Annotated in this window: 157 protein-coding genes, 1 tRNA gene and 2 pseudogenes; 64 read left to right on the top strand and 96 right to left on the bottom strand. The window is 73.0% G+C overall.

Annotated elements, in window-relative coordinates:
• Positions 1-1,034 precede the first annotated feature (1,034 nt).
• The gene (locus ACH4C6_RS23830; RefSeq protein ID WP_398110612.1) at positions 1,035-2,237 is read left to right on the top strand and encodes an amino acid deaminase/aldolase; all 1,203 of its coding nucleotides are present in this window, start codon (positions 1,035-1,037) and stop codon (positions 2,235-2,237) included.
• A 14-nt stretch (positions 2,238-2,251) separates the two neighbouring features.
• Here ACH4C6_RS23830 and ACH4C6_RS23825 read toward each other — a convergent pair whose 3' ends face one another.
• The 4 genes from ACH4C6_RS23825 to ACH4C6_RS23810 are packed head-to-tail and all read right to left on the bottom strand — an operon-like array spanning position 2,252 to position 6,720.
• A complete protein-coding gene (locus ACH4C6_RS23825) occupies positions 2,252-3,145 on the bottom strand; it encodes a DUF2510 domain-containing protein (RefSeq protein ID WP_398110796.1) in 894 nt (297 codons plus the stop codon).
• 47 nt (positions 3,146-3,192) lie between these two features.
• The gene (locus ACH4C6_RS23820) at positions 3,193-3,978 is read right to left on the bottom strand and encodes a 3-oxoacyl-ACP reductase (protein WP_398110611.1); all 786 of its coding nucleotides are present in this window, start codon (positions 3,976-3,978) and stop codon (positions 3,193-3,195) included.
• Entirely contained in the window at positions 3,975-5,348 is a 1,374-nt protein-coding gene (locus ACH4C6_RS23815; RefSeq protein WP_398110610.1) for an aldehyde dehydrogenase family protein, read from the bottom strand. The genes ACH4C6_RS23820 and ACH4C6_RS23815 overlap by 4 nt, the downstream gene beginning before the upstream one ends.
• 7 nt (positions 5,349-5,355) lie before the next feature.
• Complete coding sequence (locus ACH4C6_RS23810; protein ID WP_398110609.1) at positions 5,356-6,720, bottom strand: glutamine synthetase family protein; 1,365 nt, start codon at positions 6,718-6,720, stop codon at positions 5,356-5,358.
• 84 nt (positions 6,721-6,804) lie between these two features.
• On the opposite strand from ACH4C6_RS23810, the gene ACH4C6_RS23805 reads away from it, so the two are divergent.
• From ACH4C6_RS23805 to ACH4C6_RS23795, 3 genes are all read left to right on the top strand, one after another.
• Positions 6,805-7,542, top strand: coding sequence for a FadR/GntR family transcriptional regulator (locus ACH4C6_RS23805; RefSeq protein ID WP_398110608.1), 738 nt, complete (start codon positions 6,805-6,807; stop codon positions 7,540-7,542).
• A 179-nt stretch (positions 7,543-7,721) separates the two neighbouring features.
• Positions 7,722-9,164, top strand: a complete 1,443-nt coding sequence (gene eat, locus ACH4C6_RS23800) for an ethanolamine permease (RefSeq protein WP_398110607.1) — start codon at positions 7,722-7,724, stop codon at positions 9,162-9,164.
• Positions 9,165-9,186: 22 nt separating this feature from the next.
• Positions 9,187-9,900, top strand: a complete 714-nt coding sequence (locus ACH4C6_RS23795) for a gamma-glutamyl-gamma-aminobutyrate hydrolase family protein (protein WP_398110606.1) — start codon at positions 9,187-9,189, stop codon at positions 9,898-9,900.
• Positions 9,901-9,936: 36 nt separating this feature from the next.
• Here ACH4C6_RS23795 and ACH4C6_RS23790 read toward each other — a convergent pair whose 3' ends face one another.
• Positions 9,937-10,866, bottom strand: coding sequence for a LysR substrate-binding domain-containing protein (locus ACH4C6_RS23790; protein ID WP_398110605.1), 930 nt, complete (start codon positions 10,864-10,866; stop codon positions 9,937-9,939).
• Between the two features lie 70 nt (positions 10,867-10,936).
• Between ACH4C6_RS23790 and ACH4C6_RS23785 the strand changes: the two genes are divergently transcribed.
• Complete coding sequence (locus ACH4C6_RS23785) at positions 10,937-12,088, top strand: TDT family transporter (RefSeq protein ID WP_398110604.1); 1,152 nt, start codon at positions 10,937-10,939, stop codon at positions 12,086-12,088.
• Here ACH4C6_RS23785 and ACH4C6_RS23780 read toward each other — a convergent pair.
• The 4 genes from ACH4C6_RS23780 to ACH4C6_RS23765 all read right to left on the bottom strand — a co-directional run bounded on the left by ACH4C6_RS23780 (position 12,000) and on the right by ACH4C6_RS23765 (position 17,312).
• On the bottom strand, positions 12,000-12,719 hold the full coding sequence (locus ACH4C6_RS23780) for a helical backbone metal receptor (RefSeq protein ID WP_398110603.1): 720 nt from the start codon (positions 12,717-12,719) through the stop codon (positions 12,000-12,002). The two genes, ACH4C6_RS23785 and ACH4C6_RS23780, sit on opposite strands and share 89 nt — an antisense overlap.
• The gene (locus tag ACH4C6_RS23775; protein WP_398110602.1) at positions 12,716-13,285 is read right to left on the bottom strand and encodes a helix-turn-helix domain-containing protein; all 570 of its coding nucleotides are present in this window, start codon (positions 13,283-13,285) and stop codon (positions 12,716-12,718) included. Before ACH4C6_RS23775 ends, ACH4C6_RS23780 begins: the two co-directional genes overlap by 4 nt.
• Positions 13,286-13,615: 330 nt before the next feature.
• Complete coding sequence (locus tag ACH4C6_RS23770) at positions 13,616-16,228, bottom strand: ABC transporter permease/substrate binding protein (RefSeq protein WP_398110601.1); 2,613 nt, start codon at positions 16,226-16,228, stop codon at positions 13,616-13,618.
• The gene (locus tag ACH4C6_RS23765; protein ID WP_398110600.1) at positions 16,221-17,312 is read right to left on the bottom strand and encodes a glycine betaine/L-proline ABC transporter ATP-binding protein; all 1,092 of its coding nucleotides are present in this window, start codon (positions 17,310-17,312) and stop codon (positions 16,221-16,223) included. The genes ACH4C6_RS23770 and ACH4C6_RS23765 overlap by 8 nt, the downstream gene beginning before the upstream one ends.
• Positions 17,313-17,530: 218 nt before the next feature.
• On the opposite strand from ACH4C6_RS23765, the gene ACH4C6_RS23760 reads away from it, so the two are divergent.
• The 3 genes from ACH4C6_RS23760 to ACH4C6_RS23750 all read left to right on the top strand — a co-directional run bounded on the left by ACH4C6_RS23760 (position 17,531) and on the right by ACH4C6_RS23750 (position 20,535).
• Positions 17,531-18,460: a 5'-3' exonuclease H3TH domain-containing protein gene (locus ACH4C6_RS23760; RefSeq protein ID WP_398110795.1), complete on the top strand. Its 930-nt coding sequence runs from the start codon at positions 17,531-17,533 to the stop codon at positions 18,458-18,460.
• Between the two features lie 164 nt (positions 18,461-18,624).
• A complete protein-coding gene (locus ACH4C6_RS23755; protein WP_398110599.1) occupies positions 18,625-19,467 on the top strand; it encodes a siderophore-interacting protein in 843 nt (280 codons plus the stop codon).
• An 81-nt stretch (positions 19,468-19,548) separates the two neighbouring features.
• Positions 19,549-20,535 (top strand): RluA family pseudouridine synthase, encoded by a 987-nt coding sequence (locus ACH4C6_RS23750; protein WP_398110598.1) that lies wholly within the window; start codon positions 19,549-19,551, stop codon positions 20,533-20,535.
• On the opposite strand, the gene ACH4C6_RS23745 is transcribed toward ACH4C6_RS23750, so the two are convergent.
• The 6 genes from ACH4C6_RS23745 to ACH4C6_RS23720 all read right to left on the bottom strand — a co-directional run bounded on the left by ACH4C6_RS23745 (position 20,529) and on the right by ACH4C6_RS23720 (position 26,128).
• Complete coding sequence (locus ACH4C6_RS23745) at positions 20,529-22,085, bottom strand: cytochrome P450 (RefSeq protein ID WP_398110597.1); 1,557 nt, start codon at positions 22,083-22,085, stop codon at positions 20,529-20,531. The genes ACH4C6_RS23750 and ACH4C6_RS23745 overlap by 7 nt on opposite strands.
• Before the next feature lie 62 nt (positions 22,086-22,147).
• Positions 22,148-22,768 (bottom strand): GTP-binding protein, encoded by a 621-nt coding sequence (locus tag ACH4C6_RS23740; protein WP_398110596.1) that lies wholly within the window; start codon positions 22,766-22,768, stop codon positions 22,148-22,150.
• Positions 22,749-23,147 carry a DUF742 domain-containing protein gene (locus tag ACH4C6_RS23735; RefSeq protein ID WP_398110595.1) on the bottom strand — a complete coding sequence of 133 codons (399 nt, stop codon included), beginning with the start codon at positions 23,145-23,147 and terminating at the stop codon, positions 22,749-22,751. Before ACH4C6_RS23735 ends, ACH4C6_RS23740 begins: the two co-directional genes overlap by 20 nt.
• Positions 23,144-23,551, bottom strand: a complete 408-nt coding sequence (locus tag ACH4C6_RS23730; RefSeq protein ID WP_398110594.1) for a roadblock/LC7 domain-containing protein — start codon at positions 23,549-23,551, stop codon at positions 23,144-23,146. The genes ACH4C6_RS23735 and ACH4C6_RS23730 overlap by 4 nt, the downstream gene beginning before the upstream one ends.
• Positions 23,548-25,191 carry a sensor histidine kinase gene (locus tag ACH4C6_RS23725; RefSeq protein WP_398110593.1) on the bottom strand — a complete coding sequence of 548 codons (1,644 nt, stop codon included), beginning with the start codon at positions 25,189-25,191 and terminating at the stop codon, positions 23,548-23,550. Before ACH4C6_RS23725 ends, ACH4C6_RS23730 begins: the two co-directional genes overlap by 4 nt.
• A gap of 514 nt (positions 25,192-25,705) precedes the next feature.
• Positions 25,706-26,128, bottom strand: a complete 423-nt coding sequence (locus ACH4C6_RS23720) for a TipAS antibiotic-recognition domain-containing protein (protein WP_398110592.1) — start codon at positions 26,126-26,128, stop codon at positions 25,706-25,708.
• A 248-nt stretch (positions 26,129-26,376) separates the two neighbouring features.
• Here ACH4C6_RS23720 and ACH4C6_RS23715 point away from each other — a divergent pair, with 248 nt between their 5' ends.
• The gene (locus ACH4C6_RS23715) at positions 26,377-27,570 is read left to right on the top strand and encodes a serine hydrolase domain-containing protein (protein ID WP_398110591.1); all 1,194 of its coding nucleotides are present in this window, start codon (positions 26,377-26,379) and stop codon (positions 27,568-27,570) included.
• Between the two features lie 104 nt (positions 27,571-27,674).
• On the opposite strand, the gene ACH4C6_RS23710 is transcribed toward ACH4C6_RS23715, so the two are convergent.
• The 14 genes from ACH4C6_RS23710 to ACH4C6_RS23645 all read right to left on the bottom strand — a co-directional run bounded on the left by ACH4C6_RS23710 (position 27,675) and on the right by ACH4C6_RS23645 (position 41,785).
• Positions 27,675-30,524 carry a DEAD/DEAH box helicase gene (locus tag ACH4C6_RS23710; protein WP_398110590.1) on the bottom strand — a complete coding sequence of 950 codons (2,850 nt, stop codon included), beginning with the start codon at positions 30,522-30,524 and terminating at the stop codon, positions 27,675-27,677.
• Between the two features lie 40 nt (positions 30,525-30,564).
• Positions 30,565-31,455, bottom strand: a complete 891-nt coding sequence (locus tag ACH4C6_RS23705; RefSeq protein ID WP_398110589.1) for a diacylglycerol kinase — start codon at positions 31,453-31,455, stop codon at positions 30,565-30,567.
• 31 nt (positions 31,456-31,486) lie between these two features.
• Positions 31,487-32,446 (bottom strand): twin-arginine translocase subunit TatC, encoded by a 960-nt coding sequence (gene tatC / locus ACH4C6_RS23700; protein WP_398110588.1) that lies wholly within the window; start codon positions 32,444-32,446, stop codon positions 31,487-31,489.
• A gap of 47 nt (positions 32,447-32,493) precedes the next feature.
• A complete protein-coding gene (tatA, locus tag ACH4C6_RS23695; RefSeq protein WP_333934557.1) occupies positions 32,494-32,775 on the bottom strand; it encodes a Sec-independent protein translocase subunit TatA in 282 nt (93 codons plus the stop codon).
• A gap of 252 nt (positions 32,776-33,027) precedes the next feature.
• Complete coding sequence (locus tag ACH4C6_RS23690; protein ID WP_398110587.1) at positions 33,028-33,222, bottom strand: hypothetical protein; 195 nt, start codon at positions 33,220-33,222, stop codon at positions 33,028-33,030.
• Between the two features lie 45 nt (positions 33,223-33,267).
• Positions 33,268-33,528, bottom strand: a complete 261-nt coding sequence (locus ACH4C6_RS23685; RefSeq protein ID WP_398110794.1) for a hypothetical protein — start codon at positions 33,526-33,528, stop codon at positions 33,268-33,270.
• A 133-nt stretch (positions 33,529-33,661) separates the two neighbouring features.
• Entirely contained in the window at positions 33,662-34,735 is a 1,074-nt protein-coding gene (locus tag ACH4C6_RS23680) for a helix-turn-helix transcriptional regulator (protein ID WP_398110586.1), read from the bottom strand.
• A 19-nt stretch (positions 34,736-34,754) separates the two neighbouring features.
• Positions 34,755-35,732, bottom strand: coding sequence for a helix-turn-helix transcriptional regulator (locus ACH4C6_RS23675; protein WP_398110585.1), 978 nt, complete (start codon positions 35,730-35,732; stop codon positions 34,755-34,757).
• 127 nt (positions 35,733-35,859) lie between these two features.
• Positions 35,860-36,231 (bottom strand): FKBP-type peptidyl-prolyl cis-trans isomerase, encoded by a 372-nt coding sequence (locus ACH4C6_RS23670; RefSeq protein ID WP_094055282.1) that lies wholly within the window; start codon positions 36,229-36,231, stop codon positions 35,860-35,862.
• A gap of 55 nt (positions 36,232-36,286) precedes the next feature.
• Entirely contained in the window at positions 36,287-37,267 is a 981-nt protein-coding gene (locus tag ACH4C6_RS23665) for an FKBP-type peptidyl-prolyl cis-trans isomerase (RefSeq protein ID WP_398110584.1), read from the bottom strand.
• Between the two features lie 147 nt (positions 37,268-37,414).
• Positions 37,415-38,080 carry a hypothetical protein gene (locus ACH4C6_RS23660; RefSeq protein ID WP_398110583.1) on the bottom strand — a complete coding sequence of 222 codons (666 nt, stop codon included), beginning with the start codon at positions 38,078-38,080 and terminating at the stop codon, positions 37,415-37,417.
• 17 nt (positions 38,081-38,097) lie between these two features.
• Positions 38,098-38,667 (bottom strand): matrixin family metalloprotease, encoded by a 570-nt coding sequence (locus tag ACH4C6_RS23655; protein ID WP_398110582.1) that lies wholly within the window; start codon positions 38,665-38,667, stop codon positions 38,098-38,100.
• Positions 38,668-39,154: 487 nt separating this feature from the next.
• The gene (gene pafA, locus ACH4C6_RS23650) at positions 39,155-40,516 is read right to left on the bottom strand and encodes a Pup--protein ligase (RefSeq protein WP_398110581.1); all 1,362 of its coding nucleotides are present in this window, start codon (positions 40,514-40,516) and stop codon (positions 39,155-39,157) included.
• A 9-nt stretch (positions 40,517-40,525) separates the two neighbouring features.
• Positions 40,526-41,785 carry an MFS transporter gene (locus ACH4C6_RS23645; RefSeq protein ID WP_398110580.1) on the bottom strand — a complete coding sequence of 420 codons (1,260 nt, stop codon included), beginning with the start codon at positions 41,783-41,785 and terminating at the stop codon, positions 40,526-40,528.
• A 46-nt stretch (positions 41,786-41,831) separates the two neighbouring features.
• Between ACH4C6_RS23645 and ACH4C6_RS23640 the strand changes: the two genes are divergently transcribed.
• Positions 41,832-42,884 carry a LacI family DNA-binding transcriptional regulator gene (locus tag ACH4C6_RS23640; RefSeq protein WP_398110579.1) on the top strand — a complete coding sequence of 351 codons (1,053 nt, stop codon included), beginning with the start codon at positions 41,832-41,834 and terminating at the stop codon, positions 42,882-42,884.
• A 288-nt stretch (positions 42,885-43,172) separates the two neighbouring features.
• Here the strand turns inward: ACH4C6_RS23640 and prcA are convergent, their stop codons facing one another.
• The 5 genes from prcA to arc form a co-directional block, all read right to left on the bottom strand.
• Complete coding sequence (gene prcA, locus ACH4C6_RS23635) at positions 43,173-43,916, bottom strand: proteasome subunit alpha (protein ID WP_398110578.1); 744 nt, start codon at positions 43,914-43,916, stop codon at positions 43,173-43,175.
• A gap of 69 nt (positions 43,917-43,985) precedes the next feature.
• The gene (prcB, locus tag ACH4C6_RS23630) at positions 43,986-44,831 is read right to left on the bottom strand and encodes a proteasome subunit beta (RefSeq protein ID WP_398110577.1); all 846 of its coding nucleotides are present in this window, start codon (positions 44,829-44,831) and stop codon (positions 43,986-43,988) included.
• A 328-nt stretch (positions 44,832-45,159) separates the two neighbouring features.
• On the bottom strand, positions 45,160-45,378 hold the full coding sequence (locus ACH4C6_RS23625) for a ubiquitin-like protein Pup (RefSeq protein WP_333934568.1): 219 nt from the start codon (positions 45,376-45,378) through the stop codon (positions 45,160-45,162).
• A 188-nt stretch (positions 45,379-45,566) separates the two neighbouring features.
• Positions 45,567-47,078, bottom strand: a complete 1,512-nt coding sequence (gene dop, locus ACH4C6_RS23620; protein ID WP_398110576.1) for a depupylase/deamidase Dop — start codon at positions 47,076-47,078, stop codon at positions 45,567-45,569.
• A gap of 234 nt (positions 47,079-47,312) precedes the next feature.
• Positions 47,313-49,079 carry a proteasome ATPase gene (gene arc / locus ACH4C6_RS23615; protein WP_398110575.1) on the bottom strand — a complete coding sequence of 589 codons (1,767 nt, stop codon included), beginning with the start codon at positions 49,077-49,079 and terminating at the stop codon, positions 47,313-47,315.
• A 245-nt stretch (positions 49,080-49,324) separates the two neighbouring features.
• Between arc and ACH4C6_RS23610 the strand changes: the two genes are divergently transcribed.
• Positions 49,325-49,630 carry a ferredoxin gene (locus tag ACH4C6_RS23610; protein WP_369198166.1) on the top strand — a complete coding sequence of 102 codons (306 nt, stop codon included), beginning with the start codon at positions 49,325-49,327 and terminating at the stop codon, positions 49,628-49,630.
• Between the two features lie 63 nt (positions 49,631-49,693).
• Here ACH4C6_RS23610 and ACH4C6_RS23605 read toward each other — a convergent pair whose 3' ends face one another.
• From ACH4C6_RS23605 to ACH4C6_RS23595, 3 genes are all read right to left on the bottom strand, one after another.
• Positions 49,694-50,272: a hypothetical protein gene (locus ACH4C6_RS23605; RefSeq protein ID WP_398110574.1), complete on the bottom strand. Its 579-nt coding sequence runs from the start codon at positions 50,270-50,272 to the stop codon at positions 49,694-49,696.
• A gap of 322 nt (positions 50,273-50,594) precedes the next feature.
• Positions 50,595-51,497, bottom strand: coding sequence for a tRNA (adenine-N1)-methyltransferase (locus tag ACH4C6_RS23600; RefSeq protein ID WP_369198164.1), 903 nt, complete (start codon positions 51,495-51,497; stop codon positions 50,595-50,597).
• A gap of 70 nt (positions 51,498-51,567) precedes the next feature.
• On the bottom strand, positions 51,568-53,112 hold the full coding sequence (locus ACH4C6_RS23595) for a site-2 protease family protein (RefSeq protein WP_398110793.1): 1,545 nt from the start codon (positions 53,110-53,112) through the stop codon (positions 51,568-51,570).
• 872 nt (positions 53,113-53,984) lie between these two features.
• Between ACH4C6_RS23595 and ACH4C6_RS23590 the strand changes: the two are divergent.
• Positions 53,985-55,039 (top strand): annotated as a pseudogene (locus ACH4C6_RS23590) (RecB family exonuclease).
• Between the two features lie 14 nt (positions 55,040-55,053).
• Positions 55,054-55,725, top strand: coding sequence for a response regulator transcription factor (locus ACH4C6_RS23585; RefSeq protein ID WP_020141342.1), 672 nt, complete (start codon positions 55,054-55,056; stop codon positions 55,723-55,725).
• A gap of 66 nt (positions 55,726-55,791) precedes the next feature.
• Here the strand turns inward: ACH4C6_RS23585 and ACH4C6_RS23580 are convergent, their stop codons facing one another.
• From ACH4C6_RS23580 to metH, 4 genes are all read right to left on the bottom strand, one after another.
• Complete coding sequence (locus ACH4C6_RS23580) at positions 55,792-57,378, bottom strand: ABC transporter substrate-binding protein (RefSeq protein WP_398110573.1); 1,587 nt, start codon at positions 57,376-57,378, stop codon at positions 55,792-55,794.
• Between the two features lie 107 nt (positions 57,379-57,485).
• Positions 57,486-59,090 (bottom strand): ABC transporter substrate-binding protein, encoded by a 1,605-nt coding sequence (locus tag ACH4C6_RS23575; protein WP_398110572.1) that lies wholly within the window; start codon positions 59,088-59,090, stop codon positions 57,486-57,488.
• Between the two features lie 409 nt (positions 59,091-59,499).
• Complete coding sequence (locus ACH4C6_RS23570) at positions 59,500-60,201, bottom strand: HAD family hydrolase (RefSeq protein WP_398110571.1); 702 nt, start codon at positions 60,199-60,201, stop codon at positions 59,500-59,502.
• Positions 60,202-60,372: 171 nt separating this feature from the next.
• Positions 60,373-63,888 (bottom strand): methionine synthase, encoded by a 3,516-nt coding sequence (gene metH, locus ACH4C6_RS23565; RefSeq protein WP_398110570.1) that lies wholly within the window; start codon positions 63,886-63,888, stop codon positions 60,373-60,375.
• Positions 63,889-64,206: 318 nt separating this feature from the next.
• On the opposite strand from metH, the gene ACH4C6_RS23560 reads away from it, so the two are divergent.
• The 5 genes from ACH4C6_RS23560 (at position 64,207) to ACH4C6_RS23540 (ending at position 70,504) form a co-directional block, all read left to right on the top strand.
• A complete protein-coding gene (locus ACH4C6_RS23560; protein WP_383510860.1) occupies positions 64,207-64,980 on the top strand; it encodes an IclR family transcriptional regulator in 774 nt (257 codons plus the stop codon).
• A gap of 266 nt (positions 64,981-65,246) precedes the next feature.
• Positions 65,247-66,044 carry an MIP/aquaporin family protein gene (locus tag ACH4C6_RS23555; protein ID WP_398110569.1) on the top strand — a complete coding sequence of 266 codons (798 nt, stop codon included), beginning with the start codon at positions 65,247-65,249 and terminating at the stop codon, positions 66,042-66,044.
• A gap of 80 nt (positions 66,045-66,124) precedes the next feature.
• Positions 66,125-67,663: a glycerol kinase GlpK gene (glpK, locus tag ACH4C6_RS23550; RefSeq protein ID WP_398110568.1), complete on the top strand. Its 1,539-nt coding sequence runs from the start codon at positions 66,125-66,127 to the stop codon at positions 67,661-67,663.
• Between the two features lie 6 nt (positions 67,664-67,669).
• Complete coding sequence (locus ACH4C6_RS23545; RefSeq protein ID WP_398110567.1) at positions 67,670-69,286, top strand: FAD-dependent oxidoreductase; 1,617 nt, start codon at positions 67,670-67,672, stop codon at positions 69,284-69,286.
• A gap of 237 nt (positions 69,287-69,523) precedes the next feature.
• Positions 69,524-70,504, top strand: coding sequence for a PAC2 family protein (locus ACH4C6_RS23540; protein ID WP_398110566.1), 981 nt, complete (start codon positions 69,524-69,526; stop codon positions 70,502-70,504).
• A gap of 93 nt (positions 70,505-70,597) precedes the next feature.
• Here the strand turns inward: ACH4C6_RS23540 and mshC are convergent, their stop codons facing one another.
• The 4 genes from mshC to ACH4C6_RS23520 form a co-directional block, all read right to left on the bottom strand.
• Positions 70,598-71,827, bottom strand: a complete 1,230-nt coding sequence (gene mshC, locus ACH4C6_RS23535; RefSeq protein ID WP_398110565.1) for a cysteine--1-D-myo-inosityl 2-amino-2-deoxy-alpha-D-glucopyranoside ligase — start codon at positions 71,825-71,827, stop codon at positions 70,598-70,600.
• Positions 71,828-71,943: 116 nt separating this feature from the next.
• Positions 71,944-72,774, bottom strand: a complete 831-nt coding sequence (locus ACH4C6_RS23530) for an SCO1664 family protein (RefSeq protein ID WP_398110564.1) — start codon at positions 72,772-72,774, stop codon at positions 71,944-71,946.
• Positions 72,738-73,328, bottom strand: a complete 591-nt coding sequence (locus ACH4C6_RS23525; RefSeq protein ID WP_398110563.1) for a DUF3090 domain-containing protein — start codon at positions 73,326-73,328, stop codon at positions 72,738-72,740. Before ACH4C6_RS23525 ends, ACH4C6_RS23530 begins: the two co-directional genes overlap by 37 nt.
• 78 nt (positions 73,329-73,406) lie before the next feature.
• Positions 73,407-74,093 carry a histidine phosphatase family protein gene (locus ACH4C6_RS23520; protein ID WP_398110562.1) on the bottom strand — a complete coding sequence of 229 codons (687 nt, stop codon included), beginning with the start codon at positions 74,091-74,093 and terminating at the stop codon, positions 73,407-73,409.
• A 61-nt stretch (positions 74,094-74,154) separates the two neighbouring features.
• Here ACH4C6_RS23520 and corA point away from each other — a divergent pair, with 61 nt between their 5' ends.
• Positions 74,155-75,150, top strand: a complete 996-nt coding sequence (corA, locus tag ACH4C6_RS23515) for a magnesium/cobalt transporter CorA (RefSeq protein WP_398110561.1) — start codon at positions 74,155-74,157, stop codon at positions 75,148-75,150.
• A gap of 22 nt (positions 75,151-75,172) precedes the next feature.
• Here corA and ACH4C6_RS23510 read toward each other — a convergent pair whose 3' ends face one another.
• On the bottom strand, positions 75,173-75,961 hold the full coding sequence (locus ACH4C6_RS23510) for a ferritin-like domain-containing protein (RefSeq protein WP_398110560.1): 789 nt from the start codon (positions 75,959-75,961) through the stop codon (positions 75,173-75,175).
• A gap of 287 nt (positions 75,962-76,248) precedes the next feature.
• A complete protein-coding gene (locus ACH4C6_RS23505) occupies positions 76,249-77,304 on the bottom strand; it encodes an LLM class F420-dependent oxidoreductase (protein WP_398110559.1) in 1,056 nt (351 codons plus the stop codon).
• Between the two features lie 210 nt (positions 77,305-77,514).
• Between ACH4C6_RS23505 and ACH4C6_RS23500 the strand changes: the two are divergent.
• The 3 genes and pseudogenes from ACH4C6_RS23500 to ACH4C6_RS23490 form a co-directional block, all read left to right on the top strand.
• Positions 77,515-78,615, top strand: a pseudogene (locus ACH4C6_RS23500) (polysaccharide lyase family 1 protein); the annotation flags it as partial.
• Positions 78,616-78,741: 126 nt separating this feature from the next.
• On the top strand, positions 78,742-79,728 hold the full coding sequence (locus ACH4C6_RS23495) for an aldo/keto reductase (RefSeq protein ID WP_398110558.1): 987 nt from the start codon (positions 78,742-78,744) through the stop codon (positions 79,726-79,728).
• Entirely contained in the window at positions 79,725-82,073 is a 2,349-nt protein-coding gene (locus ACH4C6_RS23490; RefSeq protein ID WP_398110557.1) for a helix-hairpin-helix domain-containing protein, read from the top strand. The genes ACH4C6_RS23495 and ACH4C6_RS23490 overlap by 4 nt, the downstream gene beginning before the upstream one ends.
• Before the next feature lie 252 nt (positions 82,074-82,325).
• Here ACH4C6_RS23490 and ACH4C6_RS23485 read toward each other — a convergent pair whose 3' ends face one another.
• A complete protein-coding gene (locus ACH4C6_RS23485) occupies positions 82,326-83,027 on the bottom strand; it encodes a hypothetical protein (RefSeq protein WP_398110556.1) in 702 nt (233 codons plus the stop codon).
• A 47-nt stretch (positions 83,028-83,074) separates the two neighbouring features.
• Between ACH4C6_RS23485 and ACH4C6_RS23480 the strand changes: the two genes are divergently transcribed.
• Positions 83,075-83,263 (top strand): DUF5703 family protein, encoded by a 189-nt coding sequence (locus tag ACH4C6_RS23480; RefSeq protein WP_010045410.1) that lies wholly within the window; start codon positions 83,075-83,077, stop codon positions 83,261-83,263.
• An 84-nt stretch (positions 83,264-83,347) separates the two neighbouring features.
• Here ACH4C6_RS23480 and ACH4C6_RS23475 read toward each other — a convergent pair whose 3' ends face one another.
• From ACH4C6_RS23475 to ACH4C6_RS23465, 3 genes are all read right to left on the bottom strand, one after another.
• A complete protein-coding gene (locus tag ACH4C6_RS23475; protein WP_398110555.1) occupies positions 83,348-84,277 on the bottom strand; it encodes a chaplin in 930 nt (309 codons plus the stop codon).
• Between the two features lie 131 nt (positions 84,278-84,408).
• The gene (chpH, locus tag ACH4C6_RS23470) at positions 84,409-84,642 is read right to left on the bottom strand and encodes a chaplin ChpH (protein ID WP_093833159.1); all 234 of its coding nucleotides are present in this window, start codon (positions 84,640-84,642) and stop codon (positions 84,409-84,411) included.
• A gap of 148 nt (positions 84,643-84,790) precedes the next feature.
• A complete protein-coding gene (locus ACH4C6_RS23465) occupies positions 84,791-86,116 on the bottom strand; it encodes a M20/M25/M40 family metallo-hydrolase (RefSeq protein ID WP_398110554.1) in 1,326 nt (441 codons plus the stop codon).
• A 197-nt stretch (positions 86,117-86,313) separates the two neighbouring features.
• On the opposite strand from ACH4C6_RS23465, the gene ACH4C6_RS23460 reads away from it, so the two are divergent.
• Positions 86,314-86,398: transfer RNA gene (locus tag ACH4C6_RS23460), tRNA-Leu, on the top strand.
• 63 nt (positions 86,399-86,461) lie between these two features.
• Positions 86,462-86,836 carry a YchJ family protein gene (locus tag ACH4C6_RS23455; protein WP_398110553.1) on the top strand — a complete coding sequence of 125 codons (375 nt, stop codon included), beginning with the start codon at positions 86,462-86,464 and terminating at the stop codon, positions 86,834-86,836.
• Between the two features lie 6 nt (positions 86,837-86,842).
• On the opposite strand, the gene ACH4C6_RS23450 is transcribed toward ACH4C6_RS23455, so the two are convergent.
• Positions 86,843-87,544 (bottom strand): FadR/GntR family transcriptional regulator, encoded by a 702-nt coding sequence (locus ACH4C6_RS23450; protein WP_398110552.1) that lies wholly within the window; start codon positions 87,542-87,544, stop codon positions 86,843-86,845.
• A 137-nt stretch (positions 87,545-87,681) separates the two neighbouring features.
• On the opposite strand from ACH4C6_RS23450, the gene ACH4C6_RS23445 reads away from it, so the two are divergent.
• Positions 87,682-88,200 carry a gluconokinase gene (locus ACH4C6_RS23445; protein ID WP_398110551.1) on the top strand — a complete coding sequence of 173 codons (519 nt, stop codon included), beginning with the start codon at positions 87,682-87,684 and terminating at the stop codon, positions 88,198-88,200.
• Between the two features lie 53 nt (positions 88,201-88,253).
• Positions 88,254-89,651 carry a GntP family permease gene (locus tag ACH4C6_RS23440; RefSeq protein ID WP_398110550.1) on the top strand — a complete coding sequence of 466 codons (1,398 nt, stop codon included), beginning with the start codon at positions 88,254-88,256 and terminating at the stop codon, positions 89,649-89,651.
• A 103-nt stretch (positions 89,652-89,754) separates the two neighbouring features.
• Here ACH4C6_RS23440 and ACH4C6_RS23435 read toward each other — a convergent pair whose 3' ends face one another.
• The 4 genes from ACH4C6_RS23435 to ACH4C6_RS23420 all read right to left on the bottom strand — a co-directional run bounded on the left by ACH4C6_RS23435 (position 89,755) and on the right by ACH4C6_RS23420 (position 93,718).
• Positions 89,755-90,378, bottom strand: a complete 624-nt coding sequence (locus ACH4C6_RS23435) for a cytochrome b/b6 domain-containing protein (RefSeq protein ID WP_398110549.1) — start codon at positions 90,376-90,378, stop codon at positions 89,755-89,757.
• Entirely contained in the window at positions 90,362-91,108 is a 747-nt protein-coding gene (locus tag ACH4C6_RS23430) for a molybdopterin-dependent oxidoreductase (RefSeq protein WP_398110548.1), read from the bottom strand. Before ACH4C6_RS23430 ends, ACH4C6_RS23435 begins: the two co-directional genes overlap by 17 nt.
• An 87-nt stretch (positions 91,109-91,195) precedes the next feature.
• A complete protein-coding gene (locus ACH4C6_RS23425; RefSeq protein ID WP_398110547.1) occupies positions 91,196-92,731 on the bottom strand; it encodes an APC family permease in 1,536 nt (511 codons plus the stop codon).
• Positions 92,732-92,767: 36 nt separating this feature from the next.
• A complete protein-coding gene (locus ACH4C6_RS23420) occupies positions 92,768-93,718 on the bottom strand; it encodes a tetratricopeptide repeat protein (protein ID WP_398110792.1) in 951 nt (316 codons plus the stop codon).
• A gap of 363 nt (positions 93,719-94,081) precedes the next feature.
• Between ACH4C6_RS23420 and ACH4C6_RS23415 the strand changes: the two genes are divergently transcribed.
• The 4 genes from ACH4C6_RS23415 to ACH4C6_RS23400 are packed head-to-tail and all read left to right on the top strand — an operon-like array spanning position 94,082 to position 96,340.
• On the top strand, positions 94,082-94,990 hold the full coding sequence (locus tag ACH4C6_RS23415) for a DMT family transporter (RefSeq protein ID WP_398110546.1): 909 nt from the start codon (positions 94,082-94,084) through the stop codon (positions 94,988-94,990).
• 42 nt (positions 94,991-95,032) lie between these two features.
• Positions 95,033-95,605 carry an NUDIX domain-containing protein gene (locus ACH4C6_RS23410; RefSeq protein WP_398110545.1) on the top strand — a complete coding sequence of 191 codons (573 nt, stop codon included), beginning with the start codon at positions 95,033-95,035 and terminating at the stop codon, positions 95,603-95,605.
• A gap of 10 nt (positions 95,606-95,615) precedes the next feature.
• Positions 95,616-96,008 carry a YidH family protein gene (locus tag ACH4C6_RS23405; RefSeq protein ID WP_398110544.1) on the top strand — a complete coding sequence of 131 codons (393 nt, stop codon included), beginning with the start codon at positions 95,616-95,618 and terminating at the stop codon, positions 96,006-96,008.
• Positions 96,005-96,340: a DUF202 domain-containing protein gene (locus ACH4C6_RS23400; protein WP_398110543.1), complete on the top strand. Its 336-nt coding sequence runs from the start codon at positions 96,005-96,007 to the stop codon at positions 96,338-96,340. Before ACH4C6_RS23405 ends, ACH4C6_RS23400 begins: the two co-directional genes overlap by 4 nt.
• 10 nt (positions 96,341-96,350) lie before the next feature.
• On the opposite strand, the gene ACH4C6_RS23395 is transcribed toward ACH4C6_RS23400, so the two are convergent.
• Positions 96,351-97,295 (bottom strand): NADP-dependent oxidoreductase, encoded by a 945-nt coding sequence (locus ACH4C6_RS23395; protein ID WP_398110542.1) that lies wholly within the window; start codon positions 97,293-97,295, stop codon positions 96,351-96,353.
• A gap of 199 nt (positions 97,296-97,494) precedes the next feature.
• On the opposite strand from ACH4C6_RS23395, the gene ACH4C6_RS23390 reads away from it, so the two are divergent.
• Positions 97,495-98,529: a phosphotransferase family protein gene (locus ACH4C6_RS23390; protein ID WP_398110541.1), complete on the top strand. Its 1,035-nt coding sequence runs from the start codon at positions 97,495-97,497 to the stop codon at positions 98,527-98,529.
• A gap of 5 nt (positions 98,530-98,534) precedes the next feature.
• Positions 98,535-99,749: an acyl-CoA dehydrogenase family protein gene (locus tag ACH4C6_RS23385; RefSeq protein WP_398110540.1), complete on the top strand. Its 1,215-nt coding sequence runs from the start codon at positions 98,535-98,537 to the stop codon at positions 99,747-99,749.
• 63 nt (positions 99,750-99,812) lie between these two features.
• On the opposite strand, the gene ACH4C6_RS23380 is transcribed toward ACH4C6_RS23385, so the two are convergent.
• The 3 genes from ACH4C6_RS23380 to ACH4C6_RS23370 are packed head-to-tail and all read right to left on the bottom strand — an operon-like array spanning position 99,813 to position 102,866.
• Positions 99,813-100,406 carry a TetR/AcrR family transcriptional regulator gene (locus tag ACH4C6_RS23380; protein WP_398110539.1) on the bottom strand — a complete coding sequence of 198 codons (594 nt, stop codon included), beginning with the start codon at positions 100,404-100,406 and terminating at the stop codon, positions 99,813-99,815.
• 28 nt (positions 100,407-100,434) lie between these two features.
• Positions 100,435-102,099 carry a class I adenylate-forming enzyme family protein gene (locus tag ACH4C6_RS23375; RefSeq protein ID WP_398110538.1) on the bottom strand — a complete coding sequence of 555 codons (1,665 nt, stop codon included), beginning with the start codon at positions 102,097-102,099 and terminating at the stop codon, positions 100,435-100,437.
• Complete coding sequence (locus ACH4C6_RS23370; protein ID WP_398110537.1) at positions 102,096-102,866, bottom strand: SDR family oxidoreductase; 771 nt, start codon at positions 102,864-102,866, stop codon at positions 102,096-102,098. Before ACH4C6_RS23370 ends, ACH4C6_RS23375 begins: the two co-directional genes overlap by 4 nt.
• Before the next feature lie 563 nt (positions 102,867-103,429).
• Here ACH4C6_RS23370 and ACH4C6_RS23365 point away from each other — a divergent pair.
• Positions 103,430-104,668, top strand: a complete 1,239-nt coding sequence (locus ACH4C6_RS23365) for an exo-beta-N-acetylmuramidase NamZ domain-containing protein (protein WP_398110536.1) — start codon at positions 103,430-103,432, stop codon at positions 104,666-104,668.
• A gap of 45 nt (positions 104,669-104,713) precedes the next feature.
• Here ACH4C6_RS23365 and ACH4C6_RS23360 read toward each other — a convergent pair whose 3' ends face one another.
• Positions 104,714-107,512: a penicillin acylase family protein gene (locus ACH4C6_RS23360; RefSeq protein ID WP_398110535.1), complete on the bottom strand. Its 2,799-nt coding sequence runs from the start codon at positions 107,510-107,512 to the stop codon at positions 104,714-104,716.
• Positions 107,513-107,772: 260 nt separating this feature from the next.
• Here ACH4C6_RS23360 and ACH4C6_RS23355 point away from each other — a divergent pair, with 260 nt between their 5' ends.
• Both ACH4C6_RS23355 and ACH4C6_RS23350 read left to right on the top strand, forming a co-directional pair.
• On the top strand, positions 107,773-108,375 hold the full coding sequence (locus tag ACH4C6_RS23355) for a hypothetical protein (RefSeq protein WP_398110534.1): 603 nt from the start codon (positions 107,773-107,775) through the stop codon (positions 108,373-108,375).
• A 93-nt stretch (positions 108,376-108,468) separates the two neighbouring features.
• A complete protein-coding gene (locus tag ACH4C6_RS23350; protein ID WP_398110533.1) occupies positions 108,469-109,191 on the top strand; it encodes a 3-keto-5-aminohexanoate cleavage protein in 723 nt (240 codons plus the stop codon).
• Positions 109,192-109,446: 255 nt separating this feature from the next.
• Here ACH4C6_RS23350 and soxR read toward each other — a convergent pair whose 3' ends face one another.
• Complete coding sequence (gene soxR, locus ACH4C6_RS23345) at positions 109,447-109,917, bottom strand: redox-sensitive transcriptional activator SoxR (protein ID WP_398110532.1); 471 nt, start codon at positions 109,915-109,917, stop codon at positions 109,447-109,449.
• 118 nt (positions 109,918-110,035) lie between these two features.
• Here soxR and ACH4C6_RS23340 point away from each other — a divergent pair, with 118 nt between their 5' ends.
• The gene (locus ACH4C6_RS23340) at positions 110,036-110,497 is read left to right on the top strand and encodes a MaoC family dehydratase (protein WP_398110531.1); all 462 of its coding nucleotides are present in this window, start codon (positions 110,036-110,038) and stop codon (positions 110,495-110,497) included.
• On the opposite strand, the gene ACH4C6_RS23335 is transcribed toward ACH4C6_RS23340, so the two are convergent.
• The 3 genes from ACH4C6_RS23335 to ACH4C6_RS23325 all read right to left on the bottom strand — a co-directional run bounded on the left by ACH4C6_RS23335 (position 110,488) and on the right by ACH4C6_RS23325 (position 112,688).
• Positions 110,488-111,153 carry a TetR/AcrR family transcriptional regulator gene (locus tag ACH4C6_RS23335; RefSeq protein ID WP_398110530.1) on the bottom strand — a complete coding sequence of 222 codons (666 nt, stop codon included), beginning with the start codon at positions 111,151-111,153 and terminating at the stop codon, positions 110,488-110,490. The genes ACH4C6_RS23340 and ACH4C6_RS23335 overlap by 10 nt on opposite strands.
• A gap of 70 nt (positions 111,154-111,223) precedes the next feature.
• Positions 111,224-111,475 carry a YiaA/YiaB family inner membrane protein gene (locus ACH4C6_RS23330; RefSeq protein WP_398110529.1) on the bottom strand — a complete coding sequence of 84 codons (252 nt, stop codon included), beginning with the start codon at positions 111,473-111,475 and terminating at the stop codon, positions 111,224-111,226.
• Between the two features lie 61 nt (positions 111,476-111,536).
• The gene (locus ACH4C6_RS23325) at positions 111,537-112,688 is read right to left on the bottom strand and encodes an acyl-CoA dehydrogenase family protein (protein WP_398110791.1); all 1,152 of its coding nucleotides are present in this window, start codon (positions 112,686-112,688) and stop codon (positions 111,537-111,539) included.
• A gap of 77 nt (positions 112,689-112,765) precedes the next feature.
• Here ACH4C6_RS23325 and ACH4C6_RS23320 point away from each other — a divergent pair, with 77 nt between their 5' ends.
• From ACH4C6_RS23320 to ACH4C6_RS23310, 3 genes are all read left to right on the top strand, one after another.
• Positions 112,766-113,407 carry a TetR/AcrR family transcriptional regulator gene (locus tag ACH4C6_RS23320; RefSeq protein ID WP_398110528.1) on the top strand — a complete coding sequence of 214 codons (642 nt, stop codon included), beginning with the start codon at positions 112,766-112,768 and terminating at the stop codon, positions 113,405-113,407.
• A gap of 57 nt (positions 113,408-113,464) precedes the next feature.
• On the top strand, positions 113,465-114,175 hold the full coding sequence (locus ACH4C6_RS23315) for an ArsR/SmtB family transcription factor (protein ID WP_398110527.1): 711 nt from the start codon (positions 113,465-113,467) through the stop codon (positions 114,173-114,175).
• Between the two features lie 124 nt (positions 114,176-114,299).
• Entirely contained in the window at positions 114,300-115,265 is a 966-nt protein-coding gene (locus tag ACH4C6_RS23310) for a DMT family transporter (RefSeq protein WP_398110526.1), read from the top strand.
• On the opposite strand, the gene ACH4C6_RS23305 is transcribed toward ACH4C6_RS23310, so the two are convergent.
• The 11 genes from ACH4C6_RS23305 to ACH4C6_RS23255 form a co-directional block, all read right to left on the bottom strand.
• Positions 115,254-116,642, bottom strand: a complete 1,389-nt coding sequence (locus tag ACH4C6_RS23305; RefSeq protein ID WP_398110525.1) for an MFS transporter — start codon at positions 116,640-116,642, stop codon at positions 115,254-115,256. The genes ACH4C6_RS23310 and ACH4C6_RS23305 overlap by 12 nt on opposite strands.
• Positions 116,643-116,852: 210 nt before the next feature.
• Entirely contained in the window at positions 116,853-117,935 is a 1,083-nt protein-coding gene (locus tag ACH4C6_RS23300) for a Zn-dependent alcohol dehydrogenase (protein WP_398110524.1), read from the bottom strand.
• A gap of 19 nt (positions 117,936-117,954) precedes the next feature.
• Entirely contained in the window at positions 117,955-119,343 is a 1,389-nt protein-coding gene (locus ACH4C6_RS23295; RefSeq protein WP_398110523.1) for an aldehyde dehydrogenase family protein, read from the bottom strand.
• Positions 119,344-119,471: 128 nt separating this feature from the next.
• Complete coding sequence (locus ACH4C6_RS23290; RefSeq protein ID WP_398110522.1) at positions 119,472-120,812, bottom strand: ABC transporter ATP-binding protein; 1,341 nt, start codon at positions 120,810-120,812, stop codon at positions 119,472-119,474.
• Between the two features lie 188 nt (positions 120,813-121,000).
• Positions 121,001-121,939, bottom strand: coding sequence for a class F sortase (locus ACH4C6_RS23285; RefSeq protein ID WP_398110521.1), 939 nt, complete (start codon positions 121,937-121,939; stop codon positions 121,001-121,003).
• Between the two features lie 1,081 nt (positions 121,940-123,020).
• Entirely contained in the window at positions 123,021-123,608 is a 588-nt protein-coding gene (locus ACH4C6_RS23280) for a hypothetical protein (RefSeq protein WP_398110520.1), read from the bottom strand.
• Between the two features lie 98 nt (positions 123,609-123,706).
• Complete coding sequence (locus tag ACH4C6_RS23275; RefSeq protein WP_398110519.1) at positions 123,707-125,002, bottom strand: MFS transporter; 1,296 nt, start codon at positions 125,000-125,002, stop codon at positions 123,707-123,709.
• A 22-nt stretch (positions 125,003-125,024) separates the two neighbouring features.
• Entirely contained in the window at positions 125,025-126,458 is a 1,434-nt protein-coding gene (locus ACH4C6_RS23270) for a CitMHS family transporter (protein ID WP_398110518.1), read from the bottom strand.
• 135 nt (positions 126,459-126,593) lie between these two features.
• Positions 126,594-128,873: a molybdopterin oxidoreductase family protein gene (locus ACH4C6_RS23265; protein ID WP_398110517.1), complete on the bottom strand. Its 2,280-nt coding sequence runs from the start codon at positions 128,871-128,873 to the stop codon at positions 126,594-126,596.
• Between the two features lie 133 nt (positions 128,874-129,006).
• Positions 129,007-129,627 carry a TetR family transcriptional regulator gene (locus ACH4C6_RS23260; RefSeq protein WP_398110516.1) on the bottom strand — a complete coding sequence of 207 codons (621 nt, stop codon included), beginning with the start codon at positions 129,625-129,627 and terminating at the stop codon, positions 129,007-129,009.
• 7 nt (positions 129,628-129,634) lie between these two features.
• On the bottom strand, positions 129,635-130,675 hold the full coding sequence (locus ACH4C6_RS23255) for a hypothetical protein (protein WP_398110515.1): 1,041 nt from the start codon (positions 130,673-130,675) through the stop codon (positions 129,635-129,637).
• Between the two features lie 153 nt (positions 130,676-130,828).
• Between ACH4C6_RS23255 and hmgA the strand changes: the two genes are divergently transcribed.
• The 3 genes from hmgA (at position 130,829) to ACH4C6_RS23240 (ending at position 134,189) form a co-directional block, all read left to right on the top strand.
• Entirely contained in the window at positions 130,829-132,181 is a 1,353-nt protein-coding gene (gene hmgA / locus ACH4C6_RS23250; RefSeq protein ID WP_398110514.1) for a homogentisate 1,2-dioxygenase, read from the top strand.
• 27 nt (positions 132,182-132,208) lie between these two features.
• A complete protein-coding gene (locus tag ACH4C6_RS23245; RefSeq protein ID WP_398110513.1) occupies positions 132,209-132,958 on the top strand; it encodes a GntR family transcriptional regulator in 750 nt (249 codons plus the stop codon).
• Between the two features lie 70 nt (positions 132,959-133,028).
• Positions 133,029-134,189: a type ISP restriction/modification enzyme gene (locus ACH4C6_RS23240; protein ID WP_398110512.1), complete on the top strand. Its 1,161-nt coding sequence runs from the start codon at positions 133,029-133,031 to the stop codon at positions 134,187-134,189.
• A gap of 308 nt (positions 134,190-134,497) precedes the next feature.
• Here the strand turns inward: ACH4C6_RS23240 and ACH4C6_RS23235 are convergent, their stop codons facing one another.
• From ACH4C6_RS23235 to ACH4C6_RS23225, 3 genes are all read right to left on the bottom strand, one after another.
• Positions 134,498-134,764 carry a hypothetical protein gene (locus tag ACH4C6_RS23235; RefSeq protein ID WP_369198093.1) on the bottom strand — a complete coding sequence of 89 codons (267 nt, stop codon included), beginning with the start codon at positions 134,762-134,764 and terminating at the stop codon, positions 134,498-134,500.
• Between the two features lie 126 nt (positions 134,765-134,890).
• Positions 134,891-135,706, bottom strand: a complete 816-nt coding sequence (locus ACH4C6_RS23230) for an anti-sigma factor domain-containing protein (RefSeq protein ID WP_398110511.1) — start codon at positions 135,704-135,706, stop codon at positions 134,891-134,893.
• Complete coding sequence (locus tag ACH4C6_RS23225) at positions 135,703-136,245, bottom strand: sigma-70 family RNA polymerase sigma factor (RefSeq protein ID WP_398110510.1); 543 nt, start codon at positions 136,243-136,245, stop codon at positions 135,703-135,705. The genes ACH4C6_RS23230 and ACH4C6_RS23225 overlap by 4 nt, the downstream gene beginning before the upstream one ends.
• 227 nt (positions 136,246-136,472) lie before the next feature.
• On the opposite strand from ACH4C6_RS23225, the gene ACH4C6_RS23220 reads away from it, so the two are divergent.
• From ACH4C6_RS23220 to ACH4C6_RS23205, 4 genes are all read left to right on the top strand, one after another.
• On the top strand, positions 136,473-138,005 hold the full coding sequence (locus ACH4C6_RS23220; RefSeq protein ID WP_398110509.1) for a DUF4331 domain-containing protein: 1,533 nt from the start codon (positions 136,473-136,475) through the stop codon (positions 138,003-138,005).
• A 101-nt stretch (positions 138,006-138,106) separates the two neighbouring features.
• Positions 138,107-139,687 carry a tetratricopeptide repeat protein gene (locus ACH4C6_RS23215; protein WP_398110508.1) on the top strand — a complete coding sequence of 527 codons (1,581 nt, stop codon included), beginning with the start codon at positions 138,107-138,109 and terminating at the stop codon, positions 139,685-139,687.
• Positions 139,684-141,330 (top strand): nickel transporter, encoded by a 1,647-nt coding sequence (locus ACH4C6_RS23210; protein WP_398110507.1) that lies wholly within the window; start codon positions 139,684-139,686, stop codon positions 141,328-141,330. The genes ACH4C6_RS23215 and ACH4C6_RS23210 overlap by 4 nt, the downstream gene beginning before the upstream one ends.
• 79 nt (positions 141,331-141,409) lie before the next feature.
• Positions 141,410-143,044, top strand: a complete 1,635-nt coding sequence (locus ACH4C6_RS23205) for a serine/threonine-protein kinase (protein WP_398110506.1) — start codon at positions 141,410-141,412, stop codon at positions 143,042-143,044.
• 30 nt (positions 143,045-143,074) lie between these two features.
• Here the strand turns inward: ACH4C6_RS23205 and ACH4C6_RS23200 are convergent, their stop codons facing one another.
• On the bottom strand, positions 143,075-143,881 hold the full coding sequence (locus ACH4C6_RS23200; RefSeq protein ID WP_398110505.1) for an SGNH/GDSL hydrolase family protein: 807 nt from the start codon (positions 143,879-143,881) through the stop codon (positions 143,075-143,077).
• Positions 143,882-144,228: 347 nt separating this feature from the next.
• Between ACH4C6_RS23200 and ACH4C6_RS23195 the strand changes: the two genes are divergently transcribed.
• From ACH4C6_RS23195 to ACH4C6_RS23170, 6 genes are all read left to right on the top strand, one after another.
• A complete protein-coding gene (locus ACH4C6_RS23195; RefSeq protein ID WP_398110504.1) occupies positions 144,229-145,434 on the top strand; it encodes a S8 family peptidase in 1,206 nt (401 codons plus the stop codon).
• 511 nt (positions 145,435-145,945) lie between these two features.
• Positions 145,946-146,770: a glycosyltransferase family 2 protein gene (locus ACH4C6_RS23190; protein ID WP_398110503.1), complete on the top strand. Its 825-nt coding sequence runs from the start codon at positions 145,946-145,948 to the stop codon at positions 146,768-146,770.
• Positions 146,767-147,816: a glycosyltransferase family 2 protein gene (locus ACH4C6_RS23185; protein WP_398110502.1), complete on the top strand. Its 1,050-nt coding sequence runs from the start codon at positions 146,767-146,769 to the stop codon at positions 147,814-147,816. Before ACH4C6_RS23190 ends, ACH4C6_RS23185 begins: the two co-directional genes overlap by 4 nt.
• Positions 147,813-148,613, top strand: a complete 801-nt coding sequence (locus ACH4C6_RS23180) for a polysaccharide deacetylase family protein (protein ID WP_398110501.1) — start codon at positions 147,813-147,815, stop codon at positions 148,611-148,613. Before ACH4C6_RS23185 ends, ACH4C6_RS23180 begins: the two co-directional genes overlap by 4 nt.
• 73 nt (positions 148,614-148,686) lie before the next feature.
• Positions 148,687-149,781, top strand: coding sequence for a DUF5925 domain-containing protein (locus ACH4C6_RS23175; RefSeq protein ID WP_398110500.1), 1,095 nt, complete (start codon positions 148,687-148,689; stop codon positions 149,779-149,781).
• Positions 149,782-149,814: 33 nt separating this feature from the next.
• Positions 149,815-150,585: a DUF72 domain-containing protein gene (locus ACH4C6_RS23170; protein WP_398110499.1), complete on the top strand. Its 771-nt coding sequence runs from the start codon at positions 149,815-149,817 to the stop codon at positions 150,583-150,585.
• Between the two features lie 25 nt (positions 150,586-150,610).
• Here the strand turns inward: ACH4C6_RS23170 and ACH4C6_RS23165 are convergent, their stop codons facing one another.
• Positions 150,611-150,979, bottom strand: coding sequence for a GntR family transcriptional regulator (locus tag ACH4C6_RS23165; RefSeq protein ID WP_398110498.1), 369 nt, complete (start codon positions 150,977-150,979; stop codon positions 150,611-150,613).
• Positions 150,980-151,050: 71 nt separating this feature from the next.
• On the opposite strand from ACH4C6_RS23165, the gene ACH4C6_RS23160 reads away from it, so the two are divergent.
• Both ACH4C6_RS23160 and ACH4C6_RS23155 read left to right on the top strand, forming a co-directional pair.
• Positions 151,051-151,980: a GNAT family N-acetyltransferase gene (locus tag ACH4C6_RS23160; protein ID WP_398110497.1), complete on the top strand. Its 930-nt coding sequence runs from the start codon at positions 151,051-151,053 to the stop codon at positions 151,978-151,980.
• Positions 151,961-152,461 carry a DUF402 domain-containing protein gene (locus ACH4C6_RS23155; RefSeq protein WP_398110496.1) on the top strand — a complete coding sequence of 167 codons (501 nt, stop codon included), beginning with the start codon at positions 151,961-151,963 and terminating at the stop codon, positions 152,459-152,461. The genes ACH4C6_RS23160 and ACH4C6_RS23155 overlap by 20 nt, the downstream gene beginning before the upstream one ends.
• Here ACH4C6_RS23155 and ACH4C6_RS23150 read toward each other — a convergent pair.
• Positions 152,420-153,052: a class I SAM-dependent methyltransferase gene (locus ACH4C6_RS23150; RefSeq protein ID WP_398110495.1), complete on the bottom strand. Its 633-nt coding sequence runs from the start codon at positions 153,050-153,052 to the stop codon at positions 152,420-152,422. The two genes, ACH4C6_RS23155 and ACH4C6_RS23150, sit on opposite strands and share 42 nt — an antisense overlap.
• Positions 153,053-153,190: 138 nt before the next feature.
• Between ACH4C6_RS23150 and ACH4C6_RS23145 the strand changes: the two genes are divergently transcribed.
• Positions 153,191-153,325, top strand: coding sequence for a hypothetical protein (locus tag ACH4C6_RS23145; RefSeq protein ID WP_398110494.1), 135 nt, complete (start codon positions 153,191-153,193; stop codon positions 153,323-153,325).
• Between the two features lie 215 nt (positions 153,326-153,540).
• The gene (locus tag ACH4C6_RS23140) at positions 153,541-154,578 is read left to right on the top strand and encodes a lytic polysaccharide monooxygenase (RefSeq protein WP_398110493.1); all 1,038 of its coding nucleotides are present in this window, start codon (positions 153,541-153,543) and stop codon (positions 154,576-154,578) included.
• Positions 154,579-154,657: 79 nt separating this feature from the next.
• Here the strand turns inward: ACH4C6_RS23140 and ACH4C6_RS23135 are convergent, their stop codons facing one another.
• A complete protein-coding gene (locus ACH4C6_RS23135) occupies positions 154,658-155,518 on the bottom strand; it encodes an esterase/lipase family protein (protein ID WP_398110492.1) in 861 nt (286 codons plus the stop codon).
• A gap of 186 nt (positions 155,519-155,704) precedes the next feature.
• On the bottom strand, positions 155,705-156,151 hold the full coding sequence (locus ACH4C6_RS23130) for a MarR family winged helix-turn-helix transcriptional regulator (RefSeq protein ID WP_398110491.1): 447 nt from the start codon (positions 156,149-156,151) through the stop codon (positions 155,705-155,707).
• Positions 156,152-156,239: 88 nt separating this feature from the next.
• Between ACH4C6_RS23130 and ACH4C6_RS23125 the strand changes: the two genes are divergently transcribed.
• Positions 156,240-156,614: a cupin domain-containing protein gene (locus tag ACH4C6_RS23125; protein ID WP_398110490.1), complete on the top strand. Its 375-nt coding sequence runs from the start codon at positions 156,240-156,242 to the stop codon at positions 156,612-156,614.
• A 16-nt stretch (positions 156,615-156,630) separates the two neighbouring features.
• Here ACH4C6_RS23125 and ACH4C6_RS23120 read toward each other — a convergent pair whose 3' ends face one another.
• Both ACH4C6_RS23120 and ACH4C6_RS23115 read right to left on the bottom strand, forming a co-directional pair.
• Positions 156,631-157,614 carry a DNA polymerase thumb domain-containing protein gene (locus ACH4C6_RS23120; RefSeq protein WP_398110489.1) on the bottom strand — a complete coding sequence of 328 codons (984 nt, stop codon included), beginning with the start codon at positions 157,612-157,614 and terminating at the stop codon, positions 156,631-156,633.
• Positions 157,611-161,108 (bottom strand): DNA polymerase III subunit alpha, encoded by a 3,498-nt coding sequence (locus ACH4C6_RS23115; RefSeq protein ID WP_398110488.1) that lies wholly within the window; start codon positions 161,106-161,108, stop codon positions 157,611-157,613. Before ACH4C6_RS23115 ends, ACH4C6_RS23120 begins: the two co-directional genes overlap by 4 nt.
• A gap of 151 nt (positions 161,109-161,259) precedes the next feature.
• Here ACH4C6_RS23115 and ACH4C6_RS23110 point away from each other — a divergent pair, with 151 nt between their 5' ends.
• Positions 161,260-162,315 (top strand): DUF3533 domain-containing protein, encoded by a 1,056-nt coding sequence (locus ACH4C6_RS23110; RefSeq protein WP_398110487.1) that lies wholly within the window; start codon positions 161,260-161,262, stop codon positions 162,313-162,315.
• A 73-nt stretch (positions 162,316-162,388) separates the two neighbouring features.
• Here ACH4C6_RS23110 and ACH4C6_RS23105 read toward each other — a convergent pair whose 3' ends face one another.
• From ACH4C6_RS23105 to ACH4C6_RS23090, 4 genes are all read right to left on the bottom strand, one after another.
• Positions 162,389-163,471: a S1 family peptidase gene (locus ACH4C6_RS23105; RefSeq protein ID WP_398110486.1), complete on the bottom strand. Its 1,083-nt coding sequence runs from the start codon at positions 163,469-163,471 to the stop codon at positions 162,389-162,391.
• Between the two features lie 430 nt (positions 163,472-163,901).
• Entirely contained in the window at positions 163,902-164,807 is a 906-nt protein-coding gene (locus tag ACH4C6_RS23100; RefSeq protein WP_398110485.1) for a S1 family peptidase, read from the bottom strand.
• 213 nt (positions 164,808-165,020) lie between these two features.
• Positions 165,021-165,806, bottom strand: a complete 786-nt coding sequence (locus tag ACH4C6_RS23095) for a DUF1684 domain-containing protein (protein WP_398110484.1) — start codon at positions 165,804-165,806, stop codon at positions 165,021-165,023.
• Positions 165,807-165,833: 27 nt separating this feature from the next.
• On the bottom strand, positions 165,834-167,066 hold the full coding sequence (locus ACH4C6_RS23090) for a DUF5685 family protein (protein WP_398110483.1): 1,233 nt from the start codon (positions 167,064-167,066) through the stop codon (positions 165,834-165,836).
• Between the two features lie 289 nt (positions 167,067-167,355).
• Between ACH4C6_RS23090 and ACH4C6_RS23085 the strand changes: the two genes are divergently transcribed.
• Complete coding sequence (locus ACH4C6_RS23085) at positions 167,356-167,793, top strand: cell division protein SepF (protein ID WP_398110482.1); 438 nt, start codon at positions 167,356-167,358, stop codon at positions 167,791-167,793.
• Positions 167,794-167,844: 51 nt separating this feature from the next.
• On the opposite strand, the gene ACH4C6_RS23080 is transcribed toward ACH4C6_RS23085, so the two are convergent.
• Together ACH4C6_RS23080 and ACH4C6_RS23075 are read right to left on the bottom strand one after the other, a co-directional pair.
• Positions 167,845-169,035 (bottom strand): acyl-CoA dehydrogenase family protein, encoded by a 1,191-nt coding sequence (locus ACH4C6_RS23080; protein WP_398110481.1) that lies wholly within the window; start codon positions 169,033-169,035, stop codon positions 167,845-167,847.
• A gap of 150 nt (positions 169,036-169,185) precedes the next feature.
• The gene (locus tag ACH4C6_RS23075; protein ID WP_398110480.1) at positions 169,186-170,796 is read right to left on the bottom strand and encodes an MFS transporter; all 1,611 of its coding nucleotides are present in this window, start codon (positions 170,794-170,796) and stop codon (positions 169,186-169,188) included.
• Between the two features lie 265 nt (positions 170,797-171,061).
• On the opposite strand from ACH4C6_RS23075, the gene ACH4C6_RS23070 reads away from it, so the two are divergent.
• Both ACH4C6_RS23070 and ACH4C6_RS23065 read left to right on the top strand, forming a co-directional pair.
• Positions 171,062-172,270: a glycosyltransferase family 39 protein gene (locus tag ACH4C6_RS23070; RefSeq protein ID WP_398110479.1), complete on the top strand. Its 1,209-nt coding sequence runs from the start codon at positions 171,062-171,064 to the stop codon at positions 172,268-172,270.
• A gap of 227 nt (positions 172,271-172,497) precedes the next feature.
• Positions 172,498-173,493 carry a phosphatase PAP2 family protein gene (locus ACH4C6_RS23065; protein WP_398110478.1) on the top strand — a complete coding sequence of 332 codons (996 nt, stop codon included), beginning with the start codon at positions 172,498-172,500 and terminating at the stop codon, positions 173,491-173,493.
• An 84-nt stretch (positions 173,494-173,577) separates the two neighbouring features.
• Here the strand turns inward: ACH4C6_RS23065 and ACH4C6_RS23060 are convergent, their stop codons facing one another.
• The 4 genes from ACH4C6_RS23060 to ACH4C6_RS23045 form a co-directional block, all read right to left on the bottom strand.
• Positions 173,578-173,793 carry an I78 family peptidase inhibitor gene (locus tag ACH4C6_RS23060; RefSeq protein WP_398110477.1) on the bottom strand — a complete coding sequence of 72 codons (216 nt, stop codon included), beginning with the start codon at positions 173,791-173,793 and terminating at the stop codon, positions 173,578-173,580.
• A gap of 296 nt (positions 173,794-174,089) precedes the next feature.
• On the bottom strand, positions 174,090-175,130 hold the full coding sequence (locus tag ACH4C6_RS23055; protein WP_398110476.1) for a helix-turn-helix transcriptional regulator: 1,041 nt from the start codon (positions 175,128-175,130) through the stop codon (positions 174,090-174,092).
• A 39-nt stretch (positions 175,131-175,169) separates the two neighbouring features.
• Positions 175,170-176,456 (bottom strand): ABC transporter substrate-binding protein, encoded by a 1,287-nt coding sequence (locus ACH4C6_RS23050; RefSeq protein ID WP_398110475.1) that lies wholly within the window; start codon positions 176,454-176,456, stop codon positions 175,170-175,172.
• Positions 176,431-176,994, bottom strand: a complete 564-nt coding sequence (locus tag ACH4C6_RS23045) for a hypothetical protein (RefSeq protein ID WP_398110790.1) — start codon at positions 176,992-176,994, stop codon at positions 176,431-176,433. Before ACH4C6_RS23045 ends, ACH4C6_RS23050 begins: the two co-directional genes overlap by 26 nt.
• Positions 176,995-177,148: 154 nt before the next feature.
• Here ACH4C6_RS23045 and ACH4C6_RS23040 point away from each other — a divergent pair, with 154 nt between their 5' ends.
• Both ACH4C6_RS23040 and ACH4C6_RS23035 read left to right on the top strand, forming a co-directional pair.
• A complete protein-coding gene (locus tag ACH4C6_RS23040) occupies positions 177,149-177,625 on the top strand; it encodes a hypothetical protein (protein ID WP_398110789.1) in 477 nt (158 codons plus the stop codon).
• Positions 177,625-180,214, top strand: a 2,590-nt coding sequence (locus ACH4C6_RS23035; RefSeq protein ID WP_398110474.1) for an ABC transporter, incomplete at its 3' end; no start/stop codon positions are given. The genes ACH4C6_RS23040 and ACH4C6_RS23035, both read left to right, overlap by 1 nt.

Below are 180,214 nucleotides of genomic sequence, written 5' to 3'. Positions count from 1 at the left end.
GGCGCCGGGAGGACGCAGCAACGGGGCCGGGCTGCGGCTCGTGGGCCGGGCGCCGGGGCGTCGCGGCAGCAGTGCGGGCATCGGCCTGCTGCTCGTAGGCGCCGTGCGGCGCGCCTGCGGCAGCAGTGCGGGCATCGGTCTGCGGCTCGTGAGCCGGGCGTCGGGGCGTCGCATCGGCGGGGTGGGGGCCCGGCTGGGGGGTGTGGGCCGTGGGCGATGGCCGTGCGGTCTCGTCGCGGCGGGGTGGCTGCGGTGCCGTGGGGATCGGCCGCAGACGTGCGGTGGTCTCGGAGGTGCCCTCGGCGGGGGCGCCCGTGCGGCGGGGCGCGGGAAGCCGGAACGGGCGCGCGGAGGTGTCCGCCGGGGACTGCGCGGGGGCGTCGGTGCGGCCGGGCGGGGAGAGGCGGAACGGCCGTCCCGCCGGGGCGTCCGAACGTTCCGGCTCGGCCGACGGCCCCGGGGTGCCCGTGCCGGCCGGCGCGGGGAGGTGTCCCGGGCGGGGCGGGACCTGCCCGGCGCGGGAGCCGTGACCGGCACCGGGGGGCGAGTCGGGGAAACGCGCGGAGGCGGGAGGCGGCGGAGGTGACACCGCTCCGCTCGGGTTCGAGGCCCCGTCCCGGGTCGCCCAGGACGGACGGTGGGGGTCCGGGGTGTCGTCCGCCGCGGGGGGTTGCGCGGGGACCGGGGGGTGGGGCGGGCGGGGTGGGGCCGCGGGGCGCGGGGGGAAGGAGGCGCGCTGCGCTTCCGTGCTCATGCACCCCCCGTTTCCTCGTGCCCGGGCCGCTCGTCTCGCTCGCGGGCCGGTGCCGTGCCGTCCTGCCCGAGGCCCGGCGCGGACGCGGCCGTCCCGGGCACACCTACCCGTACGGACGGAGCGTCATCCCGGCGCGGATCCCCGGCAGGCGCGGTTCCGCCGTACGTGCGCGTCACTCTACGGCTTGTCGCCGGGCGGGCGGGAACCAGTCCGCGAGGCCGGGGCATCTGCCCGGAACGTCCCCCTACCCTGCGGTAATCCCGTCTGGCAGGCTGCGTCCATGACTGCGCGCGCCTCCGACCGGGCCCGTTACGACCGGGCCACCGCCGCTTACGACGCCCCTCTCGCGATCGTGGACCTGGAGGCGTTCGACGCCAACGCCGACGACCTCGTCCGCCGCGCCGGGGGCAAGCCCATCCGCGTGGCCAGCAAGTCCGTGCGGTGCCGGGCGCTGCTGGAACGCGTCCTGGCCCGGGAGGGCTTCGCGGGGATCATGTCCTTCACCCTGGCCGAGTCGCTGTGGCTGGCGCGGTCCGGGTTCGACGACGTGCTGCTGGCCTACCCGTCCGCCGACCGGGCCGCGTTCGCCGAACTCGCCGGTGATCCCAAGCTGGCCGCGGCCGTGACCGTCATGGTCGACGACGTCGCGCAGCTCGACCTGATCGACGCCGCGCGCGGCGACGGGCGCGAAGTGGTGCGGGTGTGCCTGGAGTTGGACACCTCGCTGCGGCTGCTCGGGGGACGTGTGCGCGTCGGGGCACGGCGTTCGCCGCTGCACTCCCCCGCCGAGGTCGCCGAGACGGCCCGCGCGGTGGCCCGGCGGCCGGGGTTCGAGGTCGTGGGGATCATGGCGTACGAGGGGCATGTCGCCGGTGTCGGGGACGCGGTGGCCGGGCGTCCGCTGCGCTCGCGGGCGATCCGGCTGATGCAGGCCGCCGCACGGCGCGAACTGGCCGTGCGGCGCGCGGAGGTGGTGCGTGCGGTACGGGCCGTCGTGCCGGGGCTGGAGTTCGTCAACGGCGGGGGCACCGGGTCGGTGCAGCACACGGCGGCCGAGGACGCGGTGACCGAGATCGCCGCCGGGTCGGGGCTGTACGTGCCGCGGCTGTTCGACAACTACACCTCCTTCCGCGGCCGTCCGGCGGCGCTGTTCGCCCAGCCCGTGGTCCGGCGCCCGGGGGTCGGGGTGGTGACGGTGCTCGGCGGCGGGTATCCCGCGTCGGGTGCGGCCGGGCCCGACCGGTCGCCGGTGCCGTATCTGCCGGAGGGGCTGCGCTACGACCCGCAGGAGCAGGCCGGCGAGGTGCAGACGCCGCTGCTCGGGTCCCCCGCGGACGATCTGCTGATCGGCGACAAGGTGTGGTTCCGGCACGCCAAGGCCGGTGAGCTGTGCGAGCGGTTCGACGCGCTGCACCTGGTCGAGGGGGACGCGGTGACGGCGACCGTGCCGACCTACCGCGGCGAGGGCCGCACGTTCCTGTAGCGGTGGCGGCCGCGTCAGTCCGGCGGGCCGATGCTGCTGCCCACGCCGCCGCCGGTGCCCGCGTCACCGATCGGGCGGATGCCCTTGGTGATGCGGTCCATGTCGGCGAGCGGCGGCCCCTCGCCGCCGGCGTCGAAGACGTACCGGACGAGGACGGGTGACTCGGTGCCGACGCTGGACGGGAAGACGAGCGACTGGACGTAGCCGCCCGGTCCCTTCGCGGTGTGGACGCGCCAGCGCACGTAGTACCCGGCGCGGCCCGCCACGGCGACCGGGCCGGAGGCGACGGTCTCGTGGGAGACCATGCCGCCGTAGGGCTCGCGGTCGAGCGTGTCGTGGTCGAAGGCGTCCTCGGCCGCGTCGGCGATGTCGCCCTTGGCGAGGGCCTCGGGGGACTTCTCGTCGTTGGCGGTCACCGTGCGGGACAGGACGAGGCCGTGGCGGCAGACGCCGCCGTCGCCGGGGCAGTCGTAGGTGCCGTCGGTCGTCATGACGGCGTCGTCCTCGGTGACGTACTTGGGGCGGACCCAGCCGTCGAGGAGGGGGAATGTGATGCCGTTGAGCTGGTCCTCCACCCGCGAGGGGTCACCGGTGGCCGGCGGGGACGAGGACTGTCCCGCGGGTTCGGACGGCTCGGACGCGGAGGGCGCGGGGGCCGTCCTGGTGCCGGTCCCGTCGTCCCCGGTGCCGAGGACCAGCGCCCCGGTGACGATCGCGGCGACCAGCACGGCCCCGGTCGCGGCCAGGGCCGCGGTCCGTCCCCGTCCGGAGCCGCCGCCCGCGGGCCGGGGCACCGCCGCGGTCGTGACCGCGGGCGCGCGGCGGTGCTCGGTCCAGGCCGTGCCGTCCCACCAGCGCTCCTGGTGGGGCGGGCGCGGGTCGGGGTACCAGCCGGGCGGCGGTGTCATGCTCATCCCGGCACTGTAGGCCGCGCCCCGGCCCGCGCGGGCACCCCCTACAGCGGTGTGACGTACGCCCCCGAGATGCCGCCGTCGACCAGGAAGTCGGTGGCGTTGACGAAGGAGGAGTCGTCGCTGGCGAGGAAGGCCACGGCGGCGGCGATCTCCTCGGCCTCGGCGAACCGGCCCAGCGGGATGTGCACCAGGCGCCGGGCGGCCCGCTCCGGGTCCTTGGCGAACAGCTCCTGGAGCAGCGGGGTGTTGACCGGCCCGGGGCACAGGGCGTTGACGCGGATGCCCTCGCGGGCGAACTGCACGCCCAGTTCGCGGGACATGGCGAGGACGCCGCCCTTGGAGGCCGTGTAGGAGATCTGCGAGGTGGCGGCGCCCATCCTGGCCACGAAGGACGCCGTGTTGATGATCGAGCCCCGGCCCTGGCGGCGCATGTAGGGGATGGCGGCCTTGCAGCACAGGTAGACGGAGGTGAGGTTGACCTCCTGGACGCGCTTCCAGGCCTCCAGGCCGGTCTCCAGGATGGAGTCGTCGTCGGGCGGGGAGATCCCGGCGTTGTTGAAGGCGATGTCGACGCTGCCGTAGGTGTCGTGGGCGGTGCGGAAGAGGGCCTCCACCTCGTCGGGGTCGGTCACGTCGACCTTCACGAAGGTGCCCCCGACCTCGTCGGCGGCGGCCTTGCCGCGGGTCTCGTCGACGTCGCCGCAGACGACGTGGGCGCCCTCGGAGGCGAGGCGGCGGGCGGCGGCGAGTCCGATGCCGCTGCCGGCTCCGGTGACGACGGCGGTACGGCCGACGAGACGACGGCAGATGCTTTCCTGGGCAGTCACTGTGCGGGGCCCTCCGTGCTGATGAAGACGTTCTTGGTCTCGGTGAAGGCGGCCAGGGCGTCGGGGCCGAGTTCGCGGCCGACGCCGGACTGCTTGTAGCCGCCGAACGGGGTCCAGTAGCGGACGCTGGCGTGGGAGTTGACGGACAGGTTCCCGGCGCGGACGCCCCGGGAGACCCGCAGGGCGCGGCCGACGTCCCGGGTCCAGATGGATCCGGACAGGCCGTACGGGGTGTCGTTGGCGAGGCGGATCGCGTCCTCCTCGTCGGTGAAGGGGAGCAGGACGGCGACGGGGCCGAAGATCTCTTCCCGGGCCGCGGGCGAGTCGGGCCGCTCGCCGGTGAGGACGGTCGGCGGGAACCAGAAGCCGGGTCCCTCGGGTGCGCTGCCGCGCAGGGCGGGGGCGTCGCCGGGCACGAACCCGCGTACCCGGTCGAGCTGCTGACGCGAGATGAGCGGGCCCATCTGGGTCTTCTCGTCGGCCGGGTCGCCCACCACCACGGCGGCCAGGGCGTCGGCGAGCAGTTCGCGTACCTCGTCGAAGACGGACTCCTGGACGAGGACGCGGGTGCGGGCGCAGCAGTCCTGGCCGGAGTTGTCGAGGAAGGAGAAGGGGTCGACGGCACTGGGCAGGTCGGCGTCGGCGAAGACGATGTTGGGGCTCTTGCCGCCGAGTTCGAGGGTGACGGGCTTGACCTGCTCGGCGCCGAGCGCGGCGACGCGCGTGCCGGTGCGGGTGGAACCCGTGAAGACGATCTTGGCGACTTCGGGGTGCCGGACCAGTGCGTCGCCCGTGATGTCGCCGCGGCCCGGCAGGACCTGGAGGAGGTGCTCGGGGAGCCCGGCCTCCAGGGCGAGTTCGGCCAGGCGCAGTGCGGTGAGCGGGGTGGTCTCGGCGGGCTTGAGGAGGACGGCGTTGCCCGCCGCGAGGGCGGGCGCGGTGCCCCAGGCGGCGATGGGCAGCGGGAAGTTCCAGGGGGCGATCACGCCGACGACGCCGAGCGGTTCGAGGATCGTGACGTCGAGGCCGCCCGGTACCGGGATCTGCCGGCCGGTGAGCCGTTCCACGCCTCCGGCCGCGTAGTCCAGCAGGTCGCGGACGTTGCCGGCCTCCCAGCGCGCGTTGCCGAGGAGGTGACCGGCCTCGCGGACCTCCAGGCGGGCGAGTTCCTCCAGGTGCTCGTCGACGGTGGTGGCGAAGCGGCGCAGCAGCCGGGCCCGGTCGCCGGGGGCGAGGGCGGCCCAGGTGCGCTGCGCCCGCTCGGCCCGGGCCACGGCGGCGTCGACCTCGGCCGGGCCCGCGCCGGTGACGGTGGCGACGAGCTCCTCGGTCGCGGGGTTCAGGACGTCCAGCTGGTGTTCGGAAGTCAACGGGGCCTCACAGGCGTTCGAAGGAGCGGCGCAGCTCCCAGTCGGTCACCGCGGCGTCGAAGGCGTCCAGTTCGACGCGCGCCATGTTGCGGTAGTGGTCGACGACCTCGTCGCCGAAGGCGGCCCGGGCGACGGAGCTGTTCTCCCACAGCTCGGCGGCCTCGCGCAGGGTGGTGGGCACGTGGTCGAGGCCGGCGGCGTAGGCGTTGCCGCGGCAGGCGTCGGGCAGGTCGAGCTTGTGCTCGATGCCGTGCAGTCCGGCCGCGACCAGGCCGGCGACGGCGAGGTAGGGGTTGACGTCGCCGCCGGGCAGGCGGTTCTCGAAGCGCAGGGAGCGGCCGTGGCCGACGACGCGCAGCGCGCAGGTGCGGTTGTCGTGGCCCCAGGCGACGGCGGTCGGGGCGAAGGAGCCGGGCTGGAACCGCTTGTAGGAGTTGATGTTGGGGGCGTAGAGCAGGGAGAACTCGCGCAGGGCGGCGAGCTGACCGGCGAGGAAGTGCCGCATGACGTCCGACATGCCGTCCGCGCCGTCCCCCGCCATGGCGTTGCCGCCGTCGGCGTCGGCCAGCGAGAGGTGGATGTGGCAGGAGTTGCCCTCGCGCTCGTTGTACTTGGCCATGAAGGTGATCGACCTGCCCTCCTGGGCGGCGATCTCCTTGGCGCCGGTCTTGTACACGGTGTGCTGGTCGCAGGTGACCAGGGCCTCGTCGTAGCGGAAGGCGATCTCGTGCTGGCCGGGGTTGCACTCGCCCTTGGCGGACTCGACGGTGAGGCCGGCGCCCGCCATCTCGTTGCGGATGCGGCGCAGCAGGGGCTCGATGCGGCCGGTGCCGAGGACCGAGTAGTCGATGTTGTACTGGTTGGCCGGGGTGAGGCCCTGGTAGCCGGCGTCCCAGGCCTGTTCGTAGGTGTCCTCGAAGACGATGAACTCCAGCTCGGTGCCGACCTGGGCGGTGTAGCCGAGTTCGGCCAGGCGCTCGAGCTGGCGGCGCAGGATCTGGCGTGGCGCGGCGACGACGGGTGAGCCGTCGTGCCAGGCGAGGTCGGCGTGGAGCATGGCGGTGCCGGCGTTCCAGGGGACGCGGCGCAGGGTGGCCAGGTCGGGGACCATGGCGAAGTCGCCGTAGCCGCTCTCCCAGGAGGACATCGCGTAGCCGTCGACGGTGTTCATCTCGGTGTCGACGGCGAGCAGGTAGTTGCAGCCCTCCGTGCCGTTCTCCAGGACCTCGTCGAGGAAGAAGCGCGCGGCGAACCGCTTGCCCTGGAGCCGCCCTTGCATGTCGGGGAAGGCCAGGACGACAGTGTCGATCTCACCGCCCGCGACGAGGGCGTGCAGCTCCTCGACGCTCAGCGGGGGTGTGCGGTCTGCCACGGGAGGGCCTCCTTGGCTCCTTGGGTCCGCCGGGAGCCATAAGGTATTGCGGAGAACCATTGCTTGGGAAGGGGGTACGGCCACATGCCGGAGGACGACGGCGGCGCCGGGGTGCGGGACGGGCTGACGCCGGTGCTGCGGCCGGTGCGCGCGGGCAACGGCTTCGAGGAGGCCCTGGAGCAGATCCTCCAGGTGGTGCGGCTGGGCCTGGTGCCCGGCGGGGAGCGGCTGCCGGCCGAGCGGGAGCTGGCCGAGCGCCTGGGGATCAGCCGGGTCACGCTGCGCGAGGTGCTGAAGGTCCTCCAGGACCAGGGTCTGGTGGAGTCGCGCCGCGGCCGCTACGGCGGCACCTTCGTGCTGCCCCGCACGGACGCCGGCGGCGAGGACGAGCTGCGGCGGCGGATCGCCGAGGTCGACCTGGAGGACGTACTGCGCTTCCGCGAGGTGCTCGAAGTGGGGGCGGCCGGGCTGTGCGCGGGCCACGGCCTGGGCGGGAAGCAGGCCGGGCGGCTGCGGGAGGCCCTGGCCCGCACGCGGGACGCGCCGCTCACCGACTACCGGCGCCTGGACACACTGCTGCACCTGACCCTCGCCGAGCTGTCGGGCTCGCCCACCCTCACCGCGCAGTACGCGGCCGTGCGCGCGCAGGTCAACGACCTGCTGGACTGCATCCCGCTGCTGGTGCGCAACCTGGAGCACTCGCAGCGCCAGCACACGGCGCTGGTGGAGGCCGTGATCGAGGGCGACGCCGACCAGGCGCGGGAGATCATGCGCGAGCACTGCGGGGGCACGGCGGCGCTGCTGAGGGGCTTCCTGGGCTGAGCCGCGGGTGTGCGGGCGCCGCGAGGATTTACCGGCGATTAACGCACGGGTCTTGCCTTCCCCCGGGCGGCACCGCAAAGGTATGGCCTCATTCCATTGAGCCGCAGCCCGTCCGCCCGTGACCGCCGGCCCGTGTCCGTCACCGCCCGTGCTGGTCACCTCCCGTGGGGAGACAGCCCATGTCCCAGGATCCCGCTCCGACACCCGCCCCGGAGGGCGACGACTATCTGGAACGCAGGGCGCTGCGCCGGGGCAGCGCCGGCTGGGTGCTGCTGACCGGCCTCGGCGTCGCCTACGTCGTCTCCGGCGACTACTCCGGCTGGAACTTCGGCCTGGCCGAGGGCGGCTTCGGCGGTCTCGCCATCGCCATGGTGCTCATGGGCACCATGTACGCCTGCATGGTCTTCGCGCTCGCCGAGCTGTCCTCGATCCTGCCCACCGCCGGCGGCGGCTACGGCTTCGCCCGCCGGGCGCTGGGCCCCTGGGGCGGCTTCCTGACCGGCACCGCGATCCTCATCGAGTACGTCCTCGCGCCCGCCGCCATCGTCATCTTCATCGGCGACTACGTCGAGTCGCTGGGCCTGTTCGGTCTGGAGTCCGGCTGGCCGATGTACCTGGTGTGCTTCGTGATCTTCCTCGGCATCCACCTCTGGGGCGTGGGCGAGGCGCTGCGCTTCAGCTTCGTCGTGACCGGCATCGCGGTGGCGGCCCTGATCGTCTTCGCGCTGGCCGCGCTGCCCGACTTCTCCCTCGGCTCGCTGGACGACATCCCGGCCGACCCCTCCGCCGCGGGGTCGAGCTCCTGGCTGCCGTTCGGGCTGCTCGGCATCTGGGCGGCGTTCCCGTTCGGCATGTGGTTCTTCCTGGGCGTCGAGGGGGTGCCGCTGGCCGCCGAGGAGACCAGGGAGCCGGCCCGCACGCTGCCCAAGGCGATCCGCTGGTCGATGGGCATCCTGGTGGTCCTCGCGGTGGTCACGTTCTTCGCCGCCGCCGGGGCGCGGGGCTCGGCGGCCGTCCAGGAGGCGGGCAACCCGCTGGTGGAGGCGCTCCAGCCGGACGGAAAGGCGACGACCCTCAGCCGGATCGTCAACTACGCGGGCCTGGCCGGTCTGGTGGCGTCCTTCTTCTCCCTGATCTACGCGGGCTCGCGCCAGCTGTTCGCCCTGTCCCGCGCGGGCTACCTGCCGCGCTTCCTGTCCCTGACCAGCCGCCGCAAGGCCCCCTACCTGGGCCTGCTGGTGCCGGGCACGATCGGTTTCCTGCTGGCGGCGGTGACCGGCGACGGGGCCCGCATGCTGAACATCGCCGTGTTCGGCGCGACCATCTCCTACGCGCTGATGTCGCTGTCCCACATCGTGCTGCGCCGCCGCGAGCCGGGACTGCCGCGGCCGTACCGCACGCCGGGCGGGGTGCTGACCTCCTCGGTCGCCCTGGTGCTGGCCTGCGCGGCGCTGGTGGCCACGTTCCTGGTGGACGTCACGGCGGCCTTCATCGCGCTGGTGGTCTACGCGGTGGCCGTCGCCTACTTCGGCCTGTACAGCCGCAAGCGGCTGGTGGCCAAGGCGCCGGAGGAGGAGTTCGCGGCGCTGGCCGCGGCCGAGGCAGAGTTGGCACGGGACTGAACCGACGAACGACGAGGGAGTTGTGGTGAACGGGCCGTTGATCGGGGTCAGCACCTACCTGGAGGCCGGTGCGCGCTGGGGCGTGTGGGAGCTGGAGGCCGCGCTGCTGCCGGTCGGCTACCCGCGCCTGGTGCAGCGGGCGGGCGGCCTGGCCGTCATGCTGCCGCCGGACGACCCGGAGCGGGCCGCGGCCGCCGTGGCCCGGCTGGACGGGGTGGTCATCGCGGGCGGGCCCGACGTCGAACCGGTCCGCTACGGCGCGGAGCGCGAACCGCGCACCGGGCCGCCGGCACCGGAGCGGGACGCCTGGGAGCTGGCGCTGATCGACGCGGCCCTGGCGGCGGACGTCCCGCTGCTGGGGATCTGCCGGGGCATGCAGCTGCTCAACGTCGCGCTGGGCGGGACGCTGGTGCAGCACATCGACGGCCACGCCGAGGTCGTGGGCGTGTTCGGCGGCCACGCCGTCACACCGGTGCCGGGGAGCCTGTACGGCCGGGTCGTACCGGAGGAGGAGTTCGTCCCGACGTACCACCACCAGGCCGTGGACCGGCTGGGCGAGGGCCTGGTGCCGTCGGCGTACGCGGCGGACGGCACGGTGGAGGCCGTGGAACTGCCGTCCGCCCGCTGGGTGCTGGGAGTGCAGTGGCACCCGGAGATGGGGGACGACGTACGGGTGATGACGGCGCTGGTGGAGGCGGCGGCCGGGCGCCCCGCTCCCGTCACCACCGGCGGGTGAGCGACAGCCGGCCAACCCCGGGTGGGCGACGGCCGGCTACCCCCGGGTGAGTGACAGCAGGTCCCGGGCCGGGCCCGTGGGGCGGTGCCCGGTGGGCCACACCGCCCGGAGGTCGCGGGCCAGGGCGACCCCCTCCACCGGCACCGACACCAGCCGCCGCATGCCCAGCTCCTCCCCCACCGCCAGTTCGCTGAGCACCGCGGGCCCGGCTCCGCCGACCGCGGCCGCCTTCACGGCCGTCGTCGAGGACAGCTCGATCAGGGGCCGGGCCAGACCGCCCAGTGCGGCGTCCAGCACCTGCCGCGTCCCGGACCCCTTCTCGCGCAGGATCAGCGGCGTCGAGGCCAGCTCGTGAGCCGCCAGTGCCCGCCGGCGCCGGGCCCAGGCGTGGCCCGGCGCGGTGACGACGATCAGCCGGTCGTGCGCGATGACGACCGAGTCCAGCCCGCTCGGCACGCTGACCCCCTCCACGAAGCCCAGATCCGCCTCGTCCGCCAGCAGCCGCTGCGCCACCACCGTCGAGTTGCCCGCGTGCAGCGACACCGCGGTGTCGGGCCGCTGCGCGCGCAGCGCGAGCAGCCAGCCCGGCAGTAGGTACTCCGCGATGGTCATGCTCGCCGCCACCCGCAGGCGCGAGTCCCGGCGGTCGCGCAGCGCCTGCGCGCCCACGTCGAACGCCTCCGCCGCCTCGACGATCCGCCGGGCCCAGTCCGTGACCAGGGCCCCCGCGTCCGTCAGCCGCGACCCCCGCGGGGAGCGGTCGACCAGCGCCACCCCGAGCTGCCGCTCCATGGACCGGATGCGGCTGCTGGCCGCGGGCTGGGTGATGCCCACCTCCCGCGCCGCCCCGCCGAGGCTGCCGACCCGCGCCACCGCCAGCAGCAGTTCCAGCGCACCGAGGTCCGGGACCCGGTGGGCCAGGGACCCGGCCGCGAGGGGCCCGGTCCGACCGTCTGCGTTGCTCATAAACCCAGCTTATGCCGCCATAGGAGAGCACTCCCTGGTGGCCCGGCTCCCCCGCCGCCACCGTGGAGGCATGGTCACCGCAGCCCGGCCCCCCGCCGCCCGCCTCTCCGTCCGACACCTCGGACCCAACTGGTACGCCACCGTCATGGGGACCGCCGTCGTCGCCACCGCCGGAGCCGGACTGCCCCCGCACGTTCCGGGGCTGCGCGCCGCACTGACCGCGGTGTGGGCCCTCTCGCTGCTCGCGCTGCTCGTCCTGCTCGGGGCGCGGGCCGCGCACTGGGCCCACCACCGCGCCCGGGCCCGCGCCGGACTGCTCGACCCGGCGACGGCGCCCTTCTACGGCTGCCTCGCCATGGCCCTGCTGGCCGTCGGCGGCGGCACCCTCACCGTCGGCCGTGACCTCGTCGGGCTGCGCGCCGCGGTGGTGGTGGACGCCGTACTGTTCACCACCGGCACGATCCTCGCGCTGGCCGCCGCCGTGGCCGTCCCGTACCTGATGGCCGTGCGGCACCGGGTGGAGCCGGGGCAGGCCACGCCGGCGTGGCTGCTGCCGCTGGTCGCACCGATGGTGTCGGCCGCGGTCGGCCCACGGCTGGTGCCGCACCTGCCGGCCGGGCAGCCCCGTGCGACGCTGCTGCTCGTCTGCGTGGCCTTGTTCGGGCTGAGCCTGCTGGCGACCGGGCTGATGCTGCCGCTGGTCTTCGCGCGGTTGCTCACCGGCGGGCCGCTGCCCCCGGCCCTGACACCGACGCTGTTCCTGGTGCTGGGGCCGCTCGGCCAGTCCACCACCGCCGTCGGCGCGTTCGCGGACGTCGCCCCCGGGGTCGTGCCGGAGCCCTACGGCCAGGGCTTCGGTGTCCTCGCGGTGCTCTATGGGGTGCCCGTGATGGGGTTCGCGCTGCTGTGGTTCTGCCTGGCCGCCGCCCTCGTCCGGCGGGCCCGGCGGCAGGGCATGGCCTTCTCGATGACCTGGTGGTCGTTCACCTTCCCGGTCGGCACCTGCGTCACCGGAGCCGAGGCGCTCGGGCGGCACACCGGGCTCTGGGCCTACGCAGGCCCCGCCGTCGTGCTCTACGCGGTGCTGGTGGCGGCGTGGGGCACCGCGGTGGCCGGGACCCTGCGCGGGCTGGTCAGCGGTGCGCTGCTCGCAGGGCCCGGCCGAGCACGCTCGGCGCCTCGCCCAGTGACGGTCCGTACCACGTCAGGTGCCGTCCGCTGACCAGCGCGCAGGGCAGGTCCGGGAACGCCTCCGGGCCGTCGTCGGCGGTGAAGCGGTAGGGCTCGTCCGGCAGGACGACCAGATCGGCGCCGCAGTCGCGCAGTTCCTCCAGCGGGATGCGCGGATAGCGGTCGGGGTGGTCCGCGTGCACCAGGTCGACGCCGAGGCGGGCCAGGACGTCGCCGGCGAAGGTGTCGCGGCCCAGCACCATCCAGGGGCGCCGCCAGATCGGCACGATCGCCCCCGGCCGGTCCGCCGGCGCGGGCAGGGCCGCCCAGGTCTCCTCGGCCCGGTCCAACCAGCGGGGACGGGCCGGCACCCCGCAGGCGTCCAGCACCCGGGCCAGTTCCCGGAAGGCCTGCGGCACGTTCCGGATCTCGGTCACCAGCACCTCGGCGCCCGTCTCCCGCAGGGCCCGGAGGTCGGGTGCGCGGTTCTCCTCCTCGTTGGCGATCACCAGGTCGGGCGCCAGGGAGGCGATCAGGTCGACGCGGGGGTTCTTGGTGCCGCCGACGCGGACGGCGTCCAGAGCCGGCGGATGGGTGCACCAGTCGGTGACGCCCACCAGGGCACCCGGCGCCGAGCGGGCCACGGCCTCGGTCAGTGAGGGGACGAGCGAGACCACCCTCACCGGCGCGGCCGGTCCCGGACCGCCTCGATGTGCTCCGCCACGGCGACGACGACGACGCGGGTGTCCGACTCCGCCGCCCGCCAGCGGTGCCGCACCCCGCCGGTCAGGTACAGCGTGTCCCCCCGCCCCAGGCGGTAGGCGCGGCCCTCCGCCTCGATCTCCACCGCACCGTCCGCCACGTACATCAACTGGTCGTTGCGGTACTGGAACTCACGGCCCGCGTCATGGTCGCCGGTGTACTCGGAGGCGTGCATCTGGTGGTGTCCGCGCACCAGGGAGCGGGTGCGGGGCCGGGGCAGCGGCTCGGGGTCGTCGGCGCGGACCACGTCCACGCTGCAGGCCGGGTCGGCCGCGGCGAGCAGTTCCACGGCGGTCGTGCGCAGGGCGTCGGCGACCTTCTCCAGGGAACTGCGGCTGGGGCGGGCCCGGTCGTTCTCGACCTGGCTGAGGAAGGGGACGGACAGGCCGCTGCGCTCGGCCACGACGGCGAGGGTGAGGTCCAGCGCACGGCGCCGCCGACGTACGGCCGCGCCGACCCGAAGGGACTGTTCTTTGTGGTCGCCCATCGCTCCGGCTCCCTCCTTCGCCCGTCGCCCGCTCCCGTGCCCCGGCGGTCCGGCGCACTCCTTCCGCCGGCCTGTCTGCACCCTACGCATGTTCGGCGGACCGCATCACGCGCCCGTCGCATCGCCGTCGTACCGGGCGGTGCGCGACCCGACGGTTCGCGCCAGGGGATCCGCCGCCCGGGGCGGTGGGGCGGGCGTCCCTCCCGGGGGAGGAACAGGGAGGGGAAAGGGGTTCGGGGGGTGGCGTAGCGCTCTGTGGTTGTCCGGATCCCGCTGGTGGGGATCGTGGGGTGGGTGGGACGCGGCGTGTCGCGCGTCCCACCCGGAACCCTACTGCGGCGTCATCCGGTTCACCATCTCCGGGTGCTGCTCCAGCCATGCGGCGACGGCCTGCTCCTCCTTGCCCTGGCCGCGGTCCTTGATCTCGCTCTCCAGGCTGCCGAGCTCGTCCTCGGTCATCCGGAAGTTCTTGATCCACTCGGTGAGCCGCGGGTACTCCTCGGGGAAGTCCTCGTGGGAGATGGTGCGGATCGTGTTGCCCTCGCCGAAGGCCCTCTTCGGGTCCTTGAGCTTGGTCAGCTCGTAGTCGCTGTACGCCCAGTGCGGCGACCACAGGGTGACGGCGATCGGCTCCTTCTTGGCGTAGGCGCGCTTCAGCTCGGCCAGCATGGCGGGCGTGGAGCCGTCGACGACCTCGTACTCGTCCTCCAGGCCGTAGCCGGGCAGGACCTTGTTCTTCAGCAGGTCCATCTCCCCGGTGCCGGGCTCGATGCCGATGATCCGGCCCTTGAAGGTGCCGGCCCTGCCCTTGAGGTCGGCCAGGGAGTCGACGCCCTTGACGTAGGACGGCACGGCGATCTCCAGGGAGGTCGGTGCGTACCAGGTCCCCAGGTCCGCGAGCCGGTCCTTGTTCTTGTCCCAGTAGTTCTTCTGCGCGTGGGGCAGCCAGGCGTCGAAGTTGAGGTCGATGTCACCGGAGGCCAGGCCGGTGTAGACCGGGCCGACGTCCATCTGCTTCAGGTTCAGCGTGTAGCCCCGCCGCTCCAGGACGTTCTTCCACAGGTAGGTGACGGCGATGTCCTCGTCCCAGGGGAACCAGGCGACGTCCAGGGGCTGCTCCGCCTCCGCCGGGGTGCCGCCGGCGCCCTTCACGGGGGCCATCCTGTCGGCGTAGCCGGGGTGCCGCTCCAGCCAGGCGCGGACGGCCTGCTGCTGCTTGCCCTTGCCCGCCTTGTTGATCTCCGCCTCGAGGCTGGTGAGCTCCTTCTCGCTCATCTCGAACTTCTTCAACCAGCCGGCGACCGTGGGGTCGTCGTCGGCGAAGCCCTTGCGGGACAGGGTGTGCACGCCGTCGCCCTCGCCCCAGGCGCCCTTGGGGTCCTTCAGCTTCTTGAGGTCGTAGTCGTTGTAGGCCCAGTGCGGCGACCAGAGGGTGACGACGACCGGCTTCTTCTGCGCGTAGGCGCGCTTCAGCTCGGCCAGCATGGCGGGCGTGGAGCTGTCGACGACCTCGTACTCCTCGTCGAGCCCGTACTCCTCTAGGACCTTGCTCTTCAGCAGGGCCATCTCGCCGGCGCCGGCCTCGATGCCGGTGATCTTCCCGCCGAACCGTGACGCCTTGCCCTTGAGGTCCGCCAGGGAGTCGATGCCCTTCATGTACGAGGGGACGCTGAGCTCCAGAGACGTCTTGTCGTACCAGGCGCCGAGGTCGTCGAGCCGCTTGCCGTACTTCTTCCAGTACGGGGCGTGGGTCGTCGGCAGCCAGCCGTCCGTCTGGAAGTCGATGTCGCCCTGGGCGAGCGAGGTGTACAGCGGGCCCGCGTCGAGCTGCTTGGCCTCGACCTCGTAGCCGCGCTGCTCCAGGACCTCCTTCCACAGGAAGGTGGAGGCGACGCCCTCGTCCCAGGGGATGTAGCCGATGCTGATCTTCTTGCCCCGGCCGACGTCCTTGCTCCCGGCCGAGGCCGGGGAGTCGCCGTCGCCGCCGAGGACGCCCATGCCGCCCGCGGTGAGCGCGAGGACGACGACGCCGATCACGGCAACCGCCGGGCGCGGCCGGTACGACCAGATCTTCAGCCCCTGGGCGGCGCGCAGCCGGGCGGCGGCGCGGCGGCCCAGCGGGGAGACCTGGGTGCCCAGCGCGCTGGTCATGCGGTCGAGGTAGATCGCGAGGATCACGATGCCCACACCGGCCTCGGCGCCGAGGCCCACGTTGAGCTGTCCGATGGCCTGGTTGACGTCGCCGCCGAGGCCGCCGGTGCCGACCATGCCGGCGATGGCCGCCATGGACAGGCCGAGCATGATGACCTGGTTGACGCCGGCCATGACCGTGGGCAGGGCCAGCGGGAGCTGGACGCGCAGCAGGGTGTTGCGGGGTGTGGTGCCGAACGCCTCGGCGGCCTCGACCAGTTCCTTGTCGACCTGGCGGATGCCCAGCTCGGTCATGCGGACACCGGGGGCCAGCGCGAAGATCAGGGTGGCGACGATGCCCGCGGAGGCGCCGGTGCCGAAGAAGAGGATGGCCGGGATCAGGTAGACCATCGCCGGCAGCGTCTGCATGAAGTCCAGGACCGGCCGGATCAGTGCGCTGACGCGGTCGGAGCGGGCCGCCCAGATGCCCACGGGCAGGGCGATCACCAGGGCGATGACGGTCGCCACGAGCACGAGCGCCAGGGTGGTCATCGCGTTCTCCCACAGCCCGAGGGAGTCGATGAACGCGAACCCGGCGAAGGCGAGGACACCGGCGAGGGTGCCGCGCAGCCAGAAGGCGATCACGGCGAGGATGCCCGCGAGGAGCAGCGGCTGCGGGGCCTGGAGCACCGCGTTGATGCCGTCGTGGAGGCCGAGGAAGACGGTCTTGCAGAAGTCGAAGAACCAGCCCATGTGGGTGGTGAGCCAGTCGACGGCGTCGTTGACCCAGGTGCCGAGCTGAACCCTAGGCACGGGCGGTCGCCTTCTCCCCGTCCTTGTCGCGCGGGGAGTCGCAGGGCTGCGGGGTGACGTCCGGCTCGTCGCCGAGGAAGCCGACCAGCCGCTGCCGGGGTATCTCGCCGACCAGCCTGTCGTGCTCGTCCACCACCGGGACCGGGTGCGTCAGGCGGGCGCTGATCGCGCACAGTTCGGTGAAGGGGGTGTCGGGCGTGGCGGTCTCGCAGTGGCAGCCGGGGGTGGCGCCGGCGACCGCGGTGTCCATGAGCTCGGCCGCGGTCAGCACGCGGGAGCGGTCGACGTCCTGGGTGAAGGAGGCGACGTAGTCGTTCGCGGGCCGCAGCAGGATGTCCTGGGCGGTGCCGTTCTGGACGATGCGCCCGTCGCGCATGACGGCGATGCGGTCGCCCAGGCGCATGGCCTCGTTCAGGTCGTGGGTGATGAAGACGATCGTCTTCTTCAGCTTCTGCTGGAGCTCCAGCAGCTGGTCCTGCATGTCGCGGCGGATCAGCGGGTCCAGGGCGCTGAAGGACTCGTCCATCAGCAGCAGGTCGGCGTCGGTGGCGAGCGCGCGGGCGAGACCGACGCGCTGCTGCATGCCGCCGGACAGCTCGTCGGGCCAGGACTTCTCCCAGCCGGCCAGGCCGCACAGGGCGAGCGCCTCGTCGGCGCGGCGTGCACGCTCGGCGCGGGGCACGCCCTGCACTTCCAGGCCGTAGGCCGCGTTCTCGCGCACACTGCGGTGCGGGAACAGGGCGAAGTGCTGGAACACCATGCTGATCTTGCGGGAGCGGACCTCGCGCAGTTCGCGGTCGCTCAGCGCGGTCAGGTCCTGGCCGTCGAAGCGCACCTGTCCGGCGGTCGGTTCGAGCAGGCCGTTCAGCATGCGCAGCAGGGTGGACTTGCCGGAGCCGGACAGGCCCATGACGACGAAGATCTGCCCGGGCTCGACGGTGAACGACGCGTCGATCACGGCGGCGGTGGCGCCCTCGGCGCGCAGCTCCTGGCGGTCGGCCCCGTCGCGCAGCCGCTCGACGGCCCGTTGCGGTCTCCTGCCGAACACCTTGTACAGGCTCTCTGCCTCAAGGCTCGCTGACACGTGCACCTCTGTTCCGTCGGCGACAAGGACGGAGCGAGACAGGGCGCAAACAGTTGAAATGCGCAACCAGCCTCGCTCCGGGGCGGCACCTCCCCCCGATCTTGAAAGCCAAACACAAGAGTGAGCCGCGTCACACGCGCGGTGCGGCGGCGACGTGCCGTGCAGCGCCGGATGCCTGTCGGTGCCGCACCGGGTGGCTGTCGGTGCCGTACGGCATGATGCGAGGCGTGACCGGACGACTGATGCTCCTCGACACCGCTTCCCTGTACTTCCGCGCCTACTTCGGGGTGCCCGAGTCGGTCAAGGCGCCGGACGGCACCCCGGTGAACGCCGTGCGGGGACTGCTCGACTTCATCGACCGCCTGGTCCGGGACCACCGGCCGAGTCACCTGGTGGCCTGCATGGACGCCGACTGGCGACCGCACTGGCGCGTCGAGCTGATCCCCTCGTACAAGGCGCACCGCGTCGCCGAGGAGCGCCCGGCCGGCCCGGACGAGGAGGAGGTGCCGGACACGCTGTCCCCGCAGGTGCCGGTCATCGAGGCGGTGCTGGACGCGCTGGGCATCGCGCGCGTGGGCGTCGCGCGGTACGAGGCGGACGACGTGATCGGCACCTTCACCGCGCGCGCGAAGAGCCCGGTCGACATCGTCACCGGCGACCGCGACCTCTACCAGCTGGTGGACGACGCGCGCGGGGTGCGCGTGCTGTACCCGCTGAAGGGCGTGGGCACGCTCCAGCTCACCGACGAGGCGGCACTGCGCGAGAAGTATGGGGTCGACGGGAAGGGGTACGCGGACCTGGCCCTGCTGCGCGGCGACCCCAGCGACGGCCTGCCGGGCGTGCCGGGCATCGGCGAGAAGACCGCCGCCAAGCTGCTGGCCGAGTACGGCGACCTGGCCGGGATCATGGCGGCCGTGGACGACCGGAGGTCGAAGCTGACGCCGACGCAGCGCAGGCGGCTGGACGAGGCGCGCCCGTACCTGGCGGTCGCGCCGAAGGTGGTCCGGGTCGCGGACGACGTGCCGCTGCCCGAGGTGGAGACGGCGCTGCCGCGCGGCCCACGCGACCCGGAGGCGCTGGAGGCACTGGCCACCCGCTGGGGTCTGGGCGGTTCGCTGGAGCGGCTGCTGACGACGCTCTCGGCGTGAGCGCCCGGGAACGCGGCCCCCGCCCGGGGGCGGACGACCCGGGCGGACGATCGGTGCACACCTTCCGGGCCGACGGTCGCCGGAAACCTTCCGGCCGACAGGCGTGCACAGGGCACGGGGTGCTAACTTAGGTAACCCTAACCATGCGAGACAGGGAGGTCCTCATGGCAGAGCGACCGGGACGCCAGCCGCGCAGGACGCACTCCGCGCAGGTCGTCCGCACCGAGCGGCTGACCCCGCACATGCAGCGCGTGGTGCTCGGCGGTGAGGGCCTCGCCGACTTCGCGGCGGACACCTGCACCGACCACTACGTGAAGCTGCTGTTCCCGCCGCGCGGCGTCACCTACGCGGAGCCCTTCGACCTCCAGCGCGTCCGCGAGGAACTCCCCCGCGACCAGTGGCCGGTGACCCGGACGTACACGGTCCGCCACTGGGACGCCGAGCACCGCGAGCTGACCCTGGACTTCGTCATCCACGGCGACGAGGGCCTGGCCGGCCCCTGGGCCCTGCGCGCCCGGCCGGGCGAGACCGTGCGGTTCATGGGACCCGGCGGCGCCTACGCGCCCGACGCCACCGCCGACTGGCACCTGCTCGTGGGCGACGAGAGCGCCCTCCCGGCGATCGCCCGCTCCCTGGAGTCCCTGCCGCCCGGGGCCCGGGCCCACGCCTTCGTGGAGATCTCCGGCCCCGAGGAGGAGCAGAAGATCGACTCGGACGTGGAGGTCGTCTGGCTGCACCGCGGCGACCGGCCGCAGGGCGAGGCACTGATCGAGGCCGTGCGGAACCTGGAGTTCCCCGACGGGCGTGTGCACGCCTTCGTCCACGGCGAGGCGCACTTCGTCAAGGAGCTGCGCAAGCTGCTGCGCGTCGAGCGCGGCCTGCCGCGCGAGGACCTGTCGATCTCCGGCTACTGGCGCCTCGGGCACAACGAGGACGGCTGGCAGGCCTCGAAGCGGGAGTGGAACGCCCGGATCGAGGCGGAGCAGGAGAACGCCCCGGCGGCCTGACCGGAGGGCGGGGCCGCGTCCTCGCGCCGCACCGCACTTCGGGTGTCCCGTCACCTCGCCGGGGCTCGTACGCTGACGACGATGAGACGCAAGACTCCCGTTCCGCCCTCCCCCCTCCCGCAGCGCCACGGCGTGGACGCGGTGCGCGTGCGGCTGCCGCTGTCCGGTCCGTGGTCCACCGTGCGCGACCACCTGGTCGAGCGGCTCAGCGGTGCGGGGGACGGCGTCGTCGACGGGATGCTCCGGGCAGGGCTGATCGTGACGGCCGACGGACGGCCGGTCGAGCCGGACGCGCCCTACGCGCCCGGGTCGTTCGTGTGGTTCCACCGGGAGCTGCCCGACGAGGTGCCGGTGCCGTTCCCGCTTCGGGTCGTGCACCGGGACGAGCACATCGTCGTCGTCGACAAGCCACACTTCCTGGCCACCACCCCGCGCGGCGGCCATGTCGCGCAGACCGCGCTGGCGCGGCTGCGCCGGGAGCTGGACCTGCCCGCGCTCACCGCCGCGCACCGGCTGGACCGTCTCACGGCCGGACTCGTGCTGTTCACGGTGCGCCCCGGGGAGCGCGGCGCCTACCAGACCCTGTTCCGCGACCGGCTGGTGCGCAAGGAGTACGAGGCCGTCGCCCCGTACGACCCCGCGCTCGTCCTGCCCCGGACCGTGCGCAGCCGGATCGTGAAGGAGCGCGGGTCGCTCACCGCCCGGGAGGTGCCCGGGGAGCCCAACGCGGTCAGCGAGGTGGACCTGCTCCAGCGGCACCCGGAGGGGGCGGGCGGACTCGCCCGGTACCGGTTGCTGCCGCGGACCGGCCAGACCCATCAGCTGCGGGTCCACATGAGCGCGCTGGGCGTGCCGATCCTCGGCGACCCGCTCTACCCGCGGGTCGCCGCCCCGGTCCCGCCGGGCGACTTCCGGCGCCCCCTGCAACTGCTGGCGCGGGTAGTGGAGTTCACCGATCCGGTCACCGGCCGGGAGCACCGGTTCCGCAGCACCCGCACGCTCGCCGCCTGGACGTCGTACGACCGGTGGGCCGCCGGGACGTACGACGGCCCACCGCACGGTCAGTAGCCGCGCCACCAGCTGAGGAACCGCTGCCACACTCCCCTGCGGCCGGCCTGCCCCGCCGCCGGAGCCGGCGGGACCGGCGGCGGAGGAACCGGCCGGGGCTGCACGGGGGCCGGCTGGGGCAGCGCGGCGGCGGTCGGCACGGGCGGCGCCGGCGACTGGACCTGCGGCTGCGACTGGTGCTGCGGTTGCGGCTGGTGCCGGGGCTGCACGGTGCCGATCTGCCAGTCGGAGCGCTGCGCGGGGACCGGCTTGTGGTGGGGCTGCTCGGACACGTCCTGGAGCGGCTTCGGCGAGAACGTCACCGGCAGGTCCACCAGGTGCCGGGAGGCGATGGACTCCGTCCAGCGCAGCTCCTCCTCGTCGCAGTCGAGCTCGACGTCCGGCAGCCGCATCAGCAGGGCGTCCACGCCGACGTCGGCGATGGACCGGCCGATGTCCTGGCCCGGGCACTCGTGGGGACCGCCCCCGAAGGCGAGATGGGACCGGTTGCCCTGCATGCTGGCCTTCAGGTCCGGCCGCACCCTGGGGTCGACGTTCGCCGGGAGCGGGGCGAAGAGCAGGCCGTCGCCGCGGCGGATGCGCTGGCCGCCCAGCTCGGTCTCCTGCTTGGCGAAGTAGGCGAAGACCGTGCTGAAGGGCGGCTCGTTCCACAGGGACTGCTCCACCGCCTCCGGCACCGTCATCTGACCGCCGTTGAGCTGCGCCCGGAAACGCGGGTCGATCAACACCGTGAGCAGCACGTTCGACAGCAGGTTCGTGGTGGCCTCGTAGGCCGCGAACAGCACCAGGCGCAGGTGCTCGCGTACCTCGTCGTCGCTCAGCCGGGCGGGGTGGGTGATCAGGTAGCTGGCCAGGTCCTCCTCCGGCCGGGCGCGGCGCCGGGCGGTGAGCCGGCTCAGGGCGTCCATCACGAAGGCATGGCTGGCGATCGCGGTCTCGGTGCCCTTGAGGGCGTCGCGGGCGGCCTCCACGAGGCGGTCGCTGTACTCGTCGGGCATGCCGAGGATCTCGCACATCACCGCCATCGGCAGGTGCTCGGTGAACTGGCCCACCAGCTCGGCCTCGCCCACCTCGCAGAACCGGTTGACGATGGCCTGCGTGCTGCGGTTGATGTACCGCCGCAGGCTGCGGAAGTCGATGGTGGAGATGGCGCCCATGACGGCGCCGCGCAGCCGCTTGTGCTCGTCGCCCTCGGCGTGCGAGGCGATGGGCTGCCAGGCGATGTGCGGCATCAGCGGGTGGTCGGGCTTGACCAGGCCCTCCCGCAGGGGGGTCCAGATCCGGCTGTCCCGGCAGTACTGCGAGGGCGAGCGCACCATGTGCAGGTTCTCGGCGTGGCCCAGCACGATCCACATCGGCACGTCGTCGTGGAGCAGCACCGGCGCCACGGGGCCGTGCTGCTCGCGCAGTTGCTCGTACAGCGCTCCCAGGTCCTCCACCTCGTGCAGCCGGTGCAGTCCCCCGGGCCCGAGGGCGTGCGCGGGGCAGCCGGGGGGCGGGCCGGGCCGGGAGGCGTCCGTACCGGTCGGGGCGTGGGATTCAGGCGTCACAGTGGTCGCTCCGGGGCTTTCCAGGTGTCACAGGGGGGAAGGTGCGGTGCGGATCGCGCGGATCAGGCGCGCGAGCCCGTCATGGCGAGCGAGTGCAGGAACCGCATGAGGGTCATCAGAACGTCCCGGCTGGAGGCCCGCCGCCGCGCGTCGCACTCCACGATCGGGATGTCCGCGGTGAGGTCGAGGGCCGTGCGCAGCTCCTCCAGGGCGTAACGGGGCGCGTCCGGGAAGGAGTTGACGGCGACGACGAACGGGACGCCGCGTTCCTCCAGGCGGCCCATGACGTCGAAGCTGACCTCCAGGCGCCGGGTGTCGACCAGGACCACCGCGCCGAGCGCACCCTCGAACAGGCCGTTCCACAGGAACCAGAAGCGCTGCTGGCCGGGCGTGCCGAAGAGGTACAGCACGAGCTGCTCGGTGATGCTGATGCGCCCGAAGTCCATGGCGACGGTGGTGGCCGTCTTGGTCGCGGAGCCGAAGTTGTCGTCGACGCCCACCCCGGCCTGGGTCATGGTCTCCTCGGTGGTCAGCGGGGTGATCTCGCTGACCGAGCCGACCATGGTCGTCTTGCCGACGCCGAAGCCGCCCACGATCACGATCTTGGCCGCGGCCTGCGCCGTGTGGGGCAACTGGTCCTCGGCCCGGGGGCCCGGGATGGTGTCAGAGCCGTTGAAGTCCATGCATCACCGCTTCGAGGAGGGACCGGTCGGAGCGCGCCTTGGGGACGATCGGGGCGCGCGCCTGCACCAGTTCCGCCGTCAGCAGCTCGGTGAGCAGCGTGCCCATGGCGCTGAACGGCAGGTGGAGGTAGGCCGACAGCTCGGCCACGGACAGGGGGGCGGCGCACAGCCGGAGCAGCGCCGCCTGTTCGGGCGAGGCGGAGGGCGGCGGGTCCGTGGCGCGCGCCACGATCAGCGTCACCAGGTCGAGTTCGGCCCGCTCTCCGTCCGGGCCGGCCACCACGTACATCCGCTCGGGGTTGCGGACCTTGCCCTCGCCCTCCCCGGGCGGGGGCGCGTCCGATGCGGGGTCGCGCCTCTGGCGTTGGGGAGGGGTCATACGACGTGCCCGTTCCGCCGGGGCGGACTGGTGAGGTGCCCGCCGATCCGGACGACCAGGTCGCGCATCATCGCGCTCATCCGGCCGGGTTCGCACCGGACGTCGGAGAGCACCGCGAGGAAGGCGTTGGCCCCGGCGTTCATCAGGTAGAAGTAGCCGCGGTCGATCTCGATCATGACCAGCTTCATCTCGCCGTCGCCGACGGAGAGTTCCTGGCAGATGCTGCCGGCGAGGGACTGCAGTCCGGCGCAGGCCGCGGCGACCCGGTCGGCGGCGTCGGGCTCGCCGCCGTAGCGGGCGATGCGCAGGCCGTCGGCCGAGAGCACCACGATCATCTCGATGCCGGGCACGCCGTCGGCAAGTTGCTTGAGCATCCAGTCGAAGTTGCCTCGCTGCTGGATCACTTGAGGTCCCCCTCGTCCTCGGCCTCGGTGGGGGCCGGATCGTTGATCAGGTGCAGGTACTTGGTCGGGTTGCGGATGAAGTCCGTCGGGTGGGTGCCGGGTTCGATGCCCTGCTTGAGCCCCTCCCAGAAGGCCTCCAGGCCCTTGCCGGGGGCGTCGGGCGCGCTCATGTCGCGCAGCGGCTTGTGCTCCGGCTCCTGCACCGCGGCCCAGGGGTTGTACTCGCCGCGCTCCTCGGCCTCGCGGTCGGCCTGCTCGTAGGCGGCCTGCTGGGCCAGCCGTTCGGCGAGCGGCATCTTCACGCGGCTGCGGCGCTGCGGCAGGCCGTTGGCCGTCCACTCCGTGACCTCGGGGACGTCGTCGTCCTCCAGGGAGACCGTGGCAGGGATCTTCGGGCTGGTCGGGCGGCGCTTCTTGGGCGTGCGCTTGGGGCCCTCGGGGATGCCGACGGTCATGGGGATGCCGGTGGCGCCGATGCCGTGGGCGAGGCCGACACCGGGCTCGTGGGTGATCATCTCGCTCGGCACGATGAGGATGGCGCGCACGCCGCCGTACGCGGAGGCGCGCAGCGAGACCTGCATGTTGTACGCGGTGCACAGCCGGCCGACGACGGCGAGGCCGAGACGCGGGTGCTCACCGATGTCCTGCAGGTCGACGCCCGCCTTGGCGGCCTCCAGCAGGCCCTCGATCCGGGCCCGCGCCTCCTCGTTGAGGTTGACGCCGCCGTCCTCGATCTCGATGCAGACGCCGGTCTGCACCTCGGTCGCCGTGACGTGCACCTTGGTCTGCGGCGGCGAGTAGCGCGTGGCGTTGTCGAGGAGTTCGGCGGCGGCGTGGATGACCGGCTCGACGTAGATGCCCTTGACGCTGACCTTGGCGATCGAGGACAGCTGGATGCGCCGGTACTCCAGGATGCGCGACATGGCGCCGCGCAGGGTGCTGTAGAGCGACACCGGCTCGGGCCACTGCCGCCCGGGGCGGCCGCCGCCGAGGACGGAGACGGAGTCGGCCAGGCGGCCGATCAAGGCGTTGCCGTGGTCGATGCGCAGCAGGTCGTCGAAGACCTCGGGGTTGCGGCCGTGGTCCTCCTCCATCTCCCGCAGTTCCGCGGCCTGCTGGTGGATGATCGCCTGCACGCGGCGGGCCACACTGACGAAGGAGCGCGCGGCGGCGTCCCGCATGGTCACCTCGCGGTCCACGATCCGCAGCACCGTCAGCAGCGTCTCGACCTGGTCCGCCGGGAGGTCGCGGTAGGCGGGGTCGGCCAGGCCGAGCTTGCGGATCACCTCGCGGGGCGACTCTCCCGTGCGCAGCAGGTCGAGTGCGGCGGGGACGATCTCCCGGGAGAACCGGATCAGTTCGCTCTCCCGGGCGGCGACCCGTTGTTCGAGGTACGCGGTGCGTTGTGCGTGCTCGGCCTGCCGGTTGCGCAGCACACGGCCGCGGCGCACCGCCTCGGCCGCGGTCGCGACCACCAGCACGGTGGCGATGCCACCGCACCAGCCGACGGCGAGCCGGGCCGGTGCCGTCACCAGGGCGACGGCGGCCCCGGTCGCCGCGGCCATCACTATGGCCGGGAGCAACAGGACGCGCGCGGGCGGAAGTTCACGGCGACCGGGAGGGGACTGAACACTCACCATGGGGGCCTTCTGACAGGAGTCGACTGAGGTTCGCGGGGACGTGCAAGGGGTATGTCAGGTATTGGTCCGGATCATCTGCACATTGGGGAACAAGCGCCCGAATTCACCTCAAGGCGGGGCGCTGCGGGCGAGCTTAGTCCGACCGGATCATCGCCGTGTCATGTTCGGCAACTGCCGGAAACCGGTTGCCAAGGGATAGTAGGCTCACCCGGTTGCACGCTGCGAAACCGTTCGAATGCAGTGCGTGACGGCGTACAGGCATACGAAACCCCTCCGGCCGACACCCCAGCCCGCCCGCCTCAAGTCGCCGGCAGGATCACGCAGTGACTTGTCCACCCGCGCCCCTGGGGTGCCGGTGTCCCCGCCGGGTGGCTTGCGTACTCGGGTGCCGTGTCAGTGCCGCGTGCCACACGGCCGGCCATGTCGCTCGCTGATCTCACTCTCGACCTGTGGCGGGCCGAGCGGGACGGGCAGGAGTTCGCCCGTCCATGCAGTCCTGGCCCGAGTCGCCCGACTAGGCCGAGGCCTCGGCCCCCGCGCTGGGGGCGAACCCGCTTCCTTGCTCGGCGAACACCCTGATCGCGGCGCCCAGGAACCCTGCCAGTTCGGGGTGATAGGAATCGTGGAACGCCCTCATGGCCTCGTCCTCGGCGTAGAAGAGCGACATGCCGACGTAAGCCTCCCTGGAGGGGGTGTAGAACCGGCTCACGATGTCGAAGTGCCTGCGGGTGAGCTCCTGGATCTGCTCGTCCCCCGGCAGGGAGCCGCCGTCCAGGCAAGCCGTGATCTCGCGGTACAGGACGTCCCAGTCCTGGTGGACCCGCTCCCTGTCCACATGTGCCCAGTTGTTGGTCTCGGCAAGGCTCTTCGCCTGCTCCTCGGCCAACGACCGGCGACACTGGTCCTCGTAACTGTTCCCCACGGCACCGGTTCCCATCGTTTCGTCCCCCTCTCCGGTGGATCCCGAGAGGCCGCCGACACGTCGACATCGACCGGACGCCGATGATCAACTGCCGGTCCAGGCCGAACGGTGACACACCGCCACCGAGTGGGCAAACCATTTCCACGCCCTTCGGAGATCGGGCAGCGGCACCACTCTTCGGGGGCGGGTCAGGGTGTGATCGAGGGTCACTGCGGGGTGAACCCCGACGACCACGGGACCCGCCCGCTGAAAGGGTGAGAGGCATGACCTCAACGCGCATGTCACGCAGGACTTTTGTGGGCATCACCCTGTCGGGGACGACCGCGCTGGCCGCCACCGCGGTGCTGCCCGCCCCCCGCGCCCGCGCCCTGGGCACGCCGATCCCGCCGCTGGACCCCACCGCCCTGCAGGCGGCGATCGACGACCTGGAACACCCGCCGTCGACCGCGGCTCAGCTGTGCGTCGGCGGCACGGCCGGCCACTGGCGCGGAACCTCGGGCGTGGCCGACCTCCGGACGCACCGACCACCGACGTCACAGGACAAGGTGCGCATCGGCAGCATCACCAAGGTCTTCGTCGCCACGGTGGTGCTGCAACTGGTGGCGGAAGGCCTGGTCGACCTCGACGCGCCCGTGCGGCGCGTCCTGCCAGGGCTGCTGCCGGCCCGGTTCGCTGCTGTCACCGTGGCACACCTGCTGAACCACACCAGCGGACTGCCCGACCACGTCGGCATACCGGACCCACAGACCCCGGAGGAGGTGGTCCGCCACCGCTTCGACCACTGGACGCCACAGCAGTGGGTGGCGACGGCGACCCACGGACCGCTGAAGTTCACCCCGGGCACCCGGCAGGAGTACCGCGGCATCAACTACGTCCTGGCCGCGCTGATCATCGAAAAGGTGACCGGCCGCCCGTACGGACAGGCCGTCACGGATCGCCTGCTGCGTCCGCTGAACCTGGCGCGCACCGTCGTCCCCGGCGACGACCCGCGCATCCACGGCCGGCACGTGCACGGTTATCTCGCGATGACCGACGGCAGCCTCCGGGACATCACCGTCCACGACCAGTCCTCCAGCCGCGGCGAGGGCGACATGATCTCCACGACCGGCGACCTCGACCGGATGCTCGCCGCGCTGTTCTCCGGCGAGTTGCTCCCGCCCGAGCTGCTCCAGCTGATGTTCACCCTGCCCCCGAGCGACGTGCGCATGCTGGACGGCTCCCCGGCCCGCTACAGCACCGGCCTGCAGCAGGCCACCGTCAACGGCATCACCCTCTGGGGCAAGACCGGCGAGACGTACGGCTACAAGAACGCCGCGTTCTCCACTCGCGACCGGCGACGCCGCTTCGTGCTCGCGTACCACCCGACGACCACCCGCGACGGTGCGGAGAGCCAGCTGATCGCGCGGGTCGCCGACCTGCTCACCCGCAACCGAAGCGCCGAAAGCCCAGCAGCCTGAAGGGTGTTGCGGAAGGCCTGAGGGCGGACCCGTTCACCGCGCTGGGTGAACGGGTTTGCGTACGACGCCGATCGAGCGCCCTGGCGTGACCCGCGCGGGGGTGGTCAGCCCACGGACGAGTAGGCGACCACACCCCGCAGCAGCAGATCCACGGCCTTGCGCGAGTTCCGCACGACGGAGGAACCCTCCGGTGCCGCCGCCGCGATCTGCCCCAGCACGTCGATGACCTGCTTGCACCAGCGCACGAAGTCACCCGCCGGCATCTCCGCCTCGCGCAGCACCTCGTCCAGCCCCTTGCCCGAGGCCCACATGTACGCGGCCCAGGCGAACCCGAGGTCCGGCTCGCGCTGCCCGACCCCCTCGGTCTGGCTGATCCGGAACTCCTCCTCCAGCGCGTCCAGCCGGCCCCAGATCCGCACCGTCTCGCCCAGTGCGGCCTTGGCCTTGCCCGTGGGCAGCTTCGGCGCCATGGCGTCGTCCCCGACGCGCGACTCGTACACCAGCGCCGAGACGCACCCGGCCAGTTCGGCCGGGTTGAGGCCCTCCCAGACGCCCGCGCGCAGGCACTCGCTGGCGAGCAGGTCCAGTTCGCCGTACAGCCGTGCCAGGCGCTTGCCGTGCTCGGTGACCTCGTCACCGCGCAGGTAGTCCAGCTCCGTCAGCAGCGCGACGATCCGGTCGAAGGTCCGGGCGATGGTGTTCGTCCGGCCCTCGATGCGCCGCTCCAGCTGCGAGGTGTCCCGCAGCAGCCGGTGGTAGCGCTCGGCCCAGCGGGCGTGGTCCTCGCGGTCGCTGCACCCGTGGCAGGGGTGCGCCCGCAGGGCGGTCCGCAGCCGGGCGATCTCGCGGTCGTCGGTCGCCTGGGAGCGCCGCTTGCGATGCCGGTCGGCCGGGATGGGCCCCGCCTTGGTGCGCAGGGCGGAGGCGAGGTCCCGGCGGGACTGCGGGGAGCGGGCGTTGAACGACTTGGGGATGCGCATGCGCTCCAGCGGCTCGACCGGCACCGGGAAGTCGATCGCCGCCAGCCGCTTGACCTGCCGCTCGGCGGTCAACACCAGCGGGCGCGGACCGTCGTGGTGCTCGAAGCCGCGATGGCCGTTCGACCGCCCCGCGGACAGCCCCGGGTCCAGCACCAGGGCGAGGCCCGCGTACTTGCCGGTGGGCACGTGGATGACGTCACCGGGCTTCAGCTTCTCCAGCGCCACGGCGGCCTCCGCACGCCGCTGGGCGGCGCCCTGACGGGCCAGCTCGTTCTCCCGGTCCTTCAGCTCGCGGCGCAGCCGCGCGTACTCCTCGAAGTCGCCGAGGTGGCAGGTCATGGAGGCCTTGTAGCCCTCCAGGCCCTCCTCGTTGCGCTGCACCTGGCGGGAGATGCCGACGACCGACTTGTCCGCCTGGAACTGCGCGAAGGACGTCTCCAGCAGCTCCCGCGAGCGGTGCCGGCCGAACTGCTCCACCAGGTTGACCGCCATGTTGTACGACGGCTTGAAGCTGGAGCGCAGCGGATACGTGCGGGTGCCGGCCAGACCGGCCAGGTGCTCCGGGTTCATGCCGCGCTGCCACAGCACCACGGCGTGGCCCTCGACGTCGATGCCGCGCCGCCCGGCCCGGCCCGTCAGCTGGGTGAACTCGCCCGGGGTGATGTCGGCGTGCTGCTCGCCGTTCCACTTGACGAGCTTCTCCAGCACCACCGAGCGGGCGGGCATGTTGATCCCGAGCGCGAGGGTCTCGGTCGCGAAGACGGCCTTGACCAGCCCGCGCACGAAGAGCTCCTCCACGACCTCCTTGAAGGTCGGCAGCATGCCCGCGTGGTGGGCGGCGATGCCCCGCTCCAGGCCCTCCAGCCACTCGTAGTAGCCGAGGACGTGCAGGTCCTCGCGGGGGATGGAGGCCGTGCGCTCCTCGACCAGGGAGCGGACCTTGTGGCGCGCCTCCTCGTCGTTGAGCCGGAGCCCGGCGTACAGGCACTGCTGGACGGCCGCCTCGCAGGCGGCGCGGCTGAAGATGAAGGTGATGGCGGGCAGCAGCCCCTCGGCGTCGAGCCGCTCGATGACCTCGGGCCGGCTCGGCGTCCAGATGCGGGAGCGCTGCCGGCGCTCGCGCTCGCGGTCGGCCTCGCGCATCGACCGGCCGCGCCTGCGGTCCTGGTACGACGGCCGGCTGGCCTCCATGCGCGCCATGCGCGTGAGGTCCGGGTTGACGGCCCTCTTGCGGCCCTCGCCCTCCTCGAACAGGTCGTACATCCGCCGCCCGGCCAGCACGTGCTGGAACAGCGGCACGGGCCGGTGCTCGGAGACGATCACCTCGGTGTCGCCGCGGACCGTGTCGAGCCAGTCGCCGAACTCCTCGGCGTTCGACACGGTCGCCGACAGCGAGACCAGGGTGACGGACTCGGGCAGGTGGATGATCACCTCTTCCCAGACGGCGCCGCGGAACCGGTCGGAGAGGTAGTGCACCTCGTCCATGACCACGTAGCCCAGGCCCAGGAGGGTCTGCGACCCGGCGTACAGCATGTTCCGCAGCACCTCGGTGGTCATCACGACCACGGGGGCGTCGGAGTTGACGCTGTTGTCACCGGTGAGCAGACCGACCTTGTCCGCGCCGTAGCGGCGGCACAGGTCGGCGTACTTCTGGTTCGACAGCGCCTTGATGGGTGTCGTGTAGAAGCACTTCCTGCCCTGCCCGAGGGCGAGGTGGACGGCGAACTCGCCGACGATCGTCTTGCCGGAGCCGGTGGGCGCGGCGACCAGCACGCCCTTCCCCGCCTCGAGCGCCTGGCAGGCCTCGATCTGGAAGGGGTCGAGGCCGAAGTCGTACATCTCGCGGAAGGAGGCGAGCGCGGTGGCCTGCTCGGCAGCGCGCTTGCGGGCTGCCGCGTACCGCTCGGCCGGTGAGAGGTCCTCTGTCATCGTGCTTTCGAGCGTACCGGGCCGCACTGACAACAGGACGATCATTATCCGGATCGGGTTTCCCCGCCCCTCGGATCGGCGCAGCTCAGGGGCCGACGACCCGCACGGCTCCGCGGACGCAGCGGGCACTCAGCGGCAGCGCGCCGAGCGCCTCCCCGTCGGCGTAGCCGGTGACGCCGTCGGCGGCGATCTCCACCCGGGCCGCCCGCACCACGGTCACCCGCGGGTGCTCGACATGGGTCCCCCGGTAGACACCCGGGAAGACGCGCAGCAGCGTCCTGCGGCTGCACGGTCCGACGACCGTGACGTCGAACAGCCCGTCGGTGAGGTCGGCGTCCGGGCAGATGCGCATGCCGCCGCCGTAGGAGGGGCCGTTGCCGACCGCCACCAGGGTCGCCTCGACCTCCAGGGCCTCGCCGTCGTCGAGCCGGAGACGGTAGGGCACGGGTCGCAGGCCGGCCAGCTCGGCGATCATCGCCAGGTCGTAGCGGAGGCGTCCGGCGGGCCAGCGCATGCGGTTGCCGCGGTCGTTGACGCGGGAGTCGAAGCCGGAGGCGAGCACCGTGCCGAACCAGCGGTTCCCCACCTGTCCGAGGTCGACGTCGCGGATCCGGCCGCCCTTGAGCGCGTCGGCGATCATGCGGCCCGCGGCGGCCGGTTCCCGTACGGGCATGCCGAGCGCGCGGGCGAAGTCGTTGCCGGTGCCGACGGCGACCAGGCCGAGCGGCGTGCGCGTGCCGGCGACGGCGCGCAGTGCCAGGTTGGCCATGCCGTCGCCGCCGACGGCGACCAGCGCCCCGGTGCCGCCCGCCACGGCGGCCCGCGCGCGGGCCAGGGCGTCCTCGGCGTCCTCCCCGAGCACCGTGCGCACGGAGAAGCCGGCCGCCCGCAACGCGGAAGCGGCCGGCTGCGCCGCGCGGGCGCCCCGGCCGCGGCCCGCGGTGGGGTTGACGAAGAGGGTGATCTCGCTGGTCACGGGGATGACCCTACGAGCCGGCCGGCGGTCCTCAGGTCACGTCGTCATAACCGTTGACCCGGTCCGTGCGCTCGCCGCTCGCCTGCTCGGGCAGGGCGGCCCGGCTGGTGGTCACGGGCTCGATCTCGCCGATGTCCTCGGGCGTGAGATCCAGCTCGGAGGCCTCGTCGTCGGCGGGGCCGAGGGCGTCGCGGCGGGCACGCCGCCTGTCGTTCGCGAGGGCGATCGCGCTCGCTGCGAAGTACAGAACCCAGATGGGGCCCGCCAGCGCGAGCATGGAGATCGGGTCGGTGCTGGGCGTGGCGACCGCGGCGAACAGGGTGATGCCCAGGATCATGCCCCGCCACCAGCCCGCCATCCGCTTGCCGGAGAGGACGCCCCCGAAGTTCAGCATGACCAGCAGCAGCGGCAGCTCGAAGGAGAGCCCGAAGACGATGATCATCCGCATGACCAACTGCAGGAGATCATCGAGGGGGAGCTGGTTGTCGCTGCCGATGATCGAGAACTCGAGCATCACGGACGCCATCTTGGGCAGCGACCAGTAGGCGAAGTAGGCGCCCGTGAGGAACAGGGGGAACCCCGCGGCCACGAAGGCCAGCGAATACTTCTTCTCGTGCCGGTGCAGGCCCGGGGCCACGAAGGCCCACAGCTGGTACAGCCACACCGGAGCCGCGAGTGCCACACCGGAGGACAGCGAGACCGTGAGGGCGAGCGTGAACGGGCTCAGCAGACCGTTCTGCACGATCCGCGCGCACTGCGTTTCCTCGGTACCCCTCGCCAGTTCGGCGAAGCTGTACTTGCATCCCACCGCGTCGAGGATGGGATCGGTGAAGAACTGGATGATGTCCTTGTAGAAGAAGGCAGCGACCACGGTCGTGACGACGATCGCCAGCAGGCTCTTCACGAGCCGGTTGCGGAGCTCGCGGAGGTGCTCCGCGAGGGGCATCCGCCCCTCGGGATCCTTCTCCTGCTTGCGGGCAGACTTCAGCAACCCACGTTCCCATCTCGTGCGGCGGGCCGGAGGTCACCGGCCCTGCGTCAGCGCTTGGTCGTGTCCGTGGGCTCGTTGACCGGGCGCGAGCTGGTCACGTCGCCGGGAGCGGCCTGGATGGTGCGCTGCGAGGGCTCGTCCGTGTTCGGCGGGCCGGCCGGGGTGGTGGACGACTTGTTCTCGTCCTTCATCGCCTTGGCCTCGCTCTTGAGGATGCGGGCGGACTTGCCGAGCGACCGAGCCATGTCCGGAAGCTTCTTCGCGCCGAACAGCAGGATGATGACGACGAGGATGAGAATGATCTCGGGGGCTCCGAGCCTTCCGAACATAAGTCTTTACCTTCTCACCGAGGCGGCTGTGGTGGGGTGCTGTCCGACCGGTCGGACACATGTCCGGACGATCGGGTCGACAGCGATCGTAACGCCCGGGGGTGAACGTGAGGCAATCCCTCTGCGTCCCCTGTGCGTACTCCCGTCCGCGGCCCGCGCCTCGTTAACCGGACCACGATCAGCAGCGTACCTGTCTCCGCCTGCCCGGTGACAGGGCGAGCGGGTCCACGGCGCGCTGCACGCCCGGACGGTTCACAGGGCGTCGGCCGACCGGGCCGCGCTCTCCGCGGCCCGCTCCAGATCCTCCGCGGCCCGGTTGATCCGGCGTGCCGCGTCGGTGACCTGCCTGCCCAGGTCCTGCGCGGCCACGAAGACCCGCGCGGCGAACACCGCCAGCACGGCAAGACCCACGAATCCCACGGCAACCGCGAACATCGGCCAGAACATGACGTCGAGCCTAGACCGTCCCGGGGGGAGGTACGTCCCGGCCCGTCAGAGCGTCGAGTGCAGCCGCAGCGTGCGCACCCCGCCGCCGGTGAGCAGTTCCACGATCCGCTCCCCCGCGGGCTTGCGGACCGCCGAGCCGCACCGGGGGCAGGTGAAGGAGTAGAAGGTGGTGCGGCTGGACGCGCCGATGGCGAGGCGCAGCGCACCGGCGGCGAGCTCGAAGCGCTCCCGGCAGTCCGGGCAGCCGGCCCGGAAGAGCACCGGGGCCACGGCTCTCATGCCGGTGAAGGCGGACTCCGCCGTCATGCCCGCCGCTGAGGACGTCACCGACTCGCTCACAGACCTCGCTCCTCTTCCTCGGGTCGTTCGCCTGCGGGGTGCCGTGCCGGGCGCGCCCGGACGGTCCCGCGGGATCGCCCGCACCGCGGGCACCCCCGGATCACTCGCCCGCGCCGTCCGGCCCGTCCGCGATCGCGTGCGCCGCGTGCGGCTCCGGCGCGGGGCGGCGTGCACCGGCCGCTTCGACCGCTTCGATCCCGTCGTACGCGGCGAGCGCCTCGCTTGCGGCCCGCCGGGCGCTGCCGGCGAGCTCGGGCGGGGAGACGATCCGGCCGTCCCGCCCGAGCCGCAGCGCCAGCCGTCTGAGCGACGTGGGGTCGGGGGTCCGCAGGGTGATGCGCAGCCCGCCGTCCGCGAGCTCGTCCGCGCTGTCGTGCGGGTAGTACTCGGCCACCCAGCGGCCGCCGGGGCCGACCTCGATCACGACCTCCGGGTCCTCCGCCGCGGGCTGCACCAGGGCCTCCGACAGGTCCCGCAGTTCGATCTCCGGCGGGGCGGAGGGCTCGTCGAGGATCTTGATCTCGGCGACCCGGTCGAGCCGGAAGGTGCGGCGCGCCTCGGAGCGGCGGCACCACGCCTCGACGTAGGTGTGCCCGACGCTGACCAGGCGGATCGGGTCGATCTCCCGCTCGGTGACCTCGTCCCGGGCGGGCGAGTAGTAGCGGATCCACAGGCGGCGGCGCTCGGCGATCGCCCGGTCGACGTCGGCGAAGACACCGCCCTCGGACTCGAAGGTCACCGACAGCCGCGAGCTGGCGCCCGCCGCCTCGCCGGCTGCGGTCTCCACCTTGGCCGTCGCCCGCAGCAGCGCCTGCCGGTCGCTCTCCCGCAGTCCGGGCAGGGTGGCCACGGCCCGGGCGGCGACGAGCAGGGCGGTGGCCTCGTCCGCGGCGAGCCTCAGCGGCTCCGCGGCCTCCGCCGCGAGGGCGGCCGGGTTGTGCCACCAGATGCGCTCGCCGTCGGTGTCGATGTCGAGCAGGTCGCCGCCGCGGAAGCTGGTGCCGCACATGGGCAGCACGTCGAGGTCGGAGACCAGCTCGTCCTCGGTGATGCCGAAGGCGCGTGCCACGTCCTCCACGCGCGCCCCCGGGCGCTCCCTCAGGTACGTCACCAGGGAGAGCATCCGCCGGGTCTGGTCGATGGCGTTCACGGGCCTGACCGGTTTGCCTGCCACTGTCTTGCTCCGCTCCCCCTCAGCCCTTGGCCACGGCACGCAGCCGGTCCACCACGTCGGCCCGCAGCTCCGCGGGCTCCAGTACGACCACGTCGGGCCCGAACTCCACCAGCCAGGCGTCCAGCCCGTGGCCGTACGGAATCTCCAACTCGTCCCAGCCGTCGCCGAGTTCCCGGACCGAGGTGGCCTTCGCCCGAAGGGGGTACCCGGCGTCCGACCGCAGCCGGATGCGGGCCGAGCGGTCGGCGATCTCCCCGGCCCAGCTCGCGACGGTCTCGCGGACGGTGACCACGTCGGGCACGGGGGCCGTGTACCGGCCGCCGCGGGAGCGGACCTTGCCGGTGATGCGGGACAGCCGGAACACCCGCTCCGCGCCCCGGTCGCGGTCCCAGCCCGCCAGGTACCAGTGGCCGCGCCAGCACTCCAGCGCCCACGGCTCGACGTGCCGCTGCTCGGGGTGGGCGGCGGTGGCCTTGCGGTAGTCGAAGACGACCGGGCGCCGGTCCCGGCAGGCCAGCATCAGCGGTTCGAACGCCGCCTCGTGCACGGGGATCCGGGGTTCCAGCGCGCCGTGCGACCCGTACGGGTCGACGTCCTCGGGCAGTCCGGCGGCGCGCAGCTTCTGCAGGGCTCCGCTGGCCGCTCCGGCGAGCCGGGCCTGCTGCCACACCTTGGCGGCCAGCCCCAGCGCGGCGGCCTCCTCCGCGTCCAGGGTGATGGGCGGGAGGCGGTTGCTGTCGCGGCGGGCCATGTAGCCCACCTCGCCCTCGAGGCTCTCGACCGTCTCGATCACCAGGCCGAGTTCGCGCAGGTCGTCCTTGTCCCGCTCGAACATGCGGTTGAACGAGTCGTCGGACCCGGCCGAGCCGCTGCCCGGCCCGAAGGCCTCGACGTAGGCCTCGATGGAGTCGCGCAGCTCGCGCTTGCTGAGCGGCCGCCGGGTCCCGAGCAGACACAGCGCCAGATTCATCAGCCGCTCGGCCTTGGCAATGGCCATCGACGCGCTTCGCCTCCCTATGGTGCTTACGAGCGATGACCGTACCGCCACACGGTGGTACGGCAAAAGCCGAGGGCCCATGCCGGACAGGCATGGGCCCCAGGTGATCGAGTCTGTCGGACCGTGATCAGACGCCGAGCAGGTCGACCACGAAGATCAGCGTCTCGCCGGGCTTGATCGCCGGGGTCGGGCTCTGGTTGCCGTAGGCGAGGTGGGCGGGGATGGTCAGCTGGCGGCGGCCGCCGACCTTCATGCCCTGCACACCCTGGTCCCAGCCCTTGATGACCCGGCCGCCGCCCAGCGGGAAGCGGAAGGGGGTGCCGCGGTTCCAGCTGGCGTCGAACTCCTCGCCGGTGCTGAAGGCCACGCCGACGTAGTGCACGGTGACCGTCTGGCCGGCCTCGGCGACCGGTCCGTCGCCCTCCCAGATGTCCTTGATCTCGAGGTCCGCCGGGGGCTCGCCGCCCGGGAAGTCGATCTCGGGCTTGTCGATGCTCACTTCATCTCTCCTTGTTGCGTGACCTGCGTCGGGGACAGTCTCACAGACAGCCGGGTCAGACCGCGCCCAGGATGTCCACGGTGAAGACCAGCGTGTTCTTGGACAGCTCGCTCTGGGGGCTCGCGCCGTAGCCGAGCGAGGGCGGGATCACCAGCAGCACCCGGTCGCCCACGTGCTTGCCGACCAGGCCCTTGTCCCAGCCTGCCACCACGGAGCCGTTGCCGATCTGGAAGGCCGTGGCACCGCCGTGGTCCCAGGAGGAGTCGAACTTCTTGCCGTCCTCCCACTTGACCCCGGTGTACTGGGCGATCAGGCCCTGGCCGGCCTCGATCTTCTTGCCGTCGCCCTTGACCAGCACCTGCTCCTTGAGGTCCTTGGGGGCCTTGACGCCCTTGGGGACGGTGATGGTCGCGGCCTTCTGCGAGGGGGCCTTCACCTCGGGCAGGCCCGACTCGGAGGCCGCCTGCTCGCCCTCGGCCTCGCCCTTGGCGTCGACGCTCGCCGCGCCGACCGGGTCGACCACCCAGATCAGCACGTCCTTGGCGGCGATGCCGGAGGACGTGTTCAGGCTCTGGCCGATCAGGTCGCCCGCGGTGCCCTGCACCAGGATGCGGCTGCCGGGCTTCTTGCCCTTCACCGCGTCGAGGACCTTCTCGGGCAGCTGCTGGCTCGGCTTGCCGATCTGCTCGACGGACTGCCGGCGCGGGGCGCTGCCGCCCGCCGCCCCCGCGGCCCAGGTGCCGCCCAGCTCCTTGTCGTCGCCCCACTTCTCGACGGTCCAGTCGAGGCGGACGAAGTCGGCGTTCTTGATCGCGCTGCCGCTGCCCGGCGAGAGCGTCTTGACGACGGTCTTCTCGGACGGGTCACCGTCCTCGGGCACGGAGATCTCGGGCTTCGCCCCGACCTTTCCCTTGACCTCGGCGACGCCTCCCGCCGCGTCGCCGTTGTTCCCGTCGTCCGACCCGCACGCGGCGGTGAACAACAGGGCGGGAACGGCCAGCAGCGCGGCCACGAGTCGTTTCGTGTTGTAGTTCATCAGTCCAACTGGGATCGGGGGTGGGGGGCCAATGTGCGCCACTCTACGGCGTACGCACGCGCGACCGGACCCGGCGGACGACACGGCGCCGCCCGGGCCGGTCACGGCCCGGGCGGCGCCGCCGCGTGTGCGGCTGGGGACGCGGGGTCAGGAAGCCCCGCCGTCCAGCGAGCGCAGCTCGCCGAGGAACTTCGTGCGGTCCACCCGGTCGGCCGGGCCGCCGTCGTGGGCGCCCTCCGCGTAGGTGGCGTCGACGAAGGCCCCGCCGGCCTTCCGGTACAGGAAGTTGGGCGTCAGGGCCGGGGACTTCTCCGAGTCGACGGCCTCGTAGGCGCTGCCGAACACCACGAGCGAGGCACCCTTGGCGAAGGTCTTCTTCGCCGGTGCCTCGGCTATCTCGTACCGGACCCCGTCGGCGGTGCCGCCCATCGACCGCACGACCACCTCGGAGCCCTTCTTCAGGTGCCCCTTGTGGACCCGGTCGACCCGGACCACGACCGGCGTGTACACGACCTCGAAGGTCGAGCCGTCGTCGAGGACGTCCTCGGCGTGCACGTCGGGGCGCGTGCCGACGACCGTGCCCTCGAAGACGTTGTCGTTCATCGGGAACGCGAGGGCGGCCTCCGGGCTGCTGTCCACCGCGTAGGCGTGGCCGGAGACGACGCGGACGGCCTCCCCGCGCTTGCCCGCGGCCCGGTCCCGGCCGTCCCCGCCGGCGTCGGCACATGCCGTGGCGCCGAGCGCGAGAAGGGCGAGAACGGCCGCTGCGCGCGCCGCGGTGCCGCTGTGCCGCCTGATGCGTGTTGCGCTCATTTCGTGATTCCCCCGGTTCAGTAAAGGGCGCGGATGCCGGCGATGTCGTCGCTGTTCAGCGCGCGGCGGGTGCCGGTGTTGATCGCCGTCATGACCGACTTCTTCTCGGCGTCGGTGTAGGAGGAGCCGTCGGTGCAGTGCGGGGCCCAGGGATGGGCAAGGCCGTTGAAGTGGCCGACCTCGTGCACGGCGACCGTCTGCACGTCCGCCTTGCCCTGGCTGATGTTCTGGCTGCCGTTCACCCAGCGGAAGCGGTTGGACAGGTAGAGCGTTCCGCCCTTGTGGGTGCTGCCGGACCGCTGGGTCGCGGCGTACCCGGGTGCACTGCCCATGAGGCTGGTGTAGCTGTACGAGGCGCGGAAGGCGTAGATCTGCCAGCCGCCGGTGTAGACGGGCGAGTTGTACTTCAGGGCGGAACCGCTGCGGTTCCACTGCTTCAGTCCGCCGTTGAGGCCGGCCCGCAGGCCGCTGGGGAAGGTGGTGTTGGCACCTATGGTCTTGGCGCCGGCGCTGTTCCACTTCACCATGCCGGAACGGCAGTACGCCTCGGCGTTCGACGCACTCAGCCCCACCAGCGCCGTCGTCATGACGACTCCGGCCGTGGCGAGGACGGTTGCGTGTCGGGTCCTGGTCGTGACAGAGCGCAAAGTGAGCCCCCGTTGTGTGTGGATGCCTCCGCGACCCCCGGACGGGGCCGCGCGGCACTGCCGCCCGACCCTGGTCATGGTCATGGCGGCCACCAGGAGTAAACCCGACGCCACTGACATGATCACGCGAATATTCCGGCCACCGCGGAGGTCCGCCCGGACCGGGCCGGCGCCCGTTCCGGCGTGTCGGACAGGGGTGTTCGAGACGCCGTGATATAGGCAGCCGATGCACAGCCGTCCGGCGCCGTCGTCCGGCCGGGACAAATCACCGGAGAATGGGATGGGAACGGACTATTCCGCTCCGAGGGCGCACGGGAGCGCGAGTGACGTCCTTCACAGCCGGGACAGCAAAAAGCCCGGTGTCCGGAGGGTGTGACACCTCCGGGCACCGGGACGACCGCCGGGCAGGCCGCCCGGCGGAACGCCGTCACATGCCGGCGATCAGCTTCTCCACCCGGTCGTCCACCGAACGGAACGGGTCCTTGCACAACACGGTGCGCTGCGCCTGGTCGTTGAGCTTCAGGTGCACCCAGTCGACCGTGAAGTCCCGGCGCTGCTCCTGGGCCCGCCGGATGAAGTCGCCGCGCAGCCGGGCCCGAGTGGTCTGCGGCGGGACGGACTTGCCCTCGAAGATCTTCAGGTCGTTGCAGACCCGGGCCGCCTGACCCTTCTTCTCGAGCAGGTAGTACAGGCCACGACGGCGGTGGATGTCGTGGTAGGCGAGGTCTATCTGCGCGACCCGCGGATTGGACATCGTCATGTTGTGCTTGGCCCGGTAGCGCTCGATGAGCTTGTACTTCATGACCCAGTCGATCTCGGTGCCGATGCGGTCGAGGTCCTCGCTCTCGATCGCGTCCAGCGTGCGGCCCCACAGCTCCAGCACCCGCTCGACCGTGCCGGTGCGGACGCCGCGGCGCTCGCAGAAGTCCAGCGCCTTCTCGTAGTACTCGCGCTGCACCTCCAGGGCGGAGGCCTCGCGTCCGCTGGCCAGGCGGACCTTGCGGCGGCCGGTGATGTCGTGGCTGACCTCGCGGATCGCCCGGATGGGGTTCTCCAGGGTGAGGTCGCGCATCACCGTGCCGGCCTCGATCATGCGCAGCACCAGATCGGTGGCGCCGACCTTGAGCAGGTTGGTCGTCTCGGACATGTTCGAGTCGCCCACGATGACGTGCAGGCGGCGGTAGCGCTCGGCGTCCGCGTGCGGCTCGTCGCGCGTGTTGATGATCGGGCGGGAGCGGGTGGTCGCCGAGGAGACGCCCTCCCAGATGTGCTCGGCCCGCTGGCTGACGCAGTACACGGCCCCGCGCGGCGTCTGCAGCACCTTGCCCGCGCCGCACAGCAGCTGGCGCGTGACCAGGAACGGGATCAGGATGTCCGCCAGCCGCGAGAACTCCCCGTGCCGCGCCACGAGATAGTTCTCGTGGCATCCGTAGGAGTTGCCCGCCGAGTCGGTGTTGTTCTTGAAGAGGTAGACGTCGCCCGCGATTCCCTCCTCGTGCAGGCGTCGTTCGGCGTCCACCAGAAGTCCTTCGAGAATGCGCTCGCCGGCCTTGTCGTGGGTGACCAGTTCGATCACGTTGTCGCATTCCGGTGTCGCGTATTCCGGATGCGAACCCACGTCGAGATAGAGGCGGGCGCCGTTGCGAAGGAAGACGTTGCTGCTGCGGCCCCATGACACGACACGGCGGAAGAGGTACCGCGCCACCTCGTCAGGAGACAGGCGGCGCTGTCCCCTGAACGTGCACGTGACGCCGTACTCGTTCTCCAGCCCGAAAATGCGGCGGTCCATGAGGGAACATTACGCCCGATCCCCTGAACTGAAACGGGGTTCGAGGGCACGGTTCGGATCATTTTCCGAACCGGCCGCAACGACCGCCCCCTGGCCGGGAGCTGCGACTACCCGTCCTGTGGCGATCAAAACCAGCAGGGACACGCCGCCCGCGACGGCCGGCACGGTGAAGCCCCACAGGGCCCCGCCCTGCTCGACGACGGGCCCGGCGACGCCCGTTCCGACCGAGTGGCCGACCGTGAAGGTGGTCACCAGCCAGGAGAACGCCTCGGTGACCGTGCCGCGCGGCGCGTGCCGGTCGACCAGGACGAACGCGCAGGCGATGGCGGGCGCGAGGAACACGCCGGCGAGCGCGGTCAGCGCGACCATCGCCACCGCGTCCGGCATCAGCATCAGCGGCAGGTAACACACCACCAGAAGCGCCACCAGCACGCGCAGTCGCCGCGCGGGCTCGCCCGCCCACTGCCGCGCCCCGTACACGGCGCCGCCCACCAGCGCGCCGAAGCCCAGCGCCGCCATCAGCCACCCGTAGACGGCGTCGCCGCCGTGGTCGTCCGCGTACGGCACGGAGGCGACCGTGATGGACCCGAGGGCCATGCCGATGAAGAGGAACGCCGCGAGCAGCGCCAGCAGCCCCGGCGAGCGCAGCGCGCCCAGCCAGTGCGCCTCGCGCGGCGCCGACCGCCAGGCCCGTGAGGGCTTGGAGACGACGACCGACAGGGCACCCACCACCCCGACCGCGTTCAGCACCAGCAGCGCCGCCTGGGCCGACCAGAGGGACACGCACAGCGTCACCAGCAGCGGCCCGACGGTGAAGATGACCTCCTGGGCCACGGCGTCCATGGCGTACGCCGTGTGCACCTGGTCCTCGCGCCGCAGCACCGACGGCCACAGCGCCCGCAGCCCGCCCTCCAGGGGCGGCGTGAAGAGCCCGGCGGCCGCGACGGCGGCGTAGGCGAGGGGCAGCGAGCCGACGCCGGAGAAGGCGAAGACGGCCATGGACAGCGCCGACAGCACGGCGGCGGGCAGCTGCACCCGGGGCTGCCCGCGCAGGTCCACGAGCCGCCCCAGCACCGGCTGCCCCACGGCGTTGGCGATGCCGTACACCGCCGCCAGCGCACCGGCCAGGCTGTACGTGCCGCCCTCCGCCCGCACGAACAGCACGATGGCGATGGCGCCCGTGGCGTTGGGCAGCCGCCCGACGAGCGTGCCGACGAGCAGCCGGGCGGCGTGTCGCGCCCGAAGGATCTCCAGGTATCCCGTGGCCATGTCCCCGCCCTAGGTTTTACGTATAACGTCGAGTTCCATACGTACCATGTCCGCTGTTCACGAGTCCAGACGAAAGAGCAGGCCCACGGTGGCACGAGGCAGCACCCGCCCCACGAGCCGGGACGTCGCCCAGGCCGCCGGCGTCTCCCAGGCGGCCGTCTCCCTGGTCCTCGGGGACAAGTGGCGCGGACGGGTCTCCGAGGCCACGGCGGAGCGGGTCCGGGAAGCCGCCCGCGACCTGGGCTACCGCCCCAACCTGGCCGCCCGCCACCTGCGGCTGGGCCGCACGCGCACGGTGCTGCTGGTCGTCCCGGCCCTCACCACGGAGTTCTTCGCCGGTGTCTACACGGGCGCGACCCGGGTCGCCGCCGAGCACGGCTTCGGCGTGGTCCTCTACCCCTCCCCCGAGGGCATCGGCCCCGCCCGCGACCCCTTCGCCTCCGCCCAGGCCGCGCTGGACGGCGTCATCGCCTCCTCCATGGCCGCGGACGCCCTGACCGCCATCCGCGGCGAGGCACTCCCCCTGGTGATGCTGGACAGCGACCCGCACGGCAGCCTGGGCGCGGCGACGGTCAACCTGGACATCGCCGACGGTGTCCGCCAGGCCGCGGACCATCTGCTGGCCCTGGGCCACCGCCGCTTCCTCCACCTGGCGGCGGACGTCCCCTCCTGGACCTTCGAGGTCCGCGCCCGGGAACTGGCCGCGCGGCTGGACGACGTGCCGGGCACCTCCCTGCGCACAGCCCGCTCCCCGATCTCCATCGCGGGAGCGGTGGCGGCCGCCGAAGCCGCCCTCTCGGCTCCCGGCACCCGCCCCACCGCCGTGATCTGCGACGACGACCAGCTCGCCGCCGGCACGTACAAGGCGGCCCGCCGCCTCGGACTGCGCATCCCGGACGACCTGTCGGTCACGGGCATCGACGACCTGGCCCTGGCCACGGCCATGGACCCGGAACTGACGACGGTCCGCCTCGACGCCGAGCTCTTCGGGGAGCACGGCATGCGGGCCCTCCTGGCCGTCCTGGAGGACCGCGCTCCCGAGAGCGGAGACATCCCGGTCCAGCTGGTCATACGAAACTCCACGGCGCCGCCTCGCTAGCCCTGCCGCCGCGTCGGTGCCGGGGCGGGGTGGGACCGCAACCCGGCACAGCGGGGTGCCGCCGTACGACGCAAGGGGCCGTGTCGGGGGGTGTCCGCCCGCAGCTGGTTGGCGCGTCGACGGACAGTGAGTCGGTACGCCACCCCATCGCGCCGTTCCGAGGACGGACACCCCCCGACACGGCCCCGACCCCCCACCCACGGCCAGGCGAAGCACCCGCGCCCTCACACACAGCGACGCGCCCCGGCCACAAACCCGCCGGCCAGGGCGCGTCACACCACGCAAGAACTACTCGGCGTCCTCCGACGCCCCCGCCGCGTCACCGCCGGCGGCACCCGCATCGAGCAGCCGCGACAGCTGCCGCCCGCTGATCCGCTTGAACTTGCGCTTCTGCGGCCGCGTCCGGTCCAGCACCGCCACCTCCAGCCGCTCCGCGGGGATCTCCCGCTCACTGCCGTTGGTGTCGCGCGAGAGCGCCTGGACCGCCAGCTTCAGCGCCTCGGCCAGCGTCATGCCGTCCTGGTGCCGCTGGTCCAGGTAGCTGCTGATCTGCTCCGCGTTGCCGCCGACCGCGACCGAGCCGTGCTCGTCCACGATGGATCCGTCGTGCGGCAGCCGGTAGATCTGGTCGCCCTCGGGGGTCTCCCCGACCTCGGCCACGACCAGCTCCACCTCGTAGGGCTTCTCGGCCGCGCTGGAGAAGATCGTGCCCAGCGTCTGCGCGTAGACGTTCGCCAGGCCTCGGGCCGTCACATCGGCCCGGTCGTAGGTGTACCCCCGCAGGTCGGCGTAGCGGACGCCGCCGATGCGCAGGTTCTCGTACTCGTTGTACTTGCCGGCGGCCGCGAAGCCGATCCGGTCGTAGATCTCGCTGAACTTGTGCAGCGCGCGGGACGGGTTCTCGCCGACGAACACGATGCCGTCGGCGTACTGCAGCACGACCAGGCTGCGGCCACGGGCGATGCCCTTGCGGGCGTACTCCGCCCGGTCGGCCATCGCCTGCTGGGGTGAGACATAGAACGGCGTCGACACCGGTTATCCGTCCCTCTCTTGAAGATTCCGTCGGTTCACTGGACCACCCTCACGAAGACGGCCGGCCGCTCACAGCAGCGCGGCCCGCGGCCCGTCGGGCTGCTCCAGCCGCCGCTGGAGGACGGAGCGCGCGATCTCGGACGCCTCGTCCTCGGTGAGCCGGCGGAAGCCGTCCTCGGTGATCACGGTGACGATGGGATAGATCCGGCGAGCGACGTCGGGACCGCCGGTCGCCGAGTCGTCGTCGGCCGCGTCGTAGAGCGCCTGGACCACGAGTGTCGTGGCCTCGCTCTCGCTCAGGTCGTTCCGGAAGAGCTTCTTCATCGCGCCGCGCGCGAAGATCGAGCCGGACCCGGTGGCCGCGTACCCGTGCTCCTCGGAGCGACCGCCGGTGACGTCGTACGAGAAGATGCGGCCCTTGTCCCGGTCGACGTCGTACCCGGCGAACAGCGGGACGACGGCCAGGCCCTGCATGGCCATCCCGAGGTTCGAGCGGATCATCGTCGACAGCCGGTTGGCCTTGCCCTCCAGGGACAGCTGGGCGCCCTCGACCTTCTCGAAGTGCTCCAGCTCCAGCTGGAACAGCTTCACCATCTCCACGGCCAGGCCCGCCGTGCCGGCGATGCCCACCGCCGAGTACTCGTCGGCGGGGAAGACCTTCTCGATGTCCCGCTGCGCGATGACGTTGCCCATCGTGGCCCGCCGGTCACCGGCGAGGACCACACCGCCGGGGAACGTCACGGCCACGATCGTCGTGCCGTGCGGTGCCTCGACGGCGCCCTGCACGGGCGGCAACTTCTTGTTCCCCGGCAGCAGTTCGGGCTGGTGATCGGAGAGGAAGTCCATGAAGGAGGAGGAGCCCGGCGTCAGGAAGGCAGATGGCAGACGCCCGGTGCTACGAGTGTTGGCTTCCACGCGATTCCTTCCACGTAAGCGGCAGCCCGCCCAGTGACGTCGGGCCGATCCTTGGTACAACCCCGGTCCTGCGGCCGGGGGCGCGGTATGCCTCGGACCCTACCCGTCCTTCGGCGGTGATCCACATGCCCGGCGGAACCAACTGCGCCGGGGTGACGCCGCATTCGCCCGCCCCGTGACCGGCGGCGGGCCGCCGGGCTCCGGACGCCGCCGACGCCCGGAGCGCCGCGCACGAGAGCGCCCTGTCACCGACTGCCCCGTGCACAGCGCTCCGCGCTCCGCCCGTCACCCGTGTCCCTCGCCCGCCTGCGGGACGAGAGCGAGCGCCCTACTGACCGCCCTTTTGCACGAAGGAGCGCACGAAGTCCTCCGCGTTCTCCTCGAGCACGTCGTCGATCTCGTCGAGGACGGAGTCCACGTCGTCGCTCAGCTTCTCCTGACGCTCCTTGAGGTCCTCGGAGCCCTGCGCCTCCGCAGACTGCTCCTCGACCTCCTCGGTGGACCGGGTGGCCTTCTGCTGTCCGCCGCCGGTGTCCTTGGTCGCCATATCCCTCACCCCGCTCGGTTCGCCCGACACAGTTGCTCGGTCAAGATCAGACCCTACTCGCCCGGTCTGACAAGGGCCCCGCAGTTGCTCCAACGTACGGGGACCACCTCGATGATTCCCGGACCTGGGCTTTTCCACCCTGTCCGGCGGGCCCCTCCCGGGTACCCACGCACCGCGCTCATCCGCGCTCACCCCCCGGACAGGACTCTGACCAGGTCTTCCGCGGTGCGGCAGCGGTCCAGGAGCTCCTTGACGTGATTACGCGTTCCGCGAAGCGGTTCCAGGGTTGGGACCCGCTGCAGGGAGTCCCGGCCGGGAAGGTCGAAGATCACCGAGTCCCAGGAGGCCGCCGCGACGTCGTCCGCGTACTGCTCCAGGCAGCGCCCGCGGAAGTACGCCCGGGTGTCCTCGGGCGGCACCGTACGGGCCCGTTCCACGTCCGCCTCGTCCAGCAGCCGCTTCATGCGCCCACGGGCCACCAGGCGGTTGTACAGGCCCTTCTCGGGCCGTACGTCGGCGTACTGGAGGTCGACGAGGTGCAGCCGCGCGGCGTCCCAGTCGAGGCTGTCCCGGCGCCGGTAGCCCTCCATGAGCTCCCGCTTGGCGACCCAGTCCAGCTCGCCGGCCAGACTCATCGGGTCGTGCTCCAGACGGGTGAGGGTGTCCTCCCAGCGGGACAGGACGTCCTTGGTCTGGTCGTCCGCGTCGGCGCCGTAGCGCTCCTCCACGTACTTGCGGGCCAGCTCGTAGTACTCCATCTGCAACTGGACCGCGGTGAGCGTCCGGCCGCTGCGGAGCGTGACCAGCCGCTTGAGCGACGGGTCGTGCGAGACCTGGTGCAGGGTGCGCACGGGCTGGTCGACGGCCAGGTCCACGGCGATGAAGCCGTCCTCGATCATCGACAGCACCAGCGCGGTCGTGCCCAGCTTCAGATACGTCGAGATCTCGGAGAGGTTCGCGTCGCCGATGATGACGTGCAGCCGCCGGTACCTCTCGGCGTCCGCGTGCGGCTCGTCACGGGTGTTGATGATGGGGCGCTTGAGCGTGGTCTCCAGGCCGACCTCGACCTCGAAGTAGTCCGCCCGCTGACTCAGCTGGAAGCCGTGCTCGTGCCCGTCCTGGCCGATGCCGACGCGGCCCGCGCCGGTGACGACCTGGCGGGAGACGAAGAAGGGCGTCAGGTGGCGCACGATGTCCGAGAAGGGGGTCTCCCGCTTCATCAGGTAGTTCTCGTGCGTGCCGTAGGACGCGCCCTTGTTGTCGGTGTTGTTCTTGTACAGGTGGATCGGCTGGGCACCGGGCAGCTGGGCGGCCCGTTCCGCGGCCTCCGCCATGATCCGCTCGCCGGCCTTGTCCCACAGCACGGCGTCCCGCGGGTTGGTCACCTCGGGAGAGCTGTACTCGGGGTGGGCGTGGTCGACGTAGAGCCGCGCACCGTTGGTGAGGATCACGTTGGCCAGGCCGATGTCCTCGTCGGTGAGCTGGCTGGAGTCGGCGGCCTCACGGGCGAGGTCGAAGCCTCGCGCGTCCCGCAGCGGATTCTCCTCCTCGAAGTCCCAGCGGGCCCGGCGGGCCCGGTGCATCGCCGCCGCGTAGGCGTTCACGATCTGGGACGAGGTGAGCATGGCATTGGCGTTGGGGTGGCCGGGGACGGAGATCCCGTACTCCGTCTCGATGCCCATTACTCGCCGTACGGTCATGCGGCCCTCCTTGCCCGGCGGCACCCTCGGTCGTGGGCGCCACTCAGATACCGCTGGCGCTCGGTTGCGTGTGCGGTGCCCGTCCCCGCACTGCGCGATCCGGCGGTACGGAAGAGCCTAGAACGCCTTTGCGCTGGTGGGGAGATCATTTGCGTCATTGCGTTGCTCCAGCCGTGGCCCGAAAAGCAGTCGGCTGCGGGTACCCGCCGAGGGCACCCGCAGCCGCCCTGCCTTTTACAGGTACTGACCGGTGTTCGCCACCGTGTCGATGGAGCGTCCGGTGTCCGCACCCTGCTTTCCGGTGATGAGCGTACGGATGTACACGATCCGCTCGCCCTTCTTTCCGGAGATCCGGGCCCAGTCGTCCGGGTTGGTGGTGTTGGGCAGGTCCTCGTTCTCCTTGAACTCGTCCACACAGGCCTGGAGGAGGTGGGAGACGCGCAGACCCTTCTGGTTCTTCTCGAGGAAATCCTTGATCGCCATCTTCTTGGCGCGGCCCACGATGTTCTCGATCATGGCGCCGGAATTGAAGTCCTTGAAGTACAGGACTTCCTTGTCACCATTGGCGTAGGTGACCTCCAGGAAGCGGTTCTCCTCGGATTCCGCGTACATGTGCTCCACGGCCGTCTGGATCATGTTCTGGACCGTGGCGTCCTTGTCGCCGCCGTGCTCGCCGAGGTCGTCGGAGTGCAGCGGGAGGCGCTCGGTGAGGTACTTGCCGAAGATGTCCTTGGCGGCCTCGGCATCCGGACGCTCGATCTTGATCTTCACGTCCAGCCGGCCGGGGCGCAGGATGGCCGGGTCGATCATGTCCTCGCGGTTGGAGGCACCGATCACGACCACGTTCTGCAGGCCCTCCACACCGTCGATCTCGGCGAGCAGCTGCGGGACGATGGTGTTCTCCACGTCCGAGCTGACACCGGAGCCGCGGGTGCGGAAGAGGGACTCCATCTCGTCGAAGAAGACGATGACGGGCGTGCCCTCGCTGGCCTTCTCTCGGGCCCGCTGGAAGACGAGGCGGATCTGCCGCTCCGTCTCACCGACGTACTTGTTGAGCAGCTCGGGGCCCTTGATGTTGAGGAAGAAGCTCTTGCCTGCGGCCTGACCGGTCACCTCGGCGACCTTCTTGGCCAGCGAGTTGGCCACGGCCTTGGCGATGAGCGTCTTGCCGCATCCGGGGGGCCCGTAGAGCAGCACGCCCTTCGGCGGCCGCAGTTCGTGCTCCTTGAACAGGTCCGGGTAGAGGTACGGCAGCTCGACCGCGTCGCGGATGGCCTCGATCTGGCCGCCGAGACCGCCGATCTGCTCGTAACCGATGTCGGGGACCTCTTCGAGGACGAGCTCCTCGACCTCGCTCTTGGGCACGACCTCGTAGACGTAGCCGGAGCGCGGTTCGAGCAGGAGGGCGTCGCCGGGGCGGATGGTGACGTCCAGCAGCGGCTCGGCGAGCCGCACCACCCGCTCCTCGTCGGTGTGCCCGAGCACCAGGGCCCGCTCGCCGTCCTCGAGGATCTCCTTGAGGGTCACGATGTCACCGACGCGCTCGAACTCCATGGCCTCGACCACGTTGAGCGCTTCGTTCAGCATTACTTCCTGGCCGCGCCGGAGCTCCTCGAGCTCGACGCTGGGGCTGACGTTCACCCTGAGCTTGCGGCCGCCGGTGAAGATGTCGGCGGTACCGTCCTCGTTCGCCGTCAGGAAGACACCGAAGCCGGCCGGCGGCTGTGCGAGCCGGTCGACTTCCTCCTTGAGGGCCACGATCTGGTCGCGGGCCTCACGGAGTGTGTTGGCGAGTCGCTCGTTCTGCGCGGACACGCCGGCCAGATTGGTCTGCAGCTCGACGATCCGCTCTTCGAGAATCCTCGTGTGTCGCGGAGAGTCGGCGAGCTTGCGTCGCAGGACGGCGATCTCCTGCTCAAGGTAAGCGATCTGCCCGGCCGGGTCGTCGGACCCGCGTCCCGGGCGGATGCCGCGGTTCATGTCGTCGTCGTGGGCTGCCACGGTCCTCACCTCCTCCAAGGGGAGCTGGACGCTTCCAGACCCTACCTGGGCGGGTGTCGATTGAAACCCCTAGATCACAAAGACGGTCGGGGTGTGTCCGATCTTCACCCTTGCGCTCTCCCTCACGCCAGGGGAATACCCAGCGAACATGATTGGAACCCAGCCCCAGGTAGGGTCGAAGCGTTCAACACCCGCCGGAGCTGGCCGGATTCCCGGTGCGGCACGGCGGAGAAACGGCAGGAGAGATGAGCGTGCAGCAGGAGGCGGACGTCGCCGGGGAGGCGCTGGAGGTCTGGATCGACCAGGACCTGTGCACCGGCGACGGCATCTGCGCCCAGTACGCGCCCGAGGTGTTCGAGCTGGACATCGACGGTCTGGCCTATGTGAAGAGCGCCGAGGACGAGTTGCTCCAGGAGAAGGGGGCGACGACGCCGGTCCCGCTGCCGCTCCTCACCGATGTGATCGACTCGGCGAAGGAGTGTCCGGGCGAGTGCATCCACGTACGCCGGGTTTCGGACAGGGCGGAGGTCTACGGACCGGACGCCGGGTGACCGGTTCTGCACGCTCCGTCACCACCGGTTGATCCGTCGCGCCCCCTGGCCGCCGCGCCGTCCTCACACGCTGCGCGCGCCGGCGGGCGTGGAGCGGACGAACGTGCCGTCGCGCCAACGCCATTTCGCGTCGCTCTTCTCGTCGGGGCAGCAACGGGGCACGTCCGCCGACGAGTAGCCGAGCAGGGTCGCCGTCACGGTGCCGCCGCGCACGGCGAAGTCACCGACCGTGGTGCCGTCCTCGGGGTCGAGCAGGGTGGCCACCAGCCGGGGCCTGCCGCTGTCCGCGTCCCGGGTGAGGACGTACACGCCGTCGGGCGGGGTGCCCATCGGGGAGTCGCAGTGGACCACGGCCACCGTCTCGGGGCGGCCGTCGCCGTCGAGGTCCGCGGAGGCCTTCTTCTGCACGACGGCCTTCACCGGACCGCACTCCACCGGGAACGTCACGGCGGCGGGATCGGGCGGCGCCGCGTGCGCCGGGGCGCGTCCGGCCCCGGGCGCGTCCGGCTGGGCGGCCGTGGCGGCACCGGGCTGGAGGACCGAGGAGAGGGCCACCACGCCGGCCAGTGCCGTGGCGGTGGCGAGCCAGTGGATGGGGCGGGTGTGCGTGTGGGCGAGCTCCGGAACGGCGGAAGGCTGCACTAGGAGGATCTCCTGAGGGCTGTGCCGGTGGGGTGGCCAAGATGGTGCCACACGTCACACCTGGAGGGAACGGCGGGGTGTGCACGTCCTTCGACGGGGAAGGGACAGGGGTTGGCCACCTGCCGGCGTGTCAGCGGTCCAGTGCGGGCGGCGGCCCGCAGCCTGCGGTGCACCGCCCCCGGGAGGGTCCGGTGGGCAGGTCAGCGGTCTGCGCAGGCGGTTCACTCGCCGCGGCAACGAAAGGGCGCCGCGGCCGAGTTCCGGTGGGGTCCCGGGAACTCGGCCGCGGCGGCCGTGCGTTGGGTGCGGTGACGGAGCGCCCTCAGCGGGCGGCGCCGCCGTCGGCGTTGGGGCCGGCGTAGTCCTCGCCGTAGGCGCCCTTGGCGGGGCGGCGGCGGCGCATGGGCGGCTCGACGCCGTCCGCGAGGCGGCGGGCGGTGAGCAGGAAGCCGGTGTGGCCGATCATCCGGTGGTCCGGGCGGACGGCCAGGCCCTCGATGTGCCAGTTGCGGATCATGGTCTCCCAGGAGGTCGGCTCGTTGAAGCAGCCGATCTCACGGATGGACTCCACGGTCCGGGCCAGCTGGGTGGTGGTCGCGACGTAGCAGCACAGGATGCCGCCGGGGACCAGGGCCTTGGAGACGGCCTCCAGGCACTCCCAGGGGGCGAGCATGTCCAGGATGACGCGGTCGACGTCGGTGTCGGACAGGTTGTCCTGGAGGTCGCCGACGGTGAGCTGCCAGGCGGGGTGCGGTCCGCCGAAGTAGCGCTCCACGTTCTGCTGGGCGATCTCGGCGAAGTCCTCGCGGCGCTCGTAGGAGTGCAGCATGCCCTGGTCGCCGATGGCGCGCAGCAGGAAGCTGCTGAGCGAGCCGGAGCCGACACCGGCCTCCACGACGCGCGCGCCGGGGAAGATGTCGGCGAAGGCGAGGATCTGCCCCGCGTCCTTCGGGTAGACGACGGCTGCCCCTCGGGGCATGGACAGGACGTAGTCGGGGAGCAGGGGGCGCAGCGCGAGGTAGGCGACGTTCCCCGTGGTGCGGACAACGCTGCCCTCGGGAGCGCCGATCAGCTCGTCGTGCGGGAAGGAACCCTTGTGGGTGTGGAAGTTCTTCCCGGCCTCGAGCGTGAACGTGTAGTGGCGGCCCTTGGGGTCGGTCAGCTGAACCTGGTCCCCGACCTTGAAGGGCCCGCGCCTGCGGGCGGCACCGGTCGGTTCGGACATGTGACCAGCCTACCGGCCCCGGAGAGGGCCGCCGACCACCCGGACGGCCCCCGGGTGCCCGCGCACGGCTCTAGGACGGCCGTGCCATCGCCTTGACGAAGGCACGCTCGACGTCGGCCGCCGACAGGACGCCGTAGATCTCGCCGGTCTCCTCCACCACCAGGTACTCGGTCGCGGGGGTGGCGCGCAGGGCGTCCAGGAGTTCCTCGCCGGACAGTTCCGCCGAGACGCGCATGCCGTCGGTGAGGTCCTGGGCGAGGCCGCTGACCGCGACCCAGGGCCGGCGGTGCTCCGGTACGCCGACGATGGCGGCCTCCCGCACGAGGGAGAGGGGCTTGCCGTCGGGGTCGACCACGACCAAAGCCCGGGCCCCGGCGGCGTTGGCGCGGCGCAGGGCCTCCGAGAGCGGGGTGGCGCCCTCGACCGGGACCGCGCGCCGGGTGAGGCTGCGGGCGCGCAGCTCGGGCAGGTGCTCGCGCAGACGGGCCATGCGCAGGCTGTTGCCCGCGCCGGTCCAGATGATCGCGGCGAGGATCGCGGCGAGCAGGGCGTCGAGGACGGTGTCCATGCCGACGTTGTCGACGGCCTCGGTGCCGAGGGCGCCGGACTGGGTGAGCAGGGGCAGCCCGATCAGCACGGACACGGCGAGGGCGCGGCCGACCCAGGCGGCGGCGACGGTGCCGGTCATCGGCTTGCCGGTGAGCTTCCAGACCACGGCGCGCAGCATCCGGCCGCCGTCGAGGGGCAGGCCGGGCAGGAGGTTGAAGGCGGCCACGATGAGGTTGGAGATCATCAGGCCGGCCAGCAGCACGCCCGGGACGGTGCCCGGCTCCACGGTCTGCATGGCGGCGTAGAAGAGGCCGGACAGGACGAGGGAGAGCAGCGGTCCGACGAAGGCGAGCACGAACTCGCGGCCGGGGGTCTCGGCCTCCTTCTCGATCTCCGAGACGCCGCCGAAGAACTGGAGCTGGATGCGGCGGACCGGGAGCTTGAAGCGGAGGGCGGCGACCGTGTGGGCCAGTTCGTGCACCAGCACGGAGGCGTAGAAGGCCACGGCGAAGAACAGGGAGACCAGGTAGCGGGCGGCGCCCAGCTCGGGCAGGACGCGCTCCAGCTGACCGCCGAACACCCAGGTGATCAGCGCGGCGACGAGGAACCAGCTGGGTGCGACGTAGACGGGCACGCCGAAGGGCCGGCCCATGAGCAGCCCACCCCGGGGCTCCGGCCGCTGCGGGGCGGGGCCCCGGCCGCCGGGGCCGCCGTGGTCCCCGCCGGCGTAGGCCCGCTCGGGGTGGGCGTCGCCCTCGTCGGGCCCGGGCCCGGGGGTCTTGTGGAGGTCGGTCGCAGGGCGGGGGGCATCGGCCCGGAGGTCGCCCTGCGGCGTACGGCTGCCGTCCGCGGCGGTGGCGGGAGCGACGGGGCCGCCCGCCGGGTCGCCGTGCGGGTCGGGGTGGCTGGGGGCGTCGTCAGCGGGCGCGGGGTCGCCGTGCGGGTCGCGGGCGCCGGGGGCGTCGTCGGCGGGCGCGGGGACGACGGGGGTGGCCGGGGTGCCGTGCGGGTCGCGGGTGCCGGGGGCGTTGTCAGCGGGCGCGGAGGCGGCGGGGGCGCCGTGCAGGTCGCGGGCGCCGGGGGTGTCGTCGGCGGGCGCGGGGACGACGGGGGTGGCCGGGGTGCCGTGCGGGTCGCGGGTGCCGGGGGCGTCGTCAGCGGGCGCGGGAACTTCGGGGGTGGCCGGGGTGCCGTGCGGGTCGCGGGTGCCGGGGGCGTCGTCAGCGGGCGCGGGGGCGCCGTGCGGGTCGCGGGTGCCGGGGGCGTTGTCAGCGGGCGCGAGGTCGACGTGCGGGTCGCGGGCGCCAGGGGTGTCGTCGGCAGGCGCGGGGGCGGCGGGGGCGGCGGGGGCGGGGGCCCCGGTCGGGGTGTCCGCCGGGCCTTCGGCCTCGGGGGGACCGCTCGGTGTCTGCTGGCGGGCGGGCACCGTCCGGGGGGCGGGGTCCGGCGACGTGGGAGGGGACTCCGGGTCGCCGGTCGCGGGGTGCTGGGGCGCGGACGCCTGCGGCTGCTGCCGGGGATCCGCCGGGGCGGGCGCGGAATCGGCCGGGTGGGGTGGGCCGGCGGGCCGGCGGGCCTGCGGGGCGACCGGGTGGCCGGCTTCGGTGTGGTCGTCCGCGGCGTGCCGTTCGGCCGGGGCGCGTTCGTCGGCGGAGGGCCGGCCGGTGGCCCGGGGCGCAGACCCCGTGTGACGGTCGGCCGACTCGTCGTTGCCGGACCGCGGCTGCCCGCGCCCGCCGCTCTCGTCCACCGGTGTCCCCTCGTTCGAAGCGTCTCCCGCGCCTGCCGGACGGGAGGGTCTCGAGTCGATGGTATGCGTCAGCCGGGGCGCGTTCCGCCCCGGCACCCCTGTGTTTCCCGTACGTCGACCTCCCCTGCCGGCTTCCCTCACGAACGGGTGGTGGGTGACTGTCAGTGCCGGGCCGTATGGTCTGGGGCATGGAGACGAGCACCGAGGGCGCCGCGCAGCCCGGGACCGGCCCTGCCGCCGAGGCGGCGGCCGGGCCTGCGGCCGGTCCCACCGCGGCCGAGGCAGAGGCGGTCAGGACCGTCGCGGAGGCCGCGGCCGAGACCGCCGCCGTGAGCGAGCTGGTGACCGGGGCCGCGGCCATACCTCCCGCCTCGCTGTCCCCCTCGCGCGCGAGCGATTTCATGCAGTGCCCGCTGCTCTACCGCTTCCGGGTCATCGACCGGCTCCCCGAGAAGCCGAGCGAGGCCGCGACCCGGGGCACGCTGGTGCACGCGGTCCTGGAGCGCCTGTTCGACGCCCCGGCGGGCGACCGCACACCGCCGCGCGCCAAGTCGCTGATCCCCGGCCAGTGGGAGCGGCTGCGGGAGTCGCGGCCGGAGGTCGGGGAGCTGTTCGCCGACGATCCCGAGGGCGAGCGGCTGGCGCGCTGGCTGGGCGAGGCCGAGCGGCTCGTCGAGCGCTGGTTCACCCTGGAGGACCCCAGCCGGCTGGAACCGGCGGAGCGGGAGCTGTTCGTCGAGACGGAGCTGGAGTCGGGGCTGCGGTTGCGCGGCATCATCGACCGGGTCGACGTGGCGCCCACGGGCGAGGTCCGCATCGTCGACTACAAGACCGGCAAGGCGCCGCGCCCCGAGTACTCCGAGGGTGCCCTGTTCCAGATGAAGTTCTACGCCCTGGTCGTCTGGCGGCTGAAGAACGTGGTGCCGCGCCGGCTCCAGCTGGTGTACCTGGGCAGTGGACAGGTCCTGACCTACGACCCGGTGCCGGCCGATCTGGAGCGGGTCGAGCGGAAGTTGCTGGCGCTGTGGGACGCGATCCGGCTGGCGACGGAGACGGGCGACTGGCGGCCGCGGCCCACGAAGCTCTGCGGCTGGTGCGACCACCAGGCGCACTGCCCGGAGTTCGGCGGCACTCCCCCGCCCTACCCGCTGCCGGTGCGCGCGCCGGAGGTGCCGGCGCAGCCGCTGCCGTGAGGGCGGCTGAGTCCGGCGGGTCCGCGCAGGGCAGAATGGGGCCGGACTAGCGAAGGAGACTCACGTGGCCATCCGCGTCCTACTCGTCGACGACCAGCCGCTGCTCCGGACGGGCTTCCGGATGATCCTGGAGGCCGAGCAGGACATCGCGGTCGTCGGCGAGGCCGGAGACGGCCTCCAGGCGCTCGACCAGGTGCGGGCCCTGCAGCCCGACGTGGTCCTGATGGACATCCGCATGCCGCGGATGGACGGCGTGGAGGCGACCCGGCAGATCACCGGCCCCGGGCGCGACGGCCCGGCGAAGGTGCTGGTGCTGACGACCTTCGACCTCGACGAGTACGTCGTGGAGGCGCTGCGGGCCGGGGCCAGCGGCTTCCTGCTGAAGGACGCGCCCGCCAACGAGCTGGTGCAGGCCATCCGGGTCGTGGCCGCGGGCGAGGCGATGCTCGCACCGAGCATCACGCGCCGGCTGCTCGACAAGTACGCCACGCACCTGCCCTCGGGCGACGAGCCGGTGCCGGACACCCTGCACACGCTGACCGACCGCGAGGTCGAGGTCCTCAAGCTGGTGGCGCGCGGGTTGTCCAATGCCGAGATCGCCGCGGACCTGTTCGTCAGCGAGACCACCGTGAAGACGCACGTCGGGCATGTGCTGACCAAGCTGGGCCTGCGCGACCGCGTCCAGGCGGCGGTGTACGCCTACGAGTCCGGGCTGGTGCGCCCCGGGGCGCAGTAGCCGGACCCGGGAGACGAGAAGGCCGCCCCCTGCCGGAGCAGGGGGCGGCCTTCTCGTGCGTGTGCGTCAGGCGTCGTCCTTGCTCAGCTCCCAGAAGCGGAACACGGTCGAGGCGTCGAGGCAGTACTCCAGGCCGTAGACGCCGTCGCGGACGACCGCGTACTGCTTGGCCTGCCACACGGGCAGGACGGGCAGTTCGTCGGCGACGATGTCCTGCAGCTCGCCGAACTCGCTGTCGGTCGCGCCGCGGTTGGTCAGGGCCGCGGTGCGCGGGACGAGCGAACCGGTGATCGTGCTGTTGTCGTAGTTGTTGTCCAGCACGTTGCCCTTGCCGAAGAAGGGGGCGGTGAAGTTGTCGGCGTCCGGGTAGTCCGGCACCCAGCCCTTGACGTAGACGCCGTACTTGCCGGCGGCGATGTCCTTCTCGTACTGGCCGAACGGGACGGACTCGACGCTCGCCTCGAACAGGCCGCTCGCGTTGAGCTGGCCGGCGACGGCCTTCAGCTCCTGGTCGGTGGCCGGGCCGTAGCGGACCGGGGTGGACCACAGGGTGAGCTTCACCTTGCCGGTGATGCCGTCCTCGCGCAGCGCCTCCTTGGCCTTGGCCGTGGAGGGACGAGCCCCGTACCGGTCGAAGAACGCCGTGTTGTGACCGGCGATACCGGCCGGGATGATCGAGTACAGCGGGGTCGCGGTGCCCTGGTAGACGTCCCGGATGAGGGCGTCGCGGTCGATCAGGTGGGCGATGGCCCGGCGGACGCCGAGCTTTCCGGCGACCGGGTGGTCCATGTTGAACACCAGGTGCTGGACCTCGGCGCTGCTGCCCTCGACGACCTCCGCGCCGGTGCCGTCGTCGGCCTTCTCCATGTCGGCGATGTCGCCGGCGGTGAGACCGCGGTAGGCGATGTCGACGTCCTCGTCCTGGATGGCGCGCTTGAGCGCGGCCTGGTCGCCGTTGAAGAACTTGAGGGTCACACCGGTGTTCTTCACCTTGGCGGTGCCCTTGTAGTTCTCGTTGACGGCGAAGACGGCCTGCTGGTCGTCCATCGACTCGAGCCGGTACGGGCCGGAGCCGACGGCCTCGCCGTCCTTGCGCAGCCCGTCCGCGTCGTAGGAGCGGTGGTCGACGATGGAGCCGGCGCCGGAGGCGATCTTGCTCGGGAAGGTGGCGTCCGCCGTGTTGAGCCGGAAGACGACCGTCCGGTCGTCCGGGGTCTCGACCTTCTCCAGCATCGGGAACATGATCGCCGGCCCGTCGGGGTCGTTGATCTTCAGCATGCGGTCGAAGGAGAACTTGACGTCCTCGGAGGTGAGGGCGTCACCGGTGCTGAACTTGAGGCCGTCCTTCAGCGTGCACTTGTAGACCGTGGTCTGCGTGTCGGTGAAGGCGCAGCTCTCGGCGGCCTCCGGCTGGGGCTCGGTGGCGCCGTTGGGGAAGCTGAGCAGCGACTGGAAGACGTTGTTGAACAACAGCCAGGAGCCCGGGTCGTACCCGGAGGCGGGGTCGGTGGCCAGGACGTCGTCGGACATCCCCACCACCACGTTGGAGCCGTCCCCCGCACTGTCCCCGGTCTCCGTACCGCAGCCGGTCAGCAGGCCGGAGGCCAGCCCCGCCACGATCGGCAGGACCGGCCACTGGTTGCGTATGTTCACGTGTGTGCCTTGTCGTCGGTTCTCGAGATCGCCCGGAGCATGTCCCCGGCTCCGGGCACGGCTCCCCGGGGCCGCGGTCACAGGCCCCGGGGTTCCAGTGGGCTGCGTCAGCCGCTCACGCCTCGGCCGAGCTCCCAGAGCTGCAGCGTGGAGGAGGAATTGAGGGCGTAGGCGGTGCCCGTGATGTCGTCGCGTGCGGCGATGTACTGCTTGCCCTGCCACAGCGGCAGCACGGGCACGTCGCCGGCGACGATGTCCTGAATGTCCGTCAGGCTGGAGGAGGCGGACAGCCGGTCGGCCTCGCGGCGGGACTCCGGGATCAGGTCGGTGCGGATCCGGCTGTTGGCGTACGGCGAGCCGAGGGTGTTGTCGGCGTCGAGGAACGGGGCGAGGAAGTTGTCCGCGTCGGGGAAGTCCGGGAACCAGCCCATGCCGTAGACGTCGTACTCGCCCTTCTTCTCGGCCGGGCGGAAGGTGTCCCAGGGGGTGCCCTTGATGTCGACCTGGAACAGGCCGCTGGAGTTCAGCTGCTCGCGCAGGACCTCGAACTCCTTCTTGGTGGCCGGGCCGTAGTGGTCGGTCGTGTAGTGCAGCGTCAGCTTCACCGGGGTGGTGATGTCGGCCTGGTTGAGCAGGGTCCGGGCCTTGGTGACGCTGGGCTCGCCGTACTTGTTGAAGAACGAGTTGGAGTGGCCCGTGACGCTGGCCGGGACCAGCGAGTACAGCGGCTCGGCCTGGGAGCCGTAGACCTTGGAGACCAGGGCGCTGCGGTTGACGACCTGGGCCATCGCCTGGCGCACGGCCTTGGACTTGACCGTGGGGGCGTCGGTGTTGAAGCCCAGGTAGCGGATCTCCAGGCCGGGCATCTCGACGAGGTCGATGTCGGAGTCCGTGGCGCCGGACAGCTTGCGGATCTGCTCGGGCGACATGCTGCGCGTCATCACGTCGATGTCGGCCTTGTTAAGGGCCTCGCCCATGGAGTCGGTGTCCTTGAAGGACACCATGTCGACCCGGTCGTTGTTCACCTTCAGACTCCCCTGGTAATCGGGGTTCTTGGTGAACTCGGCCCGCACGAGCTCGTTGTTCTCGACGACGGGCTTGAAGGTGTACGGGCCGGAGCCCGACATGTCGAAGCCGTCGCGCAGCTTGCCCTTGGGGTAGTCGTCCGGGTCGAGGATGCCGGCCACCGGCGTCGACAGCTTGTACGGGAAGGTCGCGTCGGCCGTCTTGAGGTGGAAGATGACCTCGCGGTCGCCCTGCGTCTCGATGGTGTCGATGGTGGACAGCAGGGCGAAGACGCCGCTGTCGGCCTTCAGGGAGCGGGCGCGGTCGATGGAGTACTTCACGTCGGCCGCGGTGACGGCGTCGCCGCCGGCGAACTTGAGACCGTCGCGCAGGGTGCAGGCGTAGCGCTCGTTGCCGGTGTCGGTGAAGCCGCAGCGCTCGGCCGCCTCGGGGACCGGCTCGCCCTCGCCGCGCGGCTGGGTCATCAGGGTCTGCACGGTCTGGCGGAGGATGTTCCAGGTGCCGACGTCGTAGGCGTACGCCGGGTCCAGGGGCGCCGGGGCCTCCTTCGAGGCGGTGAACCGGTCCGTGGTGCCGACGACGATCGCGTCGCTGTCCCCGCTCCCGCTGTCGGACCCGCCACAGGCGGCGAGCACCGGCGCGAGCAGGCCGATCACGGCCGGCAGCACCAAAGTCTTGCGGTTCATGCTCGAGTTTCTCCAGAGCTGTCGACTCCGTGTACCCGGCATGCAGGGGTGGCGCAGCGGATCACGGGATGGGGCGATGTTCTTCGCCTTGAGATTAGTCCGGGCCGGCAGGAGGGTTGACAGCCACCGGAGTTGAGCGCCCATCACGCTGCGGAACCGGGCGTGGACACACCGAAAACCCGACAGCGGAAGCTTTGGTGCAGCGTTCCACCAATCGGGACACAAGGACACGCCGACGGCCCCCCGGAGGGGGCCTTCAGCACATGCCGGTCCCCCTGTCGACCCCGATCCGCGTGGGGAACGTCACACGCCGGAACAGGTTCGATGGTACGGGAATTCGGTCATCCGGAGAGGTTCGAATTCACCTTCGGAATTCTTGCCCTAACCGCGCTGCACGCTGGGTGAACACCTAGCGCATTTCCGTCATCAGCCCCTGCAGAAATGGCAGGTCGACCTCTTCCAGGGACCCGACGACCGTGCGCCGCAGAGCCGGCTGGATCGGTGCGACGGAGGGCACCGCCACGACGTGGCAGCCCGCGGCCTCGGCCGCGGCGACACCCGTCGCGGTGTCCTCGATGACGGCGCACCGGGCCGGGTCCGCGCCGAGGCCGGCGGCGGCCGCGAGATACGGGTCGGGGTGGGGCTTGGTGCGCGCCACCTCGTCACCCGCGACCGTCAGGCGGAAGTGGTGGGCGCCGAGCGAGGTGAGCACCCGGTCGATGATGCGCCGGTGGGAGGCGGAGACGAGGGCCGTGGGGATTTCGTACGCGTGCAGCTCGGCCAGCAGCCGTCCGGCGCCGGGCATCAGCGGCAGGGCGGTGCCGATGCGCTTCTCGAAGCCGTCGTTGAGCAGCACCGAGAGCTCGTCGAGGGTGATGTCGGCGCCGGTGGCCTCGATCAGGAACCCCGCGCTGCGGGTCATGGGGCCGCCGACCACGACATGGCGCCAGGACTCGTCGAGCGTGTGGCCGAGGGAGGCGAAGACCTCGACCTCGACGTCCCACCAGAAGCCCTCCGTGTCCACCAGGGTGCCGTCCATGTCGAGGAGCACGGCCTGCAGGGCCGACCCCTCGGCCGTCCGGGTGCCGAGCGCGGGGACCGTACTGGTCATCCACCTACCTCCTTGAGGGACGATCAGGCCGGCTCCCACGAGGGGAACCGGCCTGCAGTGGACCGACCAGTCTACGTCCTGTGCGACGGAAGTGCCTCGTCGTACCGCAGTGCCCCTGCGCACACCGGCCCGCACGGGGCTGTCCCGGTGCGCGCAGGGGCCTGGCGGGCGTCAGCGGGCGTTGAAGTACTTCGCCTCCGGGTGGTGGATGACGATGGCGTCCGTGGACTGCTCGGGGTGCAACTGGAACTCCTCGGACAGCTGCACGCCGATGCGCTCCGGCTCCAGCAGTTCGGCGATCTTGGCCCGGTCCTCCAGGTCCGGGCAGGCGCCGTAGCCGAGGGAGAAGCGGGCGCCCCGGTACTTCAGCTCGAACATGCCCTGCATCTCGTCCGGGTCCTCCCCCGCGAAGCCGAGCTCGGAGCGCACGCGTGCGTGCCAGTACTCGGCGAGCGCCTCGGCGAGCTGCACCGACAGGCCGTGCAGTTCGAGGTAGTCGCGGTAGGCGTCGGCCTCGAACAGCCGGGCGGTCTCCTCGCCGATGCGCGAGCCGACGGTGACGACCTGGAGGCCGACGACGTCGACCTCGCCGGACTCCTCGGGGCGGAAGAAGTCGGCCAGGCACAGGCGCCGGCCGCGGCGCTGGCGGGGGAAGGTGAAGCGGGTGCGTTCGTTGCCCTGCTCGTCCAGGATGATCAGGTCGTCGTCCTTGGAGACGCACGGGAAGTAGCCGTAGACCACGGCCGCCTCCAGCAGGTTCTCGGTCTGGAGCCGGTCGAGCAGGCCGCGCAGCCGGGGCCGGCCCTCGGTCTCGACGAGCTCCTCGTAGGTCGGCCCCTCGCCGGTGCGGGCCTGCTTCAGACCCCACTGGCCCTTGAAGAGCGCGCCCTCGTCGAGCCAGCTCGCGTACTCCTTGAGCTGGATGCCCTTGACCACGCGGGTGCCGCGGAAGGGCGGGGTGGGCACGGGGTTGTCGGTGGCGACGTCGGAGCGGACGTGCCCCTCCTCCGGGCGCTCCTCCACCTGCGCGGAGGCGGTGGCGCGTACCCGGCGCTGCTTGAGTTCGGGGAGCTTGGCGCCGGGGACGCCGCGCTTGACGCCGATGAGGGCGTCCATCAGGCGCAGGCCCTCGAAGGCGTCGCGGGCGTAGCGGACCTCGCCCTGGTAGATCTCGTGCAGGTCCTGTTCGACGTAGGCGCGGGTCAGGGCGGCGCCGCCGAGGATGACCGGGTAGCCGGAGGCCAGGCCGCGCTGGTTCAGCTCCTCCAGGTTCTCCTTCATGATCACCGTCGACTTCACCAGCAGTCCGGACATGCCGATGACGTCGGCCTTGTGTTCCTCGGCGGCTTCGAGGATGGCGGAGACCGGCTGCTTGATGCCGAGGTTGACGACGTTGTAGCCGTTGTTGGACAGGATGATGTCGACGAGGTTCTTGCCGATGTCGTGGACGTCGCCGCGCACGGTGGCCAGCACGATGGTGCCCTTGCCGGCCTCGTCGCTCTTCTCCATGTGCGGTTCGAGGTGCGCGACGGCCGTCTTCATGACCTCGGCGGACTGCAGCACGAACGGCAGCTGCATCTGGCCCGAGCCGAACAGCTCGCCCACGACCTTCATGCCGTCGAGCAGGGTCTCGTTGACGATGTCGAGGGCGGGGCGGGTCTGCAGCGCCTCGTCCAGGTCCGCTTCGAGACCGTTCTTCTCGCCGTCGATGATCCGGCGCTTGAGGCGCTCGTCCAGCGGCAGGGCCGCGAGTTCTTCGGCCTTGCCGGCCTTGAGGGACTTGGCGGTGGCGCCCTCGAAGAGCTGCATCAGCTTCTGCAGCGGGTCGTAGCCCTCGGCGCGCCGGTCGTAGATGAGGTCGAGGGCGGTGCTGACCTCTTCGTCGCTGAAGCGGGCGATGGGCAGGATCTTGCTGGCGTGGACGATCGCCGAGTCCAGGCCCGCCTTGACGCACTCGTCGAGGAAGACCGAGTTGAGCAGGATGCGGGCGGCCGGATTCAGGCCGAAGGAGATGTTGGACAGGCCCAGCGTCGTCTGCACGGCCGGGTGGCGGCGCTTCAGCTCGCGGATGCCCTCGATGGTGGCCACACCGTCCTTGCGGGACTCCTCCTGACCCGTACAGATCGTGAAGGTCAGGCAGTCCACGAGGATGTCCGACTCGTGGATGCCCCAGGTGCCGGTCAGGTCCTCGATCAGCCGCTCGGCGATCTCGACCTTCTTCTCCGCCGTGCGGGCCTGGCCCTCCTCGTCGATGGTCAGCGCGATCAGGGCGGCGCCGTGCTCTTGGGCCAGGGCCGTGACCTTCGCGAAGCGGGACTCGGGGCCGTCGCCGTCCTCGTAGTTCACCGAGTTGATCACCGCGCGACCACCGAGCTTCTCCAGGCCGGCCCGGATGACGTCGACCTCGGTGGAGTCCAGCACGATCGGCAGGGTGGAGGCGGTGGCGAAACGGCCCGCCAGCTCCTCCATGTCGGCGACGCCGTCGCGGCCGACGTAGTCCACGCACAGGTCGAGCATGTGCGCGCCTTCGCGGATCTGGTCGCGGGCCATCTCCACGCAGTCGTCCCAGCGGCCCTCCAGCATCGCCTCGCGGAACTTCTTCGACCCGTTGGCGTTGGTCCGCTCACCGATGGCCAGGTAGGAGGTGTCCTGCCGGAACGGCACAGTCTGGTAGAGGGAGGCGGCGCCCGGCTCCGGCTGCGGGGAACGCTCGGTGGGCGCGGTCTCCCGTACCCGCTCGACCAACTGCCGCAGGTGCTCGGGGGTGGTGCCGCAGCAGCCGCCGACCAGGGACAGGCCGTAGTCGCGCACGAAGGTGCTCTGGGCATCGGCCAGCTCGGGCGCGGTCAGCGGGTAGTGGGCGCCGTCCTTGGTGAGCACGGGCAGGCCGGCGTTCGGCATGCATGACAGCGGGACGCGCGCGTGCCGGGACAGGTAGCGCAGGTGCTCGCTCATCTCGGCCGGGCCGGTGGCGCAGTTCAGGCCGATCATGTCGATGCCGAGCGGCTCCAGCGCGGTCAGGGCCGCGCCGATCTCCGAGCCCAGCAGCATGGTGCCGGTCGTCTCCACCGTCACCGAGACGATCAGCGGGACGGTGTGGCCGGTGGCCTCCATGGCCCGGCGGGCGGCGATGACGGAGGCCTTGGTCTGCAGGAGGTCCTGGGTGGTCTCCACCAGCAGCGCGTCCGCGCCGCCCGCGAGCAGGCCCTCCGCGTTCTGCTGGTAGGCGTCGCGGATGGCACCGAACGTGGTGTGGCCGAGGGTGGGCAGCTTGGTGCCGGGACCCATGGAGCCGAGGACCCAGCGCTGCCGCCCCGTGGTCCGGGTGTACTCGTCGGCCGTCTCGCGGGCGATCCGCGCACCGGCCTCGGACAGCTCGGCGACGCGCTCGGGGATGTCGTACTCGCCGAGGGCGGTGAGGTTGGCGCCGAAGGTGTTGGTCTCGACGCAGTCCACCCCCGCGTCGAAGTACTCGGCGTGGACCGACCGGACGATGTCGGGCCGCGTCACGTTGAGGATCTCGTTGCAGCCCTCGAGGTTCTGGAAGTCCTCCAGAGTCGGGTCCTGCGCCTGGAGCATGGTGCCCATGGCCCCGTCGGCCACCACCACGCGGGTGGCCAGGGCCTCTCGGAGGGCGGACACGCGGGTCCGGCTGTCTGCGGAAGGGGTCGGCGGCAACGAGGCCATGAAAAGGGCTCCCTCGGGTGCGACGGCTGTCGGCTTTTGTGCGGCTGCCCGGCTCCCGGAGGCACTCCGGGGACGGGCGCACCGCGCCAGCGTAACCGCCCGTGGGCTTGGATGGGCAGCGCGTCCACGGGGCGGACGCCGATGCCGCCGGGACGGCTCACCAGGGGGCGTCCGGGCGGCGGATCGGCCGTACGTGACAGAACTGGGGGCGACCGGGCATTAGCGAGAGGTCGGCAACGACCGGTAGTGTTCGGCATTGCCGAACGAGGGCTGAAGTGCCGCTCGTCGGCGGTCGATGGGGACGGAGGCAGTACGGCGATGGCACGGAACATCCAGTCGCTCGAACGGGCGGCCGCGATGCTGCGGCTGCTCGGGGGCGGCGAGCGGCGGCTCGGCCTGTCGGACATCGCCTCGTCGCTGGGCCTGGCCAAGGGCACCGCGCACGGCATCCTGCGCACCCTCCAGCAGGAGGGCTTCGTGGAGCAGGACGACGCCTCCGGGCGCTATCAGCTCGGCGCCGAGCTGCTGCGCCTGGGCACCACCTACCTCGACGTCCACGAGCTGCGGGCGCGCGCCCTGGTGTGGACGGACGACCTGGCCCGCTCCAGCGGCGAGAGCGTCTACCTGGGCGTCCTGCACCAGCAGGGCGTGCTGATCGTCCACCATGTGTTCCGGCCCGACGACAGCCGCCAGGTCCTGGAGATAGGGGCCATGCAGCCGCTGCACTCCACCGCCCTGGGCAAGGTGCTGTCCGCCTACGACCCGGTGGCGCACAGCGAGGCCCTGGAGGCCGACCGCAAGGCGTTCACGGACCGGACCGTCTGCGAGCCGGAGGGGTTCGAGCACATCCTCGACCTGACCCGCGCCCGCGGGTACGCGGCGGACGTGGAGGAGACCTGGGAGGGCGTCGCCTCGCTGGCCGCGCCCATCCACGACCGGCGGCGCATGCCCGTCGGCGCGGTCGGCATCACGGGCGCCGTGGAGCGGCTGTGCCGGCCGGACGAGGACGGGGCGCTGCGCCCCGAGCTGATCGCGGCGGTGCGGGACTGCGCCCGCGCGGTCTCGCGCGACCTGGGCGCCGGGCGGTTCTGACGTCGTACGAGGAGGACCGGGGCGCCGCGGGGCGCTCCGGTGTTCGGCATGCCCGCGCTCATCTGCGGCAAAGATCCATAAGTCGGGGCCGATCAGTAACGATCGTGTTTTCGCCAACACAGCTCTTGACGTGCTCGTAACGCCGAAGCAAGACTCCCGTCCATCGGTCGACATTGTCGAACAGCTACCGGCAATACGCGTTAGAGTGTGACGACGCCAGGCCGGTATCGCACTTCACCCCTGGACGAAGGACAAAGGAGTCGCGGGTGTCCAGCTCCGACATCTTCATCGGCGAGACCCTCGGTACCGCCATACTCATCCTGCTCGGCGGCGGAGTCTGCGCCGCCGTCACGCTGAAGGCCTCCAAGGCCCGCAACGCCGGCTGGCTCGCCATCACCTTCGGGTGGGGCTTCGCGGTGCTCACGGCCGTCTACACCACGGCGCCGCTGTCCGGCGCCCACCTGAACCCGGCCGTCACCCTCGGCATCGCGATCAAGGACGGCGACTGGAAGAACGTCCCGGTCTACTGGGCCGGGCAGGTGCTCGGCGCCATGATCGGCGCGGCCCTCGTCTGGATCGCCTACTACGGCCAGTTCCACGCCCACCTCACCGACCGCGAGATCGTCGGCGGTCCGGGCGCCCAGGACACCGCCGCCGCCAAGTCCGTCGAGGCCCGGGAGAAGGGCGCCGGCCCGGTGCTGGGCGTCTTCTCCACCGGCCCCGAGGTCCGGGTCGCCTGGCAGAACGTCGCCACGGAGGTCATCGGCACGATCGTGCTCGTGCTCGCCGTGCTCACGCAGGGCCTGAACGACAAGGGCAACGGCCTCGGCACGCTCGGCGCTCTGATCACCGCCCTCGTGGTGGTCTCCATCGGCCTCTCCCTCGGCGGCCCGACGGGGTACGCGATCAATCCGGCCCGCGACCTCGGACCGCGCATCGTGCACGCCCTGCTGCCCCTGCCCAACAAGGGCGGCTCCGACTGGGGCTACGCCTGGGTGCCCGTGGTGGGCCCGCTGATCGGCGGTGCCATCGCGGCAGGCATCTACAACGTCGCGTTCGCCTAGGCGCGATCCGCGCCCGACGCGAGACCTCCAGCACGCGCCGTACGTACAGCCCCGTAACCCGTACTGACCAGGAGCACACAGTGACCGACGCGCACACCGCCGGCCCCTTCATCGCCGCCATCGACCAGGGCACCACCTCCAGCCGCTGCATCGTCTTCGACCGGGACGGCCGGATCGTCTCCGTCGACCAGAAGGAACACGAGCAGATCTTCCCGAAGCCGGGCTGGGTCGAGCACGACGCCAACGAGATCTGGACCAACGTCCAGGAGGTCGTCGCCGGGGCCGTCCAGAAGGCCGGCATCACCCGGGACGACATCAAGGCCATCGGCATCACCAACCAGCGCGAGACGACCGTGCTGTGGGACAGGAAGACCGGTGAGCCCGTCCACAACGCCATCGTCTGGCAGGACACCCGCACCGACGCCCTGTGCCGCGAGCTCGGCCGCAACGTGGGCCAGGACCGCTTCCGCCGCGAGACCGGACTGCCGCTGGCCTCCTACTTCGCCGGTCCGAAGGCGCGCTGGCTGCTGGACAACGTCGAGGGTCTCAAGGATCGGGCCGAGGCCGGAGACATTCTTTTCGGCACGATGGACACCTGGGTCATCTGGAACCTCACCGGTGGGGTCGACGGCGGCAAGCACGTCACCGACGTCACCAACGCGTCGCGCACCATGCTGATGAACCTGCACACCATGCAGTGGGACGACAAGATCTGCGAGTCGATCGGCGTCCCCCGGCAGGTCCTGCCCGAGATCCGCTCCTCGGCCGAGGTCTACGGCGAGATCAAGGGCGGCAAGCTGGGCGACCTGCTCGGCGGCATCCCCGTCGCCTCGGCGCTCGGCGACCAGCAGGCGGCCCTGTTCGGCCAGACCTGCTTCTCCGAGGGCGAGACCAAGTCGACCTACGGCACCGGCACCTTCATGGTGATGAACACCGGTGACAAGATCATCAACTCCTACAGCGGCCTGCTGACCACCGTCGGCTACAAGATCGGCGACCAGAAGACGGTCTACGCCCTGGAGGGCTCGATCGCGGTCACCGGCTCCCTGGTGCAGTGGATGCGCGACCAGATGGGCCTGATCTCCACCGCCGCCGAGATCGAGACCCTCGCCCTGTCGGTCGAGGACAACGGCGGCGCCTACTTCGTGCCGGCCTTCTCCGGCCTGTTCGCCCCCTACTGGCGCTCCGACGCCCGCGGCGTCATCGCGGGCCTGACCCGGTACGTCACCAAGGCGCACCTGGCGCGTGCCGTCCTGGAGGCCACCGCCTGGCAGACGCGGGAGATCGCCGACGCCATGACCAAGGACTCCGGCGTCGAGCTGACCGCCCTCAAGGTCGACGGCGGCATGACCTCCAACAACCTGCTGATGCAGACCCTCTCGGACTTCCTGGACGCCCCCGTGGTGCGCCCCATGGTCGCCGAGACCACCTGCCTCGGCGCCGCCTACGCCGCCGGCCTCGCCGTCGGCTTCTGGAACAGCACCGACGACCTGCGCGCCAACTGGCGCCGGGCCGCCGAGTGGACCCCCCGCATGGACGCGGAGACCCGCGACCGTGAGTACAAGAGCTGGCTCAAGGCCGTCGAGCGGACCATGGGCTGGCTCGAGGACGAGGAGTAAGAAAGCATGACCACCAAGTCCACCCTGCAGTCCGTGCCTGCCCTGGGGACGCACCCGGCCTCCGGCTCGAACCCGAGCCGAGCCGAGACCAGGGAGCAGCTCTCCAAGGCGTCGTACGACCTTCTCGTGATCGGCGGTGGCATCCTGGGCATCTCCACCGCCTGGCACGCCGCGCAGTCCGGCCTCAGGGTGGCTCTGGTGGACGCCGGCGACTTCGCCGGAGCCACGTCCTCCGCCTCCTCCAAGCTGCTCCACGGCGGCCTGCGCTACCTGCAGACCGGCGCGGTGAAGCTGGTGGCGGAGAACCACTTCGAGCGCCGTGCGGTCTCCCGCCAGGTGGCCCCCCACCTGGCGAACCCGCTCACGTTCTACCTCCCCGTCTACAAGGGCGGGCCGCACGGCGCGGCGAAGCTCGGCGCGGGCGTGTTCGCCTACTCCGCGCTCTCCGCCTTCGGCGACGGCGTGGGCCACCTTCTCTCCCCGGCCAAGGCCGCGCAGGACGTGCCCGAGCTGCGCACGGAGAACCTCAAGGCCGTGGCCGTGTACGGCGACGACCAGATGAACGACGCGCGCATGGCGCTGATGACGGTGCGCGCGGCCGTCGAGGCCGGCGCGGTCGTCCTCAACCACGCCGAGGTGACCGGCCTGCGCTTCACCCAGGGCCGCGTCACCGGCGCCGAGCTGAAGGACCGGCTCTCCGGGGACGAGTTCGGTGTCGACGCCCGGCTGGTGCTCAACGCGACCGGCCCCTGGGTCGACCACCTGCGCCGGATGGAGAACCCGAACGCGGCGCCCTCCATCCGCCTGTCGAAGGGCGCGCACCTGGTCCTCAAGCGCACCTCCCCCTGGAAGGCCGCGCTCGCCACCCCGATCGACAAGTACCGCATCACGTTCGCCCTGCCCTGGGAGGACATGCTGCTGCTCGGCACCACCGACGAGGAGTTCGAGGGCGACCCGGCCGACGTGTCCGTCACCGAGAAGGACATAGCCCAGATCCTCGACGAGGCCGCCTTCTCGGTCCGTGACCAGCAGCTGGACCGCGACCTCATCACCTACGCCTTCGCCGGCCTGCGGGTGCTGCCGGGCGGCCCCGGCGACACCTCCAAGGCCAAGCGCGAGACGGTCGTGACGGAGGGCCGCGGCGGCATGCTGTCCATCGCGGGCGGCAAGTGGACGACCTTCCGCCACATCGGCCGGACGATCATGAAGAAGCTGGAGTCGCTGCCGGGCCACCCGCTGGGCGACGACTTCGAGCCGATCGGCGCGCTGCCGAAGAAGCTCCCGCTGCCGGGCATCGCCAACCCGCGTGCGGTGGCCCACCGGCTGCTGACGGACCGTCCGGCGCCCGGCCCGCGCATGGCCGCCGACACCGCCAGGCACCTGGCCACGCACTACGGTTCGCTGGCGTTCGACATCGCCCGCCTGGCCAACGAGAGCCCGGAGCTGGCCGAGCGCGTCCACCCGGACGCCCCGGAGATCTGGGCACAGGTCGTCTGGGCCCGGGACCACGAGTGGGCCGAGACGCAGGACGACGTGCTGCGCCGCCGGACCACGCTGACGATCCGCGGCCTTGCCACCGACGAGATCCGCTCCAAGGTGCAGGACGTGCTCGACAAGAAGTAGGGACCACCCGGCCGGACCGGGTCCCCGAGCGCCGCAGGGGCGGCTCCGCGCCGACGGAGCCGCCCCTGCGGCGTGCCCGGCCGCGCCGTCGGCGACAGCCCGTCCGTGTCCGGGGTGTTCGCGTGCGGATCACGGGGCAGTGATGGGGCACTCCCCCTGCGAGGGGGCTGCGGGCGCCCCCGCCGCACGCCGTAAGGTTGGGTGGTCAGGCGAGGGCACGTCGGAAGGAGGCGCTGGGTGATCGAGCTCGAGGGGGTTCCCGAGCTGATCGACCCGGTCATGGTGGCCGCGTTCGAGGGCTGGAACGATGCGGGCGACGCCGCCTCCACCGCGGTCGCGCATCTGGACCGGGAGTGGAAGGGCGAGGTGTTCGCGGCGCTGGACGCCGAGGACTACTACGACTTCCAGGTCAACCGCCCCACGGTGTTCATGGAGGCCGGCGTCCGCAAGATCACCTGGCCGACGACGCGGTTGTCGGTCGTCCGGGTCGGCGGCGAGAAGCCGCGCGACCTGGTGCTGGTCCGCGGCATCGAGCCGTCCATGCGGTGGCGCTCGTTCTGCAACGAACTGCTCGGCTTCGCGCACGAACTCGGTGTGGAGCTGGTGGTCGTCCTCGGCGCCCTGCTGGGCGACACCCCGCACACCCGGCCGGTTCCGATCAGCGGGACGACGTCCGACCCGGACCTGGCCCGCCGCATGGACCTGGAGGAGACCAAGTACGAGGGCCCCACGGGCATCGTCGGGGTGCTCCAGGAGGCCTGCACCCACGCGGGTGTGCCGGCCGTGTCGCTGTGGGCCGCGGTGCCGCACTACGTGTCGCAGCCGCCGAACCCGAAGGCGACCCTCGCCCTGCTCAACCGCCTGGAGGACCTGATCGACGTGCGCATCCCGCTGGGCGAGCTGCCCGAGGACGCGCGCGCGTGGCAGGTGGGGGTGGACCAGCTGGCCGCCGAGGACAGCGAGGTCGCCGAGTACGTGCAGTCGCTGGAGGAGGCCCGGGACACCGCCGAGCTGCCGGAGGCGTCCGGCGAGGCCATCGCCCGCGAGTTCGAGCGCTATCTGCGCCGCCGTGACGGCGGCGGGCCGACCGCACCCGGCGGGCACGCCACGGACGGCGGCGAGGGCCCGCCGTACCTGCGGGACAACCCCGGCGGCCGGACCAGACCGCCCAAGCCGTCGAAGCCGGGCACGGACGACGAGGATCCGTCGGAGGACTAGAGGATCCGTCGGAGGACTGGACGGCGCGGCGCGCACATGTGTGAGGGGCGCCTTCCCGGCCGGGAAGGCGCCCCTCACACATGTGCCGGAGGGCTAGAGAGCCACGCCCAGCAGGGCGTCCACGGCCCGCGAGACCACCCCGGGGGCGCCGGCGTCGGTGCCGCCGTCCCGTTCCTGCCCGGCCGCCCAGCGGTCGACCGCGGCGAGGGCGGCCGGGGCGTCCAGGTCGTCGGCGAGGGCCGCGCGGATCTCGTCCACGAGCGCCTCGGCCGGCGGTCCGTCGGGCTGCGAGACGGCGGCCCGCCAGCGGTCCAGCCGCGCCACGGCGTCGGCCAGGACCTGGTCGGTCCACTCCCAGTCCGCGCGGTAGTGGTGGGCGAGCAGGGCGAGACGGATGGCGGCCGGGTCGACACCGTCCCGGCGCAGCGTGGAGACGAAGACCAGGTTGCCCTTGGACTTGGACATCTTCTCGCCGTCCAGGGCGACCATGCCGGCGTGCACGTACGCCTTGGCCATGGGGAACTCGCCGGTGAGGACCTGGGCGTGCGAGGCACCCATCTCGTGGTGCGGGAAGGCCAGGTCGGAGCCGCCGCCCTGGATGTCGAAGCCCATGCCGAGGTGGTCCAGGGCGATCGCCACGCACTCGATGTGCCAGCCGGGCCGGCCGCGGCCCAGGGAGGCGCCGTCCCAGCTGGGCTCGCCCTCGCGGGCCGCCATCCACAGCATCGGGTCGAGCGGGTTCTTCTTGCCCGGCCGGTCCGGGTCGCCGCCGCGCTCGGCGGACAGCAGCCGCATCGCCGCGGCGTCCAGGTTCGACACCTTGCCGAAGTGCGGGTCGGACTCGACGGAGAAGTAGACGTCGCCGTCGAGCTCGTAGGCCGCGCCGGCGTCCCGGAGCCGCTCGACGAGCGGGACGATGCCGGGTATCGCCTCGACGGCGCCGATGTACTGCTGGGGCGGGAGCATCCGCAGGGCCGTCATGTCCTCGCGGAAGAGGGCCGTCTCCTGCTCGGCGAGGGCGGCCCAGTCGAGTCCGTCGCGCTGGGCCCGCTCCAGGAGGGGGTCGTCGACGTCGGTGACGTTCTGGACGTAGTGAACCTGCCGCTTGGTGTCGAGCCACACGCGCTGCACGAGGTCGAACGCGTTGTAGGTCGCCGCGTGTCCGATGTGCGTGGCGTCGTACGGCGTGATGCCGCACACGTAGATACGGGCGACGGGACCGGGGTCGAGGGGGACGAGACCACCGGTCGCGGTGTCGTGGATCCTCAGGTCGCGGCCCTGACCAGGCAGGGCGGGGACCTCGGAAGCGGGCCAGGCATGCATGCCTTGAGCCTAACCGGACTGAAGTTCCATATACGAACGGGAGCGGGCCGGACGGCCGAGAAGGCGCTCTTGCGGTGCGCCGGACACTGTGCTGCTGCCGGGGCGGGCCGCCCCGCCTACACGGGTGGCCAGGGAATCGCGGGCCATTCCCCGCCCGGCTCGGGATGGGTGCCCGAGGCGAGCAGCGCGCCGACCCGGGACCGGGTGGCCTCGATCTCGGCGCCGGTGATCAGCGGAGCGAGCCGTGCGGCCAGCGCGCCGCCCTCGGCCAGGTCCTTCCTGAGGCCCTCCAGGACGTCCAGGGCCTCCGGGGTGAGGGGCTCGCCCGCCCACCCCCACAGCAGGGTGCGCAGCTTGTTCTCGACGTTGAAGGTGACGCCGTGGTCGATGCCGAACAACCGTCCCTCGCCGGTGGGCAGCAGATGGCCGCCCTTGCGGTCGGCGTTGTTGATCACGGCGTCCAGGACGGCGAGCCGCCGCAGCCGTTCGTCGTCGGCGTGCACCAGCAGGGCCGTGCGTCCCTCGCCCACCTCCGCGAATCCGATCGCCTTCCAGCCCGGCTCCGGCTCCTCCCCGTCGACCAGGGCGAGCAGCTCGGCGTCCGGGGCCGCCTCGATCCACAGCTGGCACATGCCCTCGCCGTAGGGGCCGTCGCGCAGCACCGTGGGCGGGACGAGCCCCCAGCCGGTCGCCTCGGAGACGGCGTACGCGGCGACCTCGCGCCCGGCCAGGGTCCCGTCGGGGAAGTCCCACAGGGGCCGCTCCCCCGCGACCGGCTTGTACACGCAGGCCGCTTCCGCGCCCTCGTGGGTCACCGTGCAGTACAAGGCCGCGTTCGAGGCCTCACGAATGCGTCCGCGCACGGTCAGTTCGCCCGCGGCGAGCAGCGCGGCGGCGTCCTCGGGAGGCGTCACGCTCCGCGGCGGTATCCGTTCTGGCGCGGACATACGTGTCCTTCCGGGTCGAGCGGGAGGCTGCACAGCGGGCACGGCGGCCGCCCTTCGTTGACGACGTCCAGGGCGCGCTTGGCGAAGGCCCGGGCCTGCGCGCCGGTGAGCCGCACCCGCAGCATCGGGGGGCCGTTCTCCTCGTCCTGGAGCAGCCGCTCCTCCGCCTCGGCGAGGTCCTCCTCGGACTCGGCGTCCAGTTCGACGAGCGCCTGGGCCTCGACGATCATCAGCTGCTCGTCGCCGTCCCAGGCGAGCGCCATGGTGCCGACCCGGAACTCCTCCTCGATGGGGGTGTCCAGCGGGGCGGTGTCGGTGATCTCCGACGGTGCGACGGCGGGGACGGAGGCACTGCCGCCGCTCCGGCGCACGACCTCGTCGAGCAGTTCTTCCATCCGCTCGGCGAGCGCCGCGACCTGGGTCTTCTCCAGGGCCACGCTCGTCACCCGGGTACCGGCGGAGGCCTGCAGGAAGAACGAACGGCGCCCGGGCAGTCCGACCGTGCCGGCCACGAAACGCTCCGGATGGTCGTAGAGGAACACCTGACGGGACACGTCCTGTCTCCATGGGAATCGTGGGAACCGTGTGAGCACGGCACTGCTGCGACCGCTTCACCCTACTGCGGCCGACGATCACGGTGCGCCCGCACCACCCCCGACGGTGGCGTCGTCGCCCGGCGGCTCCTCGCGCGGCGCCAGGGAGGCGAGGTCGCCGGTGTCGCCGAGGCGGACGAGGTAGGGGCGCAGCCGGGTGTAGCGGATCGCCGTGACGGAACACGGTTCGACGGAGATCCGCTGGAAGAGGTCGAGGTGCAGTCCCAGGGCGTCCGCGACGAGCGACTTGATGATGTCGCCGTGCGAGCACATGAGGTAGACGGCCTCGGCGCCGTGGTCGCGCTCCACGCGCGCGTTCCACTCGCGCACGGCCTCGGCCGCGCGGGTCTGCATGGCCCGCATGGACTCGCCGCCGGGGAAGGCCGCCGCGGAGGGGTGCGCCTGCACGACCTCCATCAGGGGTTCGTCCTTGAGTTCGGCGAGCTTGCGCCCCGACCAGTCGCCGTAGTGGCACTCGCCGATGCGTTCGTCGGTGTGCGCCGTCAGCCCCGGGCGGGCCCGGAGCAGCGGCCGGATCGTCTCCTGGCAGCGCTGGAGCGGGCTGGCGACGACTTCGGCGAGGGGCAGTGCGGCAAGGCGCCCGGGCAGCGCGGCGGCCTGTGCGGCCCCGCGCTCGTCGAGCGCGACGCCGGGCGTCCACCCGGCGAGCAGGCCCTCGGTGTTTGCGGTGGAGCGTCCGTGCCTGACCAGGATCAACGTGGGCATGCGCTCCAGCGTAGGCGCACGCGCGCGTGCGGTGTCGTTCGAGTGACGGGAGACTCGCCTCGTGATCGTGGACTGTGCCATCTACCGCGACGGGCAGCGGACGGAGGGGTCCGAGGACTTCTCGGAGGCGCTGGGCGAGGCCCGGACGGCGGGCGGGTTCGTGTGGATCGGGCTGCACGAACCGACCGAGCGCGAGTTCGAGCACGTCAGCCGGGAGTTCGGCCTGCACCCGCTGGCCGTCGAGGACGCGCTCAAGGCCCATCAGCGGCCCAAGCTGGAGATCTACGACGACTCGCTGTTCGTGGTGCTCAAGCCCGTGCGCTACGAGCCGCAGAGCGACACCGTCTCCACCGACGAACTCATGATCTTCCTCGGCGACTCGTTCGTGGTGACCGTGCGGCACGGTGAGAGCGCGCCGCTCAAGACCGTCCGCAACCGCCTGGAGCAGGAGCCGGACCTGCTGTGCAACGGGCCCACGTCCGTGCTGTACGCGGTCGCCGACGCCGCGGTCGACCACTACCTGGACGTCGCGACGGAGCTGCAGGCCGACCTGGAGGGCCTGGAGGCGGAGGTGTTCTCCCCCGACGGGGGCGGTTCGCGCAACACGGCCTCGCGCATCTACGACTTCAAGCGGCAGGTCCTGGAGTTCCGCCGGGCGACCGGTCCGCTGGCCCTGCCGATGAGCCGGCTGGCGGGTACGGCGCCCTACGGCGTGGCGGTGCCCTTCGTGGACGACGGGGCCCGGCCGTTCTTCCGGGACGTCAGCGACCACCTGACGCGGGTCAACGAGTCCGTGGAGAACCTGGACCGCCTGGTGTCGGACATCCTGTCGGCGCACCTGGCGCAGATGAGCGTCCGGCAGAACGACGACATGCGCAAGATCTCCGCCTGGGCGGCCATGGCCGCGATCCCCACGATGTTCGCGGGGGTCTACGGCATGAACTTCGAGCACATGCCCGAGCTGCACTGGGTGTGGTCCTACCCCGCGCTGATGGCCCTGATGGCCGCCCTGGAGTTCATGGTGTTCCGGCTGTTCAAGCGCCGGGGCTGGCTGTAGGGCGGCCGGGTCGGGTCGCCGGTCAGGCGTACTCGGGTTCGGGCGTGGCGGGGCCGCCGAGGGCGTTGCGGCGCTCGGGCGTCGTGAGCGACACCATCCGGCGCCAGCCGCCCAGCCGCTCGTAGGCGTACACCGCGTGGATGCCGGCCGCGAGCACCGCCGACTTCGCCTTGGACCAGCCGAGGATGCGGCCCATGTGGGCCATGACCGCGAGGCTGACGTCCCGGTAGATCCGGATCTCGGCGAGCGCGCACGCGCGCAGGGTCCGCTGGATGGTCCGGCCGTGTCCGGCGCGGGCGAAGCGCAGCAGTTCCTCGTGGCAGTAGGCGAGGTGGTTGTCCTCGTCGTTGGAGATCTGGCGGACGGCCCGGCCGATGTCCGGGTGGTCGGCGAAGTGCTTGCGCAGCAGCTCCATCTGCTCGGAGGCGCGCTGTTCGGTGACCCGGCTGTGCGAGAGGTAGGTGACGATGTCTTGGACGGTGAGCTGCTCGTCGCGCCGCAGCTGCTCGTGCGCGAGGCCGATGCCGTTGCGCTCCAGGAGCATGGTGTAGTCGGTGTCCGGCGGGACCGGGACGGGGTCCAGGCCGCGCTTCTTCAGCAGGGCGTTGAAGATGCGGCCGTGCTTGTCCTCGTCGGCGCCGTGCCGGCTGATCTTGGGGGCGAGCGCGCGTTCGGTGTCGGGCACCAGGGCGGCGATACGGGCGTTCTCCCAGCCGCCCTGGGACTCGCCGCTCGCGGCGATGGAGCAGAACAGGGCGAAGGACTCGTCGTTGGCGAGGATCTCCTCGAACAGACTCTTGGCCGAAAGCATCGTGGGCACCTCTCCCGCGCACGTGCGCGTGCTGCCGATCCGCAGGTCTCCGCGGAGAACGAGTCAAGTGCGGGGTGCGGGGTGCTGCAACAGGTGTGGGGGACGGCTCGGCCGAATGGTGGACGCAGGGGCACAGCGCGCCGGGTGGATCCGGTGGCGGCGCGGGCGTAACCGAGCCGGGCCCGGCGCGTTGTTCCGCGTGACGGCCGTGGCGGGGAAGACCCCCGAGCCCCCACCACGGCCGCGAAAACCTCAGGGCCCGCCCGACGGGCCCGTTCGGCCGGGGCTCAGGCGAGACCGGCGCGCTCCAGGGCCTCGGTGCCGGCGCGCAGGGACGCGAGCCGCTCGTCGAGCGTGAAGCCCGCCGGTGCGAGGGACAGGGTGGTGACCCCGGCCGCGGCGTAGGCCTTCATCCGGTCGGCGATCCGGTCCACGGAACCGAGCAGGGTCGTCCGGTCGATCAGGTCGTGCGGGACGGCGGCCGCGGCGCCCTGCTTGTCGCCGGAGAGGTACTTGCCCTGGATCTCGGCGGCCTCCCGCTCGTAGCCCATGCGCTGGGCGAGCTGGTTGTAGAAGTTCTGCTTCGGGCTGCCCATGCCGCCGACGTACAGCGCGGTGTAGGGGCGGAAGGTGTCGGCGAGCGCGGCCACGTCCTTGTCGTCGCCGACCGCGAGCGGCAGGGTCGGGCACACGTCGAACCCGTCGAGGGTCTTGCCGGCCTTCTCCCGTCCGGCGCGCAGGTGCTTGATCGTGGTGTCCTCCAGGTGCTCGGCGGAGGGGAAGATCAGCAGGGCGCCGTCGGCGATCTCACCGGTCTGCTCGAGGTTCTTGGGGCCGATCGCGGCGATGTACAGCGGGATGTGCTCGCGCTGCGGGTGCACGGTGAGCTTGATGGGCTTGCCGGGGCCGCCGGGCAGCGGCAGCGTCCAGTGCTGCCCCTCGTACGACAGCCGCTCGCGGGTCATGGCCTTGCGGACGATCTCGACGTACTCGCGGGTGCGGGCGAGCGGCTTGTCGAACTTCACGCCGTACCAGCCCTCGGAGACCTGCGGGCCGGAGACGCCGAGGCCGAGGCGGAAGCGGCCGCCGGACAGGGAGTCGAGGGTGGCGGCGGTCATGGCCGTCATCGCGGGCTGGCGGGCCGGGATCTGGAAGATGGCGGAGCCCACGTCGATGCGCTCGGTCTGGGCGGCGACCCAGCTCAGCACGGTGGCCGCGTCGGACCCGTAGGCCTCGGCGGCCCAGCAGACGGCGTAGCCGAGGCGGTCGGCCTCCTGGGCGACGGCCAGGTTGTCCGCGTCCATTCCGGCACCCCAGTAGCCGAGGTTGATACCGAGCTGCATGCCGATTCCCCTTACTGATCAGTAACGTGCCTTGTGCGCAGACCTTAGCGCGGGGCCGCCGCTCGGGACAGCGACAGGGCCACGATCTTTCACATGGGTGAACAAGGATCAAGTACGCGACCATTGACGCGTACACAGCGGATTCTCTACCGTCTCCGGAAAGCGCTTTCTAACCCCACCCGCACTCCGCACGGAAACGGAGAGGTACGGATGAAGCGAGCAATCTCCCCGCGACTCGGCGCGGCCCTGGCCACCCTGGCCCTGGCCGCCGGAACCGGAACGGTCGTCTCGGCGCCCGGGGCGTCGGCCGCGACCGGCAGCGCCACCGGCTACGCGACGCAGAACGGCGGCACCACCGGCGGCGCCGGCGGGCAGACGGTCCGGGCGACGACCGGGACCGCGATCCACGCCGCCCTGTGCGGCCGGGCCGGCAGCAGCACGCCCCTCACCATCGAGGTCGCGGGGACCATCACCCACGCCAACACCAAGAAGGTCTCCGGCAGCAGCTGCGACACCGCCGACGGCGTGATCGAGCTGAAGAAGATCAGCAACGTGACGCTGGTCGGCGTCGGCAGCGGTGCCGTCTTCGACCAGGTGGGCATCCACATCCGCGAGTCGAGGAACATCGTCATCCAGAACGTGACGGTGCGGAACGTCAAGAAGTCCGGCTCCCCCACGTCCAACGGCGGCGACGCCATCGGCATGGAGAGCAACGTGCGCAACGTCTGGGTCGACCACACCACCCTGGAGGCCTCGGGCGGCGAATCGGAGGGCTTCGACGGCCTGTTCGACATGAAGAACAACACCCAGTACGTGACGCTGTCCTACAGCGTCCTGCGCAACTCCGGCCGCGGCGGCCTGGTCGGCAGCAGCGAGAGCGACCGGTCGAACGGGTTCATCACGTACCACCACAACCGCTACGAGAACATCGACTCCCGCGCCCCGCTGCTGCGCGGCGGCGTCGCGCACATGTACAACAACCACTACGTGCGCCTCAACGAGTCCGGCATCAACTCCCGGGCCGGCGCCCGCGCCAAGGTGGACAACAACTACTTCGAGGACTCCAAGGACGTCCTCGGCACCTTCTACACCGACGAGGCGGGCTACTGGCAGGTCGCCGGCAACGTCTTCGACAACGTGACGTGGTCCCAGCCGGGCAGTGAGAACCGCCCGGCCGGCCCGAACCCGACGTCGAACACCACGGTCTCCGTCCCCTACTCCTTCCGGCTCGACGCGGCCGGCTGCGTGCCCGCGGTCGTGAACCGCACGGCGGGCGCGAACAAGGGGCTCCAGGTGTCGGACGGGAGCTGCTGACCCGGAGCGCCGGGCTGTGGCGGCCGGACCGGGGGCGGCCTCGGGGAGCTCACCGTCCGCCCCCGGAAATCGGTCGTCCACAGCCACCCACACGGTAGGTTCTGGCCAGTAATCTCGGCGTTCATGGAGCAGAGGCATCTCGGCCGCACCGGCCTGCGTGTGTCCCGCATCGGGCTCGGCACCCTGACCTGGGGACGGGACACCGACGAGCACGACGCCGCGGACCTCATGAAGACGTTCTGGGAGGCGGGCGGCACCCTCGTCGACACGGCGGACGTGTACGGCGACGGCGAGGCCGAGTACCTGCTGGGCAGGCTGATGGACGGCCTGGTCCCGCGCCGGGACCTGGTCGTCTCGACCAAGGCCGGGAGCGTGCCGGACCCCGACCGCCGCGTCGACGGCTCCCGCGGCCATCTGCTCGCCGCGCTCGACGCCTCGCTCGCCAGGCTCGGCACCGACTACGTCGACGTGTGGCACGTCCACGCCTACGACCCGGACACCCCGCTGGAGGAGACCCTCCAGGCCCTCGACCTGGCGGTCGCCAGCGGACGGGCCCGCTACGCGGCGGTCTCCAACTTCTGCGGCTGGCAGCTCGCCAAGGCGGGCACCTGGCAGATGGCCGCGCCCGGCACCCGGACCCGGCTGGCCGCCACCCAGCTCGAGTACTCGCTGCTCCAGCGGGGCGTCGAGCGCGAGGTGCTGCCGGCCGCGCTCGACCTGGGCGTGGGCCTGCTGCCGTCCTCGCCGCTGGGTCGCGGGGTGCTCACCGGGAAGTACCGGGGCGAGGCGGTGCCGGCCGACTCACGCGGCGCCTCGGAGCACCTCGCGCCGTTCATCGCGCCCTATCTGGACGACACGGCGAGCCGCATCGTGGACGCCGTCTCGACCGCGGCCGACGGGCTGGCGGTGACGCCGTTGCAGGTGGCCCTGGCCTGGGTCCGCGACCGGCCCGGCGTGACGGCGCCGATCGTCGGCGCGCGCAACGCGCAGCAGCTCACGGCGGCATTGTCAGTGGAGACCCTTAGTCTTCCTGACGAGATCTGCCGGGCGCTGGACGATGTGTCGGCGCCCGTGCACCGCTATCCCGATCACGACTGGAGCACGCTGTGAGCACGGAGCCCGAGACCACGGAGGACGCCGAGCCGGGGACGCCGGGCACACAGGGCACGGCGGGCGGCGACGCCGGGGGCGAGCTCGCCGCGGGCCAGGGCGGTGAGCCCGAGGGCGGGCGGACGTCCGCCGGCGACGGCACCGCACCCCGGGTCGAGCGGACTCCCCCGGGCGAGGGCAACGGCGACGGCGACGGCGACGGCGACGGCGAGGGCGAGGGTGACGGCGTCGGGGGCGGCCAGGTGTCCGAGGCCGAGGCGGAGTTGCTGGCGCAGCGGGCCGAGCGGGAGCGGATCGAGCAGCGCAAGGCCGAGAAGAAGGGGCCCATCGAGGCCGGTGCCAAGCTGAGCGGCAAGGCCGCCGACCTGCTCGCGGCCGTCCGTGCCGTGGAGAGCGGCGAGAAGCCGGTGGCCACGGTGTTCGAGGACCCCGCGCCCGCCCCCCGCCGCTCCGCCCCCGAGCCCGACCGGCCGTCCCGCCCCGTGGCCGCCGAGACCGTCGCGGCGTCCCCGGCGGCTCCCGCCCCCGAGGCCGTGCAGACGGTGCGGCGAGTCCTGACGGAGGGGGGTGCCCCCGAGGCCCTCGCACCGCAGGTGGCCGCCGCCCTCGGAGAGGGCGCGGACGAGCTGCTGCGCAGCGACCCCTGGCAGTTGCTGCGCGTGCCCGGCGTGCGACCCGACCAGGCCGACGGGTTCGCGCGGGCGCTGCTGGGCGCCGAGTGCGGCCCGGACGACGAGCGGCGCGGCCGGGCCCTCACGGTCTGGCTCCTGGAGCAGGCGGCCCTGGCCGGGCACACGGCCCTGGAGATGCCGGCGCTGCTCGCGGCCCTGGCCCAGCGGAGCGTGCCGGACCCCGACAGCGCCGTGCAGGACGCGATCGCGGAGGGTGACGCGCTGGTGTTCCAGGACGCCCTGGCGGAGCCCGGCGCCCCGGCCCCCACCAGCGGCGAGGAGACGGAGGACGACGAGGCGGAGCGCCCGATCCGCGTCCTGGTCGGCCTGGAGCGGTACGCGCTGGCGGAGGAGAGCCTGGCCGACGGTCTGGCCCGGCTGGTCAACTCCACGCCGAAGCAGGACGATTCGGCGGAGGAGTGGGAGCGGGCCGCAGCCGCGACCCAGGGGTCGGCGGCCGAGCTGCTGCGCGCGGTCGCCGGGCACGGCCTGGTCCTGCACACCGGCGCGGAGGCGTCCCTGGCGGAGCCGGCGGCCCTGCTGCACGCGGCACACGGCCTGGGACTGCGGGCCTGGGCGGCGACGCACGGCCCGGTCGGCCGTGACCGCTTCGCGGTGTTGCTGCGGCGGACGAGCGGCTCGGGGCCGGTGGAACAGCCGGACGACCCGGCCCGGGGACCGGGTGGCCCCTCCTCCGCGGCCCCGTCCACCGCTGCGGACCTGCCCGTCGCGACCGTGCCGGGGCTGCTGGCCGGTCAGGAGGGTCCCGGCCGGGATGCCGACGGCGCCTTCGCCCTCGATCTGCTCGTGGTCCTCGACGCGCCGCAGCTCGACGTCGAGACGGCGGCCCTGCTGACCGAGTCGCTGCCGGACGGGGCGCGGCTGGTGCTGGCCGGGGATCCGGGAGTGCTGTGGTCGGTGGGCCCGGGCCGGGTGTTCGCGGACCTGCTCGCGGCGCGGATCTGCCCGCAGATCGCCTCGCGCCGCCCGGACCCCGGGCCGCTGGGCGAGCTGGTCTCCGGCATCGGCGTCGGTGAGCTGAACCAGGTCGAGGCACCCGGCAAGGAGGTCGTGATCGTGCCCGTGCGGGACGCGGGCGAGGCGGTGCACCGCACGGTGCAGCTCGTCGCGGACTCGGTGCCGCGGGCGATCGGCGTACCGGCCGAGGACACCCAGGTCATCACACCCGGGCACGGCGGGGCGGTCGGTACGCGCGCGCTCAACGCCGCGCTCAAGGAACGGCTGAATCCCGGCCCCGGCCGCTTCGGCGGCTTCGACCCCGGGGACCGGATCGTCCACTCCCCCGTCCCGGGCCGGGCGGTGACCGGACGCGTGGTGAGGGCGGACGCCGAGGGACTGCACCTGTCGTGCGCGGGCGAGGCCGTCGTGGTGCCGAAGGAGCGGGTGGAGCAGACGGTGCGGCACGGGTGGGCGCTGACCGCGCACCAGGCGGTCGGGAGCCGCTGGCCCGCCGTGGTCGCCGTGCTGCCCGGGGACGCGGCACAGGCGCTCAGCCGGCCGTGGGTGTACACGGCCTTCGGCCGGGCCGACCGCCATCTGTCCGTGGTGCACGGCGTGGAGCAGGCGCTGCCCCGGGCCGTGGCCGAGGTCCCGGCGAAGCCGCGGACGACCCGGCTCCCGGTGCTGCTGGCCCCGCAGGTCGCGGGGGTGTGACGAAGGCGGTGGCCGGGGGCCCGGGCCCCCCGCCCCCCCCCCCCGGGCAGCCCCCGCCCCGGCGGGACCCGCGGGCCGCCGGGCGCCCCGCCCGGGGCGCATTCGACGCCCGCGAGGTGGGGGGGGGGGGGGGGGGGGGGGGGGGGGGGGGGGGGGGGCGGGGGGGCGGGGGGGGGGGGGGGGGGGGGGGGGGGGGGGGGGGGGGCCGGCCCCCCCCCCCCCCCCGCCCCGGTGACCGGCCTCGTCCGCGCTTCAGCGGCGGTCCGCGTCCAGCGGCTCCAGGTCCTCGTCCTCGTCCAGGTCGGTGTCCAGCTCGTCCTCGATGTCGTCCCCGTCGTCCTCGGTGTCGTCGTCCATGTCGTCGAAGACGGCGCTGACGTCGAAGCGGCAGACCACCTGCTGCGGGTCGACCTGCTCGAACGGCGCCTCCAGCCACTCGCCGGGCTCGGCCGGTTCGTCGGCGGCCGTCACCCAGAGCGTGGAGTCGCCCTCCTCCAGCCCGAACTCCTTGTGCCGCGAGGCGATCTCGTCGGGCTCGAACTCCCCGAACAGCAGGCCGAGAGCGCCATGCACCGTGCCGGACGCCGACGGGCCGTCGTCGCCGTCCGCCGCCTCGATCCGCTGTGCGTGGGCCAGCAGCCGCTGCGGTTCCGCGACGGCGTAGTCACGGCGGATCAGCACGCTGACCGCGCTCGGCTCCTCGGGGCCCGTGTACGGGGGCAGCGCGTCCTCCGCACCGGGGATCTCGAAGGGCGTGACCTCGTCGTAGCGGTCGTAGAGCAGTTCGTCGTACGCCTCTGCGGCCGCGGCCAGCTGGTTGAACGCCTCGTAGACGGCCGGGTCGTCCCCTCCCGACCTGCGTTCGACCGCGGCAAGGTGGCGGTCGAGCGCGGTCTTGACCGCCTCGGCGGCGGCGCGTACCTCGGCAGCGGTGGGCTGCGCAGCATCAGACATAGTGCAGACGCTATCCGTACCTGGCCCCAGCCCGCACAATAGATGCGATGCCGGAATACGAATTTGTCGACGTGTACGTGCCGCGCGGGGTGTCCCGCAAGGAGACGGCACGTCTGCTGACGGACCATGCGGAGTACGGACACTGGGAGTTGCACCGTCTGAGCCTGCTGCGCGACGGCAGTCGCAAGGTGCGGTTGCGCCGGCGGATCATCCGCCAGGTGCGGGCCACGTGGTGAGCGGGGACGGCGCACGGGAAGAAGGCACATGACGGAGCGGGCCCCGCATCGGCGGGGCCCGCTCCGTTGGGCGGGGTGGGGGCGTCAGGCCGAGGCGCGGGCCCTGCGGTAGAGGACCGCGCCCGCGAGCAGCGCGCCGGCGCCGGCCGGCAGGGCGAAGCCGAGCGGCAGGTCGCTGCCGGTGCTGGCGAGCTGGGCCTCGCCGTGGGGCCGCAGGACGAACCGGCCGTCCGGCTCGTCGCCGTGCGAGGAGCCGCCCGGCCCCTGGGCGCCGGGGCCCGCACCGCCCGGTCCCTGGCCCCCCGGTCCGTCTCCGCCGGTGCCCGGGGTGCCGGGGCCGTCGCCACCGGGGCCGCCCGGGGCACCCGGGTCACCGGGGTGACCAGGGGTTCCCGGACCACCGGGAGTACCGGGACCATCCGGGCCACCGGGGTTGCCGGGACCACCCGGGCCGCCGGGACCACCGGGGTTGCCGGGACCGCCCGGGCCGCCCGGCTGGCCCGGGTTGCCGTGGCCGCCGCCGGGCGGGGTGCCGTGGTGGCCGTTCCCGCCGTTGCCGCAGTCGTTGCCCGCGCTGGGGTTGGCGATGCCGATGACGTCCACGCTGTTGCCGCACACGTTCACCGGCACGTGGACCGGGACCTGGACGTGGTTGCCCGAGCCGACGCCGGGAGAGTCGGTGGCGTGTCCGCCCGCGTGCGAACCGCCGCCGTGACCGTGTGAACCGCCGTGACCGTGTGAGTCGCCGTATCCCCCCGACGACGAACCACCGCCCCTGTTGGCGCAGGAGTTGCCCACCGACGGATTGAGCACGCCGATGACGTCGACCGTGTTCCCGCAGACGTTGACCGGTGCGTGCACCGGCACCTGCACCGAGTTCCCGGACAGCACGCCCGGCGAGCCCGAGGCGGAGCCCTGGGCGCCCGAGGCGGCGTGCGCGGAGCCGCCCGCGGCGGCGATCACGCCGGTCGCGGCGGCCACGGTCATCAGACCCTTGCGGGTGACCTGTCGCATTGCTGAATACCTGCCTTCGACCCGTTATCGAATTCTTCTCGAATCCACCTGCGGAAGCGTTCGGTCCCGGAGCGCATGGCACGCGCTCCGGGACCGATGGCTTTGGACTCCCCTCTACGGAGGGGAAAGCGTCACTTGTTGACGCAGGTGTTGCCGAAGGCGGGGTTCAGCAGACCGATCACGGAGACCGTGTTGCCGCAGACGTTCACCGGGATGTGCACGGGCACCTGAACGACGTTGCCGGACAGGACGCCCGGGGAGTGCACCGCGGCACCCTGAGCACCCGAGTCGGCGACGGCGAGACCCGCGCCCGCGAGAACCAGGCCACCGGTGGCAGCCGCAGCAGCGACGACCTTCTTGATCATTATTCCTCCTAGTTGGCAAAGCGATCCATCGTGCGATCGCATTACCTGTAACGAGGCTGGAGTAATGAGGCTACGAGCTGATCGTCGCATTCACTCTTCCCAGTCGATCTCGCACGCCCGACCGATTAGCAGGTTTTCGGCAGTGTTTTCAGGACGCGTCGATGAAGCGGTCGAGGACCCGCACGCCGAACTTCAGGCCGTCGACCGGCACCCGCTCGTCCACGCCGTGGAACATGCCCGCGAAGTCCAGCTCCGGCGGCAGCTTCAGCGGGGCGAAGCCGAAGCCCCGGATGCCCAGGTCGTCGAAGGACTTGGCGTCGGTGCCGCCGGAGAGCATGTAGGGGATGGCCTTGGCGGTCGGGTCCTCGGCCAGCAGCGAGGACTGCATGGCCTCCACCAGCGCCCCGTCGAACGTGGTCTCGACGGCCTTGTCGGCGTGCACGTCCTCACGGCGCACCCTCGGTCCGAGGATCCGGTCGAGGTCGGCGAGGAACTCGTCCTCGTAGCCGGGCAGGAAGCGCCCGTCCACATGGGCGGTGGCCTCGCCCGGGATGACGTTGACCTTGTAGCCGGCCCCGAGCTGCGTGGGGTTGGCCGTGTTGCTCAGGGTGGCGCCGATCAGCTTGGCGATGCCGCCGAGCCGGGCGAGGGTCGACTCCATGTCCTCGGGGTCGAGTTCGGTGCCGAGCGCGTCGCCGAGTTCGTCGAGGAAGGCGCGGGTGGTCTTGGTGACCCGTACCGGGAAGGTGTGCCGGCCGAGGCGGGCCACGGCCTCCGACAGCTCGGTGATCGCGTTGTCCCGGTGGATCATCGACCCGTGGCCCGCCGTGCCGGCCACGGTGAGCTTCATCCAGTGCATGCCCTTCTCGGCCGTCTGGATCAGGTACAGCCGCCGCTCCTCGCTCACCGTGAAGGAGAAGCCGCCGACCTCGCTGATCGCCTCGGTGACGCCGTCGAAGAGGTCCCGGTGGTGGTCGACGAGGTAGCGGGCCCCGTAGATGCCGCCGGCCTCCTCGTCCGCGAGGAACGCGAGGACGATGTCGCGCGGCGGCCTGCGCCCGCTGCGCAGCCGGTCGCGGACGACCGCGAGGGTCATCGCGTCCATGTCCTTCATGTCGACCGCCCCGCGGCCCCACACGCAGCCGTCGGCGACCTCGCCGGAGAAGGGGTGGTGGGTCCAGTCGTCCGCGTTGGCCGGGACGACGTCGGTGTGGCCGTGGATGAGCAGCGCGGGCCGGGACGGGTCCTCGCCCTCGATGCGGGCCACGGTGGAGGCGCGGCCCGGGTGGGACTCGAAGATCCGCGGTTCGAGCCCGACCTCGGCGAGCTTCTCGGCGACGTACTCGGCTGCCTTGCGCTCGCCCGGACCCGAGTGGTCGCCGTAGTTGCTGGTGTCGATCTGGATCAGCTCGCGGCAGAGGTCCACGACCTCGTCCTCGCCGGTGACGTTCCTGGCCGTGTCCGTCTCGCTCACGTGCTTCCTCCCGGTGTCACTGCTGGTGGGTCCCCTTCATCCTCTCTCTGTCGGGCCCGGTCCCCAAGAGCCCTCCCGGCCCGTCACACGTCGTTCACGCGGTCCCGGGGTGCGGCCGGGGGGTGATCGGGCCACCCCGGAAAGCCTGGTAATGTTTACGTCGTCGCCGCGGGGAGAACCCACGCGACAGACACCTTGTCCGGGTGGCGGAATGGCAGACGCGCTAGCTTGAGGTGCTAGTGCCCTTTATCGGGCGTGGGGGTTCAAGTCCCCCCTCGGACACTTGGAACCGAAGGCCGCGACCGCGAGGTCGCGGCCTTCGGTCGTTCCTGCGAGAGAGGTGCCATGACCAGGCGTTCCTGCCCCTGCGGACTCCCCCAGGACTACGCGGCCTGCTGCGGCCGGTTCCACTCCGGGGCCGCGGCCGCGCCGACCGCCGAGGCGTTGATGCGGTCGCGGTACTGCGCCTTCGTGCAGGGCGACGCGGGGTACCTGCTGCGGACCTGGCACCCGCGGACGCGGCCGGGCCGGCTGGAGCTCGATCCGGGGATGCGGTGGACCGGGCTGGAGATCCTGGGCACGACCGACGGGTCGGCGTTCCACTCGGCCGGGACCGTGGAGTTCCGGGCGTCCTACCGGGGCGGTTCGCTGCACGAGCGGAGCCGGTTCGAGCGGGTCGACGGGGCCTGGGTGTACGTCGACGGGGAGTTCCCCTCGTAGCGGGTGCTACGGCGCCAGGATGTCCAGTTCCTGGAGGGCGCCGACGGTGATCTCGCGGGTCAGCTCCTCGGCGCGGGCGGCGTCACGCGCGCGGACCGCCTCGGCGACCCGGACGTGCAGGGTGACGGCGGCCGGGTCGGGGTCCTCGAACATCACGTCGTGGTGGGTGCGGCCGGCCAGCACCTCGGCGACGACGTCGCCGAGGCGGGCGAACATCTCGTTGCCCGAGGCCTCCAGGATGACGCGGTGGAAGGCGACGTCGTGCAGGAGGTACCCCTCCAGCTTGTGACCGCGTGAGTGGGCGACCATGCCGAGGGCGCGGTCGGTGAGTTCCGCGCACTGCTCGGGCGTGGCGTGCCGGGCGGCGAGGCCCGCCGCGACCGGTTCGATCGCCGAGCGCAGCACCGTGAGCGAGCGCAGCTGCCGCGCGCGGTCGGCGCCGGCCAGGCGCCAGCGGATCACCTGCGGGTCGTAGACGTTCCACTCGCACTCGGCGCGGACGGTGACGCCGACGCGGCGGCGGGACTCCACCAGGTGCATGGACTCCAGGACGCGGACCGCCTCGCGCATCACGGAGCGCGACACGTCGAAACGCTGGGCGAGCTCGTCGGTGCGCAGAACGCTGCCCGGCGGGTACTCGCCCCCCGTGATCTCGGGGCCCAGGGTGTCCAGTACACGGCCGTGCAGCCCCCGGCCCGGTGTGGTCATGCACTCAGCGTACGGGGTGGATCACGGAGCCAAAAAGTCAGACTTATTCGTCACGACCTCTTGAATTAGTCCTACCTTATGGGTTTCAGTTGCGTCGACATCACGTGTCGACGAAGACAGCAGACAGTGAGGCAGCGATGAACACCCCCCACGTCGTCGTGGTCATGGGCGTCGCCGGTACCGGCAAGACGACCATCGGTCCCCTGCTCGCGGCCCGGCTCGGCGTCCCGTACGCCGAGGGCGACGACTTCCACCCGCCGGCCAACATCGAGAAGATGTCGGCCGGTACGCCGCTCACCGACGAGGACCGCGGGCCCTGGCTGGACGCCATCGGCGGCTGGGCGCAGGGGCGGGCCGGGCTCGGCGGGGTGGTCAGCTGCTCGGCGCTGAAGCGGTCGTACCGCGACCGGCTGCGGGCCACCGCACCCGGCGTCGTCTTCCTGCACCTCACGGGCGACCGCGCGCTGATCGAGGACCGGATGTCGCACCGGAAGGGGCACTTCATGCCCACGGCGCTCCTGGACTCCCAGTTCGGCACGCTCCAGCCCCTGGAGGCGGACGAGGCGGGCGCCGGGGTGGACGTCTCGGGCACCCCGGAGGAGATCACCGAGCGAGCGGCCGCCGCCCTCGACTCGCTCCCCGCGCCCCTCCAGTAGCCCCTCCCGGCTCCCCTCTCCCCGACTCCCCAACGCAAAGGGAACTCCCCACCGTGACCAGACTCAGCGTCGAGATGCTGGCAGCGGACGCACCCGAGCCGATCACCTCGGCCGGCCACGCTCAGCTGGGCATCGCCGTCCTGGCGGGCATCGCCGTCATCGTCCTGCTCATCACCAAGGTCAAGCTGCACGCCTTCCTGGCGCTGACCATCGGGTCGCTGGCGCTCGGCGCGATCGCCGGGGCGCCCCTGGACAAGGTCCTCACCAGCTTCAGTGCCGGTCTCGGCTCGACGGTCGCCGGTGTCGGCGTGCTGATCGCCCTCGGCGCGATCCTCGGCAAGATGCTCGCCGACTCCGGCGGCGCCGACCAGATCGTCGACACCATCCTGGCCAAGGCCGGGGGGCGGTCGATGCCGTGGGCGATGGTGCTGATCGCCTCGGTGATCGGGCTGCCGCTGTTCTTCGAGGTCGGCATCGTGCTGCTGATCCCGGTGGTGCTGATGGTGGCCAAGCGGGGCAACTACTCGCTGATGCGCATCGGCATCCCGGCGCTCGCGGGCCTGTCCGTGATGCACGGTCTGGTGCCGCCGCACCCCGGCCCGCTGGTCGCGATCGACGCCGTCGGGGCCGACCTCGGGGTGACCCTGGCGCTCGGTGTCCTCGTGGCGATCCCGACGGTGATCATCGCCGGTCCGGTGTTCTCCAAGTACGCGGCCCGCTGGGTCGACGTGCCGGCGCCGGACAAGATGATCCCGCAGCGCGCCTCCGAGGAGCTCGAGCGACGCCCCGGCTTCGGAGCCACCCTCTTCACGGTGCTGCTGCCGGTGCTGCTGATGCTCGCCAAGGCGCTCGTCGACATCGTGGTGGACGATCCCGAGCAGCCGGTGCAGCGCGTCTTCGACGTCGTCGGCGCGCCGATGATCGCCCTGCTCGCCTCGGTGCTGGTCGGCATCTTCACGCTGCTGCGGCCCGCCGGGTTCTCCAAGGAGCGGATCTCCCCGCTGGTGGAGAAGAGCCTCATGCCGATCGCGGGCATCCTGCTGATCGTCGGCGCGGGCGGCGGCTTCAAGCAGACGCTGATCGACACGGGCGTGGGGCAGATGGTCCTCGACATCTCCGAGTCCTGGTCCATCCCGGCGCTGCTGCTGGCCTGGCTGATCGCGGTGGTGATCCGGCTGGCGACCGGGTCGGCGACGGTGGCCACGGTCTCCGCGGCCGGTCTGGTCGCCCCGCTCGCGGCCGACATGTCGACCACGCACACCGCTCTGCTGGTCCTGGCCATCGGTGCCGGTTCGCTGTTCTTCAGCCATGTCAACGACGCCGGGTTCTGGATGGTGAAGGAGTACTTCGGGCTGAGCGTCGGGCAGACCGTCAAGACCTGGTCCGTGATGGAGACGATCATCTCGGTGGTCGCCGGGGGCCTGGTCCTGCTGCTGTCCCTGGTGATCTAGCGGCCCTGCGGCGAGGACGGCTCACCCCCTTGCCCGGCATCGACGGCGGCTCTCCGGCCGCCGGGGCCGGGAGGGGGTGGGCCGTTCCGCGTCTCCGCGTGGCCTACGGGCGCCAGAGCGGGTGCTCGCGGTCCGCCCAGTCGCGGCTCACCCTGCCGGTGCGCAGGCCGCGGCGGGCTTCCGGGTCGGCCAGGGCCATGCCGATGTGGCCGGCCAGGACGATACCGATCGTCAGGGCCAGCCAGTCGTGGACGAAGGTGGCGCTGGTGCGCCACAGCAGCGGGGTGAGGTGCGTGAACCACATCATCAGGCCGGTGCCGAGCATGACGAGGGTGGCCCCGGCGATCCAGGACGCGTAGATCTTCTGCCCGGCGTTGAACTTGCCCGCGGGCCGGGACTCCGGGCGTCCGTCGCGGTGCAGCACCGCGCGCAGCCAGGCGCGGTCGTGCGGGCCGAAGCGGTTGAGGCGGCCGAGGTCGGCGCGGAAGACGCGGGAGGCGAGACCGGCCAGCACGGGCACGGGCAGGGCCAGGCCCGCCCACTGGTGCAGTGTGACGACCAGGGCGCGGCGGCCGACCAGTTCGGCGAGCTGGGGGACGTAGAGGCAGGCCGCCGTCACCACGCAGACGCCCATCAGCGCGGCCGTGGTGCGGTGGATCCAGCGCTGCACCGGGGTGAAGCGGCGCACGTCGGTCGTGGCGGGGGCCGGATCAGCTCGTGGGTTCATCGTCGCGTCCGTTCGAGCGGCCCACCCAGGCGTCGACGTCGTAGCCGCGCTCCTCCCAGTAGCCGGGCCGGACCTCGTCGGTGACGGTGATGCCGGAGAGCCACTTGGCGGACTTGTAGAAGTACATGGGCGCCACGTAGAGGCGGACCGGGCCGCCGTGGGAGTGGCCGAGGTCCTCGTCCTGCATGCGCAGGGCGACCAGGACGTCCGCGCGGCGGGCCTGGTCGAGGGTGAGGCTCTCGGTGTACGTGCCGTCGAAGCAGGTGAAGCGGACGGCCCGGGCCGTGGGCCGGACGCCGGCCGCGTCGAGGAGGCGGGACAGGCGTACGCCCTCGAAGGGGGTGTCGGGGACGCGCCAGCCGGTGACGCACTGGACGTCGCGGACCATCCGGGTCTGCGGCAGGGCCCTGAGGTCGGCCAGGGTGTAGGACGCGGGGTGGTCGACCAGGCCGTCGACGGTGAGGCGGTAGGTGCGGGCGGTTCTGCGCGGGACCGAGGAGGCGACGGAGTAGTAGCGGAAGCCGCCGCCGTTGGGCAGCAGGCCGGTCAGGCCGGTGGGGTCCTGGTCCGCGGCCTGGCCCAGGAAGCCCTCCAGGGCGCGTTGCAGCGGGGGCGCGGCCACCACGCCGGCGGCGCCCAGGGCGAGGGTGCCGAGGAAGACGCGGCGGCCGATCGGGGCGCCGCGCTCGGGGGGTTCGTCGTCCACACCCTGAGGTACGTGCTCGTTCACCCCTTCATTCGAACACCCGCGGCCCGGACGGGACAGGGCTCGCGGGTGCGCGTCAGACTTCCGTAAGCGCCCGTCGTGCGGGCGGGGTCAGGAGGAGGCCGCCTTGTCCAGCTGGAAGGCCTCGTTGCCCAGCCCGATGCGGGCGTGCTTCTCGGGGGCGCGGGCGCGCAGCACCAGGCCGAGGACCAGTCCCGCGACCAGGGCGAGACCGATGATGCCGGGCAGCACCCAGCTCAGCGAGGAGTCCGGGCCGGCGCCGACCAGCACGTCGAAGTCCTTCACCGTGTAGCCCGCGATGACCAGCAGGGCGATGCCGGCGACCGCGGAGGTCACCAGCCGCCAGGACTGGGTGCCCGCGGCGCCGCGGCGGACGAAGAAGACCACGACCGACAGGGAGGCCGCGGCCATCAGCAGGATCACGCCGAGGGCGCCGATGTTGCCGCACCAGGTGAACAGCTGCAGGACGGGTGCGGTCGGGTCGCCGACCGGCTTGTCGTCAGTGACGGCGAAGGCCGCCACGACCACCGCGGCGACGGCGGTCTGGAGGAGCGAGCCGGTGCCGGGGGCGCCGCTGCTGCCGCTGGTGCGGCCGAAGGCGGCGGGCAGCAGGCCCTCGCGGCCCATGGCGAAGGCGTAGCGGGCGACGACGTTGTGGAAGCTGAGCAGGGCGGCGAACATGCCGGTGACGAAGAGGATGTGCAGGACGTCGGTGAAGGTGCCGCCGAGGCGTGACTCGGTGAGGAAGAACAGCAGGCCGGCGCTCTGCTCCCGGGCGGTGCCGACGACGGCCGAGGGGCCGGTGGCGACGGTGAGGGCCCAGCTGCTCAGGGCGAAGAACACCGCGACCCCGCCGACGGCCAGGAACATCACGCGCGGCACGAGGACGTGCGGGCGGCTGGTCTCCTCGGCGTAGACGGGGGCCTGCTCGAAACCGAGGAACGCGGCGATGCAGAAGCACAGGGCGGTGCCGACGCCGGCGCCGGTCAGCGTGTCCGGGTCGAAGGCGTGCAGCGACAGGCCCTCCTTGGCCGGGTCGGTGAGGGCGGCGACGTCGAAGACCACGACCAGGAGGACCTCGATGACGAGCAGCACGCCGAGCACGCGCGCGTTGACGTCGATCTTCAGCCAGCCGAGCAGGCCGACCGCGAGCACGGCCAGGAGGGCCGGTATCCACCAGGCCACCTCCAGGTCGGCGTAGGTGGCGAGCAGCCCGGAGACCTCGAAGCCGAAGATGCCGTAGATGCCGACCTGGAGGGCGTTGTAGGCGACGAGCGCGACCAGGGCGGCGCCCGCGCCGGCGGTGCCGCCGAGGCCGCGGGAGATGTAGGCGTAGAAGGCGCCCGCGTTGTGGACGTGCCGGCTCATCTCGGCGTAGCCCACGCTGAACAGGATCAGGACGACGCCCAGGAGGACGAAGAGCAGCGGCTGGCCGACGATGCCCATGACCGCGTATGTGGTGGGCATGACACCCGCGACGACCATCAGCGGGGCGGTCGCGGCGAGGACGGAGAGCAGGAGGCCGCCGGTGCCGAGCCGGTCGGCGCGCAGGGCGCGCTCCTGCCCCTTGAACGTACTGATGCCGCCGGGGGCGGAGGTGTTCGTCCTCGAACTGTCCGTGGTCATCGGGAGGGCGTCCTCACTGTGGGATACGGGGGGGTGTCACGCCGTGCCGAGCGCACCGGCGCGGGCGGCGGCGAAGGCGGTGTGCGGATCGCGGTCGGGGTACGACCAGGGCGCCGGGGTGGCGTGCCGGCCGATGCGGTGGAACAGGGCGGCGGCCTCGGCGCCCCGGCCCTCGCAGTACTTGGCGTGGGCGAGGAAGTTCAGGTCGACGAGCCGGCGCGGATGGCCCTCCAGCTCCCATTCCAGCCACCAGTCGAAGGCGGCCTTCATCACCTGCCGGGCGCGGCGGCCGCTCCAGTGGCCCGAGGCGACGGGGTCGGCGGCTTCGTGTCCGGCGGCGGCCAGGGCGCGGTAGCGCTCGGCGTGCGCGATGACGGGCAGGATCGCCAGGGGGGAGTCGGCGGGCGCCTGTTCGGCGGCCCAGTTGGCGAAGTCGTAGACCTCGTGCAGCGGGTCCGGGCCCAGGTCCATGCGGCGTGCGGCCAGCCGGGCGACCATGAGGTGGTGCGCGTGGTGGTGGTCGGGGTAGCGGACGCGGACCTGCTCGAAGACGCGCACCGCGTCGTGGTCGGTGCCGACCGCGCACTCCAGCATGAGGACGCCGAGCCAGGGGGTGGGGTCGGCGGGGGCCAGGGCGGCGGCCTTCTCGCAGGCCTCGCGGGCCCGGGCGGGCTTGCCCTTGCCGTGCAGCACCCGACGGACCTGGGCGAGGGCCAGCAGGACGGAGGCGTCGGCGGACTCCGGCTCGGCGAGCAGCCATTCGCGGGCCCAGGCGGCGGTGTAGGACTCGCGCGCGAGGACCGTGATCCGGTGTCCGCGCCGGTCCCAGTCGTCGCCGGTGTGGACCAGCAGGGAACGGACGTTCTGCCAGCGGCCCTGCGCGAGCGCGGCACGCGCGGTCCCGAGCTCGGCGTCGTCGAGGGCCTCGTCGAAGGCCTGCGCCGCGCGCTTGCGGCCGCGGCCGAGGGGAGGCGGGGGTGGGGACACCGCGAACTTCCTCACGCGCTCTTCTTGTGTTCCGGCTCACGGCGGTCGGTCGGGCGCGTGGACGCGCACTGCCATGAATCGATCACGGAAAGCAAACCCTCCGCCAAGGGTTGTCGTCAAGGGCCGATGTTGCGTTACACGCGTCAACTGGTGTGATTCGTGAGGTTCTTGTGACACGAGAGAGCGGTGATGCTCCTGCGTCTGTGACCCGATTTTCCCGTTTCGCCCTTTTGTGGCGCAGGTCATAGCGCGCCCGGCGAGCGCCCCCCACGATGGCGGGACGTGTGGGTACGCGGGCGGAGCCGGCCGGTGCCGTCGGTCCCTACGCCATCGTGACCCGACTTGACGATCGAGGTACACCGCGTGTCGGTTCTGGTTCTGGCGCTCTCTCTCGGCGCCGCCTGCTGCCTGGGCTTCGGTTTCGTCCTCCAGCAGAACGCGGCCCAGCGGGCCCCGCTGGGCGACTTCCTCTCCTTCCGGCTGCTGCTCGACCTCGTGAAGGTGCCGCGCTGGCTCGGCGGGATCGCGCTGATGGTGGCCGGCATGGGCCTGGGCGCGGCGGCGCTGGGGCAGGGCCGGCTGTCGCTGGTGGAGCCGCTGCTCGCCACGAACCTGCTCTTCGCGCTGGCCCTGTCCCGCCGGCAGACCCGGCAGTCGCTGGGGCGCCAGGGCTGGTCGGGCCTGCTGCTGCTGGCGGGCGGCGTGACCGCGTTCATCGTGGCGGGCCGGCCCGAGGGCGGCACCGCGACGGCCGACCCGGTGCGGCAGTGGCTGATCATCGGGGTCATGATCGGGCTCGCCCTGCTGCTCACGGCCCGCGGCAGGCGCTCCCGGACGGGCTCCGGCCCGGTGCTGCTCGCGCTCGCGGCCGGGCTGCTGTACGGCGTCCAGGACGCGCTGACCCGGGTGAGCGGGCAGCGGTTCTCCGACGGCGGCTTCGCCGGGCTGATGACGGGCTGGCAGCCGTACGCGGTCGTCGCGCTCGGCGTCACGGGGCTGCTGCTGGTGCAGAGCGCCTTCGAGACGGCGCCCCTGCGCACCTCGCTGCCCGCGCTGACGGCGGCCCAGCCGCTCGCCGGGATCGTCTGCGGCGTCGGCTTCCTCGGCGACCGGCTGCGCACCGACGCGGCGGCGCTGGGCTGGGAGAGTGGCGGCCTGCTGGCGGTGGTCGCCGGGATCGTGCTGCTGGGACTGCATCCCGCGATGCCGGCCGGCGCGGCCGGCGCGCGGGCCCGGGTGGGCTCCGCCGCGGTCAGCCCGGCGTCCCCCTGACGCACCCCTCCCCCGAGCGCCCCCGGCTGCTTGGATGGGGGCATGAGCGCTGCTGACGAGATCCTCGACATCGTGGACGAGCACGACCGGGTCGTCGGACGATCCCCGCGCGGCGAGGTCTACGCCCGGGGGCTGCGGCACCGCTGCGTGTTCGTCCAGGCCCGGGACGCCGCCGGGCGGATCTTCGTGCACCGGCGTACCCCGCAGAAGCTGGTCTTCCCCTCCCTGTACGACATGTTCGTCGGCGGCGTGGTCGGCGCGGGCGAGTCCTACGACGCGGCGGCCCTGCGGGAGGCCGAGGAGGAACTGGGCGTGAGCGGCCTGCCGGCCCCCCGCCACCTGTTCACCTTCCTCTACGACGACGGGGCCGGCCGCACCTGGTGGTCGGCGGTGTACGAGGTGACCTGCGACCTGCCCGTCCACCCGCAGGCCGAGGAGGTCGCCTGGCACGCCTTCCTCACCGACACGGAGGTCGAGCACCGCCTCGCCGACTGGCCCTGGGTCCCGGACGGCCTGGCGGCGTACGCACGGCTGAAGGAGTTCCGCTCGCCGGGACGGCCGGGTCCGGCGAGCGGCGGTGCCTCCGGCGGCGCCGGGCGGGTGGGGCGCGGGTAGGGTCGCGCGTGTGATCGAGTTTGTGCGGAACGTCCGGTTCTGGTTCGTGCCCGCGGAGGTCCGGGAGGACGGGGAGACCCCCGACTACCGCTTCTCGCTGGCCAACGAGCGCACCTTCCTCGCCTGGCTGCGTACCGCGCTCGCGCTGATCGGCGGAGGGTTCGCCGTGGACCAGTTCCTGCCGGACCTGCGCTGGGGATGGCGCGTCGGGCTGGCGCTCGCGCTGCTCGCCTCGGGGGTGCTGTGCTCGCTGCGGGCCGTCAACCACTGGGTGCGCTGCGAGCGGGCCATGCGCCGGGGTGAGGACCTGCCCGTCTCGCGGTTCCCGGCCCTGCTGAGCCTCGTCGTCGCGGTCGTGGCCGTGGCGATGGTGGTCGTGGTGCTGGTGGGGTGGGAGGCGTGAGCGTCCCGGCGGGGCGCGGCGGGGGCCCCGGCCGGGATCCCGGGTTGCAGCCGGAGCGGACCCGGCTCGCGTGGCGGCGTACGACGCTGTCCGGCACGGTCGCCGCGGTGCTCGCCGTGAAGACCGTGCTGCACGGCGGCGCCTCGGCGTCCCAGATCGTCGCGGGCGCCCTGTGCTGCGGCCTGTGGCTGGGGTTCCTCGCCCTCGCCCACCGCAGGATCCGCGCCCTGGCGGCCGGTCCGGGCCGGGTGCCCTTCACGCCCCGGCACGCCGCTGCGGCGGCCCTGTGCACGGTGACCCTGGCGGTGTGCGGGGCCGCCCTGGTCCTCTAGGACCGCTCGCTCAGGCCTCCTCGCCCTCCCGGTCCACCGTCACCACGATCTTGCCGCGGGTGCGTCCCTCCTGGCTGCGCAGGTGCGCCTCCGCCGTCCGCTCCAGCGGGAACGTCTCGTCCACGTGCACGCCGACCACGCCCTGCTCCGCCAGTTCGGTCAGGTGCAGCAGGTCGGCGGCGTCGGGGCGGACGAAGTAGTAGCGGCCGCCGTAGGTCACGACGTCGTTGTCGGCGATCGACACCAGGCGGCCCTCGGGGGCCAGCAGGTTCGCCGACACCTTCAGCGCGTCGCCGCCGACGGTGTCGAACACCGCGTGCACCCCTTCCGGCGCCAGCCCGCGCACCCGCTCCGCCAGTCCCTCGCCGTACGTCACCGGCTCGCCGCCGAGGCCGCGGACGAAGTCGTGGTTGCGTTCGCTCGCCGTCCCGATCACGCGGGCGCCGAGGTGCGTGCCCAGCTGCACCGCCAGGGAGCCGACGCCGCCCGCCGCGGCGTGCACCAGCACCGTCTCGCCCCGCCTGACCTCCAGCACCCGGCGCAGCACCTGGTACGCGGTGAGCCCGGCCAGGGGCAGCCCGGCCGCCTCCTCCCAGGTCAGATTGCGGGGCTTGCGGGCCAGGGTGCGCACGGGCGCCGCCACGTACTCGGCGAAGGTGCCCCGGGAGAGGAAGTCCTCGCGCACGTACCCGATGACCTCGTCACCCACGTCGAACTCGGCGACCGCCGCCCCGGGGCGCACGACGACGCCCGAGACGTCCCAGCCGGGCACCACGGGGAAGACCGGGGCGAGGATGCCGTCGAGGTAGCCCTCGCGGGCCTTCCAGTCGACGGGGTTCACGGCCGCCGCCCGGACCTTCACCAGCACCGCGTCGGGACCCACCTTCGGGTCGCGCACCTCCCCGAACGCCAGGGCGTCGGGTCCGCCGTACCGCGCATAGCTGATCGCCTTCATGGGTCCGACCTTCCGGGCTCGCCGGGCCGCCCGCAACCCGGATCGCCTGAACGAACCGGTCCGGACCGCCCCGGACACCGCGCTCCGGGGGCGGGCGGCCTATCGTGGCTCCGATCACGTTTCCGCCCCCCTCTGGACGACATACCGACCGGTCGGCATCATGGGTCGGGAACTGTCCGCCTGCCCGTAGGAGCCACGTATGAGCCCCGATCACCCGCCCGGTCTCGATCTCGACCGGTTGCGCGCCCTGCTCGACCGCGAGCGGCCCGGCCTGGTGGACGGACCGCTGTCGGGCCGGCTCATCGAGGGCGGACGCTCGAACCTCACCTACGCCGTCTCCGACGGCACCTCCCGCTGGGTCGTCCGGCGGCCCCCGCTCGGCCACGTGCTGGCCACCGCGCACGACATGAGGCGCGAGCACCGGGTGATCAGCGCGCTGCACCCCACCGCCGTCCCGGTACCGCAGCCGGTGCTGCTGTGCGAGGACGAGGAGGTGCTCGGAGCCCCCTTCTACGTGATGGAGTTCGTCGAGGGCACGCCCTTCCGCACCGCCGACCAGCTCGCCCCCCTCGGCGCGGAGCGGACCCGGGGCGCGGTGCTGAACCTGGTGGACACGCTGGTCGAGCTGCACGCGGTCGACCCGCAGGCCGTGGGCCTCGGTGACTTCGGCCGTCCCGAGGGCTTCCTGGACCGGCAGCTGCGGCGCTGGGGCAAGCAGCTCGACGCCTCCCGCAACCGCGACCTGGCCGGCATCGACGAACTGCACGCCGCGCTCGGCCGCGAGCTGCCCGTCTCCCCCGCACCGGCCGTCGTCCACGGCGACTACCGCCTGGACAACGTGCTGATCGGCGAGGACGACGCGATCCGGGCGATCCTCGACTGGGAGATGTCCACGCTGGGCGACCCGCTCACCGACCTGGGTCTGCTGGTCATGTACAGCATGCCGCTGGACCTGCCCGACTCCCCCGTCTCCACGACCGCGACCGCCCCCGGGCACCCGGCCCCGTCCGAACTCATCGAGCGGTACGCCGCGCGCTCGGGGCGCGACGTCTCCGCCGTCTCCTGGTACACGGCCTTCGCCTGGTTCAAGCTCGCCGTGATCCTCGAGGGCATCCACTACCGCTACACGCTGGGCCAGACGGTCGGCCGCGGCTTCGACCGCATCGGCGACCTCGTCCCCGTCTTCGTCCGCCACGGACTGACGACGCTTCACGAAGGCCTTCAGGAGGGCTGATCCGCATGGACTTCGCTTTCGACGCGCGCACCGAGGAACTGCGCGGCAGGCTCCTCGCCTTCATGGACGAGCACGTCTACCCGGCCGAGGCCGTCGCGCACGAGCAGCGCGAACGGCTCGCCTCGCCGTGGGAGACGGTCCCGGTGGTGGAGGAGCTCAAGGCCGAGGCCCGCCGGCAGGGCCTGTGGAACCTGTTCCTGCCGGACTCGGAGTACGGCGCCGGGCTCACCAACCTGCAGTACGCGCCGCTTGCCGAGATCATGGGCCGCTCCCCGCAGCTGGCGCCGACCGTGACGAACTGCGCCGCGCCCGACACCGGGAACATGGAGGTGCTCACCCAGTTCGGCGACGAGCAGCAGCGCAAGCAGTGGCTGGAGCCGCTGCTCGCGGGGGAGATCCGCTCGGCGTTCGCGATGACCGAGCCGGACGTCGCCTCCTCGGACGCCACCAACATCACGACGCACATCCGGCGCGACGGCGACGAGTACGTCATCACCGGCCGCAAGTGGTACATCTCCGGGGCGATGCACCCCGACTGCAAGATCTTCATCGTCATGGGCAAGACGGACCCGGACGGGGCGGACATCCGCCGCCAGCAGTCCATGGTCCTGGTGCCGCGCGACACCCCGGGCGTGACGATCACGCGCGCGATGCAGGTGTTCGGGTACGAGGACCACTACCACGGCGGTCACGCCGAGGTGGTCTTCGACGAGGCGCGGGTGCCGGTGTCGAACCTGGTCGGCGAGGAGGGCGGTGGGTTCGCCATCGCGCAGGCCCGGCTCGGTCCCGGCCGCATCCACCACTGCATGCGGCTGATCGGCATGGCCGAGCGGGCGATCGAGCTGATGTGCCGGCGGGCCGTGTCCCGCAACGCCTTCGGCAAGGCGCTGGCCCAGCAGGGCGTGGTGCACAACTGGATCGCCGACGCCCGGGTGACGGTGGAGCAGCTGCGGCTGCTGGTGCTGAAGACGGCGTGGCTGATGGACACCGTGGGCAACCGTGGGGCGCACACCGAGATCCAGGCCATCAAGATCGCCACGCCGCGTGCGGTGGTGGGGATCCTCGACAAGGCGATCCAACTGCACGGCGCGGGCGGGGTGAGCCAGGACTTCCCGCTGGCGGAGCTGTACGCGGGGGCGCGGACGCTGATGATCGCGGACGGGCCGGACGAGGTGCACCAGCGGTCGCTGGCGCGGCGGGAGCTGAAGCGGTACCTGTGAGTGTCCGGCCCGTGGCCCGGTGGGGGTGTCCCACCGGGCCACGCGCCGGCCGGGCGTCACGGGCTACGGGCGCAGGGCCCGGACGAGGAGGTCGGCGAGGTGGTCGGCGACCTCCTGGGGGCTGAGCGGGCCGTCCGGGCGGTACCAGGTCGACAGGTGGTGCACCGAGCCGAAGTGGTAGTCCACGACCAGGTCCGCCGGGGTCGCCCGGGAGAAGACGCCCGCCTCCTGGCCCTCCTCGACGAGCGCGCGGAAGCGCTCGTGGTACCGGCGGCGCTCCGCCCGCACCTGCTTGTTCTTCTCGGGGCTCAGGTGGTGCATCGACCGCCAGAAGATCATCGCGTCGTCGAGGTTGTCGATGGTCGTCACGACGACGTCCGCCGCCGCGGCGCGCAGCCGCTTCTCGACCGGCTCGTCGGCGCCCGCCACGGCGTCCAGCCGCTCCTGCTGGATGCGCAGCACGCGCGCGTACACCTCGTGCAGCAGGTCGTCCTTGGAGCCGAAGTAGTGGTAGAGCGCGCCCTTGGTGACACCGGCCGCCTCGACGATCTCCTGCACCGAGGTGCGGTCGTAGCCCTGCTCCGCGAAGAGCCGGGTGGCGGCGGCCAGGAGCCGCTGAGGGACGGGAGTGCCGTCCGAGTCCGTGGTCCTGGGCACTGCCGCCACCTGCCTTTCCGTTCTGCTGTCAGTTGCCGTGCGTGCGGGAACGCAGTTCCCGACGGAGGATCTTCCCACTGGCCGTCTTCGGCAAGTCCGGCAGGATCTCCACCTGGCGCGGATATTTGTAGGCGGCCAGTCTCTCCTTGCAGTAGGCGGCGAGCGCGTCCGGGTCCGCCGCGGCGTCCGGGCGCAGGCTGATGTACGCCTTGACGGTCTCCCCGCGGTACCCGTCGGGGACGCCGACGACCGCCGCCTCCCGCACGGCGGGGTGGGTGTAGAGGACGTCCTCGACCTCGCGCGGCCACACCTTGAAGCCGGACGCGTTGATCATGTCCTTCTTGCGGTCCACGACGTACAGCCAGCCCTGCTCGTCCATGAAGCCGATGTCGCCGGTGCGCAGTTCGCCGCCGGGGAAGGTGTCGGCGGTGGCGTCGGGGCGGCGCCAGTAGCCGGGCACGACCTGGGGGCCGCCGACGACGATCTCGCCGTGTTCGCCGAAGGGGACCTCCTCGCCGTGGTCGTCGACGATCCTCACGACCGTGTCGGGGCCGGGCAGGCCCACGGCGAGGGTGCCGCAGACGGGGTCGACGGGTGCCTCGAGGCCCGGCGGCACGGAGGCGCAGGGGGCGGTGCACTCGGTCAGCCCGTAGCCGTTGCGGATGTACGGGCCGAAGCCGGCCCGGAACTTCTCCACCAGGGCGGGCGGCAGCGGGGCCCCGCCGGAGGAGATCACCCGGAAGGAGGAGAAGTGGTCGCGGGTGGCGGAGGGGTGGGCGGCCAGGGCCATGAAGGCCGTGGAGGGGCCGACGGCGTAGTGCGGGCGGTGCTCGGCGAACGCGTCGAGCACGACGCCCGCCTCGAAGCGGTAGGCCAGCACGAGCGTGCCCCCGCTGGTCAGGCACGCGCCCAGCTGGCAGACCATGCCGGTGATGTGGAACAGCGGCGCCAGCGCGAAGTAGACCGGCCGCTGCGGGAGCCCGAGGCCGGTCCGCTGCCGCTCGGCGTTGTACATGATGTTGCGGTGGGTGTTGGTGGCGCCCTTGGGGGTGCCGCTGGTGCCGGAGGTGTAGCTGATCAGCGCGATGCCGGAGGGCTCCGGATCGCGGTCGCCGGGCGCCTTGTGGCCGGCCCGCGCCACAGCCGCCAGGTCGTCGGCGTCCGGGGCCTGCGGCAGGCGCTCGAAGGTGAGCACGCGGGCGTCGCCGCGCGTCTGGAAGTCCCGTTCGCACGCCGTGAGCACGATCCGCACGGGCGAGTCCGCCGCCGTGTCGCGCAGGTACCCCTCCCAGGCGCGGTCGGAGCAGATCAGCGCGGCCACCTCGCCGTCCCGCAGGACGTGCCCGACCTCGCCCGACTTGTACATGGGGTTGACGGGCACGACGACCGCGCCCGCCTTCCAGGCGCCGAGCACGGCGAGCACGAAGAGCGGGGAGTTCTGCAGGAGCACCGCGACCCGGTCGCCGCGTTCGAGGCCGCGCGCCGCGAGGTGCCCGGCGACGGAGTCGCTGAGCTCGTCGGCGTCCCGGTAGGTCAGGCGGCCGTCGAAGTAGGCCAGGAAATCGCCGTCCGGCGTCTCGGCGACGGCCCGCCGCAGGGCGTGCACCAGGGAGTCGGCGGGGTCGATCGCCCCCTTCTGGGCCTCGCTGAGCAGGGCGAGCCAGGGCTTGGCGGCGTAGCGGGACGCGGTCACCGGGTCGCCTCCCACTGCTGCTGGATGCGGTTCATGCCGGACAGCCAGCGGTCGGGCTCACCGGCCCGGGCCTGGTAGTACCCGGCGACCTCGGGGTGCGGCAGGATCAGGAAGCGGTCCTCCTCGACGCCGCGCATCAGGGCGTCCGCCACCGCCTCCGGTTCGATCGCGGTCGGCTGGAGCACCAGGTCGCCGGCGCTGCCGGTGGCGGCCAGCATGTCGGTGCGCACCCCCTGCGGGCAGATGGCGTGCACCTTCACGCCCCGGTGCCGGTAGGTGAGCGCCAGCCACTCGGCGAAGGCGAGCGCCCCGTGCTTGGTGACGGCGTAGGGCGCGGCGCCGATCATGGTGAGCAGTCCGGCGGCGGACACGGTGGAGACGAACCGGCCGCTCCCGCGCTCCAGCCAGTCCGGCAGCAGGGCGTGGGCGGCGCGGACGTGGGCCATGACGTTCACGTCCCAGGAGGCGGCCCACGCCGTCTCGTCCAGCGGCCCGTCCGCCTGCCCGCCCCCGAAGGCGACACCGGCGTTGGCGCAGTAGACGTCCACGGTCCCGTCGAGGGCGTCCCGGGCGTCGGCGACGATCGCCGAGGCGTCGCCGGCCACGGCCGTCGCGCCGATCTCCTCCGCGACGCGCTTGGCCCGCTCGGCGTCCAGGTCGTTGACGACGACCCGGGCCCCCTCGGCGGCGAAGCGCCGGGCGAGCGCGGCTCCGATCCCGCCGCCGGCTCCCGTGACAACTACCCCGGCCCCTTGAAAGGCTCCCACTGTCGGTCTCCTCGATCGCGGAACGGCAATGGCGTCAGACTAACCGGTCGGTATGTACCTGGGAAGAGGTCACCGCACCGCCCGCCGCACACCGCACGGTGCCGGGCGCGGTACCGGGCGCGGTGCCGGACGTGCGGCGCCGGGCGCACGGAGCCGGGCGCACGGAGCCGGGCGCGGTACCGGCCGCACGGAGCCTGCCGCAGGGCCGACCGCACGGAGCCTGCCGCGGTGCCGGGCGCACGGTGCCGGGCGCGGGGCCGACCGCACGGTGCCGGGCGCGGGGCCGGGCGCATGGAGCCGGGCGCACGGAGCCTGCCGCGGTGCCGGGCGCGGTGCCGGGCGCACGATGCTGGGCGCGGTACCGGCCGCACGGAGCCTGCCGCGGTGCCTGCCGCGGTGCCGGGCACGATGCCGGGCGCACGGTGCCGGGCGCGGCCGCGCCCGGCGGCTCGAGCGGCCGGGCCCCGCGGCACGAGCGGCCGTATCCGGTCCGCGGCCTCCCCACGGCCCGCCGGAGCACATACCGTGCCCATGCCGACCGTCCCCACCCCAGGAGGTCCCGCATGCGCCCTTCCAGACGAGCCGTCATCACCACGGCCACGGCGGCGGCGGCCGTCGCCGCCGCGCCCCACCCGGCGGCGGCCCGGCCCCACCGCCCCCTGCGCACCGGCTTCGAGCGCCTGGCGCGGGACGGTTACGCCCTGCTCGACGGCCAGAAGGTGGGCGTGGTCACCAACCCGACCGGCATCACCCGCGACGCCCGCCACATCGTCGACGTGATGCACGCCGACGACCGTGTCCGGCTCACCGCGGTCTTCGGTCCCGAGCACGGTTTCCGGGGCACCGCGCAGGCGGGCGGCTCCGAGGGCCGCTACGACGACCCGGCCACCGGACTGCCCGTGTACGACACGTACCTCAAGAGCGGCCGCCCGCTCGCGGACGTCTTCACCGCCTCCGGTGTCGACACGGTCGTCTTCGACATCCAGGACGTCGGTGCCCGCTTCTACACCTACATCTGGACGCTGTACGACTGCATGGAAGCCGCGCGGCTCGCCGGCAAGCGGTTCGTCGTCCTGGACCGGCCCAACCCGGTCACCGGCCGGGCGGCTCTGGGGCCCGTGCTGCACAAGGAGTTCGCGACCTTCGTCGGCCGGCAGCCCATCGCCCAGGCGCACGGCATGACCGTCGCGGAGCTGGCCCGGCTGTTCAACGGCGAGTTCCTCACCGACCCCGTGCCGCTGGAGACCGTCACCATGTCGGGCTGGGACCGCTCCGACTTCTACGACGCCTCGGGGCTGCCGTGGGTGCCGCCGAGCCCGAACATGCCCACGCCGGAGACGGCCCTGGTGTACTCGGGCACGTGCCTGTTCGAGGGCACCAACCTGTCGGAGGGGCGCGGCACGACCCGGCCGTTCGAACTGCTGGGCGCCGAGGGCGTCGACCGGCACTGGGCCGCGGCGGCGAACGAACTCGGCCTGCCGGGGGTCCGGTTCAGGGAGGCCTGGTTCGCGCCCACCTTCTCCAAGTTCCAGGGCAGGACGATCGGCGGGGTGCAGGTCCACGTCCACGACCGGGCGGCCTTCGACCCCGTGCGCACCGGCATCGGGCTGCTCGTGACCGCCAAGCGGACCTGGAGCGGCTTCGCCTGGCGCCCCGACAACTGGATCGACAAGCTCACCGGGACCACGCGCGTGCGCACGATGATCGACGCGGGCGCCGGCACGGACGAGGTCGTGGCGGACTGGCGGGCCGACCTGGCCGCGTTCCGCAGGGTGCGGCGCGCGCACCTGCTGTACCGCTGAGCCACGGGCGGCGGGCCCGGAGCCGGGCCCGCCGCCCGCCGTGCCTCACCGGTGCGAGGTGAACTCCACGACCTGCTGGTAGGTCGGCCGGTTCTGCCAGCCGATCGTCGGGTGCTTGATGCCGCCCAGGGTCCGGTGGTTGATCGAGTCGGCGCACCACTGGTCGCCCGCCGCGCACACCTCGTCGCCCGGGTAGACCTGGGCCGGGGTCGCCGCGGCGGCCTGCTTCAGGGTGGCGAGGAGGGTGTCCCGGCAGGCGCCGAGGCTGCCGCCGCCGCAGTAGGGACGGGCCAGGGGCCCCTTCACCTCCTCGCCGAGCACGGCCCGCAGGTCCTTGTCGACGTAGCTCCACCAGCCGTACTGGAAGGAGCTGCCGGCGTGCGATCCGGTCGGGCCGTGCGCGGCCGACGGTGCTTCGTCGACGGGCAGGTTCGCCGTCATCGCCGCGTACAGCTTCGTGCCGAGGCCCGGTTCGAACTCGGCCCGGACCAGCAGCGGCCACCAGGCGTCCAGGATGCGGATCGCGTCGGCGTCGGCGTACTTCCGCGAACCTGCCGAGGTCTCCGTGCGCTTGCCGCCGGCGGCGGCCCAGGCCTGGAGCCGGCCCACGGCGGCCGCGGCGGCCGGGTCGGGGACCGGCGCGCTGGTCACGACCTTCAGCAGCCGGGGCAGCACGTCCTCGGCCCGCAGGTCGGCCAGGCCCGCGTCGGCCATGGCGCGCACGAGGGACGCCCGGGTCACCCCGCCCTGCCGGACCAGCTGCTCCACCCGGTCGTCGAGGAGATTGCCGCGGTGCACGGACCCGTTGCCCCAGGGCGCCGCGGTGTAGTCCTTGGCCTGCTTGTTGTTCCAGGACACGTAGTAGTCCTGGTCGACGGAGCGGGGGTGCGCGGAGGGCGGGGTGTAGTCGGCGGTGTTGGCCGCCGGGTCCCAGCCACGCCACTCGTAGGCGGGCCGCGCCCACGCGGGGAACTCGGGGTCCACGCCGGCCGCGCGCACCGGGTTGTCGCCGCTGTTGTAGTACGCGGTGTGCTCGGAGTCGGCGTAGAACCAGTTGAAGGTGTAGTTGATGTGCTGCACCGCCTGCTGGAAGGACTCGGGGCCGCGGACGTGGCCGGGGTCGTTGAGCATCTGGAAGCCGATGATGGAGTCGGCCTCGTGCAGGTAGGAGGAGCGCAGGGTGGTGTAGGCGACCTTCTTCCCGCCCACCGTGGCGCGGTACTCGACGGGCCCGTACTTCGTGCGCCACACCCGCATCGTGTACGAGCCGGCGGCGGTGCCGTCGGCGACGGTGGGCTTCCAGGCGTTCTTCTGCTCGACCTTCTCCATCGGCGTGCAGGTGCCGCGGTGGAGGTAGTGGTGGTCGTCCTGGCAGAGCTCGACGGCGTAGGTGTCGATGATGTCCTGGCCGGAGGTGGTGGCGCTCCAGGCGTAGTCCTGGCCGCGGCCGAGTTCGACGTACATGCTCAGGCCCGCGAAGGAGGCGCCGCGGGCGCTGATGCCGGGGCCCTGGATCTCCTGGAGCAGCAGCAACTGCGGGGCGAAGTAGCCGGTCTGCGGCCCGAAGACGGCGACGGGGTGCCCGCTCGCGGTGTGCTTCCCGCTGACCACCAGGGCGTTGGACATGCCGCGGCGGGCGGAGGACAGGGCGGTGGCCGCCGCTTCTTTCGAGGCGCCGGTGGCTCCGGATCCGGCGGCGCTGCCGGTGCGGTCGTACACGAGCGGCTCGGGCCGCACCGAGCCGGGGTCCGGCAGGGCCGCGCCCTGCGGGTCCTTCGGCAGGGTCGCGTACGGGAAGCTGCCGTCGTGGACGGTGAGCACGGCCTCCGGGTCGTTGCGCTCCCGGAAGGACTCCCAGACCTCGGTGCCCTCGACCACGCCGTACTTCTCCTGCGCGGCGAGCAGGGACAGGGCGTTGTTCACCTCGCCGCCCCCGCCGGACCCGAACAGGGCGCCGACCACCGAAGCGAGCGCGACCAGGTCGGTGATCTCGAAGTGCTCTATCTCACCCGCGTTGGTGATCGAGTCCTTGTGCCCGGTCAGTACGTACTCACCGGGGAACCAGCGTCCGCTGTCGGAGGCGTCGATGTAGGCGTTGATGCCGTCGAGGTAGGCGTCGGCGTCGGCACGCGCCTGCCTGCCGCGTTCGCCGTTGCGGGCGACCGCGTTGTCGATCTGCGCCTGCAGATCGGCCTCGGTGTACGGGGCGTGCCGCCAGAACTGCTGCTCGAGGCCCTGGTTGGAGGGGGCACCGCCCGCGAAGGAGGTCAGTTGTCCGCGTCCGACGTGCCGGAAGACGTCCATGAGCCACAGCCGGTCCTGGGCGGCCGCGTAGCCGGCTCCGAACTCGGTGCCGTAGCGCGTGGTGCCGGTGATGTGCGGCACACCGGTCTTCTTGTCGCGGACGATCGTCACGTCGTCGCGCCCGGCGGGCCGGACGGTGGAGGCGACCTGGCCGGCGGGCACGCCGAAGGACGCGTCGTTGAAGAAGGCGCTGATCTTCTCGTCGGTGAGTCCGCCGTAGCCCTTGGCGAGGGCGGCGTAGGGCGCGAGCTGGTCCTCGGCGTGCTCCGGCTGGGTGCCGAAGGCCTGGTTGAGGAGGATCTGGGCGAGGGTGGCGTTGCCGTTCTGGCCGGGCGGAAGGATGTCCGAACACCGCGAGCCGCAGTGGTCGTTCACTTCGGCCGCGGCCGGGGTGGTTCCTGTTTCCGATGCGGCCGCCGGGGCAAACGGCGACAAAAGACCTGCGATCAGGGCGCATACGGAAGCCGTCTTCAGGAACCCGGGGATCGCGCCGGGAGTTCTCAGTCTGTGGGGAGCGGTGCGTGGGACACGCCGTGGCATGGGGGCTCCTCCCGTGGGGTGGGCGGGATGTTACCGCCGGTATCCCCTCGGCAGAAGATGAACAAGCGTCACTTCCCGGTGACGGCACGACAGACGCACGGACCACGGCAGTCGACCGGCGAACCCTTCGGACCGCTCACGGAGGGCATTCGAGATCGGATGGAGCCGAATCGCTTGTCGATACGTCTACTCGGCGACGTCCGTACGACGACGCCGAAGTGACCGATTTACAGGTGCAGGTGTGACGGAGGTGCAGGACGATGGCCGGTTTCCGGAGTCTGGCGAGACAGGTCCGCGATCCGCGGTGCGATCTGGCCTTGCGGCGCTACTCGCTGCGCAAGTGCCTGGAGAGGTTCGCCCCTTACGGGCACAGGGCCACCTGGGACCATCTGTGCTCCCGGGCGGGTTTCGGCCCCGAGGACCGCTCTCCCGACCCGGTGCGGCTCGTGGCCGCGCTGGAGGAACTGGAGGAGGCGCGGGCGGTCTGGCTGGCCTACGAGGTCGATTTCGCCGAGCGCCGCAGGAAGGAGAAGCACGACGGGCTGCGCAGGCCCGGCAGTGTGGACGACTGGCACCGGATGACCTGGGGCGGCTTCGGTGTGGCGTGGTGCGACGATCCGGCGGTCCATCCCCGTGAACCGCTGGCCGAGGTGCTGCGCCGGCTGATCGCCGCGCTGGAGCGCGAGCCGGGCGCCGAGTGCCCGGTCTGTGACGGGCGGCACCTCTCGTGGAGGTACGGCCTGGACCACGAGCCCTCGTCGGGGCCGGTCTGCGCGGACTGCGGGATCCTGGTGCCGCGTCCCGTGCTCACGCCCGAGGCCCTGGCGGACGCCGAGCGGGTGAGGCTGCTGGTGTCGGCCTGACGGATGCGGGTGCGCGGGGGGTGCGCCGGGGATGCCGCACCCCCACTTCGCCGGCGGTGTCCGGCTGTCGGTGGCGACTGGCACCATCGGCACATGGTGCAGGTGTGTCTGAACGGGCCGCGGACCGCGGCCGACGGTGCGGCGGTGCCGCTGACGCCCGAGGCGATGGCCGCGTCGGCCGCCGACGCCGTTGCGGCCGGGGCCACGGACGTCCATGTCCACCCCAAGTCCCCCTGCGGGCGCGACTCGCTGTCCCCGGGGGTGCTGGCGCTGACCCTCCCGGCGATCCGCGCACGGGTGGCGGTCCCGGTGGGGGTGACCACGGGCGCGTGGGCCGAGCCCGACCCGGCCGCCCGGCTCGACCGGATCCGCGGCTGGACGGCGCTGCCGGACCACGCCTCGGTGAACTGGCACGAGCCGGGGGCGGAGGAGATCGCCGCGGCGCTGATCGACCGCGGAGTCGGCGTGGAGGCCGGCATCTGGTCGGGCACGGACGCGGCCCGCCGTTTCGCGTCCTCGCCCCTCGGCCCGAAAGTGCTGAGGGTCCTGGCCGAGGTGACGGACCCGGACCCGTCGACCGCCGCGGCCTCGGCCCGGGCGCTTCTGAGCGACCTGGGCACCGCGCACGGCCGGCCCGTCCTGCTGCACGGGGAGGACGGGGGCGCCTGGCCGGTGCTGCGGCTCGCGGGGCGCCTGGGCCTGGCGACCCGCATCGGCCTGGAGGACGCCCTGCACCTGCCGGACGGCCGACCGGCCCGCTCCAACGCCGAGTTGGTGACGGCGGGGCTGCGGGAGTACGCGAGGCGCACGCCCTGAGCCGGGGCGCCCCGGGTGCGGCCCGGACGGCGCGCGCCAGGGTCTGTCGTTCGGATTAGCCCGGCTGTGAGGCTCGGCTCTGCCAGCCGACCCGAGCGGGGCCTGGTGCGTCCAGCTGCACGGCGGAGGAGGGCGTCGACGCGATGGGGGTCCCCCCGCGCGAGCGCAGCCGAGCGTGGGAGTGGGCGACCGACGACAACGCCGCAGAGGGGCGTGCCGGGCCACGCGACGCCGGAATGATCCAGACGACAGGCCCTAGGCGTCGCCCGGCTTCCGCTCGGCCATCAGCCGGGATCCCGCGCGGCGTTCGCCGAAGACGTCCCCCGGGTTGGACAGGACGCAGGTGTCCAGGGACAGGCAGCCGCAGCCGATGCAGTCCGTCAGATGGTCCCGCAGCCGGTTCAGCTGCTTGATGCGCTCGTCCAGCTCCGAGCGCCACGCCTCGGACAGGCGCGCCCAGTCCTCCCGCGTCGGCGTGCGCTCCTCGGGAAGCTGCGCCAGCGCCTCGCGGATCGTCGCCAGCGGGATGCCGACCCGCTGGGCGGCGCGGATGAACGCGACCCGGCGCAGGGTGTCCCGCGTGTACCGGCGCTGGTTGCCCGCGGTCCGGCGACTGCCGATCAGGCCCTTGGACTCGTAGAAGTGCAGTGCGGACACCGCGGCTCCGCTGCGCGCGGAGAGCTGGCCGACGGTGAGTTCATGGATCTTCTCTGAAATCTGCGGCACCCCTCGAACCCTACCGAGTCCGTTGACACGGCCCGCCCGGCCGACCATGCTAAGCAGTCGCTTAGGCATACGGTACTGAGCGACCGCGCGGACCCCGTACACGAGAGGCCTGGACGACATGGCAGAGCCGAGGATCTTCACGTCCGTCGACGAGCTGAAGTCGGCGGTGGGTGAACAACTGGGCCACACCGACTGGCTCGACATCGACCAGAAGCGGATCGACCTGTTCGCCGAGGCGACCGGTGACCACCAGTGGATCCATGTCGACCCCGAGAAGGCCGCCGCGGGCCCCTTCGGCACCACCATCGCGCACGGCTACCTGACCCTGTCGCTGCTGCCCCTCTTCGGCCCGCAGCTGATCGCCGTGGAAGGCGTGAAGATGGGCGTCAACTACGGGACGAACAAGGTCCGTTTCCCCGCCCCCGTGCCCGTCGGCTCCCGGCTGCGCGCCACCGCGCAGATCACCGGCGTCGAGGACGTGCCGGGCGGCGTGCAGGTGTCCGTCGCGTTCACCGTGGAGCGCGAGGGCGGCGACAAGCCCGTCTGCGTCGCCGAGTCGGTCTCGCGCTACTACGTCTGAGCGTCCGCCCCGGCGCCCGCCGGCCGGGCGGAACCGGCCGCACCCACCATCCGCAGGACGAGGTCGGCGTACAGCTCGCCGACCTCCTCCGGCGTGCGGGGCCCACCGACGTTGAACCAGCGGGCCACGTCGATGCACAGCGACAGCACGGCCAGCGTCGTCCCGTGCACGTCGACGACGTCGAACTCGCCGGAGCGCGCGCCCTCCTCGATGATGCCGCGGATCTCCGCGTCGACCAGCCGGCGCAGGCCGAGGATCTCGGCGCGGGCGTCCGGCCCGAGGGAGTCCAGTTCGTACTGCACGACCCGTGCGGTCGTCCGGCCGCCCGCGTGCCAGCGGACGAAGGAGCTGACCGCGTCGGCGAGGCGCTCGGTCGGGCCGCCCTCGCGCCGCGAGGCGGTGCGCAGGATCTCCAGGGCCTTCTCGTGGCCGATCCTGCTGATGCGGTGCAGCAGCTCTTCCTTGGTCTTGTAGTGGATGTAGAGCGCCGCGGGGCTCATCCCGGCCCGGCCCGCGATGTCACGGGTGGTCGTCGCGTGGTACCCCCGCTCGGCGAAGGCCTCCACCGCGGCGATCAGCAGCCGCCGCGCCGCGTCGGGCGTGACCTCGCCCCACGCCTGCGCCTCGCCGCCGGCCGTCTCCTCCGCCGTACTCATCACTCGCCCCTCTCCACCGACAGGGGCACCACCATACCGCCGAAGGTGAGCGGGCGCTTAGTGCGGCCGCTCAGCGCTTCTCGAACGGCGCGTAGGACGGCCCGGCCGGCGGACCCTCCTGCCGGTCGCGGATGACCTTGGCCAGGGTGAAGGAGGAGGTGACGAGGTACAGGACGGCGATGGCGAGGAAGCCGCGCACCCAGGCGTCGGCGCTCAGCCGGTAGATGCCGACCGCGGTGGCCGCCATGGCGACGGCGAAGGAGGCGACGGCCTGGCCGTAGAAGGCGGCCGTGTTCTGCTGCTTGCCCGGTGTCTCACTCATGCGGACAGCGTGCGCGCGCCATGGCCCGCGCCGCATCCGCCGCCGTACTCAGGTGCGCTACTCAGAACGCCGAGACGCCCGTCAGGGCCCGCCCGATGACCAGCTTCTGGATCTGGCTGGTGCCCTCGTAGAGGGTCATCACCCGGGCGTCGCGCAGGAGCTTGCCCGCCGGGTACTCGTCGATGTAGCCGTACCCGCCGAAGACCTGCAGGGCGTTGTTCGCGGCGCGCACGGCGGCCTCGGAGGCGAACAGCTTGGCCTTGGAGGACTCGACGGCGAACGGCTGCCCCCGGTCGACGAGGTCGGCGACCCGCCAGGTCAGCAGCCGGGCGGCGTCCACGTCGACCGCGATGTCGCTGATCAGCTCCTGCACCAGCTGGTGGCGGGCGATGGACTTGCCGAACTGCTCGCGCTCGCCGGCGTACCGGACGGCGGCGTCCAGGGCGGCCTGGGCGATGCCGACGCATCCGGCGGCCACCGACATCCGGCCCTTGGCGAGGGCCGACATGGCGACGGAGAACCCCTTGCCCTCCTCCCCCAGCAGGGCGGAGGCCGGCACGCGCACGTCCTCCAGGACGAGTTCGGCGGTGGCCTGGCCGCGCAGCCCGAGCTTGCCGTGGATGGTGCGCCGGGTCAGCCCCGGCGTGTCCGCCGGGACGAGGAAGGCGGAGACGCCCTTGTGGCCGGGGGCGTCGGTGGAGCGGGCGAAGAGCAGCACGACGTCGGCCCAGGTGCCGTTGGTGATGAACATCTTGGTGCCGTTGATGACGTAGTCGCCGCCGTCGCGCACGGCCCGGGTGCGCAGGCTGCCCGCGTCGGAGCCGGTGCCGGGCTCGGTCAGGCCGAAGCAGCCGACCGTCTCGCCGGAGGTGAGCCCGGGCAGCCAGCGCCGCTTCTGCTCCTCGGTGCCCCAGGCGGCGACGGTCTTGGCGACCAGCCCCAGCGAGACGGAGACGATGCCGCGCACGGACGAGTCGCCCCGGCCCAGTTCCTCGGTGACGAGGCAGTAGGCGAGGTGGTCACCGCCGCTGCCGCCGTGCTCCTCGCCGATCGTCAGACCCAGGAACCCGACCTCGCCGAGTTTCTTGACGATCGACCGGTCGACCTCCTCGGCGCGGTCCCAGGCGACGACGTTCGGGGCGATCTCCCGCTCCACGAAGTCCCGCGCGAGCTGCCGTACCGCGCTCTGCTCCTCGCTGAGCTCCAGGTTCACCACGCGTCACCCCACTCGAAAGCTGCACACTTAAATTAGCACTGCTAGTTTCTGTCGGCAGCCCTACTATGTGCGCCATGGCCCGACCGCGCAAGCCCCTGCTCAGCACCGACCGGATCGTCGAGACGGCCCGGGCGCTCGTGGACGCGGAGGGTCTCGCGGCCGTCTCCACCCGGCGGCTCGCCGCCGAACTGGGGGTCAGCGGCCCGTCCCTGTACAACCACTTCCGCACCAAGGACGAGATCCTGGAGGCGGTCGCCGACTCCGTGAGCGGCCAGGTGGACCTGTCGATGTTCGACGACGGCCGGGACTGGCGGGCCGCGCTGCACGACTGGGCCGTGTCCTACCGGGCCGCCCTGCGCGACCACCCCAACATCGTCCCGGTCCTGGCCCGCGGCCCCGGCCGCCGCCCGGCCGGGCTGCGCCTGGCGGACGCCGTCTACGGCGCGATGGTCGAGGCGGGCTGGCCCCCGGCCCAGGCCACCTCCATCGGCGCGCTGATGCGGTACTTCGTGATGGGCTCCGCGCTCGGCTCCTTCGCCGGGGGCTTCGTCGACGACGCCAGCGCCTACGACCCGGCCGACTACCCGCACCTGCAGCAGGCCCACCGCCTCGCGGAACAGCAGGAGAAGATCGACGAGCGCGCGTTCGAGACCGGGCTGACGGCCCTGCTGGACGGGCTGGCGGGCCAGTACGAACGGGTCCGCGGCAGCGCGTAGGACGGTCCGGGCGACACTTCGGCGCCGGCCGAACGGTCCGTGCGCGATGCTGGTGGCATGACCACGAGGGATCCCCAGGCCACGGCGCTGGCACGGCTCGCCGCGCTGTTCGCGGACGAGACGCGGGCCGCGTGCCTGCTCGCGCTGCTCGACGGCCGGGCGTGGACCGCGGGTGAACTGGCCCGGCACGCCGGGGTCGCCGCGTCGACGCTGAGCGAGCATCTGGGCCGGCTGGTGGCGGGCGGGCTGCTCACGGAGGAGCGCCAGGGCCGCCACCGGTACGTACGGCTGGCCGACGCGCGGACCGCGCAATTGGTGGAGGACCTGGCCGCGCAGGTCTCCCCGGGCGCGGCCGCCCGGCCGCGCAGCCTGCGCGAGTCGAGTGCCGGTTCGGCGATGGCCCGGGGCCGCACCTGCTACGACCACCTCGCCGGGCGGCTCGGGATCGCCGTCACCGACGCCCTGACGCGGCGCGGGCTGCTGCGGCAGGACACCGGCTTCGCGCTCACCGAGGCGGGACTGGCCTGGTTCGCGTCGGCCGGGATCGTCCTCGCGGCGCACGGCCGCCGGCCGCTGGCCCGGTCCTGCCTGGACTGGACCGAACGCCGGCCTCATCTGGCGGGCGTGGCGGGCGCGGCCCTGTGCCGGCACGCCCTGGACGCCGGGTGGTGCGTGCGGATCGGCTCCGAGCGGGCCGTGAAGGTGACGGCGGACGGCGAGCGGGCCCTGTCCGACCTGCTGGGCGTGGAACCCGCCGAGCTGCGCTAGGGGGTGTCCGCGAAGCCCCTCCCCCCGAGGGGATCCCCGTCCCCGCGAGGCCCGGCACGCGCCCTGGCCGCCCCGTCCGAAATCCGCGAGCGTTCCGCCGCGGTCCCCTCCTAGCCTCAGGAGCATGATGAACGTCTCCCCATCCCGTCCCGCCCGCAGGGCCGAGCTTCTGGCCGCCGGGGCGGCCGCGGTCACCGTGGTGCTGTGGGCGTCGGCCTTCGTGTCCATCCGCAGCGCGGGCGACGCGTACTCGCCGGGCGCCCTGGCGCTGGGGCGGCTGCTGGCCGGGGCGCTCACGCTGGGCGTGATCTGCCTGCTGCGGCGGGAGACGTGGCCGCCGCGCTCCGCCTGGCGCGGGATCGCGATATCCGGCGTGCTCTGGTTCGGCTTCTACATGGTCGCCCTCAACTGGGGCGAGCAGCAGGTCGACGCCGGGACGGCCGCCCTGGTGGTGAACACCGGGCCCATCCTGATCGCGCTGCTGGGCTCGCGGCTGCTCGGCGACCCGATGCCGCCGCGGCTGCTGGCGGGCATGGGGGTGTCGTTCGCCGGTGCGGTCACCGTGGGGCTGTCGATGTCCGGTGAGGGCGGCTCATCGGTCCTGGGCGTGGTGCTGTGCCTGCTCGCGGCGATCGCCTACGCCGGCGGGGTCGTGGCGCAGAAGCCGGCGCTGGGTACGGCGAGCCCGCTCCAGGTGACGACGTTCGGCTGCCTGGTCGGGGCGGTGGTGTGCCTGCCGTTCGCGGGGCAGCTCGTGCAGGAGGCCGCCCGCGCGCCCGCGTCCGCGACGCTCAACATGGTGTACCTGGGCGTCTTCCCGACCGCCCTGGCGTTCACGACGTGGGCCTACGCCCTGTCCCGGACGACCGCGAGCCGGATGGGCGCGACGACGTACGCGGCGCCCGCGCTGGTCGTGCTGATGTCCTGGCTGTTCCTCGGCGAGGTGCCCGGGCTGCTGACGCTGGCCGGCGGTGTGCTGTGCCTGGCGGGGGTGGCGGTGTCGCGGTCGCGGGCGCGCTCGGGCGGGGCGAAGGCTCCGGGAGCGGCCGGGGAGCCTTCGCCCGAGCGGGCCCCGGACTCAGCCCGCTGAGCCGTCCACGGGTCCGGCCGCGGACGGTTCGGCGGGTCCGTCCGCGGGCTCCGGCTCCCCGGACCGCGCCCGGCCCGCGAGCACCTTGATGGAGAGCAGGGCGATCACCGAGAGGGCGATGATGTAGCCCGACACGGCCATCGAGGTGCCGGTCGCCTCCAGCAGCAGCACCATGACGAAGGGGGCCAGCCCGCCGCCCGCGACGGCCGCGATCTGGTAGCCGAGGGAGGCGCCGGTGTAGCGCATCTCGGGCGTGAACAGCTCGGCGAACAGGGCGGCCTGGGGCCCGTACATGACGCTGAGGAAGCAGCTGGCGACGAAGGTGCCGACCGCGAGCCACAGCAGCGAGCCGGTGTCGATGAGCAGGAACAGCGGGACCGCCCACACGGCGATGCCGGCGGCGCCGAGGGCGTAGATCCGGATGCGGCCGATGCGGTCGGAGAGCGCGGCGGCGGCCGGGATCAGCACGAGCTGGGTGAGGCTGACGCAGAGCGAGACGGTCAGCACCGGGCCCTTGGCCATGTCCAGTTCGCGGGTGGTGTAGTCGAGAACGCCGGTGATGAGGATGTAGAACGTCGCGGTGTTCACCGCGAAGGAGCCGCCGGCCAGCAGGACGGTGCCGAGGTGGCCGCGCAGGATCGTGCGCAGCGGTGAGCTCTGCTCGGTCCTCTCCTTCTCGGCGAGCGCCTTCTCGGCCTGCCGGAACGCCGGGGTCTCCTCGACGCGGGTGTGGATGTACCAGGCGAGGCCGAGCACCAGCAGGCCGACCAGGAACGGCACGCGCCAGCCCCAGGCGGTGAACGCCGAGTCGGTGGTGAGCGCGCCGGCCAGCAGGAAGACGGTGTTGGCGGTGACCACTCCGATGGGCACGCCGAGCTGGACGACGCTGCCGTAGACGCCCCGCTTGCCCTGCGGGGCGTACTCGGTGGCCAGGAGCATGGCGCCGCCCCACTGCGCGCCGACGGCGACGCCCTGGGCGACGCGGAGCAGCACGAGCAGGATCGGGGCGGCGACGCCGATGGTGTCGTACGTCGGCAGCAGGCCGATGGCGGTGGTGGACACGCCCATGAGGGTGAGCGCGAGGACGAGCATCGGCTTGCGGCCGCGCCGGTCGCCGAGGTGGCCGGCCACGATGCCGCCGAGCGGCCGGGCGAGGAAGCCGACCGCGAAGGTGGCGAACGAGGCGAGGACGCCGGCGGTGGAGCTGCCGGCGGGGAAGTAGAGATCGCCGAGGACGAGGGCGGCGGCGATGCCGAAGACGAAGTAGTCGTACCACTCGACGGCCGAGGCGAGCGCCGCGGCGGTGGCCACGCGGCGGCGGTGGCCGGCGGGGGGTGCGGTGGCGGTGGCGGGTCGAGCGGAAGGTGCCGTGTCCATGTGGTGCACGCTCCGGGGGGTGCGGGGAGGGACGGGGGGTGCGGGAACGGAACGGGGGGGTGGCGCGGGTTCCGGGGAACGTACTGACCGGACGGTATGTGCGTCAACGGGTCGTGCACCAGGACTTCTCGCCGGTGCGTGGCCGTCGCGGTGTGCGGGCACGGCGAAGGCCCCGGTCCCGTGGGAGACCGGGGCGCGGGTGTGTGCGGGCTAGAAGACGACCAGGGCGCGGCCGCCCTTGCCCGCCAGCATGTTCTCGAAGGCGGCCGGGATGCCGTCGAGGGAGATGCGCTCCGTCACCAGGGCGGAGAGGTCCAGGCGGCCCGCCCGGACGTGCTCGGCCAGCACGGGCAGGTCCCGGGCGGGGTCGCAGTTGCCGTAGACGCAGCCGGAGAGGGTGCGGCCCCAGTGGAAGATCTCCAGGGCGTTGAAGGTCACCTGCTGGTCCTTGCCGCCGATGCCGACGACGGTGGTCCGGCCGCCGCGGCGGGTGGAGTCCCAGGCCGTGCGGATGGTGACCGCGCGTCCGGCGCACTCGACGGCCACGTCGACGCCCTGCTTGCCGGTCAGACCGCGGATCTCGCGGGCGGTGGTGTCGGAGGCGACGAGGTAGTCGGTGGCACCGGCCGCGCGGGCCAGGTCCTCCTTCGCCGGGGAGACGTCCACCGCGACGATCTTCGAGGCGCCCGCGATCCGGGCCGCCTGGATCGCCGCGAGCCCCACTCCCCCGACCCCGAACACCGCGACGGTCTCGCCGGCGCCCACCCGGGCGGAGTGGTGGACGGCGCCGTAGCCGGTGAGGACCGCGCAGCCGAGGAGGGCGGCGTCGGCGAGCGGGATGCCGTCCGGGGCGGTCAGGACGCAGTCGGCGGGGACGACGGTCTCCTCGGCGAACGCGGCGACGTTCAGGCCCGGGTGGAGGTCGGTGCCCTCGGACGTGCGCGCGTGGACGCGGGCGGCGCCGTTCAGCGCGTTGGCGCACAGCCAGACCTCGCCCAGCGAGCAGGCGTGGCAGGAGCCGCAGGACGGGGCCCAGTTGAGGACGACCCCGTCGCCGGGGGCGAGGTGGGTGACGCCCTCGCCGACGGCGACGACCCTGCCGGCGCCCTCGTGCCCGAGGACGGCCGGGACGGGCAGGCGCATGGTGCCGTTGGACAGGGACAGGTCGGAGTGGCAGACCCCGGCGGCGGCGAGCCGGACCCGGACCTGCCCGGGTCCGGGGTCGGGCAGTTCGATGCCGGTGATCTCCAGCGGGGAGCCCACGGCGGGCAGGACGGCGGCGCGGACGGCCATGGCGGAAGGACTCCCCTGACTAGAACTGGAGGGACTTGGTCTGGAGGTACTCGGCCAGGCCGTGGACGCCGAGTTCGCGGCCCACCCCGGACTGCTTGTAGCCGCCGAAGGGGGCGAGGGGGTTGAAGCGGCCGCCGTTGATGTCGACCTGGCCGGTCTCCATCCGGCGGGCGAAGGCCACCGCCTCGGCCTCCTCCCCGGCCCAGACGGCCCCGGCCAGGCCGTAGACCGTGCCGTTGGCGATGCGCAGGGCGTCCTCCTCGTCCTCGTAGGCGAGGATCGACAGGACCGGGCCGAAGATCTCCTCCTGCGCGATGGTCATGCCCTCGGTGACGTCGGCGAAGACGGTCGGGCTGACGAAGTAGCCGGTCTCGCGCGGCGCTTCGGGGCCGCCGGCGACCAGGCGGGCGCCCTCGGCGACGCCCTTCTCGATGTAGCCGCGCACCCGGTCGCGCTGCTTGGCGTTGACGACCGGGCCGATGCGCTCGCCGTACTTGGCGGCGGCCGTCGCGGCGAGCTCCACCGCCTCGTCGTAGCGCTCGCGGTGGACCAGCATCCGCGTCCAGGCGCTGCACGTCTGCCCCGAGTTGGACATGACGTTGGCGACGCCGACGTTGACCGCCTTGGCCAGGTCGGCGCTCGGCAGGATGACGTTGGCGGACTTGCCGCCGAGTTCGAGGGCGACCTTCTTGACCTGCCCGGCGGCGATCGCGGCGATGCGGCGGCCGACGGCGGTGGATCCGGTGAAGGAGACCAGGTCGACACCGGGGTGCTCGGCGAGTGCCTGGCCGGCGACCGGGCCGAGGCCGGTGACCAGGTTGAAGACGCCCGCCGGGACCCCGGCCTCGTGCACGGCGTCGGCGAAGAGGCGGGCGACCAGCGGGGTGTCCTCGGCCGGCTTCACCACGACCGTGCAGCCGGCGGCGAGGGCCGGGGCGACCTTGGCGACGATCTGGTGCAGCGGGTAGTTCCAGGGGGTGATCGCGGCCACGACGCCGATCGGCTCGTGGTGCACGACCGAGTTGCCGGTCTTCTCCTCGAAGGAGTACGTCGCCGCCAGCTCGGCGTAGGAGCCCGCGACCGCGATCGGCACGGCCGCGTGGACGGCCTGGGAGAACTTCAGCGGCGAGCCGAGCTCGGCCGTGACGGTCTCGGCGATCTCGTCGGCCCGGGCCGCGAGCACGTCCCGCAGCGCGGACAGCCGTGCCGCGCGCTCGGCGGGCGGGGTGGCGGCCCAGGCCGGCAGGGCCGCGCGGGCGGCCCGGACGGCGGCGTCGACGTCCTCGGCGGTGCCGGCCGGGACCGTGCCGACGACCTGCTCGTCGACCGGGTTCACGACCTCGATCACGTCCTGGCCGGCGGCCGGGCGCCAGGCACCCCCGATGTACATGCCGTCGTATGCCTTCATCGCGCTTCCTCCGGGGCGGGGCGTCGTCGTCCGGTACATAAACTAGCGACGATAGTTTTCCGGCGCCAGACATCCCCGGGTTCGGCTCGTCACAGCACGCCCGGGGCCACGCCCGGGTGTGCCGCCGCTCACTCCTCCAGGTCGGGCAGGCGCGCCGGATCGGGGCAGATGCGGTCGCCGTGCTGGTCGAAGACGAACAGGTGGGCGAGGTCGACGAGGAGCGGCACCTGCATGCCGTGGCGCAGGGCGAGGTCCGGTGTCGTCCGCACGATCAGGTCGCCGGGCAGGCGGGGCTCGGCGGATTCCTGTCCCGCTCCGCTGTCCCGGCGGTCCTCCAGGTCGACCACGGGCCCGGCGCGTCCGGCCAGGGCCCGCTCCCGCAGCCGGGTCAGCACCGAGACCTCGCGGCGGCGGCGCCGCACCTGACGGCCGGGGCGGGGGCGCGGTGCCTCCAGGTCGGGCACGACGGCGGGGCTGGAGCCGGTGTCGAAGTGCACCAGGATCTCGTGCCCCTGGAACTCCACGTGCTCGACCAGCCCGGTCAGGGGGACCTCGCCGGGCCGGGCCGCACTGTGCTTGGCGATCCGCACGGCTTCCGAGCGCAGGCCCACGATGACCTCGCGGCCCTGCTGCACGCGCAGCAACTGGTGGTCCAGGGACAGCGGTTCGGGCAGGCGCAGGAACTGCTTGCCCAGGCTGATGGTCATCGCCCCGTCCAGCGGTGCGCGCACCAGGCCGCGCAGCAGGTTGATGCGCGGGGTGCCGATGAACGCGGCGACGAAGATGTTGTTCGGCAGGGCGTAGACCTGCCTGGGCGTGCCGATCTGCTGGAGGACCCCGCCGCGCAGCACGGCGACCCGGTCGCCGAGCGACATCGCCTCGGACTGGTCGTGGGTCACGTACACCGTGGTGACACCGAGTTCCTGGGTCAGCCGGAAGATCTCCGCGCGCAGGTGGGTGCGGAGCTTGGCGTCGAGGTTGGACAGCGGCTCGTCCATGAGGAAGGCCGAGGGGTGGCGGGAGATGGCCCGGCCCATCGCGACCCGCTGGCGCTCCCCGCCGGACAACTGCCCGGGCAGTCGGTCCAGGAGGTCCTCGATGCCCAGCATGCGGGCGGTGGCGTCCACCCGGGCGCGGTGGTCGACGCCCGGGGCCTCGATGCGCAGCGGGAAGCCGATGTTGTCGCGGCTGGTCATGGTCGGGTACAGGGCGAAGTTCTGGAAGACCATCGCCATGTCCCGGCCGGAGGGCGGCAGGTCGTTGGCGTACTCGCCGTCGAGCAGAAGCATGCCCTCGTCGATCTCCTCCAGGCCGGCGATCATTCTGAGCACGGTCGACTTGCCGCAGCCGGAGGGGCCGAGCAGCACGAGGAACTCGCCCGGGGCGATGTCCAGCGACAGCCGGTCCACCACGCGGGCGCCGCGCGTGTAGGCCTTGCTGACGTCGTGCAGGGAGATGGCGCGTGTCATGAAGGGCCCCCGAGGGGTCGTCAGGGCGCTGGTGCTCCGCGGTCGGGAGCCCCGTACGGGTCGTACGGGGCTGTGGGTCACGGAAGTTAACGGAATGTGTGCGGCGGGGGGAAGACACCGGGCGGGATCGGGTGCTCCCGTCCATCTGGTGAGAAGGCGGACGGCCCGGTGCGGCCGGGCCGTCCCGGTCAGCGGACGGCGGTGAGGTGGGCGAAGACCACGACGTTCCCCGAGTAGCCCTTCCTGCGGTCGTAGCTGCCGCCGCAGGTGATCAGCCGCAGCTCGGGGCGTCCGCGCGCGCCGTACACCTCCTGGCTCGGGAAGTGCGCCTTCTCGTAGGACCTGACCCGGTCCACGGTGTAGACGGCGGTCCGGCCGTCGGCGCGGCGGACCTTCACGATCCGGCCCTTCCGCAGTTCGGGCAGCCCGGCGAACACGGCCGGGCCGCTGTCGGTGTCCAGGTGCCCGACGGCCACGGCCGTGCCCTGCCCGCCGGGTGCGGCGCCCTGCTCGTACCAGCCGACGAGTTTCGGGTCGTCGCCCGGCGGTGCGGTCAGCCGGTGCTCGCGGTCGAGGCCGAGGGACATCACCGGGGCGTCGGTCTGGAGGTAGGGGATGAGCAGCCGCGTGGCACGGGAGTACGGCAGCGGGCGCAGCGCGGGACGGGGCCGGGGTGTGCGGGCTGCGGCGGCGGGCGGGCGTGCCCGGGCGGAGCGGGCGGCTGCGGGCCGGTTGGGACGGGCCGGGTGGTCGTCGGTGCGGGACCCGGGGGCGGAGGGCCCGCGGCCCGGTGACGCCGTGGCCCGCGCGCCGGGCGTGCGGGACGGCATCGCGGCGGGTTCGGTGCGGCGGGGCCCGGCCTTCGGGGCGGCCGGAGCCGCGGAACGCCGGGCGGGGGCCGCGGGGAGGGCTGCGGCGGAGCGGTCCGTGACCCCGGGGACGGCGGCCGTGCCGGTCCCGGAGCCGTGCGCGGGCGCGTCGGCGCCGGTTCCGGAACCGGCCCGAGGCGCGGCCGAGCCCGCACGGGGGTCGGCCGGCGGACCGGCCGCGGCGGCCCGGGCGGAGCCGGGCGGGAGGGCAGCGACCGTGTCCCCGGTGTCGCCGCCCCAGTCCAAGGAGAACCCCATGACCAGCACCGACACCCCCACGACTACGGTCCGCGCCAGCCGGAAGGCCCGGGTCCGGTACCAGGGCCGCCGCGCGCGGGGCCACCGCCCACCGGGGCCGGTGGGCCCCCCGTCGAAGCCGCCGGAACCGGAACCGGAACCGTGGCCGCCCCCGGAACGCTGCGGCCGCTCCGCCCCGGGGGCGGGCGCCCACCGCCCGGCCGGGCGGCCGCCGTGAGCGGCATCGCGACGCTCACCGACCGGCCGCCGGGCCCGGGGGTCGGCCCTCCCGACGCCCCCCGGGGCACGCGTGGCCCCGTACCGCCCTTGCGACAACGGCCCGGACCCGCGCCGCTCCTTGTGAACGGGGATGCCGCTACGCCCCTCGGCAGCCACGGAGCTACGCCCGCGCCCCGCGTACGCCACGAGGCCGACGCCATTCCCCTCGTAAACCACGAGCCCGGTGCCAAGCCCCTCGGACGACACGAGGCCGGTCCCTCGCCCTTCCCGAAGATCAGGGCCGCCGCCACGCCGCCCCGACGCCACGGAGCCGCCCCGACGCCACTCCGGCCGCGCAGGGCTGGTCCCATGCCCCTCGGGCGGCAGGGAGCCGGTCGTACGTTCCTCCGGAAGGCCGGGGCCACCGACACGCCGCTCCGCCGACACAGAGCCGCCCCGACGCCACTCCGGCGGCGCAGGGCTGGTCCCGCGCCGCCCCTCGGGCGGCAGGGAGCCGGTCGTACGTTCCTCCGGAAGGCCGGGGCCACCGACACGCCGCCCCACCGACACAGAGCCGCCCCGACGCCACTCCGGCCGCGCAGGGCTGGTCCCACGCCCCTCGGGCGGCAAGGAGCCGGTCCCACGTGGCTCCCGCAGCACGGGGTCGGGCCTGCGCCGCTCGGGCGGCATGGGGCCGGGCCGGTGTCGCTCCGGCGGAGCGGAGCCGGTGTCCCGTCGGCCCTTCGGCGGGAGGGGGCCGGGACCGCGCCGGCCCGCCGGCGCGGGGGCGGAACCGCGCCGCCCCGTCGGGGCCGGGCCGGGTTCCGGCCCGGCCCGGCCCCCACCCCGTTCCACCCGAGCGGAGCGATCCGCGGAGCCGGTCCTACGCGGCGCCATCGGGGCGGCGACGGAGCCGGAACCAGACCGTCCCGGCGACGGCGGCCAAGCCGACCGCCGCCGCGCCGGCCACCGGGGTGAAGGCCTCGCCGCGGGCGATGCCGCCACCGCCCGCCGGCGGACCGCCGACCGGCGTCGTCGGCTTGGAGGTCGGGCAGTCGACCTTGAACACCTTGAACTTGCCCGCGCCGTTGGCCTGGTCGGTCAGCCAGGTCAGCTTGTACTGCCCGTTGGGCAGGTCGACGGCCTTGCTGCGGGCCCGCCCGGTCGGGTCGGCGGTGACCGTGCCGCTGCGGGTCGCCCCGCCGGGGACCTCGGGCTCGGTCTGGATGGTCCAGTTGACCCTCTCGCCGGCGTCGAAGTTGAACGCGGCGAGGTAGAAGTCGCAGACCTTCGGGTCGTTGCGCTGGTTGTCCGCGGTCGTCGTGGTGGCGTGGATCTTGACGTCTCCGTTGTCCCCCGGGATCGGAGCGGCGACGGCGGGCACCCCGCTCAGGGTGATCCCCGTGAGGGTGAGGGCGGCGAGGACGGCGGACCGGGTGCCGGCACGGCGCGCGAGGGGTACGACGGGCATGAAGATGCCTCCAAGTCAGATGATTTTCATACAAACACCGTCACCTGACTCTCTGTCACCTCACCGCCGATTCGCGTGCAGCCCCGCCCTGCGACACGTCAGATATCGCTCTTACGGCGCAGCGGCACCCCGCGCCGCCGGCCACGGCGCGCACTGCCCGGCTTCGCGCCGAGCTCCCCGACGGGCTCCCCGCCGGGCTCCGCGTCCCCGGCCGTCCCACCTCGCGGTCCCCCCGGCGAGCGCACGGCGACCCCCGAGGACAGCAGCAACAGCACCCCGAGCATCACGAACGGCGCCGCCACGCCCGCGACGCCGGCGACGAGCCCGGCCGCGGCGGGGGCGGCGACCTGCCCGAGCCGGTTGCCGGTCAGCCGCAGCGCCAGGGCCGTGGACCGGGCGCCGTCGGGGGCGGCCTGGACGACCGTCGTCATGGACAGGGGCTGCCCGACACCCAGGCAGAAACCGAGCGCCACCAGCAGCAGGCCGAGCGCCCACACCGGTACCGGCAGGGCGATACCCGCGCACAGCAGGGCCGCCAGCAGACACGTCACGGTGAGCAGCACGGTACGGCCCAGCAGCCGCAGCAGCGGCGTCAGCACCAGGCGGCAGGCGATGGTGGCCGCGGCGCGCAGACTCAGCAGGACACCGACCACGGAGGGCGCGATCCCCCGGTGCTCGCCCACCACCGGGAGGTAGGCGGTGAGGATGTCGGTCGCGGACAGCACGGCGAGGCTGATGAGGATGCCCGCCGGCACGCCCCGGGTGCGCAGGATGCGCCCGACCGGGACCCGCTCCCCCGAACCGCCGCGGGAGGCCGCGGCCGTACGGCGGTGCTCGATGCGCCACAGCGAGGTGAACGCGACGGCCGCGGTCGCGCCCGCCGCGATCAGGGCGAGGGCGCTGGTGGCGGCCATGTCCTCGCCGCCGATCAGGACGCCCGCGGCGATGGGGCCGACGAGCTGGCCGAGCGCGGCCCCGATGGTGAAGTGGCCGAAGTTGCGGTCCTGTTCGTGCGGCGCGGACTGGCGGGCGACGAGCGACTGGGCTCCGATGACGAAGCAGAGGTGCCCGAGGCCCATCACCCCGCTCCACAGGGCCATCGTCCCCAGCGAGCCGGCGACGCCGCTGAGCGCGCAGCCCCCGGCGATCAGGACCACGCCGAACGGCAGCAGGGGCGCGCAGCGGCCGTGGTCGGTACGGCGGCCCAGGGGCACGGCGGCGAACAGGGGCAGCAGCGCGTAGACGCCGGCGATCACGCCGACGGCCCGTTCGTCCGCGCCGAGCGCGAGGGCCCGGTAGGAGACGGCGGGCCGGGCCATCGACACGGCCCCCTGCGCGAAGCCGAAGGCGATGACGAGGCGGAGCAGCCAGCCGCGGTTCCCACCGGGCCTCACGATGACGTCCTCCATCGGGTTCTCAGATGATCCCGAAGAGCATGCCCGCCGCGAGGATGGCGAGACAGGTGAGGGCGGCCCACTTCACGACGAACCTGGTGTGGTCGCCGAACTCCACCTTGGCCATGCCGACCAGCACGTACACGGCCGGGACGAGCGGGCTGGACATGTGCAGCGGCTGGCCGACCAGGGAGGCGCGGGCCATCTCCAGCGGGGAGACGCCGTGCGCGGCGCCGGCCTCGGCGAGGACGGGCAGGACGCCGAAGTAGAAGCCGTCGTTGGACATGAAGTAGGTGAGCGGCAGGCTCAGGATGCCGGTGACGAGGGCCATGTGCGGGCCCATGCCGGCCGGGATGACGTCGACCATCCAGGTGGCCATGTGGTCGACCATGCCGGTGCCCTGGAGGACGCCGGTGAAGACGGCGGCGGCGAAGACCATGCCGGAGACGTTCAGCACGTTGTCGGCGTGTGCGGCGAGCCGGGCCTTCTGGTCGGGGATGTTCGGGAAGTTCACCGACAGGGCGATCGCGGCGCCCAGCAGGAACAGCACGGGGATCGGCAGCAGCTCCGTGATCATGGCGGTCAGCAGGGCGACCGTGAGCAGCGCGTTGAACCAGTAGAGCCTGGGGCGCAGGGTGGAGCGGTTCGGGTCGAGGCCCTGGAAGCCGTCGTCCCCGGCGGGGGCGCCCGTGCCGCCGGCGCCCTCGGGGGCGTCCGTGCCGGAGCCGGTGCCGGCCGCGCCGCTCTTGCGCAGGGAGACCGTGCCGTCGCCCGGGCCGCCGGCGCCGACCAGGACCGTCTCGGTCTCCTTCTCCTCCTCCAGCACCTGGTCCAGCGTCAGCACGCCGAGCCGCCGCCGCTCGCGCACGCCGAGGACGTAGGAGAGGCCGAACACGAAGAGCAGGCCCACCGCGAGCGCCGGGATCATCGGGACGAAGATGTCGCTGGCGTCGAGCTTGAGCGCGGTCGCGGCGCGGGCGGTCGGGCCGCCCCAGGGCAGGGTGTTCATCACGCCGTTGGCCATGGCGGCGACACCGGTCATCACGACCATGCTCATCTTCAGGCGCTTGTACAGCGGATACATCGCCGAGACGGTGATCATGAAGGTGGTGGAGCCGTCGCCGTCCAGCGACACGATCGCGGCCAGCACGGCGGTGCCGACGACGATCCGCATGGGGTCGGCTTTGCAGAACTTGAGGATGCCGCGGACGATCGGGTCGAAGAGCCCGACGTCGATCATGACGCCGAAGTAGACGATCGCGAACATGAGCATCGCCGCGGTGGGGGCGAGGCTGGTCACGCCGTCGATGACGTAGTCACCGAGGTGGGCGCCCTTGCCGACGAACACGCAGAACAGCGCGGGGATCAGCACGAGCGCCGCGATCGGCGACATCTTCTTCATCATGATCAGGACCAGGAAGGTCGCGATCATGGCGAAGCCGAGGATGGTCAGCATGAGTGGATACCTAACGTTCGCCCTTGAACATCCCACCAGGGCCGGCGGTGTCCGCGACGTTAGGTGCCGTCGAGCAGCGTTAACAAGACGTTGACGTGCGAGCAATAAGCGCAAAACTGCTGGTCACAGCTTTGCTCAGGTCAGCGCGCCGAACTCTCCGGCCGAGGGCGTGGCGCCCGGGGCGGTCTGCGGGACGGTCTGCGGGGCCACCTCGACCGGCACTCCGTTGAGGACCGCGTTGCCCGACAGCGGGTCCAGGAGGCGGCCGTCGAGGAGCTGGTTGACGTTGACGCCGGGGTCCTTCGCGGCGTGGCCGAGGCGGGTCCCCGGGCGGTCGTGGCCCCAGCCGTGCGGCAGGCTCACCACGCCCCTGCGGACCGAGTCGGTGACCTCGGCCGGGGCGGTGACCTCTCCCCCGGCGCCCTTCACCCGCACCGGTGCCCCGTCCGTGACGCCGAGCCGTTCGGCGTCCTCGGGGTGGATGTGCAGGGTGCAGCGGTTCGAACCGCCGGTGAGGGCGGGCAGGTTGTGCATCCAGCTGTTGGCGGAGCGCAGGTGCCTGCGGCCGACCAGGACGAGCCCGGCGGGGCGGTCGGCCAGGGCCGCGCGCAGCCGGGGCAGGTCCGCGGCGATCGGGCCGGGCAGCAGCTCCACCTTGCCGCTGCGGGTCTTCAGGGGCTGGGGCAGGCGGGGCTGGAGCGGGCCGAGGTCGATGCCGTGCGGGTGTGCGAGCAGCTTCTCCAGGCTGAGCCCGTCAGGTCGTACGCCGAAGCCGTCGCCGTAGGGGCCGAGGCGCAGCATCATGTCCAGGCGCCGTTCGGGGCCGGTGTCGCCGGTGAGTTGGCCGGCGAGCTCGTGCGGGTCGCGGCCGTGGACCGGCGAGTGGGGCTCCTGCACCGCCTTGCCGAGGGTCTGGTCGACGACCATCCGGTCGACGGCCTCCGGATCGGCTCCGTGGATGCCCGTGACGGCCAGGATCAGCCGCGCCAGGATCTCCGTCTCGGCCATGCGGTCCGGCTCCAGCGGGATCGCGGGGCGGGTGTAGCGGACCTGGTTGCGCACGGCGAGGGTGTTGAAGGCGAAGTCGTGGTGCGGGCTGCGGGAGGGCGGGGGCGGGGGCAGGACCACATGGGCGTGGCGTGAGGTCTCGTTCAGGTACGGGTCGACGCTGACCATGAAGTCCAGCGAGTCGAGGGCCTTGTCGAGCCGGTCGCCGTCGGGTGCGGACAGCACCGGGTTGGCGGCGACGGCGATCAGCGCGCGCACCGGTTCACCCTCCTCGGTGGCGGTGTCGATCTCCTCGGCCAGGGCGGACAGGGGCAGTTCGCCCTTGGCCTCGGGGTGCCGGCTCACGCGGGAGTGCCAGCGTCCGAGGGCGAAGCCGCGGCCGGGCCCGGCCGGGCGCGGGGTCCGGTCGGTGGCCGCCTGCGGGAAGAGCGCGCCGCCGGGCCGGTCGAGGTTGCCGGTGAGGACGTTGAGGACGTCGACGAGCCAGCTGGCGAGCGTGCCGTGCGGGACGGTGCAGCTGCCGATGCGGCCGTAGACGGCGGCGGTGGGGGCGGCGGCGAGGTCGCGGGCCAGGGCACGGATGAGGCCGGCCTCCACGTCGCAGGCCTCGGCCACGGCCTCGGGCGTGAAGTCCCGCAGGGCTTCGTCGAGTTCGTCGAGGCCCTGGACGTGCGGGGTCGGGTCGGCGAGGCCCTCGTCGAGGAGCACGCGGGCCATCGCCGCCAGCAGCAGGGCGTCGGTGCCGGGCCGGACGGCGATGTGCCGGTCGGCGAGCTTGGCGGTGCGGGTGCGCCGCGGGTCGATCACGACGAGGGTGCCGCCGCGAGCCTTGAGCGCCTTGAGCTTGCCGGGGAAGTCGGCGGCGGTGCACAGACTCCCGTTGGACTCCAGCGGGTTGGCGCCGATGAGGAGCAGGTGGTCGGTGCGGTCGAGGTCGGGTACCGGGATCGCGTTCGCGTCGCCGAAGAGCAGGCCGCTGGAGACGTGCTTGGGCATCTGGTCGACCGTGGAGGCGGTGAAGACGCTGCGGGTGCCGAGCCCGGCGAGCAGGACGGGCGGGTAGAGGGCGCCGGCCATGGTGTGCACGTTGGGGTTGCCGAGCACGACGCCGACCGCGTGCGGGCCGTGCCGCTCGACGATCGGGCGGATCCCGGTGGCGACGGCGTCGAAGGCCTCTTCCCAGGTCGCCTCGCGCAGTGCGCCGTCCCGCCGGACGAGGGGGGTGCGCAGCCGGTCGGGGTCGGAGTCGACGGCGCCGAAGGAGGCGCCCTTGGGGCAGATGAAGCCCCGGCTGAACACGTCGTCGCGGTCGCCGCGGGCACGGGTGACCTGCGTTCCCTCGATGGTGAGGGTCAGGCCGCAGGTGGCCTCGCACAGGGGGCAGATACGCAGGGCGGTGCGGGACACGGGTCCTCCCGGGACGGCGGCGGTGACGCGCTGACCCGCCCGAGCATACCGACCGGTATGCATGGAGGGGAGGCCCTTGCCGGCATCGCCTGCCGGCGGCAGGACCGGCCGGACGCCGTTGTTCTCCGGGAGGTCAGTCGAGCACGCGCGAGAGGTAGGACCGCAGCATCTGCCGTGCCTCCTCGATGACCTTGGGATCGCCTTCGGGCGCGACCCGGAAGGCCAGGTGCACGAGGGTGTCGGCGGTCTCGACGGCGACGAGGAACACCCGGCGCAGGTCCTCGTCCGGTTCGCGGTCGAGGTAGCCGCCCAGCAGCTCGGTGAGGCGGTCGGCGACGCGGTGGTTCGGTTCGGCCTGGCGGGCGCCGACCGGGATCTGGTTGCCGAAGTCGACGAGGGAGAAGCCGGGGGCGGTCCGCTTCATCTCCAGGTACTCGTCGAGCACGGCGTCCATGGCCCCGCGCCAGCCTGCCTCGACACCGGCGCCCTCCAGGCGCTGGGCGATGCGCACGGTGTAGCGCTCGAGGTTGCGCTGCGCCAGCGCGTCGGCCATCTGCCGCTTGTTGCCGAAGAAGCGGTACACCGAGCCGATGGGCACTCCGGCGCGCTGGGCGACGGCCCGGGTGCTCAGGGCGTCGTAGCCGACCTCGTCGAGGAGGTCGGCGCAGGCGTCGAGGATCCGGGTCAGTCGTTCCGCGCTGCGCCGCTGCACGGGTGCGCGGCGGAGGGGTGTCGTGGGGGGCACGGGTTTCATGATGCCCCTAGGCCCCGTCCGGGTGAACCCAGCCCCCGCCCGGCACCGGGATCCCGGCCGGGGAGACCGCCGCCGAGGCCGGCCCTTCGGGGAGGGAAGCGACAACGAATCGGCCACCCCCCGAGGACGACACCCCCACCCGGCACACCGGCGCCGCGGCCCGCCCGTCGACGAGGAACCCCGCGCGGAGCCGGCCGTCCCCCGAGGGCGAGCCCTCCTCCGGGCATGCCGGCCCCGCGGCCCGCCCGTCGGGGGAGGGACCGGCGAGCAGGCCGCCCACCGGGGGCGGGGTGTGCCGGCCGGTCTCCTCCTGCGGAGCGTGCCCACCCGCGGCGCCGGGCAGCACCGGCCGGCCGGTGGCGCCCCTTGCCGCCGTTCGCCGGTCGACCCGGGCGGCCACGCCGCGCCGGCCGGTGGCGGTGCCGGGCAGCGCCCCTGCCCCGCTCCCGCTCGGGTCGGTCCGCCCGGCTGCCGGGCGGGGTGGCGCGGGTCCGTCGATCCCGCCCTGTGGCGCCTTCCCGCCCTCGCTGCCGGGGGACCGCTCCCCCGGGTCCGGCCGGGAGGCCGTGATGTCGGCCGTGCTCTCCACCGGCTTCCCGTCGACCGCCCACACCGTGCCGTCGTCGGCGTGGAGCCGGGCCGTGACGTGGTGGGTGCCGCGGGGGACGAGGTCCGCGGCCAGCCGGTACTGCGGGGCGCGGAGCCGTGCGACCAGGTGGCCGTCGACGTAGAGGTGGGCGAGGCCCCGGCCCGCGGCCGCCCGGGGGGCGGTACCGGCCGGCGAGAAGCGGAAGTTCCGCACGCTCAGCCGCACGTCCCAGGCGCCGGCCGCGTCGGGCTGCACCTCGACCCCGACGTCCGGGGCCCCTTCCGGCTCCACCTCGCGATACGCCCGCCCCTGCTGGTCCCGGTCGTCCAGGAGCCGGCCCACGGGTGCGGGCGAGTCCTGCCGCTCCGGGGCGTCACCGCCGGAGCCGCAGCCCGCGAGTCCGGCCGGCACGAGGACGCAGACCGCGAGCACGGCGCGAGGTGCACGTGTCCACGACATGCCCGGGAGCGTAGAACACACGTCCGGAGCGGCGGATCGTCCTCAAGTCGGGTTCCGGTCATCCGTGAAGAGGAGGGCCGCGTCCCTATTGCGCCGGGGAAATCGCAATCCTACGGTGCTCCATAGGAATCCGAACGCAAGGGAGCGGCACACATGGGCGATGGGGGCACCACCCGCGCGAGCGCGGTCGAGCGCGGGGAAGCGCGGAAGACCGCCGAAGGGCTGACCTATCTCTCCGGCTTCGGCAACGAGCACAGCTCGGAAGCCGTCCCGGGCGCACTGCCCGAGGGCCGCAACTCACCCCAGCGGGCGCCGCTGGGGCTCTACGCGGAGCAGCTGAGCGGCACGGCCTTCACCGAGCCGCGGGCGCACAACCGCCGCTCCTGGCTGTACCGGATCCGGCCCTCGGCCGCGCACCCGGCGTTCACCCGCACCGACAACGGCTCCCTGTGCACCGCCCCCTTCACCCAGACCGTGCCCGATCCCAACCGCCTGCGGTGGAACCCGCTGCCGGACCCGGCGCCCGGGACGGACTTCCTCGCAGGGCTGTGGACCCTCGGGGGCAACGGCGACGCCACCCAGCGCACCGGCATCGCGGTCCACCTGTACGCCGCCGACGCCTCCATGGACCGGGTGTTCAGCGACGCCGACGGTGAGCTGCTCATCGTCCCGGAGCGGGGAGGGCTGCTGCTGCGCACGGAGTTCGGTCTGCTCCATGTGGAGCCGGGCCATGTGGCGCTCATCCCGCGTGGTGTCCGCTTCCGTGTGGAGCTCCTGGACGATTTCGCCCGCGGCTATGTGTGCGAGAACTACGGCGCTCCCTTCCGCCTGCCCGACCTCGGGCCGATCGGCGCCAACGGCCTGGCGAACCCGAGGGACTTCCACGCCCCCGTCGCGGCGTACGAGGACGTCGAGGGCCCGGTGGAGGTGGTGAACAAGTTCTGCGGCAACCTGTGGACGGCCACCTACGACCACTCCCCCCTCGACGTCGTCGCCTGGCACGGCAACCATGTGCCCTACGTCTACGACCTGCGCCGCTTCAACGCGCTCGGCACCATCACCTACGACCACCCGGACCCGTCGATCTTCACCGTCCTGACGTCACCGTCGGACACCCCGGGCCTGGCGGTGGCCGACTTCGTGGTGTTCGCGCCGCGCTGGCTCGTCGGGGAGGACACCTTCCGGCCGCCGTACTTCCACCGGAACGTGATGAGCGAGTACATGGGCCTGATCGAGGGCGCCTACGACGCCAAGGCGGAGGGCTTCGTGCCGGGCGGCGGCTCGCTGCACAACATGATGTCGGCGCACGGACCGGACCGGGAGACCTTCGACCGGGCGAGCGCCGCCGAACTGAAGCCGCAGAAGATCGACGACGGGCTGGCGTTCATGTTCGAGACGCGCTGGCCGCTGAGCCTCACGCCGCACGCCGCCGGGGCGGACCATCTCCAGCAGCGCTACGACGACGTGTGGCAGGGCCTGCAGCGGCACTTCCGCCCCTTGCACTGATCATTTCCTGACGGTACGGATGACCCCGTGACCTCCTTCGCCCCGGACTCGATCGTCCTGAACCGCAAGCTGCCGCTCTGGTACCAGGTCTCGCAGTCGCTGCGCGCCTCGATCCTCGGCCGCTCGCCCCAGGACCCGCTGCGCCTGCCCACCGAGGAGCAGCTGGCCGGGCACTACGGCGTGAGCGTGCTGACCATGCGGCAGGCGCTGAAGGAGCTGGAGGACGAGGGGCTGATCTCCCGCCACCGCCGGCGGGGCACGTTCATCGAGCCGGACGCCCGCCGGGGTTCCCCGGTGCGGCTGCTCGGCTCGGTGGACGCGATCGTGGCCCAGCAGTCCGGGATGACGACCGAACTGCTGGAGCACGGCACGGTCCCCGTCCCGGGCGAACTGGCCGAGTTCTTCCCGGACCTGGCCCAGGTGACGGCGTACCACCGGCTGCGCAGCGACGAGAAGACCGGGGAGCCGACCAACCACGCCCGCAACCACGTGCGTTCCGAACTGGCCGCCCAGATCGACCTGGACGACCTCGTGCGGTGGCCGATGACGAAGGTGCTGCGGGACGTGGTGGGGGCGGACATCAGCCGCATCACGGACACGGTCGAGGCCCGGCTGGCCGACCCGGAGACGGCCCGGCTGCTGCGCGTGCCCTTGCTGAGCCCGATCCTGCACTACACGGGCGTGACCTACGACGCGGACGGGCGCGTCCTGGACGTGGCCGTCATCCACTACCGCGGTGACCGGTTCTCCTTCACCGTGACCCTGGACGCGACCTGAGCGCCGCGGACCGGGCAGGGCGTGCGGGGTGGTTCCCCGCGCCCCCTGGCGAGCCGGCGCACGTCGTACGATGCGGGGCGTGACGCACGACGACGCTCCGCCGCTGGCGGACCTCATGCCGTGGTCCGTCGCACCGCCGCGGCTCGGCCGGGGGTGGCCGGCGGGCCCCGACGCGGCAGCTCTGAAAGCCCGTTGGGACGCGCTGGTGAAGGCCGAGGGGCCCGACCGGGAGGCGCTGTTCCAACCGAGCCGCTCGCGCACCCTGCACACGGCGGTCGGCCGGCTTCCGGGCCGGACCGGCGCGGGCACGGAACGGCTGGCGCGGGCGTCCGGTCCCTGCCCGGAGCCGGTGCGGGTCCTGCTGGCGCCCTTCGACGAGCAGTGGCTCATCCCGGACCAGCGGCTGATCGACGCCGCCCGCCCGGAGCTGTGGCGGGTCGCCGACGAGAGGCAGGTGTTCGTCGTGGAGGCCCCGGGGACGCTCGGCTCCCCGCTGCTGTTCACCTCGCTGCTCCCCCTGTTGCGCCCCGGCCGGGTCCGCCCGCTGTTCCGCCGCCCCGGCGGCCTGGAGCCGAACCTGGCGCCCGGGCTGGTGGAGTGGCTGGGCCGTCGCCTCGGTGCCGCACCGTCGCCGCTCGACGTGCTGGCGTGGATCGCGGCCGCGGTCCGGCCGGACCTCACCGTCCCGCTCACCGGGGACCCGGACACCTGGGCGAGGGGCCTGGAGCGCGGGCACCGGTTGCTGTGGCTGATGCGCCGGGACGGGGAGCGCCCCAAACTGCCCGGCGGCCGCCGTCCCTACGTCCGCGCGCCGCTGCCGTCCCGCCCCGTGGCCCTGCGCTACGACCGCGAGGAGGAGGCCCTGTTCGTGGACGAGGGTCGCATCTCCCCGGTGCCGCCGCAGGCGTGGGACGTCGAGGCGGGCGGGGTCCGGGTGCTGGAGCAGTGGTTCGCGGCGCGTGTCGCCGAGCCCGAGCCGGGAACGCTCGCGGCGATCCGCCCGACCGTGTGGCCGCAGGCCTGGACCTCGGAGCTGCTGGAGCTGATCACGGTCCTGGCGCTGCTCGCCGACCTGCGGGCGCCGCAGGAGGAGCCGGCGGTGCCCGATCCGGTCACCGCGACGGAACTGACCGAGGCGGGCGTGCTCCCGGCCCCGGCCGCGGCCCGCCGCCCCGCGTCGGTCCTGGACGGCCTCGAGGAGGGCCCGGAAGGTCAACTCCCCCTGCTCTAGCCCTCCGGAGGCTGTCCGACGCGACCGGGTGGGGAGGCGTCGCGGGGTCACTGCTGCGGTGGGCCGTGGTGCTGCTCGCGCTGTTCGTGCCGCCGACGGTGCGGGAGTACGCCCGCGGAGAGCGGTGAGCGGGCGTGCTGCGGAACCGGAGCCGGGTGCGGCCCCCGGTCACGGCCGGGCGGGGGGGGGCGTCGACGGGGGGCGTGCCGCGCTCGGGAACACACCCGGCGCCTGCTGCGTGCCGTGGGGATGACGGACGACGAGTGCGCAGCGGACGCGGGGCGGTGTGACCGCCCGAGCGCGGGACCCTACCTGCCGCCGAACAGCGAGCGGCGCAGTCGGCGCAGTGGCGCGAAGAGCGAGACGCGGCGCACGCGCGCGCCCCTGCCGCTGCGGTCGTGCGGCCGACGCGCGGTCAGTTCGCGCATCAGCGAGGTGGCCTCGACCGTCTCCCGCTGGGGGACGGCGGGGCCGCCCAGCACCGCGAGGTGGCGGTCGAGGCGCGAACTGGTCGCGCTGCTCCCGCAGGTGATCGCAGGGACCCTGGCCCTGCTGCGCACTGTTATCTGTTCCATGTCACTCCCCACCCGTACGAGTCCACCCGGCCCGGGCAGGTTAACCCTATCGTCCCGACCGGGCACACGTGTATCGCGGTCACAGGATTCACCTTCCCCGTAAGGGGGTTGACGATGTGTCGTCGACTACTCTCCGAATCCGACACTTTTCAGGGCGAGTTGGACGATGGGCCGGCTGGTGGGCTGCGGCGAGCCTCCCGCGGGCTCGACGGTCACGGCCAGTGACGTCGCGGAGGGCCCCAAACCCGTGGTGACCAGGGGCGTGTCGCCCTCGAACAGCCCCAGGGAGCGAGGTGGTGCGCCCGGGCGCATGAGCCACAACTGGTGCACGCGGCCACCCGCCGGGGCGCCGTATCCGCCGAGGGTGACGACCGCGCTCCCCTCCGTGGCGGAAGCGATCACTCCGATCGTGCGGCCCCGGGCGTCCCGTCCGCTGCTCGCACGGGCGTCCGGAGCAGCGAGAACGTGGGCGATCTCACGTGACCGGTCCCGCTCGGCGGTCAGTTCGTCCTGGGTCCGGTTCGCCTGCACCGCGAACAAGGAGGCCACGACGAGGGCCGCGGCGGCGGTGGCCGTCGCGAAGGGGACGAACAGCGGGATCCGCCGCCGCACCCGCTGGCGCGGCGGCGGCCGGACCCCCCAGACGTGCGGCGGCAGTTGCGGGGCGTGCGGCCGCGCCGCCTCGCGCGCCCCCTGTGGTGCGGGCTCCTGCGCGGTGGCGCGGACGGCCGCCATGACCCGGTCGCGCATCGCGGGCGGGGCCGGGACGGCGGCGGACCAGGCGAGGCGGACGGCGTCCTCGGACAGCGCGCGCACCTCGTCGGCGCACCGGGCGCAGCCCGCGAGGTGCTTCTCGAAGCGGACCCGCTCGGCGGGTTCCAGGGCGTCGAGCGCGTAGGGCGCGGCCAGGGAGTGCGGGTCCTCGCGTCGCAGCAGGCTCATGCCACCCCTCCCAGGCACTCGCGCATCCGGGTCAGTCCGTCGCGCATCCGCGTCTTGACCGTCCCCAGCGGCAGGGACAGGTGCTCGGCCACCTCACGGTAGGTGTAGCCCTCGTAGTAGGCGAGGGTGACCGACTGGCGTTGCAGCACCGTGAGCCGGTCCAGGCAGCGGCGCACCCACTCGCGCTCCAGCCCCGCCTCGACCTCCTCCGTGACGTGGTCGAAGGCGGGCTGGTTCGCCCGCAGCGCCTCGCGCTGCTCGCGTTCCCCGGCCGCGCGGGCGCTGCGCACCCGGTCGACCGCCCGGCGGTGGGCGAGGGTGAGGATCCAGGACAGGGCGCTGCCCCGGCCCGGATCGAACCGCGCGGCGGACCGCCACATCTCCAGCAGCACCTCCTGAGCCACCTCCTCCGACTGGGCGGGGTCGCGCACCACACGCCGTACGAGTCCGAACACCGGGCCGGACACCAGCCCGTACAACTCCTCGAAGGCTCCCTGGTCCCCGCCTGCCACGAGCAGCAGCAGCTCGTCCGCCTCCACTCGGTCCCCCTCTCCGAGGCCGCACCGGGCCTGTCCCCTCACACGAGGCATTCGCAACGCACACACCTCCGGACGGTGTTACGGATCCCGGCGGCGAAAACGCGGGTCACGCGGCGATGAAACAAGATCCCGGACCGGCCGTAAGAACGGTTGAGATTCGACCAATCCGCTTCGCCGACCGCTCCGAATGGCGTGTGTCAGGCAAGTTGGCACGGAGGACGGACGGCATGACACCTATCTCCAGGAACGGTGCGGGACGCAGGAGCATCGCGACCGCGGTGTGTGGCGCACTGGCCGCCGGCGGGCTCGCGGCCGCCGGCGTGACCGCGCTGGAACCTGAGGCGGCCTCCGCCTCCAGCCACCGCGAGGCCCCGCTGATCTCCGGCACCCCGCAGTACGACAACACCGACGTGTACGCGTTCGTCAGCCCGGACAAGCCGGACACGACCACCATCGTCGCGAACTGGATCCCGTTCGAGGAACCGGCCGGCGGGCCGAACTTCTTCCCGTTCGCCGAGGACGCCCAGTACGACCTGCGCATCGACCGGAACGGGGACGCGCAGGAGGACCTGGTCTTCCGCTACACGTTCAAGACGCACACCAAGAACAAGAAGACGTTCCTCTACAACACCGGCCCCGTCGAGAGCCTCGACGACCCCGACCTCAACGTCACGCAGACCTACGACATCGAGCTGATCAAGCTGCGCCACCTGAAGGCCGTGTCGAAGACCAAGGTCGCCGACGACGTGCCCGTGGCCCCCTCCAACGTGGGCAAGGCCTCGATGCCGGACTACGCGACGCTGCGCAAGCAGGCCGTGCACGAACTCGCGGGCGGGGCACAGACGTTCGCGGGCCAGGCGGACGACCCGTTCTTCCTGGACCTGCGCGTCTTCGACCTGCTGTACGGCGGGAACCTCTCCGAGGTCGGCAACGACACCCTCAAGGGCTACAACGTCAACTCCATAGCCCTGCAGGTGCCCAGCAGTCTCGTCGCCGAGTCGCACGAGCAGCCCGTCATCGGCATCTGGTCGACGACCCAGCGCAAGAACGCCCGGGGCTACTTCACGCAGGTCTCGCGCCTGGGCAATCCGCTGGTCAACGAGGTCGTCAACCCGCTGAAGGACAAGGACCGGTTCAACGCGGCCACGCCCCGCGACGACGGGAAGTTCCTGAAGAACGTCACCAACCCGGAGCTGCCCAAGCTCATCGAGGCGATCTACAAGATCCCGGCGCCCGCCGAGCCGCGCAACGACCTGGTCGACGTGTTCCTCAAGGGCGTCAAGGACCTCAACCAGCCGCCGCACGTGACGCCCTCGGAGCAGCTCCGCCTGAACACCTCCATCAAGCCGGCCGCCGAGCCCAAGCGGCTGGGAGTCCTCGACGGCGACAACGCCGGCTTCCCCAACGGCCGCCGCCTCACCGACGACGTGATCGACGCCTCGCTCCAGGTCGTCGAGGGTGAGCTGGTGGGCTCCAAGAACGACCTGGGCGACGCGGTCGACAAGAACGACAAGGAGTTCGAGAAGTCCTTCCCGTACGTCGCCCTGCCGACGGAGGGATCGCGCGGCCGGCTCGCCAAGGGCGTGGACGGCGGCAACGACGTGCGCAGCCAGCTCGGCGACGCGCTGCGGCCCGCCGGTGCGCAGGGCGCGGACGACACACGCCTGATCGCCGCGTCCGCCGGGGCCGGGGCGGGCGGCATCGTCCTGATCGGCGCGGCCCTGATGTGGTGGCGCCGCATGCGGAACCGGGCGTACTGAGCCCTTCCGCCCCGCAGACAGGCGCGGCTCGTTCCCGTCCCCCACGGCGCGGGCCGCGCCGCCGATCTCCGCCCCGCCCAGCCGACCGACCGAGGAATCCCATGCCTGCGCACACGACCGACAGCACACCGGACGAGCCGGACGGCACCGGCGGTCCGGAGGAGGCGGACACTCACGCCGACCCCTCGGGCGCGGCCGGTGTAGTGGGTGAGGGCGGGGCCGGAGAGGCCGGTGCCGGTACTCAGGGCAGGGCCGGAGAGGCCGGTGCCGGGACCGAGGGCGGGGCCGGGGAGGGCGATGCCGCCCGGCGCGCGGCCGTGCTGCGGCGGGCCGCCGCGGGGGGACGGCGCCGGCGGGCCCTGCATCTGGCCGGGTGCGCGGCCCTGCTGGCCGTGGCGCTCACCGGCGGGGCCGTCGCCCTCACCGGCGCCCCGGACGGCCGGGGCGGGGACGCCGCCGTGTCCGCGGCCGCGGCGCTGTCACCCGGTGATCTCGCCCGGGGCGACCTGGGCGCGGCGGTCGGGTCCCTGCAACGACACCTGCGTGCCCAGCCGAAGGACTTCGGGAGCTGGGCCACGCTCGGGGTCGCCTACGTGGAGCAGGCCCGGACCGCGGGCGACCCCTCCCGGTACCCGCAGGCCGAGCGCGCTCTGCGCCGGTCCCTCGCGCTCCGGCCGGGCAACGACCAGGCCCTCGCGGGCCGCGCCGCCCTGGCCGCCGCCCGGCACGACTTCACCGGCGCCCTCGCGGACGCCGACCGGGCTCTGAAGCAGAACCCCTACAACGAACGCGCCCTGTGCACCCGCGTCGACGCGCTCGTCGAACTGGGCCGCTACGACGACGCGGCCGAGGCGGCCCGGACCGCCGACGACCGGCGCCCCGGTGTGCCGGTCTTCACCCGCTACGCGTACGTGCACGAGCTGCGCGGCGACGTGCGCACGGCGCGTCGGGTGCTGCACCGTGCGCTGGACGCGGCCCGCTCCCCCGCGGACGTGGCGTACGTGGCCACCGCGCTGGGCCAACTGGCCTGGAGCCAGGGCGATCACCGGCGCGCCCTGGCCCACTACGCCTGCGCGCTGGCCGCCGACGACGCCTACCTCCCGGCGCTGGAGGGCCGCGCCCGCGCCCAGGCCGCGAGCGGTGACCGCGCGGCGGCGGTGAAAGGGCTGGAGCAGGTCGTCGCCCGCTCGCCGCTGCCCGGGCCGCTCGTCGCCCTCGGCGAGCTGTACGAGGAGCGCGGAGACGAAGGCGACCGGGCGAAGGCACGCGACCAGTACGCGCTCGTCGACGCCTGGACGGCCCTGGCCCGCGCGGGCGGGGTGAACGCCGACCTCGACTCGGCCATGGCGGCCGCCGACCACGGCGACAAGAGGGAGGCCCTGCGCGCGGCACGCGCCGAGTGGGACCGCCGGCACAGCGTGCACACCGCGGACGCCCTCGCCTGGGCCCTGCACGTCAACGGCCGTGACGCGGAGGCCCTCCCCCTGACCCGGCGGGCGACCGCCACCGGCTACCGCAACGCCGCCTTCCTTTACCACCGCGGGGTCGTCGAGCGTGCCGCCGGAGACCCGCGGGCGGCCCGGACACACCTGAAGGCGGCCCTGGAGCTGAACGCCGGTTTCTCGCCGCTCGGTGCGCGCGAGGCCCGTACCGCACTCGACGACCTGGAGGGGAACCGGTGATCCTGCGCCGGCTGTCCGCGTCCGGTGCCGCCGTCCTCACGGCCGCCTGCGCGCTCACCCTGCTGCCCGCCGCCACGGCGAGCGCCCACCCGCTGGGCAACTTCACCGTCAACCGCTACGACGGCCTCGTCGCCGCTCCCGGTGAGTTGCGGGTCCACCACGTCGAGGACCTCGCGGAGATCCCGGCGACCCAGGCGAAGCCCGACGTCGAGCGGCTCGGCCTGCGGATGTGGGCGCAGGAGCGGTGCGCCACGGCCGCGGCGGACAGCAGCGTCACCGTCGGCGGCCGGACCGCCGTCCTCACCGTCGACAGCGGCCACGCGCGCGTGCGGCCCGGCCAGGCGGGGCTGGACACCCTCCGCGTGGAGTGCGAGCTGAGCGCTCCGCTGCCACGCGGCGAGGAGACCGTGTCCCTGTCCTTCCGGGGCGCGGGCGCCTCCTCGGGCCCTGGCTGGAGGGAGATCACGGCGCGGGGGGACCGAATGACACTCACCGCGTCCGACGTCCCGGGGACGTCGCTGTCGCGAGAACTGACCCGCTATCCGGAGGAGTTGCTCTCCTCCCCCGCCGACACCGCGTCCGCCGCCCTGCGCGTGCGCCCCGGCGGCCCCGCCCTGGCCGGGGAGGAGCGCGACGCCCCGGCGGCCTCGGTGCTGCCGCGCGGTGCCGACCGCTGGACGCGCGCCCTCGACGAACTGGTCGCCCGGCACGACCTCACCGCCGGATTCGCCGCTCTGGCCCTCGGCATCGCCGTGGTCCTGGGCGCGATGCACGCGCTCGCACCGGGCCACGGCAAGACCATCATGGCCGCGACGGCGGCGGCCCGGGGCGGCCGGGCCCGGATGAAGGACGTCCTGCCCATGGCCGCCTCGGTGACGGTCACCCACACCCTGGGCGTGGTCGCCCTCGGCCTGCTGGTGACGGCGGGGTCGGTGGCGGCCCCCTCGGTGATCGCCTGGCTGGGAGTCGCCAGCGGGCTGCTGGTGACACTGGCGGGCGCGAGCCTGGTCCGCCGCGCCCTGCGCAACCGCCCGCACGCCCTCGCGCACGACCACCCGCACGAGCACGGCCACGACCACCCGCACGAGGAGCACGGCCACCACCACGGCCCCGAGCACGAGCACGAGCACGAGCACGAGCACCCTCACCCGCACGGCCACGAGCACGACCACCCCCACCCGCACGGTCACCACCACGACCACGACCACGACTCCTCGCACGACGGCCGGCACCCCGATCACCACGCCCACGGGGTCGTGCACACCCACGGCGGGTTCACCCACTCCCACCCCGTGGCCCCCACCCTGCGCGGCACCGTCCTCATGGGCTTCGCCGGCGGCCTCGTGCCCAGCCCGTCGGCCGTCGTCGTGCTGGTGGGTGCCGCCGCCCTCGGCCAGGCCTGGTTCGGGCTGCTCCTGGTGGTGGCGTACGGCGTCGGCCTCGCGCTGACCCTGACGGCCGCCGGGTACGCGGTCGTCAAGGCCGGCAGCGGCATGACCCGGCTGCTGGAGCGGCGCCCGCGCTGGACGGCGGGCCCGGTGGCCGCCCTGGTCCGGCGCACCGCCCCGCTCGGCTCCGCCTTCGCCGTGGTCGTCCTCGGCGCCGGACTGGTGTTCAAGGGGGCGGCATCCGCACTGGGCTGAGTGACGTGCGTGAGGAAATCCGGCGAGCCGGGGAAGACAGACCTCGTGGAGATTCCGCCCGGCTGCGAATGGGGGCGCCGTGTCCGAAGAACCGGGTCGCGAACGGGTGATCGCGGGTCGCTACCGACTGCTGTCCCCGCTCGGCGAGGGCGGCATGGGAACGGTGTGGCGCGCCCGTGACGAGGTGCTGAACCGTGAGGTCGCGGTCAAGGAGGTGCGGGCCCCCGCCGGGCTCGGGGCCGACGACGTGCAGCGCCTGTACGCCCGGCTGGAGCGGGAGGCGTGGGCGGCCGCCCGGGTGGCCGACCGCAATGTGGTCACGGTGTACGACGTGGCGACGGACGACGACCGGCCCTGGATCGTCATGGAGCTGGTCCGCGGCCTGTCCCTGGCCGAGGTGCTGGACGCCGAGGGCCCGATGGCGCCGCAGCGGGCCGCGCACATCGGCGCCGAGGTGCTGGCCGCGCTGCGCTCCGCCCACGGGGCGGGGGTGCTGCACCGGGACGTGAAGCCGGCCAACGTGCTGATCGCGAACGACGGCCGCGTGGTGCTCACCGACTTCGGGATCGCCACGGTCGAGGGCAGCTCCGCGCTGACCATGACCGGCGAGGTCATCGGCTCGCCCGAGTTCCTCGCCCCGGAGCGCGCGCTCGGCCGCACACCCGGCCCGGAGTCGGACCTGTGGTCGCTGGGGGTGCTGCTGTACGCGGCGGTCGAGGGCCACTCCCCGTTCCGGCACGACACCCCGCTGAGCACCTTGCGCGCCATCGTGGACGAGGAGTTGCCGCCGCCGTACCGGGCCGGTCCGCTCACCCCCGTGATCGAGGGGCTGCTGCGCAAGGACCCCGGGCAGCGGTTGCCGGCCGAGCGGGCGGAGCAGGACCTGCGGCTCGTGGCGGCGGGCGGTTCGCCGCGTGCGGACGCGACCGGGGCGGTGGCCTTCCCGCCGACGGCCGCGGTCCGCCCCGGGCATTCCCCAGCCCCGCCGGTGCCGTTCCCCGGCCACGGCACGGGAACGGGCCCGGACACCACGTCCGCCACAGGTCCGGACCGCGACCGCAGGGCGGGCCGGGTGCTGGTCGCCGGGGTGATCGCGCTGGCGCTCGCCGTGGGCGGGCTGACGTACGCACTGCTGCACGACGACGGCGACGGCGGCGGCGGCGGCGGGAGGGACGACAGCGGCGCCGGGGCGAGTTCGCCCGCGGGGACGGGGGACACCGGGGAGAACGAGGGGAACGGGAAGCCGAGTCCGTCCCCCACGCCGAGCGAGCGGGAGAGCGGGAAGAGCAGCCCGCCGCAGCAGTCGGTGCGGGTCGGCCTGGACGGGACGCGCACGCGCTATTCGGGCACATGTCCGCCGCCGGGCGTCAGGGCGCCGCGCTTCACCGCGACGCTGACGGTGGGGACGCTCCCGGCCGAGGTGCGCTACCGCTGGCGGACGGGGGACGGCCAGGTCCTCGACGAGGGCTGGAAGACGCTGTCGTTCCCGGAGGGCGGCAGCCGTACGAAGCGGGACACGGTGACCGTGACGACGGACGAGGAGTCCGGGAGCTTCGAGAACGAGATCAGGGTCGAGGTGCGGGAGCCGGTGCGGACGACGTCCGACGCGGTGCCGTTCTCGATCACCTGTGAGACGGAGACCCCGACGGACGGGGCCTCCCCTTCTCCTTCGGTGACGGACGAGGGCACGGAGCCGGGATCGGACTCCGGCTGACCGCCCGGGTGGGCGGCCGGTGGGGAGCGGTCAGTCGTTGGCGTTCAGGACCGGCAGGTAGCCGCCCGACTGGCCGGGGGCCTTCGGGTGGTAGGACTCGCCGATGTTCAGCCAGTTGACGCTGTGCAGCCAGGAGTCGCCGGAGCAGATCTCGTGGCCGCCGAAGGTGGAGCGGACGTCCCCGAAGGCGAAGCCGTGGTCGGCGGCGCGCTTGCCGATGGTGGTGTTGAGGAGGTCGGAGGCGTCGTTGATGGCCTTGCGCTTGGCCTCGGACAGGCCGAGGCAGGTGGTGCCGAGCTTGTAGAAGCGGGGGTAGCCGAGGACGACGACCTTGGCGTTGGGGGCCTTGGAGCGGATCGCCGAGTACACGCCGTCGAGCTTGCCGGGGAGCGTGGAGTCGACGTAGGCGCGGGCGGTGTTGATGCGGGAGATGCAGGCGCTGTCGGACTGGGTCACACAGGTCGTCATGACGTCGGCGAAGCCGGCGTCGTTGCCGCCGATGCTGATGGACACGAGCGCGGTGCTGCCGCTCAGCGGGCCGAGCTGTCCGGACAGAACATCACCCGTTCGGGCGCCGGAACAAGCGGTGAAGTCGAACGCCGAGGGTGAGTTGGCGGCGGCCCAGAGGTAGGGGTAGGCCTTCGTGCTGCGCTTGCAGTCGCCGCTGGAACCGATGTAGCTGCCGGCGCCCACTCCGGAGGAGTAGGAGTCACCGAGCGCTGCGTACGGGCCGGTTGCGGCGAGTGCGGACGCCTGCGCCGTGGCCGCGCCGGTGAGGGCGGTGCCGGCGGCGAAGAGGAGCGAGCTCACGAGGACGACAAGTCGGGAACGTCTCATGGAACCTCCCTTTAGCAGGATCTCTGCCACAACCGTGGTAGCAGCTACGCGTGTTGACAGGAAGTGTCCATGCCAAGTTCTTTTCGGTCCCTTCACGGACCGGGGCACCCGTGCGGCACCTTCCGGGAACCATCTGCGATGCCTACTGGGGCGCTTGTTGCGTGCTCATGACAGGTTTGTTGAGAGGTTCTCAACTCCCTTGTCGCGTACGGCAGTCCGGCCGAGGCTGATCACAGGCCGGGAGCGGAACAGCGCACTCCCGGTCCGTGTGCGCGAGCACGCGCACACCCCCCACAGGACGCGCGCCCCACCCGGGCGCGCGCCGCCCGGAGGAGGACTCCCCCGTCATGGCAGAACCGCGAAGCAAGAGACTCGGAATCGCCGCGCTCACCTCATTGGCGACCGCCGCCCTCGTGGGCGCTCTCACCGCCCTGCCGGCCCAGGCGGCCGAGGCGGAGGGACGGGTGCTCGCCGCAGACTCACCGACCGCGGTGAAGAACAGCTATATCGTCACGCTCCACACACGCCCCGGACTGAAGGCGTCCTCGGCCGCCGGCAAGAGCCTCGTCAAGGGCTACGGCGGCTCGGTGGACAGGACGTTCGGATCCGCGCTGAACGGCTACTCCGCCACCCTGTCGGCCACCGAGGCCCGGCGGCTGGCCGCCGATCCCGCGGTGGCGTCCGTCGAGCAGAACCAGCGCGTCTCGCTCGCCGCGACCCAGACCTCCGCCCCCTGGGGCCTGGACCGGATCGACCAGCCCTCCCTCCCGCTCTCCGGCACCTACACCTACCCGGACAGCGCGGGCAGCGGCGTCACCGTCTATGTGGTCGACACCGGTGTGCGCATCACCCACCAGCAGATCAGCGGCCGGGCCGCACACGGCTACGACGCCGTCGACGGCGACAACGACGCCTCCGACGGCAACGGGCACGGCACGCACGTGGCCACGACGGTCGCGGGAACCACCTACGGCGTCGCCAAGAAGGCGAGGATCGTGGGCGTGCGCGTGCTGAACAACAGCGGGTCCGGCACCACGGCCGGTGTGATCGCGGGGATCGACTGGGTCACGCGCAACCACTCCGGCCCCTCGGTGGCCAACCTGTCGCTCGGCGGCGGGGCCTCCACCGCCCTGGACACGGCGGTCCGCAACTCCATAGCGAGCGGCGTCACGTACGCCGTCGCCGCGGGCAACAGCAACACCTCCGCCTCCTCGTCCTCCCCGGCCCGGGTCGCCGAGGCCATCACCGTCGGCGCCACCACCAGCACCGACGCCCGGGCGAGCTACTCCAACTACGGCTCGGCCCTGGACCTGTTCGCCCCCGGCTCCTCCATCACGGCCGGCTGGCACACGAGCGACACCGCCACCAACACCATCTCCGGCACCTCGATGGCCACCCCGCACGTGGCGGGCGCGGCGGCGGTCTACCTGGCGGGCCACCCCTCCGCCGCCCCCGCACAGGTCGCCTCGGCCCTGGTGGCGGGCGCCGCCACCGGCAAGGTGACCGGCGCGGGTTCGGGGTCACCGAACCGCCTGCTGCAACTCGTCCCCTGACGCCCCCCGTCCCCCGGCACCCGGGCACGGACACCTGAACAGCCGTTCCCCGCAGGCCCTGGCCGCCTGCGGGGAACGGCTCTTGATACGCCCGAAAACGGTCAACTTGTGTCTCACCGAGCACACCGAGCAACGGCCAAACCAACAAAAACGTGAGTGGCCGTTCCAGGTCTTGCCATACGGGTTCAATCGTCAATACCGTCATACATCTCACCCGCATCGGTCCGTCAGTACGCGGCTCCAGGGGAGGGCTCAGGGACCGCGACGTACCGGCGCGGGGCGCGGTAGGGGGGTGCCGTGCTCGGTGACCGCAGTGGTCTCCGGGCCGTGCCGCGCGGTCGGCTGCCGTTTTCGCGGCCGGTCAGCTTTGCCAGCTCACCCGGCGTGCCGGAGCTCCACTTCGGCATGCCTCGCCGTCCCGGCGTGCCTCGGGTGAGAACCCCCCTTTCGACCCGGACTGGATCCGGACTGCCCTGGGGGGGCGGTCCACCGGACGAGAGGGCCCAGACTCATGAGTTCAGCTCTGCAGCCGGCCGTGACGGAAGAGCATCCGCCGACCGCAGCCACGTACCGCCCCGTCTCCTCACACCTGGCCATCGCGCCGCCCGTGAGCGTGGTCATCCCGGCGATGAACGAGGCGGAGAACCTGCCGTACGTCTTCAAGACCCTGCCCGACTGGATCCACGAGGTGGTCCTGGTCGACGGCAACTCCACCGACGACACCGTCCGGGTGGCCCGCGAGCTGTGGCCCGGCGTCAAGGTCGTCGAGCAGCGCGGCAAGGGCAAGGGCGACGCCCTGATCACCGGCTTCCAGGCGTGCACCGGCGACATCATCGTGATGGTCGACGCGGACGGCTCGGCCGACGGCAACGAGATCGTGTCGTACGTCTCCGCCCTGGTCTCCGGCGCGGACTTCGCCAAGGGCTCCCGCTTCGCCAACGGCGGCGGCACCGACGACATGACCTTCGTCCGCAAGCTCGGCAACTGGGCCCTGTGCACGGCCGTCAACCGCAAGTTCGGCGCCCGGTACACCGACCTGTGCTACGGCTACAACGCCTTCTGGCGGCACTGCCTGGACAAGATCGACCTGGACTGCACCGGCTTCGAGGTCGAGACCCTGATGAACATCCGGGTGGTGAAGGCCGGACTGAAGGTGCAGGAGATCCCGAGCCACGAGTACCTGCGCATCCACGGCACGAGCAACCTGCGGGCCGTGCGGGACGGTCTGCGGGTCCTGCGCGTGATCCTCCAGGAGCGCTCCAACCGGCGTGCCCTGCGGCGCCGTTCGTCCCGGCCGTCGTCGGTGGCGGCGGCGGTGCGGGGAGAGGTGTCTTGAGCGGTCCCGACGTCTCCGTCGTGATTTGCGCGTACACCGAGGACCGCTGGGAGGACATCCTCGCGGCGGTCTCCTCGGTGCGGGCGCAGTCCCGGCCCGCGGTGGAGACGCTGCTGGTCGTCGACCACAACGAGACGCTCCGGGACCGGCTCGCACAGGAGTACAAGGAGACCGGCGAGGTGCGGGTGCTCGCCAACGCCGGCCCCCGCGGCCTGTCCGCCGGCCGCAACACCGGTATCGCGGCGGCCCGCGGCGAGATCGTGGCCTTCCTCGACGACGACGCCGTGGCCGAGCGGGACTGGCTGCGGCACTTCGCCGAGGCGTACGCCGATCCGCGGGTGATGGCGGTCGGCGGGCGCACGGTGCCGGTCTGGGCGTCGGGGCGGCGCCCGCACTGGTTCCCGGAGGAGTTCGACTGGGTGGTGGGCTGCACCTACCGGGGACTGCCGCGCGGCCGGGCCCGGGTGCGCAACGTGCTGGGCGGCAACGCCTCGTTCCGCCGCAGCGCCTTCGACGCGGCCGGCGGCTTCGCCACCGGCATCGGCCGGGACGGCGACAAGCGCCCCCTGGGCTGCGAGGAGACGGAACTGTGCATCCGTCTGTCGCGGGCCCTGCCCGACGCGGTGCTGCTGATCGACGACCGTGCGGTCATCCACCACCGCGTGCCCGCCGTGCGCGAGCGCTTCCGCTACTTCCGCACCCGCACCTGGGCCGAGGGCCTGTCCAAGGCCCTCGTGGCCCGCAGTGTCGGCGCGGACAAGGGCCTGGAGTCCGAACGCCGGTACGCCACCCGGGTCCTGCCGGCCGGAGTGGCCCGGGGCCTGCGCGACGCCCTGCTGGCCCGGCCGGGCGGAGCGGGCAGGGCAGGCGCGATCGTGGCCGGGGCGCTCACGGCGGCGGGCGGCTACGTCGTCGGCGGCTTCCGCGTCCGCCGCGGCGGCGCCGCGTTCCGGGTGCCCGAGGTGCCGCGGGGCGTCGGCGCCCCCGACGCGGCGGCGTCTCCCGCCCCCGTGCCGCGGGCCGTACGGGAAGGAGCCGGTTCGTGACCGACGCGCGGGTGCCGATCCTCATGTACCACGCGGTCGCCACCGATCCGAACCGGGCGACGCGCGCCCTGTCGGTCACCCCGGAGGCGTTCGCCGAGCAGATGGCGGTGCTCGCCGACCGCGGCGTCACACCGCTCACCACGGCGGGGCTCGCCGCGTGCTGGCGCTCGGGCCGCCCGCTGCCCGCCCGGCCGGTCCTCGTCACCTTCGACGACGGCTACGAGGGCGTGCACCGGCACGCCCTGCCCGCCCTCGCCAAGCACGGCTTCCCGGCGTCCCTGTTCGTCGCGACCGGCTGGCTGCGCGGACCGTACGACACCGGGGGCGGGCTGGACACCATGCTCGACTGGGACCAGGTCCGCGCGCTGGCGTCGGCCGGCGTCGAGATCGGCGGGCACAGCCACAGCCACCCGCAGCTCGACCAGGTCTCGGAGGCCACCCTGCGGTTCGAGCTGATCCACTGCAAGGAGATCCTCTCGGACCAGCTGGGCGCCGTCCCGGCCTCGTTCGCCTACCCCTACGGCTACTCCACCCGCCGGGTCCGGCAGGTGGTGCGCGAGACGGGGTACGCACAGGCCCTCGCCGTCGGCAACGGCCTGGCGCGCCGGGCCCAGGGGCCGTACGCCCTGCGGCGGGTGACGGTCCGCCGCGACACGGGCATCGAGGAGTTCGAGCGGATGGTGGAGGGCCGGGCGATCGCCCGGACGTTCGCCCGGGACCGGGCCCTCACCCGCGGGTACGCGGTGGTGCGCCGGGCCCGGCGGGCGGCCCGCGCGGTCGCCCGGTCCGGCGGCTGACCCGGCCGGGCGGGACCGCCGCGTGCACCGGAAAACGGGTGCACGCGGCGGTCCCGTGCCGGATCATGGCGGCATGTCTGGAAACCCGCACGAAACGCTGCCGATCCGGCTCAACGTCGACGACTCCGACTCCCCGTCCGACGTCGTCGACGCGCTGTTCCTCGGCCGCTTCGCGACGGGCGAGCAGCCGTACTCCCACGCGGCGAACATCGACCGGGTGCGCTCCGGCGCGACGCTGATGCCGCCCGGCGCCCGGGTCCTGCGCGTCGCCCGGGACGACGACCGCAGCGCCACCCTCGCCGAGGGCGACGGCTGGACGCTGCTCATCTCCCGCTGGAACCGCGGCGCCGACGTCACGGTCACGGCGACCAGCGCCGAGCTGGCACAGAAGATCCTCGGCCAGGCCACCGACGGGGCGGCGGACGAACCCGAACCGCAGCCCGAGAACGTCACGATGGGCTTCTGGTACGTCTCCCCGCGCCGCGGCCCGCATCGCACCACCCGGCAGATCGCGGCGGGCACCTGGGACGAGGTCCGGCCCAACTACACGGCGCCCGTCGCCGAGGCGATGGACCGGCTGATGAAGACGACACCCGAGGACATCGCGGGCCGGCTCCTGCTGCTCCACGGCCCGCCCGGCACCGGCAAGACCTCCGCGCTGCGCACCCTCGCCCGGTCCTGGCGCGACTGGTGCCAGGTGGACTGCGTCCTGGACCCCGAACGGCTCTTCTCCGACGTCGGCTACCTCATGGACATCGCCATCGGCGAGGACGACGCCACCGGCAAGGGCCGCTGGCGGCTGCTGCTCCTGGAGGACTGCGACGAACTGATCCGCGGCGAGGCCAAGCACACCGCGGGCCAGGCGCTGTCCCGGCTGCTGAACCTGACCGACGGGCTGCTCGGGCAGGGGCGCAACGTACTGGTGGGGGTCACCACCAACGAGGACCTGGAGCGCCTGCACCCGGCCGTGGTCCGGCCGGGCCGCTGCCTGGCGCGCATCGAGGTGGGCCCGCTGACCCGCGCGGAGGCGGTGGGCTGGCTGGGCCGCGAGGACGGGGTCGGCCGCGAGGGGGCCACGCTGGCGGAGCTGTACGCGCTGCGCCGGGGCACCTCCCCGACGTCCCTGCCCGAGCCGCGCGGTGACGCGGACGCGGGCCTGTATCTGTAGGAGGTCCGTCTGCGCCGGTGTTTTGATGGGGCTATGACCCTGTTCGTGGGCACGTCCGGCTGGCAGTACAAGGACTGGCGGGACGTGCTGTACCCGGCCGGGCTCCCGGTGCGGCTCTGGCTGGAGGAGTACGCGGCGCACTTCGCCACGGTCGAGATCAACAACGCCTTCTACCGGCTGCCGTCGCGGGAGACCTTCGAGGGCTGGCGGGAACGGGTGCCCGGGGACTTCGTGGTGGCCGTGAAGGCGAGCCGCTACCTGACCCACATCAAGCGGCTCAAGGAGCCCGAGGAGCCGGTGCACCGGCTGATGAGCCACGCGGCGGGGCTCGGCGGCCGGCTCGGCCCGGTGCTGCTCCAGCTCCCGCCCACCCTGCGGGCCGACCCGGGCCTGCTGGACGCCTGCCTGGCCCGCTTCCCCGCCCCGACCCGGGTGGCGGTGGAGCCCCGGCACGACTCGTGGTGGACCCCGCAGGTCCGCGCGGTGCTGGAGGCCCGGGGCGCCGCCCTGTGCTGGGCCGACGTCCTGGCCCGCCCGGCGACCCCGCTGTGGCGCACCACCGACTGGGGCTACGTCCGCTTCCACCAGGGACGCGCCCGGCCCTGGCCCCGCTACGGCCGGCGCTCGCTGGCCACCTGGCTCGACCGCATCGCGACCACCTGGCCGGACGGCGAGGACGTCTACGCGTACTTCAACAACGACCCGGGCGGCGCCGCGGTGGAGGACGCCACGGCCTTCGCCCGCCTCGGGCGCTCGGCGGGCCTGGACCTCACACGGACGCCCGGCCGTCCCGTCCGCGGCTGAGGGGTGCGCCCGGCGGACGGGGAGCTCACCGCCCGTGGACCGCCCGCAGGGCGTCGCGGACAGCGGCCAGCGCGGCGTCCTCGTCCAGCCCGAGCCGGCGGGCCCGCTCGGCGTACGCCTGCGCGGCCGACGCCAGTTCCCGGTCGGCCGCCGCACCGGCGGCGGCCACGAACGTGCCGTTGCGCCCGCGCGTCTCGATCACCCCGTCCGCCTCCAGCGCCCGGTAGGCCTTGGCGACCGTGTTCGCGGCGAGGCCCAGCGACTCGGCCAGGCCCCGCACGGTCGGCAGCCGGTAGCCCACCGGCAGCGCACCGGAGCGCGCCTGTTCGGAGATCTGCGCCCGCACCTGCTCGTACGGCGGGGCGCTGTCGTCGATGTCGATGCTCAAGCTCACCGGCCGATTGTCCCGTACCCGGCGGAAAATGAGAGGCACCCGTGAGGAGTGCCCGCGTAACGTCCGCCCCCATGACCGTGATCGTGCGCGACCTGCGACCCGATGTCCGAGCCGACGCCGAGGGGTTCTCCGCGACCCGCCGCCTGGCCCTGCCGTACATGCTGTCCACGCCCGAGTCGGTGCTGCACGACCTGACGCACGCCCCTCCCGGCGCCCACTTCGGCCAGCTGATCGCCGAGGAGGACGGCGAGGTCGTCGGCACGGCGCAGATCAGCGTCGCCCACGACAGTCCGGAGCCCGGCCAGGGTTCGGCCAACATCTACGTGCGCCCCGGCCGCGAAGGGCGCGGCGCCGGTTCGCTGCTGCTGCGCACCGCGGAGGAGCGGCTGGTGGCGCTCGGGGTCCGCAGGCTGTTCACCTGGGTGCTGGACGAGCCGGGGAACCGCGCGTTCGCCGAGCGGAGGGGCTTCTCCGCCAGCCGCTCCGCCTGCTTCCTGCGGCTGGACCTGGCCGGGGGCACGCTGCCGCCCCGTCAGGACCCGCCACCTGGTGTCGAGCTGCGCACCGCCGCCGACTTCGCCGGTGATCCGCGTCCGCTGTTCGAGCTGGACGCCGCGGCGTCGTCGGACGAACCGAGCGACATCGACGTCGAGTTCACGGACTACGAGGCCTGGGTCGAGGCGAACTGGAAGCACCCGCTGCTGGACCTCGAGCTGACCACGGTCGCGCTCGTCGACGGCCGGCCCGCCGCCTTCACCGTGGCGTACACCGACGGCGACCGCCGCTACGGCACCGCCATGACCGGCACGGCCCGGGAGTTCCGCGGCCGGGGCCTGGCCAAGCTCGTCAAGAACGACTCCCTGCACCGCGCCCGCGCGGCAGGGTGCACGGAGGCGTTCACCGGCAACGACACCGGGAACGAGCCGATGATCGCCATCAACAAGTGGTTCGGCTACGAGATCTGTGCGAAGGAAGTGCGCCATGTCCGCGAACTCGGCTGAGGGGACCCCGCAGCTGGACGTCGTGCTCGTCAAAGCGGGCCGTACGAAGATCCGTTACGCCGGCGAGCTGCTGTCCGACGATGGCACGCGCATCGCGCTGCGCGCCCCGTGGGCGGGCGGCGGTGTGCGGGACTTCGGCTTCGTCCGCTTCGAGCCCGGGGACGTCTTCACGGAGTACTACTGGCGGGACCGCTGGTACGCGATCAAGGAGGTGCGCTCCGCGACGGGCGCGCTGAAGGGCTGGTACTGCGACGTCACCCGCCCGGCCCGCCGCTCGGGAGCGGAGCTGGTCGTCGAGGACCTCGACCTGGACCTGTGGTGCGGCGCGGACGGCCTGGACGTACGGCGTCTGGACGAGGACGAGTTCGCCGAGAGCGGCCTGGCCGAGTCGGACCCGGACGCGGCCCGGGCCGCGTCGGCCGCACTGGACGAACTGGAGTCACTCGCCCGGGGCGGCGACTTCACCGCACTGCTGGCCTGAGCCACCGCTCACGGCGACGACCGCGTACCGCTCGTCGGTCACCGGGCCGCCCCACAGCAGGGGATCGTCCGAGAGCCGGTGCACCCGCACCCGCCCGGCGACGGGTGCGAGCAGACCGGTGAGCCGCTCGGCCGGTATGCCGACCGGCTCGGCACTCCCCCAGACGCCCTCGACCAGCACGAGCCGCCCGCCCGGCCGGAGCAGCCCGTACCAGTGCCGCAGGATGCGGGCGGGGTGGGGCAGGGCCCATAGGACGTGCCGGACGAGCACGGCGTCGAAGCGCCGGTCGCCGACGGGCGGTGACGCGGCGTCCCCGAGGAGGAACACCGCGTCGCGCCCGGCGAGCTTCCGCCGGGCCAGGGTCACCATGGCCGGGGAGCGGTCCACGCCCGTCACCCGGTGCTCCTGCTCGGCCGCGAGCAGGGACAGGCTGCCGGTGCCGCAGCCGAGGTCCAGCACGTCGCCCGGGCGCCCCGGCAGCCAGTCCCGCAGCCGTCCGGCCCAGGCCAGGCGCACCTCGGGGTCGCGCAGGCCGTGGTCGGGCTCCTCGTCGAAGGAGGCGGCTTCGGCGTCCCAGTCCACGTCGGTCATGGCCTCAGGGTGACACCCACCACTGACATCCGGATCGTGACTGCCGCCACTGACACCACGGAAGCGATGAGTAAACCTCCCCCGAAAGGTCTACCTCCGTGAGAACGCGGAACCCGGTGGACCGGTAAGGAGGCCGTCATGCGCCGTACGACCGTGCAGAAGCCTGTGAAGAAGACGGACGTCCGCCGGGTCCGCGAGGAGGCCGACGAGCGTCCCGCCGGACGCCCGGAGGTCCGCAGGGACATCGCCCGCACGTGGTGGCCGGACGTGTGAGCGGCCGGGGCCGGCCGGGGGACGCACGCGTCCGGACAGCCGCTCGCGGGTGCCTACCTGATGTCAGGCTGAGCACTCCCTTAAGCGGGCCATAAGGATCTCCTCCACCCCTCCTCAGCAGGCGATTTCGCGGTCCGGTCGGGCTAGCTTCGGATCACCCCACGGGATCCGGCCCGATCGGGCCCGGCCCACGCACTGTTTCGAGGAGTTCCCGCATGTCCGCACGCCGCAAGGCCGCCGCCGTCGCCGCCCTCGGCGGTCTCCCGCTCGCCCTGACCGCGCTGAGCACCGCCCCGGCGGCGGCGCACGGTTCGATGGGCGACCCGGTCAGCCGGGTCGCGCAGTGCTTCGCCGAAGGCCCGGAGAGCCCCAAGTCGGCCGCGTGCAAGGCGGCGGTGGCGGCGGGCGGCACCCAGGCCCTCTACGACTGGAACGGCATCCGGATCGGCGACGCGGCCGGCCGGCACCAGGAGCTCATACCCGACGGCAAGCTGTGCAGCGCGAACAACGCGCAGTTCAAGGGGCTCGACCTGGCCCGCTCCGACTGGCCGGCGACCGGGGTGAAGAGCGGCGCGTACACCTTCAAGTACCGGGTGACGGCCCCGCACAAGGGCACCTTCAAGGTGTACATCACCAAGCCCGGCTACGACGCGGCCGGGCCGCTCTCCTGGAGCGACCTGGATCTGCGCAACCCGGTGGCGACGTCCACCGACCCGGCGGCCTCGGGCGGCTTCTACACGTTCTCCGGCACGCTGCCCCAGCGTTCGGGCAAGCACCTGCTGTACGCGGTCTGGCAGCGGTCGGACAGCCCGGAGGCGTTCTACTCCTGCTCGGACGTCAGCTTCGGCGGCGCCGCGACGGGCGGCGGGAACGCCGGTGCGGCCCCGGCGCCGTCCGCCTCGGCCCCGACCGGGAAGCAGATCGAGGACGGCAACGACAAGTCGACCGTGGAGAACCACGGGCACGGCGACCACGACGCCCGCACCTCGGCCGAGCCCGCCGCGGCCCCCGAGCGCGACGACGAGGGCGGGGCGAAGGAGTCCGAGCCCGCCGCCGAGCGGACGGAGGCGGCCGCGGCCGCACCCAACCGGCCCGAGGCGGCCGGTGCGACGGAGAAGCTGGCCGAGACCGGCGGCGACAGCAGCACCCCGTACGTCGCGATGGGCGGTGCGGCCGCCCTGGCGCTCGGGGCGTCGGCCCTGTTCCTGACCACCCGGCGCCGGGCGGCGACGGGCGGCCGGCACGGCCGGTGACCCGGCCCACCGCCCCCTGACCCGGGGCCTGTCCGGCGGCTCAGGCCGGACAGGCCCCGAAACGTTTCACTGACACGTGTCAGCTGAACACCGAAGCGCAGGTGGTCGGGGTGGCCCGCGCCGGATCGAGGGCGTTGGCCACCTCGTGGAAGGCGATCCGGTCCGTCAGCCCGATCACCACGTGCTCGGAGAGGTCGACGGGGCAGAGGTCCTGGAGCAGGACGTTGCGCACCCCGGGTCCGGTCAGGTACTGGCTGCGCCAGGGCGTGACCACCTCGTCGTACCTGGTGGCGATGACGGTGTAGCGCACGCCGGGCACGGTGTCGCCGCCCGCGTTGAGCCGGCGGAGGAAGTCGGAGCCGGTGACCTGGTCGGCGAGGGCGGGGGTGTTCTTCGACAGCAGGTCGGCGGCGCCCGGGAAGTAGGGCAGCAGCGCGGTGAAGCCGTTCAGGTCGGTGCCGTGGTTGCTGGGCGCGATGCCGACCAGGGCGTTCACCTTGTCGGCACCGCCGAGGAAGCGCAGGTACCAGCGGGGCATCATGCCGCCCTGCGAGTGGCCGACGATGTCGGTCTCGGCGGCGCCGGTGGCGGTGAGCACCCGGTCGACGAAGTCCCTGAGCTGGTGGGCCGACTTCTCGACCGGACCCAGGCCGTGGAAGAAGGGGACGCCCTCCAACTGGCCGTAGTCCAGGGAGAAGACGCAGTAGCCGCGGACCTGGAGGTAGGGCGCGAGGCCCAGCCAGTTGTCGACGGAGTTGCCGAGGGTGCCGTGGACGAGGACGACGGGCCGGGGGTGGGCGGCGGACGGCTTGCAGGAGTAGTCGTTCCAGCCGGAGCTCGGGGCCCCGGCGGCCCGGGCGGTGGAGGCGGGGACGGTGACGGCCGCGGCGGTCAGCAGCAGGGCGGCCAGGGGTCTGAGCACTCGTTTCCAGGGCAGCATCGGGTGATCTCCTTGCGGCTCAAGGGAGGTGCGACGGCACGACGCCTGTGATCCGGATCACGAGGATGCTGTTCACTCGTCAAGTTACGGGCGAGTAGCCACCGGGGGAAGTTACGCGTCGGTAAAAACTCGCGAGGGTGCCCGGTCCCGCGGGCCGGCCTCTCCCCCGGCGGCGCCGACGCCGCCTCACCAGGCGGGTCGCAGCGGCCCGCCGGGCGCGATCCGCAACAACTGCTCCCGCAGCGCCCGCAGTTCGCCCTCCCCCACCAGACCCTCCCATGCACGTACGGCCTCGGCGGCCGCCTCCTCGGCCGCGCGCGTGCACGCCCGCCCGCGCTCCGTCAGCACGACGAGACGCGCCCGCGCGTCCCCGGGGTGCGGCCGCCGCTCGGCATAGCCCTTGCGGACCATCTCGTCCACGAGCTGACTGGCCGCCTGCTTGGTCACCCCGAGGTGGACGGCCAGGTCGGTGACCGTCGCGCCGTCCGGGACGAGCCGCGCGAAGGCGAAGCCATGCGCGGGCCGCAGCCCCTCGAAGCCGCGCGCGACCACGCCCTCGTGGATGCGCTGGGTGAGCCCGCCGGCGGCGGCGAGCAGGGCGGCGGACAGGGCCATGGCCTCGGAGGTGTGCACGGATGCATTGAAACACCCTTGACGATTCGGTCAAGCCGCTTGACCATATAGTCAAGCAGCTTGACCATATCGCCCACCGGAGGCCGCCATGCCCGTCGTCCGCTCGTCCGAGGCCGTCACCCACGAGATCCACGGCGCCCGTTTCGTCTCGTACGCCGCCCCCCGCAGCGGCAGCAGGGAACTGTGCGCCTGGCGCGGGGAGATCCCGCCCGGGCTCCGCGCGCCGGCGCACACCGTCAGCCGCGAGGAGATCTTCCACCTGCTCGACGGTGAACTGCTCGTCACCCTCGACGGCCGCACCGAGCGGATCACCGCGGGCGACACGGTCATCGTCGGGGCCGGCGCCACTTTGACCGTGGAGAACCCCACCGACCGGACCGCGCACTCCTGGGTCACCACCTCCGTGGGCCTGGAGGCGACGCTGGCCGACGGCACCCGCCTGGTGCCGCCGTGGGCCAACTGACGTCAGGCGGACGGCTCTACGCCGCCGCCCCGCCCAACCCCCCGGGCATCACCGCCCGCGGGCCGAACTTGGCCCGGGCGCGGTCCGCGACCTCCTCGATCCGGCGGACCCTCTCGTCCACGGGGTCGAAGGTCAGCTGGTGGGCGGCCCGGTCGGCGGGGTCGAGCCCCTCGGCGCGCAGGGCGATCGCGCGGACCCGGGCGCGCTGCAACCCGAGCGCCTCGTACATGCCGTACGCGGCCCTGGTCAGCGCCGGGGAGTGCGCGGACGGTTCGGGCAGGGTGCGGCTGCGGGTGGTGGCGGACCTGTCGGCGTAGCGCACGGTGAGGGTGAGGGCGCGGCAGACCTTCTCCAGGGCGCGCAGCCGGGCCCCGATCTCCTCGGCGGCCGACAGCAGGGCCCGCCGGTGCCGGTCCGGGTTCAGCTCGTCGCGTTTGAAGGGGCGCTCGGTGGCGAGGGAGCGGGAGACGGCGTTCGGTACGACCCGGCCGCGGTCGACGCCGTTCGCCTTCTCGCGCAGCTCACGGCCTGCCTTGGCGCCGATCAGCCGCTGGAGCGTGGACAGGGGGGCGGCGGCGACCCGGCCGAGGGTGTCGAGGCCGTAGTCGGTCAGGGTGCGGGAGGTCGCGGCGCCCACTCCGGGCAGCGCGGCGACGGGCTTGTCCGCGAGGTACCGCGCGACGGCCTCCGGCTCCCCGGGCACCACATGGGTCTCTCCGGGCCGGGCGTCGTCCAGCGCCATGCGCGCCAGCATCGGCCCGGGCCCGGCCCCGATCACGCAGTCGACACCGTGCAGCGCGAGTGAGCGGACCCGGATCACGGAGGCCAGTTCGACGGCGTCGCGCCGGAAGTACCGCTCGGCGCCCCGCAGATCGGCCAGCGCCCCGTCCGGCGGCAGGGCCTGGACGACCGGTGTGAACTCCTCGAGCATCCCGAGCAGGTGGGGCAGGTCGGCCTCGCTCGTCGGAGGCAGCTGGAAACGTACGCAGAGGATGGTCATCCCGCACTCCCCGGACTCTGGTGCCACAACTTCCTTCCCACCGCGGGCCCTTCCCCCGCGGGACGCAGATCGGCCCAGGGGTGCATCTCGTACCCCGTGGCCATGCGGATCTTCCGTCGCCGCATCGGGTCCTCGGCCGCGGATCCGGCCGGCGCGGGCAGTCCGTCCGATCCGGCGAGCCGGCGGCGCGCCGCGCCCTCGCCGTCGTCGCCGGACCCGTCGGGGCCGCCGGCACCGGCCAGCCGGGCGGCGACCCCTTCCAGCCCTTCCTCCCGGCGCACGTCGAGCAGGTCCGCGAGGTTCCAGACGGCTGCGCCCACCACGCTGAAACTGCGCGGGCCGCGGCGCTGCACCACCCCGCGCACCAGCAGCAGCCAGGAGTGGAAGACGGTGTGGGCGCAGGTGTCGTGCGAGTCGTCGAAGAAGGCGAGGTCGACCAGGCCCGTGCCGTCGTCCAGGGTGGTGAAGATGACCCTCCGGCCGGAGCGGATGGGCGGTGTCTGGGTGGCCGCCTTGGCGCCCGCGACCAGCACCGTCTCCCCGTTGCGGACCTCGCGCAGCCGCCGCGCCGACACCACGCCCAGCTCGTCGAGGAACTCCCGGTGGTCGTCCATCAGATGGTGCGTGGCGTCCATGGAGAGCACGCCCAGCTCGGCGCTGAGCCGCTCCGAGGAGGTGAGGTCGGGCAGCCCGGCCGGGGCCGTCCTCCGTCCGCCGGCCAGCGGCAGCTGCCCCCCGCCGCCGCCCCGCGCCCCCCGGTGCAGCTCGGTCAGGTGCAGTTGCAGGTCCCGGCGGTTGGCGCCGAACGCGTCCAGCGCGCCGACCTGGGCGAGCCGTTGGGCCAGCGGGCGGCTGGGCCGGCCCCGCTCCCAGAAGTCGACCAGGGAGGCGTACGGCTGCCCCTCGGCGATCCGCGCCGCCTCGGCCTCGCTGATGCCGTGCACGTCCGAAAGGGCCAGCCGCAGCCCCCACTTACCGGACACCAGTTCGATACGGTGGGCGACTCCCGACTTGTTCACGTCCAGCGGCAGCACGGGCACCCCGCGCCGCCGCGCGTCCGCCAGCAGCAGCCGCTTGGGGTACATGCCGGGGTCGTGCGTGAGCAACCCCGCGTAGAACGCGGCCGGGTGGTGCGCCTTCAGCCACGCCGACTGGTAGGTCGGCACGGCGAAGGCGACCGCGTGCGCCTTGCAGAAGCCGTAGCTGCCGAAGGCCTCGACGATCTCCCAGGTGCGCCGGATCGTCTCCGCGTCATAGCCGTTCGCCGCCGCGTGCTGGGCGAACCACACCTTGATCCGCGCCTGCGACTCGGGGTCGGACAGTCCGCGCCGCACCCGGTCGGCCTCGCCGCGCCCGCAACCGGTCATGCGGGCGACGATGTCGATGATCTGCTCGTGGAAGACGACGACCCCGTAGGTCTCCTTCAGCGGCTCCTCCAGGTCCGCGTGCGGGTAGCGCACCGGCGCCCGCCCGTGCCGGGCCTCGATGAACGGCCGCACCATGTCGGCGGCGACCGGGCCGGGCCGGAACAGCGAGATGTCGACGACCAGGTCGTGGAAGCCGGCCGGCTGGAGCCGCCCGACCAGGTCCCGCTGCCCGGGCGACTCGATCTGGAAGCAGCCGAGCGTCTCCGTGGACTGGATCAGCCGGTACGTGGCGGGGTCGTCCGGCGGGAGGGCGTCCAGCTCCACCCGCTCCCCCGACGCCCGCTCCACCTCCCGCACCGCGTGCGCCATCGCCGACTGCATCCGCACCCCGAGCACGTCCAGCTTCAGCAGCCCGAGCTCCTCCACGTCGTCCTTGTCGAACTGCGACATCGGAAAGCCCTCGCCGCTGGTCGGCACGACCGGCGTGCGCGACAGCAGCGAGGCGTCGGACAGCAGCACCCCGCACGGGTGCATGGCCACCCCGCGCGGCAGGGCGTCCAGCGCCTCGACCAGTTCCCACAGCTTCCCGTACGTGTCCTTCTCGCCCGCCAGCGCGCGCAGCTCGGGCAGTTCCTCCAGCGCGGCGCGGGCGTCGCGGGCCCGGATGTGCGGGAAGGCCTTGGCGATCCGGTCGATCTCGGCCGGGTCCATGGACAGGGCGGCCCCCACGTCGCGGATGGCGTGCCGTACGCGGTACGTCTCGGGCATCGCGACCGTCGCCACCCTCTCGGTGCCGAACCGGTCGATGATCGCGCGGTAGACCTCCAGCCGGCGGGCGGACTCGACGTCGATGTCGATGTCGGGCAGCACGACCCGCTCCTTGGACAGGAACCGCTCCATCAGCAGCCGGTGCTCGATCGGGTCGGCGTGCGCGATCCCGAGCAGGTGGTTGACCAGCGATCCGGCCCCGGACCCCCGGGCGGCCACCCGGATCCCCATGGCCCGCACGTCGTCGACCACCTGGGCGACGGTGAGGAAGTAGGAGGCGAACCCGTGGTGGGCGATGATGTCCAGCTCGTGGTGCATCCGCTCCCAGTACGCACGCCGCCGGTCGTAACCGTGCAGCACCATCCCGGCCGCGGCCCGCGAGGCCAGGGTCCGCTGGGCGCTGCGGCGCCCGGCGCCGACCAGATGCGGTTCGGGGAAGTGGACGGTGCCGATCCCCAGGTCCCCCTCGGGGTCGACCCGGCACTCGGCGGCGGTGGCCTCGGTCTGCTCCAGCAGCCGGTGGGCGGTGCCCGGCCGGAATCCCGCGGCCTCCATGATCCGCTCGGCGGCGTGCGCCATGTCCCCCGGGCCCTTGAGCCAGGCCTCACCGGAGTCCAGCTCCCCGGCCGGGTCGATGGGCACCAGCCGCCGGGCGGCGTCCAGGACGTCGGCGACCGGCCCCAGCCCGGGGTCGGCGTAGCGCACGGCGTTGGTCAGCACGGGCCGGATCCGCTGCTCGGCGGCGAACCCGACGGTACGGGCGGCCAACCGCAGCGAGCCGGGGCCGGTCCCCTGCCGGCCGTGCCAGACGGCCTCCAGCCGCAGGTCGTCGCCGTAGACCTCGCGCCAGGGCACGAGCAGCCGCGCCGCCCGGTCGGGACGGCCCGCGGCCAGGGCGCGCCCGACGTCGGAGCCGGGTCCGAGCAGCACGGTCAGCCCGTCGCCGTGGTGGCGTTCCCAGGGCAGCAGCGGGGTCCCCTCGCCCTCGTGGGCGGCCGAGACGAGCCGGCACAGCCCGGCCCAGCCGCGGGCCCCGTCCCGGGCCAGGAAGGTGACGCGGGGAGCCGATTCGTCGACGAAGGCCCCGCCCCGCACCGGGGTCCGGCGCCGCCCCCGCGGGCCGGCCGCCTCGGGCGGTTCAGCCGTCGCGACCGCCAGGTCGGCGCCGAACAGCGGGCGGACCCCCGCCTTGGCGCAGGCCTTCGAGAACCGGACCGCCCCGGCGAGGGTGTCGCGGTCCGTCAGTGCCAGGGCGTCCATGCCCCGCTCCAGGGCGCGCTCGGCCAGCCGCTCCGGGTGCGAGGCTCCGTGGCGCAGCGAGAATCCGGAGACGGTGTGCAGATGCGTGAACCCCGGCACACGCACCTCCCGCACTCGTGAGCGACTGCTCTCGAACATCTGTTCCCAGCTACCTCACCCCCACCATAAACCAATTTTCGAATAAGTGTGCGACATCCGTTCGGCCCCGCCCCACCTGCGGAAACACCGGGTGTCCCCTGACCGTGGAGGCATGCCGCACCGCTCGTTCCGCACCGAGGTCAGAGACGCCGTCACCCCCCGGGCGACCCTGCTCGTCGTGGGCGTGGTCGCGCTCCAGCTGCTGTTCATCGCCTCGTACGTGGGAGCCCTCCACGACCCCCGGCCCAAGGACGTGCCCTTCGGCGTGGTGGCGCCCCGGGCCGCGGCCGAGCAGGCGAGGGCCCGCCTGGAACGGCTCCCCGGCACTCCCCTGGACCCCCGCGTCCTGCCCGACGCGGCGACGGCCCGGGCGCAGATCGAGAACCGCGACATCGACGCCGCCCTGGTCGTCGACCCGCGCGGCACCACCGACACCCTCCTGGTCGCCTCCGGCGGCGGCAGGATCCTCTCCACCACCCTGACGAGCCTCGTCACCACGCTGGAGAAGTCCGAGCGGCGCACGATCCGCACCGTCGACGTGGTCCCGTCCGCGCCGCACGACCCCAACGGGCTGTCGTCCTTCTACCTGGTGATCGGCTGGTGCGTGGGCGGCTACCTGGGTGCGGCGGCCCTGGCCATCAGCGCCGGGGCGAAGCCCTCGAACGTCTCCCGCGCCGCCATCCGGCTGGCCGTGATGGCCCTGGTCGCCATCGCCGGCGGACTCGGCGGAGCCCTCATCGCCGGCCCGGCCCTGGACGCCCTGCCCGGCGGCACGGCCGCCCTGTGGGGGCTGGGCACGCTGGTCATCTTCGCCGTGGGAGCGGCCACCCTGGCCCTGCAGGGCCTGTTCGGCACGGTCGGCATCGGCCTGGTCATCCTGCTGGTGGTGATCCTCGGCAACCCGAGCGCGGGCGGCGCCCTGCCCCCGCCGCTCCTGCCGCCCTTCTGGAAGGCCATCGGGCCGGCGCTGCCCCCGGGGGCCGGCACCTGGTCGGCCCGCTCCATCGCCTACTTCTCCAGCAACGCCCTGACCGGCCCGATGCTGGTCCTGGCGGCGTGGGCGGTGGCGGGGACCGCCATCACCCTGGCGGCGGCCGCCCTGCGGCACCGCAGGAACGGCCCTCCCGCGACGAGGGCGGGGGAGCCGGCAGCGGGAGAGCCGGCCTAGGACAGGGCGCAGGACGGCGAACGGCCCCGCCCCCAGGAGGGGCGGGGCCGTTCGCTCAGGGTGCGCTCGCGCGTCAGCCGATCTGCGTCCCGGTCGCGGACAGCGCCTCGGTCACCGGCTGGAAGAACGTCTCCCCGCCCGAGGTGCAGTCACCGCTGCCGCCGGACGTGAGGCCGACGGCCTTGTCACCGGAGAACAGCGAGCCGCCGCTGTCGCCCGGCTCGGCGCACACGTCGGTCTGGATGAGGCCGTTCACGATGTCGCCGTTGCCGTAGTTCACGGTGGCGTCCAGACCCGTGACCTTGCCGTCGTGCACCTGGGTCGTCGACCCGCTGCGCGTGACCTGCATGCCGACGGTGGCGTCCGCGGCACCCGAGATCTTCTGGGTGGACCCGTTGTACAGGTTCACCTCGCTCGGGTGGTCCACCTCGGCGGTGTACTTGACCAGCCCGTAGTCGTTGTCCGGGAAGCTGGAGTCGGCGTTGGTGCCGATCTCCTGGCCGCTGGAGTCGGACCAGGTGGAGATGCCCTCGGTGCAGTGACCGGCGGTCAGGAAGAACGGCTCGCCGCCCTTGACCACGTTGAAGCCGAGCGAGCAGCGCCCGCTGCCGCCGGTGATCGCGTCGCCGCCGGCGACGAAGGGCTTGTACTCCCCCTTCGTGCGCTTCAGTTCGGCCTTGGCGCCGAGCCCGTCGACGACCTCGGTGAGCTTCGCCCACTCGGCCTTGGAGACCGTGCGGTCGGCGGTCACGACGACCGTGTTCGTCGTCGGGTCGGTCACCCAGGAGGTGCCGGGGATCGCCGCGTCCTGCTTCAGCGTGCCGCGGGCGCTCTTCAGCTCGGCGAGCGAGTTCTCCACGACTCTCGCCCGGGCGCCCGCCTCCTCGACGGTGTGTGCGGCGGCCTCGTCGAGCACGTTCACCACGAGGCTCTTGGCCTTCGCGTCGTAGTACGTCCCCGCCGCGTCGCCGCCCAGGTCCTGCGCCAGCGTCGAGGCGAGCTTTCCGGCCGCCGTGACCGACAGGGTCCGGGGGGCGGACGGCTGGGGGCTCTCACTGGCGTTCGCTGTCTGGAACGTCACTCCCGCAGCCACCAGCGCGGCGATGCCCGCGCCTGCCACGGCTGCACGCCGCCTGGGTATGCGTCGATGCTTCAACTTCGGTCCTCCTGTGGGGGGTCGGCCGGAGGAGGTTGTGGGGACCTCGGCAGGCCGGAAGGCTTCGTTGACGAGCGCCCACTATTCCGAGATCAACACGGAGCACACAAGGTCGAGTTCGAGACGCGCACGGACGGCGGTGCGCACGCCCCCTCATAGTGACCGCGCGCGGTCAAAACGGACCCAACCAACTCCCTTTCGCAGAGCAAACATTACGCGCGAGTAATGGGCGCACACGCTGCGCGGTCCGGCCATGGCCGAAAATCGCCCTCCCTGCCCTGCCAACCGGGCGCCCCAAAAAGTACATTGATGAACCATCGCACCATCTCCACACAGTCCCCACCGAACGAGGCGCCGCACGGCACAGGAAAAGCCCCCGCACGCGATGCGTGCGGGGGCGGGAAACGCTTGGACTGCTGCCCGGCAGGGCCTAGTAGACGCTGACGCCGTAGGCGCTCAGGGCCTCCGTGACGGGCTGGAAGAACGTGGTGCCGCCGGAGGAGCAGTTGCCGCTGCCGCCGGAGGTCAGACCGTAGGCGGTGCCGTTGCTGCCGTAGAGCGGGCCGCCGGAGTCGCCCGGCTCGGCGCAGACGGTGGTCTGGATCAGGCCGGAGACGACGTCGCCGCCGCCGTAGTTGACGGTGGCGTTCAGGGCGGTGACCCGGCCGCTGTGCGTACCGGTGGTGGAGCCGTCACGGATGACGGTGGTGCCCACGGCCGGGGTGGCCGCACGCGTGATGTCCACACCGTTGGCGGTACCGGGCCGGCTGACGGAGCCCGAGTAGCGGACGATGCCGTAGTCGTTGCCCGGGAAGCTGGAGCCGGTGGTCGAGCCGATCACCGTGGTGCGGCCCGAGTTGGAGTACCAGGTGCCGGCGCCGTCGGTGCAGTGGCCGGCGGTCAGGAAGAACTGCTGGCCGCTGCTGTTCTGCACGTTGAAGCCGAGGGAGCAGCGCCAGCTGCTCGCGTAGATGGCGTCGCCGCCCTGGATCAGCTTGTTGAAGGTGCCGGGCGTGCGCTTGATCGTGAGCGCGTCGGCGTTGCCGCCGGCCTGCTGCTTGATCTTCGCGATCTCGGCCTGGGTGACCGTGCTGTCCACGGTGACGAGCACCCGGTTGGTCTTGCTGTCGACCGCCCAGGCGGTGCCCGGGATGTCGGCCTTCAGTATGGAACCGCTGGCGCTCTTGAGCTCCGCGGTGCTGAAGGCGGTGGGGGTGTCGGACGCGTTCGCGCTGGGGATCGCGATCGCGGCGGCGGCGACGAGACCGGTGGAGACGGCGATCAGCCGGGTCCGTCTCGAGATGCCGCTGCTGGGGGTGGTGCGCTTGATCCTCACTTGTCGTTCCTCCACAAAAGGAAGTCGGGGGCCCTCGTGGGGTTTCGGGCCCGTGAGGCGCAGCCGGGGGCGGGCCGTCCGGATTCCGAACACGCCGTGCCCCTGACAAGCGCTGAGGGGGAGTATTCGGCCGAACGGCCGGTCGGCGCAAGGGTGCCTTTCGGCCGTCAACTTTTGAACGATCTTTGCATTCCGCCCCCGAGGGCACACCCGTCACGCAAGTAGGCGCTCTCCGGCGGCAATAGGGACGTCCAGGGTGTTCCCCGGCGGCGGGAAGGGGCAGACGAAGTGGTCGGCGAAGGCGCACGGCGGCAGGAGCGCCCGGTTGAAGTCGACCGTCGTACGCCCCTCGGCGTCCGGGGCGCCGGGCTCGAGGAACCGGAAGCGGTAGCTGCCGTTCCCGCTGGTGGCGTCGCCGAACACGGCCCACAGCGACCCGTCCTGCCGGACGGTCACCTGGAGGGCCAGGTCCCGGCCGTCCAGCTCGAAGGCCAGCTCCCCGCCGAGTCCGAGACCCCGCTCCCGGCCGTCGGCGTTCGGCACCCGAACGGTCCGGCCGCCGGCGTCGTAGGGCGTGAAGCGCCCCGGCACCGCCCAGCGCGGGTCGTACGAGGTCACGCGCAGACCGCCGAAAGCCCGGCGCGCGGGAGAGTCGGGGTCGTAGTCCCGCACGCCCCACACCCCCTCGCGCACCAGGACGACCAGCCGGCGCCGGCCGTACGCCACCCTCGCGCGGGCGACCGGTCCCGGGTCGGCCGTGAGCCGCACCTCTCCGGTGAGCGGCTGTCCGTCCACCGTGAGTCCGTCCGTTTCGGCGGCGATCAGCACCACCGCGTCACCGTCGGCCCGCCACTGCCCGGGGATGTCCGGAAGTCGACCGTCCGGATAGTCCTCGATCCAGTGCGTGCCGATGAGCGCGAGCGGCCCGTGGGGCGCCGCGACCGTCTCCACGCGCCGCTCGTGCCACCGCTGCCAGTCCTGGATCGCGTCGCTCGTCATACGGGCGACCCTGCCACACGCGGCGGGTCAGCCGTCGCAGGGGCAGCAGCAGTCGCACCCGTCGCAGTCGCAGTCCCGGCAGACGCCCTCGCGCTTCTTGCGGGACCACGGCCCCTCGTACTCCTTGGCGCAGCACATCTTGCAGGTGCAGCACAGCAGCCAGAACATTCCGCAGCCCGCCCAGAACCCGCGCCGGCGGGGCGGCTGGGGCACCGGAGCACCGAACCCGCCGAAGCCACCGCCGCCGAACCCGCCCCCGCCATAGGGGCTCCCGCCCCCGCCGGCGTACGGGTGCTGCGGCGCACCGCCGTAGGGGCCCTGCCCGTGGGGCCCCGGCTGCCCGTACGGCCCCTGCGGCGGCTGCTGCCCGTGCGGTCCGCCGCCCTGGTGCGAGGCGCACACCGGCACCGTGCCGAACGCCCGGTCCACCGAGCGCCGCAGTTCGTGCACCAGGAGCAGGTGCACGAGCCGGCCGTCGGTGAACTCGGCGTCCTCCAGGGCCAGCCGCACCCCGTGCACCGCGTCGTCGGCGAGCCGCCGCACCTCCGCCGGCGGCGTACCCGTCGCGGCGATCGGGTTCCAGGCGCCTGCCGCGGCGTCCGCGTGCAGGTCCTCCACGGCGTCCAGCAGATGGGCGAGGCGCCCGAACAGCCGCCCGGCCTCCGCCAGCGGCGCCGCGTTCTCCGGCCGCCCGGCGAGGACGGCCGTGTGCGCGAAGGCCGCCGCCGTGGCGGTCTCGGTGGGCTCGGTGACCGTCAGCAGGGAGGTCCCGGGCCCGGCCAGCGCCTCGATCCCGCCCTGCCGGTCCACCGCGTCGAGCAGGACCGCGGTGTCGAAGCCCACGGCGGTGCCGGTGCGGGCACCGGCCGCGTCCCAGCTCGCGGCGACCCGGCGCGCGGCCCGCGCCACCGGCCGGCGGGCCAGCAGCCCGTCCCCGTCGCCGATGTGGTCCCGCACCTTCGCCGAGGCCAGCACCAGCGAGACGGCCGCCGCCAGGCGGGCCCCCTCGCCGTGCGCGACGGAGGCGGTGCGCATACCGCGCAGCGCGCAGGGGCCGGCCGTGCGCCGCGCGCTTCCGCCCGGCTCGGCCTGAGCCTCCGTCAACACCGATACGAGAAGCCCGTCATAGTTCGTCACGATACGGGCGAACTGTCCGTGGTCACCGCGCAGTGCGAGGCAGAGTCCGCACAAATGCGCCATCCACTGCCCGGCGAGCTTCTCCCCCAGCCGGTGTCTGCAAGGCCTGACGATTCCGAACACGACGTTCCCCCGAGGTTCGTTGCGACGATGAGCTGCGGCATCGTATCGGCACCCGCATTCACCCGTACGCCCCGGCCGTCACCCGTACGCCGAGAAGAATCATATTTCACTCACAGTCAGCAGCCGTTTGGGAAACGACCCTTGGGACACACGGACTCTCGACGGATTCGCTGTGCACCAGTACCGTCACAAACCCCCCGCGCGGCGTCTATCCACTTGGCGCGCCATCCGCATCATGGACGACCATAGGGATGCGGAAAGAGAAAGACCGCTGTGAGAGGAGGCGTCCATGGGATCGGTACGCAAGGCAAGTGCCTGGCTTGGCCTCGTCGACGACAACGAAGACGAGCGTTACTACGACGACGACTACTCCGACGGGACCGAGCCCGGGGAGGCCTGGGTCACGGATCCGCGCGTCAAGGTGGCCTCGGACGTCGCCGAGGAGAAGGGCCGGCGCATCGGCACGGTCACCCCGGACAGCTTCCGGGACGCCCGTGCCATCGGCGAGCTGTTCCGCGAGGGCGTGCCGGTCATCATGAACCTGACGGCCATGGAGGCGTCCGACGCCAAGCGCGTGGTCGACTTCGCCGCCGGGCTGATCTTCGGCCTGCGCGGTTCGATCGAGCGGGTGTCGACCCGGGTGTTCCTGCTGACCCCCGCCCACACCGAGATCGTCAACGGCGACCCGGCCGCGCACCGCGCGGACGGATTCTTCAACCAGAGCTGAGGCAGGGCCGCTCACCGGCCCCGCCCCCGCGCGGGGTGCGACCGGATCCGCCTACCGGAAGGCGTCGAGTCCGGTGAGCGCCTTGCCCAGCACGAGCTGGTGCATCTCGACGGTGCCCTCGTAGGTGAGCACCGATTCGAGGTTGGTGGCGTGCCGCATCACGGGGTATTCGAGCGAGATGCCGTTGGCCCCGAGGATCGTGCGCGCCGTCCGGCAGATCTCGATGGCCTCCCGCACGTTGTTGAGCTTGCCGAAGCTGACCTGCTCGGGACGCAGGCGGCCGGCGTCCATCCGCCGCCCCAGATGATGGGCGAGCAGGATCCCCTTGTGCAGTTCGACGGCCATGTCGGCGAGTTTGGCCTGGGTGAGCTGGAAGCCACCGATGGGCCGGCCGAACTGCTCCCGTGACTTCGCGTAGTCGACCGCGGCCTCGAAACAGCTGCGGGCCGCCCCCATGGCGCCCCAGACGATTCCGTACCGGGCGTGGGACAGGCAGCCGAGCGGTCCGCGCAGCCCGGTGACCCCGGGCAGGACGGCGTCGGCGGGCAGCCGTACGTCGTCCATGACCAGCTCGCTGGTGACGGAGGCGCGCAGGGACCACTTGTGCCTGATCTCCGGCGCGGAGAAGCCGTCGCTGTCGGTGGACACCGCGAACCCGCGGATGCCCTCCTCGGTCTGCGCCCACACGACGGCCACCCCGGCGACCGAGCCGTTGGTGATCCACATCTTGCGGCCGTTGAGGATCCAGTCCGTGCCGTCGCGCTTGGCGTAGGTGCGCATGGACGCGGGGTCGGAGCCGTGGTCGGGCTCGGTGAGCCCGAAGCAGCCGATGACCTCGCCGGCGGCCATGCGGGGCAGCCAGTGCTGCTTCTGCTCCTCGCTGCCGAAGCGGTGGATGGCGTACATGGCGAGGGAGCCCTGCACGGAGACGAGCGAGCGGATGCCGGAGTCGGCGGCCTCCAGCTCCAGGCAGGCGAGCCCGTACTGCACGGCGCTCGCGCCGGCGCACCCGTAGCCCTCCAGGGACATGCCGAGGGCCCCGATACCGCCCAGTTCACGGGCCAGTTCCCGGATCTCGGGCAGCTCGCCCTTCTCGTACCACTCGGCGACGTTCGGCAGGACCCGGTCCGCGGCCCAGGTCCGGACGGTGTCCCGGATGCCGAGGTCCTCCGGCTCCAGCAGGTCGTCCACGCCGAGGGGGTCGGCGGGGTCGAAGGGAGGCAGCTTGGACGAACCGGACATGATCGACACCCTCCGAAGCTCTTTAACTAGCACTGCTAACCGAGACGCTACGGCTTCCCCCGCCCCGCGCACCACCCCACGCCGCCGGCAGTGCGGGCCGGGAACCCTCCGGGCCCCTGCCCTCGGGCGGCCGGATGGCCGAAGGAGCGGTCAGACCGAGACGCGGGACTCCGTCGCGTCCCGCTGGGCCGGGACCTCGACCGGGCCCGCCGGCGCCGCCTCGCACTGCATCGCCCGCGGCAGCCGCAGTGCCATCGCCGCGCCCAGGAGCAGCAGCCCCGCGCTCACCAGCAGCGTGACGTGCAGCCCGTGCACGAACGCGTCCCGGGCCGCGTGCCGCAGGGCGGTCCCGGCGGAACCGCCCAGCTGGGCGGCCACCTCGTAGGCCTCCCCGAGCGAGTGCCCGGCAGCGGAGGACGCGTCCTCCGGCACCCCGGGCACACGCGACAGGCCCGGCGCGTACGCCGCGTTCATCACCGTGCCGAGCAGCGCGATGCCGATGCCCGCGCCGAGCTGGTACGACGTCTCCCCGATCGCCGCCGCCCCGCCGGCCTGCTCCGGCGGGGCCTCGCTCAGCATGGACTCGTAGGCGCCGAACAGCGTGGTCTCCAGCCCGAAGCCCAGCAGCACGAAACCGCCCAGCATCAGCGCGCACTCGTCGGTCCGCCCCAGCCCGGTCAGCAGGACCACCGCGAACGCGGTCAGGCAGAAACCCGTGCACACCATCCGCCGCGGCCCGAACCGCCGCAGCATCCGCGCCCCGGCCAGTCCGGCCGCCATGGCGGCGAACGTCAGCGGCAGCAGCCGCAGCCCGGTCTCCAGCGGCGACAGCCCGAGCACCAGCTGGAGGTACTGCGCGGCGATCAGCTCCAGGCCCACCAGGGCGAGCATGGCCAGCACGATGCACCCGACGGACGTGCTGAACGCCGGGCGCGCGAACATCCTCAGGTCGACCAGCGGATGCGTCCGCCGCCGCTGCCGCCGTACGAACGCGGTCAGCAGGGCCGCACCGGCCACCAGCGGCAGCACGGTGAGCAGGCTTCCCACGGACTCGCCGCTGCCCAGGCGCTTCACGCCCAGGACGACACCGAACAGGCCGGCCGCCGCCATCAGCGCCCCGACCACGTCCCACGGGCCCGTGCCGTCGCCCTTCGACTCGGGCAGCAGCAGCCGTCCCACCGGGAGGCTGACCAGCATCAGGGGGATGTTGACCAGGAAGACCGAGCCCCACCAGAAGTGCTCCAGCAGGAAGCCGCCGAGCAGCGGCCCGACCGCGGCGCCCACCGCGGCCACCGCGCTCCAGATGCCGATGGCCAGCGCGCGCTCGCGCCGGTCGGGGAAGACCTGCCGCAGGATCGACAGGGTCGCGGGCATGATCATCGCGCCGCCGACGCCGAGCAGCGCCCGCGCCACGATCAGGACCTGGGCGCTGTCGGCCAGGGCCGCGAGACCGGAGGCCACGCCGAACAGGGCGTATCCGAGCAGCAGGACCCGTCTGCGGCCGACGCGGTCGCCCAGCGTGCCGAAAAGGATCAGCAGCGAGGCGCAGACCAGTGGGTAGACGTCGACGATCCAGAGCAGCTCCATCCCGCCGGGCCTGAGGTCCTCGGTGACGGCGGGGACCGCCACGTGCAGCACGGTGGCGTCGACCGCGACCAGCAGCAGGCTGACGCAGAGGACGACGAGGACCACCCAGCGGTTGGCACCGGCCCCGGCCGCCCGACGGCGCAGCGCAGCGGCGGCCGTGGTCGTCCCGGACATGTACGTACCTCCCAGATGTTCCCTCGCGATCGGCGGGCTCACGGGGTGGGGGACGCCCCCGCGACTCGGCCGGAGAGGAGCGGTGGATCTCCGGCCCGCGCAAACGAAAAGCGAGTGACACGTCAGCGTACGCGAGTCCGCGCCGGTGCCCAGTGGCGGACCTCTCACGACTTCGGCGGAACGATGTGGCGTACACCACTGCCGCTCGCCGTGGGAAACGCCCCGCCGGCCCGGCCGGTTCCCGCCGGGGCCGATAATCGGGCCCGTGACCGATCTGCAGACGCGCACGGCCCCGCCGCGCGCCGGGGCGCTGCGCCGGGCGGCCCCGGCCCTCCTCGGCTACGCGGCCGTCCGCGCCCTGGGCCTGCTCGCGCTGCTGCTGTGGAGCGCAGCGCGGGACAAGAGCGCGTACACGCTGCTCACCGCCCGCTGGGACGCGCTCTGGTACGTCCGGGTCGCCGAACTCGGTTACGGCTACGAGGTGCGGCTGCCGAACGGCGACGTCCACTCCAACCTGGCCTTCTTCCCGTTGCTGCCGTGGCTGGAGCGGTTGGTGGCGGCGGTGTCGCCGCTGTCGTACGCGGACGGCGGGTTCGTCGTCAGCCTGGTCGCCTCCCTCGCCGCGGCCTGGGGGATCTTCGCGGTGACGGACCACGTGTACGGCCGCCGGGCCGGGGTGTGCGCGGTCCTGCTGTGGGCGGTCCTTCCGGTCGGGATCGTGCAGTCGATGGCGTACAGCGAGTCGTTGTTCACGGCTCTGGCCGCGTGGTCCCTGTACGCGGTGCTGACCGGCCGCTGGGTCGCGGCGGGGGTGCTGGGCGCGGCGGCGGGGCTGACCCGGCCGGTGGGGGTGGCGGTGGTCGCGGCGGTCTGGGCGGCGGCGATCGCCTCCTTCGCCGCGGAGCGGCGCGCGGCCCCTTCCGGGCGGGTGGCGGACGCGGCCGGGGCGCCCGGCGGGCCGGACCCGGCCTCCTCCCCCGCCCGGCGCCTGGCCGGCATGCTCCTCGCTCCCCTGGGCGTCGCCGGATACATGCTGTGGGTCGGCCACCGCACCGGTGCGGGCCCGCTCGGCTACCTCGACGTCCAGGCCGGCTGGCGCAACGGCTTCGACGGCGGGTACGCCTTCGCCGGGTTCGTCGCCGGCAAGTTCACGTCGTTCCCCTCGGCCCTGGCCGGTGCGGGGCTCGTCCTGGGGGTCGCGTCAGTCGTCTGGCTGTATGGGGTGGGTGTACGTCAGCGCCAGCCGCTCCCGCTGCTGGTCCACAGCGGCCTGGTGACCCTGCTGGCGCTGTGCGCGTCGAGCTACTTCGGTTCGAAACCGCGGCTGCTGATGCCCGCCTTCCCATTGCTGCTGCCCCTCGCGCTCCTCCTGGCGCGTGCGCGTCCGCGCAGGTCAGCTGTGGTGCTGGGGGGTCTCGCGGTGGCCGGTGCGGTGTACGGGGCGTTCTGGCTGAACGGCTCCGGTCCCCCCTGACCCGCTGTGAGCGCCGGGGGAATTCCAGCCCATGCCCGGGTGAACGAATTCAAAAGCGCGATAAAACCCGCCCCCGGGATGATCAAAGGAATTGAAGGCCGCAGCGCCCGGCGATTACAGAATCGCTGGAAATAAACCCCCTGTTGAGAGGAATCCCACATCACATCGTCATCACAAAGCCGTTGATTCGACCGGGATCTCAGCTCACTCGCTGTAACGTCGATTGGGTGCGTACCGAACCGAAGCTCACCCGTCTGGACCGGGTGTTCGCCCGGCTGGACCGTGAGCCGGAACGACCCGCCCACCTCGATGTGCCGAAGATGAGCAGGCACCGCGTCGTGCTCCTCGCGGCGACGCTGGCCTTCTACGGCGCGATCGTGTGGGCCGTGGTGATCACGTCCTGGCTGGTCCGGCTCGACTGGCAGGTCATGTTCTTCCGGCCCTACCAGCAGTGGTCGCAGATCCACTGGTTCGTCGACTACTACGTCGTCCTCGGCCAGCGCGGCCCGACGGCCGTGATGGTCGCGGCCTGGCTGGGCTGGCGCTCCTGGCGGCAGCACACCCTGCGTCCGCTGCTCGCCCTGGGCGTCTCGCTGCTGCTGCTGAACGTCACGGTCGGCGCCGCCAAGTACGGCATGGGCCGTCTGGGGCCGCACTACGCGACCGTGATCGGCTCGAACGAGATGTGGCGCGGCGGCGATATATTTCCGAGCGGTCACACCGCGAACGCCGTGGTGACGTGGGGGATCCTGGCCTACATGGCCTCCACCCCGGCGGCGCGCCGCTGGCTGTCCGCCGTGTCGGCGGTGACCTCCCTGGGCGTCGGGATGGCCACGGTCTACCTCGGTACGCACTGGCTGAGCGATGTGCTCCTCGGGTGGGTCGCCGGCCTGCTGATCCTGCTCGCCCTGCCCTGGTTCGAGCCGCTCATCGCCCGTGCGGAGGCCCGCATTTTCGAGCTGCGCGACACGGTGCGGTCGCGCCGGCGCCGGGCCTCGGCCGTTCCGGCCGGCGTACCGCCCCTGGTCGTCACACCGCTGCCGGCCGAGCGGGACGACGTGACGGCCCTGTCGCCGCGGACCCCCGTCTACCTGGCGCCGGGACCGCACACCAGCCGCGCGGAGCGCACCCCGACCACCCCGGCCGGCAGTCGCCGGCCGCCGCACCCGGAGCGCCACCCCCGCGGTTCCGCCTCCTCGGCCCGCCCCGTGGCGGGCGGCTGACCGTCGCGGACCTCCCGGTGCGCGGCCGCCTCCCGGCACGGCGAAGGCCCCGGTCCCTCGGTGGACCGGGGCCTTCTGCGCGTCTCAGCCCTTCCAGGCGCGGGCCACCCGGCCGCCCTTCACCTCGAAGTTCAGCCGGCCCACGCGGTACTCCATGGTGATGATCGCCCCCGGCGGCAGCGAGCGCACCGTCGGCCAGCCGCGCTCACGCGCGAGGTGCTCGGCCCGGCCGGCCTCCAGGCCGACGTAGGTGTCCGGGGTGTCGTCGGGTTCCGCGGGAGGTGTCGGAGTCGGTGCCATGCCGCCACGCTATGTCCTGCCCGGCTGCGGCGGAAGTCCGCGCCCGGCCCCCGTCACCGTGCGCGTCAGGTCACGCTTCTGTCACAAGATCACGACAGGTGTTCGGGGCGCCACCCGTCACCCGCACGAGCGGTTCGCCGCCCCTCGGGACGACATTCGAGCGTAATTCCCCGCGTCCCCGTTCGCCGGTGGAAAGGCCCACCGTAAAGCGAATGGGTGAAGTGCCCCGGGCCTTTCCGCATTCCGCCGCCGGACCGGCCGGGCGACGCGGCGCTCCCACGAAATTGCCGGGGACTTCACGAGGCCGGGCCGGATCCGCTCCGAGCCGCCGGGGTGCGGCCGGCACCCCGTGCGGTGCGCGGCGGTGACGGCACGGACCGGGCCAGAGCGCGGTCGAGCCGGTCGCGCGTCCTCCTGATCGCGTCGACCAGTCCGGCCGGCTCCAGCACCTCGAAGTCGAAGCCCAGCATGACGACGTGGATGACCATCACGTCCAGGCTGCCGGCACCGCAGCGCAGCAGGCAGGTGTCCGGGCCCTCGGCCTCCAGCACCCCGGCGGAGGGCGAGATGTGCTCCCGGGCCTCGGCCAGGGGCGCGAGGAGCCGCACGACGGCGTGGGTGGCGTAGGCGCGCGTGGACACGCCCTGCGAGACGTAGGCCGCCAGGTCCTCGGCGGGCGGGTCGCGGGGGACGAAGCGCGGGCCGTGCGGCGGTTTCGGCGTGATGCGGTCGACGCGGAAGGTGCGCCAGTCCTCCCGGTCGAGGTCCCAGGCGACGAGGTACCAGCGGCGCTCGGTGCACACCAGGCGGTGCGGTTCGACGCGGCGGCGGGACGGCGTGCCGTCGTGGCCCTCGTAGGCGAAGCGCAGCGTCTCGGCGTCCCGGCACAGGTGGGCCAGTTCGGTGAGCACGGCCGCGTCGACCGAGGAGGGGAGCGAGCCGCGCAGCATCGGCACCGTGAAGGAGTTGAGGGCGCTCACGCGGCGGCGCAGCCGGTCCGGCAGTACCTGCTCCAGTTTGGCGAGGGCGCGCACCGAGGTCTCGCCGATGCCGTCGATGCCCTGCCCGGCGGCCGTGCGCAGCCCGACGGCCACGGCGACCGCCTCGTCGTCGTCCAGGAGCAGCGGGGGCAGTTCGGCGCCCGCGCCCAGCCGGTAGCCGCCGCCGGTGCCCGGGCTGGCGTTGACCGGGTAGCCCAGTTCGCGCAGCCGGTCCACGTCCCTGCGCAGGGTGCGGGCGCTGACGCCCAGCCGGCCGGCCAGCTCGGCTCCGGGCCACTCGCGGTGGGCCTGGAGCAGGGACAGCAGACGCAGCAGTCGGGCCGAGGTCTCCAGCATGGGGCCGAGTCTGCCAGCCCTCGCGGACAACCACTGTCCTCAAGGGCGGTAGGCCAGTTGGGGGACGTTGAAGCAGGTGCGGTCCATCTCGCCCTGGCTCACCCAGCCCCTGCCGTCCTGCCAGCGGGCCACGGACAGGCAGGTGTGCCGGGTCCTCGGAGGTGCGGCGTCGTGGGCGAACTCGACGGGCAGCAGCAGTCCGCCGGCGGTGTAGCCACGGCTGCGGTCCATGTAGCGGTCGACGCACGCGCGCGTGACGCCCTGCTTCACGCAGGACCGGGCGGCGTCGGTGAACCAGCGCGCGGCCGCCCACCCCTCCAGCTGCCACTGGGAGTGGGTCTTCAGAGCACGGGTGGCCGCGCGGAACTCCCGGACGGCCGGGTGGCCCGTGTCCTCGTAGTTGCGGCTGGCGCCGGTGGCCCAGAGGGCGTTGCGGCAGCGTGGGGCGTCCTCGTAGTCGTCGGCGACGGTGGAGGTCCAGTTCTGCACGTTGGTCACCTTCGCGGTGAGCCGGACGTCCTCCTCGTCCAGGGCACGGCACAGCCGGGCGTTGCCGTGCCCGTCGAGGGCGTCGAAGACCAGGACGGCTCCCTGTTCCTTCAGGTCGGCCGCGACGGCACGGAAGTTGGGCAGGGCGAAGTCGACCTGCTCGGTCACGACCTTGTAGCCCTCGGCGCGCAGGCCGCGTTCGACGAGCCGGGCGTAGGCGGCCGAGGCGGACTGGTTGTAGGAGACGACGGCGGCGGTGCGGGCGCCGTGCTCGCGCCGGAAGTAGCGGTAGACCTCGGTGCCGCCGTACAGCCTGCCGTCCCAGCCGGTGGTGCCCTCGCGGGGGGCGAGGCTGCCGTAGATGCCGTAGAGGTGGGGGTAGGTGTCGTAGGCGCCGCCGATGGGCTGGCCGCCGATGTCGGGCACCCGGGCGGCGGACACGCGCGAGGCGCCCGCGTAGTCGAGGGCGGTGGTCGCGACGAGGGCGACGACCCGGTCCTCGTCGACGAGCCGGTGCACGCACGCGTGGTTGCCCACGCCGCTGCCCCCGTCGTCGCAGGCGCGCACCTCGACCCGCCGGCCCCCGATGCCGCCGCGGGCGTTGAGCCGGTCGAACCAGGCCCGTGCGCCGTCCCGCGGGCCGGTGAAGGCGTCGCCGCCGACCGGGCTGGTGGCGCTGGTGATGATGCCGACCCGCAGGGGCGCCGCCTCGCGGGGTGCGGGGCTGCGGCTGCCGTGCGTGAAGTCGCTCTCCGGCAGCCGGCTGCCGCAGGCCGCGCTCAGGGCGAGCAGCAGCACCGCGGCGAGCGTCTCAGCAGCCCGGCACCGGCGACGCATTGCCGCTCAGTTGCACCAGCGCGCACAGCGTCCTGGCCGACACCTTCCAGGTGCCGTCCTGCTCGACGGCGCTGCCGGAGGCGTCCGGGAGGACGGTGGCGCCCTTCAGGGTGAGGGTGTACGTGACGTCCGCCCCGGTCGCCGAGGTGAACTCCACCTTGTCGACCTGCGCCCGGACCTGCCCGCCGCGCTCGTCGCCGCTGAAGGCCCGGAGGACCGGGCCCAACCGGTCGCCGTTCTCCAGGACGGCCTGCTTGTCCTCGGTGGAGGTACCGGGGTCGAAGAACTTCTGCCAGTTCTGCCTGATCTCCGCCTCGGCCGCGGCGCGGTCGGCGGGGGCGCTGGCCGGGGCGCTGGTGGTCCGCTCGGCGGTCGGCGTGGGCGGGGTGCTCGGGCCGCCACCGCCGCTGTCGTCGCTGCAGGCCGCCAGCGCCGGCACCAGGGCCAGGACCACGGCGGCGGCCACCGCCGTGCCGCGTCCCGCGGTACGTGCAGGCCCCGTCGCGTTCCCCCTCCTGAGGTCGCTGCCGAGAACCATCTGGCTCACCACCGGGTGTCGGTCCGGGCCGTGGGCGCCCGGTGCTTTCAGGGTCGGCTTCCACAGGGCATAGTGCAAGCGATCGGCGGGCGTGCACAGGCAGCCGGACACGTGCACGGCCAGCAACGACGTGTGGGAGCCGGTGATCCAGGTGATGCGGACGAGCCGACTGCGGACCGTGCCTTCCCTCCGGTGGGCGGGCTGGGCGGCGCTCGCCGCCGGCGCCGTGCTGTGCGTGGCCGGCTGGTACGGCGTCTCCGGCGAGCGCTACGCCGAACGGCAGCTCCCCTACCTCGCCTCCTGCACGATCCCCGGTGCCGCGCTGATCGTCGCGGGGGCGGTGCTGCTGGCCCGCGGCGGGCAGGCGGTCGCCGCCGCGCGCGTGGAGGAGCTGTACGGCCTGCTCGTCCAGCCTGGCCCCGGCGACGAGGAGGCGCCGGGCCAGGACGTCTCCGCGCCGCTCGCGGTGAGCGGCCGGCTGCTCATGGTGCCGGGCGGCACGCTGTACCACCGGGCGGACTGCCCGCTGGTCGCCGGGAAGGCGGAGGCGGTCCCGGTGGACTCCGAGCCGGTGGCGAGCGGCGAGCTGGGGCCCTGCCCGATCTGCGAACCGGCCGAAGAGACCGACTGATGTCCTCGCTGACGTACGACCTCACCCTCGCGGGTCTGTCCGTGGGCGCAGCGGCGGCCCTGACCGGGATCGGCCTGATCGTGACCTACCGCGCGACCGGGGTGCTGAACTTCGCGCACGGGGCGATCGCGATGGTGTGCGCGTACGCGCTGCGGCAGTGCGTGGTCGAGTGGGGCTGGCCGCTGTGGCTCGGGGCGGTGGTGACGCTGCTGGTGCTGGCGCCGGGGCTGGGGGCGGTGCTGGAGCGGTTCGTCTTCCGGCCCCTTTCGGTGCTGGGACCGGACCCGGCGCGGGCCCTGGTGGCGTCCCTCGGCGTGTTCGTGCTGCTGGTGGGCGGGGCGGCAGTGCTGTGGGGGCAGGGGGCGCGGGACGACGCGCCGGTGCTCGTGCCGGACGAGCCGTGGGGGCAGCTGGCGGTGGTGCTGGTGCTGGCGGCCGGGGTCGCGGTGGTGGTCCGCCGGACCCGGTTCGGACGGGAGTTGCGGGCCGTGGTCGACGACCGGCGGCTGGCGGTGCTGGGCGGCATCGACGCGGACCGGGTCGCGGCGGCGGGCTGGGCGTTCGGCGCGTTCACGGCGGGCCTGACGGGCGTGCTGCTGGCGCCGTACGTGCGGCTGGACCCGTACGGGTTGCCGCTGCTGGTGATGGAGGTCGTGGCGGTCGCGGTGGCCGCGCGGATGCGCGGCACGGCCGTCGCCGTGGTGGTGGCCCTGGCGATCGGGGTCGCGCAGAGCCAGCTGACCCGGCTGCACCCGCCCGGCTGGGGCGAGCCGCTGCTGCGGGCGGCCGGCACGAACCTGTTCGTCGTCGCGCTGCTGGTCGCGGCCCTCGTCCTGCCGGGCGTCGGGACCCGGGACGCGCTGCCGCGTCCGGCCGCGGCCCGGGCGCCCGCGTCGCCGGGGGCCCGGGTCGTGGCGCTGGTGCTGTTCCTGCTGCCGCTGGGCCTGGCGGGCCGGGACCTGCACACCTCGGTCCAGGTGCCGGCGCTCGCCGTGATCCTGCTGTCCCTGGTCGTGGTCACCGGCCGCGCCGGCCAGATCTCCCTGGGGCAGGCGGCGTACGCGGGCCTGGGCGCCCTCTTCACGGCGCTGCTGGCGGCGGGCCGCTTCCCGGGCCTGCCCCGGCTGCCGGAACTGGTGGCCCTCGCGGTGGCGGTGGTGCTGGTGGCCCCGCTCGGGCTGCTGACGGGCGGGCCGGCGATCCGCCGCCGGGGTCTGGCCCTGGCGCTGGCGACGTTCGCCGTCGGCGTCGGCGTGAGCCGCTTCGTCCTCACCCAGCCGTACGCCACGGCGGGCCTCACGCTCGGCCGCCCGGCGGGCTTCGACGGGGACCGGGCCTACTACGCGTTGGAGCTGCTGCTCCTGGCCGTGGCGCTGGCGGTGACACACCTGCTGCGCCGGGGGCGGACCGGCCGCGCGCTCGCGGCCCTGCGCGACCACGAGGCGGGCGCGCGGGCGGCGGGCGTCCGCGTGCCGTCGCTGAAGCTGCTGGCCTTCGTCGTCGGCGCCGCGCTGGCCGCACTGGGCGGCGGGATGCTCGGCATGGGGCTGCGGGCCTTCGACGCCGCAGCGTACGACCCGGTGCGCGGTCTGCTCTGGTTCGCCGCGGTGGTCGTCCTGGGCGCCGACAGCACGCTCGGCGCACTCGCCGCGGCGGCCCTCCTGGTCGGCCTGGACGCGGGGGCGCGCGGTGGTGTCGCGGCGGCGCTGATCGGTGTGCTCGCGATCCTGGTGGGCCGCTTCCCGGGCGGGGCCCCGGAGGTGCTGCGCACCGCCCGGGCCCGCCTGCGCCCCCGGCCGACGGCGACGCTGACGTCGGCGGGCACCCGGGTGCGCGAGAAGCTGCGCGCCGCGGCCCCCGGCGGGTACGGGACCGGACGGGTGCGGGTGCCGATGCCGCTCGGCGCGACGGCGACGGGCGCCGGCACCCCGAGCCGCCTCCGCTCCCCCACCCGGACGCCCCACCCCGGCCGACGGCCGCCGAACACCCCCGGCACACCCGCCGCACCACCGACGAGTGCAGCCGGTACCGCCACTACCAGCCGCCTCCGCCGCCTTCTCCCCCGAGCGACCCGCCCCGGCCGACGGTCCCCGAGCACCCCCGGCGCACCCGCCGCCCCGCCGACGAGTGCAACCGGTACCGCCGCAACGGCTGCCCCCGCCACCTCCAGCCGCCTCCGCCGCTTCCTCGCCCGGGCGACCTACCCCGGCCGACGGCCGCCGAACGCCCCCGGCACGCCGGGCGTATCGCCGCCGGACACCGGCACAGGCCGCCGCACCCTCCTCGCCCGAGCGACCCGCCCCCGCCGACGGTCCCCGAGCACCCCCGGCGCACCCGCCGCCCCGCCGACGAGTGCAGCCGGTACCGCCGCAACGGCTGCCCCCGCCACCTCCAGCCGCCTCCGCCGCTTGCTCCCCCTGGCATCCCGCCCCGGCCGACGGCCGCCGAACACCCCCGGCACGCCGGGCGTACCGCCGCCGGACACCGGCACGGGCCGCCGCACCCTCCTCGCCCGAGCGACCCGCCCCCGCCGACGGTCCCCGAGCACCCCCGGCGCACCCGCCGCCCCGCCGACGAGTGCAGCCGGTG

Origin of the sequence: Streptomyces sp. NPDC017943 (assembly GCF_044328425.1) — a bacterium.
Taxonomy (GTDB): domain Bacteria; phylum Actinomycetota; class Actinomycetes; order Streptomycetales; family Streptomycetaceae; genus Streptomyces; species Streptomyces djakartensis_A.
This window is presented reverse-complemented; position numbering and strand designations above follow the sequence as displayed.

What these genes read in the sequence shown, in the direction of transcription:
- ACH4C6_RS23830 (WP_398110612.1), top strand. Translation starts at nt 1,035, where the DNA reads ATGACTGCGCGCGCCTCCGACCGGGCCCGTTACGACCGGGCCACCGCC.
- ACH4C6_RS23825 (WP_398110796.1), bottom strand. Translation starts at nt 3,145, where the DNA reads ATGACACCGCCGCCCGGCTGGTACCCCGACCCGCGCCCGCCCCACCAG.
- ACH4C6_RS23805 (WP_398110608.1), top strand. Translation starts at nt 6,805, where the DNA reads ATGCCGGAGGACGACGGCGGCGCCGGGGTGCGGGACGGGCTGACGCCG.
- eat (WP_398110607.1), top strand. Translation starts at nt 7,722, where the DNA reads ATGTCCCAGGATCCCGCTCCGACACCCGCCCCGGAGGGCGACGACTAT.
- ACH4C6_RS23790 (WP_398110605.1), bottom strand. Translation starts at nt 10,866, where the DNA reads ATGAGCAACGCAGACGGTCGGACCGGGCCCCTCGCGGCCGGGTCCCTG.
- ACH4C6_RS23785 (WP_398110604.1), top strand. Translation starts at nt 10,937, where the DNA reads ATGGTCACCGCAGCCCGGCCCCCCGCCGCCCGCCTCTCCGTCCGACAC.
- ACH4C6_RS23775 (WP_398110602.1), bottom strand. Translation starts at nt 13,285, where the DNA reads ATGGGCGACCACAAAGAACAGTCCCTTCGGGTCGGCGCGGCCGTACGT.
- ACH4C6_RS23760 (WP_398110795.1), top strand. Translation starts at nt 17,531, where the DNA reads ATGCGAGGCGTGACCGGACGACTGATGCTCCTCGACACCGCTTCCCTG.
- ACH4C6_RS23755 (WP_398110599.1), top strand. Translation starts at nt 18,625, where the DNA reads ATGGCAGAGCGACCGGGACGCCAGCCGCGCAGGACGCACTCCGCGCAG.
- ACH4C6_RS23750 (WP_398110598.1), top strand. Translation starts at nt 19,549, where the DNA reads ATGAGACGCAAGACTCCCGTTCCGCCCTCCCCCCTCCCGCAGCGCCAC.
- ACH4C6_RS23740 (WP_398110596.1), bottom strand. Translation starts at nt 22,768, where the DNA reads ATGGACTTCAACGGCTCTGACACCATCCCGGGCCCCCGGGCCGAGGAC.
- ACH4C6_RS23735 (WP_398110595.1), bottom strand. Translation starts at nt 23,147, where the DNA reads ATGACCCCTCCCCAACGCCAGAGGCGCGACCCCGCATCGGACGCGCCC.
- ACH4C6_RS23725 (WP_398110593.1), bottom strand. Translation starts at nt 25,191, where the DNA reads ATGGTGAGTGTTCAGTCCCCTCCCGGTCGCCGTGAACTTCCGCCCGCG.
- ACH4C6_RS23720 (WP_398110592.1), bottom strand. Translation starts at nt 26,128, where the DNA reads ATGGGAACCGGTGCCGTGGGGAACAGTTACGAGGACCAGTGTCGCCGG.
- ACH4C6_RS23715 (WP_398110591.1), top strand. Translation starts at nt 26,377, where the DNA reads ATGACCTCAACGCGCATGTCACGCAGGACTTTTGTGGGCATCACCCTG.
- ACH4C6_RS23710 (WP_398110590.1), bottom strand. Translation starts at nt 30,524, where the DNA reads ATGATCGTCCTGTTGTCAGTGCGGCCCGGTACGCTCGAAAGCACGATG.
- tatA (WP_333934557.1), bottom strand. Translation starts at nt 32,775, where the DNA reads ATGTTCGGAAGGCTCGGAGCCCCCGAGATCATTCTCATCCTCGTCGTC.
- ACH4C6_RS23690 (WP_398110587.1), bottom strand. Translation starts at nt 33,222, where the DNA reads ATGTTCTGGCCGATGTTCGCGGTTGCCGTGGGATTCGTGGGTCTTGCC.
- ACH4C6_RS23685 (WP_398110794.1), bottom strand. Translation starts at nt 33,528, where the DNA reads ATGACGGCGGAGTCCGCCTTCACCGGCATGAGAGCCGTGGCCCCGGTG.
- ACH4C6_RS23675 (WP_398110585.1), bottom strand. Translation starts at nt 35,732, where the DNA reads ATGGCCATTGCCAAGGCCGAGCGGCTGATGAATCTGGCGCTGTGTCTG.
- ACH4C6_RS23665 (WP_398110584.1), bottom strand. Translation starts at nt 37,267, where the DNA reads ATGAACTACAACACGAAACGACTCGTGGCCGCGCTGCTGGCCGTTCCC.
- ACH4C6_RS23660 (WP_398110583.1), bottom strand. Translation starts at nt 38,080, where the DNA reads ATGAGCGCAACACGCATCAGGCGGCACAGCGGCACCGCGGCGCGCGCA.
- ACH4C6_RS23655 (WP_398110582.1), bottom strand. Translation starts at nt 38,667, where the DNA reads ATGACGACGGCGCTGGTGGGGCTGAGTGCGTCGAACGCCGAGGCGTAC.
- pafA (WP_398110581.1), bottom strand. Translation starts at nt 40,516, where the DNA reads ATGGACCGCCGCATTTTCGGGCTGGAGAACGAGTACGGCGTCACGTGC.
- ACH4C6_RS23645 (WP_398110580.1), bottom strand. Translation starts at nt 41,785, where the DNA reads ATGGCCACGGGATACCTGGAGATCCTTCGGGCGCGACACGCCGCCCGG.
- ACH4C6_RS23640 (WP_398110579.1), top strand. Translation starts at nt 41,832, where the DNA reads ATGTCCGCTGTTCACGAGTCCAGACGAAAGAGCAGGCCCACGGTGGCA.
- ACH4C6_RS23625 (WP_333934568.1), bottom strand. Translation starts at nt 45,378, where the DNA reads ATGGCGACCAAGGACACCGGCGGCGGACAGCAGAAGGCCACCCGGTCC.
- dop (WP_398110576.1), bottom strand. Translation starts at nt 47,078, where the DNA reads ATGACCGTACGGCGAGTAATGGGCATCGAGACGGAGTACGGGATCTCC.
- ACH4C6_RS23610 (WP_369198166.1), top strand. Translation starts at nt 49,325, where the DNA reads ATGAGCGTGCAGCAGGAGGCGGACGTCGCCGGGGAGGCGCTGGAGGTC.
- ACH4C6_RS23600 (WP_369198164.1), bottom strand. Translation starts at nt 51,497, where the DNA reads ATGTCCGAACCGACCGGTGCCGCCCGCAGGCGCGGGCCCTTCAAGGTC.
- ACH4C6_RS23575 (WP_398110572.1), bottom strand. Translation starts at nt 59,090, where the DNA reads ATGAACCGCAAGACTTTGGTGCTGCCGGCCGTGATCGGCCTGCTCGCG.
- ACH4C6_RS23570 (WP_398110571.1), bottom strand. Translation starts at nt 60,201, where the DNA reads ATGACCAGTACGGTCCCCGCGCTCGGCACCCGGACGGCCGAGGGGTCG.
- metH (WP_398110570.1), bottom strand. Translation starts at nt 63,888, where the DNA reads ATGGCCTCGTTGCCGCCGACCCCTTCCGCAGACAGCCGGACCCGCGTG.
- ACH4C6_RS23560 (WP_383510860.1), top strand. Translation starts at nt 64,207, where the DNA reads ATGGCACGGAACATCCAGTCGCTCGAACGGGCGGCCGCGATGCTGCGG.
- ACH4C6_RS23545 (WP_398110567.1), top strand. Translation starts at nt 67,670, where the DNA reads ATGACCACCAAGTCCACCCTGCAGTCCGTGCCTGCCCTGGGGACGCAC.
- mshC (WP_398110565.1), bottom strand. Translation starts at nt 71,827, where the DNA reads ATGCATGCCTGGCCCGCTTCCGAGGTCCCCGCCCTGCCTGGTCAGGGC.
- ACH4C6_RS23530 (WP_398110564.1), bottom strand. Translation starts at nt 72,774, where the DNA reads ATGTCCGCGCCAGAACGGATACCGCCGCGGAGCGTGACGCCTCCCGAG.
- ACH4C6_RS23520 (WP_398110562.1), bottom strand. Translation starts at nt 74,093, where the DNA reads ATGCCCACGTTGATCCTGGTCAGGCACGGACGCTCCACCGCAAACACC.
- ACH4C6_RS23510 (WP_398110560.1), bottom strand. Translation starts at nt 75,961, where the DNA reads ATGCTTTCGGCCAAGAGTCTGTTCGAGGAGATCCTCGCCAACGACGAG.
- ACH4C6_RS23505 (WP_398110559.1), bottom strand. Translation starts at nt 77,304, where the DNA reads ATGCAGCTCGGTATCAACCTCGGCTACTGGGGTGCCGGAATGGACGCG.
- ACH4C6_RS23495 (WP_398110558.1), top strand. Translation starts at nt 78,742, where the DNA reads ATGGAGCAGAGGCATCTCGGCCGCACCGGCCTGCGTGTGTCCCGCATC.
- ACH4C6_RS23485 (WP_398110556.1), bottom strand. Translation starts at nt 83,027, where the DNA reads ATGTCTGATGCTGCGCAGCCCACCGCTGCCGAGGTACGCGCCGCCGCC.
- ACH4C6_RS23480 (WP_010045410.1), top strand. Translation starts at nt 83,075, where the DNA reads ATGCCGGAATACGAATTTGTCGACGTGTACGTGCCGCGCGGGGTGTCC.
- ACH4C6_RS23475 (WP_398110555.1), bottom strand. Translation starts at nt 84,277, where the DNA reads ATGCGACAGGTCACCCGCAAGGGTCTGATGACCGTGGCCGCCGCGACC.
- chpH (WP_093833159.1), bottom strand. Translation starts at nt 84,642, where the DNA reads ATGATCAAGAAGGTCGTCGCTGCTGCGGCTGCCACCGGTGGCCTGGTT.
- ACH4C6_RS23455 (WP_398110553.1), top strand. Translation starts at nt 86,462, where the DNA reads ATGACCAGGCGTTCCTGCCCCTGCGGACTCCCCCAGGACTACGCGGCC.
- ACH4C6_RS23450 (WP_398110552.1), bottom strand. Translation starts at nt 87,544, where the DNA reads ATGACCACACCGGGCCGGGGGCTGCACGGCCGTGTACTGGACACCCTG.
- ACH4C6_RS23445 (WP_398110551.1), top strand. Translation starts at nt 87,682, where the DNA reads ATGAACACCCCCCACGTCGTCGTGGTCATGGGCGTCGCCGGTACCGGC.
- ACH4C6_RS23435 (WP_398110549.1), bottom strand. Translation starts at nt 90,378, where the DNA reads ATGAACCCACGAGCTGATCCGGCCCCCGCCACGACCGACGTGCGCCGC.
- ACH4C6_RS23425 (WP_398110547.1), bottom strand. Translation starts at nt 92,731, where the DNA reads ATGACCACGGACAGTTCGAGGACGAACACCTCCGCCCCCGGCGGCATC.
- ACH4C6_RS23410 (WP_398110545.1), top strand. Translation starts at nt 95,033, where the DNA reads ATGAGCGCTGCTGACGAGATCCTCGACATCGTGGACGAGCACGACCGG.
- ACH4C6_RS23395 (WP_398110542.1), bottom strand. Translation starts at nt 97,295, where the DNA reads ATGAAGGCGATCAGCTATGCGCGGTACGGCGGACCCGACGCCCTGGCG.
- ACH4C6_RS23390 (WP_398110541.1), top strand. Translation starts at nt 97,495, where the DNA reads ATGAGCCCCGATCACCCGCCCGGTCTCGATCTCGACCGGTTGCGCGCC.
- ACH4C6_RS23385 (WP_398110540.1), top strand. Translation starts at nt 98,535, where the DNA reads ATGGACTTCGCTTTCGACGCGCGCACCGAGGAACTGCGCGGCAGGCTC.
- ACH4C6_RS23365 (WP_398110536.1), top strand. Translation starts at nt 103,430, where the DNA reads ATGCGCCCTTCCAGACGAGCCGTCATCACCACGGCCACGGCGGCGGCG.
- ACH4C6_RS23360 (WP_398110535.1), bottom strand. Translation starts at nt 107,512, where the DNA reads ATGCCACGGCGTGTCCCACGCACCGCTCCCCACAGACTGAGAACTCCC.
- ACH4C6_RS23355 (WP_398110534.1), top strand. Translation starts at nt 107,773, where the DNA reads ATGGCCGGTTTCCGGAGTCTGGCGAGACAGGTCCGCGATCCGCGGTGC.
- ACH4C6_RS23350 (WP_398110533.1), top strand. Translation starts at nt 108,469, where the DNA reads ATGGTGCAGGTGTGTCTGAACGGGCCGCGGACCGCGGCCGACGGTGCG.
- ACH4C6_RS23340 (WP_398110531.1), top strand. Translation starts at nt 110,036, where the DNA reads ATGGCAGAGCCGAGGATCTTCACGTCCGTCGACGAGCTGAAGTCGGCG.
- ACH4C6_RS23335 (WP_398110530.1), bottom strand. Translation starts at nt 111,153, where the DNA reads ATGAGTACGGCGGAGGAGACGGCCGGCGGCGAGGCGCAGGCGTGGGGC.
- ACH4C6_RS23330 (WP_398110529.1), bottom strand. Translation starts at nt 111,475, where the DNA reads ATGAGTGAGACACCGGGCAAGCAGCAGAACACGGCCGCCTTCTACGGC.
- ACH4C6_RS23320 (WP_398110528.1), top strand. Translation starts at nt 112,766, where the DNA reads ATGGCCCGACCGCGCAAGCCCCTGCTCAGCACCGACCGGATCGTCGAG.
- ACH4C6_RS23315 (WP_398110527.1), top strand. Translation starts at nt 113,465, where the DNA reads ATGACCACGAGGGATCCCCAGGCCACGGCGCTGGCACGGCTCGCCGCG.
- ACH4C6_RS23310 (WP_398110526.1), top strand. Translation starts at nt 114,300, where the DNA reads ATGATGAACGTCTCCCCATCCCGTCCCGCCCGCAGGGCCGAGCTTCTG.
- ACH4C6_RS23305 (WP_398110525.1), bottom strand. Translation starts at nt 116,642, where the DNA reads ATGGACACGGCACCTTCCGCTCGACCCGCCACCGCCACCGCACCCCCC.
- ACH4C6_RS23300 (WP_398110524.1), bottom strand. Translation starts at nt 117,935, where the DNA reads ATGGCCGTCCGCGCCGCCGTCCTGCCCGCCGTGGGCTCCCCGCTGGAG.
- ACH4C6_RS23295 (WP_398110523.1), bottom strand. Translation starts at nt 119,343, where the DNA reads ATGAAGGCATACGACGGCATGTACATCGGGGGTGCCTGGCGCCCGGCC.
- ACH4C6_RS23290 (WP_398110522.1), bottom strand. Translation starts at nt 120,812, where the DNA reads ATGACACGCGCCATCTCCCTGCACGACGTCAGCAAGGCCTACACGCGC.
- ACH4C6_RS23285 (WP_398110521.1), bottom strand. Translation starts at nt 121,939, where the DNA reads ATGGGGTTCTCCTTGGACTGGGGCGGCGACACCGGGGACACGGTCGCT.
- ACH4C6_RS23280 (WP_398110520.1), bottom strand. Translation starts at nt 123,608, where the DNA reads ATGCCCGTCGTACCCCTCGCGCGCCGTGCCGGCACCCGGTCCGCCGTC.
- ACH4C6_RS23270 (WP_398110518.1), bottom strand. Translation starts at nt 126,458, where the DNA reads ATGCTGACCATCCTCGGCTTCGCCATGATCGCGACCTTCCTGGTCCTG.
- ACH4C6_RS23260 (WP_398110516.1), bottom strand. Translation starts at nt 129,627, where the DNA reads ATGAAACCCGTGCCCCCCACGACACCCCTCCGCCGCGCACCCGTGCAG.
- ACH4C6_RS23255 (WP_398110515.1), bottom strand. Translation starts at nt 130,675, where the DNA reads ATGTCGTGGACACGTGCACCTCGCGCCGTGCTCGCGGTCTGCGTCCTC.
- hmgA (WP_398110514.1), top strand. Translation starts at nt 130,829, where the DNA reads ATGGGCGATGGGGGCACCACCCGCGCGAGCGCGGTCGAGCGCGGGGAA.
- ACH4C6_RS23240 (WP_398110512.1), top strand. Translation starts at nt 133,029, where the DNA reads ATGCGGGGCGTGACGCACGACGACGCTCCGCCGCTGGCGGACCTCATG.
- ACH4C6_RS23235 (WP_369198093.1), bottom strand. Translation starts at nt 134,764, where the DNA reads ATGGAACAGATAACAGTGCGCAGCAGGGCCAGGGTCCCTGCGATCACC.
- ACH4C6_RS23230 (WP_398110511.1), bottom strand. Translation starts at nt 135,706, where the DNA reads ATGAGCCTGCTGCGACGCGAGGACCCGCACTCCCTGGCCGCGCCCTAC.
- ACH4C6_RS23220 (WP_398110509.1), top strand. Translation starts at nt 136,473, where the DNA reads ATGACACCTATCTCCAGGAACGGTGCGGGACGCAGGAGCATCGCGACC.
- ACH4C6_RS23215 (WP_398110508.1), top strand. Translation starts at nt 138,107, where the DNA reads ATGCCTGCGCACACGACCGACAGCACACCGGACGAGCCGGACGGCACC.
- ACH4C6_RS23200 (WP_398110505.1), bottom strand. Translation starts at nt 143,881, where the DNA reads ATGAGACGTTCCCGACTTGTCGTCCTCGTGAGCTCGCTCCTCTTCGCC.
- ACH4C6_RS23195 (WP_398110504.1), top strand. Translation starts at nt 144,229, where the DNA reads ATGGCAGAACCGCGAAGCAAGAGACTCGGAATCGCCGCGCTCACCTCA.
- ACH4C6_RS23190 (WP_398110503.1), top strand. Translation starts at nt 145,946, where the DNA reads ATGAGTTCAGCTCTGCAGCCGGCCGTGACGGAAGAGCATCCGCCGACC.
- ACH4C6_RS23175 (WP_398110500.1), top strand. Translation starts at nt 148,687, where the DNA reads ATGTCTGGAAACCCGCACGAAACGCTGCCGATCCGGCTCAACGTCGAC.
- ACH4C6_RS23170 (WP_398110499.1), top strand. Translation starts at nt 149,815, where the DNA reads ATGACCCTGTTCGTGGGCACGTCCGGCTGGCAGTACAAGGACTGGCGG.
- ACH4C6_RS23160 (WP_398110497.1), top strand. Translation starts at nt 151,051, where the DNA reads ATGACCGTGATCGTGCGCGACCTGCGACCCGATGTCCGAGCCGACGCC.
- ACH4C6_RS23155 (WP_398110496.1), top strand. Translation starts at nt 151,961, where the DNA reads ATGTCCGCGAACTCGGCTGAGGGGACCCCGCAGCTGGACGTCGTGCTC.
- ACH4C6_RS23150 (WP_398110495.1), bottom strand. Translation starts at nt 153,052, where the DNA reads ATGACCGACGTGGACTGGGACGCCGAAGCCGCCTCCTTCGACGAGGAG.
- ACH4C6_RS23145 (WP_398110494.1), top strand. Translation starts at nt 153,191, where the DNA reads ATGCGCCGTACGACCGTGCAGAAGCCTGTGAAGAAGACGGACGTCCGC.
- ACH4C6_RS23140 (WP_398110493.1), top strand. Translation starts at nt 153,541, where the DNA reads ATGTCCGCACGCCGCAAGGCCGCCGCCGTCGCCGCCCTCGGCGGTCTC.
- ACH4C6_RS23135 (WP_398110492.1), bottom strand. Translation starts at nt 155,518, where the DNA reads ATGCTGCCCTGGAAACGAGTGCTCAGACCCCTGGCCGCCCTGCTGCTG.
- ACH4C6_RS23125 (WP_398110490.1), top strand. Translation starts at nt 156,240, where the DNA reads ATGCCCGTCGTCCGCTCGTCCGAGGCCGTCACCCACGAGATCCACGGC.
- ACH4C6_RS23120 (WP_398110489.1), bottom strand. Translation starts at nt 157,614, where the DNA reads ATGACCATCCTCTGCGTACGTTTCCAGCTGCCTCCGACGAGCGAGGCC.
- ACH4C6_RS23110 (WP_398110487.1), top strand. Translation starts at nt 161,260, where the DNA reads ATGCCGCACCGCTCGTTCCGCACCGAGGTCAGAGACGCCGTCACCCCC.
- ACH4C6_RS23095 (WP_398110484.1), bottom strand. Translation starts at nt 165,806, where the DNA reads ATGACGAGCGACGCGATCCAGGACTGGCAGCGGTGGCACGAGCGGCGC.
- ACH4C6_RS23085 (WP_398110482.1), top strand. Translation starts at nt 167,356, where the DNA reads ATGGGATCGGTACGCAAGGCAAGTGCCTGGCTTGGCCTCGTCGACGAC.
- ACH4C6_RS23080 (WP_398110481.1), bottom strand. Translation starts at nt 169,035, where the DNA reads ATGTCCGGTTCGTCCAAGCTGCCTCCCTTCGACCCCGCCGACCCCCTC.
- ACH4C6_RS23075 (WP_398110480.1), bottom strand. Translation starts at nt 170,796, where the DNA reads ATGTCCGGGACGACCACGGCCGCCGCTGCGCTGCGCCGTCGGGCGGCC.
- ACH4C6_RS23060 (WP_398110477.1), bottom strand. Translation starts at nt 173,793, where the DNA reads ATGGCACCGACTCCGACACCTCCCGCGGAACCCGACGACACCCCGGAC.
- ACH4C6_RS23055 (WP_398110476.1), bottom strand. Translation starts at nt 175,130, where the DNA reads ATGCTGGAGACCTCGGCCCGACTGCTGCGTCTGCTGTCCCTGCTCCAG.
- ACH4C6_RS23050 (WP_398110475.1), bottom strand. Translation starts at nt 176,456, where the DNA reads ATGCGTCGCCGGTGCCGGGCTGCTGAGACGCTCGCCGCGGTGCTGCTG.
- ACH4C6_RS23045 (WP_398110790.1), bottom strand. Translation starts at nt 176,994, where the DNA reads ATGGTTCTCGGCAGCGACCTCAGGAGGGGGAACGCGACGGGGCCTGCA.
- ACH4C6_RS23040 (WP_398110789.1), top strand. Translation starts at nt 177,149, where the DNA reads ATGCGGACGAGCCGACTGCGGACCGTGCCTTCCCTCCGGTGGGCGGGC.